The organism is Microbacterium sp. (assembly GCF_040394595.1).
In the GTDB taxonomy this organism is placed as follows: Bacteria; Actinomycetota; Actinomycetes; order Actinomycetales; family Microbacteriaceae; genus Microbacterium.
The window spans coordinates 1-225501 of sequence record NZ_JBEBSA010000002.1; the positions used below are offsets into that span (position 1 = coordinate 1).

The window sequence follows — 225501 nt, forward strand, 5'->3', positions numbered from 1 at the left end:
CGATGAGCACGCGGGTGAGGCTGCGCTCGAGCATCGCGTAGACGCCGCAGGCGAAGAGCACGGCCATGATCACGATGAGGGTCAGCGAGACGTCCATCAGACGCTCACCCCCCGTGCGCGCATGTCCTGCGCCTGACGGTCGACCTCGGCGCCGAGGCTGCGGAGCACGTCGAGCACCAGGCCGATCACGACGATGTACACGCCGACGTCGAAGACCGTCGAGGAGACGAACTCCAGGTGGCCCAGCACGGGCACCTCGGCCTCCCACACCACGCTCTCGAGCGGGGCCATGCCGAAGAACAGCGGCACCACGGCGCTCCCGACCGCGAGGATGAGCCCGGTGCCCAGCAGGCGCCCGGCGTCGGTGGGCGCGGCGGCGCCGAGCTCCCATCGGCCCCCGGCGATGTACCGCATCACCAGCGCCATGCCCGCGACGAGACCGCCCGCGAAGCCGCCGCCCGGTCCGTTGTGACCGGCGAAGAGCAGGAAGATCGAGACGACGATGACGGTGTGGAACAGGATCCGCACGATCACCTCGAGCAGGATGGACCTGTTCTCCGGCTTCATCTGCTGACCGCCGATCAGCCAGGCGCGGGCGTGGGAGCCGTTCTCCGCGGTCTCGAAGCGCAGGCCGTCCGAGGTCTCTACGAGCGGACGGCGCAGGGTGCGACGCCGCTTGGTCGCGGGCAGCGCCCGGGTGGCGGAGAGCAGGTCGGCGCGGTGCGTGACGAACACGAGCGAGGCGACGCCCGTGGCTGCGAGCACCAGCACGCTGAGCTCCCCCATCGTGTCCCAGCCGCGGAGGTCGACGAGCGCGACGTTCACGACGTTCCTGCCGTGCCCGTACTCGTAGGCGAGCTCCGGGAACGCGAGAGATATGGGCTCGGTCATCCGCGCCTGCGTGGCGACGATCGCGACGAACGCCATGGTGACGCCGACGCCGACGCCGAGGAGGGCCCGGGGGATGCGGCCGACCGAGGCGTTGTGCTCGCCCATCCGCGCCGGCAGCCGCCTGAGCACCAGGGCGAAGGTCACCATCGTGACGGTCTCGACGAGGATCTGCGTGAGCGCCAGATCGGGGGCGCCGCTGGTGGCGAACAGCACGATCATGCCGAGGCCGGTGACCGACACGAGCACGACACCCGTGTAGCGCTTCTGCGCGCGCACGGCGAAGACGCCCGCCGCCGCCATGATCGGCGCGACGACGATCTGCGCGGTCGTGTGCCACCCCGAGAGCGTCAGCTCGTCGGGGATCGCGGCGACGAGCACGGTGGCTTCGGCGGCGACGACCACGATGAAGATCGTGCCGACGTAGACGGGCAGCGAGCCGCGCTGCGTCAGCGTCGTGGTCAGCACCGAGAGCCGGTCGACGCCGCGCATCACGAGGTAGTAGGCATCGGATGCCGTGAACGGAATGAGTCTCGGCTTCGTGTCCCATCCCGTGCGGCGGGTGAGCAGGAAGAGCCCGATCCCGAGGAGGATCGACAGGATCGAGATGCCCAGCGCGGGCTCGAACCCGTGCCAGAGCGCGAGGTGACCGGGACCGTGCGCGTCGTCCGGGGCGGTGAGGGCGTAGCCCTGCAGCACGTGGTCGAGGGCGGGCGAGCCGATCCCGACGGCGAGCGTGGCGCCCGCGAGGAGGATCGGCGCCGCGAGGAACCCCACGGGCGGGTCCGGCCAGGCGGTGTCAGGCATCCGGGCACCCTCGGCGTCCTTCTTGCGCCAGAACGCACCCCAGAGGAAACGCACGCCATATGCCGCGGTGAGCATGGACCCGGCCACGACGCCGATGAGGGCGACGAGACCCCAGGGCTCGCCGGATGCGGCGGCGTCGAGGAGGGCGGTGAGCGTCGACTCCTTCGCGACGAAGCCGATCGTGGGGGCGATGCCCATCATGGAGGCGACCGAGATGAACGCCGCCGTCGCCATCACCGGTGCCTGCCGCCCGACGCCGGAGAGCTCGCGGATGTCGCGGGTGGAGAGCTGACGGTCGATCACGCCGACGATGAGGAACAGCGCCGACTTGAAGAGCGCGTGGCCGATCACGAGCGCGAGGCCGGCGAGGGCGGCCGCCTGGGTGCCGAAGCCGATCACGACCGCGAAGAAGCCGAGCTGGCTCACGGTGCCGAACGCGAGGATGCGCTTCAGGTCGGTCTCGCGCAACGCCTGGATGCCGCCGAGCAGCATCGTGAAGACGCCGAGGGTGATGAGCAGCGGCCGCCACGGGGCGGAGGCGGCGAAGACCGGGGCGAAGCGCGCGATCAGATAGATGCCCGCCTTCACCATCGCGGCCGCATGCAGGTACGCGCTGACGGGGGTCGGCGCGGCCATGGCGCCGGGCAGCCAGAAGTGGAAGGGGAAGATCGCCGACTTGCTGATCGCGCCGACCAGCAGCATCACGATCGCGGCGTCGACGAGGGGTCCGGTGGGCGCGGCCGCGAGGATCTCGCGGATGCTGCCGGTGCCGGTGTCGACGACGAGCAGGACAGCCCCCACGAAGAGCACGAGACCGCCGAGCGTGGTGACCAGGAGCGCCTGCAGTGCGGCGCGTCGGCTGGCCGCACGGCGGCGGTAGTGCCCGATGAGCAGGTAGGACAGGATGCTGGTGACCTCCCAGAACATCACCAGCATGATGAGGTCGTCGGTGAGCACCAGCCCGTACATCGCCCCGGCGAAGCCGAGCAGCACGCCGGCGAACAGCGCGACCTCGCGCGACTCGCCGTGGAAGTACCAGCGGCAATACAGCAGCACCAGCGCGCCCACACCGGTGACGATGAGCGTCAGCACCCAGCTCAGCACGTCCATGCGCATGGAGATGTCGAGTCCGAGCTGGGGGATCCAGTGGATCCGCTCCTCCGGCGCCTTCTCGAGCACCTGCGGGGTGAGCGCCAGCGCGTGGATGAAGGCCGCTGCGGGGACGAGGGCGCCGACCGCGAACCCCTGAGCTCCCAGCCATCGGACCAGCGCGGGGAGCAGAAGGGCCCCCACGAGGAACACGACGAGGAGCATCAGCATAAGCGGCTCCTCACGCTCGTCGGGCCTTCCGGCTCAGGCGGGCAGTTACCGGTCCATTCTACGGGTCGAGGTCGAGGGCGTACGCGGGTGACGCGAAACAGAGGGCTCACCGTCGCGAAACACATGATGACCGGCCTCGCTGCGGGAACGCTCCTGCACCGCTCCGGGCCGCACATAGGCCGGAGGTCCGGCGAAGGTGCGCGGGAGCAGCTCCCGGAGGAGGCGCACGCCTCTCGCCCCCGGACGGGCGGGAAGGAGGAGCCCGCGTTGGAGCAACGGCACGATCACGACATGGCGGTCCGCCGTGGACAGGTCCTTGTCACTCCAGAACGGCCTGAGCTCCACCGCCGACCTCCCGTCGACGGACCGCTCCTCGACGAACGTCAGGAGCAGATCGCGGACGTGCTCCTGCGCGTGGCCGCCGATGGTCGCTATCGCCCGATACCGGTGTCGACGCAGCTGCCGGAGTACGCCGACCACCAGGATCACCATGAGGATCAGCAGCACGCCCACGAGGAAGGCGAAGGGTGCGTCCGCATCGAGGAGTCGAGCGACGAATGTCATGTGCCGGGTCTCAGCTCTCGAAGTAGCCGATCCTCGCGAGGAGATCGATCGCCTCTTCACGGGAGGCGACTCCGAGCTTGCGGTAGATCGCTTTCGTGTGAGTCTTCACGGTGTGGATCGAGAGATTCAGCGCGCCGGCGATCCCCGCAAGAGGCTGTGCATCGTCGAGATGATCCGCGACGGCCCGCTCCCTCGCACTGAGCTGGCCGAAGAGGCGCGGCGCGGAGGACACCTCGGTCGCCGGGACAGGCCCGGCGAGCCGTCGGAGCTCCGCGACCTCCGTGCCGAACTCCGGCGCGCTCTCCGTCACGAGATCGAGGAGGTCCGCCAGGTCCCCGCGCGGGATCAGCGCCAATCGGCCCGCACGCGTCGATGCCGCGGCCAGCCCGAAGGCGTCCCCCGCCGAATGCAGCGCAGCCTCGTGGCGGCCGAGGCGGAGCTGCGCGACGGCACGCACCAGCAGAGTCGTCGGCAAGACCAGCAGGTTGTGGGTGCGACGACGACGGACGCAGTCGCGGGTCTCCGCCAGCACACGACGATGGTCGCCCAGTTGCAGCAGCGCGAGCGCACGCGTCGTGCTCGCACAGGGAAGATGACCGGGTGTGAGGTCGATGCCGTCGAGAGCCCGGAGAGCCGTGAGCGGCTCCCCCCGCCGCAGGAAGATCTGCGCCTGCATCTGCACCGCGGCCTGTCGTGCGATCCGGGGCACGCCGGAGGCGCTCAGGGCCTGGCTGATCCGGACGGTGAGGGCCATGGCGCGATGGTCCTCCCCGGTGTCCAGCAGATGCACCGCACGGGCGAGGTCGCGGAGAGCCCGGAGGCTCGGCCTCCGCGTGGTCGCGTCGTCGATGCGCGCGATGGTTCGGGCGAGGCGCTCCTTGTCGGAGGTGACGATGCCGATCACGGTCTCGGCGAGCAGCCCGAAGGGGTCGGCGTCCTCCGCCTGCCAGCCCGATCTGCGGGAGACGGCCTCCCCTGCGATGAGGGCGGCCTCCGCCCGGCCGATCATCCCGTTCAACGCCGAAGCCGCCGCGAGCAGGCCCGCGGAACGGGCGTTCCACAGCGCGTCGCCGGTGTAGAGGGCGCGCTCACGCAGTTCATTCGCGTGTCCGAGCGCTCCGGCAGCGTCGCCCAGCAGGATCCGCGCTTCGGCGACCGCCGCATCCAGTGCCATCGTCGCTCCGGAGGGGGCTCCTCGATACGGCCCCCTCCCCGCCCCGAGCATCCTCTCGACCGCCTCCTCCGAGTCGCCCCGCACGGCGACCATCAGCCGGGCGGCGAAGACGGCCGGCTCATCGGAAGGGACGCCCCGCAACAGCTCCTCGCGCCGGACTCGGGGCACCTCGGCGCCGCCGGGGAGCGCGCTGCGGATCACCTCGTCCGCGAGGGTGCGCGACCATGCCCGGTGCTCGGGCGCCTTCGAGGGAACGAACGATTCCGGCATCACGAGGATCCTCCTCTTCTCGACGATCGCTCCGAGGGTTCGGAGAGGCCGATCCGTCGAGCGACGGACCAGCCCCTCCCGGCACGAGAGCCCCCCGGCACTCGCACCGTGGCCGAGAGGGATCGCACAGGCTGGGGGCCACGCCAGATCCTCGTCCCGGACATCGATGAAGCTCGCTGGGTCAACCGGAGCGCCGGTGCGATCGTGCCGCAGGAACGGGGACCGGGCCGGATGCCGTGTCCCCGCGGGTGCCCGCTGCGGTCGCGGTGGTGCTGCGAATCCCGGCCTCGGCCGTCAGCGTCGCGGAGATCTGAAAGGCGCCGCCTGTGCTCGGCGGGGAGAGCGGAGGCAGCGCGAGGCTCCCGTTGCTGTCGGTCACCCCCGTATAGCGGGAGGTCCCATCGGGGAAGATCAGGCCATCGGTGACCGTGACGGTCACCGACTCTCCGGGGGCCGGGGCTCCGTCCCGGACTGCGGAGACCGTCGAGGTGAACGGCGTCCATGGGTCGACCGGGTACGTGGAGCGATCGAAGGAAAGGGCCAGCCCACCGGAGGCGACCGCGCGGGGGACCGCGGTGGCCGCGGCGATCACGGGGAGCGACCAGGCAGCGCCTCTGACGATCGTGCGGCGTGCGACGGGCGTGCGGGGGGAGGATTCAGGGGTCATGGAAGGTGTGTCCTTCGCGTCTCGTCTCCGCGGCTGGGGTGGACCGCGGAGCTTCATCCGGGGGGGAATGGGGCCCGTGTGGCGCCGGGAGTACAGGGGGTACCGGCACCACACGGGGATCTCGGGCGGGGATCAGGACCAGGAGATGGTCACGATCCCCGGGAAGCGGCCGGGGAAGCCCTTGTAGATGACGCCGGGCTCCTCGGGGACGGAGCTCACCTCGATGTTGGACGGATAGGGGATGGACACCGTCCCAGCGGTCGCGGGGGCGCCCGGCGCCGCACCGCCGTAGTAGTTCGAGCCCGAGCCGCCGCCGGCGCCACCCGCCGCCCCGGACTGGGCGGCCATCCAGAGTGTCGCGCCCGCGCCACCGCCGAACCAGCCGCCGCCACCGCCGCCACCGCCGCCGTATCGGACGTTCTCCTGGGTCGGATCGGCCCGGAGATCGGTCGCCGGTCCGTCACCGCCGCGTCGTCCGACGCCGTCGCCTCCCGGCAGGCCTGCCGGCTGCGGGTACCCGGCTCCCTGCCCGCTCAGTGAGACGAGGCCGCCCGCGCCTGCCGCCGTGTGCGTGGCGTACATGCCGTGGTAGCCGAACTCGCTGAGGGGCACCACCATCTCTCCGGGAGGGTTCGGCTGGGCGTTCATCGCCGCATCCTCCGCGATGTCCTGATTCGGTTCACCCTCGCCGCCGTATCCGGCCCGGCCGCCGAACCAATAGTCGTCATTGCCCCAAGCCGTGGCCCAGCCGGATCCGCCGCCGCCTCCGGCGACGATCAGCGGGGTGCCGGAGGCGTAGTCCGAACCGAGGAGGAGCGCGGAACCGGCACCGCCGCCACCTCCGGCGAAGAGGTCCTTGCCCTGATCCACGCTGTAGTAGCTGGTGCCCAGTCCGCCGTCGCCGTACCCCAGGGCACGCGACGGTAGCCCCTCCTCGCGGTTCATGCCCGGCGCGCCGGCCACGAGGGTCAGCGTCTCGCCGCCGCTCACGCTGAGGGTGCCGGTGACCATCGATCCCCTGCGGGCGCCGACGCCGCCGCCGCCGCTCCCGCCGGCCACCACGTAGCTCACCGTCCGGGCGCACGCAGGCAGGGTGACCGTCAGCACGCCGCGGTCGTAGAGATTCGGCGACACGGTCGCGGTGCCCGCGCAGTTCTGCGATGCCGCATACGCGGGCACGGCCACCGCCGCCGCCACGATCGGCACCGACCAGGCGGCGCCCTTCACGATCGTCCGACGGGGGATGGGGGTGGAGGGCGATGCACTGTCTGTCATGTCCTTCTTCTTTCCTCTGAGGCAGATTCCGCGATACGCGGACATGAATTGAAAATGACCGGTGGGGCGCCGGACGGGACAGGGATGTCCGGCGCCGCACCGGGGTCAGGGGGATCGGCGTCGCCGATCCGGGGATCAGGACCAGCTGATGGTCACGGAGCCCAGGACGAAGCCCGCGGGGTTGCGATCCCAGGACCCGATCCAGACATCGGTCGGGTAGGGGATGGACACGCTTCCGACGTTGGCCGAAGCGCCCGGCGTGGCTCCGCCGTAGTAGTTCGAGGCCCCCGCGCCGCCGCCGCCGGCACCATGGGGCTTGTCCACGGTCCACACGGTCGCCGCGGCGCCGCCTCCGTACCATCCGCCGCCGCCACCGCCCGCGCCGCCGGTGCTGAGGAACAGCGTCTCCGAGTCGGTGCGCACGTCGACGGCTGCGGCGTCTCCGCCGTCGTGACCCGACGCGGCGCCGCCCGCGAGGCCGCGCGCCAGGGGAGCGCCGCTCAGCTCGGCGAGCCCTCCGGCCCCCGCCGCCGTCGGAGTGCCGGGCACTCCGTGCCGCGCGATCTCGGTCATCGTCGTGCCCATGGGGGTCTCCGAGATGCCGCCGTCGCCGATGTTGTCCTGGGCGGGCTCCGCCGAGCCGCCCCAGCCCACGTTCGCACCGAGCCAGTAGGCGTCGGGGCCGCTCTGGGCCCACGACGTCGCGAACGGCATGCCGCCACCGCCGCCGGCGACGATCAGCGGCGTGCCGCTGGTCGACGGGTCGGCGCCGAGGAGGATCGCGGATCCCGCGCCCCCGCCTCCCGCGGCGAAGTTGTCGCGCCCGAGAGCGGTGTCGTAGTAGACGCTTCCCATGCCGCCGTCGCCCCAGCCGGTCGCCCGAACCGGAGCCATGCCGCGGTTGCCGCCACCGCCGCCGGCGACCAGGGTGAGCACCTCACCGCCGCTGACGGCGAGGGTCCCGGTGATCTTCGCCCCGCAGCCGGAGTAGGAGACGTTCTGCGCGGTACCGCCGCCACCACCGAGGACGACGTAGCTCACCGTCCGCGCGCAGGCCGGCAGCGTGACCGTCAGCACGCCCTTCTCGTAGTCGTTCGCCGTGACCGTGGCGGTGCCCGCGCAGTCCGGCGATGCCGCATACGCGGGTACCGCCACCGCCGCCGCCACGATCGGCACCGACCACGCGGCACCCTTCACGATCGTCCGTCGCGAGACCGTCGTCTGCGGCGTCGCCTCCTCTCGCGCGACGCGCTGATCGAAGCTGGTCATAGTTTCCCCAAATCTCCTGGGCAGGGCACCGCAGCGATGCCGCGGGGCGGATGGCTGGCGAGGCATCGGATGCGCTCGACCTCGTCAAGTTTTTGCGGCGGAGAGACGCGCGGCCCGGGATGCCGGCGGGATTGATCCCTCTGGGCGCGGAGATTAGTCCGTGTACTAGTCCCGGTCAGTCGGAGAGGAGACCGAGCTCATGCGCGCGTTCGAGAGCGGCACCCCGCGAGGACACGCCGAGCTTGCGGTAGATGCCCTGCAGCTGGTTCTTGACGGTGTGCGGGGAGACGACCAGGTGCTCGGCCACATCCCGCACGTTGCCGTATCGGGTGAAGGCCTCCAGCACCACCAGCTCCCGCGCGCTCAACACCACCGCGGCGGCCTCACGACGCAGCGCAGGCACGTCCGTCGTGCTCAGATACCGCTGGGCCGTCGCCGACGACCTCGCCTTCCGAAGCGCGCCGAGGTCGGGGGCGGCGAGGTCGAACACGTGATCCCGCACGCCGTAGACCTCCCACGCGACCGCGGCCTCGTCGAGCCACTCACCGGCGAGATCGGGACGACCGGCCCTCAGGGCGGCCGCCGCTCCGAAGGTGTGGGTCTGCGCCTGCGATCGGATCGTGTGCCCGCGCAGCCGCAATGCGCTCTCGGCGCCGTCGAGCGCCTCCTCCGCCCGCCCGGTGTCGAGGAGCACGGCGATGCGCGCCGCAGCCAGATGCGGGCTCTCCCGCAGCGGCTCGATCAATGCGACGGCCTGCGGCACGCGGCCGGCGGCGCGGAGGCCGTGGACCAGCGCGGAATGCAGCAGATCGGAGCCGAGGTTGTCTCCGAACCCGGGTGGCGTCGCGCCGTCGAGCTCTCGCAGCACGCGGCGGACCTCCGGGCCGCCCTCTCCCAGCCGCGTGCGAGCGCGCACCGACAGCGCGGTGAAGAAGGGCCAGAACTCGGCGAGGGGCGCCGACTTCGACGCGTCATCCACGAGGTGGAGCCCGTCCCGGTAGCGGCCCCCCTCCAAAGCCTCCTCCGCCCTCATGATCGCCCCCATGCTGCCGAGATATCCGCGCCGGAGCTCCTCGACCCACTCGCCGCGGTCGACCGTGTCGTACACCCTCCGGGCGGCACGGAGGTCTCCGGCGAGCGCCTGGAAGCCCGCCACGTACTCCAGGGAGTAGTTGCGAGCGGCCTCCGAGACGAACAACGGCATGTACCGGGTGAGCGCGTGGAGCGCGGCATCCACCCTCCCGCCCTGGAACATCGAGTAGGCGAGCTGGCGGACGATCGTGCTGACGTGCTCGCCGTACTCCCGCAGCACGGCCGGATCCGCGTCGTCCAGCAGGCCGATCGCCTCAGCACTCGCCTCCGCCGAGGTCTCGAAGTCGAACGCGAGACGATGGGCCACCGCATGCATCCCCGCGGTCGTGAACCGATCGACGGCCGATTCCGTCGGCGAGGGCGACGGGGTCGGGGTCGCGGCGATCCGGAAGATCCTCGGGGCCTCCAGCCGCTGGGCGGCGTTCGCCGCAAGGGCCAGACCCAGCCCGAAGGCGAGCATCGGATGCCAGGGGAGCGCCTCCTCGGGCACCTGGCGCAGCACGGGGAGATACCGCGGGGTGATGTACGTCTCCGGGTCGGTCACGACCAGGGACACGAAGATCCCCTCGGCGAGCGCGAAGTCCTCCGCCTGAACGGCGAAGCTCAGCGCGTGACCGCTCTCGCCGTTGTCCACCAGCCACCGCGCGGTCTCCGACAGTAGCCGGCGCAGGCGGGCCGGGTCTTCGCGGCCGCGCGAGCGGAACGCCGCGCGCACCGCCTCGACGAACTGGAACACCGCGCGGCGCGCTGCATAGGGTATCCAGTAGCCGAATCCGAGTCGCTCCAGCTCGTTGAGCAGCTCGACGGGCCGCGGATGTCCCGTGAGCCGGTGCGCCAGCCCGGCGTCGACGAACGGGGGCACCGCCACGTCGGCGACGAACGCGCCGGGCACGGTCTCCGGCAGCAGGGACTCGAGGCGTGCGGCGACGACCGCATCCCAGTCGGTGGACCCCAGTGTCGGCACCGCGCCGCGCTGGGCGAGGGCGAGCACGACCGAGCCGACGACGAACGGCAGCCCCCGCGTCGCCTGCGCCACCGCGGATGCGAGCCGGGGATCATCGACACCCGCGCGGACGCGGATCAGCTGCCGGATCTCGTCCACGTCGAAGACGAGCTCCCTCAGCGTGATCGCGATGCTCTCCCCCAGCACGCCCCATCCGACGGTGTCGGCGCGCATCATCGAGGTGATCGCCCGCGACGCGATCACCACACGGAGCTCGGAGCACTCGGCGAGCAGCCGCAGCAGATCGGCGTCGACGACGGACATCGCCTCTCGCAGGTGCTCCCACGAGTCGAAGACCATCGTCACAGGCCCGGTGTCCTCGAGCAATGCGGCCGCGATGCGCACCGGATCGACACCCGCCCGGAGACGAGCCGTCGCCTGGTCGGCGTCCTTCTCCGAGATCAGGCCCAGCCTCGCCGCGGCCACGGTCACCTGCTGCCAGAACGCCAGCCGCGACCTCACGGCGTCGCTCAAGGAGAGCCAGAGCACGGTTTCTTCCCGCCGGTGGGAGCGGATCCACCCCTTGAGCAGCGCTGTCTTGCCGCTCCCGGTCGGCGCCTGCACCACGCACACCCGGAGGTCGCGACCGTCGAGGATCCGATACAGTCGCGGCCGGTCTATGAAGCCGACGGTCCCCGATCCGCCGTGCTCCTCAGGCGTCGACGCGCGCATGTCGCCATTCCCTTCACACCGGCCCTCCCCTGCCGAGACCCCCACGCTGAACACGCCACTCCGGCGTTATCGCGACGATATATCAATTCCAGGACATTTGAGGAGGGCCGCAGACGACCGTCGTCGACCGTGAATATTCAGACGGCCGCGGCACTGAGGATGTGCCCGGAGAGAAGTCCGATGCGGCGCCGAGCGAGGACCGCGCGGCGCCGCATCGGGATCAGGACCAGGCGATGTACACGTAGCCCGGACGGTAGCCTTCCTCGCTCAGCGAGACGTCGGACAGAGTGACGTCGGTCGGGAAGGGGAGCGAGACCGTGCGGACGGAGACGGCGGGGCCGCCCTTGACGGTGCCTCCGTAGTAGTTGGAACCCGCGCCACCGCCGGCGCCTCCGCCGACGCCCGACTGGTTCTCCATCCAGAGGGTCGCGCCCGCGCCGCCGCCGAACCAGCCGCCGCCCCCGCCGCCGGCACCGCCGAACCTGGCGTTGGCCTTGGCCGTCGGATTGCTCTTGCTGTTCGACGCCGGGGCATCGCCGCCCCAGCCGTTGGTGGAACTGCCGTTTCCGCCCGGCAGGCCCGCGGGCTGCGGCCAGCCCGCCCCCTGGCCGCTCAGTGAGACGAGGCCCCCCTGACCGGCCGCCGTCGACGATGCGCTCTCGCCGTGGTAGCCGAACTCGGTGAGGGGCACCACCATCGGCCCCGGGGGGTTCTTCTCGGCGTTCATCGACGCGTCGCCCGCCACGCTCTGCGTGGGCTCCCCGTCTGCGCCGACACCGGCCCGGCCCCCGAGCCAGCCGGCGTCGTCGCCGTTCACGCTCCAGGCCGTGGCCCATCCGGAGCCGCCCCCGCCTCCGGCGACGATCAGGGGGATGTTGCTCAAGCCGCTTCCGATCGGCGCCAGGAGGACGAGCGCCGAACTGGCTCCGCCTCCCCCGCCGGCAGCGAGCGTCTGCTGGGTCTCCGTGTCCCAGTAGGTCGTCCCCATTCCCCCGTCGTTGTAGCCCGTCGCGCGCTGCAACGCCAGTTGTCCTCGGATGAGGCCGCCGGCACCGGCGACGAGATCGAACCTCTCCCCGCCTTGAACGCTGAGCGACCCGGTGATCATCGACCCTCTGGAGTGGCCGATGCCTCCGCCGCCTCCACCGCCGGCGACGATGTAGTCGACCCTGCGCGCGCACGCGGGAAGGGTGACGAAGCGGCGCGCGCCCAGATACTTGTTCGCCCGGTTCACTGCGTTTCCCGCGCAGGCGTCCGGAGATGCGGCATGGGCCGGCACGGCGACGGTCGCCGCCACGATGGGCACCGACCATGCGGCGCCCTTGACGAGTGTGCGGCGCGAGACGGCGGACGCCGCGGCGTCCTTCGTCGACCTCTCGGTCTCATCGAAAGCGGTCATAGCTCTCCCTATCTCGTGGAACGGCGCCGTGGACGATCCGACGGCGCGCTGAGGGTCCGACGGCTTCGGGTGCCGTCGGGCAGCCCCAGTCTCGACGAGCGGGGCACAGGTACCATCGGATCGGCGGGAGATTGGCCCCTGAACGAAGGGGGAATGGGATAGGTACTAGTCCTCTCTCGGATCACAGGCGGCGACTCCATGCCGAACCGTCATCGGCGCTGGTGCGGGTCCCCGTCGCCGCGGATGCGAGAGTTGTCCCATGACACGGGGCTGGCGGGAGGCGGGAGGCTGGGCCGCCGCGCTGGCGATCGCCCTCGCGGTCGTCGCACAGGTGGCGTCGACGGCGCGAGCCGGGCTTCTCTTCCGCGACGGCGACTCTCTGATCGTGGCACTGTTCACGAGGTCGCTCTTCGAGGGTCAGCCGCAGGACTGGGCGTTCTCCAGCGTGCTCTTCATACCCGAGGTCGCCGTCTTCGCCCTGCTCAGGGCGACGTTGCCCTGGCTCGCCGTCGACGGGCTGCTCGCGGTGAGCGCCGTCGTCAACGTGCTCGCGCTCTACGGGGCGCTCCGACTCGCCGCGGGACGCAGCACTCCCGGCCGCGCGCCGGTGGCATGGGCACTGCTCGCGACCGGGGCCTTCGGACTGCTCGCCGTGACGGAGACCTCGTCGTCGCGCGATGCGTTCGAACCGGCGTCGCTGCTGCTGACCACGACCTACTACTCGGCGACGGTCATCGCGATGCTGGTCTCGGCAGGGCTGGTCGGGCGGACGGTCGAGCACCCGCGCCGCGCCTCCGTCATCGCGCTGGGGGCGGTCGCCGCGATCTCCACCCTCTCGAATCCGCTGTACGCCGCATGGACCACCGCGCCCCTCGCGCTGCTGCTCGCCGCGCGCCTGCTGCGTCGCACGACGGGGGCGCTCGCACCGCTCCTCGCACTCTGCGGAGGGTCCTTCATCGGCTTCCTCCTTCGTATTCCGCTTTCGGCATGGATCGCGAACAGCGGCGCTGGCTATGCGAACCCCTCGCAATGGGGCGTCGCGCTGGGCTACTACGGCGGACTGCTCGCGGAGAGGGTCTCCTCACCGGGCGGTATCCTCTCGGCCGTGTTCGTGCTCGGGATGGTGGCCCTCTGCGTGGCCCGCACGCGGCGAGGCGTCGGCGGCGCACGACTCATCGCCGCGGCCGGGTGGCTGATCCCCCTCGTCGTGGTCGTCGGCGCGATCGCGCTCGGCACCCACGCCGGGCGCTATCTGCAGCCGGTCGTGTTCGCGCCGCTGCTGGGCCTCGTCGCGTCACCCCGCACTGTACGGATCCCGAGGATCGTGGTGCGCACGGTCGCCGCCGCCTGCGGTGCGGTGCTGCTGGTGCTGTCGGCGATCAGCATCCCGCGGCTCTCCGGCGCCGCGGCGGCAGAGGACCGCGACCTCGACTGCGTGACCTCCTGGGTGTCGTCCTCCGGCCGCATCGGCGGCGGGCAGTTCTGGACCGTGCGGCTGCCGAAGCTGCACCTTCCCGATCCCTCCCGGCTCGTGCAGGTCGACCACGCCCTGAACGGGTACGCCTGGCTCGTCAACCGCACGGACTTCGCCGCCGGCGAGCTGACATTCCTCGTGCAGGACGCGCAGTCGACGCCCTGGGCGCTGCCCGGCGGGGCGGCCGCCGATGTGACGATCTCCTGCGGCCGCTACACGATCCTCGACTTCGCCTCGCATCCGCTGCGGATCGGCCCGCAGCGATCCTGACCGGGTCCGTGCCCGCCCGAATCCCACGCTCTGTCACGAAAACCGGACAGACCACACGGATCCACCCGCGAAACGGGACACCCTCGGCAAAACGAGACACCCCCGGGACTAGACCGCCCGAATCCCGGACCCCGTCACGAAAACCGGACAGACCAGACGGATCCACCCGCGAAACGGGACACCCTCCGCAAAACGAGACACCGGGACCCGGACCCGGGACCCCGACCCCGCCCCCGGGTCAGGGGGTCGTGGCGTAGTGGAACCGCACCCGTGTCCCGAGCCAGACGGTGCGCGAGGTCTCGACGAGCTCGCCGTCGGCCCGGCCGATCGACCAGTCGACGAAGAGGGTGCCCTCCTCACCGGTCTGCAGCAGCGCGGCCTCCGCACGGCTGACCACCCGCACCTCCAGGAAGTGATGCGTCTCGGTGCTCCGGATGCCCAGCTCGGTCATGGTCTTCGACAGCGAGCCCTCCACGAGCGGCCTCCCTGCCAGCTCCCGGGCCGCGCGGCCGCGCACCCAGGAGTCGGTGATGCCGATCGGGCGTCCGTTCACCACGTGCAGCCGCTTCATGTGCAGCTTCTCGCCCTCGCGCTCCTCGGCGCTCAGCTCGGACGCCAGCTCCGCCGGCTCCGGCTCCGGGGCCCGGTCCTGAAGGTGCAGGGACATGGCGTCCTCCCCCGCCGCGCGGAACCGGTCCCGCCAGGGGGTCATCAGCCCGAAGTCGTGCTGCACGAGCTGCGGCCGGTCGGTCACGAACGTGCCCGCCCCCTGGCGCCTCTCGATGTAGCCGTCCTGCGCGAGGGTGGAGAGCGCCTGCCGCACGGTGATCCTGCTCACGCCGTAGATCGCCGCCATGTCGATCTCGGTCGGCAGCTGCTCGCCGATCTCGGAGGTCTGCTCGATGAGGCCCTTCAGGTCGCGGTGCACCTGCGCCCACGCCGGCATCGGCGAGGAGCGATCGACCGGTCTCGCCAGCGCCGCCAACGGATGCGCATCCGTCTCCGTCCCCATGAGCCCCCTCCTCCGGACGTATCGTCCTAGGTGATTATAACCATAGGACCTAACCGGAGTCGGGGCTCATGGCTGCGGATGATCAGACGACGGCGTGCCCGTCGAGCTTGATGTGGCTGGCGTCCATGTTCACGGCGCCGCCGCGGAACGGCGGACGGCCCCAGCGCGCGGCAGCCGCCTCGGCGACCACCGTTCCCAGCGCCGCACCGGCCAGCTCGTGCAGCACGCCCTCGGCGACGACGGGCACCCGCACCGGGAGGACCGTCTGCCCGGTGTGCTCGAGCGCCGTCGCGAGCCGCTCGAACCGTCCGGCCCCGTGCTCCCCGATCAACTGCACCACCAGCTGCGCCTGCGGTCCGATGAAGTAGTCGACGTGCCCCGACTCCTCCAGAGCCGTGGTGCGCACGGAGACGCCCGTCGCCTCGATGAGCTTGAGCATCCAGAAGTCCGCCGCGCCGCGCAGGTCGGGCAGCGAGAGCAGGGCGATGCCGGCCGGGGCCTCCGAAGGAAGCGTCTCCACGACCGCGTCCAGCAGTGCGCCGCGGGTGCGGAGGTCGGCGGCCAGTGCCCCGGTGGCGCCGGACACGTCCTCGCCGCAGACGGCGGCGACGCCGAGACCCAGCATCAGATGCCCGGCGCAGGGCACGGTCTCGTCGAGCGGCAGGGAGGGGACAAGCTGCACCTCGTCGGCCGCCTCGGCGAGGGGGGAGTCGCCGTTCGAGGTGATCGCGACCGTGCGCATGCCGTTCTCGCGAGCCAGGCGCAGCGCGCGCACGGTGGCACCCGAGGTACCGGAGTGGGAGATCCCCACGACGGTCTCCGCACCGACCGGGAGGCGTCCCATGAAGGTGATGTCACCGGAGGACATGGCACGGTGCCCGTGGGCCTGTGCCAGCAGGCCCGAGGACAGCGAATCGCCGGAGCCGACGAAGACCGCGGAACGGACCGGCGCGGACACCGCCGGGACGACATCGGGCACGACCTCCAGGGCGTCGGCGATGCGGTCGAGGTGGGAGTGGTGGGACATCATTTCTCTTTCTCTTGTCTGGCGATCACGCCGTTGGACGGCGCGGAGAGCGGCTCGGCCGCGATGAGCGCCTCGGCTCCCCATCCGGCGAGCGCGATCCGCGCCACCGACACCCCGAACATCGCGGCGGTGACGAGGTCGGCGCCGACCGCGAGGGCGGCCATGATGGCGGCCGCGGACGAGTCACCGGCGCCGGTGGTCTCGCGCACCTCGACGTCGCGATCCTGAACGATCCATTCCTGCGAAGGCATGATCACGACCATCCCCTCGCGATCGAGACGCGCGACCACCGACACCTGCAGCTCGTCGGAGATGCGGCGAGCGGCGGCGCGGACGTCACCGTCGATCAGGGCGAGCTGGACCCGGCTGGGCAGGAGCACGTCGCCCGCGCACGCGACCCGCCGGAGGTAGTCCATGCCGTCGCGCTGCAACGGAACCTGATGCGGATCGATCCCGACCATCGTCGACGCGGCCGCCGCGGGACGCCGCAGCGGCGAGGAGTCGAGCAGAGCCGCCAGGCGGGGATAGAAGCCCTCGGGCGTGATCGGGTCGTCGTTCGCCGGTGCGACGGTCGGCGCCGACGTCTCGAGCTCGACGGCGGAGGGTGGTGCCACGTCGACGATCCGACGACCGGCGCGGGAGTCGAGGATCCACAGCCGCGGGACGGTCGGCGTCGGCATGCTGGACCCGCGGTCGATGCCGAGGGAGTCGAAGAGCGCGGCGAACCGCGGCTCGTCGTCCGGCAGGCCCGTCGCGACCCGCACGCCGACCCCCTCCACCAGCCGGCCGCCCAGCGCCGCGAAGACCGCGGGACCACCCAGCTGGTCGAAGGCGGCGCCGCGCCCCTCGGCGACCAGATGGTCGACCGAGAGGCCACCGCGGACACCGAGCAGCGGCATCAGAAGCCCTGGACGGCGTACTGGATCGTGCGGTCACGCGGCCCGTCGAGCTCCAGCAGGTAGACGCCCTGACTGTGCCCGATGCCGAGCTCGCCGTCGACGATCGGCAGCTGCAGCGACTGCACGCCGAAGACCAGGCGCACGTGCGCCGCGGCGTCCTGCGGACCGTCGTGCAGGTGCACGAAGGGGCGGTCCACGGGGATCGACTGCTCGATGAAGAGGCGGATGTCCTGCAGCGTGGTCCCGTCGACACCGGAGTTGAAGATGATCGTGCAGGTGGTGTGCGGCACGAAGACATGCAGCACGCCCGTCTCTACCGCACCGCTGACCGCCTCACGCAGCTGGGGAGTGACGTCGACGTAGCCCGTCGGTGCGGGGAAGCCCTCGGCCGGCTTGGTGTTGATCGAGAAGCTCTCCCACTTGCCTGGGGTGGCGCTCATATTCGTTGCCTTTCTTTCTTTCCTGAGGAAGTCGGATGCCGCGGGGAGTCGGTCTCCCGGCGGAGGATGGCGAAGCCGTCGGCGGTGAACGTGCCGCGCTCGACGAGGAACCCGGCGCCGCCGCCTCCTCGGCGGGAGGTGACGCCGCGGGCCACCTCGCTCCCGTCGACCGAGAGGACGACCTCGTCGCCGACGCATCGGAGCTCGACCTGCAGCCGGGTGTCGAGGGGGACGTCGAACGGCACCGCTGCGAGCACCCGCCGCTCGTCTCCGCAGCGGTCGACCAGCAGCGCCTCTCCCCCGGAGAACACGCCCGCGGTGTAGTCGCGATGCCCGCGGGAGCGGACGACCAGCCCGGCCGTGCGGTGCAGGGAGAGCGTGAGCGTGGAGGCGGCCGCGTAGTCGGTCCAGTCCCGCGAGCCGATCGTGACCACGCCGTCGTCGCCGGGATGCGACACGCAGTAGCTGCTGCCGAAGTCCGCCTCCCAGTTGCGCGCCGAGCTGACCCAGGGGGCGAGCGCTGCGGGGTGGGTGTCCCAGATCGACGAGAGCAGCACGCCGCGCTGGCGGAAGTCGTCGGGAGCGCCCCGCCAGTCCACGCGCTCGACCACGAGCTCGGCACCGGCCTGCACGGGCGATGCCTGGAGGCCGAGGCGGAACGGGACGAGGTTGCCGACCGCCGGCACGCGCCACGCGACGTCCTGGGGCTGCTCGACGACGACCTCGTCGCCGAACCGGCTGAGCACCGAGCCCAGCCCGTCGTCATAGAGGGCGAAGAGGCGCACGGCGACCGGCCGGTCCGCGCGGATGCGCACGGCGACCTCGCTGGTCGGGTAGAGCGTGGGGCTCGCGACCGTGGAGAAGTTCGCCATCGCGTCGGCCGGATCGAGGAAGGTGGGCGTCGACACCGACGTCGGGCCCCCGATCGGACAGGAGACCCGCAGGCCTCGCCCGTCGGGGTTGCCGACCTCCTCTCCGCCGGTGCCCAGGTGCGGGCATCCGGTGAAGCCGTGCCGGGAGCCCCGGAAACCGAAGTCGAAGCGCGCCTCCGGACCCGCCGGCTGCTCAGTCCCGCGCAGCAGGTGCGCCGAGCCGATGATCCGGCGAGCCTCCTTCGCCGCATCGGTGATCGCCTCGCCGCCGTCGGCACTGACCACGACCGCCCGGTCCGCGACAGGGTCGCGCAGCGCGGCCGGGATGGCGTCGAGGCCCAGGCGGATCCCGTTGAGGCATCCGATGGTCCCCGCGTTGCTGTCGGTGTCGAAGCCCACCGAGGAGGCGATCGCGACCGCCTTCCCGAAGTCGTCGCCCGCGGCGCGCAGCGCGGCGATCACCATCGCGGAGTTCGACAGCGCATGACAGGGGCCGGGGTAGCGGGCGTAGCCATAGTTCTCGTCGACCCAGGCGCGGGTGTCGCGCCAGTCGTCGCCCTCGCGCACCCGGCCGACGACGTCCTCGACGAGGAGCCGCAGCCGGGCGTCTCCGACCTCTCGGAGGCCGGTCTCGATCAGCGCCTCCAGATCGGCCGTGCCGAAGGCCTCCGCCCGCATCGCGCCGAAGAACGCCGCGGCGTCCAGCGCCACGCCGTCATGGCTCACCGACGCCGCGGCGCGCGTGAGCCGGGCGGCCTCCGCGGGGTCGCCCGGGAGCATCATGCCGAAGGCGTCGGAGAAGATCTGCGCGCCGATCTGCTCCGCCAGGGTCCGCCCGTTCACCGCGATGGACCCGCTCTCGGGCGCGTCGACGCCCGCCTTCAGATTCAGGTAGGCGGTGTGCTCGGTCGACCGTCCGTAGCCTCCCCACCAGAGGATCGTCCTGTCCTCGATGATGTAGTTCAGCCAGCTCCGCCCGACCTCGCGGGCGCCGACCGCCCGCCCCGCGTTGTCCTCCACGGCACGGCCGAACGCGAAGGTCCCGGAGATGTCGTCGTCGGCGACGATGAGCGGGATGCCGAGCTCGGCGCTGACGTAGCGGTCGATGAGGCCGAACCGCCGGTCGATGTCCTCGAAGGGCCACCCCTCCACCGGGCGCCCGAGATACACGCCGACGAGCTTGCCGACGACGCCCGCGTACACCCTTTCCGCGTAGGCGCCGTCGAGAGGGGATACCGTGCTCATCCCTTGACCGCCCCGCTGGCCATGCCGTCCACGACGAAGCGCTGCAGGGCGATGAACACGATGAGGATCGGGACGATGAGGATCAGCGCGCCCGCCATCATGGTGCCGATGTCCGTGCTGAACGTGCCGTTCATCGTGAGGAAGCCGAGCGTGAGGGTCTTGGTGTCGCGGCCCTGCAGGAAGGTCGAGGAGATGAGGAACTCGTTCCAGGCGTTGAGACCGACGATCACACCGACCGTGATGAGCCCGGGGCGCACCATCGGCAGCAGCACACGGGTGACGAGCTGAAAGGTGTTGAGGCCGTCGACCAGCGCCGCCTCCTCGATCTCCGCCGGCACGCCGAGGAAGAAGGTCCGCATCAGGAACGTCGCGAAGGGCATGTTGATGGCGGCGAGGATCACGCCCACCACGAACACGTTGTCGGTGAGCCCGGCGCCGGCGGCCGCGGAGTAGAGCGGGAAGATGAACAGCTGCACCGGCACCGTCATGGCCATCGTGAAGTAGACCATGATGAGCGGCCAGGTGCGCACCTTCTGACCCGCGAGCACGTATCCCGCGAGTCCCGAGCAGATCAGCACCACCACGACGGTGGTCCCGGTGAGCAGGATGCTGTTGACGAACCCCTCGGAGAACCGCCCGTACTCCCAGGCGGTCGCGAAGTTCTCGAAGCTCAGGCTCTTCGGCAGCACGAAGGGGTTGCCCAGGATCTCGCTGTTGCTCTTGAAGCTGTTCAGCAGGACGAGCACGAGCGGCACGAGCGCGGTGACGGCGAAGACCGCCAGCACGAGATGGCTCACGGTGAGCCGGATGCGACGTCTCATTTGGCGAGGTCCCTTCGGCTGATCCAGGTGTAGGCGACCGAGGCGAGCAACCCGAAGAAGCTCATGATGAGCCCGACGGCGGCGGCCTTCCCGAACTGGAACGACGAGAACGCGAAGGCGTAGGCGTAGGTGCCCATCACCTCGCTCGAATGAGCCGGGCCCCCCTGGGTGAGCAGGTAGACGTAGTCGAAGGCGAGGAACGAGAAGATCACCGTCATCACGCCCATCAGCAGCAGCGTCGGACGGATGCTGGGCAGGTAGACGTGCAGGAACACCTTCCAGCTGCCGGCGCCGTCGACCGTCGCCGCCTCGACCTGATCGATCGGGGTCTGCCTCATCGCGCCGAGGTACACGACGGTGAGGAATCCCCAGTAGTGCCACATGTCGACCGCCGCGGCGGCGTAGAGCGCCGTACCCTGCGACGCGGTCGGAGGGGCGATGCCGAGGAGCCCGAAGACGCCTCCGTTGGGGTTGTAGATGATGGCCTGCCAGACCATCGCGTTCACCACGGGAGCGAGCACGTACGGCATGAGGAAGATGACCTGGTAGAAGGTCCGCATCCTCTTCCTCTTGAGCAGCAGCACCGCGGTGAGGAGGCCGATGACCGCCGGGACGGTGAGGAAGAGCACCAGCCAGGTGATGTTGTTCGTCAGCGAGGTGGCGAACACCGGGTCGGCGAGGATCTCCTGGAAGTTCTTCAGCCCGACGAAAGCGGGATCGAAGCCGATGCCGTTCCAGTCGGTGAACGCGAAGAGCAGGGTGAGGATGCCCGGGATCACGACCACCACGACCGAGAGCAGCAGCGCGGGCGCGACCAGGAGGTAGCTGCGCAGGGTCTGCTTGCGGAAATGGCTTCCGCGGCGGGCTCCGCCCGACGGCTCTGATCGCGGGCGTCGTCCGCGGGCCCCGACGGCGGGCACGAGGGTGGTCTGCATGAGATGTCCTTCGACGGTGGATGCGGGGTGCGGGTCCGTGGCGCGGACCCGCACCCGATCGATCAGGAGGCGGGCTCGGGGAGGGGCGGAACCAGCCCCTTCGCCTTCTCGCCCTCGAAGACCTTCTGCACGTTCGCGAGGAACTGCTCCGCGGTGACGTTGCCGAGCCACACCGAGTCGATGTCCGTCAGCGCGGCCGCGGTGGCCGGCGGGAAGAACGTGCCGACGAAGTAGCCGTAGTGGCCCTCGTTGACGCCGGAGATCGTCTCGTGCATCGCCGTGACGAACGGCTGGGAGAGTCCGCTGAAGTCCTTGGCGTCGAGCGCGAAGTCCTTGAGCGGCACCGCCCAGTAACCCGGCCAGGTCTTGTTCATCTCCTTGGCGAACTTGTCGGTCATCATGAAGTCGATGACCTCGGCGGCGCCGTCCTTGTTCTTCGATGCCGCGTTGATCGACAGCGAGGCCGTGGTGCCGAGCGTGTAGTACGGGCTGGGCAGATCGGGGTTGATCGTCGGGAACGCCATGTACCCGAGATCCGCGGTGTTGCCGGCGTCGTCGTTGAAGTAGTTCGACGCGAACTGGAAGGCGAGGCTCGGCCCGATGAAGAACGGCGACTTGCCCTGGCTGAGCAGCTTCATCGACTGGTCGAAGTTGAGGTTGGGGTAGTCCTTGCCGCCCAGGTATCCGGCCTTGTAGAAGTCGGCGGAGTCGTTCACGGCCTTGACGAGCGCGGGGTCCGTCCACGGGATGGTGCCCTGCAGCGCGTCGTACATCGTCTTCCCGCCCGCGACCTGCGACATGAAGAGCGAGATGTAGTTCTGGTTGACCGGCTTCCATCCCTGGTTGCCGGTGACCGAGGAGTAGAGCCCCTTCTCGGCGGCCTTGTCCATCACCGACACGAAGTCGGCATAGTCCTTCGGCACCTCGACGCCGAGGGTGTCGAGCACCTTCTTGTTGTAGAAGACGCCGATGTCCTCGATCGAGTTGGGCAGCGAGTAGAGCTTCCCGTCGACGGTGCCCGACTCGTACATCGAGTCGAGGATGCGGTCCTTCCAGCCGTACTTCTCCGCGTACGGGGTCATGTCGGCGAGCTTGCCCTCGGCCGCGTAGGCGGAGGAGAAGGCCGGGCCCGAGCCGTAGACGATGTCCGGTCCGCGGTTGGCGCTGAGCGCGACCTGGATGTTCTTGTCGACCGCGTTGTCGAAGTTCACCTCGAGCTCGTACTTGTCCTGCGAGGCGTTGAAGCCTTCGACGAGAACCTTCTGCATCGTCTTCTGCTGCGCCGGGGGCGCCCCCCAGAACCACAGTTCCAGCTTCTCGCGGCCGCCGCCCTGGCCGCCGCCGCTGCATCCGGTGAGGGCGAGCGCAGCGGCGGCCACCATGCTCGCCGCCGCGATCGCGGTCTTCTTCCTGTTCATGGCTGTGTACTCCTCGTCGGGTACGGGATAGGTTGTATTGATGTTATAACCACTATATTTTTGTGTCAAGGGTTCGCCGACGCCAGGAGCCCCGCACCGGCGTCCGCGGCGGCGTCCAGAGCGGCGAGCTCGACCAGTCCCTCCAGCGCGATGTCCATCCCCGAGGCGTGTCCCGCGCCGGCGACGAAGGACCTCCCGGCGATGACGTTGTCCGCCACCGAGCACACCGATCCGCCGCGCTTGCCGAACAGCGCGGCCAACGTCACGATCGCCGCGGACTCCCGGTCGCCGTTGAGCACGCCGGCCCGGGCCCAGGTGTCGAGGATGTCGACGTGCCACGGCTGGAAGTACCCGCCGACGGACGGACGGCCCACCCCGCAGAAGTCGCTGTCGCTCGACCGGGTGACCCCGATGTGGAAGGGCTGTCCCAGCCGGCCCGCGGCGCGCGCCATCGCGATGACCACGTCGTGCGAGGCGACCGCGGGGTACGACGCGGGCACGTAGGCCTGCGTCATCCCCTCGTCGCGGACCACGCCCGAGGCGATCACCACGTCTCCGGGCTCGACCTTCGGGTGATAGCCCCCGGAGCCGCCCACCCGGATGAACGTGTCGGCGTCGGTGAACTCGAGGAGCTCGTGCATGATGAGCTCCGCCTCCGGCGACCCGCTGCCACCCGAGACGACGGTCACGGGCACGCCGCGATAGGAGCCCGTCCACGTCGTGAACATCCCGGACGCGCCGATCCTCTCGGCGTCGTCGAGCCGGCGGGCGAGCTGCGTCGCGGGGTCCTCGTCGTAGGCGCAGAGCGGATCCCGGACGGTCAGCAGCACGTAGCGCGCCACCCGGAGCGGATCGATCTGCGAGAGCGCGGGCCGTCCGTCGACCAGCAGGCCCCGCCGCGGCACGTTCTCCGCATACCGGTACTCGTCGTACAGCCGGTGCGGGTTCCAGGGCGTCGTCGTCATCTGCTCCTCCATCTGTTCCAGGTGTGCGCGACCGCGGTCATCCGCGGACGATGGGCACGCGTCCCGCCGCCGCGGCCACGGCCGTGCGGAGCGCGTCGTCGACCTCGGGGGCGCCGGGCGCCGCGACCACGGCGGCCGCGGCGGCCGCGGCGACGGTCGCCGCCGCGACATGATCCCCGGAGCGGGCGTATGCCGCCAGGAACGCCCCGGAGTAGCTGTTCCCGCCGCCGGTGGGATCGAGGGCGGGCGTGGGCGCCGTGCCGATCCGGTGCCGTCGCCCGCCCTCGCTCAGCAGCGAGCCGTGCTCCCCGCGGCGGAGCACCACCACTCCCCCGCCGAGCCGGTCCAGGGCGGCGGCGAGGTCGTCCTCGCCGGTCAGCATCCGCGCCTCCGTCGCGTTGATCGACAGCACGTCGACCTCCCGGAGGATCCCGCGCACGGCGTCGAGGTGCTCGGGCCGGCAGGAGTCGAGCGAGATCTCCCAGAGCAGCGGCCCGGAGAACGACCGCCGGAAGGCCGAGACCTCGTCCCAGTAGGCCGGATCGTGGTCGTGGAAGAGGTATACGCCTTCCAGCGGTGCAGCGCCCTGCGGGATGTGCCGAGGCAACGGCGTGTGCGCGTGGAAGTGGTCGAGCCCGTGGACGGGCGTCTCGATCCGCTCGCCGTCCGCGAAGTACTGGATCCGGGTCCGCGGGGAGTGCTCCCCCACGTCGAAGAGCCCTTCCGCCGAGATGCCGCGGGCGGCGCACCAGGCGGTCATCAGCGGGCGGTCGTCCCGACCCACGCCGGAGACGAGCGCGGTGCCGCCCGCGGGGCCGGCGAGCGCGGCGCCGACCGCGGCGTAGGCGCCCGCACCGCCGATCGAGGTCCCCACCGAACGCCCCTCGGCATCCGCCACCTCGTCGACGACGATGTGCGACAGGACTGCTACCGGCATGACTGCTCCCTCGCATCGTATGGTTGTTATGTTTACAATACCCATACACGCCGACGCGCACCATGGAGGACACCGATGAAGGTTCTGATCGACACCGACCCGGGCATGGACGACGCCCTCGCGATCTCCCTCGCCCACAAGTCCGACGCGCTCTCGATCGAGGCGATCACGACCGTGACGGGCAATCTGCCGAGCGACCGCACCTCGGCGAACGCGCTCCGGGTGCTCGACCTGCTCGGCGCGGACGACGTCCCCGTCGCCCAGGGCCCGCTCGTCCCCCTCGGAGGCGACTACCCGTCCGATCCGTTCTCCCACGGCAGCGACGGCCTGGCCGAGTCGCACCTCCCCGCCTCGCGGCGCGACCTCGACCCCCGCAGCGCCGCGCAGCTGATCGTCGACACGGTGCACGGAGAGCCCGGCGGCATCTCGATCTGCGCTCTCGGCCCCCTGACCAACATCGCGCTCGCCCTGGAGATCGATCCCGATCTGCCCGCGAAGGTCGAGCAGCTGATCATCATCGGCGGTGCGTTCGGCGCCACCCCCTACGCGTGGTCCCAGGCGACCGGCGACAATCCGACCAGCGAGTGGAACGTCTTCGTCGACCCGGAGGCCGCGAAGATCGTGTTCAACGCCGGGTTCCGGATGCTGGCGATCGGCCTCGACGTCGCCACGCACCCCGCGATCAACTTCCGCGACGAGGACCTGGAAAGGCTGCGCGCATCGCAGAACGCCGAGGCGCAGCTCGCGGCGCGTATCGTCGACTTCGTGCACGGTCGCGGATACCAGAGCTACTGCTCCCTCATCGACAGCACGGCGGTCGCCGCGCTGATCGACCCGACCCTCGTGACGGTGGAACGGGTGCGCTGCGACGTGGAGACCGAGGGCCGGCTCACGCGGGGGATGACGGTGGTCGACCGGCGTCGGCACCACCGCTGGGACGACCTGCCCGAGATCGACATCGCCGTCGGCTTCGACCACGCGCGCTTCCTCGACCTCGTCACCGAGGAGCTGTGCCGCTGATGGTCGCCGGCATCCGCGCAGAGCGCGCCGCACTCCCCTTCTGCGAACTGCACGTGCACATCGAGGGGACGCTCGAGCCCGCCACGATCTTCGCGCTCGCGAAGGCGAAGGGCCTCCCCCTGCCGTACGACTCGGAGGAGGAGCTGCGCTCGGCCTACCGGTTCGGCGACCTGCAGGCCTTCCTCGACGTCTACTACCGCAACATGTCGGTGCTGCGCACCGAGGACGACTTCTTCGAGCTCGCGGCCGCGTACCTCCGGCGCGCGCACGCCGCCGGGATCGCGCACGCCGAGGTGTTCGTCGACCCGCAGGCCCACACCCGGCGCGGCGTCACGGAGGGCACGGTGCTCGCAGGACTGTCGCGCGCCATCGCGGTCGTCGCCCCCGAGCTGGGGATGACGGCCTCGATCATCGTCTGCGTGCTCCGCGACGAGCCCCCGGCCGAGGCGGAACGCACGCTCGATCGCGTCCTCGAGTCGGGGCATCCGGTGATCGGACTCGGGCTGGACTCCGCCGAGCGCGGCAACCCGCCCGCACTCTTCCGCTCCGTCTTCGACCGTGCGCGCGACGCCGGCCTGCGGCTGGTCGCGCACGCCGGGGAGGAGGGTCCCGCGGACTACGTGCGGGAGGCCCTCGACGTGCTGGGCGTGCAGCGGATCGACCACGGCAACCACGCCCTCGACGACGCCGGGCTGGTCGACCGGCTGGTGCGCGAGCAGATCCCGCTCACCATGTGCCCGCTGTCCAACGTGCGCCTCAAGGGCATCCCGGGCATCGACGCGTTCCCGCTGCGCCGGGCGCTCGACGCCGGGCTGCTCGTGACGATCAACTCGGACGACCCTGCCTACTTCGGCGGCTATCTGGACGACAACCTCGACGCCCTCATCGGGTGCTTCGCCCTCGGACGGGACGACCTCCGGCTGCTGGCGGCCAACTCGGTGCGCGCGAGCTTCCTCCCCGACGACGCGAAGCAGGCTCTCCTGGCGCGGATCTGAGCCGGCGCCGCCCGCAACTCAGCGCGGGGCGGGGCGGTCCTCGGCACGGGGCGGGGCGGTGGTCGACCCCTCGCGGAAGCGGCAGGTCAGATGCACCGTCTCTCCCGGCTCGCCGGCGAGCATCCGTGCCACCTGCTCCCCCGCCAGACGCCCCTTCTCCCCCGCCGGCTGCACCACTGTGGTGAGCTGGTGGTCGCCGAGACCGTCCACCGCGATGCCGTCGAAGCCCGCGACGCTGACGTCCTCCGGCACCCGCAGGCCCAGTTCCTCGGCGGCGCGGATCACGCCGACGGCCAGCAGGTCGCTCTGCGCGAGCACGGCGGTGGGGCGGCGGGCGGGGTCGGACAGCAGTGCGCGCCCCGCGAGCACGCCTTCGTCGATGAGGCTCGCCGCGGCGGTGACCGCGGGGGCGCCGGGGTAGACCTCGCGCATCCCGGCGAGCCGGTCCAGGGTGACGTCGGTGGTGGCGCGCTCAAGGCGCTCGGGGGTGATCGGACCGCGTTCGCGCGCCCCGTCGAGGGCGAGCGTCACCAGCCCGACATGTCTATGCCCCAATCGGAATACATGGCGTGCGACCGTGGCGCTCGCCTCGCGGTTGTCGAGGGTGATCTGCGGGACGCCCTCCCCCGCATCGCCCTCGATCACCACCGCGGGCAGTCCGCGCGCCCGCACGATCTCCAGCGCGGAGCGCGCCCTCCCGGAGCATCCGATGAGCACGACCGCGTCGACCGGGGCATCGGCGATCGGCGGGGCGCCGTCCCCGGTCGGATCGTCGCGCAGCAGCAGGAGGCCGGCGCTCACCTCGGCGAGCGCATCGGTCAGGCGGTCCATCATCACCGTCGTCACCGGATCGAGGAAGGCGTGCCGCAGATCGCCGCCCAGCACGACGGCGACGATGCCGCTGCGCCCCCGCCGCAGTGACGCCGCGCGCGGATCGGGACCGGCGTAGTCGAGCTCGGCCGCGGCGTCGAGCACCCGCTGCCGGGTGTCCTCGCTCACACTCACCTTGCCGCTGAAGACGACCGAGGCGGTCGAGGTCGACACTCCCGCCACGCGAGCGACGTCCGCCAGCGTGGGTCGCCTCCCAGGACTGCTCATCCTCCGAGCATAGCTCGCGGGTTTCCAGAGATCGAATCGATTCGATACGCTGTTCCCCATGGACACAGCCCTGACCCGCTCGCAGTTCGTCCGCTGGCGCGCGGCGATCTTCGCCATCTTCCTCGCCAGCGGCCTGTCGATCGCGACGTGGGCCTCCCGCGTCCCCGACATCAAGTCGGCCCTGGAGATCGACAAGGCGCAGGTCGGGATGCTGCTCCTCAGCATGGGCATCGCCTCGATCATCGGCATCTCCACCAGCCCGGCGGTCATGGCGCGCACCGGCGCCCGTGTCGGGATGCTGGTGACGATGCTCTCGTTCGGCGTCGGCGTCGCCCTCATCGGCCTCGGGACGAACGTGTTCGGCTCACTGCCCGTCGTCGTGATCGGCCTCGTGCTGTTCGGCTTCGGCAACGGGAGCCTCGACGTGATGATGAACGTCGAGGCCACGGCGATCGAACAGCACATGGGCAAGACGATCCTCCCCGTGTTCCACGCCTTCTTCAGCTTCGGCACGGTGATCGGAGCCGGTCTCGGCGCGCTCGCGGTGCACCTCGGCCTCGACGTCGCGACCCACACGATCGTCGTCGCCGTGATCATCATGGCGGGCGCCCTCGTCTGCTTCCTCAACGTGCCGGTGCGCGACGAGGCGCTCGATCCCGAGCCTGCGGAGAAGCCCGCCTGGCGCGAGCGGATGCACGTCGCGCTCTCCGCCTGGCGCGAGCCCCGTACCTATGCGCTGGGCGTCGTGATGCTCGGCATGTCCTTCGCCGAGGGGGGAGCGAACGACTGGCTGGCACTCGGCGTCGTGGAGGGGCATCACGCCGATCCCGCGCTCGGTGCCGCGGCCCTCGCGGTCTTCTCGGTCGCGATGACCGTCGTGCGCCTGTTCGGCGGCCCCCTGGTCGACCGGTTCGGCCGCGTCGTCGTGCTCCGCGTGCTGGCGGTCGCGGCGGCGGGCGGCATCCTGCTGTTCATCCTCGCGCCCAGCCTCCCGCTGGTGTTCCTCGGCGCGGCGCTGTGGGGGATCGGGGCGTCCCTCGGGTTCCCTCTCGGCATGTCCGCCGCGGCGGACGACCCGGCGAAGGCGGCCGCACGCGTGAGCGCAGCCGCGACGATCGGGTACGTGGCGTTCCTCGGGGGCCCGCCGATCCTCGGGTTCATCAGCAACCACATCGGGCTGCTGAACACGCTGTTCATCCTCGTCGCCCTCGCCGCCTTCTCCGGCCTGTTCTCCGGCGCCGCCCGCCCCCTCCGCGAGGACGAGATGTCCGAGAAGCCCTGACGCCCTCCGTCTCCCGTGCCCTCCGTTTCCCTCCGCGTTTCACCTTCCCTCCGCGTTTCACCGTCTATTCGTCGCAAAGTCCCGTTATTCGGACTGCATAACGGGACTTTGCGACGAATAGACGGGTCCGAGGACGGGTCCAGGGACGGGGCCGGGGGAGGGAGCCGGGACGCGACGGGACCAGACGAAGTAGGCTCGACGGGTGCGTCTCGTCATCGCCCGCTGCGCCGTGGACTACACCGGCCGCCTCAACGCCCATCTCCCGCTCGCCACCCGCCTGCTGGTGCACAAGGGCGACGGCAGCCTGCTCGTGCACTCGGACGGCGGCAGCTACAAGCCGCTCAACTGGATGAGCCCGCCCTGCACGCTCGCCTCCGAGGAGCCGGGCGAGGAGGAGGCGTCGGCCGGGGTCCTCGAGGTGTGGCGCGTCACCCACAAGAAGACCGGCGATGCGCTCCGCGTGCAGATCTACGAGGTGCTGCACGACTCGAACCACGACCTCGGGATCGACCCGGGCCTGCAGAAGGACGGCGTCGAGGCCGACCTGCAGCGCCTGCTCGCCGAGCAGGTCGAGCTCGTCGCCGAAGGGGCGACCCTCGTGCGCCGCGAGTTCCCCACGGCGATCGGCCCCGTCGACCTCATGGTGCGCGATCCCGACGGCGTCGCGATCGAGGTCGCCGACGAGTCCGCGACCGGGGGAGCCCGCCACATCGCAGTCGAGGTGAAGCGGAAGGCCGGGATCGACGCCGTGGAGCAGCTCACGAGATATCTCGAGCTCCTGAACCGCGACTCGCACCTCGCGCCGGTCCGCGGCGTGCTGGCCGCCCAGAGCATCGCCCCACAGGCCCGCACGCTCGCCGGAGACCGCGGCATCGAGGTGCTGCTGCTCGACTACGACGCGATGAAGGGCGTCGAATCGGGTGTCCCCACCCTCTTCTAGACCCTCCTCTCCCGGGCCCCGTACCCGGCGTCAGGCCTGTGGCGAGGAGCTCCGGCGGCGCCGCAGCCGCCCCTGCGCGACCGCGATCCCGAGGATCACCACCACCGCACCGACCGGCTCGTTCCACGTCACCGTCTCGGACAGCACGAGCACACCGAGCGCGACGCCGACCACCGGCGTGAGGTACGTGACGGTCGAGGCGTTCGTCGCGCCCCAGGCCGCCACGATGTTGGTGTTCCACACGTAGGCGACGCCGGTGCCCAGCGCCCCCAGGGCGAGGATCGCCAGCACGACGGCGGGGGACACGCGCACCGGTGTCATCGCGATGAACGGTGCGAGCAGGAGCATGACCGCGGCGCCGAGCCCGACCTGCACCGTGGCGACGGGGATCGCATCGAGACCGCGAGGCGCCACGAACCGCCGCAGATAGACGAACGCCGTCCCGTAGCAGGCGGTCGCGCCCAGGCACGCGGCCTGGGCCCAGGCGTCGCCGCCGCCGAGCCCGTTCCACGGACCCAGCACGATCAGCACTCCGCAGAAGCCCACGATCAGCCCGAGGATGCCGGCCCTGGTCGGGCGCTCGGCCCGCAGGGCGACCAGGGAGACGAGCACGGTCATGAGCGGGGTCGTCGCGTTGTAGATGCTCGCGAGCCCGGACGAGATGCCCTGCTGCGCCCAGGCGAAGAGGAGGAACGGGAACACGCACAGCAGCAGCCCCACCACGAACAGATGCCCCCAGACCGCGGGGCTGCGGGGGAGCCGTCGACGTCCGATCGCGCAGATGAGCGCGAGCGCGATCGCGCCGGACACCAGGCGTCCGAGCACGACCTGCACGGGGGAGAGGCCGGTGAGGCCCACCGCGACGAAGAGGAAGCTCGACCCCCAGATCAGAGCGAGCAGCACGAACTGCGCCAGGATCGTCCGCTGCCGCGGACGGCTCCGCGCCTCCGCGACGGCACCGGCGGTGTCGGTCATCGCGCCTCCTTCTCTCCGCTCCCATCCTGCAGCAGGAGGGCGCGTCGCACCGGCGGTTTTCGGACATCTCGTCCGCAGAAACCGCCAACCCGGCGCCCGCCCCGCCGATGCGTGAACGGGCGCGGAGGAGCGGGGCCGGGCCGGGGGGATCAGACCGCCACGAGCGGGAAGTGGCAGGCGACGGACCCGCCTCCCGCGCCCGGGGAGAGGGGCGGGCGGTCGGCGGCGCAGCGATCCTGCGCGATCGGGCACCTCGTGCGGAACGCGCATCCGCTCGGGATCCTCAGCGGCGAGGGCACATCGCCCTGCAGCAGCCCGGCATCCGAACCGCTCTGCTCGGGATCGGGGACGGGCACCGCGTCGATCAGCGCACGCGTGTAGGGATGCTCCGGAGCGTCGAAGACGCGGTCGACCGGCCCTTCCTCGACGATCCTGCCCAGATACATCACGGCGATGCGATCGGAGATCTGGCGCATCACGGACAGGTCGTGCGCGATGAAGACGTAGCTGATGCCGAGATCGGACGACAGGTCGGTGAGGAGGTTGACCACCTGCGCCTGCACGGACACGTCGAGGGCCGCGACCGGCTCGTCGCACACGATCACCCGCGGCTCGAGCGCCAGCGCCCTCGCGATCCCGACGCGCTGTCGCTGCCCGCCGGAGAACTCCGAGGGATACCGATGGCGGTTGTCGGGGGAGAGGCCCACCCGCTCGAAGAGCTCGGCGACCCGGGCGTCCCGCGCCGCGCGGGACAGCTTCGACGCGTGGATCTCGAACGGCTCGCGCACGATGTCGCCCACCGTCATCCTCGGATTGAGCGAGGTGTACGGGTCCTGGAAGACCATCTGGATGTGCCGGCTGCTCTCCAGGAACCGGCGGCGTCCGGACGGCATCGGCTTCCCGTCGATCTCCACCGTGCCCCGATCGGGCTTCTCGATGCCCATGAGCAGCCGGGCGAGCGTGCTCTTGCCGCACCCCGACTCGCCCACGACGCCCAGGGTCTCGCCCGCGCGCAGCTCCAGACCCACGCCGTCGACGGCGGTGAGGGTCTGGCGGCCGGACCGATAGGTCTTGACCAGCCCCTCGGCGCGGAGCACGACATCCGATCCGGCGCTCATGCGACCACCCTCTCCCATTCCCGGCACGCGGTCACGTGCCCTTCCGTCACCGTGGTGGTGACGAGGCCCTCGCGGCAGGCGTCCACGGCGAAGGCGCATCGCGGTGCGAAGGCGCATCCCGTCGTCCGGCCGCTGAGACCGGGCGCCGTGCCGGGGATGGCGACCATCCGCCCCGAGGAGGCGTCCGGCCGGGGGATCGCCTCCAGGAGGGCGCGCGTGTAACCGTGAGCCGGAGCGCGGAACAGCTCGCGCGTCGTCCCCTGCTCGACGATGCGGCCCGCGTACATCACCGCGACCCGGTCGGCCCGCTGGGCCACCACCCCGAGATCATGCGTGATGAGCACCAGCGCCATGCGGCGCTCGCGCTGCAGATCCGCGAGCAGCGCCATGATCTGCGCCTGCACCGTGACGTCGAGGGCCGTGGTCGGCTCGTCGGCGACGAGCACCTCGGGCTCGAGCGCGATGCTCATCGCGATCATGGCCCGCTGCCGCATCCCGCCGGAGAACTCGTGCGGGTACTGGTCGACGCGGCGTTCCGGATCGGGGATCCGCACCCGCTCGAGCAGCTCGATCGCCTTCGCCCGCGCGGCCCGGCGGCTCAGACCGCGGTGCACGCGGAGGGTCTCGCCCAGCTGCTGCCCGATGGTGAACACCGGGTTGAGCGCGGAGAGCGAGTCCTGGAAGACCATCGCGATCCGAGACCCCCGGATCGCGCGCATCTCACGGGCCGGCCGGCCGACGAGCTCCTCGTCGCCGAGCCGGATCGAGCCCGAGGTCACCCGTCCGGGTGCCCCGACAAGGCCCATCAGGGCGCGGGCGGTCACGCTCTTCCCGCTGCCCGACTCCCCGACGATCGCGAGCGTCTCGCCGCGGTCCACATGGAACGACACGTCCTGCACCGCGTTCGCGACCAGGTCCTCGGTCTCGAACTCCACGGTGAGGTCTGTCACCGTCAGTGCGCGATCATCCGAGCCCGGACCCCGTGCGGCGCTCATGCGAGCACCGGATGGAACAGGCGCGACCGGTGCGTGCCGACCAGATCGGGACGGACGAGCCGCACGGCGCCCCAGAGCCCGGCCAGCGGGGACGACACCGCGGGGAGCCCGTAGGCGTCTTCGAGCGCGGTCACCGCCCGAGCCGTGCGCAGCCCGCCGCAGGAGATCAGCACCCCGTCGAAGCCTTCGCTGCGGGAGGCGGCCTCCAGCCCCAGGCGGTGCACGGTCTCGTCGTCGACCTCGTGCACCTCGTCGATCGAGCTGATGGAGAGGTGCGCGCTGCCCGCCGGCTCGAAGCCCTCCTCGCCGAGGAAGCGCAGCAGCTTGGCGTGCACCGCGTCGGTGTAGGCCGACGCCACCGCGGGGCGGGTCACGCCCACTGCACGCAGTGCCTCGACGATCGCGGCGCTCATCGTCGTCGCCGGAAGGCCGGTGGCGTTGCGGATGGTCTGCAGGATCTCGTCGTTGAACTCCTTGCCGCGATAGAAGCTCAGCGACGTGCCCATGAGCGCCACCGCCTCCGCGCCGCGATCGCGCAGCCGCTCGGAGGCGCCCTGCACGGCCGAGATCACCGAGTCGTATCCGGCCACCGACATCTCCTGCAGTCCGAGGCCCTCGGCGAGGAAGTCGACGTCCGGGTACACCTCCGCGGCATCGCGCGGGACCTCTCCGGCACGCGGCGGCACGATCAGCCCGATGCAGGCGTCCGTCATGGCAGTTGTTCCCTTCCGTGCGGCGCTCATCGCAGCCGCACCCGAGGATCGATCAACGCGTAGACGACGTCGACGATCAGATTCATGAGGATGATGAAGACCGCGGCGAAGATCACCGTGCCCATCACCACGGGCAGGTCTCCGCTCATCACGCCGTTCACCGCGAAGGAGCCGATCCCGGAGATGCCCCAGATCCGCTCGGTGATGATGGTCCCGCCGAGGAGACCGCCGAGGTCGAGGCCGACGAGGGTCACCAGGGGCGCCAGCGACGGTTTGAGGGCGAGCAGCCGGAGGATCCGGCGCTCTCCCATGCCCTTCGCGCGCGCGAACCAGATGTAGTCGGTGCGGAGCGCGTCGATCATGGTGGAGCGGACGAACCGCGCGTACACGCCGATGTTCACCAGCGCCACGGTCATCCACGGCAGCAGGAGGTGGCGGAACCACTCCCACGGGTTCTCCGTGAGCGGGACGTAGCCGCCCGAGGGGAACGCCGTCACCCCGACCCTGCTCAGCTGGAAGAACAGCACGTAGAAGAGGCCGAGGCCGATGAGGAAGGTCGGCGCGGACAGACCGCTCAGCGCGAGGATCGAGACGAAGCGGTCGACCGCGCTGCCCGGGCGAGTCGCGGCGAGCGTGCCGAGGGGCACGGCGACGAGGACCGCGAGGACGATCGCGCCGATCGCGAGCGAGGCCGTCGCCGGCAGCCGCGAGATGATGCCGTCGAGCACCGGCTCCTGGGTGCGGAAAGAGACCCCGAAGTCGAGCCGGGTGATCTTCCCCAGCCAGTCGAGGTACTGCACCGGCAGCGGGCGGTCGAGGCCGAGGGTGCGCTCGACCAGCGCGATGGTGGCCTGGTCGGCGCCTTCGCCTGCGAATCGCTGGGCGACGCTTCCCGGGGTGCCGGCGAAGAAGAGCGCGAACACGGCCACGCTCACGAGGAAGAGCACGAGCACCGAGGCGCCGAGCCTCTTGAGCAGGTACATCGGCATCAGCGGGCCTCCTTCCTCGTGGTCCGGTGGCGGCGCCGGGGGCGTGAGCCCGGCTCCATGGCGTCGCGCAGACCGTCGCCGAGCAGGTTGAACGACAGGGTGGAGAGCAGCAGCGCCACGCCGGGGAAGAGGATCGACCACCAGGCGATGGCGTAGTTGCCCTGGTTCTCGGCGATCATCCCGCCCCAGGTCGGCGCGGGCGGCGGGACGCCGAGTCCGAGGAACGACAGCGATGCCTCCATGACGATGATCTGGGGGATGAGGAGGCTGCCGTAGGTGAGCACCGGTCCGGCGATGTTCGGCAGGATGTGGCGGGTGACGATGCGCCAGTCGCTCGCGCCGAGCGTCGTGGCCGCCTTGACGTAGTCGAGCTCGCGGATCGTCAGCACGAGTGAGCGCACCATCCTCGCGACCGTGCTCCAGCTGAAGAACGCGATGGTGAGCATCAGCACGCCGACGCTCGCGCCGTGGATGACGACGACCGCCATCGCGATCACCAGGAAGGGGAGCGCGACGACGAAGTCGATCACCGCCGAGAGGGCGACGTCGACCACCCCGCCGTAGAGGCCCGCGATCGTGCCGATCGCCGTGCCGATCACGATCGCGGCGAGCGCGCTCACGATCGCGATCAGGAAGGTGTTGGAGGTGCCCAGCAGGATGCGGGAGAAGATGTCCCTCCCCACGAAGTCGGTGCCGAGCCAGAACTCCGCCCCCGGGCCGACCGGCACCCCGGCCGGGGTGAGGCCGTTCTTGCGATCGGGTTGCAGCGCGGATCGGCCCAGCAACTCCACGAGCACGGGGGCGAGCACGGCGACGACGGCGAGCACGGCGATGACGCTGAGGGCCACGACGCTCGTCCGGTCGCGGAGCAGCCGGCGCAGCACGGCGCGCGAGGTGCTGTCCTTCGGGCGCCCGATCACCTCGGTGCGGGGCGGGCCGACCGACCCGCCCCGTCCGCTGTCGTCGACCTTCGTCATCGGTCTCGGTAGGGGTTCTCTTCGGGACGCACGATCGATCCCGGGGGGACGTCGAGCGTGTGACCCTCGATCGCGACCGCTTCGGTCAGCTTCTCCCTCAGCTCGGCGCCGTGGCGCGTGGCGAGGTCGACCGCGCCGAGGTTTGTCCGCAGCTGGGCGACCGAGGAGGCGCCGAACAGCACCGTCGCGGTGTGCTCATAGGCGAGCGCGTAGGCGAGGGCGAGCTCGGCGGTGGTCACGCCGAAGCCGTCGGCGATCGCGCGGATCCCGGGCATCGCCGCGACGATCTCGTCACGGATGCGGCCAGGGTCGCGGCCCAGCACGCGACCGGTCGTTCCGGCGCCCGCGGGGTCCTTCCCGGCCAGCACGCCGCCTTCGAGCGAGTCGGACGCCTGCACCTTCATGCCCGACTCGGCGAACACCCGGCGATACTCGGGGCTCTCCGCGACCGCACGGCGGGCGATGTTGTACTTCAGCTGCATCAGCACGGGCAGCGGCGCCGCGTCGGCGCGGAAGGCGTCGACGACGGAACCGATGTGCTGCGGGCTCCAGTTGATCCCGCCCCAGCTCTTGCTGAGCCCGGCGTCGACCAGGCGCCGCGCATCCTCGGCATGCCGGATCGGATCGTCGACCCCCCAGCGCGGACCGTAGAGCAGCACGATGTCGACGTCGTCGCGACGCAGCCGGAACAGCGTCTCCTTCAGCTCGGAGACCACGTCCGCGTCGGGGTCGTCCCCCTTCCACACCTTGGTCATCACCCGGGTGGTGTCCGGCGCGCCGGCATCCTCCAGGGCGCGGGAGAGGATCACCTCGGTGTGGGGAGCCCGCGTGTAGTGGGCGACGTCGAACAGGGTGATCCCCGCTTCGAGCGCGGTGCTGACGATGTCGACGATCTCGCGGTACTCCAGGCGGGAGTAGGTCTCGTACGAGCCGAGCGAGAGCGCGGGCACCTCCAGGCCGGAGTTGGGCAGCGCGGTGTACTTCATGGGCGTTCCTTTCGGGGGGCGGCGGTCGTCACTTCTCGAGCCAGACGAGACCGGGCTCGATGTTGTTGAAGCCGATGTTGATCGCCCCGCCGCGCAGCCGGGCGCTGTGGTAGAGGCTGATCTTGCCGGAGATGAGCGGCACGGCGGCGGCGTCCTCCATCAGGGCGCGGTCCACCTCGGCCCACAGGGCCGCAGCCTTCTTCGCGTCCTGCTCGGCCGTCGCCTTCTCCATGAGCGCGTTGATCTCGGGGTCGGAGTAGCAGGTGGGGTTGGTGGTGCTGTTCTCGCAGTCCACCCCGTAGAAGCCGGGCATGAGCATCGTGCGTGCGCCGTTGCCGATCCACTTCGGCGAGATCGCCTTGAGCGTGACGTCCCAGCTGCCCTTGGCGATCGCGTCGCGATTGAGCACGAACTGACCGTCGACGTTCGCGCCCGGGGTCGGCATGAGGTTCAGCCGGATGCCCGCCGCACGCAGGTCGGGTTCGAGCGCCTGGGCGTAGGCGTCGTACCGCGAACCCGATGCGTAGACGAAGTTCAGGTCGATGCCGTCCGGGTATCCGGCGGCGGCCAGCAGCTCCTTCGCCTTGGCGGGATCGCCCTCGTCGCCTTCGGTCTTGTAGAGGTTGAACGGTTCGAAGCCGTCGACGGCCGCGCTGAGCAGCTGATGGTGCGGCTCCTTGACGCCGGGGCCTCCGCCCACCTGGGCGACGGCGGCCTTGTTGACGGCGTAGTTGATCGCCTGGCGCACCTCGAGCTTGGCGAGCGCGCCACCGTTGTTCGGCGACTTCACGTTGAGCATGAGGAACGGGTTGATCGCGCCGTCCTCGAACTGCACGAGCTGGGGGTCCTTCACGGCCATCAGCCGCTGCAGGTCCGCCGTCGGCACCGACTGGTCGAAGTAGGAGTCGGCCTCGCCGCTCTCGATCAGACGCTGGACGCGGCCGGGATCGGTGTTGTTCATCGAGATCTCGATGCCGTCCACATAGGCCTTGCGGTAGGGGTCGCTCTTCGCGACCCACGCCGGGTTGCGCTCGAGCGTCATCTTCTGGTCGGGCACGTACGACGCGATGCGGTACGGACCGGACGCCACGTAGTTCTCGCGGAACTCGGGGGAGTCGGGCAGGTACTCCAGCGCCTCGACCGGCATCGGGGCGACCGCGACCTGGGTGAGCACGTAGCCGAAGTCGTTCGACGGCCGGTCGAGGGTGATCACGAGGTCCTGGCCGTCGGCGACGACGCCGCTGATCTCATTGCCCTCGACGAACTGCTTGATCGCGGCGGCCTCGGGGGCGACCTTCGCGAAGGCGTCGCAGTACTCGGCCATGCCCTTGATGACGCCGATGTAGTTGTCGAGCGACCCGCCGGGCCGCACCGGGTTGCAGAGCCGCTTGAACCCGCGGGCCGCATCCGCCGCCGTGATGCCGCGAGCGGGCTCGGTGTCCCACTGGGCGCCGTCGCGCAGCGTGAGCCGGTACTCGGTGCCGTCGTCGCTCACCTCGGGGAGGTCCTTCGCGAGGTCCGCGATGGGCTTCTGCGCGACGGCCTTGTCGTCGGAGGTCGGCAGCAGGTAGAGCTGACGCGTCAGCGCCCGGTGGGTGAACATGCCGGTGGAGCGGGTGACGATCGGGTCGAAGCCTCCGATGTCCGACCCGCCGGCGACGCGCAGCGTGCCTCCCTTCACCGGGGCGTCGCCGGTTCCGCCGGTGCCCTCGGCGGGCCCGGAGCAGGCGGTGAGCGCGAGGGTTCCCGCGATCAGGAGGCCCAGGGCGACGCGGGTCGCGCCGGCCCGGGAGGGGGGTGTTGACGCCTTCATACCAAACTCCTTCGTTCAGCTGCGAGTCGGGACTCGACTAAAGTGGTGTAGAGAGATTTGTTCCGTGGGGCGGAACGCCTATCCGCATGGCGAGACATGTATAGCCGACCGAGGAGGGTCCGTCAATGCGAAGCGTCGATCGTGCGCTGGAGGTTCTGGAGAGCATCGCCGATCTGCAGCCGGTGGGGGTGAGCGAGATCGCCCGGCACCTCGGAGAGCCCAAGAGCTCGGTGCAGAGGGCCCTCGACACGCTGGCCGAGGGGCGGTGGATCACCCGCCAGGACCCCTCGCGTCCGCTCTGGGTGGTCGCGGTGCGCACCGCCCTGCTCGGCCGGGGGTTCGCCGAGCAGTTCGGGGTGGGCTCCCTCGCGCTCGAGCAGATGGAGCGCCTGCGGCAGGTGACGCAGGAGACCATCCACCTCGCCGTGCCCCGCGAGGCCTCGGTCATCCTCGTCGAGCGCCTGGAGAGCCCGCACCCGGTGCGGTACGTCGAGCCGCTCGGCGGCGCGGCCTCGATCTTCCTCACCGCCACCGGGAAGTCGATCCTCGCGCACCTCTCGAACGACCGGCGCCGCCGGCTGATCGAGCACAACATGGCCGCGCTCGAGGAGGTCGGCGTGACCGTCGACGAACTCGAGGCCGAGCTGCAGCTGGTTCGCCGTCACGGCTACTCGACCACCTCGCGCTGGCGCGACGGCGTCTTCGCGATCGCCTCGGTGATCATCGCCGACGAAGGACAGCCCGTCGCCGCGATCAGCATCTCGGCGCCCATGTCGCGGGTCACCGAGGAGACGAAGTCCGCCTACGCCGAGCTGGTGCGCGACGCCGCTCAGGAGATCGGACGGCTCATGAGGGCGCGCGGCCGGCGGCTCCCCGGCTGAGCGGCATCGCCTCGCGGTGCTCGCCCCCGTCGTACCAGACGAACTCGATCTCGGGGACGACGACGGCGGGGGAGCCCACGGCAAGGCCCTCGAGACCCGACTCGACGACGGCCCAGTCCGAGTCCGAGAGCTCCTTCCCGTAGAGGACCGACATGTGGAAGGTCCAGTCCGCCGGGCTCAGCTCGCCGATCCGCCGGAAGTCGGTGCGGTCGAGCGTCGCGGTGAGGCCGGCGTAGGCGCCGACCAGCGCCGGATGGCGTGCGATCCGCAGGATGGGGATCCGGAACGGCGCCGGGAACACGTCGAGCGCGTCGACGGCGACGGGGATCGGCTGCTGCGCGGTCGCCCAGGAGCGGACCTCATCGCGCAGCTGCGGCACGCGATCGGGCTCGAAGAAACCGCGGAGGGTGACGTGGCCGACGTTCGGATGCTTCGTCCCCTCCGGGGCGAGGCCCAGCAGCGTGCGCTGGACGTCGGCGTAGGCGGCCGCGACACCGCCACCCGGGCGGAGCACGACGTACTGCTGCCCCTCCAGCGACTCCCGCTGCCGCGGGTCGGTCATGATGTCGGCGCGCTCGTCCATCCGGCTCCCTTCGCTCCCGACATCCAACCATCGCCGGCGGGCGGGTCGCACCGTGTGACGGATCATCCTCGCGATGCAGCGCGGATACCTCTCGCGGCCGACGCGGTGCCCGGGCGGCGACGTGAGACTGGGGGCATGAAGACATCGCGCATCCTCGCCCTGTCCGCCATCGCCCTCGTCGGCGCGACCGCGCTCACCGGCTGCGGCACCGTCGAAGCCATGCTCTACAAGCGCACGACCATGGACTTCGACGACGCCACGGCGCTCGCCACGCAGTGGACGGGCACGCCCGCGACCTGGGTGCCCGCCGACAGCGGCGGCATCCGCGCCATGCAGTCGAACATGTCGGGGGCGGAAGACGCGTCGATCGCCGTCCTCACCAAGACCGCTCTCGATCCCGCGCTGTGCACCGAGGTGGACCGTGTGTCCGCCCCGTCGTACACCTTCGACGACCTGCCCGACCCCTATCGCGCCGACCGCGTGCTCTCGTGCGGGGAGTGGACGGTCATGAAGACCCCGGACGGCTGGTTCGGCTGGACCCCCGGCAAGGAGAAGGAGCAGGTGAAGGCCGGCTGACCCCGGCGCCCGCCATAGGCTGGAGGGCATGTACAGCTGCATCCTCTGGGACGTCGACGGGACCATCGCGGACGCCTCGGCGGGCATCCTCCCGCGGCTGATCGAGGTGTTCGGCTCGTACGGCATGACCCCGCCGCCCGCCGAGGAGCTGTCGCACTGGATCGGGCCGCCCATGTACGAGTCGTTCCAGCGGTACGGCATGGACGCGGACCGGGCCGCAGACGCGGTCGAGCGCTATCGGCGGCTGGCCGCGCGCGACGGGTACGCCGCTTCCGTGCGGATCTACCCGGGCGTGACCGAGGTGCTGCGTGCCGTGGCCGCCGCGGGCATCCCGCAGGCGACGGCGAGCTCGAAGCCCGAGAACCAGGTCGTCGCGATCCTCGACCACTACGGCCTGAGCGGCCTGTTCACGGCGATCGTCGGCGCTCAGCCGGGCGCAGAGGACAAGGCGTCCGCCATCGGGCGCGCTCTGGAGGAGCTTGCGGCGCGGGGCGCCGACGTGACCCGACCGGTGCTGATCGGCGACCGGGTGCACGACATCGAAGGAGCCGCGGAATACGGCATCCCCGTGATCTTCGCGGAGTGGGGCTTCGGCGAGCCGGCGGAGGGCGCTCCTGCGGAGTACCGCGCCGGCTCGGCCGAAGCCCTGCTTCCGCTGCTGGTGACCGACCGGGCCTCAGACCCGGTCAGCTGAATCAGAGCGGGCGGATGTTCTCGGCCTGCAGGCCCTTGGGGCCCTGTGCGACCTCGAACTCGACGCGCTGATTCTCTTCCAGGCTGCGGTAGCCGGAAGACTGGATCGCCGAGTAGTGCGCGAAGACGTCGGCGCCGCCCTCGTCGGGGGAGATGAAGCCGAAGCCCTTCTCCGAGTTGAACCACTTGACCGTGCCCTGGGTACTCATGTACTGCCGTTCTGCTGGGGTGCTATGCCGACGCTGGATGCACCGACTGACCCTAACGCTATAGGAGCGGGCCGACACGCAAGAGGTCGGGACCGGATGGTAACCCAAATGTTGCACGACGGGCGGCAGGCACCGACCGACCGTAAGACGTTGATGGCCCTCACCGCGGGGGGAGCGATGAGGGCCTAAGACGACCGGAGGGTGCGTCAGAGATCACACTACTCCAAGATTCTGGTTTTGTCCCCCAAAAGGGGGACAAAACTTCAAATCGGTGTCATGATGTACGAGAGCGGCCCCCTCGAATAGTCCATTGGGGACTGAACTACTCGAGAGGGCCCAGTCGCATCCACGGATCGTCCGGCTCTGGGGATGCCGAAGGGGCGGCCTGGGGTGCCGCGATGACGATCAACCCTTGTGCATGCATCTCTCACACTAACCAGGTTGCCCCTCCGCGTCCACGGGTCCCGCGCGCGGAAAGGAAATCGGTTACCGAACGCGTCCCGTGGACAACGACAGGGAGCCGAGGACACGTGGAGGCAGTGGGCCGCGCGGCAGTGACGATCGAAGCGGACTCGGCGGGCACCGCGAGCTAGGTTAGGCTTACCTACGTACCCCTATCTCCGACCCGAGGAGACCCATGTCCTCCCTCCGTCTGCGACGCGGCGCCGCCGTGCTCAGCCTCCTGACCGCCGGCATCCTGGCGCTCTCGGCCTGCTCCACGGCCTCCGGCCCCGCATCCACCCCCGCATCCGGCTCCGGCGACGGGGCGTTCCCCGTGACCGTCGAGCACGTCTACGGGAAGACGGAGATCCCCTCCGCGCCGGAGCGGGTCGCCACCGTCGGCTGGGGCAGCTTCGACGCGGCGATCGCGCTGGGCACGATCCCGGTGACGATCCCGACGTCCGCCTTCGGCGACACCGACGGCGACGGCTACCTCACCTGGACCCACGACGCGATCCTCGCGGCGAAGGCGAAGCTCCCTCCGCTGCACGACGAGACCGACGGAATCCCCTACGAGAAGATCGACGACGTCTCGCCCGACCTGATCCTCGGCACCAACTCGGGGCTGACCCAGCAGGAGTACGACACGCTCTCCCGGATCGCGCCGACGGTCGCCTACCCCGGCGCGCCCTGGGGCACCTCCTGGCGTGACTCGACCACGATGGTCGGCGAGGCGCTGGGCAAGGCGACCGAGGCGAAGAAGCTCATCAGCGACACCGAGAAGGACATCGCCACCGAGATGGCGAAGTATCCCGCCGCCGCCGGCAAGACCGGAATGGTCATGTGGATCGACGCCAAGGATCTCGGCAAGGTGCAGTTCTACACGCCGCAGGACACCCGCGTGCAGTACCTGAACGACCTGGGCTTCGCGACGCCGCAGTCGGTGAAGGATCTCGCCAAGGGGGAGAAGGGCTTCGTCGCCTCGATCTCCGCGGAGCAGGCGGACAAGCTCGATGCCGACGTCGTGGTGATCTACGTGCAGGGCGGCGACCTGTCCACCCTGCAGAAGGACCCGCTGCTCAGCCGGATCCCGGCAGTGAAGTCCGGTGCCGTCGTGCTCATCGACGACGAGGCGCTGCTGATGGCGATCTCGGCGCCCACCGTGCTATCGATCCCGTGGGCGCTGCCCACCTACGCGAAGTCGCTCGGCGAGGCCGCCGCCAAGGCCTGATGAGCCTCGCCCCCGCGTCGATCCCGCCCGCCCCGGGTTCCGCAGCGCGCCGCCGTGCGCGCCGGAACCCGGGGTGGGCGATCGTCGTCTGCGCGGCGGCGGTCGTCGTCGCGGCCGCACTGTCCCTGGCCCTCGGCGCGCGGATCGTGCCCCTCGACGCGGTGTGGGAGGCCTTCCTCCACCCCGACGGCTCGACCGATCAGGCCGCCGTGCTCTCCCGGGTGCCGACCACCATCACCGGGATCGTCGTCGGTGCCGCTCTCGGCATGGGCGGCACCCTCATGCAGGGCATGGCCCGCAACCCCCTGGCCGATCCCGGCCTGCTCGGCGTGAACGCCGGCGCCTCGCTGTTCGTCGTGCTCGGAATGTCGCTGTTCGGCTGGCAGGCGCCGCTCGCGATCGTGTGGTGCGCGCTGGCCGGGGCAGCCGTCGCGGTGGTGCTCGGCTACGGCGCGGCGGCCGCGAGCCCCGGCGGCGCCACACCGATCACCCTCGCACTGTCGGGTGCGGCGGTCGCGGCGATCGCGACCGCGGTCATCACGGGCATCCTCATCGTCGACGAGTCCACGCTCGACAGCTACCGGTTCTGGCAGCTCGGCTCCCTCACCTCCGCCACGTTCTCCTCCCTCGGGCAGCTCGGCGGATTCCTCGCCCTCGGAGCGATACTGGCGATCGCCTGTTCGGGACGACTGAACGCGCTCGCGCTCGGAGACGACGTCGCCCGCGGACTCGGCGTGCGGGTCGGAGTCTCCCGCGCCGCGTCCGTGCTCGCGGTCGTGCTGCTGTGCGGCACGGCGACCGCGCTGGCGGGGCCCATCGGCTTCGTCGGGCTCGCGGTGCCGCACGCGGTGCGCTTCCTCGTGGGCGCCGACTACCGCTGGATCGTGCCGCTGTCCGCGGCCGCTGGTGCATCGTTCCTGCTGCTCTGCGATGTGATCGGGCGGATCCTCGCGCGCCCCGGGGTGCTCGAGGTCGGCATCGTCACCGGAGTGGTCGGTGCACCGGTGTTCATCGTGCTGCTGCGCCGGCGGAAGACGGTGGGACTGTGATCGGCGTCGCGACGGATGCGCCGGCGCGGCTGCGTACGGCGCGGCGCCGCCTGATCCTGCGCGACGGCGTGACGCTCGGCCTGCTCGGGGCGGTCGTGGTCGTGCTGTTCGCCGTCGGCCTCGTGTTCGGATCCAAGACCATCGCCCTCCCCGACGTGCTGCGCGCGCTCTCGGGCGAGACCGTGCCCGGCGTGAGCTTCGCCGTCGTGGAGCTGAGACTCCCCCGGGCCATCGGCGCTCTGCTCGCCGGGGCCGCCTTCGGTCTGGGCGGCGCCCTGTTCCAGACGCTGCTGCGCAACGTGCTCGCGAGCCCCGATGTGATCGGGATCAGCGCGGGCTCGAGCGCGGCGGCGATCACCGCGATCGCGTTCTTCGGGGCGTCCGGGCTCGTCGTGTCGGCGTCCGCGATCGGGGGCGGGCTGCTCACCGCTCTGCTCATCTGGGTGCTCGCCTACCGGCGCGGGCTGTCCGGCCTGCGGTTCGTGCTGGTCGGGATCGCCGTCGCCGCGGCGCTGCAGGCGGTGATCAGCTATGTGCTCACCCGTGCCGACGTCAAGGCGGCGGAGCAGGCCACGGTGTGGATGGCGGGATCCCTCAGCCGCAGCCTCTGGGATCAGCTCGGTCCGACCGCGCCGGCTCTCCTGCTGCTGATCGCCGTCGCCCTGCTCGCCGGCACCCGGCTGCCGGTGCTGCGCCTCGGCGACGACTCGGCGACCGCGCTCGGCGACCGTCCGCAGCGGTCCCGCGTCCTGCTGATCCTGTGCGCCGTGCTGCTGATCGCGGTGGCGACCTCGCTCACCGGGCCGATCTCGTTCGTCGCCTTCCTGGCCGGGCCGATCGCGATGCGGCTGCTGCGGCGCGACGCGGCGTTGCCGCTCGCCTCAGCCCTCGTCGGCGCGATCATCGTGCTGGCCGGCGATGCCGTGGGGCAGCATCTCTTCCCGATCACGCTGCCCGTCGGCGTGGTCACCGGCGCGATCGGAGCGCCTTTCCTGCTGTGGCTGCTGATGAGAGGACGCACGCGCGCATGACCGAGCACACCGGAGCGCATTCGCTCGAGGCGCGGGCGCTGACCGTCGGCTACGACCGCGAGCCGATCCTCGAAGGGCTCGACCTCTCGCTCCCCCCGGAGGGGATCACGATGATCGTCGGCGGCAACGGCTGCGGCAAGTCGACCCTGCTGCGGGCGCTCGCGCGTCTCCTGCGGCCGCGCGCCGGATCGGTGCTGCTCGACGGCGCGTCGATCGCGTCGCTGCCGACGAAGGAGGTCGCGCGGATCGTCGGCCTGCTCCCGCAAGCGCCGGTCGCGCCCGACGGGATCAGCGTGGCCGACCTCGTGGACCGCGGACGCACGCCGCACCGGGGCTGGCTCGGCGGCCGCGACCACCGCGACGACGAGGTCGTCGCCGACGCGCTGCAGGTGACCGGGATGGCCGAGTTCGCCGACCGCTCGATCGACGAGCTCTCCGGCGGTCAGCGTCAGCGGGCGTGGGTCGCCATGGCGCTCGCCCAGGAGCCGGACATCCTGCTGCTCGACGAGCCCACCACCTACCTCGACCTCGCCCATCAGGTCGAGCTGCTGCAGCTGCTCGTCCGGCTCTCCCGCGAGCGCGGCACGCAGGTCGTCGTCGTGATGCACGAGCTGAACCTCGCCACCCGCTACGCCGACCGTCTGGTCGCGATGCGCGGTGGACGGATCGTCGCCGAGGGGTCTCCGTCGGAGGTCGTCACCGTCGAGCTGCTGCGCGAGGTCTTCGACCTGGAGGCCATCGTCGTGCCCGACCCGGTGGCCGGCACCCCGATGATCGTCCCCGTCGACGTGCACCGGAGCTGAGGAGGATCGGACCGGGTCGCGCGCGTCACGGATGCCGGGACACCGCGGCGGCCAGACCCTGCTGCTCCAGGCCGCACGACGGCTACGGGCGGCCCGCTACGCGCGCCGGCGAGTCTTGTCCAACAGATCCTTGAGTGCAGCCTTCATCGCCCGAGCTTCGGCAGTCGAAGCTCCGACCCTGATGCTGAACTCCCACTCCTCGAGCGCCTCCAGTGCTTCACTAACCGCGTTCGAGAGCAACACAAGATCGTCGCGAGTCACCACGATGACGACATCGCGATCTTTCTTGCCGCCCGTCGTCTTTGCTTCCGTACGCAAGAACTTCATTTCCTACTGCTCTGCGAAGTGATCGGCCGGATCCTCGCGCGCCCCCACACTCTAGGCGCCCACATTCGTCAGGGGTCTGAGCTCGCCCCACCCGAGCGGGCGAACCTCGCTTGCGCGCAGGACGTCCGTGGGCGCAGATTCCGCATCCCGAGGTGCAACGAAGAATCCGAACCGTCGCCCCGGAATGTGAGCCTCGACCGGCTTCTCCCCTTCCGCGAACACGAGGAACGCAGACTCGAAGTGAGAGGCGCCCTCTGGCGCATCGACGGACAAGGTCGGCGAGAAACTCACTTCCAACCCCTCCAAACCGGTGTCGAACCTCTGCGTTCCGACAATCCGACACCGCTGCCCTTCCTCGACCGGCACACCATCGAACGAAAAGAGCTCGTACTCGACGCGCGACTCCTCACCGAGATCAACTTCCCTCCGCGCCGCCTCGTTCCCCAGCATGCTCCACATCGTGGACTTAGCCCGCTGAACAATGTTCCCCCACCGAGGATCCCTCAGATACACCTCCTGAGATTGATCCCCGAGCGCGTCAATCAACGCGTCATAGAAAGGACCGACCTCCCGGAAAGCAGCAACCTCATCCGCGTATATGAACGCACCGACCTCCGGTTCCGGGTCAGGGAAAACTCGCATGTCGTCGAAGAGGATATGGATATTCAGATTCAGGTCAGAGAAAAAGTGACTTCCGGGCTTGTGACGCCCCCACACGCGATCTTGGTAACCACGGTCACTCAACCCCCTAATAGCTCGAAATACCTCTTCGCGCATATACGGAAACTCCACCGGCACGCTCATGGCGCATCCCATCTCGACCATTTCAACCACTCCGTCAGCGGAATGTGTACACCACGACAACGTGGGCACCCTCTACCGAGGACCTTACTGCGGAGGCGGATCGTCACGGATACCGGGAGACCGGAACACCCGACTGGCCAAACCCGGCGGGCCCCAGGCATCCGTGCCATCCTCCCGGCATCCGTACCCGGAACGCGAAACGACGAAGGCCCCGAATCTTCCGATCCGGGGCCTTCGTCGTTCTGTGCGCGAGGGGGGACTTGAACCCCCACGCCCTTGCAGGCACTGGCACCTGAAGCCAGCGCGTCTACCTATTCCGCCACTCGCGCATGCCGGGATCCGAAGAACCCAACTTCCCGAGGATAGCACGGCAGATGCCGCCAGAAGACACGTCCAGGGGCTCAGAAGGGCGTTCATTCAGTTGGGCTGGCTACGATGTGCGTACCGGTCCGCCATGCCAGAGGAGCCCCGTGGGACTACTTGACAGCTTCGAGAAGGGTCTCGAGCGCGCCGTGAACGGCGCGTTCGCGAAGACCTTCCGCAGCGGCATCCAGCCGGTGGAGATCGCCTCGGCGCTCCGCCGCGAGGCCGACACCAAGGCGGCGGTCGTCACGCGCGACCGCATCATCGCGCCCAACGACTACCTCGTACGCCTCAGCGCCGACGACGCCGAGCGGATGCGGGGGCTGGGCCCCGCTCTCACCGACGAGCTGCACTCGCTCCTCTCCTCCCACGCCACCGCGCAGGGCTACAGCTTCGCCGGCCCGCTGTCCATCCACGTGGAGGTCGACGAGAAGGTGGCCACCGGCACCGTGCGGGTCAGCTCGGGCAGCGTGCAGGGCACCGTCTCCTGGCAGGGCGTCGTCGAGGTCGACGGGCGCCGCCACATCCTCTCCGGCGCGCGCACCGTCATCGGCCGCGGCAGCGATGCCGACCTCACGATCGCTGACGCGGGCTCCAGCCGCCGTCACGCCGAGATCCTCTGGGACGGCGAACGCGCCCTGCTCCGCGACCTCGGCTCCACCAACGGCACGAAGGTCGACGGGCAGCGCATCCGCGAGGTGCCGCTGACCACCGGATCGGCCTTCACGATCGGGCGCACCGAGCTCGTGTTCCGCGTCGTCCCGCAGGGAGGCTCCCGGTGAGCGAACTCGTCCTGCTGCTCATGCGCATCGGATTCCTGGTGCTGCTGTGGTTCTTCGTCTTCGGCGTCGTGTACTCCCTGCGCGCCGACCTGTTCGGCGTGCGCGTGCGGAAGATGCCCGCCGGAGAGGCCGCGGCAGCCGCCGCCCCCGCCGCACCGGCACCGGCACGCCCCGCGGCGTCGAGCGGAAGCGGATCCGCAGGCGGATCGACCCCCACCCGCATCGTCATCACCTCCGGGCCCAAGACCGGGCTCGAGATCCCGCTCGGCACCGAGCCCATCACGATCGGCCGCTCCAGTGAGTCGGGCCTGGTGATCCGCGACGACTACACGTCCAGCCATCACGCCCGCCTGATGCCGCGCGCCGGCACCTGGACGATCCAGGACCTCGACTCCACCAACGGCACCTATCTGAACGGAAAGCGCCTCACGGGCAGCCCTGCGACCATCGCCATCGGCACGCCGATCAAGGTCGGCGCGACGACGTTCGAGCTGCGAGCCTGACCGCCGCCATGGTCTTCGAGGGTTCGAGCGCCGCGATCTCCCACACCGGGAAGGTCCGCTCCAACAACCAGGACTCCGGATACTCCGGGGCCAATCTCTTCGTCGTCGCCGACGGCATGGGCGGCCACGCGGGCGGAGACGTCGCCTCGAGCGTCGCCATCCAGCGGCTCGAGGGCCTCGACCACGCGTACGCGAGCACCGACGACGCGCAGGCCGAGCTGCAGACCGCGGCGACCACCGCCGCAGCCGACCTGGTGCGCGCCTCGAAGGACCGCCCGGAGCTCGCCGGACTCGGCACCACGCTCAGCGCGATCATCATGGTCGACGAGTACGCGGTGGTCGGGCACATCGGCGACTCGCGCATCTATCTCTTCCGCGACGACGAGCTGACCCAGATCACCACCGACCACACGTTCGTGCAGCGGCTCGTCGACTCGGGCCGCATCACCCCCGAGGAGGCGCGCTACCACCCGCGGCGCTCGGTGCTCATGCGCGTGCTCAGCGACATGGACATCGACCCGGAGCTCGACATGTTCGTCATGCCGACGCATCCGGGCGACCGCTGGCTGATCTGCTCCGACGGGCTCTCCGGCGTGGTCGACGAGCTGCACATCACCAAGGCCATGCGGCTCGGCCTCGCCCCCGGCCGCACCGCCGACAACCTGCTCAAGCAGGCCCTCGACGGCGGCGCCCCCGACAACGTCACGATCGTGCTCGTCGACGTCGGCGGCGCGCATCCCCTCTCGTCCGGCACCCCGACCGTGGTCGGCGCGGCCGCGAACCCGCAGGGCGTCATCGTCCCGGCGGCGCGCTCGTCGCTCACCGGCTGGCTGCACCCGGTGCGTCAGGCAGCGAACGAGCCGACCCACTTCGAACCGGCGGCCGACTTCCTCGAGGAGCTCATCGAGGAGGACCGCCGCCGCGCCCGTCGCCGACGGTTCGGCTGGATCACGGCGCTGGTCATCGCCCTCGGGCTCCTCGCCGGCGCCGCGGTGATCGGCTACAACTGGACGCAGACCCGCTACTACGTCGGCGCCGACGAGGACAGCGTGGTGATCTACCGCGGCGTGCAGCAGAGCATCGGCCCGTTCGCCCTCTCCACCGAGGTGCAGGACACCGGCATCCTCCTCGCGGACCTGCCGCAGTACCAGCGCAACTCCGTCGAGCGCACGATCAACGCCCGCTCGCTCACCGACGCGCAGGCGATCGTGAACCGGCTGCGCGCCAGCGCCGACTCGGTCATCGGGGAGACGCCCGATCCGACTCCGACACCGACACCGACACCGACACCGACGACGGGCCCCACCCCGTGACCGCCGTGAACGCCGATACCAGCGTCCTCAAGGCGCTGAAGAGGATCCGGATGCCGCAGACGCAGCGCAACCGGGAGTTCTGGCTGCTGCTGTTCGCCTGCGCCCTCTCCGGGGCCGCCCTCGCCCTCGTGCAGCTGGGCGCGCTCGGGCGCATCGACCCGATGATCCTCGCGATCGGCGGCGGACTCGCCGTCCTCGTGTTCGCCCTGCACATCGTGCTGCGCATCGTCGCCGCACACGCCGATCCGTTCGTGCTGCCGATCGCGACGCTCCTCACGGGGCTCGGCATCGCGATGATCTACCGCATCGACCTGGCGAAGAAGCTCACCGGCTGGGGAGCGTTCTCCACCAAGCAGCTCGCCTGGACCGCGATCTCCCTGCTCGGCGCGATCGCGCTCGTGATCGCCCTGCGCAACTACCGGGTGCTGTACCGGTACACCTACATCTTCGGCCTCGCCGGGATCGTGCTGCTCGTGCTGCCGTTCATCCCGGGGCTGCGCGTCTCCGACGCCGGAGCCGACGTGTGGGTGTCGCTCGGCGGCCTGTTCTCCTTCCAGCCCGGAGAGCTCGCGAAGATCTGCCTGGCGATCTTCTTCGCGGGCTACCTCGTACGCACGCGCGAGAGCCTGGCCTCGGTGGGCAAGAAGTTCCTCGGCATCACCTGGCCACGGATGCGCGAGCTCGGGCCGGTGATCATCGTCTGGCTGATCTCGCTCGGCATCATCGTCGTACAGCGCGACCTCGGCACCGGGATGCTGATCTTCGGCATGTTCATCGCAATGCTGTACGTCGCCACCGGCAAGACCAGCTGGGTGCTGATCGGGCTCGCGGGCGTAGCGGTCGGCGTGTTCCTCGCCGCGCAGGTCCTCAGCTACGTGCACGGTCGGTTCGTCAGCTGGATCGACGCCTTCAACCCGAAACTCATCGAGGCGAAGGGCGGCAGCGGGCAGCTCGTCGACGGCATCTTCGGACTCGCGCACGGCGGGATCATCGGCACGGGCTGGGGCCTCGGTCGCCCGCAGCTCACCCCCCTGGCGCAGAGCGACTTCATCATCCCCAGCCTCGGCGAGGAGCTCGGCATCGTCGGCCTGTTCGCGATCCTGTGCCTCTACATGGTCTTCGTCAGCCGCGGCGTGCGCATCGGCCTCGCCGGGCAGGACGACTTCGGCAAGCTGCTGGCGATCGGTCTCTCGTTCACCCTCGCCCTGCAGGTGTTCATCATGGTCGGCGGTGTCACGCGCGTGATCCCGCTGACCGGCCTCACGACACCGTTCCTCGCCGCGGGCGGATCGTCACTGGTGGCCAACTGGCTCATCGTCTCGCTGCTGCTGCGCATCAGCGACGGCGTGCGCCGTCAACCCCGGGTGGTGATCGGATGACGAAAGAGCTCCGCAGGCTGAGCATCGTGATGCTCGCGATGTTCCTGTCGCTGTTCCTCGCGACCAGCTGGATCCAGGTGGTCGACGCCGACAACCTCGCACAGAACGACTACAACACCCGCACCAAGCTGGACAGCTACCAGATCCAGCGCGGATCGATCATCGCCGGCGGCACGGCGATCGCCTCGTCGACGGCGTCCGACGACCGCTATCGGTACCAGCGGATCTACGCCGACGCCGCGATGTGGGCTCCGGTGACCGGCTACTTCAACCCGGCGCTGGGCTCACAGACGGGCATCGAGAGCGCCCTCAACGTCGAGCTCTCCGGCACCGGATCGAAGAACGTGTTCGCAGAGTTCGAGCGGATCCTTTCCGGCCAGCCGCAGCAGGGCTTCAGCGTGGAACTCAGCCTCGAGCCGAAGGTCCAGAAGGCCGCATGGGACGCGATGCAGGGGCTCAAGGGCTCCGTCGTCGCGATCGAGCCGAAGACCGGACGCATCCTCGCGATGGTCACGACCCCGAGCTTCGACACCAACGCGCTCGCGACGCACGACGCGAATGCGGCGAACGCGACCCACGACACCCTCGACGCCGATCCGGGCAACCCCCTGTACAACCGGGCGATCAACGGCGACCTCTACCCGCCCGGCTCGACGTTCAAGATCGTCACGGCCGCCGCGGCCATCGCCGGCGGCGACTACACGATGCAGTCGACCCTCCCCAACCCGGCCCGCTACACGCTCCCCGGCACGAAGATCCAGATCTCGAACGCCTGGGGCAGCGCCTGCGGTCCGGGTGAGACGGTCACGATCGCCGAGGCCCTGCGGCTGAGCTGCAACATCCCGATGGCCGAGCTCGCGGTGAAACTGGGCGACAAGCGGATCCGCGAGACGGCCGAGAAGTTCGGCTTCAACCAGAGCTTCGAGACGCCGCTGAAGTCCACGCCGTCGAGCTACCCCAAGGGCATGAGCGACGACTTCACCGCGCAGAGCGGCTACGGCCAGGGCAAGGTCACTGCGACGCCGCTGCAGATGGCGATGGTCGCCGCGGGTATCGCCAACGACGGGGTGGTCATGAACCCGCGGATGGTCGACGCGGTGATCGGAGACGACTTCGCGGTGCAGCGCGAGTACTCCGACTCGGAGTTCGGCGAGGCGCTCGACGCGAACGCCGCGCAGGCGATCACGGCCGCGATGATGGCGAGCGTCCGGGACGGCGCGGCGACCGGTGCAAGAATAGACGGAGTCGATGTGGCCGGTAAGACGGGCACAGCGCAGAACGGCGGATCGAAGCCGTACACGCTGTGGTTCACGGGCTTCGCGCCAGCGGAGAATCCGCAGGTGGCGGTGGCGGTCGTCGTCGAAGATGGCGGCGGTAAGGGACAATCCGGATCGGGCAACTCGATTGCCGCTCCGATTGCGAAGAAGGTCATAGAGGCGGTGCTGAGCAGATGAGACCGACGCAGGGTGTGTCGTTCGGTGGTCGCTACGAGCTGCAGTCGCGTATCGCGATCGGCGGCATGGGCGAGGTGTGGGAGGCGACGGATCACGTCATCGGACGCACCGTGGCGATCAAGATCCTCAAGGACGAGTACATGGGGGATCCGGGCTTCCTCGAGCGCTTCCGCGCCGAGGCCCGCCACGCCGCGCTCGTCAACCACGAAGGCATCGCGAGCGTCTTCGACTACGGCGAGGAGAACGGCTCCGCCTACCTCGTGATGGAGCTGGTGCCCGGTGAGGCGCTGTCGACCATCCTCGAGCGCGACGGCGCCCTCAGCGCCGACAAGACCCTCGACTACGTCGCCCAGACCGCCTCGGCCCTGCAGGCCGCGCACGCCGCCGGCCTGGTGCACCGCGACATCAAACCCGGCAACCTGCTCATCACGCCGGACGGCCGGGTGAAGATCACCGACTTCGGCATCGCGCGCATCGCCGACCAGGTGCCCCTCACGGCGACCGGTCAGGTCATGGGCACCGTGCAGTACCTGTCGCCCGAGCAGGCCTCCGGCCATCCGGCGTCCCCCGCGACCGACATCTATTCACTCGGCATCGTCGCGTACGAGTGCCTGGCGGGCAAGCGCCCGTTCACCGGGGAGTCGCAGGTCGCGATCGCGATGGCGCAGATCAACGAGCAGCCCCCGCCGCTGCCGTCGACGGTTCCCGGACCGGTGCAGAACCTCGTGATGGCGATGATCGCCAAGAAGCCGGCCGACCGGCCGTCGTCCGCGGCGACGGTCGCCCGCGCCGCGCAGGCGCTGCGCCGCGGCGATCTCAACTCCGCCGCGATCGCGGTGCCGGCGATCGTCTCCGGCGCCGCCGCGGCCGACGACGCCACGCAGATCCTCGGACTCGGCGGAGGCGGCGACACCACCCGCATCCTGCCGACCACGGCGACGCTCCCCGCGGAGGGCGCCGTGGAGGAAGAGGAGAAGAAGAAAAAGAAGCGCAGCCCGTGGACCTGGCCGCTCGTGGCGCTCATCGTGCTGCTCCTGATCGTGCTGATCCCCACGCTCTGGGCGCTCTTCGGCAACAAGGACGCCGGCCCGAAGCCGACCGACTCCTCGTCGATCTCCTCTTCGCCGAGCGACACGCCGACGCCGACGAAGACCGAGACGAAGACCGTCGACATCGCGTCCCTCGGCCTGGTCGGCAAGCCCTGCGACGAGGCGCTCAACATCCTGAAGCAGAACGGCTTCACCAATACGAAGTGCACCGAGGGCGACCAGGCTCCCTCCGACGCCAAGGTCAACACCGTGCAGCGGGTCGACCCGGTCTCGGGTGACGTCCCGATCACCGACCAGGTGACGCTCTACTTCTACACGCCGCGCGCTGCGGTGGCGAAGCCGAGCGCTCCGCCGACCCTCAGCGGCCCCGCCGTCGCCGGCACCAAGATCACGCTGAACTGGGGTGCAGGGGCGACCTGCCCCAGCGGGTCGACGATCTCGGGCTTCGTCGTGAAGCTGCAGAACGCCTCCTTCGTGAACGGGAACGGCAACTTCGACGCCAACACCCGCAGCGTCGACATCATGGTGGCCAACCTGCCAGGGCAGAACGTCGTGGCGACCTACGCCGTGATGTGCTCGGGCGGCGAGGATGAGCCGCGCACGTCGCCGGAGTCCGATCCGGTCGTCGCGCCGATCATCGACAACGGCGTTCCCACGCCCGGCCCCACCGACGGCCCGCAGCAGTGATCCAGGTCCGGCGGCAACCCGCCGGGTAGCCTGTAATCCGACGGAGACCGTCATCGTGAAGGGGGAGCAGTCCGTGTCCATTGAGCAGCGGGTCCTGGCGGACCGCTATCGCATCGACGAGCTCATCGGGCACGGCGGCATGGCCAAGGTGTACCGGGGTCAGGACATGACCCTGGGGCGCGAGGTCGCGATCAAGATCCTCGACCCCGAGCTCGCACGTGACACCGCCTTCCGCACCCGGTTCCGCCTCGAGGCGCAGGCGGCGTCACGCATGTCGCATCCGTCGATCGTGCGCGTGTTCGACGCCGGCGACCCCAACTCCGAGCCCAGCTCCGACGAGCCGCCGTACATCGTGATGGAGCTCGTCAAGGGCACTCTGCTCAAGGACCTCATCGCCGCGGGTCCGCTCCCCGTCGAGGACGCCGTGCGCTACGCCGACGGCATCCTCGAGGCGCTGGACTACTCGCACCGTGCCGGCGTCGTGCATCGCGACATCAAGCCGGGCAATGTGATGGTCACCGACACCGGAGCGGTGAAGGTGATGGACTTCGGGATCGCCCGTGCGGTGTCCGACTCCTCGTCGACCGTCGCCGAGACGACCCAGATCATCGGCACCGCCGCCTACTTCTCGCCGGAGCAGGCGAAGGGCGAGAACGTCGACGCCCGCACCGACCTCTACTCGGCCGGAGTGGTGCTTTACGAGATGCTCACCGGGCGGCAGCCGTTCCGCGGCGACTCGCCGGTGGCCGTGGCCTACCAGCACGTCAGCGAGACCCCCGTCCCCCCGACCGAGGTGAACGAGCAGGTCCCCGGCGCGCTCGACGCCGTCGTGCTGCGCGCGATGGCCAAGGACCCGTATCAGCGCTTCCCCGATGCGGCGAGCTTCCGTTCGGCGCTCGACGCGGCGGCGACCGGCGTCGCGCCGACGAAGAAGGAGCTCGGCGCGCTCACCAGCGAGCTGTACGGTCCGAACCCCCGTCAGGCGCAGGAGACCGCACGCACGCTGCGACAGCTGAGCACCGATACCACCATGGCCCGCACCCAGTCGGGTCCGCCGGTCGCGTGGATCTGGGCCGCCGTGGCGCTCATGGCCGTGCTCGTCGTCTCAGTGGTGTTCTGGGTGGTCAGCATCAGCATGAACCGCACCGAGGTGCCGACCACCTCGCGCACCGTGCCGACGCTCACCGACTGGAAGCTCGAAGACGCCGAGGCCGCGCTCGACAAGCTCGACCTGCGCGTGCGCACGGTGGAGGAGTCGAGCGCGACCATCGACGAAGGTCATGTGATCCGCACGAACCCCGTGGCGGACGTCACCGTGGAGAAGGGCGAGACCATCACGCTCTACGTGTCCACCGGTGCCGACCTCGTGAAGGTGCCGGTGCTCGCGGGCCTCACACAGGATGCCGCGACCAAGGCCCTCAAGGACGTCGGGCTCACCGTCGGCACCGTACGGCAGCAGAACGACAAGTCCACGGCGGCGGGCATCGTGCTGTCGGCCAGCGAGGACGCCGACACCGCGGTCGAACCGGGCACCACGGTCAACCTGGTGATCGCGAGCGGCAACGTGACCCTCGACGACGTCACCGGCTGGACGCTCGACGCGGCCACCAAGAAGCTCGAGGACCTGTCCCTCACGGTCACCCCCGTGAAGCTCGACGACTGCAAGGCCTCCGACCCACCGACCGTGAAGTCGATGTCGTCGGCCCCCGGCGACGTGGCGATCCGCTCGACGATCGAGCTGCGCTACTGCGCGGGCGGCTAGGGACTGTTCGGAGGGGCGTAGCAGCCTCTACGCGATCCCGGCGCCGAGCACGTCGTCGGAGGCGTAGAGATCGCGGTAGAGGCCCGGCAGGGACATCAGCTCCTCGTGGGTGCCCCGCTGTGCGATCCGCCCACGATCCAGCACGATGATCTGGTCTGCACCGCGGATCGTGCTCAGCCGGTGGGCGAGGATGATCTGCGTGCAGCCTCGTGACTGCAGCAGCCGGCGCACCCGATCCTCGTTCACGGTGTCGAGGGCGCTCGTCGCCTCGTCGAGCACGAGGATCTGCGGGTCTCTCAGCAGCGCCCGGGCGACGGCGATGCGCTGCCGCTGCCCGCCGGAAAAGCTCCCGCCCTGGTTCGAGATCTGCGTCGCGTACCCCATCGGCAGGTCGTCGACGAAGTCGAGGATGCCGAAGGTGCGGCAGCGCATCTCCACCTCCTCGATCGAAAGACCGTCACCCGCACCGAGCATCAGGTTGTCTGCCAGTGTGCCGTTCTGCAGGGCGACGTCCTGGGGCACATAGCCGATCTGCTGCCGGAGCGACGAGAGATGGTAGTCGGCGAGCGGCCGTCCTCCGAACAGGATCTCCCCGTCCGAGGGGATGCTCAGCGAGCACATGAGCATCGCGAGGGTCGTCTTCCCGGCGCCGGAGGGTCCGACGATCGCGGTCACCGCGCCCGCCGGCGCCGTGACCGACAGGTCGGTGAGCACCGGCGCGCTGTTGGCCGCGTAGGAGTACGACACGTTCTCGAGGCGGATGTCGGTCCGGTCCAGGACGCGCACGTCACCTCCCTCGGGCTCGTCGTCGGACTCGGTGATGTCAGCCACGCGGGTCGCCGCCCTCGAAGTGTGCACGAACTCCGCGAAGCTCTGGAAGATCGAGGTCGCCACCCCGAACAGCATCCCCACCATGCCCTGCACCGAAACCGCGGCGCCGAGGGTGAGCGAGCCCGTCTGCACCAGGGAGAGCGCGAAGAAGAGCAGCAGCAAGGGGGCGAAGATCTGCACCGAGGAGACGACACCTCCGATCCAGCCCTGCTGGAGGACCATGGTGCGGCGCATCGCCCGCAGCGACGCCGCATACTCGCCGCGCCACCGCTGCGCGAACCAGTCCTGGGCACCGGCCATCTTCACCGCGGGCACCGAGAAGATGGCGTCCAGCTGGATCGCCTGCGCCTTGGCCGCGTGGCTCACCTCGTTGTCGACGGCCCGCACGATCGCCGGCTGGGTCGTCGCGAGCAGCACCGCGATCAGCACCAGCACCCCAGCCGTCAAGAGGAACACCGGCAGCGACAGTGCCGCCAGATAGACGAACAGTACGACGATCGTGCCGATGTCGATGATCGACTGCACCAACCGTGAGGAGAGGAAGTCGCGGATGGCCCCCGCACTGGCGATCCGGAACAGCAGGTCACCGGCCGCCCTGCTCGCGAAGAAGCGCATCGGCAATCGCAGGAGTTTCGCGAACACCTCCGACATGAGGTGCTGCCCGACGAGCGCGACGATGCGTGAGAGCACGACGGTGCGCAGCACCGCGATGACGTAGTAGGACGCCATGGCGATGAGGATGGCCCCGAGGATGGGGAACTGCTCGGGGGCGTCACCGGCGAGGGAGTCGACCGACCACTGGGTGAGCAGCGGGACGCTCAGCGTGAGCGCGTAGCCGGCCATGATCAGCAGCATCGCCAGAGCCAGCGCGCGCAGCGTCCCGGGTGCGCGCAGCGGGATCGTCCGCCAGTCGGCGAAGGCGGGAACCCGTCGCCGAGCGAAGTCTTCGCCCGGCTCGGCGTCGATGAGGAGGCCGCTGAAGCCTGCGGCCAGCTCGGCGAAGGACACCCGACGACGACCCCGAGCGGGATCCATGATCACCGCACGGTCGCCGACGATGCGCTCCAGCACGACGAAGTGGTTGTTCTCCCAGAACAGGATCACCGGACGGTCCAGCAGCCGGAGGTGCTCGGCGGACGGCGCGCGGAGCACCCGCGCCGTCATATCCCGCGAACGCAGCAGCCGCACGATGTCCCCGACGGTCATGCCGTCCCGTCCGAGCTCCACCTCGGCGCGGAACTCGGGCATGCGGGCATGGTGGCCGTAGGCGCCGAGCATGGCGACGACGCAGCTCAACCCGCATTCGGTCTGCGTGGCCTGCAGCACCGCGGGGACGCGGCGACGCCCGCCCGTCATCGTGCACCCCCAAGGATGAGCGGGGACGTCGACGACCCGCCGCCGATACGGCGCGCGATCGCGCTGGCGACCCCGGACGATCCCGTCATCATCGAGTTCGTGTGCGCATACCTGCTGTGCGTGTAGGCGCGGAGGCGCCCTCGGATCACCTCGGCCGTCAGCGACGCGTCCTTCTCCTCCACACGCCGTCCGATCGATGCGTCTCCCGTCGTCCGCGCGATCCAGTCCAGGATGTCGCGGTTTCCGAGGTCACCATGGCACAGCGTGAGGTTGCGTCCGAAGCCCGAGGCGAAGGCGTTGTCGACGGCCAGTGACGCGCTCTCCCCGACATCGTGGGCGGGCGCCCAGCGCTCGACGGCGACGAGCGCGAGTGCGATGCCGGCATCGCCGTGGCACCACCCGGTCGCCGCGTTGTCGCCCCCGCGCAGGTTCGACACCCAGTGCGCCTCGGACGGACGGAAGAAGTCCTCGAGCCGATCGAGCAGCGTCGTGAGGGCCGCCGTGCGGCGCGGCGACTCGGGAGCCCAGCGCGCCAGGGAGAACAGCGCTCCGGAGACTCCGTGGGCGAATCCGGAGTGCGCCCAGATGCCGTCGGCCTCCCTGCTCTCGGGGTCCAAGATCCGGGAGAGCTCACGCTCGGTGGCGAGGTCGAGATCATGGTTCTCCTCGCCGTCGAGGATGTGACGGAGCATCGCGAGCGTGCCCATGCTGCCCGCGATGACATCAGCGGATTCCAACGGGTGCCGGGCGAACTGCGTCGCGAGGCGCCGGGCGGCGTGCCGCGCCGCCTCCCGCCATTCGTCACTGTCCAGCATCGTCCCGGCCTCGGACATCGCATACGCCACGCCGGTGAAGCCCGCGAAGGCCGCCAGGCTCACCTCCCGATGCGAGCCGCCGTCCGGGGCGAGATCACCGAGCGTCTGCACGAAGGGCGAGAACACGCGGGCGGCCGCCTGTGCATGACGGCGGTCCCCGGTGAGCTCCGCCGACGCGGCGAGCGCGAGAGCGGGGCCGATGCGCCCGCTGTAGAGGTCGAACTGCAGCACGCCGGGAGGCCAGGGGCGCTCGCGCACCACCGAGGCGATCGGGCCCACCCAGGTCCACGGCATCGACGGCTCGGCATCGGGGAGCACGCTCTCGGCGAGTCCGTCGCCGATCTCGCGCAGCACGTCGTGCAGGGAGGAGCGCGCACCGCGCGCCGATGAGCGAACCTCCGAGGCTGCCGGCAACGGGAGCTCGTTGTCGGGGAACTGCGCGGTGAACGCCGAGCCGATCATCGCCAGCTGGCGGCGCAGGTCGGTCTCGCCCATGCGCCGCAGGCCGGCGCGGAACTCGTCGAACGGCGTCGCGGGCAGACGCGCTCCGGTGGGGATACCGCGACCGTCGCGGATGTCCGCCTCGTCCACGCGCACCACGAAGTAGGGCACGTCCCGTTCGGACAGCTGTGCGACCTCGTTCGCCACGAGCGCGGGGGACGACGCGCGCGACACGATGCCGATGCGTTTGAGCACGCTCAGGAACGCGGCCGGGTCAGCGATCACCGAGGCGCCGGCCGCCATCTGCAGCAGCTGCGAGTAGACGAACGTGGGATTGTGCAGGTACCGCAGCTCGGCGCCGGCGAAGGCGTCCTCGACGAGACCGGCGAAGGCGTCGCGGTGACGGAGCACCCAGTCGTAGGCCTCGGTGAAGCCGGCACGGAACCGGTCGGCGTATCCGCGCACGTCGTCGTCCCGCACGGTGAACGGCCGCGTCGACTGCATCGTCGACGCGGGCAGCGCGATCAGCGCGGTCACCAGATCGTCGCGGAACCCGCCGATGACGTGCATGGTCTTGAACGGGGCATCGCCCCCGCCGCCCTCGCCCAGGAAGCCGATGTCGATGTATCCGCCCTCGCCGTCACCGCGGGCGATCACCATCGGCAGGATGCCGACGCCGTAGATCGACTGCGCCAGCAGCTGGTGCGCATTGTCGGGCACGACCGCGTGGCTCGGATCGGAGTGCCGGCGGGGATGCAGCACGGTCTCCAGATCCACGGGCATCGGGCCGGCGGCGCTGAGGAGGATGTTCTCGGCGTGCATGTCGCACGCGTTCACGGCGTAGAGGATGGCGCCCAGCACGCCGCATGCGCGGGCGAGCGCAGCGGGGTCCGCGGGGGTCTGCTCGACGAACTCGATGTAGCCGTAGCCGTCACGGGAGAGGGTGCGCGCGGCGGCGAGCTCGAACGGCGACCCGGAGCTCAGCGAGGCCGCCAGCCGTTCCCAGCCGGCCTCGCCGTCGATGGTGCGCGGCTTGTAGACCACCCTCGCACCGTCGTCGAAGGTCACGACTCCGACGGCCCTCCCTCCGACGTGGGTGTCCCCCGAGGCGTCGACCGAGACCACGCGGCCGGTCGGCGATCCGACGAAATCGCGCAGCGCCGCGATGTCGCGGTGCAGCCGGTCGGAAGTCTCAGCGGCGACGCGACGGTGATCGGCGATCAGGCGGCGCAGCTGATTGTCGAGGATCGGCAGCCGCTCCAGCAGGGCCGGCCCGAACTCGGACGACCAGCGACGGCAGTAGTCCAGGTAGCGATCCTCGGCGGTGGCCCCGCGCAGGCTCCCCGCTTCCCGGCGCGCGTTGATGTCGTGCACCAGGGAGCGGATGCCGAGTGCGTGGATGCTGCTCGCCAGGCGCTCCGTCGCCTGTTCCCTCAGCCGCCACTGGTCGACGGCCCCGTCGTCGAGGTCGGGAGCGGCGTCCGGCGTCAGCGCCGCAGCGGCGACGGCGCGGAGGAGCGCACCGAACGGGACCTCTTCGGCGCCCTCGCCGAAGAGCAGCCCCGTCATGTCGGGCAGGAGGATCGCGGAGGTCACCGGGGCGAGAACGCCCAGACCGTCGTCCCATGCGGACAACGGATCGATGACCTCCGCGAGCTCGCGCTCATCGAACTCGGGGAGCAGCTGTGCGACCACTCGCATGGGGATTCCTTCCCTGCCCGTCGCGCCGGGCACGTGTTCGATGAACCGATCTGCGGTCAGTTGCAGTTCGGCATGCACTCCTTGGTGGCCGTGCAGACGTAGCCGTGGTTTCCGAGGGTCGCCGAGATCAGCGGGGTCGCGGGAGTGATCGTGATCGTTCCCCCGGAAGCGACGGCGTCGAAGTCCTGATCAGCGATCTCCTCGAAGACGGTGACGTCAAATGCGGACATGGTTCTCTCCTTCTCGTTGTGGGCTGCGTCGTCCGGCGAGGACGGCGAGCCCGGTTTCGTCGGTCCCGCTGACCGGGACCGATCGTTCGGTCGCCGATTCCTGTCGGCGAAGCGGCGGGGCGGAGGAGGTCGCGACGTGCGCCTCGTCGAGTGCGAGCAGCAGGTCGATCACCGGCACGATGCCGACCCGCTCCGTGACGCCGGTGAGGTTGAGCACCACTTCGTCGGCCCCGGCACGGAACAGCCGCGCGCACGCGGCCCGCACCTCTTCCACCCCGCCGGCGACGTACACCCCGGCTGAGGTCAGGACGTCGACGGCCGCCTCGGGGGAGCGGAGCGCGGCCTCCACGTCGACACCGGCGCGGCCGAGCGCGTCACGGTAGTGCGGCAGCGACAGGTGCGCACCGACGGCGACGGCGAGGTGGTCCCCCGCAGCAGCCGGCGGCACGCCCAGCCCGGCGGCCAGGTAGGCGACGACCCGGGGCCGAGCACGGCCGCTGTCCTCGGCACCCTGAGCGAGTTCGGGCACGATCGTCTCCGCGAGGTAGCGCGGTGGGGCGAGCCAGCACACCGCCACGTCGGCGACCTCGCCGGCGAGCCGGGCCATCCGGGGGCGGAGCACCCCGAGTCCGAGCGACACGCCCTCGGTCCCCGCGGCCGTCAGGTGCTCGCGGACGCTCGTCAGGTACCCGCGCATGTGTTCCAGCGGACTCGCGATGGGGGCACCCGTGAGCGCGATCTGCGCGGCACGGCCCCCGGGGCCGAAGCCGGCGACGACGGGTTCGCGGGTCGTGGCGCGGATACTCGAGAGCGCCGTCGCCACGGCGTAGGGGTGGTGCAGAGCCGTGACGAGCACTCCGAAGGAGTAGGGGATCGCATAGCCGCGCCCCGACAGGTGCCCGGCGTTGACCAGCGGCTCACCGCGCAGGCTCTGCCCCTGCCACAACGCGGCGAGGGAGGATCCGCGCACCAACTCGGCGAACGGCGCGAGAGCGCGCGCGTCGACGGGGTCGAAGGGAGCGAGCAGCGAAAGGCGCTCGGCAGCTACGGCGCTCATCGAGCGACCCGTGCGAGCGCCGGGGCCGCCGACGGAGGCCGGACCCCCGATTCGACCGAGAGCAAGGCGTGGGCGAATCCGGTGATGCCCAGCATGTGACCGAGCGTGGCCTCTCCGTGCCGGACTCCACCGCGGTAGCCCTCCCGCGCGAGCCGAGCGAGCATCCCCGGGACCTCGGCGCGGAGTCGGTCACGCAGCGCGGCGTCGTCGAGGACATCGGCCGTGGTGGCCCATGCGCTGATCACTCCGCCGAGGCCATGACAGAGGCTGATGTCGGCGCCGGCGAGGAGCTCGGGGGTGAACAGCGCCCGCACGGCTTCGCCGATCGCGGCATCGATGCGCTCGGGGCTCTCCCCGACGGCAGCCAGGGTCTCCGCGGCGGCCTGCGCCACGCCGACCGCGCCGACGCACCACGCGGAGCGCTCCGGCACGCCCTGTGCCGACGCGTCCGATAGCGGAGCCGCGCCGAAGCGGTGCAGCCGCTCAACGAGCTCGCCCGCCACCCGCCGGGCGATGCGCTCGTCGGCGGACACCTGCCCGATCGCCGCTAGCACGCCGACGCGTCCGTGCGCGACACCCTGTCCAGTCGGGTCGAGCTCTTCGCGGAGGAGCCGTTCGGTGCCGCTCGCGATCGCCGCCGCATAGCGCTCGCGGTCGATCGCGGCCAGCACGGGAAGCACGCCGGCGAGACCGGCGACGACGTCGAGGGGGAGCGTGTCGTCGCCGAGGATTCGTGCGGAGACGCCGTCGAGGATCGCATCACGACGCTCGACGGCCCTCTCGTCGTCGAGCACCGGGATCACCTCGTGCAGCACGCGCGCTATCGAGGCGGCCCCGGTGTACGCGGAGATGTCCTCTACCCCGCCCGGCGCAGCATCGAGGTGAGGGCGGAGGAAGGCCGACAGCGCCTCGACGGCACCGTCGTGCCCGCTGGCACGATGTGCGGCGGCCAGCAGCATCGCCACCCCGCCGCCCTGATACGAGGTGAGATCGATAACCGACATCCCCAGCCGCTTGTCGTCGACCAGGAGCGGCGTGATCCAGGTGCAGGCGCTGCGGTCGTCGGACCAGACGGCCAGGTCGAGCACGTCGTCGACGATCGACGCCGCCGCTGTGAGCGCGCCTCCGCCGGGGACGATGTCGAACACCGGTCTCGGGTTCCTGTCCCCGCCGGACGGCCACACGTCCTCCGTCACCGCGGCGGTGAACCCCGCGATCGACGCCTGGTCACGGACGGACGGACGGCGCACGAACGCCTCGAGCACGTCGAGGGCGACGAGCCGGCCCGCGCCGTCACCGACCCCGCCGAGGTCTCCGTCGTCGTCGCGGAGCCGTCCGCTACGGGAATCGACGGTGAAGTAGGGGATGTCGTGCCGAGCGAGGGCGCGCTGCTCCGATGCCGCCACAGCCGGAGCGAGCACCTCGTCCAACGCCGGAGGGAGGCCGATCAGGGCGAGCAGGCGGGAGTGCTCGGCCTCGCTGCCGAGGTAGGCGGGGTGCAGCGCCGCCTCCAAGGCCGCCGCATACGTCGAGGTGGGGCGCAGGATCTCACGGCTCTCCAACGCGACACCGCCGAGGATCGCACGAAGGGCCGGCGCACGGCCGACGATCGCCGCAGAGCATTCGGCGTAGCCTTCGCGTAGCGGGTCGGACAGGCTGTCGAGCTCGGGCGGATCCGTCACGCCCTCGGGTGAATGGGGCGCGCGCACGATCACGGCGGGGCTGACGTCGATGCGGATGTCGAGCGTGCCCGCACCGACGATCCGCGCGCCCCTCATGACCGCGGACGTCTGCTCCAAGGCTGTCCCGGCGGCCGACAGATCGACGTCGAAGCGCGGGTTTCCCCGGTAGTTGGGCAGGATCATGGTGGCTCCGACACCGAACCACGACTCTCGCTGCACCGCCGCCAGGAGGGGGTCGGTGTCGAGATCGGCCAGGCGCAGACGCACCGCCGTCTCGAGGTCTATCGGAACGGGGTCCGGTCCCTGCGCGATGATGTTCTCGTAGTGCATGTCGTGTCCGCCGAGCGCCGTGAAGAACGCCAGCAGCGCGCCGAGCCGGCGGTAATACTCCCGGTACTCGCCGAGCGACTGCGTGCGCCGCGGGGAGATGAACTCCTGCCATCCGTGATCGGGGCCGCCGATCGAGCGCGGCAGTCTCAGCGGAGTGCGCAGGTCCGCCGACACCTCCTCGGCGAGCCGGGCGACGAGCAGATCCACGTCGAAGGAACGGGGCTTGTGCACGACGTGCCCTGCGTCGGTACGCACGATCGTCACCCGACGGCCTCCGCGATGCGGGTCCCCGTCGCTGACGTCGATCCCGGTGATGACCGGGCCGACCGGGATCCCGGCGTCCTCGAGCCCCTCGCGGTCGTCGGCGAACCTCCGGATCACCTCGATCGCGTTGTCCGCCGCCGACTCGACGGCCTCATCGAGGAGCCGCCGGAGCACCGGTCGCCCTCCGAGCACTCCTTCGCGACCGTGTGGGGAGGCGAAGTGCTCTGCGGCACGGCGGAAGCTCGGCTCGGTGCGCGAACCCAGTTCATAGACGAGCGTGCGGATCCCGATCCAGACCAGCGTCTCGGCTGCAGCATCGACCACATCGGCCACCACGGCGTCGCGGTGGACCACATCGCCGAGCCCGGCGTCCGCGACGATCCGCGCATCGAGGTCGTCGCGGAGGCGTCGCAGCCAGGGCTCGTAGAAGCCACCGAACACGCCGAAGCGATCCAAGACCGCTCTCTGCACCGGATCGTCCACGTCCCCTCCTCACTCACCGGCCGGCGGGGCGGGCCTCCGCGGCGCGACGTCCGTGGAGGCCCGCCTGCGGATCATTTAGTGCACTGCTTCGTGCACGCGAACGTCGGGCACAGGCCGGTGCTCGTGATGAAGGCGGACACCGCGGTGATCGCCGTGATGATGGCCGGCGAGCCCGCACCCGCGGGGGATGCGACCGAGTCGGCGTCGCCGGTGACCAGGTCTGTCAGCTGGCTCTCCTCGACGAACCCGCTCCGGCGCATGATGTCATCTGCACTCATGATGTTCTTCCCTTTCTTTCCGCCCGCGATCTGCGAGGGCTCGTGGTCGCTCCGAACCACCGCCGTGTGCGATCGCACGGCGGAAGAACGACGCGAGGGCTCAGGGGCGCTTGCGGAAGAGCACGACGAAGCCGCAGATCAGGATGACCAGCCCGATCGCCATGCCCGAGTACTGCAGCCACCGGTTGCCTGCCGAGGCGGCGGCGGTGGCGCCGACCAGCACGAAGGTCGCCCCGACGAAGTACCATGTCGCCGCCATCGACTGCGACGACTTCGTCCGCTGGTGACTGCTCATGATCCGCTCCTGTCGATGGATGCTCCGGTGAGAAGACGGTGTGAAACGCCCGATTCACCACCAGGCTAGGGACGACGGGATCGCAGCGAATGAACGATCGGCCAGAGTGCCTCATCGTTCGGCCAGGACGTTCCCGGCCCTATGGCCAGACCCGGCTCAGGGCAGCGGCACGCGCATCCTGGCGACCCACTCGCCGCCTTCCACCCCGGCTGCGAACTCACCGCCGAGGAGCTGCACACGCTCGGACATGCGCACCGTCCCGTAGCCGCCGGACGGCAGCCGGAGGGCGGGTCTGCGCCCGTCGAACCGGTTGCGCACCGTCGTCTCGACATGCCCGTCGACGATGTGGGCGTCGATCGTCGCATAGTCGGAGACCGAGTGCTTGAGCATGTTCGTCACCGATTCGCGCAGCATCCCCGCGAGTGTGGCGGTCAGCAGCCTCGGGAGCTCGTAGACCGCGGGATCGACGTCGAGGGTGACGGTCCTCCCGGCGGCGGCGAGCTCATCGCGCACTTCGGCCACGGTCTGCGCGAAGCCGCCCGCCATGGACGGCGGCACCGCGTTCGGGACGGCCGCCTGATCGATGACGGATCGCATCTCGACGAGGGCTCTGCGCGCCGCCTCGCTGATTGCCTGCCGGGTCTCCTGCAGCTCTCCCGGATCGCTCTGTCGCTCCAGCAGACGCGCCTGCATCGCGATGGCGGTGAGGTCGTGCGCGACCACGTCGTGCAGCTCATCGGCGATGCGCAGCCGCTCGGCCCGTCGCACCTGCTCCTCGTCCCGCGCCTGCTGACGCAGCCTCTCCTCCAGTCGGCGCTCCCGGTCGCCGGCGAGTCGCAGGACGAGGCCCACGGTGGCGGCGGTGATCATCAGCAGCAGATAGATCGCGATGCGGGTGGTGGTCTCCTCGTTCGGCGCCAGCAGGCCGACCACCGCGATCGCGATGCCCAGCGCTCCGGCATAGGCGACGATCACCCAGAGCCGGCAGGTGCGCACCACCAGGGCCGCCGCGATCGTGCCGGGGATGAGCGCCTCGGCCGAGAGGTCGAGGAAGAACGACACCGCGACCGCGAGCACGAACGCCGCCGCGGTGGACGACGGGATGAAGAGGAACCCGACGAAGAGGCAGGTCAGCAGCAGGTCGAAGACCGATGCGACCGGATCGAACGACGCGCTGCTCGTCATCGTGACCACGCTGAAGGTCAGCATCACCACGACGAGGGTCACGACGAGGGCCCGCTCGACCCTCGTCAGCGCCGGGGCGGAGGGCAGGGCATGATGGTCAGCGGCGTGAACCAGCGGCGGATCCTCGGCTGCCATGCCCCCCATCATGCCAGCGGGCCGTCGGCATCAGCGGATCCTCCGGGCTAACAGAGTCCGAGGAAGCGGCATATCGCAGCCCAGCCCCCATCGGCGAGCGAGAGCGGGGCGACAGCCATGGGCCAGTAGATCTTCACGACGTCCTCCATCGGTCGGTGATGCCTTCGGCATGCTCCTCCCAGCTTGCCTCCGGCGGGTGCCCGGCCGCATGGAGGAAAGTGCAATGGCCTCCTCGACTTTCGGGCATATTTCGGTCGCCGAGGGTATATTCCTGGGCATGGGTAGGCTGCGCGTGGTGGTCGTCGACGACGATCCGCTTGTCCGACGGGCGCTGAGCGTCTTCCTCTCCGACGCCGAAGACCTCGAAGTCGTGGGCACTGCGGAAGACGGCGTGGAGGCCCTCGACCGGCTCGACGCGCTCGCACCGGATATCGCGCTGATCGACATCCACATGTCGCCCCTCGACGGCATCGCGACGGCGGCGGAGATCATCCGGCGGCGCCCGACGACCCGGGTGATCGCGATCACGACCATGGCATCATCGGCCTCGGTGCTCCCGATGCTGCGCGCCGGAGCCGTGGGGTATCTGCTGAAGGACTCCGAGCCCGAGGAGATCATCGAGGCGGTGCGCGCGGTCGGTGCGGGCGCGGCCGCGCTCTCCCCGCACGTCGCGTCCGTCGTCGTCGGGGCGATCCAGAGCTCTCAGCCGACCACGCCGATCCCCTTGCAGGAGCACGAGCGCGTGTCCGATCGGGAGCTGGAGATCCTGCAGCACCTGGCGGCCGGCATGTCCAACGTCGAGATCGCGCAGGCGATGTTCGTGTCGGAGGGCACGGTCAAGGCGAATCTGAGCAACGTGATCGCGAAGTGGGGCGTCCGCGACCGGGTGCAGGTGCTGCTGTACGCAGCGCGCCTCGGCCTCGTCACGCTGCGCTGAGCCGCACCTCACCGGCGCTCAGCGCAGCTCATAGCGGGACACCCGGAACATCCCCGCGACGACCAGCACCAGCGCGTAGACGGCCATCAGGACGAGCCCGATGGCCTGATCCACAGAACTCCCCTGCGCGGCGAGAGTGACCATGGTGCCCCCGACGGCGCTGTCGCCGACCGCGCCGGGCAGGTAGTCCGTCCACTGCATCGTGCCGGTGATCACGACGATGAAGCGCAGCACGGGCTCGACGACCTGAGTGAGCGCGAGCACCCCGAGGACGGCGATCAGCGTCGACGGGACGAGCGCGCCGAGCCCCGTGCCGATCATCCCCCACAGGGCGAAGACGGGAACCACGGCGATGATCGTGATGATCGCCTGCGGGATGGCATCACTCGCCGCGTCCGCGACCGTCAGCCCCGCGGTTCCGCCGGCGACGCCGCCGGCCGCGCTGACGATCCCGGTGAGCGCACCGTAGCCCGCCGACACGACGAGCTTCGCGGCGAGCACACGGAGTCTGTTCGGCTCGGCCAGCAGCGTCAGCGCGAATGTGCGCCGCGAGACGTCCGAGGTGTGGATGAGGATGCCCGCGACCAGCGGCACGATGAACCCCACGGGCACGATGAGCGTGAACAGGGCCGTCACCTGCGGCTCCGTCTGCCAGTCCAGCGGGGAGTCGATGGTGTTCATCGCGGCGACCGGAAGGCCGAACGACATCAGCGCGCCCACCAGGGGCAACGCGATGAGCGGCGGCCACCAGTACCAGAGGCTGGTGATCTTGCGCAGCTCGGTCAGCAGCACGGCGGAGAATCTCATCGGGGCACCGCCGTCGTCGTCGAGGTCCGGACCATGAAGGCCGACTCCAGGTCGGCCGCGGCTACCGCCGCGGGAAGCGCCGGACCGGATGCGGCGAGCGCTGCCTCCACCCTCGCGGTCGGCTGTTCCACCCAGATCCGCCCGTCCGGGAGCGGCAGCACGCCGGGGAGCGTGCCGATGGCGGCGTGGATCTCCGCGCGCCGGTGCTCGTCGAGGACCGCGACGACGCTGCGACCGTCGAGCAGTTCGTCGCGCTCGCCCACGAAGACCGCACGGGACGCGTGAAGCAGCACCACATCCTGGACGATGCGGTCGAGCTCCTCCAGCAGATGGCTGGAGACGATGACCGTGCCGCCACCGGCCGCGAAGTCGCGCAGCTGGTTGCGCAGCCAAGTGATGCCGATCGGGTCGAGGCCGTTCGCGGGCTCGTCGAGGATGAGCACCCGCGGGCGACCGAGCAGGGCGGTGGCGAGCGCGAGACGCTGACGCATGCCCAGGGAGTACTGTCGCACCGGCCTGTCGGCGTCGGCGCTGAGCCCGACCGCCTCGAGCAGCTCCTCGATCCGGGCGTCGTCCGCGCCGGCCAGCGGAGCGAGCATGCGCAGATGGCGTCGCGCGCGCCGTGGCGGCGAGAAGGCGATGTTCTCGATCGCCGCGCCGACCACCGTCGCGGGGCGCCGGAGCTCCGCATAGGGCACTCCTTCGATCGTCGAGGTCCCGCTCGTCGGGTGCAGGAGCCCGATCAGCATCCGCAGCAGAGTGGTCTTGCCGGAGCCGTTCGGGCCGAGCACTCCCAGCACGCGTCCCCGGCGCGCGGTGAAGCTCACTCCGTCGACGGCGGTCAGCGCCCCGAAGCGCCTGGTCAGCGCATCGCTCTGTACGACGACCTCGGCGTCGGGTGCCGCGTGCGGTCCTCCGTCATGGTCCATCGCGTGTCCCTCCGTCGTGATCCCTCCGCGCCGCGGCGATCCGTTCCGTGCTTCGACGCTATCCGCGACCACGAACGGCAGAAATGACCGGAAGGCCAGAGTCGACCAGACCTTCGCCCAGTCCTTCCCGGCGGAGGGCTTGTTAACCTGGGCGGACGGGACGTGGTCCCGGCGAACGTCCTGATGCGACCCTGCGGAGGCGCCGATGAATGCCCCCTCCTTCACCGCGTGGGCGGTTCCCGGGATCGGCGAGATCGACGCGGGTGACGACCTGGCCGCCGTCGTGCTCGACGCCACCCGGGGAGACCCGCTGCAGCACGGCGACATCGTCGTGATCACCTCGAAGATCGTCTCCAAGGCGGAAGGGCGCACCGCACCGCTCGCGGAACGCGAGCGCGCGATCCGCGACGAGACCGTCCGGGTTGTCGCGACCCGCGCACGGGAGCGCAGGGAGCCGGTTCGGATCGTGGAGAGCCGCCTGGGCATCGTCGGTGCCGCCGCGGGAGTGGATGCCTCGAACGCACCCGAGGGCATGGTGCTCCTGCTCCCGCTGGATCCCGACGGATCGGCGCTGCGGATCGCGACCGCGCTGCGCGATGCGGGTCCCGAGGTCGGCGTCGTCATCTCCGACACCCTGGGCCGCCCCTGGCGGGACGGCCAGACCGACATCGCCATCGGCGCCGCCGGCGTGCACGTCTTCGACGAGCTGGAGGGGACGACGGACGTCGCCGGCCGGCCGCTGACGGTCACCCGGCCCTGTCTCGCCGACGAGATCGCGGGGGCCGCCGAGCTGGTGAAGCCGAAAGCCGGCGGCACACCGGTCACGGTGCTGCGCGGACTCGACAGGGCCGTCGGGCCTCTGGACCTTCCGGGGGCGCGCAGCATCGTCAGACCGGCGGAGCAGGACCTCTTCCGCTGGGGAGCCGCCGAGGCCTTCGCACTCGGCCTCGCAGAGGGACGACGTGAACGGCGCACGCCGAGTGGAACGGTGACCGGTCGGACCGGATCGGAGAGCATACGATGAGCCTGACCCTCGGGTACAAGGCATCGGCCGAGCAGTTCGGCGCACGCGAGCTGGTCGAGCTCGCCGTGCAGGCGGAACGGCACGGGTTCGAGTCGGTCGCCGTCAGCGATCATTTCCAGCCCTGGCGGCACACCGGAGGCCACGCGCCGTTCTCCCTCGCCTGGATGGCGGCGGCCGGCGAGCGCACGTCGACGATCCGGCTGGGCACGAGCGTGATCACGCCGACCTTTCGCTACAACCCCGCCGTGCTCGCCCAGGCTTTCGCGACGCTGGGCTCCCTCCTCCCCGGACGCGTGTGGATGGGCGTGGGCACCGGCGAGGCCCTGAACGAGCTCGCGGCGGGGTTCCGCGGCCCGGGAGCGCAGACATGGCCGGACTTCCGGGAGAGGTTTGCGCGTCTGCGCGAAGCGATCCGCCTCATGCGCGCCCTGTGGACCGGGCAGCGCGTGAGCTTCGACGGGGAGTACTACTCGACTCATGACGCATCGATCTACGATCTGCCGGAGAATCCCGTGCCGCTCTATGTCGCGGCGAGCGGACCGACCGTCGCGCGGTACGCGGGCCGCGTCGGCGACGGGTTCATCTGCACCTCGGGCAAAGGCATCGCCCTCTACCGGGATGGTCTCCTCCCCGCAGTCGGCGCCGGTGCGGCCGCGTCGGGGCGCACGATCGAGGACGTTGACCGCATGATCGAGATCAAGGTGTCCTACGAGGAGACCTGGGAGGCGGCGCGGGAGAACATCCGATTCTGGTCGCCGCTGTCGCTCACCCCCGAGCAGAAGCACGATCTGTCCGACCCGGTGAGGATGGAGGCAGCGGCCGACTCGCTCCCTCTCGACCGGATCGCGCAGCGGTGGATCGTGGGCGTGGATGCCGACGAGGTGGTCGCGCGGATCGGCGAGTACGTCGACCTGGGCTTCACCCATCTCGTCTTCCACGCTCCCGGGCACGACCAACGCCGGTTCATGGACCTGTTCGAGCGCGACCTCGCACCTCGGCTGCGCGACCGATGAAGACGCTCCATACCCTTGCCGCCGCGGGGATCGTCGCGGGCCTGCTCCTGCTCGCGGGGTGTGCCGCGCCCTCCGCGCCGCAGGCGGAGCCCGCACACCGCGGCGGGTTTCCGCTCGTGCTCGACAACTGCGGCACGGAGGTGACCTTCCGGGCGCCACCCGAGAGGGTCATCGCGATCAAGTCCACCTCGATCGAGATGATGCTGGCGCTCGGCGTCGGAGAACGGATCGCCGGCGTCGCCTATGTCGATGGCCCCGCCTCACCTGCCTGGGCCCCCTCGGCCGACCTCCCGGTGATCTCCGACCGGGTCCCGGGGCAGGAGGCGGCGCTCCAATGGGAGCCCGATCTGATCTACGCCGGGTGGGAGTCGGCCTTCTCACCGGACGGCGTCGGAGACCGCGCGGCCCTCGCCGCCCTGGGCGTGCGCACCTGGGTCTCCCCGGCGGCCTGCCAGGGGCCGGGCGCCCGTACAGCGCCGCTGACGTGGACGGACATCTGGACGGAGATCGAGACCACGGGCAGGATCTTCGACGTGGAGTCCGAGGCGAACCGGCTGGTGCAGTCGCAGAAGACGCGTCTTGCCACGATCGAACCGGACGACCGCGGGCTCACCGCGCTCTGGTACAGCTCGGGGAGCGCCACGCCCTACGTCGGCGGAGGGACGGGGGGCCCGCAGCTGGTGATGGACGCCGTCGGCCTCAGGAACATCGCCGCCGAGGTTCCTGAGGCGTGGACGAGCCTGTCCTGGGAGGCGGTGGTCGCCGCCGACCCCGACGTGATCGTCCTCGTCGACGCCGACTGGGGCTCGCGGGAGAAGAAGATCGCGCAGCTCGAGTCGAATCCGGCGACCGCCGCGCTGTCCGCCGTGCGGGAGAAGCGGTATCTGACGATCCCGTTCGCCGCGAGCGAGGCGGGGGTCAGATCGGCGGAGGCCGTCGATCTGCTCGCGGACCAGCTCGACCGCATCGCGGTGAAGCGATGAGCGGCACGCGCACCGGCCTGGTCACCCGACGGACGGCTCCGCTCGCCGACGCACCGGCGGTGAGGACCGGGCGCGTCGGCATCGCCATCAGCGCCGTCGTCGTCCTCCTCGTCGCGATCACGGCGGGCGTCTCGGCGGGAGCGGCGGACATCTCCTTCACCGACGTCGTCGCCAGCGTCCTGAGCCACGTCGGGATCGGTGAGACCCCCCTGCCCCCGGCGAAGGACGCGATCGTGTGGCAGCTGCGGATGCCGCGGGTGCTCACCGGAGCAGCGGTCGGCGCCGGTCTCGGTCTGTGCGGTGCGATCGTCCAGGCCGTGACCCGCAACGCACTCGCCGACCCCTACCTGCTCGGCCTCTCCTCCGGAGCGTCGCTGGGCGCCGCGGTGGTCATCCTGCTCGGCGCCGCCATCGCGCTGCCGGTCGCCGCCTTCCTCGGCGCGTCGCTCGCCCTGTTGACCACGATCGGGCTGGCCGGGCTGGCCGGGCGCGGCACCGGTTCGACGAACCGGACGATCCTGGCCGGGATCGCCGTCTCCTCGCTGTTCGCGGCGGGCACCAGCCTGCTCGTCTTCTGGAGCGCGACCGGAGACACCTATCGCGAGATCCTCGGGTGGCTGCTCGGCACGCTCGGCGGAGCGAACTGGACGACCACGGTCACCGCCGCGGTGGCGTTCGTGGTCGTCGGCCTGCCGCTGTGCGCAGGGGCGACCACCCTCGACGCGTTCGCCTTCGGGGAGACCGCCGCCCGCGGCCTGGGGGTCAACGTCTCCGCGGTGCGGTGGGTGCTGCTGGGCGGCTGCGCCCTGCTCACGGGGGCGCTGGTCTCGATCAGCGGATCGATCGGCTTCGTGGGGCTGGTCGTTCCCCATGCCGTCCGACTGCTGGTCGGCAACGGGCATCGGGCGGTGCTGCCGCTGTCCGCGCTGTTCGGATCGATCATGATCGTCGTCGCCGATGCGACGGCGCGCACCGCCTTCGCCCCCCGAGAGCTTCCGGTGGGAGTGCTCACCGCGCTGGTAGGCGCCCCGGTGTTCGCCATCCTGCTGGTCCGGTCGCGGAGGCGCGCATGACCGTTGACACGCCGCGGACGATCGCTCACCGCATCGCCGGCGCCCGCGCGGAGCGGGTCGCCTTCCGCCAGGGCGGAAGGCTCGTGATCGACGACGTCTCGATCCGTCTGCGTGCAAGCAGCGTGACGGCGCTCGTGGGCCCGAACGCCGCCGGGAAGTCGACGCTGCTACAGCTGCTCGCGCATCTCCTGCGGCCGGATTCCGGCGCCTCCCTCCTCGGCGGCGACGACGTCGGAGCTCTGTCGAGGCGGATCCGTGCTCGCCGAATCGCGATCGTCGAGCAGAACGCCCACACCGAGCTGGACCTCCGGGCCCATGAGGTGGTCGAGCTCGGACGCCATCCGCATCTGCCCGCGCTGGGGGGACCGGGAGTCGACGACCGGACGCGGTGCGCGGAGTCCCTCGAACGTGTCGGCGGCACGGAACTGGCCGAACGGTCGTTCCGGGAGCTGTCCGGCGGAGAGCGCCAGCGGGTCCTCCTCGCTCGCGCCCTCGCCCAGGAGCCCGAGCTGCTGCTGCTCGACGAGCCGACCAACCACCTCGACGTGCGCGCGCAGCTGGAGGTTCTCACCCTGCTGAACTCTCTCGCCGAGGACGGGATGACGATCTTCACCGCGCTGCACGACCTGAACCTCGCCATCGCCCACTCCGACGACATCGTGGTGCTCTCCGAAGGCAGCGTTGTCGCCGCCGGGGCGTCGCGCACGACCCTCACCCCGTCGCTGATCGCCGACGTGTACGGTGTGCGCGCCGAGGTGATCCCTCGCGATGGACGTCCTCCGATGCTCGCCTTCGACGGTGTCATCGAAGGGTGACCCCGTCGATGACACCGAGGCGGGAGGTGCCCGCCAAGCTCATTCGCGCGGTCGGTGAGGTCCGCTGACCGCGCCATCGTCGCAGCGCAGGCCCGAGAGCCAGTTGGCCAGCAGCCGGTGACCGTGCGCGGTGAGGATGCTCTCGGGGTGGAACTGCACGCCGAGGAGCGGCAGTGATTCGTGCGCGATCGCCATCACGGTGCCTTCCGGTGTGCGCGCAGTGACGCGCAGCTCGGCGGGGAGCCGTTCCTCGGCAAGCGCGAGCGAGTGGTAGCGGCCGGCCGCGAAGGGCGAGGGGATGCCGGAGAACAGCGGCGATCCGTCGTGGTCGACCTCCGACACCATGCCGTGCATGAGCTCCGGCGCCGCAGTGACCGGGACGCCGAAGGCCGCGCCGATCGCCTGGTGCCCGAGGCAGACGCCCAGGAGCGGCGTCCGGCGGGCCGCGGCGATCCGCACCACGTCGACCGACGCGCCGGCCTCCTGCGGAGTTCCCGGACCGGGGGAGACGAGCACCCCGTCGTAGCCGGGCATGAGCACGGTGAAGTCGTCGGCGTCCTCGGCATCCGCCTCGACCATGTCGACCTCTGCGCCGAGCTCGCGCAGATAGCCGATCAGCGTGTGCACGAAGCTGTCGTGGTTGTCCACCACGAGCACCCGGGTGCTCACTGCACGTCGACCTCGCCCGGGGTGATGAAGGGGCTCACCCACGGGAAGACGTAGAAGAACAGACCGTAGAGCACGGCCGCCAGCAGGATGAGCACGATCAGCAGGCGCACCCACCACGGGCCGGGCAGCAGACGCCAGAGTGCGGCGTACATCAGCGGGCTCCTTCCGCAGAGGGCGGTGCGACATCGACGTGGGCGAGCGACGCCGGCGGCCCCTCGATGCGCGGCTGGAAGCTCTCGAACACACCGTAGGCCACGATCCGCTCCGCGAGCGAGTAGAGGGGAGAGCAGGCGGTGAGGGTGATGTACCTCTCCCCGGTCTGCGCCTTGGGCATCTGCGGCACGTCGAGGAGCACGTCCACGGCCGAGGGCTTGACGTACTCGAGCGTACGGAACCGGTAGGTGTACCAGCCCTCGGGCGTCTCGACCACGATGGCGTCGTTCAACCGCAGCTTGTCGATCTTGTTGAGCGGCTTGCCCCACGTCGTGCGATGCCCCGCGACGGAGAAGTTGCCGACCTCGCCCGGCATCTTCGACTCGGTGTACACGCCGATCCCGACATGGTCGAGCGTGCGCTCACGCGACGTGCCCCCGGCGATGTTCTTCACGTAGTCGTCGCCGAAACGGGGGATGCGCATGAGCGCGAAGGTCTGGCCGTCGGCGGGGTGCGGCAGCACGGGCGGCTCGTACCAGGTGGTGCCGTCGCCCTTGTCCACGACAGGGGGCGGCGTGGGGGCGGGCTCGTCCGCCCATTCCTTCACCACGTCGGCGCCCTTCGCGTTCTGCTGGGCGTCGATGATGATGTCGCCCACCCACATCTGCCAGACCACGAAGAGGAGCACGAGAACCCCGGCGGTCAGAAGCAGCTCGCCGAGGACGCTGGCGAACGTCGCCCGCGATCGACGCTTCCTGCGCCGATCGCGACGCAGGGGTGCCGATGCGGTCATATCCAAAGTCTAAGACGACTCGGCGGGACATCGCTGAACCCGACGATCAGGAGAGGGGGTCTCCCGGGTAGACTGTCGGGCATGGCACGCTCCCGCACACCCGAAGACGAAGGCGCCTCGCGCGTCGAGGGCGAAGAGGCCCCGAACGCCGCCTGGTTCAAGCCGGTCATGGTCGGCCTCATGCTGCTCGGCCTCGTCTGGATCCTCGTCTACTACATCTCCGGCCAGCAGTACCCGATCCCGGGCATCACGGCATGGAACCTGGCCATCGGCCTCGGCATCGCGCTGATCGGCTTCCTGATGACCACGCGCTGGCGCTGACCGGCATCCGATCTCACGCGAAGGCCCCCGCATTCCGGTGCGGGGGCCTTCGTCGTCTCCACAGCCCGAGTCCCCAGTTATCCACAGGCTTGTGCACAGCTGGGGAGAATTACACCGGTGTGATTCCAGGTCACACGCCGAGCACGACGCGCGGCACGACTGCGGCCAGCACGACCAGCACCAGCACGACGGCGGCCAGCAGGAGGATCTGCACCGTGCGCTGCTCCCTACGCTGGGTGCGCGCGTAGATGAAGCCGATCAGGGCGCCGACCAGCGCCCCGCCGACATGCGCCTGCCAGGCGATCTGACCGCTGAAGACGAAACTCACCACCAGGTTCAGCCCCAGCACCACGGCGATGCCCGTGATGTTCGCGCCGATGTGTCGGCCGATGACGAGCAGCGCGCCCATGAGCGCGAACACGGCTCCGGAGGCCCCGACCGTCGCGATGTCCGGGCTGATGCAGGCCACCGCGACCGATCCGCCGAACCCGCCGATGAGATACAGCGCCAGGTAACGGCCTCGGCCGAGCATCGGCTCGAGACTGCGCCCGATCATCCACAGGGCCAGCATGTTCAGCAAGAGGTGCCAGATGCCGCCGTGCACGAACATCGCGGTGAGCATCCGCCACGGCTCGAAGGAGTACTCCGGAAGGAGATAGAGACCGGCGAAGCGCATATTGAGCGTGATCGCCGGTCCGATCCCGGGGAACAGCTGCAGCACGCTGATGACCGTCGTGACGGCCATGATCGCGTAGGTCGCGAGGGGGCGGGCGTCGGCGGCGATCGATCCGCGCCACTGCCGGCGGGCGCGGCGCTGGGCCGGGGACTCGGCCTTGCGCTGATCCTTCAGGCATTCGGGGCAGATGACACCCACCGGCGCCTGGGTCTGGCATTCCGGGCAGATCGTGCGCAGGCAGCGCTGGCACAGCACGAAGCTCTGCCGATCCGGATGCCGGTAGCAGAAGTTGTCGCGATTGGCGGTGAACTCGGTCGACGTCATCCGGATCGGCCTGTGCTGTGGAGGAGGGGGTCAGGCCGCGACGACGTCGATCGACTGCAGCACGACCGGCTCGATCGGACGATCGCCCGCCGCGGTCGGGACTGCCGAGATCGTGTCGACGACGGCCTTGGACGCGTCGTCGGCGACCTCGCCGAAGACGGTGTGCTTGCCCATCAGCCACGGGGTCGGATCGGTCGTGATGAAGAACTGCGATCCGTTCGTGCCCTCGAGCTGACCGGTGATCGCATTCCGGCGGAGGCCGGCGTTCGCCATCGCGAGGATGTAGGGCTCGTTGAAGTTCAGCTCAGGGTGGATCTCGTCGTCGAAGTTGTAGCCCGGGCCCCCGACGCCCTGACCGAGCGGGTCGCCGCCCTGGATCATGAAGTTCGGGATGATGCGATGGAAGATGACGTCCTTGTAGAGGGGACCCTCTCCCGGCTTGCCGGTGGCCGGGTCGGTCCAGGCGCCGGTGCCGTCGGCCAGGCCGACGAAGTTCTTCACCGTGTTCGGCGCGTGGTCTCCGAAGAGGTTGATGACGATGTCGCCGTGGTTGGTGTGCAGGGTTGCGACGTGCGAAGGGTGAGCCATGGGCCTATTCTCGCAGAGCATCCTTTGAGTTCGGCCCGATTGCCTGCCCGGTCACAGGCTGGTCTGGCAAGATGGGGGCGACGGACTCCGATCGACGGGAGAACAACGTGAACCTCAGCCGCAAGCGCAAGAAGGAACTGCGCAAGCTTCAGGACGATGCCGGACGACTGTGGGAGTCGCAGCAGGTCCTCGTCGGCCAGGCGGCGAACGTCGCCCGCGAGGCCGGCCGCCAGCTCGGCAACTTCAACCGCGAGCAGGTCATGCCTGTCGTCCAGCAGAACTACGAGCACCACGTCGCCCCGCGCGTCGACCGTGCGCTGCAGATCGGCCGCCACGTCGTGGACGACAAGGTCGTCCCGGTGGTCGGCGGGGTTGTCGGCACGGCGCTGTCGGCCTGGGACGTCGCGAACGCGAAGCGCAACGGCCAGGCTGCGGCCCGCCACGTCGTGGTCGCGCCGGAGAAGAAGGGCCCGGGCCTCGGTCGCGTCATCGCGATCGTGCTGGGCGTGACCGCCGCGGTCGGCGTCGCCATCGCCGCCTGGCAGGCCCTCCGCGCCGATGACGAGCTGTGGGTCGCGGACGACCCGCTGTCGCCGCCGAACGCGTGACCGGCCCCGCCATCCCCGAGCCAGCCGACCGGCACTCGCGGGTGCGCGACGCTGCGGCCGCACGCGGTCTCGACATCGAGATCCGCGAGCGACCCGCGGCGGGGAGCCTGCACGAAGCTGCCGCCCTGCTGGGCATCGATCCGTCCGGCATCGTGAAGACCCTCGTGGTGAAGCGCTCCGACGACACTTATCTGTTCGCCCTGGTGCCCGGGGGCCGATCGATCTCCTGGCCGAAGCTGCGCGCCGTCGTCGGGGTCAACAAGCTTCGGCTGCCGGAGGCGGAGCTCGCCCTCGCGGCCACCGGTTACGAACGCGGAACGATCGTGCCGATCGGCAGCACCACGGACTGGCCCGTGTTCGCGGACGAGACGATCGTCGGGCAGCGCGTCGCGATGGGCGCCGGCGCCCACGGTTACAGCCTGTTCGTGGACGCCGACGCACTCATCGCGGCCTATGGTGCGACGGTGGCCGACATCTCCGAGCCCGAACGACCCCGCGACTGAACCCGCTCAGGAGACCTGCGCGCCTCCTCACCGTGTGTGCAGCAGCCGCCCTCCGGCGACGACGATCTGCCGGGGAAGGACACGCACCAGGGCGTCCATCGGGTTCTCGGCATCGACGAGCACGACGTCCGCGCGGGATCCGGCGTCCAGCTCGTTGCGCGTGACCCCGGCGAACGGAGCCGCCGCCGAGGTGGTCAGCTCCACCACCCGCCGCAGATCCTCGTCCCGCACGATCCCCGAGCTCCGGGCGTACTGCCAGGCAATGCCCATCAGGTCACCGGTGCCGTAAGGGCTCCACAGATCGCGGATGCCGTCGGTGCCGAAGCCGAACCGCACGCCGGCGTCATCGAACTCGTGCAGGCCGAGCTGCGGCATCCGCAGCGGGGCGACCGTGGTCATCGTGATGCCCAGTCCCGCCATCGACTGCAGCAGGTCCCTCCGCCGCGTCGCATCGACCTCGACGATCGCGAACCCGTGTGCGATGTTCACCCTGCCCTCGAGTCCCCGGCGCTGCGTGCGCTCGATGATGAGGTCGAACTGGAACGCGCCGAGGGAACCGCCGTCGTGCAGGTGGATGTCCACGCCGCAGCCGTACTCCGCGGCGAGCGCGAGGATCGCGTCGATCTGTCCCACCGGATCGCGGTCGATGCCGGCGGGGTCGAGCCCGCCGATGTGCTCCACGCCGGCCGCGGCGGCGTCCGCCAGAAGCTCGAGCACGCCCGGCCTCCGGAGCACGCCGTCCTGCGGGAACGCGACGATCTCGCACGCGAGCGCCCCCTCGTAGGCGGCGACGGCCTCGCGCACCGCCTCGATCCCGCGCAGCCCGACGCCGAGATCGACGTCCACATGGGTGCGGAGGGCCGTCGTGCCGTGCCGCACGAACTCCGCGAGGACGTTCGCGGTGATCCCAACGCTCGGAATGCCGAGCTCGTCACGCCGCGCCCGCTCATGCCGGATGCGTCCCTCGGTGCCCGGTGCGCCGCCGTAGGACTGCCATGGGTGCCCCCACCACGACTTGTCGACGTGCGCGTGCGCGTTCACCAGTCCGGGGAGGGCGAGCAGGCCACGTCCGTCCACCTCGCCGTCGGAGACCGGAGCGGCGGAGGCCACGACCACCGCGGAGATCTCCCCTCCGGAGATCAACAGATCACTGAGCGGGCCGCCCCAGGGACGGACGTTGCGGACGGCGGAGACGGGGACGGGAGAGACGACCATGGCTCCATCCTCGCGCCTGCGCTCAGCGGATGCCCGACATCTTCAGCGCGATGTCGACGAGCTTCACCTTCTGCAGCTCGGCGATCGCGTCGAGGGTGAACCAGCCGGCACGATCGGTCGAGCCGTTCTCCTCGTAACGCAGGCGGCCGCCGGTGATGTCGGCCCGGTAGACGATGCGCAGCGTCTGCAGCGGCACGTCGGACACCGGGCGACGGCGTCCCGCGGGGATCACGCGGGAGTGGATGCCGAGCAGCTGCTGCATCTCGGCCGTGTACCCGGTCTCCTCCTTGACCTCACGACGCATCGCGTCGAGCGGATCCTCCCCCGCCTCGAGTCCCCCGCCGGGCAGGGTCCAGGCGACCCTGCGACCCTCGGTCCATCGCGCCAGCAGCACGCGATCGCGGTCATCGGTGATGACCGCGTAGGCGGCGACGCGGAGATCCATGCACTCACAGTAGTGGGCGAGCGCGTTCCGGTCAGGAATCGAGAAGCCGGGCGGGGAGAGCGGGCGTAGCGTGAGGATCACCACGACCGAGGAGGACACCATGGCAGACCGCACTGCGGACAACGGCAACTTCACTGCAGAGGAGCGCGCAGCGATGAAGGACCGGGCGAAGGAGACCCGCGCCGCACGGTCACGCACGAAGAAGTCGCCGGAGGAGGTCTACGCCGAGGGCCTCGCCGAGATCGAGACGAAGATCGCCGAGCTGCCGGACGCCGACCGCACGATCGTGGAGCAGCTGCATGCCCTCGTGCTCGAGCACGCCCCGCACCTCGTGCCCCGCACCTACTACGGGATGCCCGCCTGGGCGAAGGACGGCAAGGTGCTGTGCTTCTTCCAGCCCGCATCGAAGTTCAAGGTGCGCTATGCGACCTTCGGCTTCGAGACGCCCGCGAACCTCGACGACGGCCGGATCTGGCCGACCTCCTACGCCGTGACCGAGCTCGGCCCGGAGGAGAGGGAGTTCTTCGCCGCCCTGGTGCGGCGCGCCGCCTCCTGACTCAGACGCCGATGCGGTCGAGCGCCGCCTCGAGGCGCGCCACCGCGCCGTCGACGTCGTCGAGCTTGTCGAGGCCGAACAGACCGACGCGGAACGTCGAGAACGTGTCGGGCTCCCCGCAGTGCAACGGCACCCCGGCGGCGATCTGCACACCCTCCGCGGCGAACTTCGCGCCGGAGCGGAGTCCGGGGTCGTCGGTGTGCACGACGACGACGCTGGGTGCGGCGAACCCGGGCGCCGCGACCGAGGGAAGACCCCGGGACGCGAGCAGCTCGCGCACCCGCCGGCCGAGCTCCGCCTGCGCCGCTCGCAGCGCCTCGAATCCGCGATCCCTGGTCTCGATCATCTGCGCGAGGTTGCGGGCGATCGAGTCGGTCGGCATCGTCGCATGGTACGAGGCGGCTCCGTCGCGATAGGCGTCGGAGATCGCGAGCCACTTCCGGAGGTCCAGCGCGAAGCTCGTCGACGTCCCCGCCTCGACGGCCGCGCGCCCGGCGGCGCCGAGCATCACGTACCCCGCCCCCGGAGTGCCGCTCCAGCCCTTCTGCGGTGCGCTGATCAGCACGTCGACACCGAGCTCCGCCATGTCGACCCACATCGCACCGGAGGCGATGCAGTCGAGCACGAAGACGCCGCCGACCTCATGCACGGCGCCGGCGAGCGCACGCACGTAATCATCGGGCAGCAGCATCCCGGCCGCCGTCTCGACATGCGGAGCGAACACGACCTCCGGCCGGTGCGTGCGGATCGTCTCGACCACCTCGTCGATCGGCGCCGGGCTCCACGACGACTGCGGTGCGTCGTCCTCCGGGCGGGCGAGGTGGACCACGACGTCGGCGGAGACGTCGCCGGCATCGAGGATCTGGGACCACCGGTACGAGAACAGGCCGTTGCGGACGACGAGAGCGCGGCGCCCCGTCGCGAGCTGCCGTGCGACCGCCTCCATCGCGAAGGTGCCGCCGCCGTTGACGACCACGGCGGTCTCGGCGTTGTACGCCTCGCGGAGGATCCCGAGCGTCTGCTGCATCACTGCGACGAAGCGCTTCGACATGTGGTTGAGAGAGCGGTCGGTGAAGACGACCGAATACTCCAGCAGCCCGTCGGGGTCGATGTCGGCATGCGGAAGGTCACCGTGCGGAAGGCTCATGCCCCCAGCTTGTCACGGTCTCCCGCCGCCGTGTCAGACCTCGCGCACGCTGAGGAGACGGTAGCCCTCGGGCACCCTGGCCTCGAGTGCGGCCATGTCGTCGGCCTCGATCTCCTCGATGCCGTCGCGCCGCTCGATGCGCGCCTCGCTGGTGAGGATGGTCTCCTTCTTCGCCATCGCCACCGGCGCATGCACCACCGCCCAGCCCGGCGGCGTCTCCGCCGCGAGCAGGTCGTCGATCTCGTCGAACTCATATCCCTGGACCGTCACGGTCCGGGATTCGACAGGGCGGATGACACCGATGAGCACATATCGATCCTAGGACGCCGGCCACCTGGTATCCCACCCGTTGAACGACGGATGAACTCTCGTCGAAGAGATCCGGGAACGGCAGATCCGATATGCCGCGACGGAGGATGCTAGCGATCATGAGCGCCGAAGTGCTGATCCTCGTCCTGGTGATCGTGACCGCGATCGGGTTCGACTTCACCAACGGCTTCCACGACACCGGCAATGCGATGGCGACCTCGATCGCCACGGGCGCGCTCAAGCCGAAGGTCGCCGTCGCGCTGTCCGCGATCCTCAACCTCGTCGGAGCCTTCCTCTCGGTCGAGGTCGCCGCCACGATCACGAAGGACGTGCTGACGATCCAGACCCCGACCGGCGACCTCGTGCCGGGGCTGTCCCCCGAAGCCGCGATGGTGATCATCTTCGCCGGACTGGTCGGCGGCATCCTCTGGAATCTGCTCACCTGGCTGCTCGGCCTGCCGTCGAGCTCCTCGCACGCCCTGTTCGGGGGGCTCATCGGCGCGGGCATCGCCGGCGCCGCGACCGTGAACTGGGCCGGGATCCTCGGCAAGATCATCGTGCCCGCCGTGCTCTCGCCGCTCATCGCAGGCGTGGTCGCGGCGGCGGGGACCTGGCTCGTCTACGCGCTCACCAAGAGGGTGCACGCGACGCACCGGGAGAACGGCTTCCGCTGGGGGCAGATCGGCACCGCCTCCCTCGTGTCCCTCGCGCACGGCACCGGCGACGCGCAGAAGACGATGGGCGTCATCGCCCTCGCGCTGATCGCGCACGGCACGCTCACCGGCGATCAGATCCACCAGGAAGGCCTGCCGATCTGGATCATCTTCGTGTGCGGCGCCGCGATCGCCCTCGGCACCTACGTCGGCGGATGGCGGATCATCCGCACCCTCGGCAAGGGCCTGGTCGAGATCGATTCCCCGCAGGGCATGGCCGCCGAGGCATCGTCGGCCGCCATCATCCTCACCTCCAGCTCGATGGGCATGGCGCTGTCGACCACGCACGTCGCGACCGGATCGATCCTCGGCTCCGGCGTCGGGCGTCCCGGGGCCCAGGTGCGCTGGGGGATCGCGGGTCGGATGGTCACCGCCTGGCTCATCACGATGCCGGCCGCCGGCATCGTCGGAGCGCTCTGCTACTTCATCGCCGCGGGCATCGGCGGGATCGCCGGAGCCGTCACCGTGTTCGCGCTGCTCCTGCTGGCGTCCGCGTTCATGTACGCCCGCAGCCGCCGGCAGCGCGTCGATCACCACAACGTCAACGACGACTGGGACGGCAGGGTCGTCCCGCAGGGCGACACCGCGGACGCGACGGCCTGACCGCGCGGGAACAGAGGAGAGGTGCGGACGAGATGAACTTCGACGTGGCGGAGATGGCGCTCTCGGCGCTCCGCGTGCTGGTGGTCGGGCTGCTGTTCGGCGCCGGGCTGCCTGCGCTCTTCGCGATCGGCATGCGCCTGCAGTCGGCCGGCACCGGTGAGGTCGACGGCGAGGCGCCCGGCACCCGCCGCCCCGCGCTCACCGCCGCGGGATGGATCGTGTTCGCGATCGTCGCGGCCGCGGTGATCGCGGGCGTGCTGTGGATCACCCGTCTGAGCATCTACCACTACTTCGGCGTCTCGCTGTTCGGAGCCGGCCAGTGAGCGGCGGCATCATCGCCCAGGTGCTCGGCTGGCTGCGCGCCGGCTACCCCGACGGGGTGCCGACCAAGGACTACACGCCGCTGCTCGCCCTGCTGCGGCGCACGCTGACGGCCGATGAGCTCGGCGAGGTGGTCGAGGCGATCGCCCTGCAGGATCCCGATCCGGTGCGGGTCTCGCAGATCCGCGCGGCGATCGCCGAGGTCACCGCCGCGGGCTCGGTCGACGACGGGGACGTGCACCGTGTGGCCGCGCAGCTGGCCGCGAAGGGAGTGCCCCTGAGCACGAAGGCGTTGCGCATCGCAGAGGGCCCGGCCCCCGACCGCGGCGCGCCCTCCGCCCCGGCGGACGAGGGACCGGACAGCGGCGTCATCACCCAGGCGCTCCGCTGGCTGAGCGCGGGCTACCCCGACGGCATCCCGCCGGCCGACCGCGTGCCGATCCTCGCTCTGCTGCGGCGCCGCCTCAGCGACGACGAGGTGCGCGCGGTCGCGGACGCCGTCGTCGCGCAGGCCGGATCCGACCCGGAGGTCTCGCTCGTCGACGCGCAGGTGCTGATGATGAAGGCGCTCGGCGACCTGCCCTCCGCGGAGGACGTGGAGCGGGTGCGGACGCACCTCGGCGACGCCGGGCGCACGCTCGTGTGAGGCCTGGCGCGCGCCCGCACCGCGGCATAGCGTGGAGGGGTGACCCCCCTCGCCTTCCCCGTCGATGTCTACGCCGCCCGGCTCGATCGAGCCCGCACCCTCATCGCGGCATCCGGACTCGACGCGATCATCGTCGGCCCCGGACCCGACCTCGCCTATCTGCTCGGCGTCGAGGGGGACACGATCGAGCGGCTCACCGCCCTCGTCGCGTGCGCCGACGGGGAGACGGCGGTCGTCGTCCCGCGGATGGAGCTCGCGAAGGTGCGCGACACGGCGGTGGGCGCGCTCGGGCTCGTGGTCTCGGACTGGGTCGACGGGGAGGATCCCTACCGGCTCATCGAAGCGGCCGTCCCGGCGAACGCGGAGAGGATCGGCGTCTCGGACGGCCTGCCCGCGCTGCACGTCGTGCCGATCGGCGACCGGCTCGGTGTGCGTCTCGAGCTCGCCACCCCCGTGCTGCGGGAGGGGCGGATGGTGAAGGACGCCGCCGAGATCGCGGAGCTGCGTCGCGCCGGCGCCGCGATCGACGCCGTGCACCGCCGCGTCCCCGGACTGCTGCGCGCCGGCCGGACCGAGCGCGAGGTCGCCGCCGACATCGCAGACGCGATCGTCGAGGAAGGGCACCGCACGGTGGAGTTCGTGATCGTGGGTTCGGGCGCCAACGGCGCGGATCCGCATCACGAGGTGTCCGACCGCGTCATCCGCGACGGCGACGTCGTGGTCGTCGACATCGGCGGTGCGCTGCCGTCGGGATACAACTCCGACAGCACGCGCACCTATGCCGTGGGCACCCCCGCCCCCGAGGCGGCGCGACGGATCGCCGTGCTGGAGCGGGCGCAGCAGGCGGCGGTCGACGCGGTGCGCCCCGGCGTCACGGCGGAGCAAGTGGACGCCGCCGCCCGCGACGTCCTGACCGCCGAGGGCCTGGGCACCGCGTTCCTGCACCGCACCGGCCACGGCATCGGGATCTCGACGCACGAGGAGCCGTACATCGCCCCGGGCAACGGCCTGCCACTGCGCGAGGGCATGGCCTTCAGCATCGAGCCGGGCATCTACTTCCCCGGCGAATGGGGCTCGCGCATCGAGGACATCGTGGTCGTGACGGCCGACGGGTGCGAGCGCCTGAACGTCGCCCCGCACGGCCTCACCCCGGCCGGAGACACACCGGGGTCTTGACCTCGAGGCCCCTTGAGGTCCCATGCTCGATGCATGGACATCTCGAACATCGCCCAGTGCGCGCTCTGCGGCGTGGAGCGCGACGGCTCCTCGCTCCCCGATCTCTGCCCCGTCTGTGCCGATGAGAGGCAGTACCCTCCCGCCGACGGCGTGCAGCGCTGGGTCGATCCGGCCGCCTTCACCGGACGCATCGACGTCGTCGAGCGGGAGCCGGGGCTCTGGGGCCTGAACGTCTCCGACGGCGTCGGCATCGGACAGCAGGCGAAGGTCGTCGTCACGGATGCGGGCACGGTGATGTTCGACGCGCCGGCCGCGATCACGGCCGACGCGGTCGACGCCGTGCGGGCGCTCGGTCCGCTGAAGGCGATCATCCCCAGCCATCCGCACATGTTCGGCCTGCAGTCGCTCTGGTCGAGCGCGCTCGACGACGCACCGGTCTGCGTCTCCGCCGCGGACAAGGAGTGGCTGGGCCTCCGCCCCGAAGCCCTGCAGCTCTGGGACGGCGTCCTCGAACCGGTCCCGGGCGTCGTCGCCTCGCAGCCCGGAGGGCACTTCCCGGGCAGCAGCGTGGTCCATTTCGCGGGTGCCGACGGGGCGGGGACGCTCTTGAGCAGCGACACGATCTTCGTGAACCCCGACCGCCGGACGGCGTCGTTCATGCGATCGTTCCCGAACCGTCTCCCGCTCTCACCCACCGTGGTCGAACGGATCGTCGCCCACGTCGACCGCTACGCCTACGAGCGCCTCTACGGCAACTTCGACGCGCGCATCCCCGCCGACGCGAAGGCCCGGGTGCAGGAGTCCGCCCGCCGGCACATCGCCTGGGCCTCCGGGGCACACGACGATCTGACCTGAGCATCCGGCACGGCGCCCGTCCGCACCTCGTGGCGCGGGGATAGCATGCCGGGGGAAGCATCATGGGCATGCACAGCGAGGCCGAGGCGGGGGAGCAGGGCGGACACCGCGCGGCGCGGCGCGCACTGCGATGGCCCGTGCTCTGCTGGACGGTGATCCTGCTGCTCATCGGAACCGTGCAGATCGTGCGGGCGGAGTGGTTCGACGCCGTGCTCTTCTTCGCCGCCGCCGCGCTCGTCGCGGCGAGCGCCTGGCTCCCCCTCCCCGGCGGCGGGCGGATCTCCCGGGGCGCACTGCTCACGGGTACGGTCCTCGCGGCCGGCGCTCTCGCCCTGCTCCCGCGGCACGGCGTCTGGATGGGCATCGGCGTCGGGCTGGTCGGGGTCGCTGCGATCGCGCTCTCCTGGCCGGGGGCGCCCTCACGAGGCGCCGCCTGGACCACGGGCCTGCGGCGGCTCGCCGTGGGATGGGCGGCGATCCTGGTGGCCGGCTGCCTGTGGGAGCTCGCCCAGTTCATCGTCGGCCGCCTCCATCCCGAGCAGCCCTCCTACGCGCTGAGCGATCTGCTCGACCCGCTCATCGACACCCCGGTCGGCAAGGCCGCGTTCGTGGCGGCGTGGCTCGCCGCCGGGCTGTTCCTCGTGCGCCGAGGAGGACGCCGATGACACTCCTCAGCGCCGCGTACTTCGCGGTGTGCGCGATCGCGCTCGTCCTGGTCTCCTGGCGCCTCCGGCTGTCACATCCGGAGGCGACCGTGCAGGAGCTCTTCGACCGCCTCCTGGACGATCGGGCGGTACGGATCGCGGTCGTGGTGGTGTGGTGGTGGCTCGGATGGCACTTCCTCGCCGGAACGACCCTGTGATGCCGGAGGCCGTCATCCGGCATGGCGGCTCAGGCCCGGTCCACCCGGTTCCACAGCTGATGGGTGAGACCGCTCGCCGTCGTCACGGACTCCACCGCATAGCGCTGCTCCAGGCCGCCGAGGTCATCCCAGATGCGCACGCCGGATCCGAGCACGATCGGCACGACGACCACGTGCAGGAAATCGACCAGACCGGCGCGCAGGAACGCGTTCACGGTCGACGGACCGCCCCCGATCCGGACGTCCTGCCCGTTCGCCGCCTCCCTCGCCTGGCGCAGCGCCTCGGCGGGATCGGCCTCGATGAAGCGGAAGGTCGTCCCGTTGGCGAACTCGATCGTCTCGTGCGGGTGGTGTGTGAGGACGAACACGGGCGTCTCGAACGGGGGAGCGTCGCCCCACCATCCCATCCAGCCGTCGTCCGTCCACTCACCGTACTGCGGCCCGTACTTGCGGCGCCCCATGATCTCCGCGCCGATCCCCTGGCCCCACATGCTGAAGAACGCATGATCGGCTGTCACCGGACCGGCGAAGCCGCCGATGCCGTGGATCACCCGCCCGTCGAAGAAACGCACGAGGGCCTCCGCGCCGCCGAACGGGGTCTCCATCGTGACGTGGTGGCCGGCGGCGAATCCGTCGGAGGAGACGAGGAGGTTGTGGACTCGTACGCGGGACATCGCGACTCCTGCCGTCTGATTGCGAAGAGAGATCGCTTCGGACGGTAGCACGGGCTCGTCCCCCTCGTCAGGGGCGGAGGCGGGAGGCGTCGGGAGAGGCGAAAACCCCCGGGTGGAGCCGGGGGTTTTCAGTGGAGCCTAGGAGATTCGAACTCCTGACATCTTGCTTGCAAAGCAAGCGCTCTACCAACTGAGCTAAGGCCCCGTACGGGACGGATCCCGCGGGTCGTCCGCGAGCGGAGTGTGGGGCTACCAGGACTTGAACCTGGGACCTCTTCATTATCAGTGAAGCGCTCTAACCGCCTGAGCTATAGCCCCGTCAACCTCCAAGACTTTACCGGAAGCCGACGGAAAATCCGAATCGGGTGAGATCAGCGCCCGCGCAGCAGCTTCGCCCCGCCGGCGGCCACCTTCCCGTCGATGCGGTGCGATGCGCCGGGGACCTGGGTGAGGTCGCTGTTCAGCGAACCGAGGGACACGTCGCGACGCAGATCGTACTCGGCGTCGGGAAGGGTCAGCGTGAGATCCCCGGCGTTCACCTCGAAGGAGACCTCGTCGGGCACGGCGGTCAGCTCGGAGACGAGCTTGCCCGCCGAGATCGTGAACTTCGCAGTGCGGACGCCATCGAGCGAGATGTCCGCGCGGCCGGCGTTGACCGTGACGTCGACCGTCGATGCCCCACCGTCGACGACCAACGATCCGGCGTCGACGGTGGTGACCACGCCGCCGAAGCTCCCGTCGATCGTGAGCGCACCGGCCTGCAGCGAGGCCTTCAGGTCGGAGCCCTCGAGCGACGCGGGGAGCACCAGCGTGACCGGCCTCTCGTCGCGGAACCAGTCCGGGATGAACCAGTTGAAGCCGCGGTTCGGACCGCGCACCTCGAGCGTGCGGCCCGATGCGTCCAGGCTCCAGCCCCGGAGGTCTCCGCCGTCGCTCTCCAGCCGCGCATCCACGCCGTCTCCGTAGCGGATGGTGAGATCGGCGGCGCCGACCTCCACGTCGATGCTCTTCACGCCGGTGACACCGTGGGTGATCGCCTCGCCCTGCGTGCGGAGCTGGTCGATCCCGATGGCCGCGGCCGAGGCGGCCGTCCCCGTCATCGCCGCCGCACCGACGACCGCCAGCACCACCGTCACGGCGCTGACGCCTGCCTTCGTTCCCGCGTTCATCGCGTGCCTCCTGTCTGCGACGCCTGGCCGCCCGTGATCTCGATGTGGGCGAGCGCGGCGAGCACCCGGCGGTTGCCGGACTCGTCGGGCTCCAGCCCGAGCTTCTGGAAGATCGAGGTGATGTGCTTCTCGACGCTCGCCTCGCTGAGGAACAGCGCCGCCGCGATCGCCTGGTTCGACTTGCCCTCGGCGATGAGCGCGAGCACGGTCCGCTCGCGGTCGGAGAGGCGCAGCATCCGCTCGTCTCGGTTCCGCCGTGTCAGCAGCTGTGCCACGACCTCGGGATCGAGGACGGTCGCGCCGTCGGCGATGCGCTGCACCGAATCGACGAACTCCGCGACGTCCGCCACGCGATCCTTGAGCAGGTAGCCGAGCGGACCGCCCTGCGCGGCGATCAGATCGCTCGCATACCGCTCCTCGACGTACTGCGACAGCACGAGAAGGGCGAGGGAGGGATGTGTCTGCCGCAGCCCGAGCGCGGCCCGGATCCCCTCGTCGGTGAACGTCGGGGGGAGGCGGACGTCGAGGATGCACAGCTCCGGGTCGGTCTCCGCGACGCTGTCGCCGAGACCCGAGGTGTCGGGGAGGGCGGCGACCACCTGGTGGCCGGCGTCCTCGAGCAGGCGCACGAGGCCCTCCCGCAGCAGCACGGAGTCCTCGCAGATCAGGATGCGCATGGCACCGTCACCTCCAGGGAGGTCGGACCGCCCTGAGGGCTGTCGAGGCGGAAGGTGCCGCCGGCCGCGAGCACCCGGTTCGAGATGCCGTCGAGTCCGCCGCCGGGCTGCACCTGCGCGCCGCCCATGCCGTTGTCCTCGACGCGGGCCCACAGCTGGCCGCCTTCGCGACGGCGGACCACCACCCGGCACTCACTCGCGCGCGAGTGCTTGGCCGCGTTGGTGAGCGACTCGGCGATGGCGAAGTAGACCGCGGCCTCGGCATCGCGGCAGGCGGCGCGGGCGCCGGTGACACCGGGCTCCAGGCGCACGTCGAGCACCACGGGGATGTGCGAACGGCTGGCCAGTGCTGACAACGCCGCGTCCAGACCCCGGTCGTCCAGCACCGAGGCGTGGATGCCGCGTGCGAGCTGTCGCAGCTCGGTGATGGCCGCCTTCGTCGAGGTGTGCGCCTCGTCGATCAGCGCCTTGGCGGCGGCGGGATCGCTGTCGATCTTCTGCTGCGCCAGGCCGAGCGTCATCCCCACCGACACCAGGCGCGGCTGCACCCCGTCGTGGAGGTCGCGCTCGATGCGGGTGCGCTCGACGTCGGCAGCGCGCACCGCGCCCTCGCGCTGCGCACTCGTGGTGCGCACCTGTTCGGTGAGGGCGGCCGCCCGGCTCGGGGAGACCAGTGCACGCGTCAGCACGCGGTGCAGCAGGGCGAGCCCGATCATGCCGGCCGCAGAGGCTGCCGCACCGAGGATCCCGAGCACGGGCGCCCAGGCGCCGGTGAGGGAACCGCCCCAGGGGCCGGCGACCGACTCTGCGCCGGTCAGCGGGGCCCAGGCGATCATCGCCCACCAGATGCCCATCCAGAACAGGCGCAGCACCATCGTGCCGGCGATGCACGCCAGCACGAAGTTCACGAGCGCGCGCCACATCCGGCCGTCGATCGCCTGGCGCCCGAGCGCGGCGATCCACCCGCCGAAGCCGGGCCGGGCCTGCGGACGGAACGCGAGGCGCGTCAGGCCGAGGCGGTACAGGCCGTCGGCGCGGACGACCTCGAACCAGGCGACGCCGTACATCGCGTAGACGAGCCCGACGAGGATGACGAGGCCGATCCCGAACACGAGCGCCAGACCCAGTCCGGCCGCGAACAGCCCGGCGAGCGCCGCGAACACGGCGGAGCCGACCACGCCGAGCGCGGCGAGCTCGAGGATCGTCAGGAAGATGCGCAGCGGGGTCTTCGCCCGTGCCGGAGCCACGGGGCCGGCGGGGGCGGGAGGTGTCGTCGGCGCCGTCGGCGGCGGCGTGAACGACATCGGATTCGTGGTCATGGCAACAACGCTACGCAGGCGCCGTCCGTCGCGACACCGAGGAACCCGGAGAGCTCCTTTCGGGTTTTCCCTACCCCAGCCCGTGTCTGCACCCGCGTGAAGTGGTTCACTGGGCTTCATGACCACACCTCACGAAGGCGAGCTGCACGGCTCCGGACTCAATCAGCGTCTCAACTGGCTCCGTGCGGGGGTGCTCGGCGCCAACGACGGCATCGTCTCGGTGGCGTCCCTCGTGGTCGGCGTCGCCGGGGCGACCACCGACAACGCCGCGCTGCTGACGGCCGGCGTGGCCGGGCTGGTCGGTGGCGCGATCTCGATGGCGCTGGGCGAGTACGTGTCGGTCAGCAGCCAGCGCGACAGCGAGAAGGCACTCATTGCGAAGGAGAGCCACGAGCTGCGCACGATGCCGGAGGAGGAGCTCGAGGAGCTCACCCAGCTCTACCGCGACCGTGGCCTCAGCGAGGAGACCGCGCGCCGGGTGGCGACCGAGCTCACTGCGCACGATGCCCTCCGCGCGCATCTCGAGGTGGAGCTCGGGATCGATCAGGACGATCTGGTGAACCCCTGGCACGCGGCGATGTCCTCGGCGATCGCGTTCACGCTCGGAGCCCTTCTGCCGCTCCTCGCCATCCTCCTCCCCCCGCCCGGCATCCGGGTGCCGGTCACGTTCGCCGCGGTGCTGGTCGCCCTCGCCGCGACCGGCGCGGTCTCGGCGCGGCTCGGCGGCTCGAAGCCGATGCGCGCGGCGGTGCGCCTCGTGATCGGCGGCGCGCTCGCACTCGTCGCCACCTGGCTCATCGGAACCCTGCTCGGCACCACCGGGGTGGTCTAGACGCCGCAGCATCCCGCACACCACGAAGGGTGGTCAGTTTCGGCAGGAAATCACGCTGATTCCTGCCGAAACTGACCACCCTCGAGGTTGAAGGGCCGCGGGCGCGGCGGGTCAGTTCGACATGAAGCCGACGAGCAGACCGCCGGTCACCTTCACGGCGAGGTTGTAGATCCCCGCGAGCACTGCGCCGAGCACGGTGAACACGATCAGATTGAGGATCGACACGACGGCGGCGAACGCCATCACCTGCGGAAGGCCGACGAGCGAGGTCAGGTTGACCTGCTCATCGGTGAAGCGCAGAACGAACTCGTTCATCTGGCTCATGACGTTCGTCGCCTGGAGCACCAGGAAGATGAGGAAGAACGACACCATCGTCACGACGGCGAGGGCGACCGCGCCGAGGAACGACAGCTTGACGGCCGACCAGAAGTCGACGTAGACCAGACGCAGCCGGACCTGCTTGCCTCCGGTCTTGCGCGTGGACTTCTTCGCCAGCTTGTCGGCTACTGTGCTCATGCGTCTGTGCTTTCCTCGGGGATCTCGGAATCGGGGGAGTCGGCGTCGGCCTCTTCATCTGCGAGGCCCCGCTCGCTGTTGCGGGCGATCGCCAGGATCCGATCGTCTTCGGCGGTGCGGGCGAAGAGGACACCCATGGTGTCTCGGCCCTTCGCAGGCACCTCGGCCACGGCAGAGCGTACCACCTTGCCGCTGGACAGAACCACCAAGACCTCGTCGTCCTCCGAGACGATCAGACCGCCCGCGAGGACCCCCCGATCGTCGTTCAGCTTGGCGACCTTGATGCCCGTTCCGCCGCGCCCCTGCACCCGGTACTCCTCCACCTTGGTGCGCTTCGCATAGCCGCCGTCGGTCACCGTGAACACGTAGGAGTCCTCGTCGACCACCGAGGCGGAGAGCAGGCTGTCGTCCTCGCGGAACTTCATGCCGCGCACGCCCTCGGTCGCACGACCCATCGGCCGCAGCGCCTCGTCGGTCGCGTTGAACCGCAGCGACTGCCCCTTGCGGCTGATCAGGAGGATGTCGTCGACCTTGTCGACCAGCATCGCGCTGACCAGCTCATCGCCCTCGCGCAGACGGATCGCGATGACCCCGCCCTGGCGGTTGGTGTCGTAGTCCGCGAGACGCGTCTTCTTGACCACGCCGCCCGCGGTCGCGAGCGCCAGATACTCCTTGGCCTCGTAGTCGCGGATGTCCAGCACCTGGGCGATGCTCTCGTCCGGCTGCAGTGCGAGCAGGTTCGCGACGTGCGTGCCCTTCGCGTCCCGGCCCGCTTCGGGCACCTCGTAGGTCTTCGAGCGGTACACCCGGCCCTTGTCGGTGAAGAACAGCAGCCAGTGGTGCGTCGTGGTCACGAAGAAGTGCTCGACGATGTCGTCGGCGCGCAGCTGCGCGCCCTTCACGCCCTTGCCGCCGCGGTGCTGCGAGCGGTAGTTGTCGCTGCGGGTGCGCTTGATGTAGCCCTCGCGCGTGACCGTGACCACCATCTCCTCTTCGGGGATGAGGTCCTCCATCGACATGTCGCCGTCGTAACCGGGGAGGATGTGCGTGCGGCGCTCGTCGCCGAAGCGGTCGACGATCTCGGTGAGCTCATCGTGAATGATCGTGCGCTGACGCGCCGGGGTCACCAGGATCTCGTTGTAGTCGGCGATCCGCGCCTCGAGCTCGGTCGCCTCGTCGACGATCTTCTGGCGCTCCATCGCGGCGAGGCGACGGAGCTGCATCAGCAGGATCGCATCGGCCTGGACCTCGTCGATGTCGAGCAGCGTCTGCAGACCCTCGTTCGCCTCCTGCGCGGTGGGCGAGCGACGGATCAGCGCGATGACCTCGTCGAGCGCATCGAGCGCCTTGAGGTAGCCGCGCAGGATGTGCATCCGCTCCTCGGCCTTACGCAGCCGGAACTTCGTGCGCCGGACGATGACGTCGATCTGGTGCTCGATCCAGTTCGTGATGAACCCGTCGAGTGCGAGGGTGCGCGGCACGCCGTCGACGATCGCGAGCATGTTCGCGCCGAAGTTCTCCTGCAGCTGCGTGTGCTTGTACAGGTTGTTCAGCACGACCTTCGCGACCGCGTCGCGCTTGAGCACGATCACGAGACGCTGACCGGTGCGGTCGCTCGACTCGTCGCGGATGTCGGCGATCCCGGTGATCTTGCCGTCGCGCGCGAGCTCGCCGATCTTCACGGCGAGGTTGTCCGGGTTGACCTGATAGGGCAGCTCGGTGATCACCAGGCAGGTGCGACCCTGGATCTCCTCCACCTCGACCACGGCACGCATCGTGATGGACCCGCGCCCCGTGCGGTACGCCTCGTGGATGCCCTTGACGCCCAGGATCTGCGCCCCGGTCGGGAAGTCCGGACCCGGGATGCGGGCGATCAGGCCCTCGAGCAGCTCCTCGCGCGGAAGGTCCGAGTTGTCCAGCGCCCACAGCGCGGCCTCCGACACCTCGCGGAGGTTGTGCGGAGGGATGTTGGTCGCCATGCCGACGGCGATGCCGATCGAGCCGTTGACCAGGAGGTTCGGGAACCGCGCCGGAAGCACGTCCGGCTCCTGGGTCTGGCCGTCGTAGTTCGGCGAGAAGTCGACCGTCTCCTCTTCGATGTCCCGCACCATCTCGAGCGCGAGCGGGGCCATCTTGGTCTCGGTGTACCGCGGCGCCGCGGCACCCATGTTGCCGGGGGAGCCGAAGTTCCCCTGGCCGAGGGCGAGCGGGTAGCGCAGCGACCACGGCTGCACGAGGCGGACGAGGGTGTCGTAGATCGCCGAGTCGCCGTGCGGGTGGTACTGACCCATCACCTCGCCGACCACGCGGGCGCACTTCGAGAAGGACTTGTCCGGGCGGTAGCCACCGTCGTACATGCCGTAGATCACGCGGCGGTGCACCGGCTTCAGGCCGTCGCGCACATCCGGGAGCGCACGGCCGACGATCACGGCCATCGCGTACTCGAGGTAGCTGCTCTGCATCTCGGTCTGCAGATCGACCTGGTTGATGCGGCCGTGGTTGTGCTCGGCCGACGGGTCGGGGCGTTCTTCGTCAGTCATGTGCTTTCGTTTCTTCTTACGTTCTCGAGAACGGCTTGCGGCGTGTCGACTCGCTCAACGACCGGGGGCTGGCTAGATGTCGAGGAACCGGACGTCCTTGGCGTTGCGTTGGATGAACGTGCGCCGCGACTCGACGTCCTCGCCCATCAGCACGCTGAAGATCTCGTCCGCCGAGGCGGCGTCCTCGATGGTCACCTGCCGGAGCGTCCGCGTGGTGTGATCCATCGTGGTCTCCCACAGCTCCTTGGCGTTCATCTCGCCGAGACCCTTGTAGCGCTGGATGCCCGCTTCTTTCGGGATGCGCTTGCCGTTCGCGAGCCCGTCCTTCAGCAGAGCGTCGCGCTCGGCATCGGAGTAGACGTACTCGTGTGCAGAGTTGGTCCACTTCAGGCGGTACAGCGGCGGCATCGCCAGGTACACGAAGCCCGCTTCGATGAGACCCCGCATGTAGCGGAACAGCATCGTCAGGAGCAGCGTGGTGATGTGCTGGCCGTCCACGTCGGCATCCGCCATCAGCACGATCTTGTGATAGCGGGCCTTGTCGATGTCGAAGTCCTCGCCGATGCCCGTGCCGAAGGCCTGGATCATCGCCTGGACCTCCTTGTTGGCGAGGGCCTTGTCGAGGCGTGCGCGCTCGACGTTCAGGATCTTGCCGCGGAGTGCGAGGATCGCCTGCGTGTGCGGGTCGCGGCCCTGCACCGCCGAGCCGCCGGCGGAGTCCCCCTCGACGAGGAAGATCTCGCTGATCGACGGGTCCTTGCTCGTGCAGTCCTTCAGCTTGTCGGGCATCGCGGCCGACTCGAAGACGCTCTTCCGGCGAGCGGTCTCGCGCGCCTTGCGGGCGGCGATGCGCGCGGTCGCGGCGTCGATCGCCTTGCGGATCACGTTCTTCGCCTGCGCGGGGTTGCGGTCGAACCAGTCGCCGAGCTGGTCGTTCACGATCTTCTGCGTGAACGCCTTCGCCTCGGTGTTGCCGAGCTTGGTCTTGGTCTGCCCCTCGAACTGCGGCTCTCCCAGCTTGATCGAGATCACCGCGGTGAGCCCCTCGCGCACGTCATCGCCGGAGAGGTTGTCGTCCTTCTCCTTGAGCAGGTTGTTCGCCCGCGCGTAGCGGTTGACGAGGCTGGTCAGCGCCGCGCGGAAGCCCTCCTCGTGCGTGCCGCCCTCATGGGTGTTGATCGTGTTCGCGTACGTGAACACGTTCTCGGTGTACGAGGTCGTCCACTGCATCGCGACCTCGAGCGAGATCTTGCGCTCGGTGTCCTCGGCGTCGAAGGCGATGATCTCCTCGTTGACGACCTCCGCCTTGCGCACTCGGTTGAGGTACTCGACGTAGTCGACGAGGCCGCGCTCGTAGTGGAAGACGGCGGACGGCTGCTTCGAGACCATCGCGCCCTCCTCCTCGACCTCGTAGGCGGAGGCGGGACGACGGTCCTCCAGCGAGATCCGCAGCCCCTTGTTCAGGAAGGCCATCTGCTGGAAGCGCGTGCGGAGGGTGTCGTAGTCGAACTCGATGGTCTCGGTGAAGATCGAGTCGTCCGGCCAGAACGTGATCGTCGTCCCGGTCTCGTCGGTCGCCTCGCCCTTCTCGAGCTTCTGCTGCGGGAATCCGCCGTCGGCGAAGCTGTGCCGCCAGACGAATCCCTTCTGCTTGACCTCGACCTCGAAGCGCGTCGAGAGCGCGTTCACCACCGAGGATCCGACGCCGTGCAGACCGCCGGACACCGCGTAGGCGCCGCCGCCGAACTTGCCGCCGGCGTGCAGGATGGTCAGCACGACCTCGACGGTCGACTTCGTCGGGTCGGAGGAGTGCGGGTCGACCGGGATGCCGCGACCGTTGTCGACGACGCGCACGCCGCCGTCCTCGAGCAGCGTCACCACGATCGTGTCGGCGTAGCCGGCGAGCGCCTCGTCGACCGAGTTGTCGACGATCTCGTAGACCAGGTGGTGCAGACCGCGCGGACCCGTCGAGCCGATGTACATGCCGGGGCGCTTGCGCACCGCCTCGAGTCCTTCGAGGATCTGGATCGAGTCGGCGCCGTACTCGCCGGGGACCTTCTTCGAGTCGCCGCTCTCGGGTGCGGGTGTGCCCCCGGTGGTCGATTCGTTGTCGTCAACAGGGGGTTCAGGCGTCATCAGAGGGCGTTCTCCAGATCGATAGCTCGAACTCCCATTCTAGCGGTCCTGAGGGGTCGAATGCTGCTCAGAAGCCGTGTACGGCGTTCTGAGCGTGTCGGATGCCGCTCATGGTGCCCTACCCATAGGTGTCGCGTGGACCCCGCCCTGGCACGGTCCGCGGTCCCCACTTCCAACTGGGCACGTCCGGACCGATGAACCGGACGTCCTTCACGCCCGCATCGGGATAGCGGTTGCCGATCTCGGTCATGATCACGGCCCGCATGTACTGCAGGTTCTTCGCCCAGGCGGTGGAGTCGCACTTCACCGTGAGCAGCCCGTTGCTCAGCGAGACGGGTTCGGAATGGGCGGCCGTCTCGCCGCCTACGAGCTCTGCCCACTGCCGCACGAGGTCCTCGGCCGCGAGGGTCTTCTCCCACCCCGAGTCGCGGGTCAGCTTGTCGAGCACGTCGCCGAGGGCGCCCGGATCCCGCCCCGGCGTGAACGGCGCGTTCTCGTCGTCGTCCGCGATGCGGCGCTTGCGCTTCCAGTTCTTCGGGCTCGGCTTGAGACCCCGCAGTCGCAGATAGGTCGCGACGGTCTCCGGAGGCTGCGGATCACTCACCCGGATCCTCCTCCCCGCTCGTTTCGACTCGCTCCGCTCTCTCGACGAACGGGGAAGACTCGGAACGCTCGTCCAGGATCGTCCCGGCCTCGATCCGCACCACGTGCCGATGGAGCGGTTCGGGGATGTCCGCCTCCACCGCGGCGGTCACGATCACCTGCTCGTAACCGGCCGTCAGGCCGGCGAGGCGCTGACGGCGATCCGCGTCGAGCTCGGCGAACACGTCGTCGAGGATGAGGACGGGGTCGCCGGCCGGCGACTCCGTCCTCAGCAGCTCGGCGGATGCCAGGCGCAGCGCGAGCGCGACCGACCACGACTCCCCGTGGGAGGCATAGCCCTTCACCGGCAGACCCCGCACCCGCAGCACCAGGTCGTCGCGGTGCGGTCCGGTGAGGGTGAGCCCGCGTTCGAGCTCGTTCGTGCGCTTCGCCTGCAGCGCGGCCCGGAACAGCTCGGCGATCTCGCCCTTGTCGGCGCCCTCCGTGGTGCCGTCCTCGGGGTCCGCGCCGCGCACGGAGAGCGCCCATTCGATCTCGGGGGAGTGGTCGGCGCCCGCGATCGCCGCATAGGCATCGATCAGCGGCCTGTGGAGATCCGCCGCGAGCCGGATGCGGGCGTCGATGATCTCGGATCCGAGGGCGATGAGCTTGTCGTCCCAGACGTCGAGGGTGGAGAGGGCGTCACCCCGGATGCCGCGTGCCCGCGCCGACTTCAGCAGCGCCGTGCGCTGGCGGAGCACGCGGTCGTAGTCGGCGAGCACTCCGGCCAGGCGCGGCGTGCGCTGGATGAGCAGCTGATCGGCGAACCGCCGGCGTGCAGAAGGATCCCCGCGCACGATCTGCAGGTCTTCAGGGGCGAAGAGCACGACGTGCGCATAGCGCGGGAGCTCGTTCGTCTTCGCCGCGGAACCGTTGATGCGTGCCCTGTTGGATCCCTGGCGGTTCAGCTGCACCTCGGCGAGCACCTTGCGACGGGCGTGGGCGAGCCGGGCGCGGATGATCGCGAACTCCTCGCCGTCGCGCACCATCGGCGCATCGGAGGAGACCCGGTGCGATCCGAGGGTCGCGAGGAAGACCACCGCCTCCGCGAGGTTGGTCTTGCCCTGGCCGTTCCGCCCGACGAGCACGTTCGGCCCGGGATGGAGGGCCAGTTCTGCGGTCGCGTAATTGCGGAAGTCGACCAGGCTGAGGTGCTCCACAATCACCGCATCAGCCTATCTGGGGGCGGGGACACGCGGCCGTCGAGCGGGCTCCGATCGTCGCCGGAGAAGCGGCGACGCCGCGGGGTCAGCGGAGCAGGAGGTTCGGCTGCAGCAGGTACTTGAACGAGTCGGATCCGGCCTGATCGACCGACGTCTGGCTCGTGACCAGCACGGGGCTGAGCTTGTTCGCGTTGTCGGACGACGTGAACGTGACCCGCACGAACTCGCTCTTCACGGCGCCGAGCGCCTCGAGGAGGTACTGCGGGTTGAGACCGAGGGTCACGTCGTCGCCGCCGGCGAGGTGCGCGTCGACCGACTCGGATGCGCGGGCCTGCTCACTTCCGGACGCGTCCATCGTGACGCTGCCCTGCGCGAAGGTGAAGCGCAGCGGCGCCGAGCGGTCGAGCACCAGCGCCACGCGGCGAACGGCCTCGATGAGGTCGGCGGTGTTGATCACCGCGTAGTGCTCGGTCTGCTCGGGGAACAGCCGGCGGACCGGCGGGAAGTTGCCCTTGATCAGCAGCGACGTCACCGTCTTGTTGCCCGCGGTGAAGGCGATGATCTCGCGATCGCCCGCCCCGGAGAACGCGACCTCGATAGTGCCGGCGTGCGCGAACGTCTTGCCCACCTCGGTGAGCGTGCGCGCCGGGACGAGTGCAGTCTGCTCGTCTCCTCCGCCGTCCCACGGCACGTCGCGGAGCGAGACGCGGTAGCGGTCGGTGGCGACCAAGCTCAGGCTGGTGCCCGAGACCTCGAGCTGCACGCCGGTGAGCACCGGGGTGACGTCGTCGCGCGACGCGGCGAAACCGACCTGCGCGATCGCGGTGCCGAAGTCCTCGGCCGGGACCACGCCGGTGGATCCGGAGACCTCGGGGATCGACGGGTACTCCTCGACGGGCATGGCGGCGAGGGTGAAGCGCGCGGAGCCGCAGGTCACGGCGATCCCGCCGTCCTCCTCGACCGCGATCTCGATCGGAGCGTTCGGGAGCCGGCTCGCGATGTCGCTGAGGAGCCGGCCGTGCACGAGGATCGTGCCGGGTTCGTCGACCGTGGCCTCGATCGTGGTGCGTGCGGACGCCTCATAGTCGAAGGCCGAGAGGGTGAGCCCCTGATCGGATGCCTCGATCAGCACGCCGGCGAGGATCGGCTGGGGGTTTCGCTGCGGCAGCAGCTTGACGACGAAGGACACTGCTTCGCTGAACACATCGCGGTTGACCTGGAACCTCACGGTCGCTCCCTTGTCGTTGTCATGCATGCTGCCGTCGTCCCGCACCCGTTCCGAACGGATGCGTCAGGCGATCCCATGCTAGTCGCAAGGCGTCGGCGCTCCGCCACCGGGGTTCGTGCCGGTCTCCACACCCTTGTGGTGATCGGGGAGCCCGAATCTGAGTGAGATCTCTTAACGGTGTTAACAACTGTGGATTCTGTGGATAAGTCGGTGGAAACCAAGCGCGAGTAGGAAACTACAGACGTGTGAGATGTGGAATCGCTGGGGATTCCGCGGGATTCACGGGGCGGGATCACAACGTTGTGATTCTTGGTTATCCACAGGTTGACTGCTCGACGGGGATGACATCCCGACTTCCGAGGGATTTTCTCCACAAGTTATCCACATGTGGGAAGAGCGCATTGAACGGCATGCCGGAGCTGCACGTCAAGTCGGCCGTTCGGTGGACGCGCAGGGGAAGAGCGGCTCAGCGTCGACCGAGCTGCGTGGTGATCTCGGTGACCTGGTTGTAGATCGAGCGCCGCTCCTTCATGAGGTCGCTGATCTTCTTGTAGGCGTACATGACCGTCGTGTGGTCGCGGTTGCCGAACAGCTGGCCGATCTTCGGCAGCGAGAGGTTCGTGCGCTCGCGGCACAGGTACATCGCGATCTGCCGTGCGGTGGCGATCTGCTGGGACCGGCTCGAGCCGTAGAGGTCGTCGACGGTGAGCTTGAAGTACTGCGCCGTCGCCGTGATGATGTCGGTCGGCGAGATGATGTTGTCCTCGGCCGTGTCGACGATGTCGCGCAGCACGGTCTGGGCGAGGGAGATGTCGAGCGAGGACCGGTTCAGGCTGGCGAACGCCGAGACGCGGATGAGCGCGCCCTCGAGCTCGCGGATGTTCGAGGAGACCACGGTCGCGATGTACTCGAGCACCTCGTCCGGGATGTGGAGGGCCTCGCTCTGCGCCTTCTTGCGCAGGATCGCGATGCGGGTCTCGAGGTCGGGGGCCTGCACATCGGTGATCAGCCCCCACTCGAAGCGGCTCCGCATCCGGTCCTCGAAGCCGGTGAGGTGCTTCGGGGCGACGTCGCTGGTGATCACGACCTGCTTGTTGTGATCGTGCAGCGTGTTGAAGGTGTGGAAGAACGCCTCCTGCGTCTCCGCCCGGCCCTGCAGGAACTGGATGTCGTCGATCAGGAGGATGTCGACATCGCGGTACCGGGTCTGGAACGCGGCGCCGCGGTTGTTGGCGATCGAGTTGATGAAGTCGTTGGTGAACTCCTCGCTCGACACGTAACGGACCCGGACGCCGGCGTAGAGCGACTGCGCATAGTCGCCGATGGCGTGCAGGAGGTGGGTCTTGCCCAGTCCGGAGTCGCCGTAGATGAAGAGGGGGTTGTACGCCTTGGCGGGCGCCTCGGCGACGGCGACGGCGGCGGCGTGCGCGAAGCGGTTGGATTGCCCGATGACGAAGTTGTCGAAGGTGTACTTCGGGTTGAGACGCGACTCGTGGCGCAGCGGGACCTGCTGCTCGCGGGGGGACTCCGCCCGGGGCTGCTCGACCTCGGCGAAGTCCGGCATCGCGATCGGCGCGGTGGGCTGGTCGGCCAGCTCGTGATTGACGACGACCCGGTAGGTGGTGACCTCGTCGCCCGACGCGGCGAGGGCGTCCATGAGCGGGATGCGCACCCTCTTGTTGATCTGGGCGGCGGTGAGGTCGTTGGGTACGTCGAGGTAGAGCGTGCCGGCCATCACACCGGCGGGGACCGCGAGGCTGAGGAAGCCCAGCAGCTGCGGGGTGACCCGCTCGTCGACCTGCAGATGCCCGAGAACCGTCGACCAGATCGGGACGTCGGGGTGGTCTGCTGAGGTCATGGTGCTCCGGACGATAGCGGAGGTCGTCGGAAAACGCGCCTACCCCCTGTGGATAACTTCGGATGCCACGGTAGTCATCGCGGCGCGGATCGGCAAGCTGCCCTCGGAAAACCGCGGGTGTGTCGGAACTCTCCACATTCCTCACAGTTGTGGATAATGTCTGTGCGCAACGGTGCGGATGGGCTCTCCCGCCCCTCGGGGGAAGGGAGGAGTCATCCGGCCGTGATTTGCCCTGCGCCGCGGCAGGTCGTACCCTTAATCGGTTGACTTATGCCTATACGGCAGTTCCCTCTGTCTCCGGTCGATTGCCTCCGGTGACACAGATCCCGGAGTGATCCCATGAGCAAGCGCACCTTCCAGCCCAACAACCGTCGTCGCGCCAAGAAGCACGGCTTCCGCGCCCGCATGCGCACGCGTGCCGGCCGCGCCATCCTGTCGGCGCGCCGTTCCAAGGGCCGCGCCGAGCTCTCGGCGTAACCCTTCCGCTCGGTAAGCCTCCGTGCTCGCCCGGCCGAATCGGCTGACCAGCGGTGACGACTACCGCGCGGCCGTCCGGCGAGGCCAGAGGTGCGGAGGCCCGCGTCTCGTGGTGTCGGTACTTCCCACGAGTGCGGAGCGGGCACCCCGGTTCGGGTTCATCATCAGCAAGCAGGTAGGAACCGCCGTGGTTCGCAACACCGTCCGTCGTCGTCTCAAGGCGATCTGCGCGGAGGTGCTGGACGCGGTTCCCGTGGGCACGGATGTCGTCATCCGTGCCCTTCCTGCATCCGCGACCGCTTCGTTTGCAGAGCTGCAGGCGGATGTGGGTCGGTGCCTCCGGCGGCTCGTGCCGGCCGGATCCGGTTCGGCGGACTGATGGGCGCGCTCCCCTCCTACGCGTACGGTGCGGCCACCTGGCATCCCGGCGACCTGATCCGCAGCATTCCGCTCGTCCCGCGCAACCTGGTACTCGGCTTCCTCGTCGGGTACCGAACCGTGATCTCTCCCCTGTATGGGGACGTGTGCAGGTATTACCCCTCCTGTTCCGCATACGCTGTAGGTGCGGTGCAGCAGCATGGCGCCGTCATGGGGGCCCTCCGCTCCGGGTGGCGCATCCTGCGATGCAATCCCTGGAGCAAGGGCGGCGTCGACGACGTCCGCCCGCACGCTCACTTCCGATACGACCTGACCCGACGCGGGTTCGTCGTACCCGCTCGAAAGGAACAGAACAGTGGGTCTTGACCTTCTGCTCGCAGCCAGCACGCCGACACCGGCGCCGCAGTCAGGCGGCTTCGATCTGCTCGGCACGATCATGTGGCCGTTCAAGTGGCTCGTCGAGACGATCCTCGTCGGATGGCACTGGCTCTTCACGACCTTCGGTCTGCAGTCGAACGCCGGCCTCACATGGGTGCTGTCCATCGTCGGGCTCGTGATCGTGATCCGTGCGGCGGTGTTCCCGCTGTTCGTGAAGCAGATCAAGAGTCAGCGAAAGATGATGGAAATCGCTCCTGAACTGCGAAAAGTTCAGGAGAAGTACAAGGGCAAGCGTGATCAGCTGTCTCGTGAGGCGATGAGCCGCGAGACGATGGCGCTGTACAAGAAGCACGGGACGACGCCGATGTCCTCGTGCCTCCCGCTGCTGGTGCAGATGCCGTTCCTCCTGGGCATGTTCTACACGCTCAGCGACGTGAAGAAGCACGCCGAGGCGCACGTGGGCGGCGTCGGTCTGCTGAATGCCGACCTGACCAGGCAGTTCTACGACGCGAAGCTCTTCGGCGTCGCTCCCCTCCACACCAGCCTCGTCGACGCGTGGAACCAGCGTCCCGACGGCTGGGAGCTGACGGTCGGGATCCTCGTCGTGCTGGTCATCCTCATGATCGGCTCGCAGTTCTTCACCCAGCTGCAGATCATCTCGAAGAACCTGTCGCCCGAGGCCAAGACCGGCCAGGCGTATCAGATGCAGAAGATCATGCTCTACATCCTTCCGCTGGGCTTCATCTTCTCGGGTCTGTTCTTCCCCCTCGGCGTCGTCATGTACTGGTTCATCTCGAACCTGTGGACGATGGGACAGCAGTTCCTCGTCATCCGTGAGATGCCCACGCCGGGTTCCGACGCGGCCAAGGCGCGCGAAGAGAGACTCGCCCGCCGTGGCAAGGCGATCAACTCCGATGGCAAGATCGTTCCCCTCGCGACCTATGAGGCCGAGCAGCAGCGGATGTTGGACGAGGCGGAGCGCGCGAAGGCGGAGGCGCCCAAGCGTCAGCAGCCGATGGGGAAGAAGCGTGCGAAGAAGAAGGGCGGCAACTCATGAGCGTCTCGCAGGATGCCACTGAGCCGACGGTCGACGAGCTCGAGCACGAGGGCGATGTCGCGGCCGATTTCATCGAGGAGCTGCTCGACATCGCGGACATCGACGGCGATCTGACCCTCGACGTCCGTCAGGGCCGTGCCTACGTGTCGGTCGAGGCGGAGGGGAGCGGTATCGCGGTGCTCTCGACGCCGGACACCGTGCAGGCCCTGCAGGAGCTGACCCGTCTGGCCGTGCAGAGTAAGACCGGTTCCTTCTCCCGACTGATCCTCGATGTCGGAGGCTCGCGCGACACGCGCCGCCGTCAGCTGGAGCAGCTGGTGGACGCCGCAGTGGCCAAGCTCGACGAGGGAGCCTCGCAGGCATCCCTTCCCTCGATGTCGAGCTATGAGCGCAAGATCGTCCACGACGTCGTCGCCGAACGGGGCCTGATCTCTGAGTCGTACGGCGAAGGACACGACAGGCACACCGTCATCCGTCGGCGGTGACCATGAGTGTTGTCGAGCCGGAGCCCGCGGAAGCCGCAGCGCTCTTCGGTGATCGCATCGATCTCGCGCGAAGGTTCACCGCTGCGCTTGCGGCGCAGGGCGAGCTGCGAGGCCTGATCGGTCCGCTGGAGCTGCCCCGCCTGTGGACGCGGCACGTGCTGAACAGTGCGATCGCAGCTCCGCTGTTCTCCGGATCGGTGGCGGACGTGGGTTCGGGTGCGGGCCTCCCGGGGCTGGTGCTCGCGATCGCGCGGCCTGATGTCTCATGGACACTGATCGAGCCGATGGAGCGTCGGGTGGATTGGCTGACCGAGCAGGTCGCGTCTCTTCGGCTTGAGAACGTCACGGTGATGCGAGCTCGCGCGGAGGATGTCGGACTTGAGTTCGATGCCGTCACCGCTCGCGCCGTGAGCGCGTTGCGGACCTTGGTGCCGATCGTCGCCCCGCTCGTCAGGGACGGGGGCGAACTGATCCTCTTGAAGGGGGCGGGCGCCCCGACCGAGATCGAGGCAGCGCAGAAGGCGCTCCGCAAATACCGGGTGGAAGACGTACGGGTTGAGGTGCTTGGCGAAGGGGTGCTCTCCGAGGAGACTCGCGTAGTCCGGGGAACGGTGCGCCCGCAGCGCTGATGTTGCACGTGAAACATCACGTGTAGGGGTCCGTCCAGGCGACCAGGAACCCGTGGGAGATGCTCGCGCCGGACAGACGATAGCTGATGCCGTCGGGCTGAGCACGGTCAGTGGCGGTCCTTCGAAGACGCCGCAGCATGGACCGCTGCGGTGTCTTCGATGAATCGGTAGCGGGTGAACTCCCCGCTTTCGACGTGCACCGTGAGCGAGAACCGCGAGACGAAGCTTCGTCCGGTCCGGATAACGCGATCCTCCAGCTCACCGGTAATGATGGCATCCGGTCCGGTCACCGTGATCTCGTCGATCTCGAAGCGTATCGTCTCCAGTTCCGCGCCCAGCCCGGAGAGGAACGATTCGAACTCGACACGTGTCCGGACCACCGGAATCCACCACACATCGTCGTGGTGCGGGATGTCGAAGTCGATCACCTCCGCGAACATCGCCGACGCGAGGTCAGCCCGCCCGTTCCCGATGTGACTCAACAGCTTCTCGACCATCTCGCGTGTGCTCATCGTTCGAGGAAACGTGCGCGGCCGCGGAGAGATTCCCCGCGCCGATCGGCGTGATGTTTCACGTGAAACATTCTGGGAGAGAACTTCTTCCGGTGAACGGTGCGCCAGCGGCTGCACCTGCTTCCGCAGGGCCTGTGGTCTCGGGGGGCGGATCCGGTGAGGTGACGCTCCGGAGTCAGCGGACGGTGTGCAATGTCTCCCGAGACGGGGGATCACTGTTCGGGAAGAGAGTGCACCGGCCTGGTTGTGTGCCGGTGCGTTCGGGCAATAGGCGTTGAAGGAGGAGGGTGGTGCGGGACGAGCGGGGAGGAGGGGGTCGGCACACGGGCTCCGACAGTTGTTCCACGTAACATCGGCTTCTGAGGTGACGATCCATAGAGTCCAGGGCCACATGACTTCAAGCTCGGCGGACTCGGGCCTGTTTTCGCAGTCGTACGGAGGTGCCCTGTGATTCGCGCGATGTTTCACGTGAAACATCGACCGAGGTGGGTCTCCATGGGGTTCTCTGCCGAGCACTTCCGATGGATGGACGGTTTGCGCGGACACCTGGTCGATGATGCGTCATGCGGCCGGAACGCGCAGCGCTTCCGACGACCCTGTTGGGCTTCTACGCCCCGAACGGATCGATGTCATCGTGGGCACCACCGAGGTCCGCGGGGTTCCTCCTTGCTCCACTGGTCGCTCGGCAGGCAGGGGAGTCTCTCTGATCAGTAGGGATGGGGCTCGGTAGGGGTGAGGCTCTGTTCCCCAACGAGACGACCGGTATGCAGAATGGCGATGATCGCCGTGGTGACCAGCACAGGCTGATCGACACCGGCAGGCAGGCTGGTGCTTCGGCGTTGCTGATCTTGCGTGCGGTGCGGGGTTGTCGCGATCGCCGGAGGTATCCGCCGAGGACACCACGTCCGATGGTCCGTGCATCCGTTTTGGTGGAGATCTTCCGTAGCTGATCGACTCCGAAGGTGCGCCAGACCTTCCGTGGGACGAGATGGTGGCAGGTGGTGGTACTCGTGTGCGGACAGGTCGGGCGACGCGACGCACGAACCGTGTGTATGCAAGTGATCTCATCGCCGCAGAGGCGAAGGAGCCCCGTGGAGCCGACAGGGTCCTCGACCGGTTGCGGCGGAGGAGATGTTTCACGTGAAACATCTCTCGAGGGGCGTCCATTCCGCACCGGTTCGCCCGATGGGCTGGCGGTTGGAAGACGGTGAACTCATCGTGTGATGGTCACGTCGGGTGAAAGCGGGTCTGTCCGCAAGACAAGGCCGGGTGCGGCGGCTGATCTTTCCGCGGTAGTGCCATTCATCGCGGAGGGGGGCCTCTCGTGTAGCCGGCATGGGCCGAGTCATCGAGTAGGCGATCTCCCATCGGCTCCGTCGGACGGAGGGATCGGGCAAGGCAGCCGGCCGGATCGGAGGGGCAGTGCTTCGTCTCGTCGAGCCGGGCGCGTTCTTGACTGTGAGGACACCAGAGTGTGTACTCAAGCGAACTCATCGTGTGATGGGGTCATGTCTCGCCTGAACACATGTACTCTCGGCGCGAACAAGGCCCGTAGGACTCCTCGCGATTGTGCCGTTCATCGCGCATCCCCTGTAGCCCGGAGAGGCTGAGTTCTGGGGAGTCCAACGGCACAGCCAGATGAAGGGGCAGGCAGGGTAGCCGACCATCGCGGGGCCAGGGGTTGGTTTCGTCATGAGAGGGGAGTCATCGCCAGTAAGGACATCAGAGCGTGGACTCTCGGAAGGGCGTGAATTCACCGTGTGGTGGTCATGCCTCACGTGCAACCTGGTCCGTCGCCGGGACGAATGCAGCCTGGGGGTGCGACCTCTCCGACTCAATGCCGTTCATCGGGCCCGGGGCACTTCTCATGCGAGTTCCGGGAGAGAGTCCTCGAGATGTTGCGTCCCTCGGCTGTCGGTCCAGCCGAACGATGAGCGAGACCAGACGGCCCGGCCATGGTGAGTGCCGAAAGCTCGTCGCCTTCCGAGCATGTTTCACGTGAAACCTTCACCGTGGGATCTGTCAGCGCGAGCGGGTGGGAGCGACGGGACACGTTCCCTTCCGCTTCGGGATCGCTCGTCGTGCATGAGAGTCGGCTCCCTCGGAACCAGCGAACGTGGAGGCGAAAGGAGGTGGTGAGCTGTGCCGGGGCCGCGTGGCCGAGGCCTGCCGCGTGGTGATGGTGGCTTGCCGTTTCCTGAAGAGGCGAGAGGGGTCTCTTCTGAACCACGACACGCTCCTCGTCTTGAGACCCACCTCGCACGTGAACACGCCTGTCGTCGTGAACCAACGCAGCGTGGGGGAGTGCGGAGGGATCGGCCTGCTGAGAGTCTCGCCCACCGCAGCGTCGGCCGACGATGGCGAGATGAAGATGGCGGATGTGACGGGCGTCGGCACTTGTCACGCGGAGATCATGTTTCACGTGAAACGTCCGCCAGACTCGCCAGTGCGAAGGTCTGGTTCGATGCCGATGTCCCGTCATTGTGGAGGGTGAGGCGGGAGATCCGCGGCCCAGATCTCGTCTAGGCGGAGCAGGTGTAGGAGACCGGCTTGCCGGCGGCCAGGGCATAGGCGATCTCCCGGCGCGTGGACTCACCGATGTATCCGCCCGGGTTGACGACGAGAACACGGTCAGCCAGGTCAATCTTGCGCAGATGAAGCTCGTCGAGCACGGCCTTCTGGTCGTCGGTGATCACTTCTCCCGCCTCACCGGGCGCGACGACGATCATCCCCGCGAATGTGAGCTCACGGTTGGCCTCACGCATCTCGCCGGCGAAACGCGTGGAACCGCAGATGCAGACGATTTCTGGTCGATCGGGCATGGCTCCCATCTTCCCTGGAACCGAAGGGCTTCGCCTCCCCGTGTCGCCTCCACCGTAGGTGATGTGCGCTTCGGGGCCTTGTCGTCCGCCGGGCAGTGCCGGCGGAGAGTGTGAGCAGGGGATCGGGGTGGCCAGTACCATCGCACGCCACAGCGCACAGCCCACCGCGGCCCGGACTCGACCCGAGGGGGAACGAGATGGCGGAAACGGTCGTCCGCGGTGGGGGTGTCACTGCGCCCTGGTCACGGCTGCGACACGTTCTGGCAACGCATCGCGCGACATCCGGCACTCGTCATCCCCAGGAGCCCATACGCGAAGGAGACCCGAAGGACGGGAGGAAACCAGTTCCGGTCGATTAGAGTGGAATGCGGTCCCGGAAGGAGTCGATGTTTCACGTGAAACAGTCCGAACAGGCATCGCCGAACAACGACTTCGGGATGGACACCCCTCTCGCACGCGAACTCGCGGATCTCTCGTCCCGCCGCCGCGCCCTGGAGAAGGTCAGCGTCGACTTCACGGGCGACACCCGCGTCTTCACGGTCTCCAACCAGAAGGGCGGTGTGGGCAAGACGACGACGGCCGTCAACGTCGCCTCCGCCCTCGCGTCGCTCGGCGCACGGGTCCTCGTCATCGACCTGGACCCGCAGGGGAACGCGTCGACGGCGCTCGGCGTGCCGCACAGCGCCGAGACGCCCAGCATCTATGACGTTCTGATCAATGGCCGACCCCTCGCGGACGTCGTCCAGCAGAGCCCGGAGCATGAGAACCTGCACTGCGCGCCCAGCACGATCCATCTCGCGGGCGCGGAGATCGAGCTCGTGGCGCAGGTGGCGAGGGAGTTCCGCCTCCGTCGCGCGCTCGAGGTCTATCTGGCGGATCATGACCTCGACTACGTCATCATCGACTGCCCGCCGTCATTGGGCCTCCTCACCATCAACGCCTTCACGGCGGCCTCCGAGGTGTTCATCCCGATCCAGTGCGAGTACTACGCACTCGAAGGTCTCAGCCAGCTTCTGGGCAGCATCCAGATGATCCAGCAGCACCTCAACCCCGAACTCCACCTGTCGACCATCTTGCTGACGATGTACGACGGACGTACCCGCCTCGCGCAGCAGGTCGCCGACGAGGTGCGCAGCCACTTCCCCCGTCAGGTGCTGGAGACCGTGATCCCGCGGTCGGTGCGGGTCTCGGAGGCGCCGAGCTTCGGGCAGACCGTGATCGCCTACGATGGGTCGTCGGCCGGCGCCATCGCCTATCGGGAAGCCGCCGTCGAGATCGCGTCACGCACGCAGGGTAAGGAGAACTGATGGCCAAACGTACAGGCCTGGGCCGGGGGATCGGGGCCCTCATTCCGACCGCTGATCAGGCAGAACGCCCGGTCGACGTGTTCTTCCCCGGTGCCTCCAAGACGAAGGACGCGGACGCCGGTGCGGCACCTGCCGACGGGACCGCCGAGCTTTCGGTGGTCCCCGGTGTGCGTCTCATCCAGGTCGACCCGAACAGCATCGTCCCGAACCCCCGCCAGCCCCGCACTCACTTCGACGAGAGTCACCTCGCCGAGCTGGTGCACAGCGTGCGCGAATTCGGTGTGCTGCAGCCGGTGGTCGTGCGGCGCAACGCCGACGGCGACTACGAGCTGATCATGGGGGAGCGGCGTACGCGAGCCGCTCGGGAGGCCGGACTCGACGCGATCCCCGCGATCGTCCGGGAGACCGCCGACGAGGACCTGCTCCGTGACGCCCTGCTCGAGAACCTCCACCGGTCGCAGCTGAACCCGCTGGAAGAGGCATCGGCCTACCAGCAGCTCCTCGACGATTTCGGGATCACGCAGGAGGAGCTCGCGAACCGGATCGGACGCTCGCGACCCCAGATCAGCAACACGATCCGTCTCCTCCGCCTCCCCGTGCCGGTGCAGCAGCGGGTCGCGGCCGGGGTGCTCTCGGCGGGGCACGCCCGGGCGATCCTCTCTGTCGAAGACCCGGAGCAGATGCAGAGGCTCGCGGACAAGGTCGTCAACGAAGACCTCTCCGTGCGGGCCACCGAACAGGCGGCGAAGGCGCTGCCGGCGCCCGCGAAGGCGCCGAAGCCGCACCCCGGCGCGCGACGGGCCTATCTCGATGAGGTCGGCGGACGCCTCGGAGATCGCCTGAATACGCGGGTGCAGATCTCTCTCGGTGCTCGAAAAGGCCAGCTCAAGATCGAATTCGCCTCGATCCAGGATCTCAACCGGATCCTCGAAGAGCTCGGCGAAGAGGGCTACGGCTCGCGGTGATCCGCTGATCCGCACGGATCTGGCGGGGGCGGGGACCGGTGTCCCCGCCCCCGCGTAGGCTTGAGGGGTGACCGATTCCGTCCCCCGCCGTGCGAGCCTCGAGGTGCTCCGTGCGGAGGCTGCCGATGAGCTCGCCGTCCTCGTGCAGGAGCGGCTGCTCGGCGGTGAGGACCCCTGGGACTTCATGGAAGAGCTCCCCAGCGTCGACGAGCTGGTCGTCTATCTCCTCCGCGCCGAGAACATCGCCTCGAACAACGGCGAGAAGCCCAACGCCACCCGGCACTATCTGGTGCTGCGTCAGATCGCGCTGCAGTATCCCGAGCTGACCTCGACGGTCTGGGGCCTGCTCGGCGAGACGGGACACCGTCGCTGGGATCCGACCATCGCCGACGCCTCCTGAGCGATCCGCCGATGCTCCTCGCCGAACACGACCCGCAGTGGGCGGCCGAGTTCCGCGTAGTCGCCGACGACCTCCGGCGCATCGGCGACCCGTCCTGGACGATCGAGCACATCGGGTCGACGGCCGTTCCCGGCATCCGTGTGAAACCGGTGATCGACATCGCGGTCCGGTGCGACGCCGTACGGCTGGACACCCACCTCCCCGCCTTGGAGGAGGCCGGTTGGCGGAGAGGGAGCGGGGTGCGGACCCATCCCGTGCTGATCCGCGAGCAGGCCGGGCTGCGGCGGCACATCGCGCACTTCTTCGCGCCGGAGGACTGGGAGAACGCCCATCAGCGCGGCTTCCGCGACGGGCTGCGTTCCCACCCCGACGATGCCCGGCGGTACGAGCGGGTGAAGATCGGCGCCGCGGCATCGGCTCCCGATCGGTCGTACACCGACGCGAAGTCCGCCGTGGTCCAGGAGGTCATGGGCCGGGCCCGGCGCGCCCGCGGACTGCCTCCGGTCGTCGTCCACGACGAGGCATGACATGCAGAGGGCCCGCTCCGCCGAAGCGGAACGGGCCCGAAGAAGTGCTGATCAGCGGATGAAAGCGGCGAGGTCCTGCTCGAGAGCGAACTTCGGCTTCGCGCCGATGATCGTGGTCTTCTCCTCACCGCCCTGGAAGACCTTCATCGCCGGGATCGACGTGATCTGGTACTTCATCGCGAGCTCGGGGTTCTCATCGACGTTGAGCTTGAGGATCGTGATCTTCTCGGGGTTCTCCGCCGCGATCTCATCGAGGATCGGGGACACCATCCGACACGGACCGCACCACGCAGCCCAGAAATCGACGAGCACGGGGCCGTCGGCCTGAAGCACGTCCTGCTCCCAGGTCGCCTGGCTGGTTGCCTTGGCAGTCATGAGGTTTCTCCTTGCATCTGTGTCGGAAAAGAGGGTGCGTTGCCGTCCTCAGGGGAGAACGCGCGAGCGGTGTCCGGTGTTCCCCGGTCAGACCACGGCGGGCTCGGCGAGCGGCGCGGCGTCTGCGAGATCGGCGAGGAAGTGCTCGGCGTCGAGCGCCGCCACCGTGCCGGAACCCGCGGCCGTGACGGCCTGACGGTAGGTGGGGTCGATCACGTCACCCGCGGCGAACACTCCGCGCTGGGAGGTGCGGGACGAGCGCCCGTCGACCCACACGGTGCCCTCGGCGGTGAGCTCGAGCTTGCCGTGCACCAGGTGCGTGCGCGGATCGTTGCCGATCGCGACGAACACGCCGTCGACGGGAAGCTCGCTCAGCGAGCCGTCGACGGTCGACCGCAGACGCACCGCGGTGGTCTCGAACTCGCCGAGGATCTCGTCGACCTCGCTGTTCCACACGAACTCGATCTTCTCGTTCGCGAACGCACGATCCTGCATGATCTTCGAGGCGCGCAGCGTGTCCTTGCGGTGGATCACGTAGACCTTCGAGGCGAAGCGGGTGAGGAAGGTGGCCTCCTCCATCGCCGAGTCACCGCCGCCGACGACGGCGATCGTCTTCTCGCGGAAGAAGAAGCCGTCGCAGGTGGCGCACCAGGACACGCCGTGGCCCGACAGGCGCTCCTCGCCCTCGACCCCCAGCTTCCGGTAGGCGGAGCCGGTCGCGTAGATCACGGAGGACGCCTCGTGGACCACGCCGCTACCGAGCGTGACCTTCTTCACCGGGCCGTCGAGCTCGAGAGCGGTGACATCGTCGTAGACGACCTCGGTGCCGAACTTCTCGGCCTGCTCCTGCAGCTTGGTCATGAGATCCGGGCCCTGGATGCCTTCGGGGAAGCCGGGGAAGTTCTCCACCTCGGTGGTCTTCGTCAGCTCTCCGCCGACCTCCACGGAGCTCGCGATGAGGAGCGGCTCGAGGTTCGCGCGCGCTGCGTAGACGGCGGCGGTGAACCCGGCGGGGCCGGAGCCGATGATGATGACCTGACGCATGTGTTCTCCCGTTCGCGGACAGCAGGATCTACTGCTTCAACCAATGGTAGCCGCGGGGCATTCCGCGGCCCTGTGGACGACGTCGGAAGCCGTCTTCCGACTCCCTGTGCCGTCGTGCCATGACCGCGCTACGTCGCGCTCGCCGAGGGGTGCGACGCCGAACTCCTGGCATTGGACGCGAAACCGAGTTCCCGGCATCCGCGCCGCGATCCGGGTGGTGGAGTCCGCCTGAGCCTCAGCGGCGGGGGAGGAACCGCTTCAGCAGCCCGGTGACCGCGGAGAGCTCGGGGGCGCGCAGGATCAGGAGCACGATGAGGTAGGCGGCCGCGGCGACGGCGCCGATCACACCGGTGCCGACGGCTCCGATGAGCCTGTCCGCGAAGGAGGAGCCGGTGCGGCCGGTCATCCATCCCTCGGCACCGCCCAGCGCCGCATACACGCCCCAGCCGGCGAGCCCGGCGGGGATGGCTGCGACGGTGAACCGGACCAGCGAGAGGAGGGTGGTGCGCAGCTCCAGTCCGCCGAGCCTCTTCCGCAGGATGAGCACGGCGATGACGGCCTGCACGATCCCGGCGATCGACTGGCCGAGGGCCACAGCTGCGGCGAGCTGGGCCAGCGGGGCGACCGCGAGGGCGATGAGCGAGAAGACGACGATCAGCACGCCCTGCACGAGGGTGAACAGGAACGGCGTGCGGGTGTCGCCGTAGGCGTAGAAGGCGCGCTGCACGATGAACAGCACGGAGAGGGCGAGCAGGCCCACGAGGTAGCAGACGAGCACCGGAGCGGACTGCAGCGCCTTCTCCGCGCTGTCGGTGAAGATGCGGGTCGCGGGCACCGCCGCCACGGCGAGCGCCACCCCGGAGCCGACCACGAAGAGCGAGACGACCCGGATGCACCGCGCGACGTCGCTGCGGACCGCGGCATCGCGCCCGGCGGCGGCGTGCTCCGCGATCTGGGTGAAGTAGGGGGTGCCGATCGAGATCGCGAAGATCGAGTAGGGGAGCATGAAGACGAGCCAGGCGGCCTGCATCATGAACACCGATGGATGCTCGCCCGATGCCTCGGAGACGATGGTCGTCTGGATGAGACCGGCGACCTGGCCGACGATGACCATCATGAAGGTCCAGCCGGCGAGCGAGCCCACCTGTCCGAGACCGACGCCGCGCCAGCGGAAGTCGGGGCGCAGCTGAAGCCCGGTGCGTCGCCAGGCGAAGAACAGCAGCCCCGCCTGGACGGCAATCCCGAGGGTGGCGGTCCCCCCGAGCACGGCGATCATCGTGGGGTTCCACATGTCGACGTCGGTGCGGGACCCGCCGAAGAGCGCGATGAAGACGAGGAACCCGGCGATCGAGAGGACGTTGTTCGCGACCGGGGTCCACGTGTACGGCCCGAAGACGCGGCGGGCGTTGAGGGTCTCCCCGACGAGCGCGTACAGACCGTAGAAGAAGATCTGCGGCAGGCACCAGTAGGCGAACGCCACCGCGAGGGCGTGCTGCGCGGGGGAGTAGCCCTTGGCGTAGATCGTCACAAGGAACGGTGCGAGCGCCATCGCGACCGCGGTCGCCGCGAGGAACACCACGGTGCCGAGCGTGAAGAGCTTGGAGATGTACGCGCGGCCGCCGTCCTTGTGGGCCGCGGCACGCACGATCTGCGGGATGATCACGGCCGTGAGGATGCCGGTCTGGATGATCGTGAAGACGTTGTTCGGCAGCTGGTTGGCGACGCCGAACGCGTCGCCCGCCTTGCCGATCGAACCGATCGCCGCGACGAGGACGATCGTGCGGATCAGCCCGGTGACGCGGGAGATCAGGGTGCCTGCGCCGAGGATGGCGCTGGCACGGCCGAGACTACTCATCGATCTCCTTCGCGGCGGACCGCTCGTCGTGGGGGGTCTCGTCATCCGAGGCGCCCTCCTCCTGGTCCTGCGCCCCCCGGCGTCGGCGTCGTACGGTGCGGATGATGCCGAACGCCAGCAGCAGCACGATGATGCCGCCCAGGATGCCGAGGCCGATGTTCTCCCAGTCGGCGCGGACCGTCACCGGCGCGATCGCCGGATCCCCGATCGGCACGCCGGTCGGGCTGGTGAGCCGGAACTCGACCTCGAGCTCGCCGCTCGCGAGCCGCGCCTCGACCGGGATCGTCACGCGCGTGTTGCTCGCGCGTCCGGCCTGCACCTCGGTGATCGGCTGGACGTCGAGACGGGGGTCGGAGGGCTGACTGGACAGCTCCACGGTGACGGGCCAGGGGAGCTCGTTGCGGATCCACACCGGAAGAGGGGCCGCCGCCGTGAGCAGCTGGACGGGGCTCGGTTCCTGCACGCCCACCGATGAGAGGGTCTTCCTCGTGGCCTTCTGATGGGCGGCGACCGCGGTCGTGACGTCGTCCGGGGCGAGTCCCACGCCGATCAGCCGGAGGATCTGGATGCGCTCGGGGGCGAGGAGGACGAGGGGATCCTTCAGGATCGTCCCGAACTGGGTGAGCCTCTGCTCGCCGACGAGGAGGTCGTGCAGCATCGGCGCCCGGGCGGAGTCGGCCTTCGCCGTGACGTCGACGCGCACCGGGGCGGCGGCGGTCAGCGTCGACAGGCGGGGTCCGGCGGCGCCGAGGGAGGCGAGCGCCGCGTGAAGACTGCCGCCGTCGCGGGTCTCCGAGCGGTTGAGGCCGACGAGGAGCGGCGCCGATCCGGCTGTCGCGGCGTTCAGGAGCAGGTGCGCGGCGGCGGCGCCGATCTCCCGGTCGCGCGCGGTCGCGTCGGCCTCCTCGGCCGCGGCGGACAGGCGGTCGGAGGCCGAGGACGAGGTGACGAGCACCCGCCGGGAGCCGGTCGAGGCGACGCCGCCGCGCTCCCCGCCGACCGCGGTGTCGGGCAGGATCGTGACGACGTCGTCGCCCAGATAGGCGGCGAAGGCCGTGAGGTCGTCGGCGGTCACGTCTGCGCGCGGCCAGAGGATGCCGGAGGACGCCCCGCGGAGCGCGGTGAGCGCGGCGTTGTCGGGGAGGGCCGGCGCCGCGTCGTTCGCGGTCGGGGTGGGTGTCGGCGTCGCCTGAGCGAAGTCGGCGGGGTTCAGCAGAGCGGTGAGGCTCGTGGGGGCGAGCAGACTCGGCAGCTTCGCGTGTGCCTGGGTCGCGGCGTCCGCATCGCCGAACTGGAGGGCGAAGCGATCGTTCGGCAGGCTCTCCAGGGCGTCCAGCCAGGCGGTCGCCGTCACCGGCGCGGACGACCCGAGCGCTCGGATCGCGGCGGGGACGGACGGATCGATCGCGAGGATGGCGGTGGTGCCGCTGACGCCCGTCAGCACCGCCGTCAGCGCACCCTCCGGCGCGGTGAGCGCCGTCAGCTCCTCGGCGGTGAGGAGGCCGCCCGCCTTCGGGGTGGCCGTGATCGGCACGATCGCCGAGACCGCGGGAGCCACGCCGGAGCGGACGACGACCACTGCGCTCGCCGTGAGGTCCCAGGAGGTCTGATCGTCCTTCGGACCGGTGGTCGCCGAGCTCAGCCGTGCGCGGACGGGGTAGATTCCGGGTGCGAGGGGAGCGAAGTCCGGCGCGCTCACGGCCGCGCCGATCAGGGAGGTCTTGTCGCGCTCGACCACGGACGACGTCTGGGAGGAGACCTCCTCGAAGGTCCCGCCCGTGACCCCGCGATCGAGCCATCCGTCGAGCGCGTCCGATGTCGTCAGCGGCGTGCGGTTCAGCTCGAACGTCATCCGCCCCTCCGACAGGGCGCTCTCGGTGCCGTTGCTCACCGACGCGGTCGCGACCAGCGGACCGGCACCGGGGATCGCACCATCGACCCCGGCCGACAGGTGGAGCGTCACCTCGCCCTTCGGCTCCGAGGGGGGAGGGGTCTCGTCCGCGGATGCGGACGGGGCGACCGCGCCGATCATCAGCGCCGCTGCGGCGGCCGTCGCACCGAGACGACGGAGCATCCGTCGTGCGCGCGCACGGATGCCGTTGCTGGGGGAGATCGCGGTCATATGGTCTTCCTCGAACGCCGCCCGGCGTCCGTGAGTGCTGCCGCCCATGATTCTAGGCGGGGACGGCACGGGATCCCTGAAGGCGCGTAGAGTGACGGCCGTGCCCGCAGCTCCCCGCCCCGACATCCTGTCCGCCCGTGCGCTCGCCGCGGACCTCGACGCGGCGGACTTCCGGTCCGATCCGCTGCGGCGGCTCTGGGGTGACGAGGCGGACGACGCGCTCGCCCGCGGCATGCGCGAGCCCATCCTCCGCGCCCTCGGCGACGGCGACGGCGCCCTCGCCACCCTGGGCCGGCTCCTGGTGCTGGGGATGCCGCAGCCGCTCGCGGCGGTCGCGGTCGCGCTCCCTCGGCTCGGCATCGATGGACTCGAGACGCTGGGCATCGCCACCGCCGGGGACGGCTCGGTCGTGCCGCATGCACTGATCCGCCCGCAGTCGTTCGTCGACGCCGACGGCGTCGGGGAGTGGTGGATCGCCAGCGATCTCGACGAGGTCGCCCTCGGCACGGCGCTTCCCCCGGATCACGTGCTCGGCGTGGGCGGCGCCTCGCGCACGCTCGCCGAGCTCGTGGTCCCGGCATCCGTCGGCCGTGCGCTCGATCTGGGGACCGGATGCGGCATCCAGGCGCTGCTCGTCTCGCGGCACGCCGGCACGGTGATCGCGACCGACATCTCGGAGCGCGCGCTCGCGTACGCCGAGCTGAACGCGCAGCTGAACGGGGTCGCGAACGTGGAGTTCCGCCTCGGCAGCATGTTCGAGCCGGTTGCGGGGGAGGCCTTCGATCTCATCGTCTCGAACCCGCCGTTCGTGATCACACCGAGGGCGCAGGGCGTCCCCGAGTACGAGTACCGCGACGGCGGCCTCGTCGGAGATGCGCTGGTCGAGCAGTTCCTCCGCTCGGCGCCGGAGCTGCTCGCGCCCGGAGGCGTCGCGCAGCTGCTGGGCAACTGGGAGTCCCGCGACGGCGTCGCCGGACTCGACCGGCTGCGCGCCTGGGTGCGCGACGATCTCGACGCCTGGGTGATCGAGCGGGAGGAACTGTCCCCGCTCGCCTATGCGGAGCTCTGGATCCGCGACGGCGGCACCCTGCCCCGGGACGAGGGCTTCTCGGCACTGCTCTCGGCGTGGCTCGACGACTTCGCCGCGCGGGGCGTCTCCGCGATCGGATTCGGCTACGTGCTGGTGCGCCGGGGCGGCGCGGACGCACCGGAGGGCCGGCGCCTCCGGCGTTTCGAGCACCTCTCGCAGCCGCTCGCGAACACCGGTCGTGCGCTGCGTGCGGGTCTCGGGGCGCACGACCTCCTGGCGTCCGCGCTGCCCCCGCGCCTCGTCGTGGCCCCCGACGTCACCGAGGCGCGGCACCTGATGCCCGGCGACGACGACCCGACGGTGATCGAGCTGCGCCAGGGCGGCGGCTTCGGGCGCGTGGTCTCCGCGGACACCGCGCTCGCCGCGTTCACCGGCGCCTGCGACGGCGAGCTGACGGTCGCCCAGATCGTCGCTGCGCTCGCCGACCTGTTCGACGTGCCGCTCGCGGACCTCTGGGCCGACCTCGAGCCCCGCATCCGCTCACTCGTGCTCGACGGCTTCCTGCTTCCGGCGGAATAGCCCGCACCATTCATGCGTTCGCATACATCGTGAAGGCTTTCGGATTCCTCTCCTTCGGGCACTATGCGGACGTGCCCGGCTCGGCGACCCGCACGGCGGGCGACATGCTCACCCAGACCATCGAGATCGCGGAGGGCGCCGACGAGATCGGCGTCAACGGCGCTTATGTGCGCGTGCACCACTGGGCGCGCCAGGCCGCGTCGCCCATGCCTCTGCTGTCGGCGATGGCCGCACGGACCCGGCGCATCGAGGTGGGTACCGGCGTGATCGACATGCGCTACGAGAACCCCTTCCAGTTCGCCGAGGAGGCCGCGGCCCTCGACCTCATCTCCGGCGGGAGGATCGCGCTGGGCGTCAGCCGCGGGTCACCCGAGACCGCCCTGCGGGGCTACGAGACCTTCGGCTACCTCGACGCCGAGGACGGAGAGCGGGGCAGCGTGCTCGCCCGAGAGAAGTTCGACCTGTTCCTGCGCGCCATCGAGGGGGAGCGCCTCGCCCCCGGTGATCCGCGGATGGTCGGCGAAGGACGCTATCTGGCGGTCGAACCGCACTCGCCGACGCTGCGCGACCACATCTGGTGGGGCTCGGGCTCCCGCTCGACCGCGGAGACGACCGGGCGGATGGGCCTGAACATGATGAGCTCGACGCTCGTCACCGAGGCGACCGGACAGCCCTTCCACGAGCTGCAGCGGGAGCAGATCGACCTCTTCCGCACGGCCTACAAGGAAGCCGGGCACACGGGGACCCCCCGCGTGTCCGTGAGCCGCAGCGTCTTCCCTCTGGTCAGCGACATGGACCGCGCCTACTTCGGTCTGCGCTCCGAGGAGAGCGACGACCAGATCGGGATCATCGACGGGCTGCGCTCGACCTTCGGCAAGACCTACGCCGCCGAACCGGACGTGCTCATCGAGCAGCTGAAGCGCGACGAGGCCGTGATGGCCGCGGACACGCTGATGCTGACGATCCCGAACCAGCTCGGCCCCGCGTACAACCTGCACGTGCTGCAGGCCTTCGCGGAGCACGTCGCCCCGGCGCTGGGGTGGAAGCCCAACACCGAAGGCCCTGTCGAGGGCGACGCCGTCTAGCCGACCCGAGGGTCGTCCGGATCGGCCGGTGAGCTGCGGGGTACGAGGGCATCGTACGGCGCGGGGTCAGACCGCATCCGCCTCCTTCCGCGGGCGGCGCTTCGGCACGAGGAACGCGAGCAGGATCGTGATGACCGACGAGGTGGCGGCGACCACGAACGCCAGGTGGATGCCCTGTGCCGTCGCGTCGATCGCGGACAGCCCGGAGCGGACGGCCGATGCGGATCCGATCGACATCAGCGTCACGAACAGCGCGGTGCCCGCCGCGCCGGCGAGCTGCTGCACCGTGGTGAAGATCGCACTGCCGTGGCTGTAGAGCTCGGGCGCGAGCGATCCGAGGGACGCCGTCATCAGCGGGGTCATCATCAGCGCGAGGCCGAGGTCGAGCACGATCGTCGCGACCACGATGAGCCACACCGGGCTCGACGCGCCCAGCTGCGTGAGCATGACCAGCGCTGCGGCGACCACGAAGACACCCGGGATGACGAGCGGACGTGCGCCGACCCGGTCGAACAGGGCGCCGACGAACGGCGCGGCCAGTCCCATGAGCAGTCCGCCGGGGAGCACCACCAGGCCGGTGACGAACGGGGAGAGCCCCAGCACGTTCTGCATGTAGATCGGCAGCAGGATGAGCGCGCCGAACATCGAGAGCATCGCGATCAGGAGCAGCAGGATGCCGACCCAGAACGCGCGCACCCGGAAGGGGCGCAGATCGAGGAAGGCCGCCCCCCGGCTCTGCAGCGCGATCTGCCGCCAGACGAAGAGCGCCAGCCCGACGGCTCCGGCGATCAGCGGCAGCGCGGGCGACACGGCGGCCTTCCCGTCGATCGCCTCGCCGATGCCGCCCAGACCGTAGACGAGTCCGCCGAACGCAAGCACCGAGAGGAGTGCGGACAGGACGTCGAAGCGGGCGGGACGGCCGGCCTCTGAGGCGCCGATGAGGAGGGCGCCGACGATGAGGACGACGAGCGCGATCGGCAGCACGGCGATGAACACCGAGCGCCACCCGAACGTGGTGATGAGCATGCCCGAGACGGTCGGGCCGAGGGCGGGGGCGACCGACATCACGATCGCGATGAGGCCCATCATCCGTCCGCGGCGCTCCTCGGGGATCCTCGTCAGGATCATGGTCGACAGCAGCGGCATGATGACCGCGGTGCCGCCGGCCTGCAGCACCCGCGCTGCGACGAGCGCGCCGAAGACGGGCGCAGCGGCGGCGACCGCGGTGCCCAGCGTGAAGAGTCCGAGGGCGGTGACGAAGATGGCCCGCGGGCTGAACTTCTGGAGCAGGAAGCCCGACATCGGGATGACGACGGCCATGACGAGCATGTAGATCGTCGTGAGCCACTGTCCTGCCGACGCGGCCACGCCGAACTCGCGCATCACGGGAGGCAGGGCGACACCCATCACGGTCTCGTTGAGAACCATGACGAAGGCGCCGGCGAGGAGGATCCAGATGAGTCCGGTGCCACCGGAGGCGGGTCGCGGGGCGGGGAGGGGACCGGTTGCGGGCGGAGCGGATGCGGGGGCTACGGGGGGATTCATCTCTCTCCAGTGATCGCTAGTGTCAGAGGCAGACAATAGTGGCAGTCTATGACATGAGCTCGCTGGTAACCTGAGCGAGTGCCGGACCCGACCCTCAGAGAACTGTCCCGGCGGGCCATTCGCCAGCGGCTCGGCGATGTCGCGATCCGGATCTTCGCCGAACGGGGATACGCGGCCACGACCGTCGACGAGGTCGCCGCCGCGGCCGGCATCTCGGAGCGCACGTTCTTCCGATACTTCGGCACGAAGGACCAGGTGCTCTTCTTCCGGGCCGACGAGGACACGCAGATGCTCGTCGACCGCCTTCGGGAGCGTCCGGTCGGTGAGGCGCCCTGGATCTCGCTGCGGCAGATCGTGCTGGTCTCGCTCGATCTGCTCGACGACGAGGCCGAGCTCGAGCGGGAGAGGATGCTCCGCTCGATCCTCAACAGCACGCCGGAGCTGCTCGCGCATCAGCTGGCGAGGGTCGCCGACACGCAGCGCACCCTCGGCGACGCCCTCTGGGAGCGCTGGATCGCCGTTCCGGGACACCGGGAGGACGATGCGGACACTCGCCTCGTGCTCCGCGCGCTCGTCGGCGCGATGCTCGGCGTGCTCACCGAGGTCATGATGCACGCCGAGGACCAGCCGCCTGCGGAGCGGCGCCGTCTCGTGCGCACGGCCCTCGACGCGATCCGGCCCGGTCGCGTCGACCTCGGCGGGGAACCCGACGCCTGAGACCCGGCTTCCGCTACGGTCGGAGCATGGACGCAGAGGACACCTCGATCAACGGACGGGTCGCCCGCGTGGAGCGGGAGTTCGCCGCCAGGATGCAGCGCGCCCTCATCCTGATGGCCGTGCTGGAGGGCGGTGCGCTGCTCGTCGCGGGCCTGGCGATCTACGCCCTCGATCTGATCGAGCCCGATCGGGGGGTCTTCATCCTCGTCGGGATCGCGCTGCTCGGGGGGATGCTCTTCAGCTACTTCGTGATCCGCTTCGCCAAGCAGAAGCAGCAGGCGATCGAGCAGGCGAAGGGCGGCAGCGGCACCGTCTGGTGAGCCGCGTCCCGGACGTTCTGCATCCGTCCGCACGTTCTGCATCCGGATACTCGAGTAGCCGGATGCAGGGTGCCGTTCGGGGTGCGCTCCGTCCGCGGCACGCATACCGAGGGCGCCGCCCGGATGCCCGGAGCGGCGCCCTCAGTCGTTCCCGCTACTCCGCGGCGCCGGCCGCCGCACGACGGCGCAGGGCGACGAGGCCCAGCCCGAGCGCCAGCAGCACGACCGCTGCGACGATGTACGGCGAGCTGTCCGCACCCGTGGTCGCGAGGTCGTCGGTTCCGGTCCCGTCGGTGCCGTCCGAGCCGTCGCCGCCCTCGGAGCCTTCGCCGCCGCCGTCTCCGTCGCCGGAGCCCGAGTCCGCGGCCTGCACGGTGATCGGCGCGGTCACCACGGTGCCGTCCGCGCGGACCACCGCGACCGTGTGCTCGCCCGCCGGGGTGGCGGCCGGGATCGTCGCCCTCGCCGAGAACGCGCCGTCGGCGTCCGCCGTGACGGTGCCGATGGCGACGGGCTCGGAGCGCAGCTCCATCGAGAGCTCCTCACCGGCGGTGAAGCCGGTGCCGGAGACCTCGACGCTGCCGCCGGCCTTGACCGTCTTCGCATCGAGCGTCACGGCCGCCGGCTTCTTCTGCGGCGGCGGGGTCATGCCCGCCTCCGTGACCCACTTCTCGCCGTCGTCGTACTTGGTGACGGTGAACTGGTCGTAGACGTCGCCGACGTTCTTGTCGGTGGTGGCGCCGGGGACCTTCTCCGCGAGGTAGGAGCGGTAGACCAGCTGGTCCTTCGAGACGTCGATCACCTGGTAGGTGGTGACCTTCTCGCCACGGAGCACCTGGGTGGCGCCGTTGTTCGTCCACACGTTCTTCGCCTCGGTCTCGAGGTCGTAGTGCTTCGCCCCGGAGTTGGACACCATGTACACCGGCCCGGTCGTGAGGCCGGGGGTCGAGGTCGCATCGGTGTTCTTGTAGCCGCGGGCGTAGGTGTGGTCGTGGCCCATCATCACGAGGTCGATGTCGTGCTTCTGGAAGACCGGCACCCACTCATCGCGCAGGATCGGCTCGTCGCGGCCGGCCGAGGTGGAGTACACCGGCTGGTGGAAGGTGACCACGTTCCACTTCGACGGGCTGTCGCCGAGGATGTGGTCGAGCCAGGCGGCCTGGAAGCGGGTCCACAGGCGGGCGACGTCGTTCTTCGGGCATTCCGTCCCCGTGCACGACGGGAGGTTGCCCGGGGTGAGGAACGTGGTGTCGCGGGTCGCGTTGAGCGTGATGAAGCGCACGTTCTGGTAGTCGGTGTAGTACGCCGTCTCCTTGGCGAACTCGCTCCAGTGCTCGAAGTACGCCTTGTACTGCTTCGCCACGTCGCTGTCGCCCTGCGCGAGGTTCGCGAGCTCGCCCACGCTGCCGATCGCCGGGTTGTTGTGCGGGTACTCGAAGTTCGCCTTCCACGCCGTCAGCATCTTGTCGCCGGAGTACTCGTGGTTGCCGGGCGCCGCCATCACGTTGGTGCGGGTCGCGGAGTCCTTCATGCCCTTGAACCAGTTGAGCCACTCGGTCTCGTTGGAGGAGGTGTTGATGAGGTCTCCGGCGTGCACCGAGCCGATCGAACGCGGTGCGTTGGCCTCGGCCTGCTTGACGACGGAGGGCCAGGTGGTGTCGAGGCCGATCTGCGCGTCGCCGTAGTAGATGAACTGGAAGTCCGTCGCCTTCGGATCGGCGGTGCGGAACTCGAACCAGTCGCTCCAGCTGCCCTCGAGGCCCACGCGGTACTTGTAGGCGGTCGCAGGGGTGAGGCCGTCGACGGTCGCCGAGAAGTGCTGGTTCGGGTTCCCGTTGACGACGCCGGCGGAGTAGGCGTCGATCGTGCGCGTGTCGCCGCCGGCAGCCGGGGCGATCTGCACCTGGCCGCTGTTGTGCGACGCGTCGCCCGCGAGCCAGGAGAACGCCTGCGACGTCTCGGGCTTCTCGGTGGGCGTGAGGATGACCCGGGTCGGCGGAGCGACGACCGGCTTCTCGGGCCCGGTGGCGGCGACGAGACGCAGCTCGGACATGTCGAAGTAGATGTCGGAGCTCGACGCGCGGTCCTGGTAGAGCGCGACGGCGACGGTGTTCGCGCCTTCGTGCAGCAGGTCGCCCTTCGCGGTGAAGGTGCTGGTGAGCGGGTCTCCGTTGCTGTCGCCCGCGTACTCGAGGTTGGTGGTCTCGGTGATGCGGCCGTCGACGTAGCTGGCCACCTTGGTGCCGTTGACCCAGACGACGAGCGCGTCGTCGTACGTCACGGTGCTGGTGAGGGACGCCACCTGCTCGGCGACCCCCTTGTCGAGCGTGAACTCGGTGCGGAAGAAGTAGGTGGGGATCGCGGTCTTCGTGCCCTCGACGTAGTGCGTCAGCAGGGTGCGGGGCTCGTGCGGGCCGACCTTGCCGAGCTTGCCGTTCTTCGCGCCGAACGCGCCCTGCGCGGTCTTCCACGCGCTGTCGTCATAGGAGGCGCCGGTCCAGATCCGCAGGTTCGCGTCGCCGCGGGCGGGGTCGGTGTTGTCGTCGAGATAGCGCCAGGTGCTGTCGGTGGTGATCAGCGGCGCGGAGGGCACCTCGGGGGCGGGTGCCGATGCGGCGGCTGCGGCGGCCGGGGCGACCAGGACGCTGCCGAGCAGGGTGACGAGCGCGGCGGCGACGGCCGGTCTGCGGCGTCGGGCTGCGGGTCGAGAATGCATGTCGATCCTTCGTTTCGTGGCGGGGGAGTGCGTGCGCGCTCGGGTGCGTGCACGCGATCCACCGAAGCAATCCGGGATGACCTGGGTGTGTACCGAAGGTGAACACTTCGGCCCCGGACGCCGGATCCGCCGGCTACCGGTCGGTCTTCCGCCGCCGCCCGACGGCGCGCAGCTCGCTCGCGAGGATCCCGAGCACGACCAGCGCACCGCCCGCCAGCGCGGTGGCCGGCAGGCGCTCCCCGGCGATGCGTCCGATGATCCCCGCCCAGACCGGCTCCCCGGCGTAGATGATCGTGGCGCGGGTGGGGGACACCGTCTTCTGCGCCCAGTTCATCGTGAGCTGGATGAGGCAGCTCGTCAGGCCGAGGCCGACGCCGCAGCCGACCCAGACCCAGGAGAAGGGGGGCACACCCTCGCCGACCACCGGCATGGTGAGGAATCCCAGCAGGCCGGCGGTGAGCAGTTGCACGACGGTGATCCGGCCGAGGTCGATGCGCCCCGCGAAGACGCTGATGAGGATGATCTCGCCGACGATCGGCAGCGTGCTGATCATGGTGACGATCTCGCCGCCGCCGAGGGTGAGGGCGAACGCGTCGGGGCCGGCGATGAGGAGCAGCCCCACGAAGGCGAGCCCGGCACCGGCGAAGGCCATGGCGGGCGGGCGCTTGCGCAGGAAGATCCACTGGGCGAAGGGGACGAGCGGCACGTACATCGCGGTGATGAACGCGGACGTGCTGCTGTCGATGGTCTGCAGGCCGAGCGTTTGCAGACCGTAGCCCAGATGGATCATCACGCCGATGGACACTCCGGCGCCGATGTCGGCCCAGCTCATGCCGCGCAGCGATCGCCGGAAGATCAGGATGCTGATGAGACCGGCGACGAAGAAGCGCAGCCCGACGAAGAACCACGGCCCGGAGTGCTGCATCGCCCAGTGGACGAGCAGGAACGTGCTGCCCCACATCGCGGTGATGGCGATGAGGGCGGCCTCCTGCGGGCGGAGGCGCATCCAGCGCAGACGAGCGGGCATCGCGGCCCTTCCTCGACGTTGCCGGGACGAGCATATCGCCGTGTGCGGGGTGCGGGGTGCGGTGTGCCCGGTCCGTCTATTCGTCGCAATGTCCCGTTATCCGACGCGAATAGCGGGACATTGCGACGAATAGACGAGCGGAGCCTCCGGACCGTGGGCTCGGATTCAGGCCGCGGTGTTAGCCTGGGGCCGTGTCTACCCCCCGAATCTCCTAGCTGAGGACCCGCTTCCACGCCAGAAGTGTGTCCTTTTCGCTATTCACTCGGAGTTTTCGGATCATGATCACCGTTCATGATGTCGTGCTGCGCGCGGGCGCCCGCCTGCTGCTCTCAGACATCTCTTTCACCGTCTCCCCCGGAGACCGCATCGGCCTCGTCGGACGCAACGGCGCCGGCAAGACCACCCTCCTGTCGGCCCTCGCCGGCATGTCCGACCCGGCAGCGGGCTCGATCGCCTCGACCGGCGACGTCGGATTCCTCCCGCAGGACTCCCGCGCCGCCGACCCCGGGGTCAGCGTCACCGACCGCATCCTGTCCGCGCGCGGCCTCGATCGCGCGACCCGGGACCTGCACGACGCGGAGGCCGCGCTCGCCGCCGCCGCGGCGCCGGCCGATCTCGACCGCGCCCTGCGCGCCTACGCCCGCGCCGAAACGGCATTCCAGTCCGGCGGGGGATACGCCGCCGAGGCCGAGGCGGCCCAGGTCGCAGCCGGTCTCGGTCTGCCGGAGCGCGTGCTGTCCGCTCCGGTGGGCACGCTCTCCGGCGGCCAGCGGCGGCGGGTCGAGCTCGCCCGCATCCTGTTCGGCGGGCGCGACCGGGTGCTGCTGCTCGACGAGCCGACGAACCACCTCGACGTCGACTCGATCGCCTGGCTCCGCACCTTCCTGCAGGGGCATCGCGGCGGGCTGGTGCTCATCAGCCACGACACCGGACTGCTCGCCGACGTGGTCAACCGGGTGTTCCACCTCGATCCCCCGCGCGCCGCCATCGACGTGCACAACACCGGATGGGAGCAGTACCTCGTGCAGCGCGGGGCCGATGAGCGGCGGCGCATCCGGGAGCGCGCCAACGCGGAGCGGAAGGCGGCAGCCCTGCACACCCAGGCGGACCGCATGAAGGCGCGATCGTCCACGGCCGTCATGGCCCGCAGCATGGCCCGTCGGGCCGACCGGATGCTCGCCGAGCTGGAGCCGGTGCGTCGGACCGAGAAGGTGGCCCGCATCGCGCTCCCCGAGCCGGAGCCGTGCGGGCGGATGCCCCTCGGCGCCGTGAGCCTCGCGAAGGCGTACGCGGGCCGGACGGTCCTCGACGGCGTCGACCTCGCGGTGGACCGGGGGAGCAGGTTCGTGGTGCTCGGGTTCAACGGCGCAGGGAAGACGACCCTGCTGCGTCTGCTCGCCGGGCAGGCGCAGCCCGACAGCGGGCGGGTGGTGCACGGCCACGGGCTGCGGCTGGGCTATTTCGCTCAGGAGCATGACACGCTGTCGCTCGACCGCACGGTGCGGGAGAACCTCTCCGACGCCGCTCCGCACCTGAGCGACGGCGAGGCGCGGCACGTGCTCGGCGCGTTCCTGTTCAGCGGGGACGACGCCGACAAGCGGGCGGGCGTGCTCTCCGGCGGTGAGAAGACCCGGCTCGCGCTGGCGGGGCTGGTGCACTCGGGGGCGAACGTGCTGCTGCTCGACGAGCCGACCAACAACCTCGATCCCGCGTCGCGCGACGAGGTGCTCGCCGCGATCGACTCCTATCCGGGCGCGATCGTGATGGTCACGCACGACGAGCAGGCGCTCGACGCGCTGCGTCCCGACCGGGTGCTGCTGCTGCCGGACGCGGACGAGGATCTGTGGAGCGAGGAGTACCGGGAGCTCGTATCGCTCGCCTGAGCCCCGGGGCACCCATTCGTCGCAGAGTCCCGTTGCTCGGCCCGGACAACGAGACTCTGCGACGAAGAGACGGGGAGGGAGAGACCGGGGCCCGGACGCCCGCCCGGTAATCTGGAGCCCATGCTCAACATGGCCGAGGGCCTGTCCCGACTCGGCGCGCTCGCCGCGGATCCCGTCGTCGCCACCCTGGCGAAGGCCTTCGCCGACGCCGGTTTCGAGCTCTCGGTCGTCGGGGGGCCGGTGCGCGACGCGCTGCTCGGCCGAGAGACCCACGACCTCGACTTCACCACCGACGCCCGCCCGGACGACATCCTCCGGATCGTGACCCCGATCTCGACCGCGCAATGGGACATCGGCCGCGCGTTCGGCACGATCGGCGCCCGCGTGCAGGGCGAGCAGGTCGAGGTGACCACGTACCGCGCCGACAGCTACGACGGCACCACGCGCAAGCCCGTCGTCGAGTTCGGCGACACGATCGACGGCGACCTGCTGCGCCGCGACTTCACCGTCAACGCGATGGCCCTGCGCGTCCCCGAGGTCAAGCTCATCGATCCCACGGGCGGCGTGGAGGATCTCGTCACGGGCGTGCTGCGCACCCCGATCGACCCGCGGGTGAGCTTCGGCGACGATCCGCTGCGGATGCTGCGCGCGGCGCGGTTCTCCTCGCAGCTGGAGTTCGAGATCGAGCACGGCACGTTCCGGGCGATCGAGGAGCTGCGCGGCACGCTCGGCATCGTCAGCCCGGAGCGCGTGCAGGGCGAGCTGGTGCGCCTGATGCAGACCGACGACCCGGTGCGCGGCATCCGCGTGCTCGTGGACAGCGGTCTCATCGACGAGTTCCTGCCCGAGGTCAGCGCGCTGCGCCTCGAGGTCGACGAGCACCACCACCACAAGGACGTCTACGAGCACTCCCTCACCGTGCTCCGGCAGGCGATCGCCCTGGAGCACGAGCGCAATCCCGGGGCCGCGCCCGATGCGGCCCTGCGCATCGCCGCCCTGCTGCACGACATCGGCAAGCCCCGTACCCGCAAGCTCGAGCCCGGCGGAGGGGTGACCTTCCACCACCACGACGTGGTCGGCTCGCGGATGGCCCGCAAGAGGATGCAGGCGCTGAGGTTCGACGGCGACACCATCGACGCGGTGGCGAAGCTCATCGAGCTGCACCTGCGCTTCTTCGGATACGCGGAGGGGGCGTGGACGGACAGCGCCGTGCGCCGCTACGTGCGCGACGCGGGGGAGCTGGTCGATCGGCTGCACATCCTCACGCGCGCGGACGTCACCACCCGCAACAAGCGGAAGGCCGCGCGCCTGGCATCCGCCTACGACGACATCGAGCGGCGGATCGCGCAGCTGCGCGATCAGGAGGAGCTCGACGCGATGCGGCCGGAGCTCGACGGCAATCGCATCCAGGAGGTCCTGGGCATCCGCCCCGGACGGGAGGTCGGCGAGGCGTACCGGTTCCTCCTCGACGTGCGCCTGGACGAGGGCATCATCGGTCCCGAGGCAGCCGAGGAGCGTCTGCGCGCCTGGTGGGCCGCCCGCGACTGACCCGTCCTGCACGGCGATCGCGGTCCGCGGCGGATTTCGGTCTCGTCACGAAACCGTCCGAACATTTTGGGAGCATCCCCGCCCGCGGCTATCGTGATCCACGAGCCGCACGAGGATGTCGGCGATTCGACGACCCGAGGATGGGACTATGTCAATGAAGATCAACAGGGGCCGACTCGGCCTCGCCATCGGGGCGCTCGGCGTCTCGGCCCTCGTCCTCGCCGGCTGCGCGACCAGCAGCACGGGCGACAAGGGCGATGGCGGCAAGGGCGGCAGCGGCGGCGAGATCACGGTCGGCACCACCGACAAGATCACCTCGCTCGACCCGGCCGGCTCGTACGACAACGGCTCCTTCGCCGTGATGAACCAGATCTACCCCTTCCTGCTGAACAGCAAGTACGGCACGGCCGAGGTCACCCCGGACATCGCCGAGTCGGCCGACTTCACCTCGCCCACCGAGTACACCGTCAAGCTCAAGTCGGGCCTGAAGTTCGTCAACGGTCACGAGCTGACCTCGAGCGACGTGAAGTTCTCCTTCGAGCGCGTGCTCAAGATCAACGACCCGAACGGGCCCGCCGCGCTGCTCGGCAACCTCGCGAGCATCGCGACGCCCGACCCGACCACCGTGGTCTTCACCCTGAAGAACGGCAACGACCAGATCTGGCCGCTCATCCTCTCGAGCCCCGCCGCGCCGATCGTCGACGAGGAGGTCTTCGCCGCCGACAAGGTCACCCCCGACGCCGACATCGTCAAGGGCAAGGCGTTCGCCGGGCAGTACGAGATCACCAACTACAAGTTCAACGAGCTGGTCGCCTACAAGCCGAACCCCGACTACAAGGGCAACCTCGGCGCCGCGGAGAACGAGGGCGTCACCGCCAAGTACTACGCCGACGCCTCCAACCTGAAGCTCGCGATCGGCAACGGGGACATCGACGTCGCCTTCCGCAGCCTCTCGGCCACCGACGTCGCCGACCTCGAGAAGAAGACCGACAAGGTCAAGATCGTCGACGGCCCCGGCGGTGAGATCCGCTACATCGTGTTCAACTTCAACACCATGCCGTTCGGCGCCACGACGCCCGAGGCCGACCCGGCCAAGGCGCTCGCGGTGCGCCAGGCGATGGCCGACCTGATCGACCGCGAGGCCGTGGCCAAGAACGTCTACAAGGACACCTACAGCCCGCTGTTCTCCTTCGTGGCCGACGGCATGCCCGGCGCGACCCAGCCGCTGAAGGAGCTCTACGGCGACGGCAACGGCAAGCCCGACGCGGACAAGGCCGCCAAGACGCTGAAGGACGCCGGGGTGCAGACCCCGGTCACCCTGAAGCTGCAGTACAACGGCGACCACTACGGCCCCTCGTCCGGCGACGAGTACGCCGCGTACAAGAGCCAGCTCGAGAAGGGCGGCCTGTTCAAGGTCGACCTGCAGCAGACCGAGTGGGTGCAGTACTCGAAGGACCGCACCGCCGACGTGTACCCCGAGTACCAGCTGGGCTGGTTCCCGGACTACTCCGACGCGGACAACTACCTGTCCCCGTTCTTCCTCAAGGAGAACTTCCTCGGCAACCACTACGACAACAAGGCCGTCAACGACCTGATCGTCGCGTCGCAGACCGAGACCGACAGCGCCAAGCGCATGGAGATGATCGGCCAGCTGCAGGACATGGTCGCCAAGGACCTGTCCACGCTGCCCACCCTGCAGGGGAAGCAGCTCGCCGTCGTGGGCAAGGACGTCAAGGGCACCACGCTCGACGCCTCGTTCAAGTTCCGTTACGCGCCGCTGACGAAGTAGCGCGACCGAGGGCGCTGCGCACCGACGCGCAGCGCCCTCCCGGCGCGTGCCCGCACGGCACGCGCGAGCGCGCCGAGTGCGCGCAGTCGCAGAGTTAGGTTTTCTCCCACATGGCCGTCGACGTCGCCGCCCCTGTTGTCGCGGCGCGCAGCTCTTCCAAAGGCGGAGGGCTGTGGCGCTACATCCTGATCAGGCTCGTGCTGATCATCCCCACCGTGTTCATCCTCGTCACCCTCGTCTTCTTCCTGATGCGGATCACGGGCGATCCCATCACCGCCGCGCTCGGCGGCCGCCTCCCCGCGGCGCAGCTGCAGCAGCGGATCCACGACGCGGGCTACGACCGCCCGCTCCTCCTGCAGTACTTCGAGTACCTGGGCGGCGTCTTCCGTGGCGACTTCGGCACCACGATCACCGATCACCGCCCCGTGATCGAGATCCTGCTGCAGTACGGGTCGGCGACGCTCGAGCTCGCGATCTACGCGGTCATCGTCGCGCTGCTGGTCAGCATCCCGCTCGGCCTCATCGCCGCCTACCGCCGCGACCGCTGGCAGGATGCGACCCTGCGGGTCGGCGCGATCCTCGCCTATGCGACGCCGATCTTCTTCGTGGGCCTGCTGCTCAAGCTCGTGTTCGCGGTGTGGCTCGACTGGCTGCCGGTCTCCGGGCGCGGCGGCACGAGCACCGAGGTGCTGATGAGCGGCGTCGACGCGCCGACCGGCATCTACCTGCTCGACGCGATCCGGCTCGGCGACGGCGACGCGGTCGTCGACGTGCTGCGGCACGCGGTGCTGCCGGCGGTCGCGCTGGGCCTCCTCACCGCCGGGGTCTTCCTGCGGCTCATCCGCACGAACGTCATCGGCACACTCGGCCAGCAGTTCGTCACCTCGGGACGCTCCCGCGGTGTGAGCGAATACCGCCTGGTGACCAAGCACGCCTTCCGTCCCGCCCTCATCCCGATCATCACGGTCATGGGCATGCAGGTCGCGATGCTCCTCGCCGGGGCCGTGCTCACCGAGACGACCTTCGAGTGGAAGGGCCTCGGGTTCATGCTCGCCGAGTACCTGAAGGCGAGGGACTTCGTCGCCGTGCAGGGCATCGTCGTGATGATCGCCGTGGTGATCGCGGTGACCAACTTCCTGGTCGACATCATCGCGGCCATGATCGACCCGAGGGTGAGGTACTGAGATGTCCACCGCAGACCTCCCCACCCCCAAGACCGAGGCGCTCGCGGCGATCCCGCCGCGGAAGAAGCGCTGGACCGAGAAGGTCCCCGTGATCTCCCATCTGCGTCAGAGCGTCGGGCTGCAGCGCGGGATGCTCGTCGTCGGCCTGGTGATCACGGCCGTGTTCATCCTCATCGCGGTGTTCGCCCCCCTGCTCGCCCCGTACTCCTGGGCGCAGCAGGAGGCGAACGGCGTGTCGTTCGGCACGCAGGAGGCGCCGAACGCGACCAACCTGCTCGGCACCACCGTCTCCGGGTTCGACGTGCTGTCCCGGGTGATCTGGGGCGCGCAGACCGCGCTGCTGGTCATCATCGCGGCCATCGCCTGCTCGATCTTCATCGGCATCGCCCTCGGGCTGCTCTCCGGCTACTTCGGCGGATGGCTCGACCGCATCCTGGTGGTCGTCGCCGACGCGATCTACGCCTTCCCCTCGCTGCTCCTGGCGATCGTGATGTCGATCGTCATCAGCCGTGGGCAGTCGGTGCTGTGGGGCGGCATCGCGGCGACCGCGATCTCGATCACCGTGGTGTTCGTGCCGCAGTACTTCCGGGTGGTCAGATCGGAGGTGCTTCGCGTGCGGCAGGAGCCGTTCATCGACTCCGCCAGGGTGATCGGGGTGCCGACCGGCAGGATCCTGCTGCGGCACGTGCTGCGCAACTCCACCCGGTCGCTCCCCGTCGTCGTCACCCTCAACGCCTCCGAGGCGCTGCTGACCCTGGCCGGTCTCGGCTTCCTGGGCTTCGGGATCGAGGCCACGTCGGCGGCCGAGTGGGGCTACGACCTGAACCGCGCCGTCGGCGACGTGACCAGCGGCATCTGGTGGACCAGCGTGTTCCCCGGCGTCGCGATCGTGCTCGTCGTGCTCGGCGTCACCCTCGTCGGCGAGAGCCTGAACGATCTGAGCGATCCGCGACTGCGCACCCGCCGTCGCGCGGGAGGTGCAGCATGAGCGACATCGCCGAGATCCGCGATCTCCGGGTGGTCTTCGCCACCGACGGCGATCCGGTCACCGCCGTCAACGGCATCAGCCTGAGCGCGGGCGCGGGCGAGGTGCTCGCGATCGTGGGGGAGTCCGGGTCGGGCAAGACCGTCACCGCCAACACCCTGCTCGGGCTGCTGCCCGAGACGGCCACCGCCTCGGGTGCCGTGGTCGTGCGGGGCCGCGAGGGCGGGGAGACCGACGTGGTGCACGCCACCGCGGCCCAGCTGCGTGCGATGCGCGGGAGCGACGCGGCGATGGTGTTCCAGGAGCCGTCGACAGCCCTCAACCCGGTCTACACGGTCGGGTGGCAGATCGCCGAGGGGCTCCGCGCCCACACCCGCCTCTCCAAGAAGGACGCGAGGGCCCGGGCGATCGCGATCATGAAGAAGGTCGGCATCCCGGACGCCGATCGGCGGGTCGACGACTATCCGCATCAGTTCTCGGGTGGGCAGAAGCAGCGCATCGTGATCGCGATGGCGCTGGTGCTCAACGCCGGGCTCATCATCGCCGACGAGCCGACCACCGCGCTGGACGTCACCGTGCAGGCCGAGATCCTCGAGCTGCTGCGGGCCTGTCGCGACGAGTTCGGCGCGACGATCGTGCTGATCACGCACAACATGGGCGTGGTCGCCGACCTCGCCGACCGGGTGATCGTGATGTACCAGGGCGACATCGTGGAGGAGGCTCCGGTCGCCGAGCTGTTCGCGAATCCGCGCGAGGAGTACACCCGTAAGCTGCTCGACGCGGTGCCGCACGTGGGTCAGGGCAAGTCCGCGCTGCCTCAGGGCGGCGCTCCTTCTCCGGCGCTCGGCGATCGAGCGGTGCACGAGGCCCCCGAGGGGAGCCTCATCGTCGCGCGCTCGGCGGAGATCGGCTATCCGGGCCGCTTCGGTCGCGGTGCGGTGGTCGCCGTGAAGGGCGTGGACTTCCACGTCGGCCCGGGCGAGGTCGTCGGCCTGGTCGGGGAGTCGGGATCGGGCAAGACGACGATCGGCCGCGCGGTGGTGGGACTCACCTCGGTGCTCGGCGGCTCGCTCACCGTGCTCGGGCAGGAGATGCGCGGGGTCAAGCCGCGCACACTCACGCCGTTGCGCCCGCAGATCGGGTTCGTGTTCCAGGATCCGGCGACGAGCTTCAACCCGCTGCTGACCATCGCCGAATGCATCGCCGAGCCGCTGATCGTGCACGGCCGGGCCTCCGGGCTCGCGAAGGCGCGTCCACGCGTGGACGAGCTGCTCGACGCCGTGCGGCTGCCCACCAACTTCGGCGACCGCTATCCGCACGAGCTCTCCGGGGGGCAGCGCCAGCGCGCCTCGCTCGCCCGTGCGCTCGCGCTCGACCCGAAGCTGCTGATCGCCGACGAGCCGACCAGCGCGCTCGACGTCTCGGTGCAGGCCACGGTGCTCGAGCTGTTCGTGCAGCTGCAGGCCGAGCTGGGCTTCGCCTCGCTGTTCATCAGCCACGACCTCGCGGTGATCGACGCCGTGTCCGACCGGATCATCGTGCTGCAGCAGGGGCGGATCATGGAGCAGGGCACGACGGCCCAGGTGCTCGGCGACCCGCAGGACACCTACACCCGCGAGCTGCTGGCCGCGTTGCCGGTCCCCGACCCCGTGGCCCAGGCCGAGCGCCGGGCGCAGTGGCAGGCGGTGCGGCGACACTGAGACCGTGCGCGCGCGTCAGCGGAAGCTGAAGATCCCGATCAGGATCGGCACGAGTGTCGGCAGCAGCGTGAAGCCGAAGATCACGGCGATGAGGATGATCGACACCCAGGAGACGCTGCGCTTGAGGCGGCGGCCCTGCGGCGCGACCCCCGGCGGCGGCCGGAGCATGCCCACCGGCGCCACGAAGGGCAGCGCTCCGGGCACGGGCTGACCCACCGGGCCGGGGGCGGCCGGCGTCGCCCCCGCGGGGAAGGGCGCGGGCGGCCCCGCCGGAGCCGGGGCGGCGACCGGAAGGTGGTCGTCGCGCCAGCGAGCCCACTGCTCGAACTTCGTCATCATCGCGCCGACCGCGCCGAACAGCCAGGCCCAGGTGGCGGGATCGAGCGTCGACGCGGGGCGCTGCAGGTAGAAGAACAGCCAGTCGTCGACGATCTCCACGTCGAGCTGCGCGGCGTGGTCGATGAAGCGCGCCATCACGTCGGGGGTGAAGAGGTAGAGGGCGTCGCGCTCGTAGCCCTCGGGGCAGTACAGCGCGAAGTACCTGTCGAAGTCGCCCTCGAGCGACAGACGCTGTCTCTTGCCGAACGACGCCGGCAGATTGGTGCCCAGCGTGTTGTTGCCGAGCGCGTCGAGCACGATGTTCGGCAGCGGGACGTCGAGCTTGACGGCCACATAGCCCCAGCGGTGCGTGGTCTGGTTCTTCCCCGAGCCCGTCGTGTACTGGTAGTTGCCGAACTCCACGAATCGCGGCCGGGAGCCCCGCACGGCATCGGACGCGTAGCGGCCGGAGCCCTGGTGGAAGATCATTCCCGGCAGCGGCGGGTCCTCGACCCGCGGCACATAGGTCATCCGGTTCGCGAAGGCGAACTGCGCGATGCGGAACCGCTGGATGCGTGCGCGCCGGCGCTGCGCGACGATGAGCAGGACCAGTCCCACGGCCAGTCCCACGATGAAGAGGAAGAAGACCGTGCTGCCGATGCTGCCGAGGAAGCCGCTGCTCGGGATCGTCGCGATCGCCGCGAAGACGAGGAGGATCGGGGCGATCGCGAAGATCCCGACCACGACGAGGATCACGTAGGCGATCGTGCGTCCGGCCGAGGTCGGCGCCGCCATCTGCTTGAGCTGCTGGTCGAACGCGGCGACCGCGCGGGGGTCGACCGGATCGGTCAGGGGCCGGGCATCGAACGAGACCGTGCCGCTCATCGGTTCACCTCGTCGCCGTCCCAGGAGAGATCCGCGTCGGCGGGGAGGGGGAGCGCCTCGAGCGCCGGGTCGGCGCAGATCTCCGCGATGAGCGCCTCCGATCCGGTGACGACGGTCGAGTCGAAGTCGATCTCGCTCACCATCACCCAGGCGCGGTCCTCGGGCCAGAGGAGAGCCGGATGCTGCGCCGACGGAGGGAACCCGGCGGCCTCGGACGGGCGGTCGCGCCAGGGCGCGTCGAGGATCCAGGCAGGATCGGCGAAGGTCGAGGCTCCGGCGGAGAAGGGCACGTGGGCGCGGCCGGGAAGCTCGAGGCGCGGACCTTTCGAGATCTCGTCGGAGAGGATGCCCGGCTGCCAGGCCGGCTTGCGGAAGACGGTGTTGAAGGGATCGTGGATGCTGCGCCGCAGCAGCTGCTCGTGCGCCGGCGGGGCGTCGGAGCCGCCGACCGTGATCGCGGCCGAGGGGTCGCGGAACGAGCCGAGCAGTTCGCCCCATCCCTCCCAGAGGGCGACGACCCCCTCGTGCGGCGTCGCGGTGTGCGCGGTGAGGATCCGGGCGAGCGCGGCGAAGCCCTCCGGGGGCATCGCCCCCTCGTCCGGCGCCGAATACTCGCGCCCGTCGGGGCCGATCCGCACATGCCAGTCCTCGTCGTCGGGGGTGCGCACGATGCCGCGCCACTGCGCGAGCGGGTGCATCTCCGACCCGAAGGCCGCTGCCGCGTCGGCCCATCGGATCTGCTCGTCCGCGAAGCGCGCGAGCAGGCGCTCCTGCTCCGCCTCGCCGAGCCGGAGCCACTCCTCGGCGGAGGGCATCGGCCGGTCGGGGAGGGAGCGCACCTGGGCGGGGTGGAACACACGCGCGGTGGCGGCGAATCCGCGCGGCACGACGCCGAGGTCCTCATCGAGCCGCTCGCGCAGCCAGTCTCCGACGGTCGGGTCGGCGATCCACTTCATGCGTCCACGGTACCCGGTGCCCCCTGCGCCGACCCGGTGCGCGGCCGCCGAGGCGCGGGGAAATCCGCGCAGGAGGGGCACCGGGCGGGCGGGATCGCACTGGGGCGGCGCTCAGCCGGCGTCCGGACCGGTCGCGACGAGGTCGTTCAGCGTGCGCAGCGCGGAGGGGGAGAAGCGGGCCCCGGGCGGATGCCGGAGCGCGAACCGGGCGGTCTCGCCGGGCAACAGGGTCACGAGGCCCTCGTCGACCACGGCATCGGGATGCACGAGGTCGGCGTGCAGGAACAGGTCGCGCACGAGGCCGTCCGCGGAGACCTCGACCGTCGAGCCCTCCGTGGTCGGAGCCGTCCGGACGCGCAACCGCGGCGCGGAGAGGGCCGACGCGCGCGGCTCGGCGAAGAAGAGGAGCCCGCGGTACGACCCCGCCTCGGCCGTGATGAGCTCCGACGCCGCGTCGCCGGCACTCCGCACGGCGGCGTCGAGCGGGAGAGCGTCCGAGGCGCGCGGCGGCACCCGGAAGGGCAGCGAGCTCTCGGCGCGCACCGTCCCGTCGAAGCTCCGCCGCCGTACGACGAGCTCACCCTCCCAGGCATCCGCCTCGTCGTTGACGAGCATCGCGGCGACCTCGCCGTCGCGCTCCTGCAGGGTGATCAGGCGCGGACGGTACGCCGCGCGCAGCGCGTACCAGACCGGCTTGAGCCGCCCGGCGTAGTCGATCGCCGACCACGACGTCACCGGCCAGCAGTCGTTGAGCTGCCACACGATGCTGCCCCGGGTGACGGGGGAGGAAGCGCGGAAGTGCTCGATCGCATGCCGCATCGCCGCCGCCTGGTTCCACTGCATCGCCCAGTGCCAGTCGCGCATCCCGCGGGGCACGCGCACATGCGCGAGGAGTCCGTCGCGCAGCTTGGCGTTGCCGTCGGCGGCCTTCTGGTGCACGAGCATGCCGGGCGACTCCGGGGTGAGCGGATCGTCGTCGACGGCCTCGCGCAGCGTGGTCCAGGCGGGCGGCCCCTGCCAGCCGAACTCCGCCACGAAGCGCGGAGTGTGCCGGGAGTAGGTGCGCCAGTCCTCGCTGTTCCACTGGGTCCACAGGTGCACGGGACCGTGGCGGTCGTCGTTCGGATCGCCGCCGCCGGGGTGGAACGGGCTCCCCGGGATGTAGGGGGTCGCCGGCGCGAGTTCGGCGACGAGCCGGGGGAGCAGGTCGAAGTAGTAGAACGCGCCCCAGGTCGCACCGTCGAGCGCGCGCTCCCACCCCCAGTCGTGGTGCCCCATGAGGTTCTCGTTGTTCCCGCACAGCAGCGCCAGCGAGGCGTGCGAGGAGAGTCGCACGATCTGCTCACGGGCCTCCGCGGCGACCTCGGAGCGCAGCGGCTCCTCCTCGGGATAGGCGGCGCAGGCGAACAGGAAGTCCTGCCAGGTGAGGAGGCCGAGCTCGTCGCAGGCGTCGTAGAAGTCGTCCGACTCGTACACGCCGCCGCCCCAGACGCGCACGAGGTTCACGTGCGCGTCGCGGGCCTGTTCCAGGCGATGGCGGCACCGCTCACGGTCCACGCGGGTGACCAGTGCGTCGTCGGGGATCCAGTTGACGCCCTTCACCCACACCGGGACGTCGTTGACCACGAGCGAGAAGGGCGTGCCGTCGGCGTCCGGTGTGGTGTCCCAGCGCAGGGTGCGGAAGCCCACGCGCCGGTCGAGCCGGTGCCGCGCGCCGCCCTCATCGTCGCGGAGGGCGACCGCGACGTCGTACAGCGGCTGCGCGCCGTGACCAGCCGGCCACCAGCGCCGAACCTCGGCGACCTCGACCTCGACGTGCACCGCGTCCGCGCCGCCCCCGACCCGCGCCGTGCCGCGCACCCCCGCCGCCTCGACCGAGAGCTCGAGCGGGAGATCGCGGTCGCGCTCGCCGCGTTCGACGAGGGCGTCGACCACGACCGTCCCGCCTTCGCCGGCGGTCTCGGTGCGGACCCGCAGCTCGGCGATGCGTGCACCGGACCAGGACTCGAGGGCGACGGACTTCCCGATGCCGCTCGTGGCGGTCGCGATGCCCCAGTCCCAGCCGAAGCTCGACGCCGACTTGCGGATCGCCTCGTAGGGCAGCGGGTACGGGCGGGGCCGCGCGCCGAGCACCTGGCTCTGCGCGTTCGCCCAGCGCACCGGGGAACGGAACGCGACGACCAGCTCGTTCGCGCCCGCGCGCAGCACGCCGCCGACGGCCGCGCGGTGACTGCGGTGCTGGTTCGCGACGGAGAGCACCGCGACGCCGTTCAGCGTCACGTCGGCGACGGTGTCGAGCCCGTCGAAGACGAGGTCGTGCCGCTCGGCCCCGTCCGGAGCCCAGTCGAACTCCGTGCGGTAGACCCAGTCGGTCTCGCCGATCCAGCGCTGCGCGGCCTCCTGATCGTTCCGGAACGGATCCCCGATGAGCCCGGCGGCCAGCAGGTCGGAGTGCACGCAGCCCGGGACGACCGCGGGCACGGGGGCGTCGCGCACCTGCCGAGGGGCCCGGTGGTCGTCGGTGCGGACGGTCCATCCGTCGTGGAGCAGACGCCGGCGCACGTCAGATCCCCGCCGGCATCGAGGTCAGGCGCGGACCGAACTTGCGGTCGAGCACCAGGCATCCTGCGCCGATCGCCGTGACGTTCTCGCCGAGCTCGGTGCTCGCCACGGTGACGTCGTGCAGGGTGCGGGCCACGGCGCTGCCGCTGACCTTGGGGCCGATGATCGGCAGCGCGTAGGGGGCGAGCTCCTCCCATACGGGGCCGCCGAGCACGACGGTGTCGAGGTCGAGCAGGTTCGTGATCGTCACCAGCCCGGAGCCGAGGTACTCGGCCATGGTGCGCAGCAGGCCGGCGGCCGACGCCGAGCCGCCGTCGGCGAGCGCGCGGAGGATGCGGAAGGCCGCGGCGGCCTCGGCGGGCTGCACCTCGCCGAAGTCGGCCGGGAGGACGCCGAGCCGCGCCGCCTCACGCATCACGACATGCGCCGACGCGACGGCGCCGAGGGCGGAGAACGGTCCGGGGGCCTCGCCGGGCTCGCCGTGATCGGTGACGGGCAGCAGGCCGATGTCCCCGATGTTGCTCGACGTGCCCCGCAGGACGTGCCCGTTGAGGGCGAGGCCGACGCCGATGCCCGTCCCCACGTACACGAAGGCGAAGTTGCGCGACGGCTTGGGGCGCGCCGCCCACTGCTCGGCGACGGCGCCCGCGATCACGTCCTTGTCGAGGACGGTGGGCAGGCCGGTCGTGCGGTGCAGGTGCTCGCGCAGCGGGACGTTGACCCAGCCGGGGAGCAGCGGGGGGTTGAGCACCACGCCGTCGACGACGTCGACGGGTCCGGGGGCGGCCACGCCCACGCCGATGACCCGCGTGCGGTCCACGCCGGAGTCGGCGATGAGGGTCTCGACGTGGACGGTGAGCTCGTCGAGGACCGGCTGCGTCTCGGTGACGGAGGGGGTGCGGTGCGAGGTCGTGGCGATCGGCCGTCCGTGGAAGTCGAGCAGGGCGTAGGTGATCTGCGCCGGGTCGAGATGCACCCCGACGGCGTACTGGCCGTCGGGGTTGAGCTCGAGGAGGGTGCGCGGCTTGCCGGGGCCCGAACTGGCCTTCCCCGCGTCGCGGATGAGGTCGCGCTCGAACAGGCGGCGAGCGATGTTCGTGATCGTCTGCCCGGAGAGGCCGGTGCGGCGCGCGAGCTCGGCGCGCGAGCATCCGCCGGGAGCGCGGCGGATCATGTCGAGCACGATCGTCTCGTTGAAGTCGGCCAGGTGGGGGAGGTTGCTTCCGCGCAGCGGCGCGACGGGCAACGGCTTGCTCACGGGATCGCCCTTTCGATCGATGGGGAGTTCCGCGACTTTATCAAAGATATTGAGAAATCGCACCCCCGTGATAATCGCTTTGATCATCAGTCTTGACCGGAATATCCCAAGTCTCTAGATTAACTCGCCACAGGAGTCGGCCGTGTGATCCGACGCCTTCAGAGCCGAAGGAGACCTCCGTGTTCGACAGAATCCCCCGACAGGCCCGCCGTACGGCGGGCCTCATCGCGGCCGCGTCGCTGCTGCTCGCAGGCCTGATCGTCGGCCAGGCCGAGCGGGCCGGGGCCGATCAGACCGCGCCACACGCCCGCGCGGTCCTCGGCGCCACACCCACCTACGACGGCGTCGTCTCGGCCTGGCCGGGGGACCGTGACAAGGATCCGTCCCACGCGGCGACCTCGAAGGACGGCACCGCCTGCTGGACCATGTCTCAGGACCCGTTGAACCGCTACCTCTACGTCGACGTGGCGACGGCGGCGAAGCCGTCCGGGTCGAAGTACGCGAACGTCCGGATCGGCTACTACGACGCGGCGGCGACGAGCATGCGGATCGAGTACGACGGGACCGCCTCGCGCTTCCAGGCCTCGCCGTCCGTCGCCCTCGACGGCACCGGCACCTGGCGCACCACGACGATCCAGCTCGACGCGATCCGCTTCCTCAACGGCGCGAACAACGCCGACTTCCGGATCAACGTCAACCCGGTCAACGGCGCGGTCCCCCCGGTGTGCTTCTCGGAGCTGTCTGTCACCTTCTCCAACGTGCCGCGCCTGTCGCTCACGAACCCGAGCCTGCTGCTCACCACCGATGCCGCGCACCTCGACTTCGGCACGCTCGCCTCGAACGTCGCCTATACGCTCACGGCATCGGACGGCACGCCGCTGCGCTCCGGCGCCCTTCCCGTCGGCGCGTCCGGCACGGCGTCGCTCGACGTCTCCGACCTCGGCCCGGGGTACTACGGCATCGCGTTCAGCGGTGACGTGCTCGGCGAGACGGTCACGCGCACCTCTTCGTTCGGCATCATCACCCCCACGCCCGCCGGGGCGCTCGACCCGTCGTCCTTCTTCGGCATCAGCACCCACTTCGGGCACTACGGCGCCTCGGAGGACGCGCTGCTGCAGTCGCTCGCGACCATCGGATACGGGCACGTGCGCGGAGACCTCAACTGGGAGCTCATCGAGAAGAGCGCCGGCGTGTACGACTTCGCCGGATACGCCTTCGACAAGAAGTCCGCCCAGGCGAAGAGCCTCGGCATGACGCCGATGGGCGTCGTCGCCTACCGCAATCCGCTGTACGACGGCGGAGTCACCCCGCACACGTCCGACGGTCTGGCCGCCTTCGGCCGGTTCGCCGCCGCGAGCGCGGCGAAGTACGCCCCCGGGATCCGGGACTTCAACGTCTACAACGAGTACAACGGCACCGGGTTCAACACCAGCAGCTGCCAGAGCGCGACCTGCTATGTCGAGATGCTCAAGGCGGTCTACGGCCCGATGCACGCCGCCAACCCCGACGTGAACGTCATGGGCCCCATCACCTCGGGGATCAACGCCGCATGGAACGACGAGTTCTTCGCCCAGGGCGGGCTCGCCTACGTGGACACCTTCGCCACCAACGTCTACGGCTATGCGCTGCACGGGCAGAACACCCCGCCGGAGGACACCCTGCTCACCTCGGCGCTGCCCGACCTCGTCGCGCGCGTCGACCAGGAGGCCGGCGCGAGGGACGTGCCCGTGTGGATCACCGAGAACGGCTGGCCGACGCACGCGATCGGGTCGACGCTCGATGAGCAGGCCGAGGACCTGGTGCGCGCCAGCGTGCTGGTGATGGCCGCGGGCGTGGACGTCTACACCTGGTACTCCGCAATGGACGACGGCACCGACCCGAACGAGCGCGAGCACAACTTCGGCATCTTCCAGCGCCCGGACGAGGCCGCGCTCGGGATCGTCCCCAAGCCGGCCGCGGTGTCCAGTGCGGTGCTCATCCGCCAGGTGGGCGGGAAGACCCTGCAGCCGCGGGAGGACCTCGGCGCGGCCGGCATCTACTCCTATCCCTACACGGGGCAGGGGAAGACCACCCGCGTGATGTGGGCCCCGAAGACGCCCGCCGCCGTCCTGGTGAAGGGCAACGGTCCCGTCACGGTGGTCGACGAGCGCGGCGCGAGCACCACGTTCACGCCGCCCGCGTCCGGGACCTACATCGACCTCGACTCGGAGCCGCTCTACCTGCAGGGCGCCGTGACCTCGGTGACCGCCGGCTCCGGGGCGCCGCAGCTGACGGTCGGCGAACGCAGCGTCGCCTCCGAGCCGGTGAGCGCGGAGGTCACGATGAAGCGGTCGGCGCTGCACGGACCGCACCGCGGGCTGACCACGGAGGCGGAGGGCGCGGAGGGCGCCGGGTTCTCGGTGAGGGCCGGAGTGCTGCGCAGCACGATCACGCTGCCCGCGACCTCTGCGCTGGGCGATCGCACGGCGCGGGTGTCCGTGATGGACACCGCCGGCGGGGGAGGGGCGAAGCCGCTCGCGCTGCTGCGCGGGCGTACGACGACCGTTGAGCCCTTCGCGATCTCCGCGAGCCCGCGGATCGCGGAGACGGCGGGCGTCCGGCAGAACGCGGTCGACGTCACCGTGACGAACAACGCGCCGGCGGCGGTCGCGCCGCAGAGGCTCGACTATCTGATCGGAGGCCGTGCGGGCGTCCTCGACGACCTGGGCTCGATCGCCGGAGGCGCGTCGAAGGTCTACCGCCTGGACGCCGGCGATCCGACCCCCTTCGCTCCCCAGCAGTTCCGCCTCACCCTCCGCGCCGCCGACCGGAGTGTCGCCGCCGCGGGGTCGGTGACCTTCAGTCCCATCGTGCGCGAGGGCGCGGGGAACGCGACGCCGATCGACCTCGACGCCCTCGGCGGCTGGGTCGGCACCGGCGGTCAGCGCACCGGCCCCGCGGACGTCGGCGGGACGCTCTCGGTGACGCACGACGACCTGGGCCTCGTGCTCGACGCGAAGGTCGTCGACGACGTGCACCGCGGTGCGCGGGACGCCACGATGCTCTGGCAGACCGACTCGATCCAGTTCGCGGTGTACGACCGCTCGCCGTGGCTGTCCGGCGGACAGCACGTCGAGATCGGTGCGGCGCTGCTGGACGGCGGCCCCGCCGTGCGCACCTTCCTCGCGCCGAAGGGGCAGCAGCCGGGTGAGACGCCGGGGGCGGAGGTCTCGATCGAGCGCGACGAGACGACCCGCGTCACGCACTACGTGGTGCGGCTGCCCTGGGCGTCGCTGGGATTCGCGACGGCCCCGACCGAGCCGTTCGCGATGTCGTTCCTGGTGAACGACGATGACAGCGGGAAGGCCGGAGATGCACGCGACGGATTCCTGCAGTGGGGCTCGGGCATCGCGACGACGCCGAAGGACCCGGGGCTGTTCCGCGACGCGCAGCTGGTCGGCTGAGCCTCCCCCCGCCGAGGCCCGGCCCCCATCCGGGGCCGGGCCTCTGGCGTGCCGGAGCGGCGGCGGTCAGCGTCCCAGCAGCAGCGTGGACGGACGCGGCGAGAACTCCCGGTCGAGCACGAGGCACGCCGCGCCGATCGCCGCGACGTCGGAGCCGAGCGTCGTGCCGACGATCTTCACCTCGTGCAGCTGCCGGGCGATCGCGCGCTCGGCGACGATCGGGCGGATCACCGCGAGGAAGCGCTCGGAGAGGCGCTCCCACATGGTGCCGCCGAGGATCACGGCATCGAGGTCGAGCATGTTCGTGGTCGTCAGCACGGCCGACGCCGTGGCGCGGGCCGCCCGCTCGAGGATGACGACGGCACCCTCGTCGCCGTCATCGGCGAGGGTGCACAGCCGGGTGAACGCGGCGTCGACCTGTGCCGGATTCGACAGGTCGGTGTCGGCGGGGAGCACCCCGGCGGACACGGCCTGCTGTGCGAGCGGCTGCGGCGAGCAGGCGGCCCAGAACGCGTGCAGAGGTTGGTTGTAGTTGTCGCCGAACTCCTCCGACGAGACGGGGAGGAGTCCGATGTCGCCCGCGTTGCTGGCGATGCCGCGCACCACGACGTCGTCGATGACGATGCCGAGCCCCACGCCCGTGCCGAGGTAGAGGAACACGAAGTTGCGCGGGCCGTCGGCGCCGCCCGCCCACTGCTCGGCGACCGCACCGGCGATCACGTCCTTGTCAAGCAGCACCGGCAGTCCCGTGGCGTCGCGCAGGTGGTCGCGGAGCGGGACCTGGTGCCAGTCCGGCAGGTGCGGGGGGTCGAGCACCAGCCCGCGTTCGACGTCGACCGGCCCGGGCGAGGCGATCCCGACGCCGAGGATGCGGTCGCGGTCGACCGGCGCGCGGTCGATCAGCTGCAGGATCTGCTCGCTCATCAGGGACAGCACCGAGTCGGGGTCCTGTGCGTCGGGGGTGGGGTGGCTCGCGTCGACGACGACCCGCCCGGTGAAGTCCAGCAGCACGTAGGTGATCACCGCCGGGTCGATGTGCACGCCCACGGCGTAGCTGCCGGCCGGATTGAGCTCGAGCATCGTGCGCGGCTTCCCGAAGGCGACGGCCTGCTTCCCCGCCTCGACGATCAGGCCGCCCACGAGCAGCCGACGGCAGATGTTCGACACCGTCTGGGCGGACAGTCCGGTCTCGGCGGTCAGCTCGACACGGCTGCGTCCGCCGGCGGAGCGCCGGATCGCGCCCAGCACGACCCCCTCGTTGAAGTCGGCAACTCGCGGCATGTTGGTGCCGCGGCCCGCGGGCTGGCCGCCGTGCGACTCGTCCACCTGCTCTCCCCCTGCTCGGATCGTGCGGCGGCATTCCCGGGAGTGGGCGTCCGCGCCGACCTCACTACTTTATCCCTCGATTTGAATAGCCGGTCGAGGGGGTCTTGTCCCGTGAATCACGGTGCTCTATGTTAATCCATACATTTGAGTTAGTAAGTCATGAGACTCGGATGCCGCGGCCTCCGCCGTGCCCAGACAACGCCGTCGACAGGGAGAAACTCGTGCAGGATCCGCAGCACGGCTGCCACTCCCGGGCCGGCGTCCCGCCCCGCGGGGGAGTCAGCCGCAGGCCGCGCGCCGCGCGCCTCGCCGGCCTCCTGCCGCACGCCCTGCAGCCCGCGCACTGACCCACCTGCCTGCAACACCCCTACAAGGAAAGCGAAGGAGCTCCACCGTGCATGTGAAGCGAAGTTCGAGATCGATCAGGGCGGGGGCGGTCGCGATCGCCCTCGTCGGATCGGCGCTGGTCGCGGGAGGGATGCCGGCGGCCGCCGTCGCGTCGACGCCGACGGCCACCGCCGTGTTCACCACCACGCCCCAGCTCGACGGCGTCGTCAAGGTCCGCCCCGGCGATGCGGGGAAGGATCCCGCGGCCGTCGCGACGACCGTCGACGGCGTGCAGTGCTGGCAGATGAAGGACGATCCCTACGTCCGGTACCTGTACGTCGACGTCGACCAGAGCCGCATCCCGCAGGGCGCGACGCGCGCCCTGGTCACCGTGGACTACTACGACGCGGGTGACAAGGGATTCGACATCCACTACGACTCGAAGACCAGCCCGTGGACCGGCTCGCGCAACCAGCAGCTGACCGGAACGAACACCTGGAAGCACACCACCTTCGAGCTCACGAACATCAACTTCGCGAACAGGTCGAACGGATACGACTTCCGGCTGAACGTCAAGGCCAACCAGGGCGAGATGCCGCCGGTCTGCTTCTCGAAGGTCTCGGTGGCGTTCACCGACCAGCCGGTCGCGGCCATCGACTCCCTCGCGATCATGAGCCCTTCGCTCATCTTCAAGAAGGGCGAGACCTCGGTGAAGGTCGCCACCCCGGCGAGCCAGGTCACCTGGCGGCTGGGCGATGCGGATGACGTGCAGCTGCGCACCGGGACCACCCCGGTGTCGGGCGGCGAGGGCGCGATCGACCTCAAGGACCTGCCGTTCGGCTACTACACGCTGAACGTCACCGCGAACGTCCCCGACCCGGTGACGCGCACCACGTCGCTCGCCGTGCTCGACGCGCCGCCGGCGGGCTGGAACGCGAAGAGCGCGCTCTTCGGCACGCAGCTGCATCGCGGATGGCAGTCGCCGGCCGAGACCGAGGCGCTGCTCGACGCGATCACGCTCGCGGGCTACGGCAAGACCCGCAACGAGACCACCTGGGGCGAGGTCGAGGCCCAGAAGGGCGTCTACGCGTACACCGGCGAGGGGGCGCGCGTCGTCACCGAGCTCGCGAACCGCGGGGTCAACGTGATGTGGAACGCGGGCCTCACCAACCCGCTCTACGACGACAACCACACTCCGGCGAGCCCCGAGGCCATCGCCGGCTTCGCGGCCTACGTCGGTGCGACCGCAGCCCACTACGGCGGGCAGGGCGTCTCCCATGACATCGGGATCCTCAACGAGTACAACTCCACGGGGTTCAACAACGGCACCTGCGGTCTGACCGCCGCGTGCTACCTCGACGTGCTCCGTCCGGCGTACCAGGCGGCGCATGCCGCCGACGCGAAGGCGAACGTGATCGCGCCGATCACCGCGGGGGTCCAGCTGCCCTGGGCGAAGGACTTCATCGCCAAGGGCGGGCTCGACCACATCGACACCTACGCCGTGAACTACTACTCGTCCTCGGCGAACGGGCAGCCGATGGCACCGGAGAAGTCGCAGGGCCTCGCCGACCTCGGCGAGCTCTCGACGCTCCTCGCGCAGTCGCAGGGCGGCAAGGACATCCCGCTGCGCGTGACGGAGAGCGGCTGGGCGACCCACGACGCGGGGGTCTCTCAGAAGGACCAGGCGGACTACGCCATCCGGGGTCCGCTGCTCGCGCAGCTGGCCGGTGCGGACGAGTACCTCTGGTACGACCTCTACGACGACGGGTTCAGCGACAACGAGCGCGAGAACCGCTTCGGTCTGATCAACAGGGCGGACGACACCGCCTGCTGGCTCTGGGTCTGCCCCACCGCGGACTACACCTACGGCGCCGTGCACGGCATCAGCCCGAAGCCCGGCTTCGTGACGCAGGCCGTCGCGATCCGTCAGACGACGGGTCTCACGCTCAGCGGGCGGGAGAGCATCGGCGGTGACACGCTGTACAGCCTGAAGTACGCCGGCGCCACCGCCGCCGACACCAATCGCGCGATGTGGAGCATCGGTGCCGACTCGGTGACGGTCTCCTCGAAGAAGGGCTTCACGGTGACCGACGAGTTCGGTCGCGTGACCCAGGTCGCCAAGGGAGACACGACGATCGCGCTGACCGGTGCGCCGGTGTTCGTGCGCGGCGACGTGACGGTGAAGGCGGCGGCTCCCCAGCTCGTCGTCGACGTGCCGAAGAGCTCCGTGCTCTCGCACGACCTCCCGGTGACGGTGAAGCTCGCGCCCGGGGCGAAGATCAAGGGCGGCGAGCTGACGGTGTCGGCCGACGGCGTGAAGAAGAAGGTCAAGCTCAAGAAGGGCACGACCGTCTCCCTCACGCTCCCCGGCGTCACCCGGCTGGGCGCGCGCGACGTGACCGTGACGGTCGCCGACAAGAAGGGGCGGCTGCTGTCGCAGGCGCGGGGGAAGACGAACGTGGTCGATCCCTACGTCGTGTCGGCGCAGCCGCGCGTCGAGAAGGGAACCGGCGGTCTCGCCTACTCGCTCGACGTCACCGTGAAGAACAACGCCGCGGACGTCGCGGTGGACGTCGACGGGATGGACTGGAAGCTCGGCACCGCCTCCGGTACGGTGACGGACGCCTTCACGGTGCCCGCGAGCGGGTCGAAGACCGTCTCGGTGCCGATCGCCGATCCGAAGGTGTTCGCCACGCAGAACTACACGGTGTCAGCCCGTTCGGGCGATCTCGTGCGTTCGGCGTCGGGGCCGCTGAGCTTCGCGCCGATCGAGAGGACCGGGGCGGCGACGCTCGCTCCGATCGACCTCGACACGGCGGGCAAGTGGGTGTCGATCCGCAACGGCGGCCGGAACGGCGCCGCCGACCTCGGCGGAACGCTGCAGTTCACCGCGACCGCGGATGCGCTGACGCTGAAGGCCGTCATCACGGATGACGTGCACCAGGCCGATCGCACCGATCCGGCGCTGAGCTGGCAGGCGGACTCCATCCAGTTCAACACCTACGACCTGTTCCCGACGGTGCTCGGCGGCGAGCGGGTGGAGATCGCCGCCGCGCTGCTGAAGACCGGCCCGGTGGTCTACACCTTCACCCCGCCGGCCGGCGGCAAGGCCGGGATCACCCCCGGTGCCGAGGCGACGATCGTCCGCGACGAGGTCGCGCACACCACCACGTACGACGTGACGGTGCCGTGGGCCTCGCTCGGGTACGACGCGGCGCCGAAGGGCGTCTGGGGGCTGTCGTTCCTCGTGAACGACGCCGACAATGACGTGGCCGGCGCGGATGCCCGCTCCGGGTACATCGAGTGGGGCTCCGGGGTCGGCGGCGCGCCGAAGAACCCGGCGCTGTTCAAGTCGGTGCAGCTGGTGGGCATCGAGTAGGCCCACCCGACGCGAAAGAGGCCCCGTCTGCGCTCCGCGCGCCGGCGGGGCCTCCGTGTATGCTACTGCGTAAACGTTTACGCAGCGAAGGGGCGGCATGTCGAAGGGGAATGTCACGCTCGGCGACGTCGCCGCCGCCGCAGGCGTCTCGGTGGGCACCGCCTCCCGCGCCCTCGGTGCCGTCGGTCGCGTCTCGGAGGCGACGCGCGAGCGCGTGCGCGCCGCCGCCGAGCGTCTCGACTTCCGCCCGGACGCGCTGGCGCGCTCCTTCGTCACCGGACGCAGCGCGACGGTGGGCGTCCTCGCCGAGCACGCCGTGGGCCTGCACAGCATGCCCGTGCTCGTCGGCGCCTCCGAGCGGCTCGGCGAACGGGGCATCGCCACCCTCATGCGCGACGCGCACGCCACGCGCAGCGAGCTCGCCGAGCATCTGAAGACCCTCCGGGCCCGTCGGGTGGACGCCCTGCTCGTGGTGGGGGACACCCCCGACATCACCGAGATCGCGGAGTCGCTCGACTTCCCCTCGCCGCTCGTCTTCGCCAACATCGAGCCGTCCGCCGGACAGCGCTGCGTCGTCACCGCCGACGAGCGCCAGGCCGGTGAGCTCGCCGCCGCCCATCTGCTCGGTCTCGGCCGTCGCCGCATCGCGCACATCACCGCGTCCGCCGCGCTCCCCGCCGTCGCGCTCCGCGCCGCGGGGCTCGTCGATGCGCTCTCCGCCCGAGGGGTGGAGCTGGTCACGGGCGGATCCCTGCACGGCAGCTATGAGCGCGAGTGGGGCTATGAGGCCACGCAGCGGCTGCTCACCGCCAGGGAGGGCTTCGACGCGGTGGTCGCGGGCAACGACGGCGTCGCCGGCGGCGTGCTCGCCGCCCTCGCCGAAGCAGGCAGGCGGGTGCCGGACGACGTCGCGGTGATCGGGCACGACAACCTCGAGCGGCACACCGCCCGTGGCATCCAGAGCCTGACGAGCATCGACCCCAGCCGTGTCGACATCGGACGGGCCGCGGCCGACGCCGTGCTCGCCGCGATCGCCGGGGAGGAGACAGCCCCGGTCATCCGCGTGCCGGTGGCGCTCGCGGTCGGCAGGTCGACCACGGGCCCGACCCTCTCGCCGTTCCGCGACATCGACCGCTGATCCGTCCGCACGGTCGCCGGGCCGTCGCACGATCCCCCGAGGAGAATCCGCCATGCAGCAGCTCACCCACCACGCCGACGTCACTGTGGTCGGCGGAGGACTCGCCGGTGTCGCCGCCGCGGTCAGCGCGGCGAGGAACGGCGCCCGCGTCGCGCTCGTCGGCAACCGGCCGGTGCTCGGAGGCAACTCCTCGAGCGAAGTGCGCGTGTGGGTGTGCGGGGCGACGGCGCACGGGGCGCAGAAGTTCGCGCGGGAGACCGGTGTGATGGGCGAGCTGTTCCTCGAGAACCAGTGGCGCAACCCCGAGGGCAACCCGATCCTCTGGGATCACGTGATCCTCGACCTCGTGCGCGGCGAGGAGAACATCGACCTCTTCCTCAACACCGAGGTGCGCGATGTCGAGGCATCCGGTCCCGAGGCCGATCGCCTGATCTCCTCGGTCACCGGATGGCAGTCCGGATCGGAGAAGCTGATCCGGTTCGCGTCCCCCGTCTTCGTCGACGCCACCGGCGACGGCCTCGTCGGGCTCCTCGCCGGGGCCCGCTTCCTCTCCGGACGGGAGGACCGCGCGACCTACGGGGAGGAATGGGCGCCCGAGATCGCCGACGACAACATGCTCGGCAGCACGATCCTCTTCTACACGAAGGACGCCGGCGAGCCCGTGCGCTTCGTGCCGCCGGGCATCACCAAGGACATCGTCGCGTCGGGAATCCCGATCCACCGGCAGATCTCGACGTCGATGAACGGATGCGACTACTGGTGGATCGAGTGGGGCGGCGAGCTCGACGCCGTGGACGACAACGAGCGGATCCGTGACGAGCTCTGGGGCGTGGTCTTCGGCATCTGGGACCACATCAAGAACTCCGGGGAGTTCGACGCCGACACGCTCACGCTCGAGTGGGTCGGCACGGTGCCCGGCAAGCGCGAGTACCGCCGGTTCGTCGGCGACCACGTGCTCACGCAGCAGGACATCATCGACCAGGTGCACTTCGACGACGCGGTCGGGTTTGGAGGATGGTCGATCGACCTGCATCCGGCCGGAGGGGTCTACGCCGACAGTGCGGGGTCGATGCACCTGCACGGTCCGGGCCTCTACGAAATCCCCTTCCGGTCGCTCTACTCGGCGAACGTCTCCAACCTGCTGATGGCCGGCCGTGACATCTCGGCGAGCCACGTGGCGTTCGGCACCACGCGCGTGATGGCCACCTGCGCGGTCACCGGCGAGGCCGCCGGCGCCGGGGCGGCGCTCGCCGCACGGCACGGCATCACCCCGCGGCGGGTGGGAGCGGAGCGGATCGCGGAGCTGCAGTCGGCGCTGCTGCGCCAGGACGCCTCGATGCCCGGCACGGCATGGAGCGACCCCGGCGACCTCGCGCTCTCCGCGACGGTCTCCGCGTCGTCGTCCCTCTCCGCGCTCGGCGTCGCGGGGGAGGGGGAGCCCTTCTCGATCGCGGACGACGACCTCGGGATCGTGCTTCCCGTCGACCCGCGCCTCGACCTGGTGCGCATCGGCGTCGAGGCCGTGGAGCCGACCGAAGCGGTCGTCGAGCTGTGGAGCACCAGGAGCGGCCTGAACCACATCCCCGTGGACCTGCTGCGGACGGTCGTCGTCCCGGTGTCCGGGACGGGGCGCACGACGGTCGAGGCGCGCTTCGAACTGGACGTGGACGCGCCGTGCGACGTCGTCGTCGTGCTGCGCCGCAACCCGGCGCTCTCGGTGCTGATCGCCGACCGACGGCCCCCGTACGGCGTGCTCGCGCTGCTCAGCCGCACGCCGCGGATCGCGCTCGGGCAGCCGCAGACCAACGCCTGGTCGGCGGCGGAGCTGCGACGGAGGACGCCGGTGTTCGAGGCGGAGCCCGCGACCGCCGCGTACGGCCCCCGGCAGGTGATCGGCGGCCCGTCCCGCCCGTTCGGCGGCCCGAACCTCTGGGCCTCCGAGGCGCGCGGGGGCGAGGAGCACGTGGAGCTGCGCTGGGCGGAGGCGCAGCGGATCGGGCGCGTCGAGCTCGTGTTCAACGACGACCCCGACGAGGACATCGTCAACCTGCACCATCACCGCACCCCGTTCGCGGTGATGCCCGAGCTCGTGCGCGACTATCGCGTGGAGGCCTCGGTCGATGGCGCCTGGGTCGTCGTCGCCGGGGCGGAGGGCAATCGCGCCCGGCTCCGCGTGCACCCGCTCGCCCAGCCCGTGGAGACGGATGCGCTGCGCGTGGTGGTCTCCGCGACCAACGGCGATGCCCACGCGATGATCGTCGCCGTGCGCGTGTTCCACGACTGACCGGACGGTCTGCATCCGGTGTGACGTTCTGCATCCGGTTACTCGTGTTCCGGGGTGCAGGACGTCGGGGTGGGTGCAGAGCGTTCGCGGGGGTGGGGTGTGCCCGGTGTCGGACGTTCTGCATCCGGTGTGACGTTCTGCATCCGGTTACTCGTGTTCCGGGGTGCAGGACGTCGGGCAGAGTGCAGGGCGTATCGGGTATACGCTTTCCCCCAGGCGGTGCCTCGCGCCGCGCCTGATCCCCACCTCCTTCCAGGTCGCTCGAAAACTCGACATTGACAAAATAAATCAAGTTGAATTAGCGTAAGCCGAAGAACCGGGACACGTCGTGGACGACGAGGGATCCCGACGGCAGCTTCATCGAAGAGGGACGGCAGTGCACGACAACAGGCTCATCACCGAGGCGCGACTCGAGCGGTTCATCGCCGAGTTCCTCACCCCGGCGCTGTACCGCGAGGTCAGCCCGCTGGAGGTGTCGACCTGGGAGGTCGAGGGGGAGCCGATCCCCGCCGCCGACGCCATCGCCGCCGACTACCGGCCGATCGGCGTCCCGCACCGCTGGGGCACCCCCTGGTCGACGGTGTGGTTCCGCGGCACCGGGGTCGTGCCCGCCGCCTGGTTCGACGAGTCCGGACGCCTGCCCCAGGGCACGCGCACGGAGCTCGTCGTCGACCTCGGCTTCTTCGGCGACCGCCCGGGCTTCCAGGCCGAGGGGCTCGGCTATCTGCCCGACGGCACCATCCTCAAGGCGGTGTCCCCCCGCGCCGCCTACCTGCCGTGGAAGGGTGATGCCGGGAGCCCGATCGACGTGTACGTCGAGGCCGCGGCCAACCCCGACGTGGCCGGGGACTACGACTTCCTGCCGACGCCCTTCGGCTCGAAGCAGACCGCGCCCTCCGACCTCCTCTACACGCTGCGCACCTTCGCCGTCGGCCTGCTCGACGAGACCGTCTGGGCCCTCGCCCGCGACGTCTGGACCCTCGACGGCCTGATGCGCGAGCTCAGCCCGGAGAACCCCCGCCGCCACCACATCCTCCGCGCCCTCGAGCGCATGATGGACGTCGCCGACCCGCGGGACGTCTCCGGCACCGCGGCCGCGGCCCGCGCGGAGATCACCGACGTGCTCGCGAGCCCGGCCCACGCCTCCAGCCACGAGGTCATCGCCATCGGCCACGCCCACATCGACTCCGCGTGGCTCTGGCCGTTCCGCGAGACGATCCGCAAGTGCGCCCGCACCTTCTCCAACGTCGTCTCCCTGATGGACGAGCATCCGGAGTTCCGGTTCGCCTGCTCCTCGGCGCAGCAGCTCAAGTGGATGAAGGACTTCTACCCCGCGCTGTTCACGCGCATCAAGGAGAAGGTCGCCACCGGGCAGTTCATCCCGGTCGGCGGCATGTGGGTCGAGCCCGACATCAACATGCCCGGCGGGGAGGCGATGGCCCGGCAGTTCGTCGCGGGCAAGCGGTTCTTCCTCGAGGAGTTCGGCGTCGACACCCTCGAGGTGTGGGTGCCGGACACGTTCGGGTACTCGGCGGCGCTGCCGCAGATCATCGCCGCCAGCGGATCGAAGTGGTTCGTCACCCAGAAGATCTCCTGGAACCAGACCAACCAGATGCCGCACCACACCTTCCTCTGGGAAGGCATCGACGGCACCCGCGTCCTCACCCACTTCCCGTCGGCGGACACCTATATCTCCGAGCTCTCCGGCGCCGAGCTCGCGCACGCGGAGCGCAGCTTCCGCGAGGCCGGCCAGTCGACCGTGTCGCTCATCCCCTTCGGCTGGGGCGACGGCGGCGGCGGGCCCACCCGCGAGATGATCGCGGCGGCGGCGCGGGTGCGCTCCCTGGAGGGCTCGCCCAAGGTGGAGATCGACTCCCCGCAGGCGTTCTTCGAGCGCGTCGAGCAGGAGTATCCCGACCCGCCGGTCTGGTCGGGAGAGCTCTACCTGGAGCTGCATCGCGGATCGCTGACCTCGCAGCACCACACCAAGCAGGGCAACCGCCGCAGCGAGCACCTCATGCGCGAGGCCGAGCTGTGGGCGGCCACCGCTGCCTGGCGCGAAGGGGCCGAGTACCCCTACGACGCGCTCGAGCGCAGCTGGCACGACGTGCTGCTCAACCAGTTCCACGACGTGCTCCCGGGCTGCTCGATCGCCTGGGTGTACGAGGACGTCGAGCGGATGTATGCCGAGGTAGAGGAGACCGCGGAGGGCATCATCGCCGGCGCGCTGACCGCGCTCGTCGGCGAGGGCGACCGCACGCTGCTCGTCAACGCCCGCCCCCAGGCGGCCGACGGGGTGCCGGCGCTCGGTGTCTCCCCGTCCGCCGACGCGGACACCGTGCCGACCGTCACCGCATCCGGCGCCGATCTCGTGCTCGACAACGGTCTGGTGCGCGCGGTGGTCGACGCCCGCGGTCTGGTCACCTCGCTGATCGACAGCGCGAGCGGCCGCGAGGCGATCGCGCCGGGTCAGGCGGGCAACCTGCTGCAGCTGTTCCGTGACATCCCGAACAAGTGGGACGCCTGGGATGTCGACGAGCACTACCGCCGGGTCGGGGACGACCTCGTCGATGCCCTGTCGGTGCGTCCGCTGGTCGACGGGGACGGCGCCGCCGTGGTCGTCGAGCGCGTCTTCGGCGCCTCCCGGCTGGTCGAGACGATCCGCCTGCGTGCAGGGTCCGCGTCGCTCGACCTCGACTTCGACGTCGACTGGCACGAGACGCGTCACCTGCTGAAGCTGGCGTTCCCGCTGGACGTGCACGCCGACCGTTCGGCGGCCGAGACGCAGTTCGGGCACGTGTTCCGCCCGACGCACGTCAACACCTCGTGGGACGCCGCGCGCTTCGAGATCAGCGCCCACCGCTGGATCCACGTCGCCGAGCCCGGCTACGGCGTCGCGATCGCCAACGAGTCGACCTACGGCCACGATGTGGGCCGCACCACGCGCGAGGACGGCGGCACCACCACGACCGTCCGGCTGTCGCTGCTGCGCGCCCCGGTGTTCCCCGACCCCGCGGCCGACCTCGGACGCCAGCACCTGCAGGTGTCGATCCGGCCCGGTGCGGGCATCCGGGACGCCGTCGACGAGGGCTATCGGATGAACCTCCCGATCCGCGCGGTGGCGGGCGCTCGCGACGTGGCCCCTCTCGTGCGGGTGTCGCACCCCGCGGTGCGCGTCGAATCGGTCAAGCTCGCAGAGGACCGCAGCGGCGATCTCATCGTCCGGCTCTACGAGTCGGAGGGTGCGCGGGCCACCGCCGACGTCGAGATCGACGCGGACGGCATCGCCGGCATCCGCTTCGTCGACCTGCTGGAGCGGGAGATCGATCCGCCGGCCGGAACGGCGACCACCACGTCTGGAACGCGCATCACTCTCCGCCCGTTCCAGCTCCTCACCCTGCGCGTCTCGAAGGAGGTGCCGCAGGACAAGTGAGAACCGCACCGTGCCCTAGGCTGGCACGTCGCGGACCTACCCAGAGATGCACCACCCCCGGGCGTTCAGCCGCCCACTACGAAGGAGTAGCAGCAATGCAGGTACGTTCCCAGCGCGCCCTCGGCTTCGCCGTCGTCGCCGCGATCGCCGGCGTCGCCCTCGCCGGTTGCTCGACGTCATCCGACAAAGGCGCGGAGCCCGATCCCAACGCCAAGGTGACCATCACCGTCGGTGAGATGCCCACGGCCGACCAGGCCGCCTCGCTCAAGGTGTTCAAGCAGCGCGTCGCCGAGTTCGAGAAGAAGTACCCGAACATCACCGTCAAGGGCGAGGAGACCCGCTACGACCCGCAGAGCTTCAACGCGCTGCTGGTCGGCGGCACGGCACCCACCACCGTGGCGATCCCGTTCACCGACATGCAGTCGCTCATCCAGCGCGGCCAGGCGGCGGACATCACCGAGCTCGCGAAGAAGAGCAAGGTTCTGTCGGGTCTGAACCCCGATCTGGACAGCGCGGTCACCGTCGACGGCAAGAAGTACGGCGTCGTGCGGCAGGCGTACGAGATGTCCCTGATGTACAACCGCTCCCTCTACACCCAGGCGGGCCTCGACCCGAACTCGCCTCCGACCGACTGGGAAGGCGTGCTCAAGAACGCCAAGACCATCACCGAGAAGACCGGCAAGACCGGGTTCATCATCCCCACCACCAACAACCAGGGCGGCTGGCTCCTCACGACGATGTCGTACGCCAACGGCTCGCTGGTGGAGGAGGAGCCGAAGGACGGCAAGGCCAAGGTCACCGTCGACACCGACGCGATGAAGGCCTCGCTGCAGTTCCTGCACGACCTGCGCTGGGACGCGAACGCGGCCGGGGCGAACTTCCTGCTCAACGGCGACGACATCCGCAACGAGTACGCCGGCGGCAACGTCGCGCAGACCATCAACGGACCGATCTACGCCGATGTCGTGGTCAACCGCGGCATGAAGGGCGACGACATCGGCATCGCCCCGCTGCCCCAGGGTGCGAAGGGCCTCGGCACGCTCGGCGGCGGCGCCATCCAGTGGTACAACCCCAAGTCGACCCCGGAGGAGCTCGACGCCGCTCTGAAGTGGACCGAGTTCTACTGGCTGAACAAGTACTTCGACAAGGACACCGCGGTGTCGCTCGCGGCGGCGGCGGCGAAGGACAAGACGCCCGTCGGCATCCCGGAGATCCCGCTGGTGAGCAAGGAGCAGTACGACACCTACCTCGGCTGGATCAAGGACTCGATCAACGTCGACCGCTCGCTGTACACCGACTACCTGTCGTCGAAGCTGACGGTCAACGCGGAGCCCGCGGTCAAGGCGCAGGAGCTGTACGCGGCGCTCGACCCGATCGTCCAGGCCGTGCTGACCGACAAGAACGCCGACATCGACAAGCTGCTGAGCGAGGCTCAGAAGTCGGTGCAGGCCGTCGTCGACGCCGGCTGACATGCCACGGGCGCGGGGACTCCGGTCCCCGCGCCCGTCCACATCCCACAGAGAGGACCGACCTATGGCCGACGTCACGACCGCGGCGCAGCGCCGGCGCGCGAAGCCCCTGGGTGCGCGCTTCGTCACCTGGGTGCGAGGCGGCGGGATCTCGACGCTCCTGTTCTTCGTGCCGCTGCTCTTCACGTTCGGCTACTTCGCCTGGTGGCCGATCCTGCGCAGCCTCGTGCTCGCGCTGCAGAAGACGAATCTCGTCACCGAGCCCAGCTGGGTCGGTCTGAACAACTTCGAGCGGGTGCTCGCCGACCCGCTCCTCGGCACCGCCGTGGCGAACACGCTGCTGTTCGCCGGCCTCGCCCTTCTGATCGGCTTCCCCGTGCCGATCCTCTTCGCCACGTTCATGGCCGAGATGCGGCGCAGCCGCCAGGTCGCGAGCGTGCTGGTCTACCTGCCGGTGATCATCCCGCCTGTCGTGTCGGTGCTGCTCTGGAAGCAGTTCTACGACCCCTCGTCCAACGGCCTGTTCAACACCGTCCTCGGCACGTTCGGCATCGGCCCGCTGCCGTGGCTGCAGGATGGCAACATGGCGATGCCCTCGATCGTCATCCAGGCCACCTGGGCCGGGTTCGGGCAGTCGACCATCATCTACCTGGCCGCGCTGATGTCCATCCAGTCGGAGCTCTACGAGGCGGCCGAGATGGACGGCGCCCGGGTCGTGCGCCGCTTCTGGCACATCACGCTCCCGCAGATGCGCAGCATCATGCTGCTCATGCTGCTGCTGCAGGTCATCGGCACGATGCAGGTCTTCACCGAACCGTTCGTGATGACCGGTGGCGGGCCGGTGAACCGCACGACGACGGTGCTGATGCTGATCTACAACTACGCCTTCATGCAGGGCGACTACGGCAAGGCGACCGCGCTGAGCCTGCTGCTCGCCGTCGTGCTCACCATCGTCTCGGCGATCTACCTGCGCCTCACCCGGAGCTGGAGCAAGTCATGACCACCGCACCCGTCGCGCCCACCACCGAGGCACTGGTGACCGGCAAGCTCACCGAGTCCGGCACGATCGCCCAGCCCCCGCGCCGCCGCAAGAAGGCGCCGGAGCCTCAGGACCGCACCAACATCTCGGAGCTCGACCGGCGCAGCAAGCGCGTGCGGACCAGCCTCTGGATCCTCAACGCGGTGCTCATCATCGTGCTGCTGGTCATCTCCGCCGGGCCGCTGCTGTGGCTGGGGAAGGCCGCGCTGTCGACGACGCAGGACATCCTGCGGGAGCCGTTCGCGTGGTGGCCCAGCGGCATCCAGTGGCACAACCTCGTCGACGCCTGGTTCAAGATCGACATCGGCAGGTACCTCGTCAACACCGTGTTCCTCGCGGTCGGCGTGTGGTTCTTCGGGATGCTGGTGGCGCTGACCGGCGCGTACGGGCTGTCGATCCTCAAGCCGAAGTACGCGAAGGTGATCAACGGCGCGGTGCTCGCCACGCTGTTCATCCCGGGCGTCGTGTCGCTGATCGCCCAGTACGTCACCGTGCTCGACATGCCGCTGCTGCACTGGAACCTCATCAACACCTTCTGGGCGGTGTGGCTGCCCGGTGCGGCGAACGCGTTCAACGTGCTGCTCGTCTCGCGGTTCTTCGACAGCCTCCCGAAGGACGTGTTCGAGGCGGCGAAGATCGACGGCGCCGGACCGTTCCAGGTGTTCTGGCGGATCGTGCTCCCGATGTCGAAGCCGATCATCGGCGTGACCTCCCTCATCACGATCATCGGCGCGTGGAAGGAGTTCCTCTGGCCGCTGCTCGTGCTGCCGAAGCCCGATCTGCAGCCGCTGTCGGTCGGTCTCTACAAGGTGACCGCGAGCGCGGAGATGAGTCTCCTCATGGCGGGCATGTTCATCTCCGTGGTGCTGCCGATCGTGCTCTTCCTGATCTTCCAGAAGCAGTTCCTCAAGAGCGCCGGGCAGTCCGGGGCGATCAAGGGCTGAGCCCGGGCCGGGAGCCCCCGGGGCACGCTCTCCGCGTCCCGGTCCCTCCGGTCCCGGTCCCTCCGGTCCGTCTATTCGTCAGAAAGTCCCGTTATCCAGGCCGGATAACGGGACTTTCTGACGAATAGACGCGCTGGGGGCTGGGCGCCGGACCGGGGGCCGGGGGGCCAGCCGGTCAGGACGCGGAGGTGACCGCGAACACGCGGGCGGCGGGCCCGGCGGGGACCTCGAGCACGAGGGAGTCCCCCTCGATCGCGAGCGGCCAGTCCGCCGCGCCCGCGGGGAACGCCGTGCGCGCCGACGCCGGGGCGAGACCGGGGAGCACCACGCTCCGCGCCGCGCCGCGCGACCACACCGCGAGCAGCGTCTCCTCGCCCGCGCGCAGTCCGAGGGCGATCACGTCGTCGTCCCATCCGGGCAGCCCGAGGGGCCACACGGGGGCCGCCGACGCGATGCGCTTGCGCCAGTCGCGGTGCACGGCGACCGCCTCGTGCACGAGCGCCCGCTGGGCGGGACGCAGCTCGTGCAGGAAGCCGGACAGCATGAGGCGCCCGACGATCCCGCCGACCATGGCGAACGCCGTCTCGGCATCCGTCATCGCTGCGGCCGGATACGCCCAGTTGCCCGCCTGTTCCGGCAGTACGCCGGCCGGGGCGGCCGCGGCGATCGGCGCATACAGGCGGAAGTCCTGCTGGTCGCTCGTCGACTGGATGTGCGCGACGGAGAGCAGCGCGTAGTCCATCCGCATCGCACCGGACGCGCAGTTCTCGAACAGCACCTCCGGGTGCCGCGCCTGGGCGTCGAGCAGCCACTCCCGCAGCGCGCGGGTGTGACCGAGCAGCCCGGCGCCCGCTCCCGCGACGCCGTCGTCCGTCCCCGGGCCCGGATTGATGTTGTAGTCGAGCTTGAAGTACTCGATCCCGAACTCCTCGACCAGGCGGTCGACGGCGTCATCGAGGTGCGCACGGGCGGCCGGATGCCGGAGGTCGAGGTGGTACCGCTCCGACTCGAGCACGCGCTCGCCGAAGCGGTGGAAGAACGCCGCCTCGGGGAGCTCGACGGCGGCCGGCGACGAGATGCCGACGATCTCCGGCTCGAGCCACAGGCCCGGACGCATCCCCCGCTCGCGGATGACGCCGATCACGTGGGCGAGGCCTCCGGTGAAACGGCTCGGTGCTTCGCGCCAGACGCCGATCGCCGGCCAGTAGGCCTTCTCATCGGTGAACCATCCGGCGTCGATGCAAAAGTACTCCGCGCCCGAGGACGCGGCCTGCTCGATGAGGGGCAGCAGCGCCTCGGTCGACGGCTGACCGTCGAGGGTGTTCATGTAGTCGTTGTAGATCACCGGCAGCGCGGCGTCGACGGGGCGGCGCACGCGCAGCGCGCGGCGATAGGCGGTCAGCTCGGCGAACACCTCGTCGCGGCCGCCGTTCGCGACCACCAGGCCCGCCGGCTCCGAGACGAACTCCTCGCCCGCGTCGAGCCGCACGGCGAACTGGTGCTCGAGATCGCCGGGGCCGGAGGCGCTGAGCACCGCCGACGTCTGCGTCTGCCCGAGCTCCCAACTCCATCCGGCACTCGTCTCCAGCTGCCAGGCGATCGACGGGCCCTCGTCGTGCACGATCAGCCCCAGGGGCAGGTGCTCGCCGCTCGACCAGGCGCCGTGGCTCGCACGCGCGAAGCGCCCGCGGCCGTCCTGCCCGTGCGCGACGAGCCCGAGCTCGGGGAGCGCCTCGGACAGGGACTGACGGTGCCAGCGGCTCTCGGCGAGCCACTCGCTCTCGGCCCAGAACAGGTCCCCGTCCTCACGGTCGGCCAGCTCCAGCACGATCGAGCTCACCGCGGTGAGGGTCACCGGCCGGGAGCCGGTGTTGCGCACCGCGTGGCGCCACTGCAGGCCCGACGATCCCTCGGGCATCCGCAGCGTGCTCGTCACCTCGAGCCCGCTCTCCTCGTCGCGCTGGCGGATGCGCAGCGTGCGCTCATCGGCGTCGTGGCCGACGTATCGCAGCCGCTCGCCGACGGCGGAGCGCACGAAGACCTGGCTGGTGCGCTGCCGCTGCTCTGTCGCGGTGAAGACGTCGACGATCGCGTGGGACCGCACGGCGGATGCGCCGCCGTCGAGGGACAGCACGTCGAGGTGCACCGGCTCGTCGGCATCCGCGGACGTCCCGGAGAAGGCGAGGGAGAGGCGGCCGGGGGCCCAGTCGAGCGTCACGGCGGCGGTCACGCGAAGACGTCGTCGAGGAACGCGAGGTGGCGCGCGGTCTGATCCCACTGGCCGCCCTCGTGCCCGTTGTAGGGGTAGACGACCATCTCCTTGTCCTCGCCGGCATACGTGTTGAACGACGCGTAGACCGTCGACGGCGGGCAGACCATGTCGCACAGTGCGACGGAGTACAGGGCCCTGGCCGTGGCGCGGGCGGCGAAGTTGACGCCGTCGAAGTACGACAGCACGCGGAAGACGCTCTCCTCGTCGCCCCGGCGCATCTGCATATAGCGGGTGAGCTCGCTGTAGGGCGTCGAGTCGGTGATGCGCAGCGCGCGGCGGAAGTGGCTGAGGAAGGGCACGTCGATCATCGCGCCGGCGAGTCCCTCGCAGAGGCCGGCCGCGGCATGGGCGATGCCGCCGCCCTGGCTGCCGCCGGCGACGACCACCCGCTCGGGGTCGACCGACGGGTGGCTGCGGACGGCGTCCACCGCGCAGACCGCGTCGGCGAAGAGCCGACGGTAGTAGTAGTCGTGCTCGTCCTCGATGCCGGCGCTCATCTGGCCGGGCACGTGGGGTCCGCGGCCGTTCGGGTCGGCGGTGTCCCCGGCGGTGCCGCCGGAGCCCTGGCCGCGGCTGTCCATCACGAACTGCGCGTAGCCGGAGCTCGCGAGCAGCGTCCACTGCTCCGGCACGCCCCGCCCGCCGCCGTAGCCGATGTACTGCACCACCGTGCCGCGCACCTCGCCATCGGCCGGGCGCAGCATCCAGGCCTTGACCGGCTGCCCTGCGAAGCCGGGGAACGTGACGTCCTCGACGATGATGCTGCGCAGCGGCGACGCGATGCGGGTGAACTCGGCGGGACCGTGCCCGCGCGAGATCCGCAGGGTCTCCGCCCAGAAGCCGTCGAAGTCGGCGGGCTCCTCGCGCTCGGGGAGGTAGGTCTCGAGCTGGTCGAGGGGGAGGTCGAACTGTGCCATGTCTGTGTCCTCGGAAGTGGTCGGTTCGGAGTCGGGAAGGTCGTGGTGCGGGTCAGGCGGAGAGGGATGCGGCGACGATGCGCGCATGGTCGAGGCGCGAGCCGGGGCGGGTCGGGGCCGTGAGCGCGAGCGCCTCCCGATCCGGGAGGACCCGGCGGAGGCGCAGGGAGCCGTCGCCGCGCTCCGCCGTCACGTCGGCGGGGGCGAGCTCTCCGTTGCGGAGCCGCAGCATGCCGGTGGCGAAGGTCTCGGACAGCGCCGACACGACCAGCTCCTGCGGGGTCCCGGCCTCGAGCCATGCCACGTCGATGTCGATGCCGCCGTCGACCGGCGTCACGCGCGCGGTGCGCTCGGCGCCGTCGAACAGGGCGTCGGCGAGGATCCACTCGACGGTCGCGGTGCGGGTGCGCACGTCGACGCGCCGGACGCCGCGGCGCTCGCCGTCCAGAGGCGTGCCGTCGGCGCGCACCTCGGCGTCGTCGAGGCCCCGTACCGAGAAGCGCACCAGGAGCGAGGAGGTCGCGACGGCCTCGCCCGGCTGGATGGCGTCGAGGTGGATGTGCGCATCGCCGGAAGGGGTGGCGAGGGCGATCGACCACAGCACGTCGCTGCCGTCCTGCTCCGCGCGGAAGGATCCGCCGGCGAAGCCGTGCCCGTCCCGGAGGACCTCGACGCTGACGAAGCGGGCGACCGTGTCGGGGTCGGCGGGGTCGTCGCCCGGCTCGGCCCAGTAGCCGAGCAGCGGGCGGCGCTGCAGCCAGGTGTCACCGAAGTTGACGCTGCCGAGAGTGGCCGCTCCCTCGTGCCAGCTGGTGCCGACCGTGGGCAGGATCACGGTCTCATGACCTTCGGCGGCCGCGGCGGAGACGCCTGCGACCTGACCGGGGATGTAGTGCGTGTCGGTGAACACCTCGCGCACCGTCGGCTCCGCGGCCGGGCGGTCGAGCAGCGGGCGCAGGTCGTCGGGGATGCGCAGGTCGAGCACCGCGTCGTGCACGCTGTGCACGTCGGCGGGACGGGTGTCCGCGTCGAAGATCGGCCAGGTGTCGCCGGCGACGCGCTGCACGATGAGGAGGGCGGAGGGCTTGCGACGGAGATCGGTCGAGTAGCAGCGGGCCATCGGCCCGGTCAGCTGCCCGGTGGCGGGGTGCCAGCGGGCGAGGAAGTGCTCCCAGGCGATGCGCTCGATGTCGCCGGCCTGCGCGACCGCGTCGTCGTCGTGGATGTACTGGCGGATGCCGGTGAACGCCTGCATCACGACGGCCCAGTAGCTGGGGGAGTTGAACTCGGCGAAGCTGCGGCTGCGCGTCAGCAGCGCGTGCAGCCGGCGGAGCCGGGTGCGGCCGTACTCCTCGAGATCCTCGTCGTCGAGCAGCTGCCCGGCCGCGAGGGTGACGAAGGCGCCCTTGACCGCGATGTTCGTGTAATCGAGGTCGACGTCCCGGCGGATGATGGATGCCGCAGCGCGGCGTACGGCGGTGCCGGCGCGCTCGCGAAGAGCGGGCTCGAGCCGCTCGCCGTGGCGGAACAGCAGCAGGCAGAGGAACTCTCCGAGGAAGTCGGCCCAGTTCCAGTCGGGCGGCGACATCTGGCTGAGCGGCTCCTCGGCGTAGTAGGCCCAGAGCCCGTAGGTGTCGCTGTCCTCGTCGGCGTCCTGCAGGGCGAGCACGGCGTCGAGCACGCGGGCGGCGCGCGCTGCGCGGGGCTCTCCGTCGACCTCGGTGTCGCCCGCGGCGTCGAGCTCCCACAGCAGCAGTGCGTAGGCGAGGCTGTCGCGGATCGGGTGCGCGCGGCCCGTGACCCGGGTGTGGATCGGGTTCGGCGGACTGCTGTTCGCGAGGAGGTCGCGCTCGGCGTCGTACTCGGCGTCGCCGCCGCGGCGCGCTGCGTCGAGGGCGAGGGGGTCTGCGGTGAGGATGTCCTGGTTCATGGCTTCCGGTTTCACGTGATGGTCGGGGGCGCTGAGCCGACGGCTCAGGCGGCGAGGTCGTCCATCCCGACGAGGTCGAGGCCGAGTCCGGCGGCTTCGGCGAGCACCTGGCGCAGGCGGTCGGGATGGATGTGATTGGCGTCGGAGGCCGGGGCGACGTCGTGCGCGTAGAGCACGAGCGACCCGCCGTCCTCCGCGAGCGTGCGGAGCAGGGCGCTCAGCACGGCGGAATCGGCGGGGTGGGCCCGGGGGCCGCATCCGGTGTCGATGCCGCGCGAGGGGTGCACCCGTTCCGCGGAGCCGGAGGGCAGCACGGCGTGACCGGCCTCCACGGGGTCGAGGCCGCGGGGGCCGCCGCCTCGCAGACGGTCGAAGACCCCGAGCAGCGCGTCGTCGCTCGCGTCGTCGCGGCGGGAGTTGGGGTAGGCGAAGGTCCGGGCGGAGGCGCCGAGGGCGGTGAGGGCCGCGACGCTCGGGGCGATCTCCTGCGCGAGGTAGTCCTCGGCGCCGGAGCGGGCGATCGCCTCGTCGGCGTTGCGGTGCCGCGCGCCGTGGCTGCCGATGCGGTGGCCGTCGGCGAGGAGCGTCCGCACCGCCCGCTGCTCCTCGTCCTCCAGCAGATCCGCCTCGACCAGGAAGAAGGTCGCACGGGCGCCGACGGCGTCGAGCAGCGGGCGCGCGGCGATCCAGCTGCCGAGATGCCGGTCGTCGAACGTCAGCGCCAGTCGGCCGGATGCAGCGGCACCGGTGACGGCTGTCGGGGTCACGTCATCGCCTCTCTGCGAACAGCTCACGGGTGCGCTCCACTGTAGGGCAATCATCGCCGTATTTCAATCGTTTGGAATTAGTCGTCGCCGGCGGATCGAGGTGAACCCATCGACAAAGTCCATTGATTTGAGTTAGTGTGATCGCACCCGCGCGGCCTGCGCGTCGGTGCGAAGGAGACGGCATGCATCCCGGCAGTGTCCGTGCGCGGCTGAGCCGCGCTCGCCGTGGCCTCGACGCCGACGCCCGGCTGCTGCAGGAGCTCGCCGGGCAGTCAGGCGGCCCCCGTCCGCGCCTGCCGTTCGCGCTGTCGCAGCCCTCGCTCCGCGCCGGCTGGCTGTTCCGGCTCGCCGCCGGGGGTGGGCGCCTGGGGCGCTTCGCCCGAAATCGGCTCCTCAGCGGTCACGGCTGCGACGTCTCGCCCGGGGCCGTCTTCCTCGGCGCACTGCACCTCCCGCATCCGCACGGCATCACGATCGGCATCGGCGCCGTGATCGGCGAACGGGTCGCGATCTACCAGGGCGTCACGATCGGCGCGAACCAGGCCGGACGCTATCCGACCATCGGCGACGACGTGCGGCTCTTCCCGCACTGCGTCGTCGCCGGGGACGTGCGGATCGGCGACGGCGCGACCGTCGGCGCGCAGGCCTTCGTCTCGCGGGACGTGCCCGCCGGCGCCGTCACCCGAGGAACCGCACCCGAGAGAGGACGCACATGATCGAGGACCACTCGCCCCGGATCCTGCTCGACGACAGCTACGCCACCTACCCGCACAGCAACGGATACTACGACGGCGGCGCCAGGATCGCGCTCGGCATGGCGGCGGGCGCCGACGAGATTGTCGGGGTGCGCCTCGACGGCTCCGGCGAGCCGGAGGTGCTGCTGTCGGCGGAGGCGATCGCCGCCGAGTCCGACCTGCCGCCGTGGTCGGAGAGCGAGCTCGCGCGGTCGGTGCCCTGGTTCGACGTCGCCCTCGACGCCCAGACCCTCGTGTGTGCGCGTGACGACGCGCTGTTCGTCGTCGAGCTGGCGGGCGACCGCACGCCACGCATCGCGCACCGGCCCGCAGACGGATGGGCCCTCGACGGGCTGACGAGCGTGTCGGCCGACGGCCGCACCGCGCTCGTCAGCGAGATGCGCGACGGGGTGCACCGGGCCCTGACCGTGGACGTGCGCACCGGCGCGACCACCGAGATCGTGCGGCATCCGTGGTTCGCCAACCACTTCCACCTCGTGCCCGCGGACGAGTCATGGATCGGCTATTCGCATGAGGGCGCGGCCACGCAGGTCGACGACCGCCTCTGGGCCTGGAATCGGGAGGATGCGCCGGACGGGCGCCGCGTCGTCGACCAGCGCGCCCTCTCGGCGCAGCCGCCAGCAGCCGTGGCGCTCGGGCACGAGCGCTGGATGTTCCACGACACCGGGGCCGTGGTCGTCGCCTACGGCGAGAGCGAGGCCGGGCCCCGCGGCATCTACGAGGTGTTCGTCGACGGCCGAGCTCCGCGGCTCGTCTCGGCGGGGGAGCGCGACTGGCACTGCGGGATCACCCGAGACGGTCGCACGATCGTCGTCGACACCACCGGCCCGGCCGACCTCCCCGGGCGCGGATGGGCCGACGCCGGAACCGCGAGCTCCATCCAGCTCATCGACGCGGCGAGCGGCGAGCGGCGCACGATCGCCGAGACGGGGTTCATCTCGCACCCCTATCACCCGCACCCCTCGTTCACGCCGGACGGCGGCGCCGTGGTCTTCAACCACGTCGAGAGGGACGGACGAGGGGCCGTCATCCGCCGCGGCGCCGCGATCGTCGAGCGGGGCTGAGAGGCGGCGGTCGAGACCGGCGGAGATCTCCGTTAGACTGTTGCAGTTGTCTGTCCTCCGGCGTGCGCTCGATGCGCATCGCGACGAGGTCCGGCACGTGCAACACACCCTCCTGCTTCCGGGAAAGTCCCGGGAGCCGTTCTAGTCCGAAGGAGGTGGGTAAGTGACGCACCAGTACGAGCTCATGGTCATTCTGACCCCTGAGCTGGACGAGCGCCAGGTTGCCCCCAACCTCGACAAGTTCCTGAAGGTCATCACCAACGATGGTGGCTCGATCGACAACGTCGACATCTGGGGCAAGCGCCGTTTCGCCTACGAGATCAACAAGAAGAACGAGGGCATCTACGCCGTCGTCAACTTCACCGCGACGAGCGAGGCCACGCAGGAGCTCGACCGCCAGCTGAAGCTGAGCGAGCTCGTGTTCCGCACCAAGGTGCTGCGCGCCGAGGAGGCTCAGGCGATGGTCGCCGCCGAGGCGAAGCGCGCCGAGGCCAAGGCCGCCCGCAAGCCCAAGACGGCAAAGGCGTAATCACCATGGCCGGCGAAACCGTCATCACCGTGGTGGGCAACCTCACCGCAGACCCCGAGCTGCGCTACACGCAGAACGGCCTGCCGGTGGCGAACTTCACCATCGCTTCGACCCCGCGCACCTTCGACCGTCAGGCGAACGAGTGGAAGGACGGCGAAGCGCTGTTCCTCCGCGCCTCGGTCTGGCGCGAGTTCGCCGAGCACGTGGCGGGCTCGCTGACCAAGGGCATGCGCGTGATCGCATCCGGTCGCCTGAAGCAGCGCTCCTACCAGGATCGGGACGGCAACAACCGCGTCTCGATCGAGCTGGAGGTCGACGAGATCGGCCCGTCGCTGCGTTACGCGACGGCTCAGGTCACGCGCGCTGCCTCGAACGGCGGCGGCGGTGGACAGTCGCGTCCGCAGCAGCAGGTCTCGGAAGAGCCGTGGTCGACCCCCGGCTCCTCGAGCGCCGACGCCTGGAGCACTCCGGGCAGCTTCGGCGACGACACCCCGTTCTGATCTCCGGTCGTTGAGCGGGGCCGGCAGGCCCGAGAAACGCGCTCAGCATCCGGGAAAAACATCTTCATCTCGTAAGGAAAACTCATGGCTGGAAAGTCGAGCGGCGACCGCCGCAAGCCGCGGAAGGGCGCGAAGAACGCCGCTCCCGCGAAGTCCATCCGCGTGGGCGTCATTGACTACAAGGACGTCGCAACGCTTCGCAAGTTCATCTCGGAGCGCGGCAAGATCCGCGCCCGTCGTATCACCGGTGTCTCGGTGCAGGAGCAGCGTCTGATCGCCAAGGCGATCAAGAACGCGCGCGAAATGGCGCTCCTGCCTTACGCCGGCGCTGGCCGCTAAGGGGTACCGACATGGCAAAGCTGATTCTCACGAACGAGGTCGCCGGGCTCGGTAGCGCCGGCGACGTCATCGAGGTCAAGAACGGGTACGCCCGCAACTACCTCATCCCGCAGGGCTTCGCTGTGGCGTGGACCCGTGGCGGCGAGAAGCAGGTCGAGCAGATCCGCTCGGCTCGCAAGGCTCGCGCGATCCACGACCTCGACGAGGCGAAGGCTCTCAAGGACAAGCTCGAGGCCGCCAAGGTGCGTCTGTCCGTCAAGGCCGGTGCCGAGGGGCGTCTGTTCGGCTCGGTGAAGCCGGGCGACGTGGCCGATGCGGTCGAGGCCGCGGGCCTGGGCGCCATCGACAAGCGCAAGGTGCACATCACCGCTCCGGTGAAGCAGGTCGGCGAGCACGAGGCCACCGTTCGTCTGCACGACGACGTGACCGCCGTGATCACCCTCCAGGTCGTCGCCGCGAAGTAGTCGCGTTCCAGAGCGCCCCCGCCGTCTTCGGACGCCGGGGGCGTTTCTGCTATGTCCGGCTTCCCCGGTTGCGTGGTCAGTTTCGGCAGGTTTTCGTGCCAAAACCTGCCGAAACTGACCACCCTGCTTCCTCCTCGACCCGGCCGGGTTCTCCGTCGAGTGCAACGTTCGGCCCGTTCGCGGGAATGTAGGGGTGAACCCCTTGGAGGAGAGATGACCGGATCAGACCTGGACGATGTGCTTGCGAGCTATGCGCGCCCGCTGCCGCCCGCTGTGGAGACGGAGGCGCGACGGCTGGCCTCCTCCTCCGTGCCTGCCCGGGTGCGGAGGGGGAGGCCTCCGCGAGCGCGATGGGTGCTGCCGGCGATGCTCGTCGGCGGCGTGGTGCTCACCGCGGGCGCGGGAACGGCGACGATCGCGATGTCCCACTGGTCGGGGGTGAGCGCACCGCTCGAGGACGTACGCAACGAGGAGCCGATCCCGGTGTCCTGGACGACCGATTCGGGGCACACGGAGACATGCCGAGTGTGGATCGAGCTGCGCCAGGTCGAGCGCGGGGACCGGAGCGTGCTGGACGCGGCTATCACCACGCATGACTGGTCGGGTCTGGGGCAGCGCCTCTACGGCGAGGGCGAGCCGGAGGCCGGTGACGATGCGGACGGGGAGAGCAGGGTGTCCCGTGGCGTCGGGCCGGTGCTCAGGACCTTCGCCGAGCAGACGTTCCCCGGCATCGGATGGCTCAGTGAGGCCGGAAGCGGCGAACGAGCAGTGGAGGCGTGGGGGATGACCTGCGTACCTCCGACGCCATGATGCCGAGGAACGACGCCCTCGCGGCGCGCGTCACCTCCGCGGTCGAGGCGAACGCGTCCGACCTTCTCGCGTACCTCGTCCGGCGCGTGGACCAGCCTGAGGACGCCGCGGATCTGCTGTCCGAGGTCTTCCTCATCGTCTGGCGACGGGCCGCCTCGTTGCCGGAGGACGCCACGGAGGCGAGGCCCTGGCTCTTCGGAGTGGCCCGCCGGGTGCTGCTGCACCACTACCGGCGTGCACGTCGGCAGCGGGCCGTCGCCGCGCGGCTCCGAGAGGCCCTCGCGGTGCTGCCCCATCCCGCGCGCGCGGATCCGGCCGAGCACGCCGACCTCCACGATGCACTCGCACGCCTCGGCGCCGTCGACCGCGACATCATCGGACTCGTCCACTGGGAGGGTCTCACTCTCGTCGAAGTGAGCCGGGTCCTGGGGATGAAGGAAGGGACGGTCCGGAGCCGCTATCACCGGGCGCGAGGCGTGCTGCGGGCACGGTTGGGGGACGTGCACGGCGTCGGAACGACCGCACGCTCGATGTAGGGAGAGGGCGGATGCCTCGCCGTGGGAGAGGGAGGCATCCGCCCCGGATCCCGGAACGAGATGGGGAGTGACGTTCCGGGATCGCAGGACGCCGCAGCGGGGGAGGTGCCGCGACGCCCGATCTGCGGAGGGGGTCGGCGAGGAGCGGAGGGGAGTTGCCCCTGGCCGATCTCGGACCTCCGCACCGGGACGGGCCGCGCAGAGCGCGGCGGTGCCCCGGATGCCGCGGGCGCGCAGAAGGGCGCCGACGGCACGACGGAAGGCTGCTCGATCGAGCAGCGCCGGGTCAGTCGGGTGAGACGTCGGCGGTGGCGACGGGGGCCGCGGGCGGTGAGATGCCGATGGCCGCGGGCGGGCCCCAGGTGGAGCCGGGCGCGTCGAGCGGATCGATCTCGCCGACCGTCGCCAGCGCGGAGAGGGCGATGCCGCCGCTCGCCGAGGTGGTCGGAGTGGCGGGCTTGGGGGTCATCGGGGAGAAGCCCGACGCATCGGGCTCGGGAGCCGGCGGCGGGTCGGCGTGGGGAGGGGTCGGCGTGACGACCGCCGGGGCGGGCAGCGCGGCGCGTGCGGCCGGCGCGGTCCAGGAGGCCGCAGGAGCCCCGCGTCCCACTGAGGCGCGCTCCGAGTGACCCACGGTGCGCGCACGGTCGTCCTGGGCCTGCTGGTCGCCGAACCGGGGGCTCTCGCCGATCCAGACACGAGGTCCGCGGTGGTCGTCCTGCCCATGATCGGTGCGTGCGCCGGAGCGGTCGCCGGGGCGGAGGATCCAGGCTCCCGGGCGGGCGCCGAGGCCCCGCTCGTCATCGTGACCGCGCACGGCGTCTGCCGCCTTCCTCGCGGTGTCGGAGGCGGCTTCCTTGACCTTGTGCAGCATGTCCTGCACGTCGGGAACGACAGGGCGATGCGGCTGCGGAGGCTGGGGGGCGGGCTTCTGCGGCTTCGGCTTCTGCACGCCCGGATTCTTCTGCGCGCCCGGATTCGGGGTGCCGGGCTTCGCCAGGGGAGGCTTCGTGACCGGAGGCTTCGTCCACGGGGCGGAGGAGGGGCGATCGCCGGAGGCCCGATGGTCCTGGTCGCCCTGAGAGGAGCCGCGGCCGTTCCCGGGGGTCCCCGGGCCGGCGTGCCCTCCCTGCGCGACCGCCGTCGACCGGGCGTGCGCCTCGCCGCTCTCGGCGGCGTGAGCGTTCGAGCCGCCGAGGAACACCGCCAACAGCGCCCAGGCGAGCACGCCCAGGGCGCCCCACAGGGCGACCGCGGGGATGCGGCGCCGGGCAGTTGCGGCGGTCACGCTCGGCTGTTCTCCGATCGGATGGGGGGGGGTGTCGTGCGTGTTGGAAGGACGTTCAACCGTACTTCACTTCTTCGACAGCGTACGCCACCGTCCTGGCCGCGTCGAGAGGCCGCCACCCGGATTTCCGCGGCTCTCCCGGCCCATCCCCGGCGTGTCGGATTACGCAGTGTTGTACACACAGGGTGTGGACAAGAGCAAACCTTCAATCACCGATTGAGGTCGATTTCCGTCCACAGGCTGGGGAGGACGAAAACACCTGTTCACGCAGAAATAGAAACCTTCAACCCGCCACTCTCCACGGAGTTGTCCACAGGCGTTCTTCACAGACACTCCCGCGTTCTCCGCATCCTTTCCACACAGTTATCCACAGGCCGTGTTGCGGGCGTCTCCGGCGGCTTCTAGCGTGGTCGAGCAACCGGATGTCAGGGGTTCGTGGTTCGCTCTGAGCAGCGGCCAGAACGGCGTCCGTTCCTCGTCCGCCCCGGGTCGTCCCGGCCGGGGCCCGATGGCGGATGCAGCCGGGAAGCGGAGGGAGAACTGTGTCGATCGCCGACATCACGGACGACCGCCTCGGCGGCCCGAACCGCCCCGAGCGCACCCCTCCTCACGACCTCCTCGCCGAGCAGAGCGCCCTCGGCGGAATGCTGCTCTCGAAGGACGCTGTCGCCGATGTCATCGAGACGCTCAAGGGCGCCGACTTCTACATCCCGAAACACGAGCTGATCTTCGAGGCGATCCTCTCGCTCTACTCGCACGGCGAGCCCACCGACGTCGTGGCGGTCACCGACGAGCTCATCAAGACCGGCGAGCTCGGTCGGGCGGGCGGCGCCGACTACCTGCACACCCTCACGTCGATCGTCCCCACCGCGGCGAACGCCGGCTACTACGCGGGCATCGTGTCCGAGCGCGCGATCCTCCGCCGCCTCGTCGACGCCGGGACCCGCATCGTGCAGCTCGGCTACGAGGGGCAGGGCGACGCGACCGACCTCGTGAACAACGCCCAGGCCGAGATCTACTCGGTCACGGGCACGGAGACCGCGGAGGACTACGTGCCGCTGACGGTGGCCGTCGACGCGGCGGTCGAGGAGATCGAGGCGGCGAGCGGCCGGGACGGCACGATGACCGGCATCCCGACCGGGTTCAAGGAGCTCGACGACCTCACCAACGGTCTGCACGGCGGGCAGATGATCGTCGTCGCCGCGCGTCCCGCCATGGGAAAGTCGACGCTCGCGCTCGACTTCGCCCGCGCCGCGTCGATCGGCCACAACCATCCGTCGATCTTCTTCTCGCTCGAGATGGGAAAGAGCGAGATCGCGATGCGACTGCTCAGCGCCGAGGGGGCGATCCCGCTGCAGAACATGCGCAAGGGAACGCTCGATCCTCGGGACTGGACCACGGTCGCTGCGACCCGTGGGCGCATCAACGACGCCCCCCTCTACATCGACGACAGCCCGAACATGACCCTGGTCGAGATCCGCGCCAAGTGCCGACGGCTCAAGCAGCGGGCGGGGCTGAAGATGGTGATCATCGACTACCTTCAGCTGATGACGAGCGGCAAGCGCGTCGAGTCGCGTCAGCAGGAGGTCTCGGAGTTCTCCCGTGCGCTGAAGCTGCTGGCCAAGGAGCTGCAGGTCCCCGTGATCGCCCTCTCGCAGCTGAACCGAGGACCGGAGCAGCGCCAGGACAAGAAGCCCGCGATCAGCGACCTGCGAGAGTCGGGCTCGATCGAGCAGGACGCCGACATGGTGATCCTGCTGCACCGCGACTCGGTCTACGACAAGGACGTGCGGCCCGGCGAGGCCGACCTCATCGTGGCCAAGCACCGCAACGGCCCGACGGCGACGATCAACGTCGCCTTCCAGGGGCACTACTCCCGCTTCGCGGACATGGCCCCCGGCGACTTCGGTGGCGGTGGCGGCGACTTCAACTAGACGGATGACGTCCGCCGACGTCGGTGGCTTGAGTTCGGCCTACAGGCGCGCGGCGTTCTCCGCCTGCTGTCGGAGCTCGCGCTTGAGCACCTTGCCGGTCGACGTGCGGGGGAGCGCGTCGACGAAGTGGAGGGCGTCGGGGATCTTGTACCGGGCCAGCCGCGCGGCCAGGTGGGCCCGGAGCTCGTCGGGCGTGCAACCGGGAGCGGCGACCACGTAGGCGCACGGGCGTTCGCCCCAGCGTGCGTCCGGGACGCCGACGACGGCCGCGTCCGACACCGCCGGATGCGAGAGCAGCGCGTTCTCCACCTCGATGGAGGAGATGTTCTCTCCTCCCGAGATGATGATGTCCTTGGCGCGGTCCTTCACCTCCAGATAGCCGTCGGGGTGGACGACGCCCAGGTCGCCGGAGCGGAGCCAGCCGTCGGCGAGGGCCGCTGCGGTCGCGTCGGGATCGCGATGGTAGCCGCGCATCAGGTTGTTCCCCTGCATCAGGATCTCGCCGATCGTCGTCCCGTCGGCGGGGACGTCGGAGCCCGCGCCGTCCACGACCCGCACGCGCCCCGACTGCAGCATCGGCACGCCCTGACGGGACATCCGCGCCGCGCGCTCCGGCGCGGGGAGGGCGTCCCATTCCGGCTGGTACTCGCAGATGGTGAACGGGCCGTAGACCTCGGTCATCCCGTAGACGTGGGTGACGGATGCGCCGAGCGCCTCGATGCGCGCGAGCAGGGCGGGGGAGGGCGGTGCGCCGCCGACGATCATCGTGATCGGCTGCGCGAAGGGCTCCGGGTGCGCGGCGACCACCATGTCGAGCACGGTGGGCGCGCCGCAGAGATGCGTCGCCCCGAGCTCGGCGATGCCGCGCCGGATGTCCGCCTCCCGGACGGCGGGGATGACGAGGTGGAGGCCGCCGCCGGCGGTGACGGCCCAGGGCGCGCACCAGCCGTTGCAGTGGAACATCGGCAGGGTCCACAGGTAGCGGGTGCGTCCGTCGAAGCCGCCGTGGTGCAGGAAGCCGAGTGCGTTGAGATAGGCGCCTCGATGCGTGTACTCGACGCCTTTCGGGCGCCCCGTCGTGCCCGAGGTGTAGTTGATGGCGATCACGGCCTGTTCGTCGTCGATCGTCCAGGGCAGGTCGGGCCGGCCTGCCCCCGCGGTGAGGAAGTCGTCGAACGAGATGCGTCCCGGGGGCACCGGGTCCCCCCAGGCCACGATCCGCACCTCGTGTGTGGCGAGGGCGACGGCCGACTCGGCGAGGGGGAGCAGGCTCGCATCGGCGAGCAGCAGCGGTGCGTCGCAGTGGTCGAGGATGTAGGCGATCTCGGCGGCGGCGAGACGGGTGTTGACCGTCACGAGCGGGTTCCCGGCGAGAGGGACGCCGAAGTGGGCGATCAGCAGCTCCGCGCTGTTCGGCGATAGCGTGGTCACCGCGCGGCCCGACGGCACGCTCGCCGACAGCGCCCTGGCCAGGGACTGCGCATCCGCGGCGAAGGCGCGGTAGTCGCGCACGTCGTCGCCCGATCGCACGGCGGCGCGTCCGGGGAACGCCACGGCGCCGCGGGCGAGGAACGACAGGGGGGTCAGCTCCACGCGGTTCGCTGCAACGGCAGACATCGTCGTCCTCGTCTCGGTGTGGTTCACGCGGTGCGGTTCAGGCGGCTCGGGTCCGCCGCCGGGCGGTCACCATGTCGCCCCGGCCAGCAGCGCCGAGGACGAGACGACGAGCGTCTTGTTCGATCCTCCGGTGCCGCGGGCGACGTCGTGGAACGCCTGCGGACCGTCCGACAGCGGGACCGTGCGGTCGATGAGGGCGTCCAGCTCCGGCCGCCCGGCCCCGACCCACTCCGCGGTGCTGCGGAAGTGCTCTTCGGAGTAGCAGTAGCTGCCGGTCATCCTGCGCTCGCCCACCGTGATCCCGTACGGAGGGATGGTGATCTCCGGGGCGCCCATGCCGACGAGCACGATCCGGGCGCGGGTGACCGAGTGCGTCAGCGCATCGGTGACGGTGGCCGACAGCCCAACGGCGTCGACGACGAGGGTGGCCTTGCCCCCGAACCGCTCCCGCAGCTCGTCGCCGGCGTCTTCGGGCGTTGTCGTCGAGAAGCCGAGCTGCTCGAGCAGGGCCCGGCGCGGCGCCGTCGGTTCGCTCACCAGGATGCGCGAGAGCCCGGCTCGGCGCGCGCCGAGGGCCGCAGCCTGACCGATGGGGCCCCCGCCGATCACCAGCAGGATGTCGTCGGCCTCGGGAGCCCCCTGCATCACGGCGTGGTAGCCGACGGCCAGGGGCTCGATGAGCGCGCCGTGCAGCACGGGCATGTCCGCCGGGAGAGGCACGACATTGCGCGCCGGCACGAGCACCCGCTCAGCGAAGCTCCCGTCCAACAGCGGGTCGACGCCGATCACGCGCGCATCGGGGCAGGCCTGGGTCTGGCCCGCGAGGCAGAAGCCGCACTCACCGCAGGAGACGAGCGGGTTGAAGGTGACCAGGGCGCCGTCGCGGACACGCCCGACCGCTTCGTGCCCCATGACCTGCCCGCCCCGGCGGCGCCCGTTCTCTCCGCTGTAGCCGTGGGAGTCGGATCCGCAGATCCCGGTCGCGATGACGTCGATCACGACCTCGCCGGGGCCGGGGGCCGGGTCGGCGCGGTCGACGATCGACATCTCCCAGGGCTTGGTGTAGGCGAGTGCATGCATCTGCTCGTCATCCTTCTGTCAGCAGGTGCCGGTGGTCCACCGGCGGGCGGCGTTACGCGACGCGGCCACCGGGATGGCGCTCGAAGTTCGCGGGGTCGTAGAGGGGGAGCACGATGTCGGCGGTGCGCCGGACCCGCTCGTAGCAGGCGAGGACCTCGTACATGTTCTCGCTGATGCCGAGGGGGATGTTCTCGGTGACGTTCCGCAGGTGGAAGTAGGTGTCGGAGACGGCGACGACGCCGCGTGCCGTGTCGGCCTCGACGACGAGCGATGCACGATGGTGACCGCCCGACCACCAGGTCCGCAGTCCGGGGGCGATCTCGTCCTCGTCCTTCAGCAGCCGCACGCGGGGCCACGCCGTGGTGACGAGCGCGGTGAGGATCTCGTCGGGGATGCTCGTGGCGCGGTTGTCGTGGGGGTGGTCGTGCGTCGTGTGGAAGTGCACCCAGCCGCGTTCGGCGAGGCAGATCTCTGCGTTCGGGAAGGCGAGGACGTTGCTCACCGTGTACAGCTGCAGCGGCGTGAGGATCACGTGCGTCACGTCTTCGGGGCGGACGTCGTGCGCGGCCAGCTGGTCGAGGATGAAGTGGCCCTCCTCGCGCTCCATCCGGGCCTTCTCGCCCAGGAAGGAGGCCCAGCCCGCGTTCATCGGCTCGAGGTCGGCGGCGGGGCCGGTGTTGACCAGGGCCGTGACGCCGTCGCCGCGGAGGAGGACGGACTGGAAGGCGAGCGGGTGCCACTGCTCGAAGTCGTTCATCCAGTACAGCTCCGGGCCGGGGATGATGCTCCGGCCGACGTCCAGGGTCGTGACGGAGTAGTGGGTCATGTCGTCTCTCCGGTCTCCGCATCGGCGCCCGCCGCGGGGGCGTCGATACGGGTCAGCTCTTCGCGCACCTGCCGCAGATGCAGGTGCATGGCGGCGGAGGCGCCGATGCCGTCGCGGTCGCGCAGCGCGCCGATGATCTCGTCGTGCCAGTGGACGGCGCGGTCGATCGCACCGGGGATGGCGGACGACGCCGCGCGGGTGCGCTGTCCGAGCCCGGTGATCGAGCTGTGCATCGAGACGAGGATCGCGTTGTCGGTCGCCCGTGCCACGGCGTCGTGGAAGGCGATGTCCAGCTCGGCGTGCTGCGAGGGGTCGCCGTGCACGCGCTCCAGCTCGCGGTTCACCTGCTCCATCTCGTCGATCGCCTCGTTGGTGGCCCGTGCGGCGGCGAGAGCGGCGAGGGGCGGCTCCAGCACCTCGCGGGCCTCCTGGAGGAGCGCGTAGTACTCCTCGGGGTTGTTGACGGAGAGGAAGTCCTGGTCGAGGACGTGCCAGTGATAGCGCGGCGCGACGACGGCGACGCTGCCCTGCCGCACGATGATGAACCCCTTGGCGTCGAGGGCCTGGAGCGCCTCCCTCACGACGCTGCGCCCGACGCCGTACCGCTCGCACAGCACCGATTCGGGCGGAAGCGATGCGCCCGGTTCGATGTCTCCGCCGCCGATGCGCCGGAGATAGTCGGTGACGATGCCGTTGCTCAGTCGCGTCTTCGCCACGGTCCCGCCTTTCTCTGACTTGGGGTTACGTCGTTGAGTGACCATGCACCGATTGTCGCCCGCCGTGCGGCGGCGACCGTCCGTCCGGCCCCGGTGTGGTGCCCTCGTGTCGGACACGTTATTGACAGTTCAGATAAGTGTCAAGAATCTTTGGGATTTTCTTGCCTTTTCCCCGTGTCGTGAGCCAACATGTATGAACAGTTGCCGAATCGACGAGGAAGGTCGGCGCGATGAAGTGGGATTTCGAAGAGCACACCGCCGTCGTCACGGGGGCGGGATCCGGGATCGGCGCTGCGGTCGTCGCATCGTTCGTCGCCGCGGGCGCGCGCGTGATCGCCGTCGATCTGTCGGAAGAGGGCCTGGTGCACCGGCAGGAGGAGCTCGGGCCGCTCGGCCGCCGTGTCGTGCCGATCGTCGCCGACGTCTCCGACAGCGACGGGCTGCGCGCGGTGCTGGGACCCGAGTGCGATGCCGTCGGCGGGATCGACCACCTCGTCAACTGCGCGGCGAGCTTCGTGGCCGCGGGGGTCGACGCCACCCGCCGCGACTGGTCCCGGGCCCTCGAGGTGAACGTGGCGGGATCGGCCCTGCTCACCGCCTTCGTGGCGGACCGCATGCCCCGCGGCGGCACCGTCGTGAACATCTCCAGCATCTCCGCGCACGTCGCGCAGCGCGACCGGTGGACGTACAACGCGACGAAGGCCGGCATCCTCGCCCTCACCCGCGGGCAGGCGCTCGACCTCGCCCCCCGCCGCATCCGGGTGAACGCGGTCAGCCCGGGCTGGATCTGGACGGCGGAGGTGGCGAAGGCCGCGCAGGGCGACCGTGCGCAGTGGGAGCCCGTCTGGGGCCGCTACCACATGCTCGAACGGCTGGGCGAGCCCTCCGAGGTGGCCGATGCCGTGCTGTTCCTCAGCAGTGACGGGTCCACGTTCATCACCGGCACCGAGCTGATGGTCGACGGGGGCTATCGGGCGCTCGGACCCGAGGGCCTGGGCGAGACCGCGCGGTTCGCCTCGTCGGATTGACCGGACGCTCGCCAGCTTTTGACCACTTGCCTCAGCCGCGGACGCGGCAGGACTCGACGAGGAGTTTGCGGATGACCACCACCATCCAGACCGCGCGCAGGCGCCGGAGCCGGCGGCTGCTGCCGAGGACGCTCCTGCTCTATGCGCTGCCGGCGCTCGTGGTGTACGCCTTCGTCGTGCTCGCCCCGACGATCCAGGGCGGGGTGTACGCCTTCACCGACTGGGACGGGCTCCGCCCGGACTTCCGGTTCGTCGGCTTCGAGAAGATCGGCGCCGTGCTGCGCGACGCGCAGGCGCAGCGGGCGCTGATCAACACCGTCGTGATCGCCGTGGCTTTCACCGTGGTGCAGAACATCCTCGGACTCGCGCTCGCCGTCGCCCTGAACTCCAAGATCAAGACACGCAACTTCCTCAAGGTGCTCATCTTCGCGCCGGCGGTGATGACCCCGGTCGTGGTGGGCTACCTGTGGCAGTACATGCTCGCCCCGGACGGTCCGGTCAACGCGCTGCTGCGCGGCGTCGGGCTCGGCGCGTTCGCGAAGACCTGGCTCGGCGATCCGACGCTCGCGATCTGCTCGGTCGTCTTCATCCTCATCTGGCAGTTCGCCGGGTACTCGATGGTGATCTTCCTCGCCGGCCTCCAGGCCGTGCCGGAGGAGCTGGTCGAGGCGGCGGCCGTCGACGGCGCGGGGCCGGTGCGCCGGTTCCGCCACGTCGTCCTCCCGCTGCTCGCGCCGGCGATCACGATCAACGTGATGCTCAGCATGATCGGCGCGCTGAAGCTGTTCGACCAGGTGTGGTCGCTCACCGGCGGCGGACCGGGCGGTCTGAGCAACACGCTCACAACCCTGATGTTCCGTGAGGCCTTCACCTACGGCGACTTCGGCAAGGCCGTCTCGCTCGGTCTGCTGCTGCTCGTGATCGTCACGGCGATCTCGCTCATCCAGTACCGCGCTCTGATCAAGAGGGAGCAGCGATGAACCGCTACACCTGGCGCAGCGGTGTGCTCGAGGCCGTGATGATCGTCGTCGGCGTGCTGTTCGCGCTGCCGCTGTACGTCATGATCAACATCTCGCTGCGCGCGCAGAACGACCAGACCTCGCCGCTGGTGCCCTCGTCCCAGATGACGTTCGAGAACTACTCCGCCGCATGGGCGAGCGCCGGCATGGCGGGCGCGCTGCTGAACTCGCTGTTCATCACGGTGGTCAGCGTCGCCCTGCTCGTCCTCGGCTCGGCGATGGCGGCCTACGCGATCGTGCGGGTCCTGTCCCGCTTCTCCAGCGTGCTGTTCTGGGTGTTCCTGGTGGGGCTGCTGCTGCCGTTCCAGATCGCGATGGTGCCCCTGTACTTCACAATGCGCGACATCGGGCTGCTCGGCAATCTCTGGGCCCTCGTGCTCTTCTACGTGGGATCGCAGATGCCCTTCTCGATCTTCCTCTACTCCGGCTTCCTCCGTTCGATCCCGCCGGACTACGAGGAGGCCGCCTGGCTCGACGGCGCGGGGGTGAACTACGCGTTCTGGCGCGTCGTCTTCCCGCTGCTGCGGCCGATCACCGGCACCGTGATCATCCTCAACGCGATCACGGTGTGGAACGACCTGCTCACCCCGTTGCTCTACCTCAGCGGCACATCCAACGAGACGGTGCCCGTGGCGATCATGGGGTTCGTCGACCAGTACGTCACGAACTGGCCGATGATCTTCGCCGGCCTCGTCATCGGCGTCGCCCCGATCCTGATCGCCTTCTTCGTGCTGCAGAAGTCGGTCATCAAGGGCTTCGCCAGCGGCCTCAAGGGCTGACCCGCCTCCCGACCCCCCTCCCTCACTGGAAAACCCGACACCGCCGACATCGCCCCCGCCGGGGAGCGATGTCACAAGACACACAGACAAGGAGTACCGACATGGCACAGCGACGAAGCCTCATCGCACTCGGCGCCGGCATCGCAGCCGCCGCCCTCGCCCTCACCGCCTGCACACCGGGGACGAGCGACGCCGGCCCCGGAGGGGACCCGTCAGGCAAGGGCGTCCTCAAGATCGCGAGCATCCCCAACTACCAGAGCTCGCTCCCGCAGATCGTCGAGGCGTTCGAGAAGGAGCATCCCGACATCGACGTGCAGCTCGAGTTCGTCGACGTCGCGGCTCTGCACACCCAGCTGCGCACCCAGCTCGCGGCCGGCACCGCACCGGACATCTTCACCACGTACCCGGGCAACGGCACGCCGACGGCCATGGAGAACCTCGTGCCGGGAGGGTTCCTCGCCGACATGTCGGATCTGGGCTTCAGCGCCAGGATCCCGAAGGCGATGGACCAGACCACGAGCATGGACGGCAAGCGCTACGTGCTGCCGCTGTCCCTCGGCGCGATCGGCGGCATCTACAACGAGACCGCTCTCGCCGAGGTCGGGCTCACCGCGCCGACGACCTGGACCGAGGTGCTGAAGTTCTGCTCCGACGCGAAGGCCAAGGGCAAGGTCGCCTACGCCTATGGTGCGCAGACCGCCTGGAACAACCAGCTGTTCGCCTTCCCCCTCTCGGCGACGCTCGTGTACGGCAAGGGCTCGACCTTCACCGCCGATCAGGCCGAGGGCAGCGCCACCTTCGCCGACTCGGCCTGGACCGAGGTCTGGAAGAAGGTGGTCGAGATGCAGAAGGCGGGGTGCTGGCAGCCCGAGCCGCTCGGCACCTCCTACGAGGTGGCGACGGGTCTCGTCGCCAAGGGAGACGCGCTGGCGATCTCGTCGGTGACCTCCACGTTCGCCGCGCTCGCCGCGGCGGCGCCGAAGGGGACGACGTTCGCGTTCCACGCGCTCCCGGCGACGGACGATCCGGATGAGACCTACATCTCCGCCGGGGGATCGGGCGGGTACTCGATCAACGCCAAGGCGAAGAACCCCGTGGCCGCGAAGCTGTTCATGGAGTACCTGGGCTCCGACGCCGTGATGGCCGAGGTCGCCAGGCTGCAGAACGCGCTCCCGGCGATCGACTCCGACGCCTTCGAGACGCCGGCGTCGCTGAAGGAGATCATGCCGTTCGTGGAGAGCGGACGGATCCACCCCTTCGACGATCAGCTCTGGCCCAACGCGAAGGTGGCGACCGTGCTGATGGAGCAGGCGCAGCTGCTCGTCGGCGGCCAGTCGAGCGTCGATCAGGTGCTGAAGGAGATGGACGCCGCCTACTCCGGCTGAGGCCTCCGAGAGCGGGATCGGAAGGGGTCCGCGGGCATTCGCCTGCGGACCCCTTCGCCCGTCCCGCCCGCTCAGGCGCCGGTCTGCGCCCGCACCTCCGCCTTCCCGAGGGCCGAGAGGTGCACCTCGTCGGGCCCGTCGATGATGCGCATCGTGCGGATGGAGGCGAACATCTCCGCGAGCGGGGTGTCCCCGGAGACACCGGCGGCGCCGAAGAGCTGCACGGCGTGGTCCATGATCTCCTCCACCGCCCGCGGGACCGCGATCTTGATCGCCTGGATCGCCGAGTGCGCGGCGCGGTTGCCCTGCGTGTCCATCAGCCAGGCCGCCTTGAGCACGAGGAGACGGTTCGCCTCGATCGACACCCGGGCCTGCGCGATCCACTCCCGGACGACGCCGTGGTCGGCCAGCCGCCGGCCGAACGTCGACCGCTCCGCCGCCCGGGCGCTCATGAGCTCGAGGGCGCGCTCGGCGGATCCGAGGGCGCGCATGCAGTGGTGGATGCGTCCGGGGCCGAGGCGCGACTGCGCGATCGCGAAGCCGTCGCCCTCGCCGCCGATGAGGTGGGACACCGGCACCCGCACCCCGTCGAAGCGGACCTCCGCATGTCCGCCGTGATCGCGGTCGTCGTAGCCGAAGACGCTGAGCGGGCGCACCACGGTCAGGCCGGGTGTGTCCCGCGGGACCAGGATCTGGCTCTGCTGGACGTGGCGGTCGGCGTCGGGATCGGTCTTGCCCATCACGATGAAGATCTCGGCCTCGGGGTTCATCGCCCCGGTGCTCCACCACTTGCGTCCGTCGATGACGTACTCGTCGCCGTCGCGGCGGATCCGCGTCGCCACGTTGGTCGCGTCGGAGGAGGCGACGTCGGGCTCGGTCATGCAGAACACCGAGCGGATCCGTCCCTCGAGCAGTGGTACGAGCCAGCGCTCCTTCTGCGCGGGCGTGCCGAAGCGGGCGAGCACCTCCATGTTGCCGGTGTCGGGCGCGGCGCAGTTCATCGCGGCGGGCGCCAGCTTGAGGCTGCGGCCGCTGAGCTCGGCGAGCGGCGCGTACTGCAGGTTGGTGAGCCCGGCGCCGCCCTCGCCGGTGTGGAAGAGGTTCCAGAGCCCGCGCGCGCGGGCGCTCTCCTGCAGCGCGCGCACGACCGGCTGCGGCCGCCAGGAGTCGGGGTTCGCGGCGAGCTCCCTCTCCAGGACGGGCTCCGCCGGGTACACCTCCTCATGGAGGAAGCTCTCGAGCTCGGCGATGAGCCCCTGGGTGCGGGAGTCGAAGGCGAAGTCCATCGGTGTCCTATCTCTGCGTGAGGGCGTCGAGTCCGAAGCGGGCGAGTGCGGGGACGAGCGCGCCGACGGTGTCGAAACCTGCGCCGACGGTGAGCCCCTGGGTGTGCCGGTAGTGGATCCCCTCCAGGATCACGGCGAGCTTGTAGGAGGCGAATCCGACGTACCACGACACGTCGGGGGCCGGGATGCCCCGGAGCCGCGCGTAGTCGTCGACCAGGGACTCGAAGGGCGGGTAGCCGGCGGCCGGATCGATCGCGGAGGCGAGTGGGGACCGCGCCGCCTCGGGGATGCGGTGGAGGCTCCAGTAGACGCCGAGCAGCCCGAGGTCGGTGAGGGGATCGCCCAGGGTCGACATCTCCCAGTCGAGCACGGCGGCAACCCGCGGGCGCCCCTGCACCGTGGCCATGAGCGTGTTGTCGAGGCGGAAGTCGCCGTGCACGATCGACACCCCGGCGGAATCCGGCACGATCGCCGCGACGCGCGCGGCCAGTTCGTCGAGCTCGCCCAGCGGCCGGCTCCGGGACTGGTCCAGCTGGCGACCCCAGCGACGCACCTGGCGCTCGAGGAACCCGGCGGGTCGCCCGAAGTCGCCGAGGCCGAGAGGCAGCGGATCGAGGGCGTGCAGGGCGGCGAGCACTTCGACGAGCGCCGGCGCGAGGTCCGCGATCCATCGCGGATCCCGGCCGGCGTTGTCCGCCGGGGAGTTCAGCGTCTCTCCCTCCACGAACTCCATCAGATAGAACGGCGCCCCGACGCCGGCCTCGCCGTCGGGGTCGTCCGCTGCGAGCAGGGTCTCGGGCACGGGCACGCCCGTGTCCTTCAACGCGGCGATGATCCGGTGCTCGCGGTGCATGTCGTGGGCGGTGGAGAGCACGTGGCCCAGCGGCGGGCGGCGCAGCACCCATCGATGCTCGCCGTCGTCGAGACGGAAGGTGAGATTGCTCAGCCCGCCGACGAGGAGCCGTGCCTGGAGGGGCCCGCCGGCGAGCGAGGGATGACGGGTGTCGAGCCATGCCCGGAGCCGAACCGGATCCAGCCCCGGGAGTTCGTCGTCGCGCATCGGCTCCTCCTCGCCATCATGGCAAACATGTCATATATGTTGGCAGAAGAATCGGGGATTGTCCGCAAATAGTTGGTCATCTACCATCACTTATGGGACAACTTCGGCTTTCAAGGGAGAAGACGTGGCGCTCGACATCGATCTCAGGGCGGGATATCTGGACGAGGCGATGGGCATCCCGGCCCGCCGGGGCGTCATGCTCTCCTGGCGCGTCTCCGGCGATGAGCCCGTTGCGGCCGGCGCCGACGTGCGCGTCGCGCGGAGCCCGGAGGCGCTGGAACGCGGAGACCTGCTCTGGCGCCGCGACGGCGTCGTCGGCTCCGTCGCGCGCTACGACGGGGTGGAGCTGTCGTCGCGCGATCGCGCCTGGTTCACCGTGACCGTGCGCGCCGCGGGCGGGCGCACGGTCACCAGCCGTCCGCATCCGTTCGAGATCGGGCTGGAGGACGAGGCCGACTGGACCGCGCGCTGGATCTCCGGACCGCTGCAGGAGTTCCGTCGGGAGAACTGGGATCCGGCGCCGCTCCTGCGCGGTCGGATGACGCTCGCCGCGGCGCCGGCACACGCCCGGGTCTACGCCACGGCCCTCGGCGTGTACCGCCTGTGGGTGAACGGCACCGACGTCACCGCGGATCGGCTGCTGCGGCCGGGCTGGACCGACTACCGGTTCCGGGTGCTCCACCAGACGTTCGACGTCGGAGCCCTGCTGCACGAGGGGGAGAACGTCGTTGCGGTCGAGCTGGCCCGCGGATGGTACGCCGGCCGCCTCGGCCTGCAGCGCGAGCCCGCGCTCTACGGGGAGCATCCCGCCGTGCGCGTCCAGCTGGAGGCGGACGGCGTGGTCGTCCTCGCCTCGGACTCCGGATGGACGCAGGGCTACGGCGAGGTGCTCGCGAGCGACCTGCTCGTGGGCGAGAGCCACGACCTGCGGCAGCATCCGACCGGGTGGGATAGCACAGGGTTCGACGACGCGTCGTGGGCCGCCGCGACCGAGCGCGGCGACATCGACGTGCCCATCACCCCGCAGCCCCACGATGCGCCGGGGCGGTATGCCGAGTTCCCGGGCGCGCTGGTGCGCGCACACGCGCGCGGGCCGGCCGTCTACGACTTCGGGCAGAACATGGTCGGTTGGACGCGTCTGCGCGCCCGCACGCTGCCGAAGGCGGACGTGCTCATCCGGCACGGCGAGCGGCTCAGCGAGGACGACCTCGTCTGGCGGGACAACCTCCGCGGCGCCTTCCAGGAAGACCGCTACACGACCGGCGACGGCGACACGCACACCCTCGAGCCGCGCCACACCCTGCACGGCTTCCGCTACGCCGAGGTGTGGGGCATCGCCCCCGAGGTGCCCTATGACGCGCTGCGGGTGCCCGACGACGTGGAGATCACCGGGGTCGCGATCACCGGACTCCCGGAAGCGGGACGGTTCTCCTGCTCCGATCCGCAGCTCACCGCCGTCGCGGACATGGTGGCCTGGACGGTGCGGGACAACTTCATCGAGGTGATCACCGACTGCCCGCAGCGCGACGAGCGCCTGGGTTGGCTCGGCGATGCGGGCGTGATCTCCCGCACTGCCGCGTATCAGTTCGACACGGCCGCCTTCCTCGCGAAGTTCACGAGGGACGCCGCGGACTCGCAGGCCGACGACGGCATGATCCTCTCGTACGTCCCGCCCGTCCCGCCCGGGACGGAGCGCGACGGCGCCCCCGGATGGGCGGACGGCTACGTGCGGCTCGTGCACACCGCCGTCACCCGGTACGGCGACCTGGCCACGGGCGCCGAGCACGCGGCGCACATCGCCCGCTACCTCCGGTTCGTGGACGACGCCAACCCCGATGGCATCCGCGTCGAGCGGGTGGGGTCCGACTTCTCGGACTGGCTGTCGCTGCCCGAGGACCCGTCCGAGCCGCCGCATCCGGGATACGCCTACACGGGTGCGCGGTCGACGAGCTCCAAGCGGGTGGTGGCCACGGCGCACACGATCCGCTCCTACGACCAGTACGCCGAGATCCTCGAGGCGCTGGGCCGCGCCGACGAGGCGGCGGATGCGCGGAGCCGTGCCGACGAGATCCGTGCCGCCTATGTCGCGGCCTTCGTCGATGCGGACGGGCGCATCGAGGGGGACACGCAGACGGTCTACGCCCAGGCGATCGGCTACGGGATCCTCCGCGGCGACGATCTGATCCGTGCTGCCGACCGTCTGGCAGAGAAGGTGCGCGAGCTCGGACACGTGACGGTGGGCATCCACGGCTCCGAGCACATCGTCCCTGCCCTCGCCGCCACCGGTCACGCCGACCTCGCGGAGGAGCTGCTGCTGCGCGAGGAGATGCCCGGGTGGAAGCACATGGTGGCGATGGGGGCGACGACGGTGTGGGAGAAGTGGGACGGCATCGCGTCGGACGGCACGATGTCCACCGCCGAGATGAACTCCTTCAACCACTGCGCCCTGGGCGCGATCGGGGAGTTCCTCTTCGAGGGCGTCGCCGGTCTGGACGCCCGCAGCGTCGGGGTCGAGGCGCGCATCCGCGTCGCCCCGTACTACTTCGACCGTCTCGGATGGGCGGAGGCCTCGCACACCACGGTGGCGGGCGAGGTGCGGTCCCGATGGCAGCGCGAGGGCGACCTGGTGCATCACGACATCACCCTCGCCCCGGCGCTCACCGGCCGGTACGAGGCGCCCGACGGCTATGCGCTGGTCGAGGGGCCGACCGAGCTCGTCGGGGGCGCGACGACGCGCATCACCGTCAGCCGGCGGTGAGCCGGCGTCCCGCGCCACGATCCCTGGGGGCCCGGGGCCGAGGGCATGACGTTCACCGTCACGGACCCCTGAGGCGCGGACGGAGGGCGCGACGACGGACCGGGCTCAGGCTCGGGGCGTCACTTTTCGGCGTTCCCGACTCTTTACAGACGGAGCCGTGAGGTGTCGACCCCTGCCCTTCCGGACCCAGTCGGTGCAGCCCGCCCCAGGACTCTCCCCGCGAGCGTCCGCATCGTTTCGAGGAGCGACGCGAGGGCTGCACCGACCCGGCTCGCGGGACGGGATCGCCGACCGTTCTCCGACGGCGCGCGACGGCATGCCGCCGCGCAGACGAGACGCCCCGTCCTCACGGAGAGGACGGGGCGTCTCGTCTGCGGTGGTCGGCCTCAGCAGGAGGCGCCGCGGGTCCAGGCGAACCAGTCGTACTCGTTGAACGGCGCCGGGCCTCCGCGCTCGTGCCACGAGTCGGCGGAGTCGACCTGGGTGTCGAGGAGCTCGTTGCCGTTGTAGAGGTCACCCCCGGCGGTGAGGAAGCCGTTGCGTCCGACCACCTTGGCGTCAGGACCGAAGTTCTGCGCGAAGGTCGTCGTCCCCGCGCCGACGCCGAAGGCGCGGGACACCCCGGTCCCGTCGGCGAGGACGTAGGTGATCAGGTCGCTCTCACCGGCGTTCCGTGTCGTGTGCTGTGCCTCGGCCGACACGACGTTCTGCGCGATTCGCTGATTCTGGTAGTACAGATCGCCGTTCGGTCGCAGCGAGAAGTTCCAGCCGAGTGCGGTGGCGTCGGCGGTGGGTGCCGTGAAGTTCGATACGCCGACCCATGTGCCCGCACCGCTCTTCCTTCCCGTATGCACCCCCGCCGCGGTGACGAACGTGGTGTAGTCGTTGACCGTGTCCGCGGAGTCGACCTCGTGCTGCACGATGGCCGAGGTGACGCCGTTGGCGACTTTCGTGCCGCTCACCCACAGGTCGCCGTTGGGATAGAGGAACGAGTTCCAGCCCACGACCTTCGTCCCCGTGGGGACCCCGGTGCGGACCACGACGCCGGTGAGGCTGCCGCCGCCCTCGGAGGTCCATGTCTTCGCGGTGCCGTCGCTCAGCAGGTAGGTGACCAGGTCGATCTCCCGGCCCGGGTTCAGCTGCGTGTAGTGGTGCGCGGCGACCTCGACGACGCCGGTGTCCAGCACGGAGTACCCGGAGTCGCGGTGGAAGGTGTACAGAGTGCCGTCCGGGCCGAGGAACACGTTCCAGGCGATCGCCGTCGATCCCGTCGGGATGCCGCCCATGTCGCGGGTGGGCATCGTCGCGCCGGTACCGCCGCGGCGGACTTCCCGCGCGATCGTGCCCGTCACCTGCACGGGGATCGTCGCCGAGGGCCCGGACGGGACGACCGACCCGACGATCGCACCCGTGCTCGGGGCGGGTCCTCCGATCGCACCCGCCACCGTGACGACCCCGTCGACGTCCGACGCGAACACCTTCGCTCCCGTCGTGCCGTCGGCCCAGCGCCAGCCGGCGGGCAGCGTGATCGAGACCTGTGTGCCCGCGAGGGGCGCGCCGGTGTCGTTCGCGACGGTGAAGCTGAGATTCTGCGCCTCGGTGCACGCGCCCACGAACTGCAGGCCGCTGATCGGCGTGATCACGATCGGTCCGGACGCCGTCGCCAGCGGCACCGCCGAGGCCACCGCGATGACCGGGACGGCCCATGCCGCGGACCTCACCACGGTGCGACGGGTGACCCCGTTCACGCCCGGCACCGGCACGTCTCCCGAGTGGTGGTTCTCCATGCTTTCTCTCTTCCCCTTGGTGGGCGCGGCGAGACAGCCACGCCTGTCAATAGATGAGGAGTGAGGAAGGGAGAAGAAGTGACGCGGCCGATCCGGATCCGGCGGATCACTGGGCCGGGAGGCATCCTCCGTCCTGGATGTAGCCGCCGGCGTCGATCCGGAGTTCCCGCGGGGACACCTCGCCGTAGACGCAACCGCCGGCCGGCGCGGCGACCCCGAAGGCGACGCCGCGCTCGTCGCCGATGAGCTGGACGTCGCGGAGGCCGGCCTCCGTCATGATGGCCTTCACCGCATCCGGTGAGATGTTCCCATCCGTGCGCAGCGCCTCGAGTCTCGGGCGGACCGTTTCGATCGACTTCTCCGCCGCGGCCCGCGCCTCCGCAGAGATGCCGATCCGCTCGCGATACCGGTCGTTCTGTGCCATCGCGTTCTCGGGATCATAGGGCGCGCACTCCGGGGGCAGCTCCGCTCCCTCCACCTGCGGACAGGCGGCGGTCGGCGTGGTGGCGGACACGTCCGATGCCGAGCCGGGCGCCGCGGCGCCGCAGCCCGCGAGCAGCAGCATGGTCGTGACGACGACGATGGCGGCCGACCCGTGTCGCGACAGGTCCCTCCGGGTCCCGTTCATGCGGTCCATGGAACCACATGCGCTCACACCGGTCCAGGCGCCGTGGGGGTGATAAAAGGACAGCATCCACTGTATAGTCACTGCATGCTGACCATTGCGACGCGACTGGACGCCATGAACCGCTTGGGGAGGGCGATGGCCGATGCGACCCGCTCGCGCATCCTGTTGTCGTTGATGGAGGCGCCCGGGTACCCGGCGGAGCTCGCACGAGAGCTCCGTCTCACGCGGACGAACGTCTCGAACCATCTCGCGTGCCTCCGCGACTGCGGGATCGTCGTCGCGGAGCCGGAGGGCCGTCGGACCCGCTATGAGATCTCGGACCCGCACCTCGCGGGCGCCCTCCGCTCGCTGCTGGACGTCACCCTCGCCGTCGACCAGGACGCCCCCTGCCTCGATCCCGAGTGCGCGGTCGCCTGCTGTGCGACGGCGCCGGGCGGCGGATCCCCCGAGTGAGCGGGATCGACGAGGCGCGTCGCGCCGTCCTGCACCGCCGAGTCCGGATGATCGTGGGGATCACGATCGCGTACAACGTGATCGAGGCGGTCATCGCCGTCATCGCGGGCGTCCTGGCCTCATCCGCCGCGCTCATCGGCTTCGGGCTCGACTCCGTCGTCGAGGTCCTCTCCGCGCTCGCGGTCGCGTGGCAGTTCAGCCGTCGGGATCCGGAGCGCTGGGAGCGGGTGACGGTCCGCGCGATCGGGGTGGCGTTCTTCGCGCTCGCCGCCTACGTGGGGGTGGAGGCCGTCCGGGCGCTCACCGGAGTGGATGCCGCGGAGCGCAGTCCCCTCGGTCTCGCGCTGACCGCGATCAGTCTGATCGTGATGCCCGTGCTCGCCTGGGCCGAGTTCCGCACGGGGCGCGAGCTCGGTTCGCGCAGTGTGCAGGCCGATGCGAAGCAGCTGCTCCTGTGCGTGTACCTCTCCGCGGCGGTGTTCCTCGGGCTGCTGCTCAACGCGCTCTTCGGATGGTGGTGGGCCGACGCCGTCGCCGCCCTCGTCGTCGCGCTGCTCGCGATCCGCGAGGGAGTGGAGGCATGGCGCGGGGAGGTCGAGTCACCGTTCGAGGTGCTCGACGATCTGGACGCCGACGGATCCGGCGCGGGCGAGGAGGGCGGCCGGGTCAGTTGATGATCTCGCCGCGGCCTTCCGCGTGCATCGCGGTCAGGCGGTCGCGCCACCCCTGCAGCGCCTCGGGGGCGAGCCGCGTCCAGTCGTCGACCTCGCGGACGATCCGCAGGGGCTCGCTGCTCCGGTAGGAGCGGGTGGGGTTGCCCGGGAACTTCTTGTCGGTGACGTTCGGATCGTCCTCGAATGCGCCGGTGGGCTCCACCTCGTACACGCGCGGCGCCCCGTCCCCGGCCGCGAGCTCGGCGGCGAGGCCGGCGCCGTCGGGCAGGGCGGTGAAGTACACGTGGTTCATCACGACCTCGGGCCGGTAGTTCGACCGGAAGCCGGCCGTCAGCAGATCGCCGATCCGGAGGTCGGCCTTGGTGCCGTGGAAGAACGGGCCCGTGTCGTCCGTCGCGGGGGTGGGGTGCGATGCCATGTCCAGCCGATCTCTCGATGTCTCCGCGCCCGAAGAGCATAGCCCCGTGGGATGCCGCCGGTCAGTGCTCCGCCGCCCGGGTCTCCCGGTGGCGCCGCAGCCGCGCGCGGTACCGGAGGTTCGCCACGCTCATCACGATCCACCCCACGAGGCAGAGCCCGGCGACCACGAAGACGACGACGGTCATCGTCATCGGGGCGCCGAGCGTCTCGGCGCGGGAGTTGCCCGCGGCGACGGCGTCGTCGAGCCCCCGGCGGAACCAGAAGGCCGTCGCCGCGAGCGCGACCGCCGGTGCCAGCAGCCCGACCGCGTACATGCCGAGCACACTGGCTGCGATCGCTCCCAGGATCGCCACGGTCAGACCCATGCTCCGCAGGTCGTTCGTCGCGCAGCTTCCGCCGCCGCAGTCCCAGGAGATGAGATCCGCGGACAGTGCGAACGAGTATCCGCCGATGCAGGCCAGTACCGTGAGGATCGCCGCCGCGATGCCGGCGATGAGCTTTCCATGGCGCTTCAGGATGCGACGCATGATCTTCACGCTATCGCGCAGAGGCCCGTCTCCTCGATTCGCCCGGACCGACTACGCTCGTCCCCACGGCATCCACCACGGAGGACGGGGCGGCAATGACGGACGACATCCCTTTCCGGGCGATCCCGGTGGACGACGATCCGGTCGACTACGCCTATGGTCCGGATTCCGAACGCCGCGAGGGCGTCGTCCCCGGTGCGATCCGCACCTTCGAGGTGGCGGATCCTCAGGCCTATCCGGGAACCGTGCGCACGGTCTGGGTGCACACCCCGGAGGGTCACGACCACGCGGCCCCCGCGGACGTCATGCTCTTCAACGACGGCTGGTGGTATCTCGACCCCGAGGGCGCCGTGCGGGCCGGGGTCGTGCTGGACAACCTCGCCCATGAGCGGGCGGTGCCCCCGATGGTCTCGGTGTTCGTCGATCCGGGGGTGTTCCCGGGGGCGGCGGAGCCGAAGAACCGCAATGCGGAGTACGACGCCTTCGACGATCGGTACGCGTCCTTCCTCCTCGACGAGGTGCTTCCACGGGTGGCGGAGGGGAGCGCGCTCGCGGACGAGCCCGGCCGTCGGGGCATCTGCGGCGGGAGCTCCGGCGGGGATGCCGCTTTCACCGCGGCCTGGCTGCGCCCCGACGCGATCGGGAAGGCCGTGATCTTCAACTCGAGCTTCGCGCAGATACCGGGTGGGAACCCCTATCCCGGGCTCATCCGGCAGACGCCGCCGCGATCGCTTCGGGTGTTCCTTCAGGCGGCGCACCGCGACATCGGATGGAACGCGGCGGAGGGCAACTGGTTCGCGGAGAACCTCGAGACGGCGGCGGCCCTGATGCGCGCGGGCTGCGACGCCCGTCTCGTCGTCGGCGACGGCGGACACAGCCCCAACCACGGCGGCGTGCTGCTGCCGGATGCGCTCCGCTGGCTGTGGCGGTGACGCAGAGGCCTTCCCCGGTTCGGAATGCGGGAAGGCGAGGAGAGGAGCGTGCTCAGGCTCCGTGCCAGAAGATCGCGATGCCGGCGTTCAGGACCGCGAGGACGCCGATCGCCCAGAATCCGGCATCCGTCGGCCTGCCGGCCTTCTCGCGGGTGATGACGACGCCGAACATCGCGCCGATCCCGAGAGCGACAGCGAGCTTCACGCCGAGCTTGAGATAGTCGAGGTGGATGCCGGCGGGGAAGGGGATCGCGAGCAGCAGTCCGGAGCCGATCATGATGCCGAGCCCCGTGCGGATGAGGGTGGTCGTCAGATGCACGCGGCGGACGGCCTGCGCCGTCCAGCCGCCGAGCAACAGGGCGAAACCGACGAGGTGGACGAGGACGAGGGACTCACGCAGCAGGAGGAGGGGGTCCATCGTCACTCCTCCCGGCTTCCCGGCGCGCGCCGGGCCCGTTGCACGGGGAGCAGGAACGCGGCGGCGATGAGCCAGATCCCTCCACCGAAGCGCACGACGGGTAGCAGCATCTGCAGGGGGTCGAACACGAGCGAGAGGAACGACAGCTCTCCGGCGAGACCGATCACGAGGCCGATGGCGGCGAGCCACCGCGGAAGGAGACGCAGAATGAACGCGGGGACGGCGACGCCGGCGACGAGCAGACCGACGCCCGTCGCGTAGCCGACACCGCCGAGGCTGAACGCGAGGCGGGCGAGCGCGGCCGCGACGACGGGCTCGGCGTCGATCCCGGGCATCGCGAGCGACCAGGTGACGAGTGCGGACACGGCGAGCAGCACGGAGGCGGCGATCCCCCCGTAGAGCCCGATCACCGGCCCGGGCACGCGCACCCCGAGCCGCAGCTGGCGGGCGTAGAGCGAGGCGGTCAGGATGCCGAGCGGCACTGCGGCGCCGAACTGCAGCATCGCTCCGACGCGGATGGTGGGGCCGTGCGCCGCGTACCAGGCCGCGACGTCGGCGGGGGCGGCGAACGGATCGGGCGGTGAGCCGGTGGCGAGCGTCAGGACGAGTACGCCGGCGACCGTGAGCGCGAGCGTGACGATCGCCAGCGGTCCGAGCGGAGGGCCGCCCGAGCGTCGGCGATGCGGCGTCTCGGCAGCGCGGGTGAATTCAGTCATGACAATAATGATGCATAGTGTGAATGATTCTGTCAACCAAGCTATGCTGGCAGGGTGAATGACGCACGACGGCCGCAGCGCGCCGGATTCCTCCTGTCGCAGCTGGGCGCCTTCGCGTCCGCGCGCTTCGCCGAGCTGATCAAGCCCGAGGGGCTCACGCCGGCGTCCGCGGGGGTCCTCCGGATCATCGCCCGGCAGCCCGGGCTCAGCCAGCGCGCACTCGCCGATCGCCTCGGCGCCGTGCCGAGTCGCGTCGTCGTGCTCGTCGACACCCTCGAGCGGGCGGGCCTCGTCGCGCGGACGAGGGACCCGGAGGACCGTCGGCACCACCGGCTCGACCTCACGGACGACGGGCGGCAGATGCTCGGCGCGCTGCGCGCTGCCGCCACCAGGCAGAACGCCGACGTGCTCGGCCCCCTCGACCCCGCGGAGCAGGAGGCCTTCTCCGCCCTCCTCGTCAAGCTCGCGGCCGCGCATGGCCTCGACCCCGAGGTGCATCGCGGCTACCGTGCCTAGGGCGAGCCGATTCGGAGGTCGGGGCTAGCGGACGATCTCGAGCGGCCCCTCCCCGTCCGTCGGCGGCTCGAACCTCTCGAAGTAGTCCGCCGCCGTCTGCGCGGTGAGCGGCCAATCATCCGCCTGCCTGCCATGTCGATCGCCGACCCGGCTGAGGATGACCTCGAGGCTCGTCGCGATGTAGACGGTCTCCGGAACGATTCCCTGCCTCCCCCGGATCCGTGTGGGTCCGCCCCGTGCGACCGGGCGACATCGAAGATCCGGTGTGTTCGCGCCGATCCGGTGCGCTACAGGCGCAGGGTTCCGGGCGTCTGGGCGCGAGGGCACCGGGACATGAGAGCACCGGGCACTCGGGCACCTGGCCACGCGCGCACCGGGCTGCGAGGGCGCGGGACGTACCGGACCGGACGGGAACGGTGCCAGGATCGAAGCATGGACGGAGTCGGGCGGCGGCGGGACGGCAGCGCAGGAGATGCGGACTACGGCGTGATCGGGGAGGGTTACAGCGACTTCCGCAGGCCGGATCCGCGGATCGCCCGGATGCTCCGCGATGCCCTCGGCGACGCGCGCACGGTGCTCAACGTCGGGGCGGGAGCCGGAGGGTACGAGCCCGCCGACCTCGAGGTCACGGCCGTCGAGCCCTCGGCGAGCATGAGGGCGCAGCGTCCCGCGGGCCTGGGTCCGGCGGTCGATGCGGTCGCAGAGTCGCTGCCGTTCGCCGACGACTCCTTCGACGCGGCGATGACCACGTTCTCGGTGCATCAGTGGGCGGATCTCGAGGCCGGGCTCGCCGAGCTCCGCCGCGTCACCCGCGGTCCGATCGCGATCCTCACTTGCGACCCCGACCTGCTCGACCGGTTCTGGCTCGCCGAATACGCTCCCGAGGTGATCGAGACCGAGGGGCGACGCTACCCCGCGATCGCCCGCCTGCGCGAAGGGCTCGGCGGCCGGGTCGACGTCGCCCCCGTTCCCATTCCGCTGGACTGCACCGACGGCTTCAACGAGGCGTACTACGGGCGCCCCGAGATGCTGCTTCTCCCCGAGGCGCGGACGGCCTGCTCCGCGTGGAGCTTCGTGCCCGCGCCGCGCGTCGAGGAGGCCGTCGCGGATCTCCGCCGTGCCATCGACGACGGCGCCTGGGATGCCCGGCACGGTGCGCTGCGCACGCAGCCGTCGTTCCTCGGCTCCCTCATGCTGGTCACGGCGGCGGTCTGACCCGAAGGCCGCGCCGGTCGCGTCGCCTCCCGACCCGGTGTCTTCCCGCCGGCCCGGTGTGCTCCCTGCGCAGATGTCCCCGCGTCTCGGCGGGATCCCACCGGGACGTGTGGGCGCGAGCGCGCCCGCGGAAGCGCGGGATGCGGAGGGGCCTCAGGCGAAGGAGACCGCCTGGCGCAGGCGGGTGCGCACGTCGAACAGTTCATTGCCCCCGACGGGGCGCGCCCCGGGCACGCCGCCGCGCAGGACCGTGTGCACCGCGCTGCGCCGCACCACGACCACCGGCACGCCGCGCACCTCGCCCAACGACATCGCGGCCTGGGCGAGGTCGTCATCGGGGAGCACGATCACCGCGCCGCCGAAACGCACCCGCGCGGCGCGGGCGATCACGCGCATCCCGCCCAGCAGCGCCGTCACCGGAGCCCGGGGGCCGACGTCGGGGCCGACGATCTCCCCGCCGCGGAACCTCGCGACGCCTCCGAAGTCCGCCGACCGCACGCCGTACAGACCCGATGGGCACAGCACGACGTGATCGAGCCGGTCGTCGGCGTCCGGGCCTGTCGCGACGTCGTGCCAGGCGGTGAAGCCCATCCCCAGCTCGGCGATCGTGCGGGCGGTATCCTCCTCGGCGAGGGCGTCCGCGAGCAGGCGCCGCAGCTCGCGGGGCACGGTGCGCACGAAGGCGGGCTGATAGGGGTCGGCGATCTCCGCGCCCGCCCACTCCTGCACGAGTGAGACGTAGCGCCGCCGGCGGGAGGCGCCCGGCTCGCCATAGGCCTTCGCCCGGGGGCGGGTGTCCGTGCGGGATGCGGGTGCCCAGCCGTCCCAGGCGGCCGTGTCCTCCGCGAAGCCGTGCCCGCGGTCGTAGGCGGCTCGCAGGGCGGGGGTGCCGATCAGCTCCCAGGCGCGCTGCACCTGGACGAACACGGCCGCATCGCCGCCCGTGTCGGGGTGCGTGCGGCGCAGACGCAACCGGTAGGCGCGACGCAGCTCGGTCTCGTCCACACCGGGCGCGACCTCGAGCACCTCGTACGCGGATGCCGAGAGAGGGCTGTCGAACATCGTCCTCCCCGTCTCGCGGCCTCCAGGCTACCGGGGTTCAGCCGTGGGCGCCGCGGGGTGCCTCCTCGCCCCCGTGGAATGCGGCGCGCCTGCCCGCGATGCGGGCGACGAGCATCACGATGCCGACGATCACCAGCCCGAGGAGCAGGCCGGCCACCGCGGAGACGGCGGTCTCGCCGAGCCAGGCCACGAATCCGCCGAGCGGGGCGAGCAGGTGCTCGATGCCGTGCAGCAGATCGGTCAGGAAGACGAGGCCGACCTCGCCGAGGTTGACGAGCACGAGGTGCCCGCCGACCCAGAGCATCGCGACGGTGCCGACCACGCTGATCACCCGGAAGACCGCGGGCATCGAGCGGACGATCCGCGCGCCGGTGTGCCGCACGCGCCGTTCGTCGCTCTTGGCCATCTTCAATCCGATGTCGTCGATCTTCACGAGCAGCGCCACGGCACCGTAGACGACGCCCGTCATGAGCAGGGCGATGACCGCGAGGGCTCCGAGGGTCATCCAGATGCCGATACCGGGGTCGAGGTTCGACAGTGAGATGAGCATGATCTCGGTGGAGAGGATGAGATCGGTCCGCACGGCGCCGAGCACCAGTCTCCGCTCGTCGCGCCCGCCCTGCTCCGCGTCGCCGTGGTGGAAGCCGAACCACTCGAGCACCTTCTCGGCGCCCTCGAAGCAGAGGTAGGCGCCTCCGGCGATGAGCAGGTAGGGGAGCACCCCGGGCGCGAAGGCGGTGAGGACGAGGGCGATCGGGATGATGATCACGAACTTGTTCACCAGTGACCCGAGCGCGATCTTCCCCACCACCGGGAGCTCTCGCGCCGGGGTGATGCCCTGCACGTACTGCGGCGTCACCGCGGCGTCGTCGATGACCACCCCGGCCGCCTTGGCCGACGCCTTCAGTGCCGCGCTGAGGATGTCGTCGACGACGGCGAGCAGACCAACTGACATGCGTCCCCCTGATGAGTCCCGGGGAAGAAGACTATCGGGGTGCTCCGGGCCCCGTCCCGTTTGACGGATGCAGTCACGTTTCGCGGGTAGATCTACCCGGTTCGTCCGGGATTCGGGGCATCGTCTGCTGTTCGAGTGTGGGGGCGGCTCCGGGCCTTGTCCTGTTCCGCGGATGCTGTCACGTTTCGCGGACGGATCCGCCCGGTTCGTCCGGGATTCGGGACATGGTCCGCGGTTCGGGCGCCGGGCCGCGGGGACCGACCGCGCGGGCCCGGACAGTTCATCGAAGGGCGGGCTCGCCGTCGCTCACCGGACGACGAGGAAGCCCAGCACGGCGGCGGCGACCGCGAGGACCCCCTGGACCAGCGCGGGGACGAACGCCTCGCGCCGTCGGATGTGCACGACGATCGCGCCGATCATGATGATCGCCAGCCCCACGGCGGCCAGAGGCGCGAGGACCGGCAGGATGCCGGTCGCCAGAGGGGCGATGAGGCCGACCGCGCCGAGGACCTCGGCCGCCGCGATGGCCTTGACGGCGCCGACCGAGAAGTCCTCGGTCCAGGCCATGCCCTTCTCAGCGAGGGCGGTCTTGGGGGTGAGCAGCTTCATGCCCCCGGCGGCGAGCATCATCAGCGCGAGCAGGCCGTTCACGATCCAGAGTGCGACGAGCATCCGATGGGTCTCCTTGTTGGTTATGGATGGTGTGCTTGTTACGATCAGTAATCAAAGGATGGAGCATCCGGATGAACGCTGCAAAAGGCACATCGGTGTCACCGGGGGACCGCGGCGTCGTCGACTACGAGCACTCCTGCGAGGCCGGCCCCGAGGTCGGACGGACGATCCGCGACGTGCTCGACAGGGTCGGCGACAAGTGGTCGCTGCTCGTGATCGCCACGCTGCGCGAGGAGCGCATGCGCTTCAGCGAGCTGCTGCGCCACATCCCGGGCATCTCTCAGCGGATGCTGACGCTCACCCTCCGCCAGCTCGAACGGGACGGGCTCATCACCCGCACCGCCTATGCCGAGGTCCCGCCGCGCGTCGAGTACGAGCTCACCGCCCTGGGCGGGACGCTGGTGGTGATCGCCCGCACGATCGGCGACTGGGCGATCGCACACCACGGCGAGATCGAGCGGTCCCGTGCACGATACGACGCGCGGCGCCCACCGCACGGAGGTGCGGAATGACCGGCGACCGAGACCGCGCGACCGGGGCGCAGCGCCCCGCCGTTCTCGTCGACGAGGGCTGACCTCCATCAGGGGGTGACCACCACCTGGGTGTCGTCGCTGTAGACGACGCGGCCGGGCCGGAAGGACTCGCGTCTCTCGTACGGCACGCCGTACCTGTCCAGGATGTCCAGGTAGAGGGCGATCCGGTCGAGCACGACCCCGGCCTCGGCGCGGAACCAGCATGCGGCCCGCGGATATCGCGTGTACAGCGACGGGTCGACCGTCGACGGATCCGTGCAGTGCGCGTCGTACCACTCGTTCGCCGTCTGCCACTGCCGCTCGTCCTCGGGCGCGAGAAGCCCCGCCCGGCCCAGCTCGCCGGTCAGGAAGAAGACCCCGGGGTTGATGCCCGCCTCGGTGGCGGTGACGGACTGGAACCGGATGTATCGTCCGGCCGCCGTCTCCTCCCCGGCGACGCCGTGTGCCGGATCCGGAGTGCTCGGCGTCGAGGCCTCGGCGCCGGCGGTACGGGGAGTCGGAGGCACGACTACCATGATCCCGCATCCCGGGCGGAGCGCAACCGGCGGTTCCCATGGGTGCGCGAGAAGGCCGCCCACCCCGGTGGCCTCGGCTCAGGCGGCGACGATCCCGGCGCGCAGAGCGCGCACCACGGTGTCGGGGCGCGTGAACGGCACGTCGTGCGCGCAGGCCGGCACGGTCTCGAGCGTGCTGTGCGGCAGGGCGGCGTGGGTGTGCGCCGCCGAGCGGTGGACCGCGCGCAGCTCGCGCTCGCCCACCATCACGTGCGCGGGGCCGGGGTAGCGGGCCCAGCCCTCGGGCAGTGCGAAGCGCATGTTCTCCCGGAACGCCGTGACGAGCGACTCCGTGCCGAGCGTGCCGCTGTCGCGCACGAAGTCGTCCACGAGGTCTGCGGGGATCGACATCTCGGCGGCCTGACGCCGCGCGAACCGCATCCGCCGGGCGAGGGGCATCGCGGCGCGGACGACGCCGGCCGCGATCCACTCGCCCTTCGAGGGCAGGGTGGATCCGCTCACGATCGTCGCGCTGCGGATCAGATCGGGATGCCGGGACGCGAGCTCCAGCGCGAGCTGGGCGCCGAGGGAGAAGCCCACCACGTGGAGCGGCCCCTCGGCGAGGAGGGGTGCGAGCGCGGCAAGGGTCTCGGAGTGCGAGACGTACGGCTCGGCGGAGCTGCGGCCGTGGCCGGGGAGGTCGGGCACGATCGTCTCGACGGGGTCGCCATCTGCGCCCAGCAGCTCCCGCACGGGGCGCCACATCCAGCCTGCGACGCCGGCGCCGTGCAGCAGCAGGACCCGCGTGCCCGACCCGGATCGCTCGATGTGCATCCCCCCATCTTCGCCGACCGCCAGGTGCCCGGGGCCGCTGCCGGCGGAGGAATCCGTATGGACTTCCGATGACTTTCCTCACCGCGCCCCTGGATGTTCTCCGAATCGATTCGATACAATTGATCCACCGGTGCCGAGACCCCTCGCGGCGCCGGTCGTCGTGTTTCACCCCCGCGACGGGCCCCGATACCGCATGCCGACCGGATGCCGCGCATCCGACCGCCGTTCCGAACCCCGAACCTCATGGCAACCACCCTCACCACAGGGCGCCCTTGGCGCGTCATCCTCTCCTTCGCCGTGCCGCTGCTCATCGGCAACGTCGTGCAGCAGCTGTACCAGTTCGCCGACACGATCGTGGTCGGCCGCCACCTCGGCGTGAACTCCCTCGCCGCGGTCGGCGCCACCGGGAGCCTCATCTTCCTGCTCATCGGCTTCGCCTGGGGCATGTCGAGCGGCTTCGCGATCCCCACCGCGCAGGCCTTCGGTGCCCGCGACGAGCGCGGCGTGCGACGCTCGGTCGCCACCGGGACCCTGCTGACCGCCGCCGCGAGCGTGGTGCTCACGATCGGGGGACCGCTGATCGCGGGGCCGATCCTGCAGCTCATGCAGACGCCGCCGGAGCTGCTCCACGAGGCCACGGTGTTCACGCAGGTGAGCCTGGTGGGCGGCAGCGCGGTGATGTTCTTCAACTACCTCTCCGCGATCATCCGCGCGATCGGCGACTCCCGCACGCCCCTCATCTTCCTCTCGCTGTCCTGCGCGCTGAACGTCGGGCTGGTGATCCTCATGGTCGGGCCGCTCGGCTGGGGCGTCGGCGGAGCGGCCCTCGCGACCGTCGTCGCGCAGGCCGTCTCGGTGCTGCTGTGCCTGGAGTACGTGCGCCGACGCCTCCCGATGCTCCACGTGCGGCGGGAGGACTGGAGAGTGACCCGCGCCGACGTCGCCGAGCACCTCCGCCTCGGACTCCCGATGGGCTTCCAGGCGTCGATCATCGCGATCGGCGCGCTCACGGTGCAGGTCGCGCTCAATGCGATCGGCCCCGACGCCGTCGCCGCGTACACCGCGGCCTCCCGTGTCGACGGGCTGGCCAGCGCCCTCCTCGCCTCGCTCGGTCTCGCCGCCAGCATGTACACCGCGCAGAACCTCGGCGCCCGGCGCCCCGACCGCATCCGCCGCGGGGTGAAGGAGGCGGTGTGGATCGCCGTGGTCGCCTCGCTCGTGCTCGGCGGCCTGATGGTGGCGTTCGGTGCGCCGATGGTGCGCCTGTTCGTCGGGGACGGCGCCGACGACGTGGTCGGGATGGCCCACCAGATGCTGCTCATCAACGGCGTCACGTACAGCACCCTCGGCGTGCTCTTCGTGCTGCGCGGCGCGCTGCAGGGGCTCGGGCAGTCGCTGATCCCCACGATCACGGGCGTGATCGAGCTGGTCGCGCGCGTCGTGGCGGCTGTCGCGCTCGGGGCCGCGTGGGAGTTCTTCGGGGTCGCGCTGAGCAACCCGCTCGCCTGGGTCGGCGCCATCCTGCTGCTGATCCCCGCCTACGCGAGCGCGCACCGTCGCCTCTCGAGGATGCCGGTGAACCCCGAGTTCACCACCGAGACCACGCCGATCGCGGTCGTCGGACCCGTCGACGGGTCGATGGTGGTCGATGCGGTCGTCACCGCCCCGATCCCCGTCGTGATCACGCCGTCGCGTCGACGCCGGCTGTTCACCGGGCGGCGCTGATCGTTCCGCGGGTTGATACCAGATCGTTCTCTAGGATGATGTGCCGCTGCGAATCCGGCGCGTAGCCTGGTACCAGATGCACAGGGGGTGCGTCGAGGAACACCGCGCACAGGTGTGAGAAAGATGACAAATCGGGGGGTTTGATCATGTCGTCGTTGGCAATGGCAAACATGCTGGCATCCATCTTCGTGCCGATCGGCATCGTGGGGGCGGCCGTCGCCGTGATCTGCGCCGCCGTCGCGGGCGTCGCGCTCGCCCGGAGCGCGGCCGGGATGGCCGGTGGAGCCGCGGGGATCTGGATCGTCGGGGCGATGCTCAGCCTCTCGGCGTCCTTCGCGAGCTTCTGGATCCCGGCGATCGTGGCCGTCGCGGCCCTCGTCGCCGGCCTGGTCCTCGGGGTCGTCGCACGGGGCGTGCTGCGCTCCGTGGCGCGTCCGGTGGCCGAGGTCGTCGAGGCGCCGGCTGCGGTCGTGGCGGAGCCCGTCGCCAAGCCGAGCGCGGTGACCGGCACGGTCAAGACCGCGGTCGCCTGACCCTCTTGCCGGCGGCCTCCCCCGGGAGGATGCTGGTGCAGGGGGCGAGACGGAGGAGCGGACATGCAGCGGATCATCCCCAACCTGTGGTGCGACCACGATGCGGAGGAGGCCGGTGCCTTCTACGCCTCGGTCTTCCCCGACGCCCGGAGCGTCGTGACCGGACGGTATCCCCCCGGGGACCTGCCGGAGTTCCAGCGTTCCTTCGCCGGCCTGCCGGTGACGGTCGACGTGACCATCGGCGACTTTCGGTTCACCCTGATCAACGCCGGGCCGGAGTTCCCGATCAACCCGTCGATCTCCTTCCTGCTGAACTTCGATCCGGTGGCGCACGGCGGTGACGCGGCGGCCGAGGCCGAGCTCGACCGGGTCTGGGCCGCGCTCGCCGAGGGCGGCACCGTGCTCATGCCGCTGTCGTCCTATCCGCACAGCGCACACTACGGCTGGGTGCAGGACCGCTACGGGATGACCTGGCAGCTGATGCTCACCGACCCCCGCGGCGAGCCCCGGCCGTTCCTGATCCCGAGCCTGCTCTTCGGCTCCGATGCGCAGAACCGCGCGGCGGAGGCCATCCGGCTCTACACCGGTCTGTTCCCCGACTCCGCCACCGGGACCACCGCGCCCTACCCGGAGGCGATGGGGCCAGCCGTGGCGGGCGCCCTGATGTTCGGCGAGTTCATGCTCGCGGGCCAGTGGTTCGCGGCGATGGACTCCGGCAGCGAACAGGCCGCGTCGTTCACCTGCGGTGTCTCGTTCGAGGTCCGCTGCGACGACCAGGCGGAGATCGACCGGCTCTGGGAGGCTCTCTCCGCCGTGCCGGAGGCCGAGCAGTGCGGCTGGCTCGCCGATCGCTTCGGCGTCAGCTGGCAGATCGTGCCGTCGAACGTCGGCGAGCTGCTCTCGCGCCCCGGCGCCTACCAGCGGATGCTCGGGATGAAGAAGCTGGTCATCTCCGATTTCTGAGGCTTCGGCCCCGGTCGCCGCTCAGCGGTGGTCGCGGTCGAGGTACTGGCCCTCCGCCGTGCCCGCGGCGACCCTCTCGGCCTCACGGGCGCGCAGTTCGACGCGGCGGATCTTGCCCGAGATGGTCTTCGGGAGCTCCGGCACGAACTCGATGATGCGCACCCAGAGGTGCGACGAGAGGCGCTCGCGGGCATAGCCGAAGATCGCCGTCGCCGCGGCCGAGGGGTCGGCCTGCGCGGCCGCGGTCAGGCAGACGTAGGCCTTCGGCACGGCCAGCCGGGTCGGATCCGGGCTCGGCACGACGGCCGCCTCGATCACGTCGTCGTGCTCGAGCAGCACGGACTCCAGCTCGAACGGGGAGATCTTGTAGTCGGAGGCCTTGAACACGTCGTCCGCACGGCCGATGTAGGTGAGGTAGCCCTCGTCGTCGCGCACCGCGATGTCTCCGGTGTGGTGATAGCCGCCCTCGCGCGACTCTGCGGTCTTCTCCGGGTCCTCGAAGTATCCGGTCATGAGCCCGAGCGGCGCCTGGGCGAGGTCGAGGCAGATCTCGCCCTCCCGCTCCGCCAGGAGTCCCGTCGCGGGGTCGACGAGCACCACCGGATAGCCGGGGAGCGGCCGGCCCATCGAGCCGTCCTTCACCGGCTGCCCCGGGGAGTTGCCGATGCAGCAGGTCATCTCGGTCTGGCCGAACCCGTCGCGGATCGTGCCGCCCCAGGCGTCGCGCACGCGTCCGATCACCTCGGGGTTCAGGGGCTCGCCCGCGCCGACGAGCTCGCGCGGAGGGTGCGTGAGACGGGTGAGGTCCGCCTGGATCAGCATGCGCCACACCGTGGGCGGTGCGCAGAAGGTCGAGACCCGGTGGACGTCCATCACCGACATCAGCGTGTTCGCGTCGAAACGGTCGTAGTTGTAGACGAACACGGTCGCCTCGGCGAGGAAGGGGGAGTAGAAGTTCGACCAGGCGTGCTTCGCCCATCCCGGCGAGGAGATGTTGAGGTGCACGTCGTCGGGACGCACGCCCAGCCACCACATCGTGGACAGGTGCCCGATCGGGTAGGACTTGTGCGTGTGCCGCACCAGCTTGGGGCGGCTGGTGGTTCCGGAGGTGAAGTACAGCAGGCAGGTGTCGGAGGCGGGGGTCGGCCCGTCCGGAGTGAACTCCCGGTCGGCGTCCTGGGCGGCGGTGAAGGCGTGCCATCCGGCCGGGGCATCCGCCCCCACGCCGATCCGCAGCACGTCGTCCGGGATCCCGGCGAGACGGTCGGCCAGCTCGGGTGCGGTGACGACCGCCCTGGCACGGCCGTGCGCGGCGCGGTAGGCGAGGTCGTCGGCGCTCAGCAGCGTGGAGGTGGGGATCGACACCGCGCCGATCTTGGTGATCGCCAGCATCACCTCCCACAGCTCGATCTGGTTCCCGAGCATGACGATCAGGTGGTCGCCGCGGCGGATGCCGATCGAGCGCAGCCAGTTCGCCACCTGGTCGGAGCGGGCCGAGAGGTCGCCGTAGGTCCAGCTGCGCATGCTGAGGTCGGCGGAGACGATCTGCACGGCCGGCCGGTCGGGCGTCTCCGCGGCCACCACGTCGAACCACTCCAGGGCGAAGTTGAACTCCTCCGGGTCGGGCCAGCGGAAACCCGCGCGGGCGCCTTCGTAGTCGGTCGCGTGGGCGAACAGGAAGTCGCGCATCTCGCGGATCGCAGTGGTCGCAGCGGTGGCGGGGCGTGTGCTCATCGTCGAACTCCTTCGTGCTGATTCCATCATGTCCCCGTCGGGGCGTACGGGTACCCCCGGATGGGGGTGGCGTCCGCACGGAGCCCTGCTGCTCTGGGCGGATCCGCCGGGGGCGGATTCCGGAGCGCGGGGAGCCGGGCCCGCGCAGGCTGGGACCATGACCGAAGAGAAAGCCGTACCCCAGTTCGGGCCGGATGCCCGGCGGGCCCTCTATCACGAGCGCGTCCTCGTGCTCGACGGGGTGCTCGACGACGACAACGGCACCCTGCTCATGACCCAGCTGCTCGCGCTCGCCGCCGAGGACCCCGCCGCGGACATCTCGCTGTGGATCCATTCGCCCGGAGGGTCCGTGCCTTCGATGCTCGCGATCCGCGACGTGATGCGGATGATCCCCAACGACGTCGCGACCCTCGCCCTCGGCCTCGCGTGCAGCGCCGGGCAGTTCCTGCTGTCCGCCGGGACGAAGGGCAAGCGGCGGGCTCTGCCGCACGCCCGGATCCTGCTGCACCAGGGGTCGGCCGGCATCGGCGGCTCCGCGGTGGAGATCGAGGTGCAGGCCGACGACCTGCGCCACATGCGCGACACCGTGCTCGGGATCATCTCCGACGACACCGGCCAGCCGCGGGAGAAGGTCTTCGAGGACTCGCTGCACGACCATTGGTACACGGTCGACGAGGCTCTCGACTACGGGTTCATCGACGGCGTCGCAGCCTCTCTCGTCGACGTCTACCCGCGCAAGCGCGCCCGTATCGGCCTCGGGACGGAGGAGGTGGCATGAGCGGCTACACGATCCCGAACGTCGTGGCGCAGCATCCGCGCGGCGACCGGATCATGGACGTGTACTCCCATCTGCTCGCGGAGCGGATCGTCTATCTCGGCACGGAGGTGGACGCGGGCGTCGCGAACACGATCATCGCGCAGCTGCTCCACCTCGACGCGGACGCGCCGGACAGCGACGTGCAGTTCTCGATCAACTGCGCCGGAGGCGATCCGAGTGCGGCGCTGGCGATCTACGACACCATGCAGCACATCCGCCCGCGGGTGACGACCACCGTGGTCGGCCAGGCGATCGGCGTCGGCGCCCTCCTCGCCGCGGCCGGGGCGCCCGGAACGCGGTCGGCGCTGCCGCACGCGCGGATCGTGCTGCACCAGCCCGCGGCGCAGACCCGCGGAGCCGTGCCCGATCTCATCCTCGCGGCCGACGAGGTGGTGCGGGTGCGGGGGCAGATGGAGGACGTGCTCGCCCGGCACACCGGTCGCACGGTGGAGCAGCTGCGCGCCGACACCGATCGCGACCGCGTGCTCACCGCGACCGGCGCCGTGGAGTACGGCGTGATCGACCAGGTGCTCGGCCCGCGCTGAGTCCGGATCGCGGACCGTGGCGATGGCGGCGCCCGGTCCGCGGGGCGTCCGCGGGGCTCAGGCCGCGAGGGCGAAGGCGCCGGGCTGGCGTGCCGGCTCGGCGGCGGCCGGGGAGAGGGCGCCGGCCACCGCGCTGGTCAGCTCGAGCAGCGTGAGGTCGAGCGCACCGGCGACGGCGGCGATCATCTCGCTCGAGGGCTCCTTGAGGCCGCGCTCCATCTCCGACAGGTACTGCGGGGAGACGCCCGCGGCATCCGCCGTCTCGGTGAGGGTGCCGCCGAGCTCATGGCGACGTCGGCGCAGCTCCGCGCCGACCAGGTGGCGCCAGAGCGGCTCGGGCTCGCGGGGAGTGCGGGGGAACGGAACGATGTCGGCCATGCTTCACGGTACGTCGCGGTCCTCGGCCGACGACAGGCTTTCCGCTGTGAGCAGAAGGGCGCTCGGGGCGGAGATCCGCCGGTCCTCATTCACAGCCGATCTGGAGGGGGCGCAGACGGCGTTCCGATACAGTGAGCACGCGTTCGCGATGAAGGGTTCTTCTGGGGAGAAGCCGTTCGCGTCCGCACCGGCCTACGCCGACCCCGCAGCGGCCCCCGCAACCTGCGAGTCCGTGGCCCGGTGTTCTCACTGGGGAGTGATCACCGGGCCATGGACACTCCTGCGCGGCGCGTAGACTGGGACGGATCCCCGGAGGACTCATGCCCGCCCCTTCCCGTTCGTTCAGCGTGCGCCACGTGCAGTTGGTCCGTGCCGCTCTGATGGCCGTCGTGGCGCTGATGATCACCTTCTCGCCCGATCACTCCGCGGCCATCGGGCTCGCCGCCTTCGCCGGCTTCGCGATCTCCTCGGCTCTCGTGCTGATCCTCGCGGCCTGGCTGGTCTACCCCGCCGGGCGCCGGTGGCCGTCCTTCGTCCTCGGCCTGATCTCGCTCGCCGCGGGCATGGCCGCAGGGGTCCCCGCCTGGCGCACCGCGGGGCTGTTCTTCGTCGTGCTCATCGCCTGGGCCGTGGGCACCGGCATCACCGAGCTCGTCGCCGGCCTGCGTCACCGCGGCGAGGACGGCGCGAAGGACCAGGTGATCACCGGGTCGCTGAGCCTCCTGCTCGCGCTCGTGCTGCTCATCGTCCCGCAGACCTTGAACCAGACGTACACGATCGACGGCGCGGGCACCTTCTCGCTGACCGGCATCATCGTGGCCGTCGGCATCTTCGGCGGCTACGCCGCCATCGTCGCCGTGCAGCTGGCCATCGCGGGGCTCAGCCCGCGGCCGAAGGAGCAGCCGGCGGACGCCTCGGACGCCCCGAGCGTCGCCGAGGCCGATCGTGGAGGAGTGTCATGACCGACGACAAACCGACCCGCCGTGAGATCCTGCGGCCGCTGCACCTGGTCGGCCTCGCCCTGGCGGCGGGGATCTTCGCCGGGCTCGTCGTGCTCGTCTCCACCGGCGCCTTCACCGACCGCGTGAACACCGCGATCGCGAACGGCACCTATCGCGGTCTGCCGCCGATCACCCTTGCGCTGATCGTCGCCGGCTCGGCCTTCATCATCACCCTCATCGGGCTCTCGATGCTGATGCTCGCCGTCAACCCGGCCGACGTCGTCAAGACGATCGACAAGCCGGTGCTCTACGACGAGCAGACTCCCGACGCCCCCGCGTCGGGCCCGCTGCGCAACGCCGACGGCTCAGAGGTCGAGGGCGGCTCCGGCGGTCCGGCCAAGTGATCGCGCGCCGGGGTCACCCCTCCGGCAGCGTCACCTGAAGAAGACGGTCGTCCCCCTTCTCCGGGCTTCCCCGTCCGTCGGTGTTGTTCGTGAGCACCCAGATCGATCCCCGTGGTCCGGCGACGACGTCGCGCAGCCGGCCGAACTCTCCGGTGAACGTCGCCCAGGCGCTCGACGGATCGGACCCGTCCACGATCCAGAGGCGCTCGCCCCGCAGCCCGGCGACGAGCACGGTTCCGCCGTCGTACACCGCGATGCCGCTCGGGCTCGCCTCCGAAGGCTTCCACGCCCGCACGGGGTCGACGAACCCGTCGGCGCCGGCGACGCCCTCGTGCAGCGGCCAGCCGTAGTTGCCTCCCGGTACGATGCGGTTCAGCTCGTCCCACGTGTCCTGTCCGAACTCGCTCGCCCACAGGGTGCCGTCGGCCGACCAGGCGAGACCCTGCACGTTGCGGTGCCCGAGGCTGTAGACCGCCGTGCCGCCAGGATTGCCCGGCGCGGGTGAGCCGTCGGGGGAGAGGCGAAGGATCTTGCCGCTCAGCGAGGCGGGGTCCTGGGAGGCCTCGCGCTGCCCGGCGTCGCCGGTCGCGACGTAGAGCATGCCGTCCGGTCCGAAGGCGATCCGCCCGCCGTTGTGGTTCGCCGACACGGGGATGCCGCGGAGCACGACCTCCTCGCGCGCGAGGTCGAGGGAGAGAGAGCCGGGCTCACCGGTGAGGGGCATCCGCACGACGCGGTTGTCGTCGGCCGTCGCATGATAGGCGTACAGCCAGCGGACGCCGCCCTCCTCGTGCACGGCGAGTCCGTTCAGGCCTGCTTCGCCTCCGGCGGAGACGTCGGGCAGCGCGCCGGCGACGCGCAGTTCGCGATCGGGGGTGAGCTCGAGCACGTTCCCCTCGTCGCGCTGGGAGATGAGCGCGCCTCCCCCCTCGACCGGCACCACCGACCAGGGGACCTTCAGCCCGGAGGCGAGCGTCTCCGGGGGTGCGTTCTCCGTCGAGGTCGCTGGGGGATCCGGGGCGGCGGAGCATCCGGACAGCGCGAGCGCGAACGCGACGGCGACGGCTGCCGTCTGCAGCGCCCTGATACCGGTGTCCCGCATGCGTCCTCCCTCGTCCAGCATCCCCTGCGTTCCGCGTCGACGCCAGCCCCGATCGCCGGATCGGCGGAATAGTGGGGCGCCGGATCGTATTGTGGGTGGAGTGACATCCTCCGCCACTCGCGCCTCCGTCGGACTGCGCTCCGAACGCGGTCCGATCCTCGGGGCGCTGATGCTCTCGACGGGCCTCATCGCGATCGACGCGACCATCCTCGCGACGGCGGTGCCGAGCATCGTGCGCGACCTCGGCAGCTATCAGCAGTTCCCGTGGCTCTTCTCCGTGTACCTGCTCGCCCAGGCCGTGAGCGTGCCGATCTACTCCCGTTTCGCCGACACCGTGGGCCGCAAGCCGATCATCATGCTCGGGATCGGGCTGTTCCTGCTCGGATCGGTGCTCTGCGGCTTCGCGTGGAGCATGACCGCGCTCATCGTGTTCCGTGTGGTGCAGGGGCTGGGCGCCGGCGCCGTCGCGCCGATGTCGATGACGATCGTCGGCGACATCTACACGGTCGCCGAGCGGGCGAAGGTGCAGGGCTACATCGCGAGCGTCTGGGCGGTGTCCTCGGTCGTCGGCCCCGCGCTCGGCGGCCTCTTCGCGCAGCTCGACGCCTGGCGCTGGATCTTCTTCGTGAACATCCCGCTCTGCGGGCTGGCCGGTTGGATGCTGCTGCGGAAGTACCACGAGCAGACCGAGAAGCATCGGCATCGGATCGACTACGCGGGGGCCGTGCTGCTGACGGCCGGCTTGACGGGCCTGATCCTCGGCATGCTCGAGGGCGGCAACGCCTGGGAGTGGATCTCGGCACCCAGCGCGGTGTGCTTCGGCGTCGGAGTCGTCTCGCTCGTGGTCTTCGCCTTCGTGGAGCGCCGCGCCGCGGAGCCGATCGTCGACCTGCGCCTCGTCTCCCGGCGGCTGATCCTCACGACGACGCTCGTCTCGCTGGGCGTCGGCGCGGTCATGATCGGCATCACGAGCTTCGCGCCGGCCTACCTCGAGGGGTCGATCGGCCTCGCGCCGCTGCTGTCGGGCCTCGCGGTCGCCGCGCTCACGCTCGGGTGGCCGATCGCCGCGGCGAACGTGGGACGGCTCTACCTGCGGATCGGATTCCGGCGCACTGCCCTGATCGGCCTCTCGATCGCCACGGTCGCCGCCATCGCGCTGGCGGCGGTGTCGCCCTGGCCCACGCCCGCGACGATCGCGGCGATCTCCTTCGTGCTCGGCTTCGGACTGGGGTGGAGCGCCGCGCCGACCCTCATCGCGGCGCAGTCGTCCGTCGGCTGGGGAGAGCGCGGGGCCGTCACGGGCATGAACGCGTTCGCGCGCTCCGCGGGCAGCGCCGTCGGCGTCGCCGTCTTCGGAGCGATCTCCAACGCGGTCATCACCCGCGGAGCCGGACCCGACGACCCGGCGACGATCATCTCGGCCTCGACCTGGGTCTTCATCGGAGTCGCGATCACCGCGGTGCTCACCCTCGTCGCGGCGGCGCTGATGCCGAAGGACGGCGCCATGGACGACGAAGGGGCGCCATCCGCGGGATGATCGCGCGAGCGATCCGGAGATCAGCCGCCGAGTCGGAACACGAGGTACACGACGCCCACCGCCACCGCGACCACGCCGACGCCGCCGACGACCCGTGCGAAGACGCGGTTGCCCACGGTGTCTCCGGGCGGCTGCGCCACGAGGGGCTCGGCCGCCCGGGGCTCCTTCGCGCGGAGCTGCAGCGCGACGCGGTCGAGGAGGTCGTCGACGGCATCCGCGTCGTAACCGGTCGCAGCGCCTCCGGCGGTGGGGAGCTCCGTCCGGATGATCTCGTCGCTGCGCAGCGTCGCCGGGCGGCCCTGCTCCCACGACTGCAGAGCCGCGATGCAGCGGTCGAGGAGGTCGTCGACCTCGTCGGTCCGGTAGCGGCTCCCCGTGCGGCGCTGGGGGAGACGGGCCGCGATGAGCTCGACGCTGTCCACGGCATCGAGCGTAGTCCGGCCGGAGCGCGAAGAGGACGCCCCGGACCGATCCGGAGCGGCCTCTTCGCGCGACCGCGGGGTCAGGGGCGCTTCGCGAGCCGTTCCGCGAGGCCGGTGTATCCCGCCGGGGTGAGGGCGAGCAGGCGCTGCTTCGCGGCGTCGCCGATCTCGAGGCCCTCGACGAACGCGGCGAGCTCGGGCGCCCCGACGCGGTGCCCCCGGGTGAGCTCCTTGAGCAGGGCGTACGGGTCGGCGATGGTCGAGCGCCCGGCGACGACCTCGGCGCGGATCACGGTCTGGATCGCCTCCGCCAGCACCTCCCAGTTGGCGTCGAGGTCGGCGAGCAGCACATCGCGCGAGAGCGACACCTCGCCGAGGCCCCGGCGCAGGTTGTCGAGCGCGAGCAGCGAGTGCCCGAGGGCCACGCCGATGTTGCGCTGCGTGGTGGAGTCGGTGAGGTCGCGCTGCATCCGGCTGGTGACGAGCGTCTGCGACAGCGAGCCGAGCAGCGCCGCCGAGAGCTCGAGGTTCGCCTCGGCGTTCTCGAACCGGATCGGGTTGATCTTGTGCGGCATCGTCGACGATCCCGTCGCGCCGGCGACGGGGATCTGGGCGAAGTAGCCCATCGAGATGTAGGTCCACATGTCGGTGGCGAGGTTGTGCAGGATGCCGCCGGCGTGGCGGATCCGGTCGTACAGCTCGACCTGCCAGTCGTGCGACTCGATCTGGGTCGTCAGCACGTTGAATCCGATGCCCATGCCCTCGATGTACTCGCGGGCGATCGTCGGCCAGTCCGCATCGGGATCGGCGGACAGGTGCGCCGACCACGTACCGGTCGCACCGGAGAACTTGGCGAGGTACTCGGATGCCGCGATCTGGGCGTGCACGCGCTCGAGGCGCCAGGCGAACACCGCGAGCTCCTTGCCCATGGTCGAGGGCGTCGCCGGCTGGCCGTGGGTGTGCGAGAGCATCGGGGCGTCGGCGTGGGCCCCGGCCAGCTCGCGCAGCGTGGCGATGACGGTGTCGAGAGCCGGGAGCCAGACGCCCTCGACCGCGCGCTTGACGGTGAGCGCGTACGAGGCCGAGTTCACGTCCTCGCTCGTGCAGGCGAAGTGCGTCAGCTCGGCGATCGCGTCGAGGCCCAGGGCGGAGAGGCGGTCGCGCACGAGGTACTCGACGGCCTTCACGTCGTGACGCGTGACGGCCTCCTTCTCGGCGAGCCAGTCGATCTCGGCCTGCCCGAAGTCGCGGTAGAGGGCGCGCAGCCGCTCCTTGTCAGACTCGGCCAGCGGTGCGGTCCCGAAGAGGCCGCGGTCGGTGAGCGCGATGATCCACTCGACCTCGACCTCCACGCGGGCGCGGTTGAGGCCGGCCTCGGAGAGGAAGTCGGCGAGGCCCGACGTCGCCGCGCGGTAGCGGCCGTCGAGCGGACTGAGCGGCTGGATGGGAAGGGCGGGCTGGGCAGTCAGGGGAGTTCCTCCTGATCGGGCCCCTCAGACGCGGGGCGACGTGCGGGGGAGTCGGAGCGCCGGCTCGAGCTGCCGGAACAGCCCGCGGGTCGCGCTCTCAATCATATCGAGCACCGAATCGAACATCTCGGGGCCCGCGTAGTACGGGTCGGGCACGTCCATGCTCGACGCGTGCGCGTCGAATCCGCGCAGCAGGGTGACCTTGCCCTCGTCGTCCTCGGAGCGCGCCCACTCGCGCAGGATCCTCTCGTGCGTGCGGTCGAGGGCGACGACGAGGTCGTTGTCGGCGAAGGACGCCTGCGAGAACTGCTTCGCGCGATGTGCCGAGCCGTCGTAGCCGCGCCGGGCGAGCGCGTCGACGGTGCGCTGATCGGCATGCTCGCCGAGATGCCAGTCGCCGGTGCCGGCGCTGCGCGACAGCAGGCGGGAGCCGAGGCCGTGCTCCTCGGCGAGGGCGCGGAGCACGACCTCCGCCATCGGGGAGCGGCAGATGTTGCCGGTGCACACGAAGACGACGCGATACGGGTTCGAGTCGGTCATTGATCCATTGTGCATCGCGGAGATGTCATCGACTCTCCGCGCACATGCTCTGTTCATCCCGAGTTCTCCCCGTCGGGGTGGTCCCGGTATGTGCGGCGGCGGCTCGCCGCGCACTCTGGAGCCATGTATTCCGTCGTGGCGGCCGAAGCGTGGGCCGTGGAAGACCTCTGGGCTCAGGCTGTCGCCTCCCGGGCGCTCCGGGAGGCGCTCGACCTGCTGACGCGTGCCGGCGCCGAGTCGCATGCGCTCGCCGTGGCGAGCGACTGGAAGGCGAAAGGGGTGCGGATGCTGCATCGCCGGCTCGACGAGACGGTGGATCAGGTGCTGGCGCAGAGCGGCGCCGTGCAGCGGACCGCCTGGTCGCTGGAGGAGGCGTGCCGATGAGCGGCGACCTCGAGATCACGTCGGGCGGGGCGATCGCGGTCGACACCGGCGCGATGCGCGAGGTCGCCTCGCGCATCGCCGGCGTCGGGAGGACGCTCACGGAGGCGGCGGACGCGATCCGGCGCGCCTGCGAGGCGCTGTCGACCTCGGCGGCGCTGAGCGCGCGGGTCGATCCCGGGGAGCCGGCGGCGGCGATCGCGGCGCTCGGCGACCTGGCAGCGCGCTGCGACGCCGATGCGCACGGGGTGCGCCTGATGGCCGACGCCTTCGAGCTGGTCGACCTCGCCGCCCGTCAGCGCATGGAGGAACCCGGCGGCGCCGACCCCGGACTGCAGGCGCGCATCGATGCGCTCGCGGCATCCGATCCGACCGTGGGGAGGATGGCCGCCCATCTGATGGCGCAGTGGGAGGAGCAGAGGTTCGACGCCGATCCGCTCGCGCTCCGGAGGGCGGCGGCCGAGTGGTCCCCGGTGCTCGGGCCCGGTGTGGCGGTTGCCGGGGCGTATCTGCTGCCCCTCCTCGCGACGGTCGCGGCGGGGGCCGCCTTCGGCGCGGAGCGCTGGGCGATCGGCGAGGTCGATCACCGCGGACGGGGAGTGCTCGCCCCAGGCTCGAGGCTCGAGGGCCCGGCGCCGGCGGTGTCGGTGCAGCGCATCGGCGGCACCGCCGCCGGAGCCCCGCGAGACCTGGCCGCGGCGGTGCGGCGCCTGCCGTACGGATCCTCGGCCCAGGTGCGGGTGGACCGGTTCGCGATGCCGGGCGGGGAACAGCGCTTCATGGTGTTCATCGACGGCACGCGGCAGCGCGCCGGCGGCACGTCCGAGCCGTGGGACGGGAACTCGAACCTGCGGATGTACGACCAGCGCCGCACGTCCGCGTCGTACGAGGCGGTGCGGAAGGCCCTCGCCGCATCCGGCGCCGAACCGGGCGACGCGGTCGACGTGGTCGCCTACTCCCAGGGCGGGTTGATCGGGTCGTTCCTCGCCGCCGAGGGGGAGTACCGGGTGGAGTCGCTGCTCACGGTCGGGAGCCCGGTGGAGCCGCAACTCGACGACGGCACCCAGCTCGCACAGCTGCGGCATCGTGACGATCCGGTCGGCAACGGCCTGTCGGGCAACGGCTCGCCGGGTCTCAGCGGCTCTTCCGACAGCTTCACGGTGCGGCGCGACACCGGTGCGGCCGACCTGTTCGGCGCTCACGGTCTGGACGAGTATCTCGAGACCGCCACGCTCGCCGACGCCTCCGGCGACCCCCGGGTGGAGGCCCTGCGTGCCCACTGGCGGGAGCTCGACCGCGCCGTCGAGGTCGAGTCCTCCCTCTATCGGGCTGAGCAGCCGGAGGGGGGATCCTGATGTACAGAGGGGATAGGCAATCCTCGAGAAGGAGGCGCTCGACGCGCCGGAGGCCGATGCGTCAGCGCGAGGCGGGCTGCTTGCGCTGCGGGCGCAGGAGCGCGCCGAAGACGCCGTTGATGATCGAGATCACGATCGCGGCGACGACACCCCACCAGAAGTTCTCCACGGCGAGGCCCCAGCCGAAGAAGTGCGTGATCCAGGCGGTGAGCCACAGCAGGAAGCCGTTGATCAGCAGGCCGATGAGACCGAACGTGAGGATGTACAACGGGAAGGCGAGCGTCTTGACGACGGTGCCGACGATCGTGTTGACCAGCGCGAAGATCGCACCGATCGCCAGGAGGGTCAGCACGAGCTGCAGTTCGCCGCCGGGCGGGAACGCCGTCACCGACACCGTCAGAGCCGGGATCAGCGTGACGACCCAGATCGCGAACGCGTTCACGACGACGCGGATGATGAATCGCATGTCTACGAGTGTCGCATCAGTCCGGGCTCCGCGCAGCAGTGACCCGGCGACGCGGCGGATCGGCGCGCGCCCTCCGGCCGTCATCCTCCGGCCGTCATCCTCCGTGGTCGCCGCCCGCGAGCTGATCGAGCAGATGGTCGAGCACGTCGCCGAGCACCGCAAGCCCGTCGCGGACGCCGCCCGTCGACCCCGGAAGGTTCATCACGACGGTGCGCCCGGACACCCCGGCGAGTCCGCGGCTGAGCAGCGCGGTCGGCGTGTTCGCCGCGCCGCGCCGGCGCAGCTCCTCGGGGAGGCCGGGGAGCTCTGCATCGAGCAGGTCGCGCGTCGCCTCGGGCGTGCGGTCGTCGGGGGACACTCCGGTCCCGCCCGTGGTGAGCAGCAGATCCGGGGCCGTGGCGAGCGCGGCGCGCAGCGCGGCGGCGACGTCGGCGTCGGCGACGATCACCGGGTCGTCCGCGGTGAATCCCCGTTCCCGCAGCCAGGCGCGGATCATCGGGCCGGTGCGGTCCTCATAGACCCCCGCCGCCGCCCGCGTGGAGACGACGACAACCGTTGCGGACCGGGGCATCAGCGCGTCCAGTCGCCGCTCTTGCCGCCGGACTTCGCCAGCACCGCGATGTCGGTGATCACGGCCCGGTTGTCGATGGCCTTGATCATGTCATAGAGGGTGAGGGCGGCGACGCTCGCGGCCGTGAGGGCTTCCATCTCCACGCCGGTCACGCCGTTCGTCACCGCTGTCGCCGTGATCCGCACCCGGTCGCCCGCGGGCTCCAGGTCGACGGCGAGCTTCGTCAGGGGCAGCGGATGGCACAGCGGGATGAGCGCCGAGGTCTGCTTGGCCGCCATGATCCCCGCGAGCCGTGCGGTGCCGAGGGCCTCGCCCTTCGGGAGCGAGCCGTCGGCGATCTTCGCGACGACCTCCTCTGTCGTCACCAGCACGGCCTGTGCGCGGGCCTCGCGGCGCGTAACCGCCTTGTCGGTGACGTCCACCATGTGCGCGGAGCCGTCGGCCCGCAGGTGCGTCAGGTCAGTCATCGATCCTCCAGATCTCCACGTCGGTGCCGACCGCGAGGGCGTCGACGCCGATCGGCACGTGCACGAGCACGTCCGCCAGGGCGTAGGCGTGCAGCAGGTGGGATCCCGGTGCGCCCACCTCGACGGTACCGTCGGGACGCAGCGTGCCGCGACGCACCTGATGCTTGGCGGCGGGCGAGGTGATGTCGTGCGCGAGGGCGGCGTGCTCGGCGCGGCGATGCGGGGAACGCCCCGCGATGCGGCGCAGTACGGGGCGGAGGAACATCTCGAAGGACAGCAGCGCCGACACGGGATTGCCCGGGAAGGCCAGGACGGGGATCACCCGCTCGCCGGCGCGGATCGTGCCGAGTCCCTGCGGGCCGCCGGGCTGCATCGCCACGGATCCGAAGGAGACGCCTTCGGGCTCGAGGGCATCGCGGACCACCTCGAACGCGCCGGCGCTCACGCCCCCGGTGGTGACGACCAGATCGCACTCCGACTGCGCCGCGATCGCCGCTCGCAGGGCATCCGCGTCGTCGGGGGCGAACGCGGTGACGACGGTCGCCCCCGCCTCGACGAGCGCCGCCGAGAGCGATGTGGTGTTGGCGTCGTGGATCTGTCCCGAGCCGAGCGTCTCGCCGGGCCGCCGGAGCTCGTGCCCGGTCGAGACCAGCAGCACGCGAGGGACCGGGCGCACGGCGACCGAGACGATGCCGGCGGCGGCCAGCGACCCGAGCTGCACCGGCCCGAGCCGCGTCCCCGCCCGCAGGACCACGGCGCCCGGCTGCAGGTCGGCGCCTTCGGGACGGACGAAGGATCCGGGATCGACGGCGGCGGAGAATCCGGCCGACCGGGCGCCGGGCACATCGTGCACGTCGCCGCCCAGCTCGAAGAAGTGCGGAGGGTCGACGACCTCGATCTGCACGACGGCGTCGGCGCCGCGGGGGATCGGCGCCCCGGTCATCACGGGGCTGGCCGTGCCGGGCGCATGACTTCCGACGGGGTCGCCGGCCGCGCTCGTGGCTCCCACCCGCAGCCGCACGGGAGCATCCGCGGATGCCCCGGCGAGATCGGCCGCCGCGACCGCGTAGCCGTCCATCTGGGAGTTCGCGAACGGCGGTACGGCGCCGGGGCTGAGGACGTCGTCGGAGAGCACGCGCCCCCGCGCATCGCCGAGCGTCAGCACCTCGGCCCGGACGGGCTCGGCGAGACGGGCGACGAGCGGGGCGAGCAGATCCGCCACCGCGGAGGCGTGCTCCGCGGGGCTCGGTGTCCCGATGGGGGCGTGCGGGGTCATCGTTCCTCCCTGGGGTCCGTGCATGATCCGTCAGCCGCCGGCGAAGGGCGGCAGGATGTCGACCGTGCTGCCGATCGGACTCCCGTCCTCACGGCGCACGGTGCCGTCGACGAGGAAGGAGCCCGCGCGCAGGACCTTCGCCATCGGCTCCCCGTATCGGGCGAGCAGTTCGCGACGCAGCGCGCCGACGGTCGCCCCGGCGGCGAGATCGAGCTGCTCCTGCTCGCGACCGGCGGCGTCGGCAGCAGCGGCGAAGTACCGCACCGTGACGATGGCCATGGGGACAATGGTAGGCGGTGAGAGAGGCTCGCGGCGGAAGATCACATCCGTATGACGGAAAAGCACTGCCGCGATGCGGAGAGCGCGGGCTAGGCTGGCGCCATGCTCCCTCTCGTCGATCCTGGGCCGGCGCTGCCGCCCGAGCGCATCGCGCGCTACAGCCGGCAGCTCATGCTGCCCGGTTTCGGCGAGCTCGCACAGCGGCGGCTGGCCGCGGCGCGGGTTCTGGTGATCGGCGCGGGCGGACTCGGCAGTGCCGTGGTGCCCGCTCTGGCGGCGGCAGGGGTCGGCACGATCGGCGTCGCCGATGACGACCGCGTCGAGCTCTCGAACCTGCATCGGCAGCTGAGCCACGGGGTCGCCGACCTCGGACGCCCCAAGGTCGACTCCCTGGCGGACGCGGTGCGGGCGATCGATCCCGACTGCGATCTCCGTCGTCACGGGGAGAGGATCACCGCCGCGACGCTCCCCGGCATCCTCGGCGACTACGACCTCGTGATCGACGGCAGCGACAACTTCCCGACCAGGTACCTCGTGAACGATGCCGCGGATCTTGCCGGAAAACCCCTGGTCTGGGGGTCGATCCTGCGCTTCCACGGCCAGGTCGGCATCGCGTGGCGCGGGCACGGCCCGACGTACCGCGATCTCTTCCCCGCGCCGCCGCCATCCGACCAGGCGCTGTCCTGCGAGCTCGGCGGGGTGCTTCCGAGCCTGTGCACGGCGGTCGGCTCCTTCCTGGTGACCGAGGCGATCAAGCTGGTCACCGGCATCGGCGAGCCCCTGCTGGGGCGGGTGCTGTTCTACGACGCGCTGACCGCCCGCACCCGCGAGGTGCCGTATCAGCAGATCACCGATCCGGTGGCCGGACTCGTCGACGACGAACTGTTCTGCGGCGCCGACGGCCCGGACGACCCGGTCGGTGCCGAGCTCTCAGCGGCCGAGCTGCTGCGGATGCTGCGGGGCGGCGATCCGGTGCGGCTCGTCGACGTGCGGGAGCCGCACGAGAGCGCAGCGCGGCGGATCTCCGGGAGCGAGGAGCTTCCACTCGCGAGGATCGAAGCGGGGGACGTCCCCGTGGACGGGAGCCTCGTGGTCGTCTACTGCGAGCGGGACCCCCGGTCGCGGAAGGCGGTGCACCTGCTGCGGGGGCGCGGGCTCGACGCCCGTTTCCTCGCCGGGGGCATCCGCGCCTTCGTCGACGTCGGCGGCGAGGTGGTCGGCGCGGGCGTCGGCGCAGAGGCGGAGGCATCGGTATGACCGTGGCGCTGATCAGCGAGGAGCCGATCGACGAGCGGATCGTGCGCGAGGCCGTGGGCTCGGATGCGCACGGTGCGATCGTGACCTTCTGCGGGGTCGTGCGCGACCACGACGGCGGGCGGGCGGTCCAGGCGCTCGACTATCGCGCGCATCCCGATGCGCAGCGGTTCCTCGAGGAGATCGTGGCCCGGGTCGGGGCGGAGACCGGGATGCCGGTGGCCGCGGTGCACCGCGTGGGCGACCTGCGGATCGGCGACGTGGCACTCGTCGCGGCGGCGTCCGCCGGGCACCGGGCCGAGGCTTTCGCCGCGTGTGAGCGACTGGTCGAGGAGATCAAGAGCGGCGTGCCGATCTGGAAACGCCAGCACTACGACGACGGCGTCTCGGAGTGGGTCGGGCTCTGAGCCTCGCGCGTCGCAGTCGTCGTCCGCCGCCGATGACGCGAACCGTCCCTGCGGGGGAGGTCTCGCACCGGGCTGAACGCGTTCGAACCGACCGCGTCCAGGCTGTCAGCGCCCGGAGGCGGATGCGCCCGACGCGTCTATTCGTCGCAAAGTCCCGTTATTCAGTCCGAATAACGGGACTTTGCGACGAATAGACGCGTGCTCTGCGTGCTCTGCGTGCGGGCAGCGCGGGGTCAGCCGCCGAGGTAGCTCATCTCCGCGCGGGGGAGTGTGGCGCGCAGTTCGGGGGTGAGTCCGGAACGGATCTCGGAGTAGCGGTCGTCGCGGGCCCCCCAGATCGCCCCGAACGCGTCGGCGAGCTCGTCGTCGGAGGCCCCGCCGCGCAGCAGCGCCCGCAGGTCGTGCGACTCCGTGGCGAAGAGGCAGGTGAACAGCTTGCCCTCGGTGGAGACCCGAGCGCGGTTGCAGGTGCCGCAGAAGGCGTTGGTGACCGACGAGATGAGTCCGATCTCGCCCTCGCCGTCGAGATATCGCCAGCGCTGCGCGGTCTCGCCGGGTGCGGACGCGCCCACCGGCTCGAGCGGGAACAGCGCCCCGATGCGTGAGACGATCTCCGCGGAGGGGACGACCTCGTCGAGGGACCATCCGTTCGACGTCCCCACGTCCATGTACTCGATGAACCGGAGGGTGGCGGGCGTGCCCTTGAAGCGGGCCGCCATCTGCTCCACCTCGCCGTCGTTGAGACCGCGCTTGACGACCATGTTGAGCTTCACGGGGCCGAGGCCGGCGTCGTGTGCGGCATCGATGCCGTCGAGCACCCGGGACACCGGGAAGCGCACGTCGTTCATCGCCTGGAACAGCGCGTCGTCGAGGGAGTCGATCGACACGGTGACCCGATCGAGTCCGGCGGCCTTGAGCGCCGCTGCCTTCACCGCGAGCGCGGAGCCGTTGGTGGTCAGCGCCAGCTCCACCTTCCCGCCCTCGGGAGTGCGGATCGCGGCGAGGCGGGCGACGAGCTCCTCGATGCCGCGACGGAGCAGAGGCTCCCCGCCCGTGAGCCGCAGCTTGCGCACGCCGTGACGCACCGCGGCGCGGGCGATCCGCTCGATCTCGTCGAAGGACAGCAGTTCATCACGGTCGAGGAATGCATAGTCCCTGCCGAATACCGCTCGCGGCATGCAATACACGCAGCGGAAGTTGCAGCGGTCGGTGACGGAGATCCGCAGGTCGCGCAGCGGGCGGGCGAGACGGTCGACGGTGAGCCCCGTCGAGGGCAGCATCCTCGCGCCCGTGGACCGGGCATCCGGTGCGCCGAGGCCGCTTGCGGCCGGTGTGATCGTCATCGCTCACCCCTTCGAGTCGTCAACGGTAGCACCGTGGAACGTCCGGCGGGTCCGCTCGCCGATCCGGGATCACCCGTCGCGGCGGACCGACACGTCGTCGGCGGCGACCGAGAACGACAGCCGTACACCCACCCCGATGCGTGCGGCCACCGCCGCGGACGGCGGGAGGTCCACGGCGATCGAGGGATGCTCCGCCGCAGTGATCCGGATGCCGCCGGGAACCGGCTCGACGGTGCTCACCGTCCCCTGCCAGGCGTTCGGCCCGGCGGCGGTCGCGGTCCCCTGCGGCGCCTCCTCGCCCGCAGCCGCCGCCCGGGCGGACGCTTCCTCGGCGATCTCCTTCCGCACGCGCACGGCAGCCGGCGCGAACACCACGGTGCCGGGCTCCCCGGGCGCCGGCGCGTCGCCGTGCCCGCGCCACCGCAGCCCGTCCGTCGAGGCGGCCGCGCCGTCCGCGGCCCCGGTGACCGGCAGCAGGTTGACGCCCGCGACCGCAGCGACGAAAGGAGAGCGCGGATGCCCGAGCACCTCGGCGGTCTCGCCCTGCTGCACGATCCGGCCCTCGTGGACCACCGCGGTACGATCCGCGAGCACGACGGCGTCGACGGGGTCGTGCGTCACGAGCACCATCGGCACATCGGAGCGATCGCGCAGCTCGGCCACCAGGCGGCGCGCCTGCATCGCGGTCTGCGCGTCGAGGGCGCTGAACGGCTCGTCCAGCAACAGCGCTTGGGGGCGTGCCGCCAGCGCCCGCGCGATCGCCACCCGCTGCTGCTGACCGCCGGAGAGCTCGGCCGGTCGCCGGTCCGCGAGGTCGGTGAGACCCACCTCGCCGAGGAGCTCGCGCGCGGCGTCCCGGGCGGCCGCACGGGCGGTGCCCTGTGCGCGCATCCCGAACGCCACGTTCTCGACCGCGCTGAGATGGGGGAACAGCATCGCCCGTTGGCCGAGCAGTCCCACGCGGCGCTCCTCGATCGGCACGGGCCGCGCGCCGTTGAGCTCTCGTCCGGCGAGGCGGATGCGTCCGGACACGTCCGCGTAGTGCCCGGCGATCGCGCCGAGCAGCGTCGACTTGCCGGAGCCGTTCGGGCCGAGCACCGCGAGCACCTCACCGGGGCGGGCGGTGAGTGCGACCTCGAGCGCGAACGCCCCCACGCGCACCCGGATGTCGACGTCGAGCGTCATCGGATCGCGTCCGCCCGCCAGCCGCGCATGAGCACGAGCACCGCCACGGCGACGAGGATCAGCAGCAGCGACAGGGCGATCGCGGTGTCCTCACGCACGCCCGCGCCGTTGAACGCCGTGTAGATCGCGAGCGGCATCGTGCGCGTGACTCCCGGCGCGTTGCCGGCGAACAGGGCGGTCGCGCCGAACTCGCCGAGCGCCCTCGCGAAGCAGAGCACGACGCCCGCGACGAGTCCCGGAGCCACGAGGGGGAGGGTCACCCGTCGGAACACCGTGAACGGGCGCGCCCCGAGCCCGGCGGCGACCAGTTCGTGCCCGGTGCCGTTGGTGCGCAGCGCCCCCTCGACCGAGATCACCAGGAAGGGCAGCGCCACGAAGGTCTGCGCGATGACCACGGCCACGGTGGTGAACGGGATGCGGACGCCCGCCAGCGCGAGGGCCCCGCCCAGCAGCCCGTTCCGGCCGAGCAGCGAGAGCAGGGCGATGCCGCCGACCAGCGGAGGAAGCACGAGGGGCAGCGTCGCGAGCGTCCGCAGCACGGCGGCGAGCCAGCCGGGACTGCGAGCGATGAAGAGCGCCAGCGGGATGCCCAGCGCCGCGCACAGCAGCGTGGAGATCGCCGCGGTCACCAGCGAGAGCTGGAGGGCCTGCAGCGCCTCGGGCGAGCTGATCGCGGGCAGCACGCCCGCCCAGTCCAGCCGGGCGAGCAGGGCGGCGAAGGGCAGCAGGAGCAGCAGCGCGCCGAGTCCCGCCGGGACCGCCAGCCAGGCCGGCGGACGTGGCGAGACGCGCGCGCCGCTCACGGTGCGCCGAATCCGAACGAGTCGAGCACCGTGCGCCCTTCGGGCGAGAGCACGAAGGCGACGAAGGCCTCGGCGACCGCCTTGTTCGGGGCGTCCTTCAGAGCGACCACCGGGTAGCGGTTGACGGCCTTCGAGGTGTTCGCGATGTCGACGCCGGTCACCGCGTCGCCCGCAGCGGTGACGTCGGTGCGGTAGACGAGTCCGGCATCCGCCTCGCCGTTCTTGACCTTCGAGAGCACCGCCGTGACATTCTGCTCCTCGCTCGCCGGCTTCAGGACCACGCCGGCATCCTTCAGCAGCGTCTGCGAGGCGTTGCCGCACGGCACCTCCGGGGCGCAGAGCACCACCGTGAGGCCGGCGGCGGAGAGTGATTCGAGCCCCGTGATCTTCTTCGGGTTGCCGGGGGCGACGGCGATCTGCAGCGTGTTCGTCGCGAAGACCGTCGGATCCGCGGCATTCCCGGCCTCGGT

The 225501-nt window shown here is 70.4% G+C and carries 210 protein-coding genes, 3 tRNA genes and 1 pseudogene (1 of these 214 only partly in view); 97 read left to right on the top strand and 117 right to left on the bottom strand.

Annotated features, from left to right (window positions below; genetic code table 11):
- From ABWO84_RS02765 to ABWO84_RS02805, 9 genes and pseudogenes are all read right to left on the bottom strand, one after another.
- Positions 1-97: pseudogene (locus ABWO84_RS02765) on the bottom strand (Na(+)/H(+) antiporter subunit C); the annotation flags it as partial.
- On the bottom strand, positions 97-3015 hold the full coding sequence (locus tag ABWO84_RS02770; protein ID WP_353112306.1) for a Na+/H+ antiporter subunit A: 2919 nt from the start codon (positions 3013-3015) through the stop codon (positions 97-99). The pseudogene ABWO84_RS02765 and the gene ABWO84_RS02770, both read right to left, overlap by 1 nt.
- A gap of 45 nt (positions 3016-3060) precedes the next feature.
- The gene (locus ABWO84_RS02775; RefSeq protein ID WP_353112308.1) at positions 3061-3579 is read right to left on the bottom strand and encodes a hypothetical protein; all 519 of its coding nucleotides are present in this window, start codon (positions 3577-3579) and stop codon (positions 3061-3063) included.
- A 10-nt stretch (positions 3580-3589) separates the two neighbouring features.
- Entirely contained in the window at positions 3590-5023 is a 1434-nt protein-coding gene (locus ABWO84_RS02780; protein WP_353112310.1) for a LuxR C-terminal-related transcriptional regulator, read from the bottom strand.
- A 181-nt stretch (positions 5024-5204) separates the two neighbouring features.
- Positions 5205-5690: a hypothetical protein gene (locus tag ABWO84_RS02785; RefSeq protein ID WP_353112312.1), complete on the bottom strand. Its 486-nt coding sequence runs from the start codon at positions 5688-5690 to the stop codon at positions 5205-5207.
- A gap of 132 nt (positions 5691-5822) precedes the next feature.
- The gene (locus tag ABWO84_RS02790) at positions 5823-6965 is read right to left on the bottom strand and encodes a hypothetical protein (RefSeq protein WP_353112314.1); all 1143 of its coding nucleotides are present in this window, start codon (positions 6963-6965) and stop codon (positions 5823-5825) included.
- A gap of 135 nt (positions 6966-7100) precedes the next feature.
- Positions 7101-8234 carry a hypothetical protein gene (locus tag ABWO84_RS02795; RefSeq protein WP_353112316.1) on the bottom strand — a complete coding sequence of 378 codons (1134 nt, stop codon included), beginning with the start codon at positions 8232-8234 and terminating at the stop codon, positions 7101-7103.
- A gap of 175 nt (positions 8235-8409) precedes the next feature.
- The gene (locus tag ABWO84_RS02800) at positions 8410-11001 is read right to left on the bottom strand and encodes a LuxR C-terminal-related transcriptional regulator (protein ID WP_353112318.1); all 2592 of its coding nucleotides are present in this window, start codon (positions 10999-11001) and stop codon (positions 8410-8412) included.
- A 220-nt stretch (positions 11002-11221) separates the two neighbouring features.
- Positions 11222-12400, bottom strand: coding sequence for a hypothetical protein (locus ABWO84_RS02805; RefSeq protein WP_353112320.1), 1179 nt, complete (start codon positions 12398-12400; stop codon positions 11222-11224).
- A gap of 259 nt (positions 12401-12659) precedes the next feature.
- On the opposite strand from ABWO84_RS02805, the gene ABWO84_RS02810 reads away from it, so the two are divergent.
- Positions 12660-14144, top strand: coding sequence for a hypothetical protein (locus ABWO84_RS02810; RefSeq protein ID WP_353112322.1), 1485 nt, complete (start codon positions 12660-12662; stop codon positions 14142-14144).
- Positions 14145-14382: 238 nt separating this feature from the next.
- On the opposite strand, the gene ABWO84_RS02815 is transcribed toward ABWO84_RS02810, so the two are convergent.
- From ABWO84_RS02815 to ABWO84_RS02860, 10 genes are all read right to left on the bottom strand, one after another.
- Positions 14383-15156, bottom strand: coding sequence for a GntR family transcriptional regulator (locus ABWO84_RS02815; protein ID WP_353112324.1), 774 nt, complete (start codon positions 15154-15156; stop codon positions 14383-14385).
- Between the two features lie 82 nt (positions 15157-15238).
- On the bottom strand, positions 15239-16183 hold the full coding sequence (locus ABWO84_RS02820; protein WP_353112326.1) for an SIS domain-containing protein: 945 nt from the start codon (positions 16181-16183) through the stop codon (positions 15239-15241).
- Positions 16183-17082: a PfkB family carbohydrate kinase gene (locus ABWO84_RS02825; protein WP_353112328.1), complete on the bottom strand. Its 900-nt coding sequence runs from the start codon at positions 17080-17082 to the stop codon at positions 16183-16185. Before ABWO84_RS02825 ends, ABWO84_RS02820 begins: the two co-directional genes overlap by 1 nt.
- Positions 17082-17522, bottom strand: coding sequence for a secondary thiamine-phosphate synthase enzyme YjbQ (locus tag ABWO84_RS02830; RefSeq protein ID WP_353112330.1), 441 nt, complete (start codon positions 17520-17522; stop codon positions 17082-17084). The genes ABWO84_RS02825 and ABWO84_RS02830 overlap by 1 nt, the downstream gene beginning before the upstream one ends.
- Positions 17519-19639 carry an ADP-ribosylglycohydrolase family protein gene (locus ABWO84_RS02835; protein ID WP_353112332.1) on the bottom strand — a complete coding sequence of 707 codons (2121 nt, stop codon included), beginning with the start codon at positions 19637-19639 and terminating at the stop codon, positions 17519-17521. Before ABWO84_RS02835 ends, ABWO84_RS02830 begins: the two co-directional genes overlap by 4 nt.
- On the bottom strand, positions 19636-20460 hold the full coding sequence (locus tag ABWO84_RS02840; protein ID WP_353112334.1) for a carbohydrate ABC transporter permease: 825 nt from the start codon (positions 20458-20460) through the stop codon (positions 19636-19638). The genes ABWO84_RS02835 and ABWO84_RS02840 overlap by 4 nt, the downstream gene beginning before the upstream one ends.
- On the bottom strand, positions 20457-21395 hold the full coding sequence (locus tag ABWO84_RS02845; protein ID WP_353112336.1) for a carbohydrate ABC transporter permease: 939 nt from the start codon (positions 21393-21395) through the stop codon (positions 20457-20459). The genes ABWO84_RS02840 and ABWO84_RS02845 overlap by 4 nt, the downstream gene beginning before the upstream one ends.
- 62 nt (positions 21396-21457) lie before the next feature.
- Complete coding sequence (locus ABWO84_RS02850; RefSeq protein WP_353112338.1) at positions 21458-22813, bottom strand: ABC transporter substrate-binding protein; 1356 nt, start codon at positions 22811-22813, stop codon at positions 21458-21460.
- A 65-nt stretch (positions 22814-22878) separates the two neighbouring features.
- The gene (locus ABWO84_RS02855; protein ID WP_353112340.1) at positions 22879-23778 is read right to left on the bottom strand and encodes a nucleoside phosphorylase; all 900 of its coding nucleotides are present in this window, start codon (positions 23776-23778) and stop codon (positions 22879-22881) included.
- A 37-nt stretch (positions 23779-23815) separates the two neighbouring features.
- The gene (locus ABWO84_RS02860; protein WP_353112342.1) at positions 23816-24715 is read right to left on the bottom strand and encodes a carbohydrate kinase family protein; all 900 of its coding nucleotides are present in this window, start codon (positions 24713-24715) and stop codon (positions 23816-23818) included.
- A 75-nt stretch (positions 24716-24790) separates the two neighbouring features.
- Here ABWO84_RS02860 and ABWO84_RS02865 point away from each other — a divergent pair, with 75 nt between their 5' ends.
- Together ABWO84_RS02865 and ABWO84_RS02870 are read left to right on the top strand one after the other, a co-directional pair.
- Positions 24791-25735, top strand: a complete 945-nt coding sequence (locus ABWO84_RS02865) for a nucleoside hydrolase (protein ID WP_353112344.1) — start codon at positions 24791-24793, stop codon at positions 25733-25735.
- Complete coding sequence (locus tag ABWO84_RS02870; RefSeq protein ID WP_353112346.1) at positions 25735-26730, top strand: adenosine deaminase; 996 nt, start codon at positions 25735-25737, stop codon at positions 26728-26730. Before ABWO84_RS02865 ends, ABWO84_RS02870 begins: the two co-directional genes overlap by 1 nt.
- 18 nt (positions 26731-26748) lie before the next feature.
- Here the strand turns inward: ABWO84_RS02870 and ABWO84_RS02875 are convergent, their stop codons facing one another.
- The gene (locus tag ABWO84_RS02875) at positions 26749-27828 is read right to left on the bottom strand and encodes a LacI family DNA-binding transcriptional regulator (protein WP_353112348.1); all 1080 of its coding nucleotides are present in this window, start codon (positions 27826-27828) and stop codon (positions 26749-26751) included.
- Positions 27829-27886: 58 nt separating this feature from the next.
- Here ABWO84_RS02875 and ABWO84_RS02880 point away from each other — a divergent pair, with 58 nt between their 5' ends.
- Together ABWO84_RS02880 and nucS are read left to right on the top strand one after the other, a co-directional pair.
- Positions 27887-29110, top strand: a complete 1224-nt coding sequence (locus tag ABWO84_RS02880) for an MFS transporter (protein ID WP_353112350.1) — start codon at positions 27887-27889, stop codon at positions 29108-29110.
- Between the two features lie 202 nt (positions 29111-29312).
- Entirely contained in the window at positions 29313-30050 is a 738-nt protein-coding gene (nucS, locus tag ABWO84_RS02885) for an endonuclease NucS (RefSeq protein ID WP_353112352.1), read from the top strand.
- A 30-nt stretch (positions 30051-30080) separates the two neighbouring features.
- Here nucS and ABWO84_RS02890 read toward each other — a convergent pair whose 3' ends face one another.
- The 8 genes from ABWO84_RS02890 to ABWO84_RS02925 form a co-directional block, all read right to left on the bottom strand.
- Entirely contained in the window at positions 30081-31025 is a 945-nt protein-coding gene (locus tag ABWO84_RS02890; RefSeq protein WP_353112354.1) for a DMT family transporter, read from the bottom strand.
- A 149-nt stretch (positions 31026-31174) separates the two neighbouring features.
- The gene (locus ABWO84_RS02895; protein WP_353112356.1) at positions 31175-32143 is read right to left on the bottom strand and encodes an ABC transporter ATP-binding protein; all 969 of its coding nucleotides are present in this window, start codon (positions 32141-32143) and stop codon (positions 31175-31177) included.
- Positions 32140-33138, bottom strand: coding sequence for an ABC transporter ATP-binding protein (locus tag ABWO84_RS02900; RefSeq protein WP_353112358.1), 999 nt, complete (start codon positions 33136-33138; stop codon positions 32140-32142). The genes ABWO84_RS02895 and ABWO84_RS02900 overlap by 4 nt, the downstream gene beginning before the upstream one ends.
- Positions 33135-33851, bottom strand: a complete 717-nt coding sequence (locus ABWO84_RS02905; RefSeq protein ID WP_353112360.1) for an arylmalonate decarboxylase — start codon at positions 33849-33851, stop codon at positions 33135-33137. Before ABWO84_RS02905 ends, ABWO84_RS02900 begins: the two co-directional genes overlap by 4 nt.
- Positions 33852-33877: 26 nt before the next feature.
- Entirely contained in the window at positions 33878-34840 is a 963-nt protein-coding gene (locus tag ABWO84_RS02910) for an ABC transporter permease (protein WP_353112362.1), read from the bottom strand.
- Positions 34840-35817 (bottom strand): ABC transporter permease, encoded by a 978-nt coding sequence (locus tag ABWO84_RS02915; protein WP_353112364.1) that lies wholly within the window; start codon positions 35815-35817, stop codon positions 34840-34842. Before ABWO84_RS02915 ends, ABWO84_RS02910 begins: the two co-directional genes overlap by 1 nt.
- Positions 35814-36803 (bottom strand): aldo/keto reductase, encoded by a 990-nt coding sequence (locus ABWO84_RS02920; protein WP_353112366.1) that lies wholly within the window; start codon positions 36801-36803, stop codon positions 35814-35816. Before ABWO84_RS02920 ends, ABWO84_RS02915 begins: the two co-directional genes overlap by 4 nt.
- Before the next feature lie 28 nt (positions 36804-36831).
- Positions 36832-38616, bottom strand: a complete 1785-nt coding sequence (locus tag ABWO84_RS02925; protein ID WP_353112368.1) for an ABC transporter substrate-binding protein — start codon at positions 38614-38616, stop codon at positions 36832-36834.
- Positions 38617-38741: 125 nt separating this feature from the next.
- Here ABWO84_RS02925 and ABWO84_RS02930 point away from each other — a divergent pair, with 125 nt between their 5' ends.
- Entirely contained in the window at positions 38742-39497 is a 756-nt protein-coding gene (locus ABWO84_RS02930) for an IclR family transcriptional regulator (RefSeq protein WP_353112370.1), read from the top strand.
- Here ABWO84_RS02930 and ABWO84_RS02935 read toward each other — a convergent pair.
- Positions 39463-40080, bottom strand: a complete 618-nt coding sequence (locus tag ABWO84_RS02935) for a 2'-5' RNA ligase family protein (RefSeq protein WP_353112372.1) — start codon at positions 40078-40080, stop codon at positions 39463-39465. The two genes, ABWO84_RS02930 and ABWO84_RS02935, sit on opposite strands and share 35 nt — an antisense overlap.
- A gap of 135 nt (positions 40081-40215) precedes the next feature.
- Between ABWO84_RS02935 and ABWO84_RS02940 the strand changes: the two genes are divergently transcribed.
- The gene (locus tag ABWO84_RS02940; protein WP_353112374.1) at positions 40216-40656 is read left to right on the top strand and encodes a hypothetical protein; all 441 of its coding nucleotides are present in this window, start codon (positions 40216-40218) and stop codon (positions 40654-40656) included.
- Between the two features lie 28 nt (positions 40657-40684).
- Positions 40685-41350, top strand: a complete 666-nt coding sequence (locus ABWO84_RS02945; RefSeq protein WP_353112376.1) for an HAD hydrolase-like protein — start codon at positions 40685-40687, stop codon at positions 41348-41350.
- Between the two features lies 1 nt (position 41351).
- On the opposite strand, the gene ABWO84_RS02950 is transcribed toward ABWO84_RS02945, so the two are convergent.
- On the bottom strand, positions 41352-41558 hold the full coding sequence (locus tag ABWO84_RS02950; protein WP_353112378.1) for a cold-shock protein: 207 nt from the start codon (positions 41556-41558) through the stop codon (positions 41352-41354).
- Positions 41559-42195: 637 nt separating this feature from the next.
- On the opposite strand from ABWO84_RS02950, the gene ABWO84_RS02955 reads away from it, so the two are divergent.
- Genes ABWO84_RS02955 through ABWO84_RS02970 form a run of 4 tightly spaced genes read left to right on the top strand, consistent with a single transcriptional unit; the run spans position 42196 to position 46113 of the window.
- Positions 42196-43230: an iron-siderophore ABC transporter substrate-binding protein gene (locus ABWO84_RS02955; protein ID WP_353112380.1), complete on the top strand. Its 1035-nt coding sequence runs from the start codon at positions 42196-42198 to the stop codon at positions 43228-43230.
- A complete protein-coding gene (locus ABWO84_RS02960) occupies positions 43230-44279 on the top strand; it encodes a FecCD family ABC transporter permease (protein ID WP_353112382.1) in 1050 nt (349 codons plus the stop codon). Before ABWO84_RS02955 ends, ABWO84_RS02960 begins: the two co-directional genes overlap by 1 nt.
- Positions 44276-45310: a FecCD family ABC transporter permease gene (locus ABWO84_RS02965; protein ID WP_353112384.1), complete on the top strand. Its 1035-nt coding sequence runs from the start codon at positions 44276-44278 to the stop codon at positions 45308-45310. The genes ABWO84_RS02960 and ABWO84_RS02965 overlap by 4 nt, the downstream gene beginning before the upstream one ends.
- The gene (locus ABWO84_RS02970) at positions 45307-46113 is read left to right on the top strand and encodes an ABC transporter ATP-binding protein (protein ID WP_353112386.1); all 807 of its coding nucleotides are present in this window, start codon (positions 45307-45309) and stop codon (positions 46111-46113) included. The genes ABWO84_RS02965 and ABWO84_RS02970 overlap by 4 nt, the downstream gene beginning before the upstream one ends.
- A gap of 96 nt (positions 46114-46209) precedes the next feature.
- Here the strand turns inward: ABWO84_RS02970 and ABWO84_RS02975 are convergent, their stop codons facing one another.
- The 3 genes from ABWO84_RS02975 to ABWO84_RS02985 form a co-directional block, all read right to left on the bottom strand.
- On the bottom strand, positions 46210-46440 hold the full coding sequence (locus tag ABWO84_RS02975) for a hypothetical protein (protein ID WP_353112388.1): 231 nt from the start codon (positions 46438-46440) through the stop codon (positions 46210-46212).
- Positions 46441-46491: 51 nt separating this feature from the next.
- On the bottom strand, positions 46492-47244 hold the full coding sequence (locus ABWO84_RS02980) for an SCO4402 family protein (RefSeq protein ID WP_353112390.1): 753 nt from the start codon (positions 47242-47244) through the stop codon (positions 46492-46494).
- A 245-nt stretch (positions 47245-47489) separates the two neighbouring features.
- Positions 47490-47573 (bottom strand) — tRNA-Leu (locus ABWO84_RS02985).
- 141 nt (positions 47574-47714) lie between these two features.
- Here ABWO84_RS02985 and ABWO84_RS02990 point away from each other — a divergent pair.
- The 7 genes from ABWO84_RS02990 to pknB all read left to right on the top strand — a co-directional run bounded on the left by ABWO84_RS02990 (position 47715) and on the right by pknB (position 56536).
- Positions 47715-48389, top strand: coding sequence for an FHA domain-containing protein (locus tag ABWO84_RS02990; protein WP_353112392.1), 675 nt, complete (start codon positions 47715-47717; stop codon positions 48387-48389).
- Positions 48386-48892, top strand: coding sequence for an FHA domain-containing protein FhaB/FipA (locus ABWO84_RS02995; RefSeq protein WP_353112394.1), 507 nt, complete (start codon positions 48386-48388; stop codon positions 48890-48892). Before ABWO84_RS02990 ends, ABWO84_RS02995 begins: the two co-directional genes overlap by 4 nt.
- 8 nt (positions 48893-48900) lie before the next feature.
- On the top strand, positions 48901-50205 hold the full coding sequence (locus ABWO84_RS03000) for a PP2C family protein-serine/threonine phosphatase (protein WP_353112396.1): 1305 nt from the start codon (positions 48901-48903) through the stop codon (positions 50203-50205).
- A 50-nt stretch (positions 50206-50255) separates the two neighbouring features.
- Positions 50256-51584 carry an FtsW/RodA/SpoVE family cell cycle protein gene (locus ABWO84_RS03005; protein ID WP_353113189.1) on the top strand — a complete coding sequence of 443 codons (1329 nt, stop codon included), beginning with the start codon at positions 50256-50258 and terminating at the stop codon, positions 51582-51584.
- Positions 51581-53038, top strand: a complete 1458-nt coding sequence (locus ABWO84_RS03010) for a peptidoglycan D,D-transpeptidase FtsI family protein (protein WP_353112398.1) — start codon at positions 51581-51583, stop codon at positions 53036-53038. The genes ABWO84_RS03005 and ABWO84_RS03010 overlap by 4 nt, the downstream gene beginning before the upstream one ends.
- Positions 53035-54774, top strand: coding sequence for a serine/threonine-protein kinase (locus ABWO84_RS03015; RefSeq protein ID WP_353112400.1), 1740 nt, complete (start codon positions 53035-53037; stop codon positions 54772-54774). The genes ABWO84_RS03010 and ABWO84_RS03015 overlap by 4 nt, the downstream gene beginning before the upstream one ends.
- 73 nt (positions 54775-54847) lie before the next feature.
- Positions 54848-56536, top strand: coding sequence for a Stk1 family PASTA domain-containing Ser/Thr kinase (gene pknB / locus ABWO84_RS03020; RefSeq protein ID WP_353112402.1), 1689 nt, complete (start codon positions 54848-54850; stop codon positions 56534-56536).
- Positions 56537-56563: 27 nt separating this feature from the next.
- Here the strand turns inward: pknB and ABWO84_RS03025 are convergent, their stop codons facing one another.
- The 8 genes from ABWO84_RS03025 to ABWO84_RS03060 form a co-directional block, all read right to left on the bottom strand.
- Complete coding sequence (locus ABWO84_RS03025; RefSeq protein WP_353112404.1) at positions 56564-58723, bottom strand: peptidase domain-containing ABC transporter; 2160 nt, start codon at positions 58721-58723, stop codon at positions 56564-56566.
- On the bottom strand, positions 58720-61680 hold the full coding sequence (gene lanM / locus ABWO84_RS03030; RefSeq protein ID WP_353112406.1) for a type 2 lanthipeptide synthetase LanM: 2961 nt from the start codon (positions 61678-61680) through the stop codon (positions 58720-58722). Before lanM (ABWO84_RS03030) ends, ABWO84_RS03025 begins: the two co-directional genes overlap by 4 nt.
- Before the next feature lie 56 nt (positions 61681-61736).
- Positions 61737-61910: a plantaricin C family lantibiotic gene (locus tag ABWO84_RS03035; RefSeq protein WP_353112408.1), complete on the bottom strand. Its 174-nt coding sequence runs from the start codon at positions 61908-61910 to the stop codon at positions 61737-61739.
- On the bottom strand, positions 61897-62967 hold the full coding sequence (locus ABWO84_RS03040) for an LLM class flavin-dependent oxidoreductase (protein ID WP_353112410.1): 1071 nt from the start codon (positions 62965-62967) through the stop codon (positions 61897-61899). The genes ABWO84_RS03035 and ABWO84_RS03040 overlap by 14 nt, the downstream gene beginning before the upstream one ends.
- Complete coding sequence (gene lanM / locus ABWO84_RS03045) at positions 62964-65726, bottom strand: type 2 lanthipeptide synthetase LanM (RefSeq protein WP_353112412.1); 2763 nt, start codon at positions 65724-65726, stop codon at positions 62964-62966. Before lanM (ABWO84_RS03045) ends, ABWO84_RS03040 begins: the two co-directional genes overlap by 4 nt.
- A gap of 71 nt (positions 65727-65797) precedes the next feature.
- Positions 65798-66004, bottom strand: a complete 207-nt coding sequence (locus ABWO84_RS03050; protein WP_353112414.1) for a class II lanthipeptide, LchA2/BrtA2 family — start codon at positions 66002-66004, stop codon at positions 65798-65800.
- Between the two features lie 100 nt (positions 66005-66104).
- Entirely contained in the window at positions 66105-66299 is a 195-nt protein-coding gene (locus ABWO84_RS03055) for a hypothetical protein (protein ID WP_353112416.1), read from the bottom strand.
- 156 nt (positions 66300-66455) lie between these two features.
- Entirely contained in the window at positions 66456-67619 is a 1164-nt protein-coding gene (locus tag ABWO84_RS03060) for a sensor histidine kinase (RefSeq protein ID WP_353112418.1), read from the bottom strand.
- A 277-nt stretch (positions 67620-67896) separates the two neighbouring features.
- Between ABWO84_RS03060 and ABWO84_RS03065 the strand changes: the two genes are divergently transcribed.
- Entirely contained in the window at positions 67897-68556 is a 660-nt protein-coding gene (locus ABWO84_RS03065; RefSeq protein ID WP_353112420.1) for a response regulator, read from the top strand.
- An 18-nt stretch (positions 68557-68574) separates the two neighbouring features.
- Here ABWO84_RS03065 and ABWO84_RS03070 read toward each other — a convergent pair whose 3' ends face one another.
- Entirely contained in the window at positions 68575-69363 is a 789-nt protein-coding gene (locus tag ABWO84_RS03070) for a hypothetical protein (protein ID WP_353112422.1), read from the bottom strand.
- Complete coding sequence (locus tag ABWO84_RS03075) at positions 69360-70292, bottom strand: ABC transporter ATP-binding protein (protein ID WP_353112424.1); 933 nt, start codon at positions 70290-70292, stop codon at positions 69360-69362. Before ABWO84_RS03075 ends, ABWO84_RS03070 begins: the two co-directional genes overlap by 4 nt.
- 205 nt (positions 70293-70497) lie before the next feature.
- On the opposite strand from ABWO84_RS03075, the gene cofE reads away from it, so the two are divergent.
- Genes cofE through ABWO84_RS03100 form a run of 5 tightly spaced genes read left to right on the top strand, consistent with a single transcriptional unit; the run spans position 70498 to position 75200 of the window.
- Complete coding sequence (cofE, locus tag ABWO84_RS03080; protein WP_353112426.1) at positions 70498-71316, top strand: coenzyme F420-0:L-glutamate ligase; 819 nt, start codon at positions 70498-70500, stop codon at positions 71314-71316.
- On the top strand, positions 71313-72329 hold the full coding sequence (fgd, locus tag ABWO84_RS03085) for a glucose-6-phosphate dehydrogenase (coenzyme-F420) (RefSeq protein WP_353112428.1): 1017 nt from the start codon (positions 71313-71315) through the stop codon (positions 72327-72329). The genes cofE and fgd overlap by 4 nt, the downstream gene beginning before the upstream one ends.
- Entirely contained in the window at positions 72326-73312 is a 987-nt protein-coding gene (locus tag ABWO84_RS03090; RefSeq protein WP_353112430.1) for a putative F420-0 ABC transporter substrate-binding protein, read from the top strand. Before fgd ends, ABWO84_RS03090 begins: the two co-directional genes overlap by 4 nt.
- Positions 73309-74385 (top strand): iron chelate uptake ABC transporter family permease subunit, encoded by a 1077-nt coding sequence (locus ABWO84_RS03095; RefSeq protein WP_353112432.1) that lies wholly within the window; start codon positions 73309-73311, stop codon positions 74383-74385. Before ABWO84_RS03090 ends, ABWO84_RS03095 begins: the two co-directional genes overlap by 4 nt.
- Complete coding sequence (locus tag ABWO84_RS03100) at positions 74382-75200, top strand: ABC transporter ATP-binding protein (protein ID WP_353112434.1); 819 nt, start codon at positions 74382-74384, stop codon at positions 75198-75200. The genes ABWO84_RS03095 and ABWO84_RS03100 overlap by 4 nt, the downstream gene beginning before the upstream one ends.
- Positions 75201-75239: 39 nt before the next feature.
- Here ABWO84_RS03100 and ABWO84_RS03105 read toward each other — a convergent pair whose 3' ends face one another.
- The 3 genes from ABWO84_RS03105 to ABWO84_RS03115 are packed head-to-tail and all read right to left on the bottom strand — an operon-like array spanning position 75240 to position 76815.
- The gene (locus tag ABWO84_RS03105; protein WP_353112436.1) at positions 75240-75869 is read right to left on the bottom strand and encodes an anthranilate synthase component II; all 630 of its coding nucleotides are present in this window, start codon (positions 75867-75869) and stop codon (positions 75240-75242) included.
- Positions 75866-76021: a hypothetical protein gene (locus ABWO84_RS03110; protein ID WP_353112438.1), complete on the bottom strand. Its 156-nt coding sequence runs from the start codon at positions 76019-76021 to the stop codon at positions 75866-75868. The genes ABWO84_RS03105 and ABWO84_RS03110 overlap by 4 nt, the downstream gene beginning before the upstream one ends.
- Positions 76021-76815, bottom strand: a complete 795-nt coding sequence (locus ABWO84_RS03115; RefSeq protein WP_353112440.1) for a class E sortase — start codon at positions 76813-76815, stop codon at positions 76021-76023. The genes ABWO84_RS03110 and ABWO84_RS03115 overlap by 1 nt, the downstream gene beginning before the upstream one ends.
- Before the next feature lie 81 nt (positions 76816-76896).
- Between ABWO84_RS03115 and ABWO84_RS03120 the strand changes: the two genes are divergently transcribed.
- Entirely contained in the window at positions 76897-77136 is a 240-nt protein-coding gene (locus ABWO84_RS03120; RefSeq protein WP_353112442.1) for a cell division protein CrgA, read from the top strand.
- A gap of 130 nt (positions 77137-77266) precedes the next feature.
- Here the strand turns inward: ABWO84_RS03120 and ABWO84_RS03125 are convergent, their stop codons facing one another.
- A complete protein-coding gene (locus tag ABWO84_RS03125; protein ID WP_353112444.1) occupies positions 77267-78136 on the bottom strand; it encodes a rhomboid family intramembrane serine protease in 870 nt (289 codons plus the stop codon).
- A 30-nt stretch (positions 78137-78166) separates the two neighbouring features.
- Positions 78167-78724 carry a peptidylprolyl isomerase gene (locus ABWO84_RS03130; protein WP_353112446.1) on the bottom strand — a complete coding sequence of 186 codons (558 nt, stop codon included), beginning with the start codon at positions 78722-78724 and terminating at the stop codon, positions 78167-78169.
- Between the two features lie 107 nt (positions 78725-78831).
- Between ABWO84_RS03130 and ABWO84_RS03135 the strand changes: the two genes are divergently transcribed.
- Together ABWO84_RS03135 and ABWO84_RS03140 are read left to right on the top strand one after the other, a co-directional pair.
- Positions 78832-79332 carry a DNA helicase gene (locus tag ABWO84_RS03135; RefSeq protein WP_353113191.1) on the top strand — a complete coding sequence of 167 codons (501 nt, stop codon included), beginning with the start codon at positions 78832-78834 and terminating at the stop codon, positions 79330-79332.
- A gap of 41 nt (positions 79333-79373) precedes the next feature.
- Positions 79374-79835 (top strand): aminoacyl-tRNA deacylase, encoded by a 462-nt coding sequence (locus tag ABWO84_RS03140; RefSeq protein ID WP_353113193.1) that lies wholly within the window; start codon positions 79374-79376, stop codon positions 79833-79835.
- A gap of 27 nt (positions 79836-79862) precedes the next feature.
- Here the strand turns inward: ABWO84_RS03140 and ABWO84_RS03145 are convergent, their stop codons facing one another.
- Positions 79863-81050, bottom strand: coding sequence for an amidohydrolase family protein (locus ABWO84_RS03145; protein ID WP_353112448.1), 1188 nt, complete (start codon positions 81048-81050; stop codon positions 79863-79865).
- Positions 81051-81072: 22 nt separating this feature from the next.
- Positions 81073-81495 (bottom strand): NUDIX hydrolase, encoded by a 423-nt coding sequence (locus ABWO84_RS03150; protein ID WP_353112450.1) that lies wholly within the window; start codon positions 81493-81495, stop codon positions 81073-81075.
- Positions 81496-81595: 100 nt separating this feature from the next.
- Between ABWO84_RS03150 and ABWO84_RS03155 the strand changes: the two genes are divergently transcribed.
- Positions 81596-82051, top strand: coding sequence for an iron chaperone (locus tag ABWO84_RS03155; RefSeq protein WP_353112452.1), 456 nt, complete (start codon positions 81596-81598; stop codon positions 82049-82051).
- Between the two features lies 1 nt (position 82052).
- Here the strand turns inward: ABWO84_RS03155 and ABWO84_RS03160 are convergent, their stop codons facing one another.
- Together ABWO84_RS03160 and ABWO84_RS03165 are read right to left on the bottom strand one after the other, a co-directional pair.
- Positions 82053-83198, bottom strand: a complete 1146-nt coding sequence (locus ABWO84_RS03160; protein WP_353112454.1) for an aminotransferase class V-fold PLP-dependent enzyme — start codon at positions 83196-83198, stop codon at positions 82053-82055.
- Between the two features lie 33 nt (positions 83199-83231).
- Complete coding sequence (locus ABWO84_RS03165) at positions 83232-83468, bottom strand: hypothetical protein (RefSeq protein ID WP_353112456.1); 237 nt, start codon at positions 83466-83468, stop codon at positions 83232-83234.
- A 158-nt stretch (positions 83469-83626) separates the two neighbouring features.
- Between ABWO84_RS03165 and ABWO84_RS03170 the strand changes: the two genes are divergently transcribed.
- From ABWO84_RS03170 to ABWO84_RS03200, 7 genes are all read left to right on the top strand, one after another.
- Positions 83627-84823: an inorganic phosphate transporter gene (locus ABWO84_RS03170; RefSeq protein WP_353112458.1), complete on the top strand. Its 1197-nt coding sequence runs from the start codon at positions 83627-83629 to the stop codon at positions 84821-84823.
- 32 nt (positions 84824-84855) lie between these two features.
- Positions 84856-85146, top strand: a complete 291-nt coding sequence (locus tag ABWO84_RS03175; protein ID WP_353112460.1) for a hypothetical protein — start codon at positions 84856-84858, stop codon at positions 85144-85146.
- Positions 85143-85790: a DUF3349 domain-containing protein gene (locus ABWO84_RS03180; RefSeq protein ID WP_353112462.1), complete on the top strand. Its 648-nt coding sequence runs from the start codon at positions 85143-85145 to the stop codon at positions 85788-85790. Before ABWO84_RS03175 ends, ABWO84_RS03180 begins: the two co-directional genes overlap by 4 nt.
- 39 nt (positions 85791-85829) lie before the next feature.
- Positions 85830-86966, top strand: a complete 1137-nt coding sequence (locus ABWO84_RS03185; RefSeq protein ID WP_353112464.1) for a M24 family metallopeptidase — start codon at positions 85830-85832, stop codon at positions 86964-86966.
- Positions 86967-86999: 33 nt separating this feature from the next.
- Positions 87000-87821 carry an MBL fold metallo-hydrolase gene (locus ABWO84_RS03190; protein ID WP_353112466.1) on the top strand — a complete coding sequence of 274 codons (822 nt, stop codon included), beginning with the start codon at positions 87000-87002 and terminating at the stop codon, positions 87819-87821.
- Positions 87822-87889: 68 nt separating this feature from the next.
- Positions 87890-88486 carry a hypothetical protein gene (locus tag ABWO84_RS03195; protein ID WP_353112468.1) on the top strand — a complete coding sequence of 199 codons (597 nt, stop codon included), beginning with the start codon at positions 87890-87892 and terminating at the stop codon, positions 88484-88486.
- On the top strand, positions 88483-88683 hold the full coding sequence (locus ABWO84_RS03200) for a DUF6186 family protein (protein ID WP_353112470.1): 201 nt from the start codon (positions 88483-88485) through the stop codon (positions 88681-88683). The genes ABWO84_RS03195 and ABWO84_RS03200 overlap by 4 nt, the downstream gene beginning before the upstream one ends.
- 29 nt (positions 88684-88712) lie before the next feature.
- On the opposite strand, the gene ABWO84_RS03205 is transcribed toward ABWO84_RS03200, so the two are convergent.
- From ABWO84_RS03205 to ABWO84_RS03230, 6 genes are all read right to left on the bottom strand, one after another.
- Positions 88713-89357 carry a dihydrofolate reductase family protein gene (locus tag ABWO84_RS03205; RefSeq protein WP_353112472.1) on the bottom strand — a complete coding sequence of 215 codons (645 nt, stop codon included), beginning with the start codon at positions 89355-89357 and terminating at the stop codon, positions 88713-88715.
- Between the two features lie 132 nt (positions 89358-89489).
- A tRNA-Ala gene (locus ABWO84_RS03210) sits at positions 89490-89562 on the bottom strand.
- 39 nt (positions 89563-89601) lie between these two features.
- Positions 89602-89675 (bottom strand) — tRNA-Ile (locus tag ABWO84_RS03215).
- A 53-nt stretch (positions 89676-89728) separates the two neighbouring features.
- Entirely contained in the window at positions 89729-90526 is a 798-nt protein-coding gene (locus ABWO84_RS03220) for a DUF4097 family beta strand repeat-containing protein (protein WP_353112474.1), read from the bottom strand.
- A complete protein-coding gene (locus tag ABWO84_RS03225) occupies positions 90523-91203 on the bottom strand; it encodes a LuxR C-terminal-related transcriptional regulator (RefSeq protein WP_353112476.1) in 681 nt (226 codons plus the stop codon). The genes ABWO84_RS03220 and ABWO84_RS03225 overlap by 4 nt, the downstream gene beginning before the upstream one ends.
- Positions 91191-92522 (bottom strand): sensor histidine kinase, encoded by a 1332-nt coding sequence (locus tag ABWO84_RS03230; protein ID WP_353112478.1) that lies wholly within the window; start codon positions 92520-92522, stop codon positions 91191-91193. Before ABWO84_RS03230 ends, ABWO84_RS03225 begins: the two co-directional genes overlap by 13 nt.
- Before the next feature lie 118 nt (positions 92523-92640).
- Between ABWO84_RS03230 and ABWO84_RS03235 the strand changes: the two genes are divergently transcribed.
- A complete protein-coding gene (locus ABWO84_RS03235; RefSeq protein ID WP_353112480.1) occupies positions 92641-93354 on the top strand; it encodes a VIT1/CCC1 transporter family protein in 714 nt (237 codons plus the stop codon).
- 111 nt (positions 93355-93465) lie between these two features.
- Here the strand turns inward: ABWO84_RS03235 and ABWO84_RS03240 are convergent, their stop codons facing one another.
- From ABWO84_RS03240 to dnaA, 7 genes are all read right to left on the bottom strand, one after another.
- Positions 93466-93870: a DUF3566 domain-containing protein gene (locus ABWO84_RS03240; protein ID WP_353112482.1), complete on the bottom strand. Its 405-nt coding sequence runs from the start codon at positions 93868-93870 to the stop codon at positions 93466-93468.
- A complete protein-coding gene (gyrA, locus tag ABWO84_RS03245) occupies positions 93867-96410 on the bottom strand; it encodes a DNA gyrase subunit A (RefSeq protein WP_353112484.1) in 2544 nt (847 codons plus the stop codon). The genes ABWO84_RS03240 and gyrA overlap by 4 nt, the downstream gene beginning before the upstream one ends.
- 72 nt (positions 96411-96482) lie before the next feature.
- On the bottom strand, positions 96483-98546 hold the full coding sequence (gyrB, locus tag ABWO84_RS03250; RefSeq protein ID WP_353112486.1) for a DNA topoisomerase (ATP-hydrolyzing) subunit B: 2064 nt from the start codon (positions 98544-98546) through the stop codon (positions 96483-96485).
- Between the two features lie 118 nt (positions 98547-98664).
- On the bottom strand, positions 98665-99156 hold the full coding sequence (locus ABWO84_RS03255) for a DciA family protein (RefSeq protein ID WP_502915385.1): 492 nt from the start codon (positions 99154-99156) through the stop codon (positions 98665-98667).
- Entirely contained in the window at positions 99143-100354 is a 1212-nt protein-coding gene (gene recF, locus ABWO84_RS03260) for a DNA replication/repair protein RecF (RefSeq protein ID WP_353112490.1), read from the bottom strand. The genes ABWO84_RS03255 and recF overlap by 14 nt, the downstream gene beginning before the upstream one ends.
- Positions 100355-100436: 82 nt before the next feature.
- On the bottom strand, positions 100437-101579 hold the full coding sequence (gene dnaN, locus ABWO84_RS03265; RefSeq protein ID WP_353113195.1) for a DNA polymerase III subunit beta: 1143 nt from the start codon (positions 101577-101579) through the stop codon (positions 100437-100439).
- Between the two features lie 466 nt (positions 101580-102045).
- A complete protein-coding gene (dnaA, locus tag ABWO84_RS03270) occupies positions 102046-103437 on the bottom strand; it encodes a chromosomal replication initiator protein DnaA (RefSeq protein ID WP_353112492.1) in 1392 nt (463 codons plus the stop codon).
- A 339-nt stretch (positions 103438-103776) separates the two neighbouring features.
- Here dnaA and rpmH point away from each other — a divergent pair, with 339 nt between their 5' ends.
- Genes rpmH through rsmG form a run of 6 tightly spaced genes read left to right on the top strand, consistent with a single transcriptional unit; the run spans position 103777 to position 106841 of the window.
- Positions 103777-103914 (top strand): 50S ribosomal protein L34, encoded by a 138-nt coding sequence (gene rpmH, locus ABWO84_RS03275; protein WP_045250217.1) that lies wholly within the window; start codon positions 103777-103779, stop codon positions 103912-103914.
- A 22-nt stretch (positions 103915-103936) separates the two neighbouring features.
- The gene (rnpA, locus tag ABWO84_RS03280) at positions 103937-104293 is read left to right on the top strand and encodes a ribonuclease P protein component (protein WP_353112494.1); all 357 of its coding nucleotides are present in this window, start codon (positions 103937-103939) and stop codon (positions 104291-104293) included.
- Positions 104293-104658, top strand: a complete 366-nt coding sequence (gene yidD, locus ABWO84_RS03285) for a membrane protein insertion efficiency factor YidD (RefSeq protein WP_353112496.1) — start codon at positions 104293-104295, stop codon at positions 104656-104658. Before rnpA ends, yidD begins: the two co-directional genes overlap by 1 nt.
- Positions 104648-105727: a membrane protein insertase YidC gene (yidC, locus tag ABWO84_RS03290; protein WP_353112498.1), complete on the top strand. Its 1080-nt coding sequence runs from the start codon at positions 104648-104650 to the stop codon at positions 105725-105727. The genes yidD and yidC overlap by 11 nt, the downstream gene beginning before the upstream one ends.
- On the top strand, positions 105724-106212 hold the full coding sequence (locus tag ABWO84_RS03295; protein ID WP_353112500.1) for a Jag family protein: 489 nt from the start codon (positions 105724-105726) through the stop codon (positions 106210-106212). The genes yidC and ABWO84_RS03295 overlap by 4 nt, the downstream gene beginning before the upstream one ends.
- Before the next feature lie 2 nt (positions 106213-106214).
- Positions 106215-106841: a 16S rRNA (guanine(527)-N(7))-methyltransferase RsmG gene (gene rsmG / locus ABWO84_RS03300; RefSeq protein ID WP_353112502.1), complete on the top strand. Its 627-nt coding sequence runs from the start codon at positions 106215-106217 to the stop codon at positions 106839-106841.
- Between the two features lie 107 nt (positions 106842-106948).
- Here rsmG and ABWO84_RS03305 read toward each other — a convergent pair whose 3' ends face one another.
- The gene (locus ABWO84_RS03305; protein WP_353112504.1) at positions 106949-107353 is read right to left on the bottom strand and encodes a nuclear transport factor 2 family protein; all 405 of its coding nucleotides are present in this window, start codon (positions 107351-107353) and stop codon (positions 106949-106951) included.
- A 2522-nt stretch (positions 107354-109875) separates the two neighbouring features.
- Entirely contained in the window at positions 109876-110175 is a 300-nt protein-coding gene (locus tag ABWO84_RS03310) for a hypothetical protein (protein ID WP_353112506.1), read from the bottom strand.
- 386 nt (positions 110176-110561) lie between these two features.
- On the opposite strand from ABWO84_RS03310, the gene ABWO84_RS03315 reads away from it, so the two are divergent.
- The 4 genes from ABWO84_RS03315 (at position 110562) to ABWO84_RS03330 (ending at position 113374) form a co-directional block, all read left to right on the top strand.
- Positions 110562-111482, top strand: a complete 921-nt coding sequence (locus ABWO84_RS03315) for a ParA family protein (protein WP_353112508.1) — start codon at positions 110562-110564, stop codon at positions 111480-111482.
- Positions 111482-112447, top strand: a complete 966-nt coding sequence (locus tag ABWO84_RS03320) for a ParB/RepB/Spo0J family partition protein (protein ID WP_353112510.1) — start codon at positions 111482-111484, stop codon at positions 112445-112447. The genes ABWO84_RS03315 and ABWO84_RS03320 overlap by 1 nt, the downstream gene beginning before the upstream one ends.
- Before the next feature lie 67 nt (positions 112448-112514).
- Positions 112515-112847: a tryptophan synthase subunit alpha gene (locus ABWO84_RS03325; protein ID WP_353112512.1), complete on the top strand. Its 333-nt coding sequence runs from the start codon at positions 112515-112517 to the stop codon at positions 112845-112847.
- An 11-nt stretch (positions 112848-112858) separates the two neighbouring features.
- Complete coding sequence (locus ABWO84_RS03330) at positions 112859-113374, top strand: GrpB family protein (protein ID WP_353112514.1); 516 nt, start codon at positions 112859-112861, stop codon at positions 113372-113374.
- Positions 113375-113425: 51 nt separating this feature from the next.
- On the opposite strand, the gene trxA is transcribed toward ABWO84_RS03330, so the two are convergent.
- From trxA to ABWO84_RS03350, 4 genes are all read right to left on the bottom strand, one after another.
- The gene (gene trxA / locus ABWO84_RS03335) at positions 113426-113749 is read right to left on the bottom strand and encodes a thioredoxin (RefSeq protein WP_353112516.1); all 324 of its coding nucleotides are present in this window, start codon (positions 113747-113749) and stop codon (positions 113426-113428) included.
- An 87-nt stretch (positions 113750-113836) separates the two neighbouring features.
- Positions 113837-114793 (bottom strand): thioredoxin-disulfide reductase, encoded by a 957-nt coding sequence (gene trxB, locus ABWO84_RS03340; protein ID WP_353112518.1) that lies wholly within the window; start codon positions 114791-114793, stop codon positions 113837-113839.
- Between the two features lie 235 nt (positions 114794-115028).
- Positions 115029-116648 carry a murein biosynthesis integral membrane protein MurJ gene (gene murJ / locus ABWO84_RS03345; RefSeq protein WP_353112520.1) on the bottom strand — a complete coding sequence of 540 codons (1620 nt, stop codon included), beginning with the start codon at positions 116646-116648 and terminating at the stop codon, positions 115029-115031.
- Positions 116641-118770: a DUF6049 family protein gene (locus ABWO84_RS03350; RefSeq protein WP_353112522.1), complete on the bottom strand. Its 2130-nt coding sequence runs from the start codon at positions 118768-118770 to the stop codon at positions 116641-116643. The genes murJ and ABWO84_RS03350 overlap by 8 nt, the downstream gene beginning before the upstream one ends.
- Before the next feature lie 91 nt (positions 118771-118861).
- On the opposite strand from ABWO84_RS03350, the gene ABWO84_RS03355 reads away from it, so the two are divergent.
- Positions 118862-120379 (top strand): DUF7059 domain-containing protein, encoded by a 1518-nt coding sequence (locus ABWO84_RS03355; protein ID WP_353112524.1) that lies wholly within the window; start codon positions 118862-118864, stop codon positions 120377-120379.
- Between the two features lie 29 nt (positions 120380-120408).
- Complete coding sequence (locus ABWO84_RS03360) at positions 120409-121464, top strand: LLM class flavin-dependent oxidoreductase (RefSeq protein ID WP_353112526.1); 1056 nt, start codon at positions 120409-120411, stop codon at positions 121462-121464.
- 66 nt (positions 121465-121530) lie between these two features.
- Here ABWO84_RS03360 and ABWO84_RS03365 read toward each other — a convergent pair whose 3' ends face one another.
- Positions 121531-123009: an MDR family MFS transporter gene (locus ABWO84_RS03365; RefSeq protein WP_353112528.1), complete on the bottom strand. Its 1479-nt coding sequence runs from the start codon at positions 123007-123009 to the stop codon at positions 121531-121533.
- A 78-nt stretch (positions 123010-123087) separates the two neighbouring features.
- Between ABWO84_RS03365 and ABWO84_RS03370 the strand changes: the two genes are divergently transcribed.
- Together ABWO84_RS03370 and ABWO84_RS03375 are read left to right on the top strand one after the other, a co-directional pair.
- A complete protein-coding gene (locus ABWO84_RS03370) occupies positions 123088-123726 on the top strand; it encodes a TetR family transcriptional regulator (RefSeq protein ID WP_353112530.1) in 639 nt (212 codons plus the stop codon).
- A gap of 26 nt (positions 123727-123752) precedes the next feature.
- The gene (locus tag ABWO84_RS03375) at positions 123753-124046 is read left to right on the top strand and encodes a hypothetical protein (protein ID WP_353112532.1); all 294 of its coding nucleotides are present in this window, start codon (positions 123753-123755) and stop codon (positions 124044-124046) included.
- A 154-nt stretch (positions 124047-124200) separates the two neighbouring features.
- On the opposite strand, the gene ABWO84_RS03380 is transcribed toward ABWO84_RS03375, so the two are convergent.
- Together ABWO84_RS03380 and ABWO84_RS03385 are read right to left on the bottom strand one after the other, a co-directional pair.
- Positions 124201-126762: a fibronectin type III domain-containing protein gene (locus ABWO84_RS03380; protein WP_353112534.1), complete on the bottom strand. Its 2562-nt coding sequence runs from the start codon at positions 126760-126762 to the stop codon at positions 124201-124203.
- Between the two features lie 133 nt (positions 126763-126895).
- Positions 126896-127789, bottom strand: coding sequence for a DMT family transporter (locus ABWO84_RS03385; RefSeq protein ID WP_353112536.1), 894 nt, complete (start codon positions 127787-127789; stop codon positions 126896-126898).
- Positions 127790-128067: 278 nt separating this feature from the next.
- Here ABWO84_RS03385 and ABWO84_RS03390 point away from each other — a divergent pair, with 278 nt between their 5' ends.
- From ABWO84_RS03390 to ABWO84_RS03415, 6 genes are all read left to right on the top strand, one after another.
- On the top strand, positions 128068-129672 hold the full coding sequence (locus ABWO84_RS03390) for an ABC-F family ATP-binding cassette domain-containing protein (protein WP_353112538.1): 1605 nt from the start codon (positions 128068-128070) through the stop codon (positions 129670-129672).
- Positions 129673-129792: 120 nt separating this feature from the next.
- Entirely contained in the window at positions 129793-131220 is a 1428-nt protein-coding gene (locus ABWO84_RS03395; RefSeq protein ID WP_353112540.1) for a CCA tRNA nucleotidyltransferase, read from the top strand.
- A 148-nt stretch (positions 131221-131368) separates the two neighbouring features.
- Positions 131369-133009, top strand: a complete 1641-nt coding sequence (locus ABWO84_RS03400; RefSeq protein ID WP_353112542.1) for an ABC transporter substrate-binding protein — start codon at positions 131369-131371, stop codon at positions 133007-133009.
- Between the two features lie 110 nt (positions 133010-133119).
- Complete coding sequence (locus tag ABWO84_RS03405; RefSeq protein WP_353112544.1) at positions 133120-134193, top strand: ABC transporter permease; 1074 nt, start codon at positions 133120-133122, stop codon at positions 134191-134193.
- A 1-nt stretch (position 134194) separates the two neighbouring features.
- Positions 134195-135181 carry an ABC transporter permease gene (locus ABWO84_RS03410; protein WP_353112546.1) on the top strand — a complete coding sequence of 329 codons (987 nt, stop codon included), beginning with the start codon at positions 134195-134197 and terminating at the stop codon, positions 135179-135181.
- Positions 135178-136878 carry a dipeptide ABC transporter ATP-binding protein gene (locus ABWO84_RS03415; protein WP_353112548.1) on the top strand — a complete coding sequence of 567 codons (1701 nt, stop codon included), beginning with the start codon at positions 135178-135180 and terminating at the stop codon, positions 136876-136878. Before ABWO84_RS03410 ends, ABWO84_RS03415 begins: the two co-directional genes overlap by 4 nt.
- A gap of 15 nt (positions 136879-136893) precedes the next feature.
- Here the strand turns inward: ABWO84_RS03415 and ABWO84_RS03420 are convergent, their stop codons facing one another.
- The 4 genes from ABWO84_RS03420 to ABWO84_RS03435 all read right to left on the bottom strand — a co-directional run bounded on the left by ABWO84_RS03420 (position 136894) and on the right by ABWO84_RS03435 (position 142857).
- Entirely contained in the window at positions 136894-138081 is a 1188-nt protein-coding gene (locus tag ABWO84_RS03420) for a hypothetical protein (RefSeq protein ID WP_353112550.1), read from the bottom strand.
- Positions 138078-139037, bottom strand: coding sequence for a hypothetical protein (locus ABWO84_RS03425; RefSeq protein ID WP_353112552.1), 960 nt, complete (start codon positions 139035-139037; stop codon positions 138078-138080). Before ABWO84_RS03425 ends, ABWO84_RS03420 begins: the two co-directional genes overlap by 4 nt.
- Positions 139038-139148: 111 nt before the next feature.
- A complete protein-coding gene (locus ABWO84_RS03430) occupies positions 139149-141599 on the bottom strand; it encodes a glycoside hydrolase family 2 protein (protein WP_353112554.1) in 2451 nt (816 codons plus the stop codon).
- 1 nt (position 141600) lies between these two features.
- Positions 141601-142857, bottom strand: a complete 1257-nt coding sequence (locus ABWO84_RS03435) for an ROK family transcriptional regulator (protein ID WP_353112556.1) — start codon at positions 142855-142857, stop codon at positions 141601-141603.
- A 179-nt stretch (positions 142858-143036) separates the two neighbouring features.
- Here ABWO84_RS03435 and ABWO84_RS03440 point away from each other — a divergent pair, with 179 nt between their 5' ends.
- Positions 143037-146300 carry a hypothetical protein gene (locus ABWO84_RS03440; protein ID WP_353112558.1) on the top strand — a complete coding sequence of 1088 codons (3264 nt, stop codon included), beginning with the start codon at positions 143037-143039 and terminating at the stop codon, positions 146298-146300.
- Positions 146301-146366: 66 nt separating this feature from the next.
- On the opposite strand, the gene ABWO84_RS03445 is transcribed toward ABWO84_RS03440, so the two are convergent.
- Positions 146367-147626, bottom strand: coding sequence for an ROK family transcriptional regulator (locus ABWO84_RS03445; RefSeq protein ID WP_353112560.1), 1260 nt, complete (start codon positions 147624-147626; stop codon positions 146367-146369).
- A 394-nt stretch (positions 147627-148020) separates the two neighbouring features.
- On the opposite strand from ABWO84_RS03445, the gene ABWO84_RS03450 reads away from it, so the two are divergent.
- The 7 genes from ABWO84_RS03450 to ABWO84_RS03480 all read left to right on the top strand — a co-directional run bounded on the left by ABWO84_RS03450 (position 148021) and on the right by ABWO84_RS03480 (position 161639).
- Positions 148021-151332 (top strand): DOMON domain-containing protein, encoded by a 3312-nt coding sequence (locus ABWO84_RS03450; protein WP_353112562.1) that lies wholly within the window; start codon positions 148021-148023, stop codon positions 151330-151332.
- Between the two features lie 97 nt (positions 151333-151429).
- Positions 151430-152470, top strand: a complete 1041-nt coding sequence (locus tag ABWO84_RS03455; protein WP_353112564.1) for a LacI family DNA-binding transcriptional regulator — start codon at positions 151430-151432, stop codon at positions 152468-152470.
- 52 nt (positions 152471-152522) lie between these two features.
- Entirely contained in the window at positions 152523-154754 is a 2232-nt protein-coding gene (locus tag ABWO84_RS03460) for an FAD-dependent oxidoreductase (RefSeq protein WP_353112566.1), read from the top strand.
- A gap of 376 nt (positions 154755-155130) precedes the next feature.
- Positions 155131-158187 (top strand): alpha-mannosidase, encoded by a 3057-nt coding sequence (locus ABWO84_RS03465; RefSeq protein WP_353112568.1) that lies wholly within the window; start codon positions 155131-155133, stop codon positions 158185-158187.
- A gap of 95 nt (positions 158188-158282) precedes the next feature.
- Positions 158283-159656, top strand: a complete 1374-nt coding sequence (locus ABWO84_RS03470) for an ABC transporter substrate-binding protein (protein ID WP_353112570.1) — start codon at positions 158283-158285, stop codon at positions 159654-159656.
- 64 nt (positions 159657-159720) lie between these two features.
- Positions 159721-160656, top strand: coding sequence for a carbohydrate ABC transporter permease (locus ABWO84_RS03475; RefSeq protein WP_353112572.1), 936 nt, complete (start codon positions 159721-159723; stop codon positions 160654-160656).
- Positions 160653-161639, top strand: a complete 987-nt coding sequence (locus ABWO84_RS03480) for a carbohydrate ABC transporter permease (protein ID WP_353112574.1) — start codon at positions 160653-160655, stop codon at positions 161637-161639. Before ABWO84_RS03475 ends, ABWO84_RS03480 begins: the two co-directional genes overlap by 4 nt.
- Positions 161640-161814: 175 nt before the next feature.
- Here ABWO84_RS03480 and ABWO84_RS03485 read toward each other — a convergent pair whose 3' ends face one another.
- Genes ABWO84_RS03485 through ABWO84_RS03500 form a run of 4 tightly spaced genes read right to left on the bottom strand, consistent with a single transcriptional unit; the run spans position 161815 to position 167525 of the window.
- Complete coding sequence (locus ABWO84_RS03485; RefSeq protein ID WP_353112576.1) at positions 161815-163869, bottom strand: glycoside hydrolase family 36 protein; 2055 nt, start codon at positions 163867-163869, stop codon at positions 161815-161817.
- Entirely contained in the window at positions 163866-164828 is a 963-nt protein-coding gene (locus tag ABWO84_RS03490) for an acetylxylan esterase (RefSeq protein WP_353112578.1), read from the bottom strand. Before ABWO84_RS03490 ends, ABWO84_RS03485 begins: the two co-directional genes overlap by 4 nt.
- 52 nt (positions 164829-164880) lie before the next feature.
- On the bottom strand, positions 164881-166758 hold the full coding sequence (locus ABWO84_RS03495; protein ID WP_353112580.1) for a DUF8769 domain-containing protein: 1878 nt from the start codon (positions 166756-166758) through the stop codon (positions 164881-164883).
- Positions 166759-166802: 44 nt separating this feature from the next.
- Entirely contained in the window at positions 166803-167525 is a 723-nt protein-coding gene (locus ABWO84_RS03500) for a polysaccharide deacetylase family protein (protein WP_353112582.1), read from the bottom strand.
- A 182-nt stretch (positions 167526-167707) separates the two neighbouring features.
- On the opposite strand from ABWO84_RS03500, the gene ABWO84_RS03505 reads away from it, so the two are divergent.
- The 8 genes from ABWO84_RS03505 to ABWO84_RS03540 all read left to right on the top strand — a co-directional run bounded on the left by ABWO84_RS03505 (position 167708) and on the right by ABWO84_RS03540 (position 172522).
- Positions 167708-168241, top strand: coding sequence for an LbetaH domain-containing protein (locus ABWO84_RS03505; RefSeq protein ID WP_353112584.1), 534 nt, complete (start codon positions 167708-167710; stop codon positions 168239-168241).
- On the top strand, positions 168238-169344 hold the full coding sequence (locus ABWO84_RS03510; protein ID WP_353112586.1) for an oligogalacturonate lyase family protein: 1107 nt from the start codon (positions 168238-168240) through the stop codon (positions 169342-169344). The genes ABWO84_RS03505 and ABWO84_RS03510 overlap by 4 nt, the downstream gene beginning before the upstream one ends.
- 163 nt (positions 169345-169507) lie before the next feature.
- Positions 169508-169873, top strand: coding sequence for a 30S ribosomal protein S6 (rpsF, locus tag ABWO84_RS03515; RefSeq protein ID WP_353112588.1), 366 nt, complete (start codon positions 169508-169510; stop codon positions 169871-169873).
- A gap of 5 nt (positions 169874-169878) precedes the next feature.
- The gene (locus ABWO84_RS03520) at positions 169879-170373 is read left to right on the top strand and encodes a single-stranded DNA-binding protein (RefSeq protein WP_353112590.1); all 495 of its coding nucleotides are present in this window, start codon (positions 169879-169881) and stop codon (positions 170371-170373) included.
- 84 nt (positions 170374-170457) lie between these two features.
- The gene (gene rpsR / locus ABWO84_RS03525) at positions 170458-170712 is read left to right on the top strand and encodes a 30S ribosomal protein S18 (RefSeq protein WP_040168021.1); all 255 of its coding nucleotides are present in this window, start codon (positions 170458-170460) and stop codon (positions 170710-170712) included.
- An 11-nt stretch (positions 170713-170723) separates the two neighbouring features.
- Positions 170724-171176: a 50S ribosomal protein L9 gene (gene rplI / locus ABWO84_RS03530; RefSeq protein WP_353112593.1), complete on the top strand. Its 453-nt coding sequence runs from the start codon at positions 170724-170726 to the stop codon at positions 171174-171176.
- 213 nt (positions 171177-171389) lie between these two features.
- Complete coding sequence (locus ABWO84_RS03535) at positions 171390-171986, top strand: hypothetical protein (RefSeq protein ID WP_353112595.1); 597 nt, start codon at positions 171390-171392, stop codon at positions 171984-171986.
- Complete coding sequence (locus tag ABWO84_RS03540) at positions 171983-172522, top strand: RNA polymerase sigma factor (RefSeq protein WP_353112597.1); 540 nt, start codon at positions 171983-171985, stop codon at positions 172520-172522. Before ABWO84_RS03535 ends, ABWO84_RS03540 begins: the two co-directional genes overlap by 4 nt.
- Before the next feature lie 286 nt (positions 172523-172808).
- Here the strand turns inward: ABWO84_RS03540 and ABWO84_RS03545 are convergent, their stop codons facing one another.
- Positions 172809-173810 carry a hypothetical protein gene (locus ABWO84_RS03545; protein WP_353112599.1) on the bottom strand — a complete coding sequence of 334 codons (1002 nt, stop codon included), beginning with the start codon at positions 173808-173810 and terminating at the stop codon, positions 172809-172811.
- 542 nt (positions 173811-174352) lie between these two features.
- Here ABWO84_RS03545 and dnaB point away from each other — a divergent pair.
- Complete coding sequence (gene dnaB / locus ABWO84_RS03550; protein ID WP_353112601.1) at positions 174353-175744, top strand: replicative DNA helicase; 1392 nt, start codon at positions 174353-174355, stop codon at positions 175742-175744.
- 39 nt (positions 175745-175783) lie between these two features.
- On the opposite strand, the gene ABWO84_RS03555 is transcribed toward dnaB, so the two are convergent.
- The 4 genes from ABWO84_RS03555 to ABWO84_RS03570 form a co-directional block, all read right to left on the bottom strand.
- Positions 175784-177361, bottom strand: coding sequence for an AMP-binding protein (locus ABWO84_RS03555; protein WP_353112603.1), 1578 nt, complete (start codon positions 177359-177361; stop codon positions 175784-175786).
- Between the two features lie 66 nt (positions 177362-177427).
- Positions 177428-178441, bottom strand: a complete 1014-nt coding sequence (locus tag ABWO84_RS03560) for a zinc-dependent alcohol dehydrogenase (RefSeq protein ID WP_353112605.1) — start codon at positions 178439-178441, stop codon at positions 177428-177430.
- 52 nt (positions 178442-178493) lie between these two features.
- On the bottom strand, positions 178494-179267 hold the full coding sequence (locus tag ABWO84_RS03565) for an MBL fold metallo-hydrolase (protein ID WP_353112607.1): 774 nt from the start codon (positions 179265-179267) through the stop codon (positions 178494-178496).
- Entirely contained in the window at positions 179264-179983 is a 720-nt protein-coding gene (locus ABWO84_RS03570; protein WP_353112609.1) for a FadR/GntR family transcriptional regulator, read from the bottom strand. The genes ABWO84_RS03565 and ABWO84_RS03570 overlap by 4 nt, the downstream gene beginning before the upstream one ends.
- A gap of 230 nt (positions 179984-180213) precedes the next feature.
- Here ABWO84_RS03570 and ABWO84_RS03575 point away from each other — a divergent pair, with 230 nt between their 5' ends.
- From ABWO84_RS03575 to ABWO84_RS03590, 4 genes are all read left to right on the top strand, one after another.
- Entirely contained in the window at positions 180214-181011 is a 798-nt protein-coding gene (locus tag ABWO84_RS03575) for an SDR family oxidoreductase (RefSeq protein ID WP_353112611.1), read from the top strand.
- Between the two features lie 71 nt (positions 181012-181082).
- Entirely contained in the window at positions 181083-181991 is a 909-nt protein-coding gene (locus ABWO84_RS03580) for a carbohydrate ABC transporter permease (RefSeq protein ID WP_353112613.1), read from the top strand.
- Positions 181988-182809, top strand: a complete 822-nt coding sequence (locus tag ABWO84_RS03585) for a carbohydrate ABC transporter permease (protein WP_353112615.1) — start codon at positions 181988-181990, stop codon at positions 182807-182809. The genes ABWO84_RS03580 and ABWO84_RS03585 overlap by 4 nt, the downstream gene beginning before the upstream one ends.
- A gap of 101 nt (positions 182810-182910) precedes the next feature.
- Positions 182911-184194, top strand: coding sequence for an ABC transporter substrate-binding protein (locus tag ABWO84_RS03590; RefSeq protein WP_353112617.1), 1284 nt, complete (start codon positions 182911-182913; stop codon positions 184192-184194).
- Between the two features lie 71 nt (positions 184195-184265).
- Here the strand turns inward: ABWO84_RS03590 and ABWO84_RS03595 are convergent, their stop codons facing one another.
- Both ABWO84_RS03595 and ABWO84_RS03600 read right to left on the bottom strand, forming a co-directional pair.
- On the bottom strand, positions 184266-185480 hold the full coding sequence (locus ABWO84_RS03595) for an acyl-CoA dehydrogenase family protein (protein WP_353112619.1): 1215 nt from the start codon (positions 185478-185480) through the stop codon (positions 184266-184268).
- A gap of 7 nt (positions 185481-185487) precedes the next feature.
- Positions 185488-186540, bottom strand: a complete 1053-nt coding sequence (locus ABWO84_RS03600) for a phosphotransferase family protein (protein ID WP_353112621.1) — start codon at positions 186538-186540, stop codon at positions 185488-185490.
- 124 nt (positions 186541-186664) lie between these two features.
- On the opposite strand from ABWO84_RS03600, the gene ABWO84_RS03605 reads away from it, so the two are divergent.
- A complete protein-coding gene (locus ABWO84_RS03605; RefSeq protein WP_353112623.1) occupies positions 186665-189298 on the top strand; it encodes a family 78 glycoside hydrolase catalytic domain in 2634 nt (877 codons plus the stop codon).
- A 386-nt stretch (positions 189299-189684) separates the two neighbouring features.
- Here ABWO84_RS03605 and ABWO84_RS03610 read toward each other — a convergent pair whose 3' ends face one another.
- Together ABWO84_RS03610 and ABWO84_RS03615 are read right to left on the bottom strand one after the other, a co-directional pair.
- Positions 189685-191085 (bottom strand): hypothetical protein, encoded by a 1401-nt coding sequence (locus tag ABWO84_RS03610; protein ID WP_353112625.1) that lies wholly within the window; start codon positions 191083-191085, stop codon positions 189685-189687.
- Between the two features lie 106 nt (positions 191086-191191).
- The gene (locus ABWO84_RS03615; RefSeq protein WP_353112627.1) at positions 191192-191713 is read right to left on the bottom strand and encodes a hypothetical protein; all 522 of its coding nucleotides are present in this window, start codon (positions 191711-191713) and stop codon (positions 191192-191194) included.
- Positions 191714-191797: 84 nt separating this feature from the next.
- On the opposite strand from ABWO84_RS03615, the gene cmtR reads away from it, so the two are divergent.
- Positions 191798-192166, top strand: coding sequence for a Cd(II)/Pb(II)-sensing metalloregulatory transcriptional regulator CmtR (gene cmtR / locus ABWO84_RS03620; protein WP_353112629.1), 369 nt, complete (start codon positions 191798-191800; stop codon positions 192164-192166).
- A 47-nt stretch (positions 192167-192213) separates the two neighbouring features.
- Complete coding sequence (locus tag ABWO84_RS03625; RefSeq protein WP_353113197.1) at positions 192214-192840, top strand: cation diffusion facilitator family transporter; 627 nt, start codon at positions 192214-192216, stop codon at positions 192838-192840.
- On the opposite strand, the gene arr is transcribed toward ABWO84_RS03625, so the two are convergent.
- Together arr and ABWO84_RS03635 are read right to left on the bottom strand one after the other, a co-directional pair.
- Positions 192833-193258, bottom strand: a complete 426-nt coding sequence (gene arr, locus ABWO84_RS03630) for an NAD(+)--rifampin ADP-ribosyltransferase (RefSeq protein WP_353112631.1) — start codon at positions 193256-193258, stop codon at positions 192833-192835. The genes ABWO84_RS03625 and arr overlap by 8 nt on opposite strands.
- A 61-nt stretch (positions 193259-193319) precedes the next feature.
- Entirely contained in the window at positions 193320-193787 is a 468-nt protein-coding gene (locus ABWO84_RS03635) for a hypothetical protein (protein ID WP_353112633.1), read from the bottom strand.
- A gap of 95 nt (positions 193788-193882) precedes the next feature.
- Here ABWO84_RS03635 and ABWO84_RS03640 point away from each other — a divergent pair, with 95 nt between their 5' ends.
- Complete coding sequence (locus tag ABWO84_RS03640) at positions 193883-194719, top strand: alpha/beta hydrolase (protein ID WP_353112635.1); 837 nt, start codon at positions 193883-193885, stop codon at positions 194717-194719.
- 52 nt (positions 194720-194771) lie between these two features.
- Here the strand turns inward: ABWO84_RS03640 and ABWO84_RS03645 are convergent, their stop codons facing one another.
- Together ABWO84_RS03645 and ABWO84_RS03650 are read right to left on the bottom strand one after the other, a co-directional pair.
- Entirely contained in the window at positions 194772-195137 is a 366-nt protein-coding gene (locus ABWO84_RS03645) for a Fe-S protein (RefSeq protein WP_353112637.1), read from the bottom strand.
- 2 nt (positions 195138-195139) lie between these two features.
- Complete coding sequence (locus ABWO84_RS03650) at positions 195140-195853, bottom strand: hypothetical protein (protein WP_353112639.1); 714 nt, start codon at positions 195851-195853, stop codon at positions 195140-195142.
- A 54-nt stretch (positions 195854-195907) separates the two neighbouring features.
- Here ABWO84_RS03650 and ABWO84_RS03655 point away from each other — a divergent pair, with 54 nt between their 5' ends.
- A complete protein-coding gene (locus ABWO84_RS03655; RefSeq protein ID WP_353112641.1) occupies positions 195908-196369 on the top strand; it encodes a MarR family winged helix-turn-helix transcriptional regulator in 462 nt (153 codons plus the stop codon).
- Positions 196370-196801: 432 nt separating this feature from the next.
- Entirely contained in the window at positions 196802-197584 is a 783-nt protein-coding gene (locus ABWO84_RS03660; protein WP_353112643.1) for a class I SAM-dependent methyltransferase, read from the top strand.
- A gap of 153 nt (positions 197585-197737) precedes the next feature.
- Here the strand turns inward: ABWO84_RS03660 and ABWO84_RS03665 are convergent, their stop codons facing one another.
- The 3 genes from ABWO84_RS03665 to ABWO84_RS03675 all read right to left on the bottom strand — a co-directional run bounded on the left by ABWO84_RS03665 (position 197738) and on the right by ABWO84_RS03675 (position 200273).
- Positions 197738-198646: a J domain-containing protein gene (locus ABWO84_RS03665; RefSeq protein WP_353112645.1), complete on the bottom strand. Its 909-nt coding sequence runs from the start codon at positions 198644-198646 to the stop codon at positions 197738-197740.
- 37 nt (positions 198647-198683) lie between these two features.
- On the bottom strand, positions 198684-199601 hold the full coding sequence (locus ABWO84_RS03670) for a DUF808 domain-containing protein (protein WP_353112646.1): 918 nt from the start codon (positions 199599-199601) through the stop codon (positions 198684-198686).
- Between the two features lie 306 nt (positions 199602-199907).
- On the bottom strand, positions 199908-200273 hold the full coding sequence (locus ABWO84_RS03675; protein ID WP_353112648.1) for a DoxX family protein: 366 nt from the start codon (positions 200271-200273) through the stop codon (positions 199908-199910).
- Between the two features lie 71 nt (positions 200274-200344).
- Here ABWO84_RS03675 and ABWO84_RS03680 point away from each other — a divergent pair, with 71 nt between their 5' ends.
- Positions 200345-200785, top strand: coding sequence for a winged helix-turn-helix transcriptional regulator (locus tag ABWO84_RS03680; protein WP_353112650.1), 441 nt, complete (start codon positions 200345-200347; stop codon positions 200783-200785).
- Between the two features lie 68 nt (positions 200786-200853).
- Here the strand turns inward: ABWO84_RS03680 and ABWO84_RS03685 are convergent, their stop codons facing one another.
- Positions 200854-201321, bottom strand: coding sequence for a hypothetical protein (locus ABWO84_RS03685; protein ID WP_353112652.1), 468 nt, complete (start codon positions 201319-201321; stop codon positions 200854-200856).
- Positions 201322-201399: 78 nt separating this feature from the next.
- A complete protein-coding gene (locus ABWO84_RS03690) occupies positions 201400-202134 on the bottom strand; it encodes an alpha/beta fold hydrolase (protein WP_353112654.1) in 735 nt (244 codons plus the stop codon).
- 243 nt (positions 202135-202377) lie between these two features.
- On the opposite strand from ABWO84_RS03690, the gene ABWO84_RS03695 reads away from it, so the two are divergent.
- Positions 202378-203859, top strand: coding sequence for an MATE family efflux transporter (locus ABWO84_RS03695; RefSeq protein WP_353112656.1), 1482 nt, complete (start codon positions 202378-202380; stop codon positions 203857-203859).
- Here ABWO84_RS03695 and ABWO84_RS03700 read toward each other — a convergent pair.
- The gene (locus ABWO84_RS03700; protein WP_353112658.1) at positions 203843-204031 is read right to left on the bottom strand and encodes a hypothetical protein; all 189 of its coding nucleotides are present in this window, start codon (positions 204029-204031) and stop codon (positions 203843-203845) included. The two genes, ABWO84_RS03695 and ABWO84_RS03700, sit on opposite strands and share 17 nt — an antisense overlap.
- On the opposite strand from ABWO84_RS03700, the gene ABWO84_RS03705 reads away from it, so the two are divergent.
- Together ABWO84_RS03705 and ABWO84_RS03710 are read left to right on the top strand one after the other, a co-directional pair.
- On the top strand, positions 204030-204392 hold the full coding sequence (locus ABWO84_RS03705) for a hypothetical protein (protein WP_353112659.1): 363 nt from the start codon (positions 204030-204032) through the stop codon (positions 204390-204392). The genes ABWO84_RS03700 and ABWO84_RS03705 overlap by 2 nt on opposite strands.
- A 63-nt stretch (positions 204393-204455) precedes the next feature.
- The gene (locus tag ABWO84_RS03710) at positions 204456-205355 is read left to right on the top strand and encodes a VOC family protein (RefSeq protein ID WP_353112660.1); all 900 of its coding nucleotides are present in this window, start codon (positions 204456-204458) and stop codon (positions 205353-205355) included.
- 21 nt (positions 205356-205376) lie between these two features.
- Here ABWO84_RS03710 and ABWO84_RS03715 read toward each other — a convergent pair whose 3' ends face one another.
- Entirely contained in the window at positions 205377-207089 is a 1713-nt protein-coding gene (locus ABWO84_RS03715) for an AMP-binding protein (RefSeq protein ID WP_502915375.1), read from the bottom strand.
- Between the two features lie 157 nt (positions 207090-207246).
- Between ABWO84_RS03715 and ABWO84_RS03720 the strand changes: the two genes are divergently transcribed.
- A complete protein-coding gene (locus ABWO84_RS03720) occupies positions 207247-207867 on the top strand; it encodes a ClpP family protease (protein ID WP_353112662.1) in 621 nt (206 codons plus the stop codon).
- Complete coding sequence (locus ABWO84_RS03725; protein WP_353112664.1) at positions 207864-208451, top strand: ClpP family protease; 588 nt, start codon at positions 207864-207866, stop codon at positions 208449-208451. The genes ABWO84_RS03720 and ABWO84_RS03725 overlap by 4 nt, the downstream gene beginning before the upstream one ends.
- A 57-nt stretch (positions 208452-208508) precedes the next feature.
- On the opposite strand, the gene ABWO84_RS03730 is transcribed toward ABWO84_RS03725, so the two are convergent.
- The gene (locus ABWO84_RS03730; protein ID WP_353112666.1) at positions 208509-208829 is read right to left on the bottom strand and encodes a helix-turn-helix domain-containing protein; all 321 of its coding nucleotides are present in this window, start codon (positions 208827-208829) and stop codon (positions 208509-208511) included.
- 356 nt (positions 208830-209185) lie between these two features.
- On the opposite strand from ABWO84_RS03730, the gene ABWO84_RS03735 reads away from it, so the two are divergent.
- Both ABWO84_RS03735 and ABWO84_RS03740 read left to right on the top strand, forming a co-directional pair.
- Positions 209186-209791, top strand: a complete 606-nt coding sequence (locus ABWO84_RS03735; RefSeq protein ID WP_353112668.1) for an acyl-CoA synthetase — start codon at positions 209186-209188, stop codon at positions 209789-209791.
- Positions 209788-210174 (top strand): hypothetical protein, encoded by a 387-nt coding sequence (locus ABWO84_RS03740; protein ID WP_353112670.1) that lies wholly within the window; start codon positions 209788-209790, stop codon positions 210172-210174. The genes ABWO84_RS03735 and ABWO84_RS03740 overlap by 4 nt, the downstream gene beginning before the upstream one ends.
- A 13-nt stretch (positions 210175-210187) precedes the next feature.
- Here ABWO84_RS03740 and ABWO84_RS03745 read toward each other — a convergent pair whose 3' ends face one another.
- Positions 210188-211276 (bottom strand): PQQ-dependent sugar dehydrogenase, encoded by a 1089-nt coding sequence (locus tag ABWO84_RS03745; RefSeq protein ID WP_353112672.1) that lies wholly within the window; start codon positions 211274-211276, stop codon positions 210188-210190.
- 100 nt (positions 211277-211376) lie between these two features.
- On the opposite strand from ABWO84_RS03745, the gene ABWO84_RS03750 reads away from it, so the two are divergent.
- Complete coding sequence (locus tag ABWO84_RS03750; protein WP_353112674.1) at positions 211377-212813, top strand: MFS transporter; 1437 nt, start codon at positions 211377-211379, stop codon at positions 212811-212813.
- Between the two features lie 20 nt (positions 212814-212833).
- Here the strand turns inward: ABWO84_RS03750 and ABWO84_RS03755 are convergent, their stop codons facing one another.
- The 3 genes from ABWO84_RS03755 to ABWO84_RS03765 form a co-directional block, all read right to left on the bottom strand.
- Positions 212834-213235, bottom strand: a complete 402-nt coding sequence (locus ABWO84_RS03755; protein ID WP_353112676.1) for a DivIVA domain-containing protein — start codon at positions 213233-213235, stop codon at positions 212834-212836.
- 80 nt (positions 213236-213315) lie between these two features.
- The gene (purB, locus tag ABWO84_RS03760; RefSeq protein WP_353113201.1) at positions 213316-214704 is read right to left on the bottom strand and encodes an adenylosuccinate lyase; all 1389 of its coding nucleotides are present in this window, start codon (positions 214702-214704) and stop codon (positions 213316-213318) included.
- A 24-nt stretch (positions 214705-214728) separates the two neighbouring features.
- A complete protein-coding gene (locus ABWO84_RS03765; RefSeq protein ID WP_353112678.1) occupies positions 214729-215244 on the bottom strand; it encodes a low molecular weight protein-tyrosine-phosphatase in 516 nt (171 codons plus the stop codon).
- Between the two features lie 123 nt (positions 215245-215367).
- Here ABWO84_RS03765 and ABWO84_RS03770 point away from each other — a divergent pair, with 123 nt between their 5' ends.
- Positions 215368-215628: a hypothetical protein gene (locus ABWO84_RS03770; RefSeq protein WP_353112680.1), complete on the top strand. Its 261-nt coding sequence runs from the start codon at positions 215368-215370 to the stop codon at positions 215626-215628.
- Positions 215625-216980 (top strand): lipase family protein, encoded by a 1356-nt coding sequence (locus ABWO84_RS03775; RefSeq protein ID WP_353112682.1) that lies wholly within the window; start codon positions 215625-215627, stop codon positions 216978-216980. Before ABWO84_RS03770 ends, ABWO84_RS03775 begins: the two co-directional genes overlap by 4 nt.
- Before the next feature lie 61 nt (positions 216981-217041).
- On the opposite strand, the gene ABWO84_RS03780 is transcribed toward ABWO84_RS03775, so the two are convergent.
- From ABWO84_RS03780 to ABWO84_RS03800, 5 genes are all read right to left on the bottom strand, one after another.
- Positions 217042-217446: a phage holin family protein gene (locus ABWO84_RS03780; RefSeq protein ID WP_353112684.1), complete on the bottom strand. Its 405-nt coding sequence runs from the start codon at positions 217444-217446 to the stop codon at positions 217042-217044.
- A 94-nt stretch (positions 217447-217540) separates the two neighbouring features.
- Positions 217541-218017: a MogA/MoaB family molybdenum cofactor biosynthesis protein gene (locus tag ABWO84_RS03785; RefSeq protein WP_353112686.1), complete on the bottom strand. Its 477-nt coding sequence runs from the start codon at positions 218015-218017 to the stop codon at positions 217541-217543.
- Complete coding sequence (gene moaC, locus ABWO84_RS03790; protein WP_353112688.1) at positions 218017-218484, bottom strand: cyclic pyranopterin monophosphate synthase MoaC; 468 nt, start codon at positions 218482-218484, stop codon at positions 218017-218019. The genes ABWO84_RS03785 and moaC overlap by 1 nt, the downstream gene beginning before the upstream one ends.
- Entirely contained in the window at positions 218477-219760 is a 1284-nt protein-coding gene (locus ABWO84_RS03795; protein WP_353112690.1) for a molybdopterin molybdotransferase MoeA, read from the bottom strand. Before ABWO84_RS03795 ends, moaC begins: the two co-directional genes overlap by 8 nt.
- A gap of 30 nt (positions 219761-219790) precedes the next feature.
- Complete coding sequence (locus tag ABWO84_RS03800) at positions 219791-220039, bottom strand: MoaD/ThiS family protein (protein WP_353112692.1); 249 nt, start codon at positions 220037-220039, stop codon at positions 219791-219793.
- 102 nt (positions 220040-220141) lie between these two features.
- Between ABWO84_RS03800 and ABWO84_RS03805 the strand changes: the two genes are divergently transcribed.
- Both ABWO84_RS03805 and ABWO84_RS03810 read left to right on the top strand, forming a co-directional pair.
- Positions 220142-221296 carry a ThiF family adenylyltransferase gene (locus ABWO84_RS03805; protein ID WP_353112694.1) on the top strand — a complete coding sequence of 385 codons (1155 nt, stop codon included), beginning with the start codon at positions 220142-220144 and terminating at the stop codon, positions 221294-221296.
- A complete protein-coding gene (locus tag ABWO84_RS03810) occupies positions 221293-221700 on the top strand; it encodes a molybdenum cofactor biosynthesis protein MoaE (RefSeq protein ID WP_353112696.1) in 408 nt (135 codons plus the stop codon). Before ABWO84_RS03805 ends, ABWO84_RS03810 begins: the two co-directional genes overlap by 4 nt.
- A 233-nt stretch (positions 221701-221933) precedes the next feature.
- Here the strand turns inward: ABWO84_RS03810 and moaA are convergent, their stop codons facing one another.
- The 4 genes from moaA to modA all read right to left on the bottom strand — a co-directional run.
- Complete coding sequence (gene moaA, locus ABWO84_RS03815) at positions 221934-223043, bottom strand: GTP 3',8-cyclase MoaA (RefSeq protein ID WP_502915377.1); 1110 nt, start codon at positions 223041-223043, stop codon at positions 221934-221936.
- Between the two features lie 69 nt (positions 223044-223112).
- The gene (locus ABWO84_RS03820) at positions 223113-224228 is read right to left on the bottom strand and encodes a sulfate/molybdate ABC transporter ATP-binding protein (protein ID WP_353112697.1); all 1116 of its coding nucleotides are present in this window, start codon (positions 224226-224228) and stop codon (positions 223113-223115) included.
- Positions 224225-225031: an ABC transporter permease gene (locus ABWO84_RS03825; RefSeq protein WP_353112698.1), complete on the bottom strand. Its 807-nt coding sequence runs from the start codon at positions 225029-225031 to the stop codon at positions 224225-224227. Before ABWO84_RS03825 ends, ABWO84_RS03820 begins: the two co-directional genes overlap by 4 nt.
- Positions 225028-225501: the 3' portion of a molybdate ABC transporter substrate-binding protein gene (gene modA / locus ABWO84_RS03830; protein ID WP_353112699.1), read on the bottom strand. The gene runs 342 nt beyond the window's last position; 474 of the gene's 816 nt are visible here — the last part of the coding sequence; its start codon lies off the right edge, out of view; it ends in the stop codon at positions 225028-225030. The genes ABWO84_RS03825 and modA overlap by 4 nt, the downstream gene beginning before the upstream one ends.

Coding starts and splice junctions, on each gene's coding strand:
- ABWO84_RS03175 (WP_353112460.1), top strand. CDS start 84,856: ATGAACTTCGACGTGGCGGAGATGGCGCTCTCGGCGCTCCGCGTGCTG.
- ABWO84_RS02950 (WP_353112378.1), bottom strand. CDS start 41,558: ATGAGTACCCAGGGCACGGTCAAGTGGTTCAACTCGGAGAAGGGCTTC.
- rplI (WP_353112593.1), top strand. CDS start 170,724: ATGGCAAAGCTGATTCTCACGAACGAGGTCGCCGGGCTCGGTAGCGCC.
- ABWO84_RS03680 (WP_353112650.1), top strand. CDS start 200,345: ATGAACGCTGCAAAAGGCACATCGGTGTCACCGGGGGACCGCGGCGTC.
- ABWO84_RS03015 (WP_353112400.1), top strand. CDS start 53,035: ATGAGACCGACGCAGGGTGTGTCGTTCGGTGGTCGCTACGAGCTGCAG.
- ABWO84_RS03330 (WP_353112514.1), top strand. CDS start 112,859: ATGCTCCTCGCCGAACACGACCCGCAGTGGGCGGCCGAGTTCCGCGTA.
- ABWO84_RS03650 (WP_353112639.1), bottom strand. CDS start 195,853: ATGACTGAATTCACCCGCGCTGCCGAGACGCCGCATCGCCGACGCTCG.
- ABWO84_RS03675 (WP_353112648.1), bottom strand. CDS start 200,273: ATGCTCGTCGCACTCTGGATCGTGAACGGCCTGCTCGCGCTGATGATG.
- ABWO84_RS03640 (WP_353112635.1), top strand. CDS start 193,883: ATGACGGACGACATCCCTTTCCGGGCGATCCCGGTGGACGACGATCCG.
- rsmG (WP_353112502.1), top strand. CDS start 106,215: ATGAGTGTTGTCGAGCCGGAGCCCGCGGAAGCCGCAGCGCTCTTCGGT.
- ABWO84_RS03470 (WP_353112570.1), top strand. CDS start 158,283: ATGCAGGTACGTTCCCAGCGCGCCCTCGGCTTCGCCGTCGTCGCCGCG.
- ABWO84_RS03685 (WP_353112652.1), bottom strand. CDS start 201,321: ATGGTAGTCGTGCCTCCGACTCCCCGTACCGCCGGCGCCGAGGCCTCG.
- ABWO84_RS02790 (WP_353112314.1), bottom strand. CDS start 6,965: ATGACAGACAGTGCATCGCCCTCCACCCCCATCCCCCGTCGGACGATC.
- ABWO84_RS02880 (WP_353112350.1), top strand. CDS start 27,887: ATGGACACAGCCCTGACCCGCTCGCAGTTCGTCCGCTGGCGCGCGGCG.
- murJ (WP_353112520.1), bottom strand. CDS start 116,648: ATGAGTAGTCTCGGCCGTGCCAGCGCCATCCTCGGCGCAGGCACCCTG.
- ABWO84_RS02785 (WP_353112312.1), bottom strand. CDS start 5,690: ATGACCCCTGAATCCTCCCCCCGCACGCCCGTCGCACGCCGCACGATC.
- ABWO84_RS03595 (WP_353112619.1), bottom strand. CDS start 185,480: ATGGACTTCGCCTTCGACTCCCGCACCCAGGGGCTCATCGCCGAGCTC.
- ABWO84_RS03585 (WP_353112615.1), top strand. CDS start 181,988: ATGAACCGCTACACCTGGCGCAGCGGTGTGCTCGAGGCCGTGATGATC.
- rpmH (WP_045250217.1), top strand. CDS start 103,777: ATGAGCAAGCGCACCTTCCAGCCCAACAACCGTCGTCGCGCCAAGAAG.
- ABWO84_RS03145 (WP_353112448.1), bottom strand. CDS start 81,050: ATGGTCGTCTCTCCCGTCCCCGTCTCCGCCGTCCGCAACGTCCGTCCC.
- cofE (WP_353112426.1), top strand. CDS start 70,498: ATGAATGCCCCCTCCTTCACCGCGTGGGCGGTTCCCGGGATCGGCGAG.
- ABWO84_RS03405 (WP_353112544.1), top strand. CDS start 133,120: ATGGCCGTCGACGTCGCCGCCCCTGTTGTCGCGGCGCGCAGCTCTTCC.
- ABWO84_RS03205 (WP_353112472.1), bottom strand. CDS start 89,357: ATGTCCCGCGTACGAGTCCACAACCTCCTCGTCTCCTCCGACGGATTC.
- ABWO84_RS03220 (WP_353112474.1), bottom strand. CDS start 90,526: ATGAACGCGGGAACGAAGGCAGGCGTCAGCGCCGTGACGGTGGTGCTG.
- ABWO84_RS02890 (WP_353112354.1), bottom strand. CDS start 31,025: ATGACCGACACCGCCGGTGCCGTCGCGGAGGCGCGGAGCCGTCCGCGG.
- ABWO84_RS03730 (WP_353112666.1), bottom strand. CDS start 208,829: ATGGCCGACATCGTTCCGTTCCCCCGCACTCCCCGCGAGCCCGAGCCG.
- arr (WP_353112631.1), bottom strand. CDS start 193,258: ATGGCATCGCACCCCACCCCCGCGACGGACGACACGGGCCCGTTCTTC.
- ABWO84_RS03665 (WP_353112645.1), bottom strand. CDS start 198,646: ATGTTCGACAGCCCTCTCTCGGCATCCGCGTACGAGGTGCTCGAGGTC.
- ABWO84_RS02870 (WP_353112346.1), top strand. CDS start 25,735: ATGGTCGCCGGCATCCGCGCAGAGCGCGCCGCACTCCCCTTCTGCGAA.
- ABWO84_RS03225 (WP_353112476.1), bottom strand. CDS start 91,203: ATGCGCATCCTGATCTGCGAGGACTCCGTGCTGCTGCGGGAGGGCCTC.
- yidD (WP_353112496.1), top strand. CDS start 104,293: ATGGGCGCGCTCCCCTCCTACGCGTACGGTGCGGCCACCTGGCATCCC.
- ABWO84_RS03590 (WP_353112617.1), top strand. CDS start 182,911: ATGGCACAGCGACGAAGCCTCATCGCACTCGGCGCCGGCATCGCAGCC.
- ABWO84_RS03460 (WP_353112566.1), top strand. CDS start 152,523: ATGCAGCAGCTCACCCACCACGCCGACGTCACTGTGGTCGGCGGAGGA.
- ABWO84_RS02925 (WP_353112368.1), bottom strand. CDS start 38,616: ATGAAGGCGTCAACACCCCCCTCCCGGGCCGGCGCGACCCGCGTCGCC.
- ABWO84_RS03350 (WP_353112522.1), bottom strand. CDS start 118,770: ATGACCGCGATCTCCCCCAGCAACGGCATCCGTGCGCGCGCACGACGG.
- ABWO84_RS03695 (WP_353112656.1), top strand. CDS start 202,378: ATGGCAACCACCCTCACCACAGGGCGCCCTTGGCGCGTCATCCTCTCC.
- ABWO84_RS03690 (WP_353112654.1), bottom strand. CDS start 202,134: ATGCACATCGAGCGATCCGGGTCGGGCACGCGGGTCCTGCTGCTGCAC.
- ABWO84_RS03000 (WP_353112396.1), top strand. CDS start 48,901: ATGGTCTTCGAGGGTTCGAGCGCCGCGATCTCCCACACCGGGAAGGTC.
- ABWO84_RS03410 (WP_353112546.1), top strand. CDS start 134,195: ATGTCCACCGCAGACCTCCCCACCCCCAAGACCGAGGCGCTCGCGGCG.
- ABWO84_RS03535 (WP_353112595.1), top strand. CDS start 171,390: ATGACCGGATCAGACCTGGACGATGTGCTTGCGAGCTATGCGCGCCCG.
- ABWO84_RS02855 (WP_353112340.1), bottom strand. CDS start 23,778: ATGACGACGACGCCCTGGAACCCGCACCGGCTGTACGACGAGTACCGG.
- ABWO84_RS03125 (WP_353112444.1), bottom strand. CDS start 78,136: ATGACGTCGACCGAGTTCACCGCCAATCGCGACAACTTCTGCTACCGG.
- ABWO84_RS03155 (WP_353112452.1), top strand. CDS start 81,596: ATGGCAGACCGCACTGCGGACAACGGCAACTTCACTGCAGAGGAGCGC.
- ABWO84_RS03035 (WP_353112408.1), bottom strand. CDS start 61,910: ATGTCCGCATTTGACGTCACCGTCTTCGAGGAGATCGCTGATCAGGAC.
- ABWO84_RS03385 (WP_353112536.1), bottom strand. CDS start 127,789: ATGCCCGCTCGTCTGCGCTGGATGCGCCTCCGCCCGCAGGAGGCCGCC.
- ABWO84_RS03480 (WP_353112574.1), top strand. CDS start 160,653: ATGACCACCGCACCCGTCGCGCCCACCACCGAGGCACTGGTGACCGGC.
- ABWO84_RS02875 (WP_353112348.1), bottom strand. CDS start 27,828: ATGAGCAGTCCTGGGAGGCGACCCACGCTGGCGGACGTCGCTCGCGTG.
- ABWO84_RS02835 (WP_353112332.1), bottom strand. CDS start 19,639: ATGAGCACGGTATCCCCTCTCGACGGCGCCTACGCGGAAAGGGTGTAC.
- ABWO84_RS03200 (WP_353112470.1), top strand. CDS start 88,483: ATGACACTCCTCAGCGCCGCGTACTTCGCGGTGTGCGCGATCGCGCTC.
- ABWO84_RS03160 (WP_353112454.1), bottom strand. CDS start 83,198: ATGAGCCTTCCGCACGGTGACCTTCCGCATGCCGACATCGACCCCGAC.
- ABWO84_RS03775 (WP_353112682.1), top strand. CDS start 215,625: ATGAGCGGCGACCTCGAGATCACGTCGGGCGGGGCGATCGCGGTCGAC.
- ABWO84_RS03060 (WP_353112418.1), bottom strand. CDS start 67,619: ATGGCAGCCGAGGATCCGCCGCTGGTTCACGCCGCTGACCATCATGCC.
- ABWO84_RS03040 (WP_353112410.1), bottom strand. CDS start 62,967: ATGAGCGCCGTAGCTGCCGAGCGCCTTTCGCTGCTCGCTCCCTTCGAC.
- moaC (WP_353112688.1), bottom strand. CDS start 218,484: ATGACTGACCTGACGCACCTGCGGGCCGACGGCTCCGCGCACATGGTG.
- ABWO84_RS03745 (WP_353112672.1), bottom strand. CDS start 211,276: ATGCGGGACACCGGTATCAGGGCGCTGCAGACGGCAGCCGTCGCCGTC.
- ABWO84_RS03195 (WP_353112468.1), top strand. CDS start 87,890: ATGCACAGCGAGGCCGAGGCGGGGGAGCAGGGCGGACACCGCGCGGCG.
- ABWO84_RS02840 (WP_353112334.1), bottom strand. CDS start 20,460: ATGAGACGTCGCATCCGGCTCACCGTGAGCCATCTCGTGCTGGCGGTC.
- ABWO84_RS03050 (WP_353112414.1), bottom strand. CDS start 66,004: ATGAGTGCAGATGACATCATGCGCCGGAGCGGGTTCGTCGAGGAGAGC.
- ABWO84_RS03115 (WP_353112440.1), bottom strand. CDS start 76,815: ATGACCGCATCGGCACCCCTGCGTCGCGATCGGCGCAGGAAGCGTCGA.
- ABWO84_RS02915 (WP_353112364.1), bottom strand. CDS start 35,817: ATGACGAAGGTCGACGACAGCGGACGGGGCGGGTCGGTCGGCCCGCCC.
- ABWO84_RS03395 (WP_353112540.1), top strand. CDS start 129,793: ATGCTCAACATGGCCGAGGGCCTGTCCCGACTCGGCGCGCTCGCCGCG.
- ABWO84_RS03660 (WP_353112643.1), top strand. CDS start 196,802: ATGGACGGAGTCGGGCGGCGGCGGGACGGCAGCGCAGGAGATGCGGAC.
- ABWO84_RS03575 (WP_353112611.1), top strand. CDS start 180,214: ATGAAGTGGGATTTCGAAGAGCACACCGCCGTCGTCACGGGGGCGGGA.
- ABWO84_RS02825 (WP_353112328.1), bottom strand. CDS start 17,082: ATGCCGCTGCTCGGTGTCCGCGGTGGCCTCTCGGTCGACCATCTGGTC.
- ABWO84_RS03415 (WP_353112548.1), top strand. CDS start 135,178: ATGAGCGACATCGCCGAGATCCGCGATCTCCGGGTGGTCTTCGCCACC.
- ABWO84_RS03670 (WP_353112646.1), bottom strand. CDS start 199,601: ATGTCAGTTGGTCTGCTCGCCGTCGTCGACGACATCCTCAGCGCGGCA.
- ABWO84_RS03190 (WP_353112466.1), top strand. CDS start 87,000: ATGGACATCTCGAACATCGCCCAGTGCGCGCTCTGCGGCGTGGAGCGC.
- ABWO84_RS02770 (WP_353112306.1), bottom strand. CDS start 3,015: ATGCTGATGCTCCTCGTCGTGTTCCTCGTGGGGGCCCTTCTGCTCCCC.
- ABWO84_RS03700 (WP_353112658.1), bottom strand. CDS start 204,031: ATGTTTGCCATTGCCAACGACGACATGATCAAACCCCCCGATTTGTCA.
- ABWO84_RS02895 (WP_353112356.1), bottom strand. CDS start 32,143: ATGAGCGCCGGATCGGATGTCGTGCTCCGCGCCGAGGGGCTGGTCAAG.
- ABWO84_RS03705 (WP_353112659.1), top strand. CDS start 204,030: ATGCTGGCATCCATCTTCGTGCCGATCGGCATCGTGGGGGCGGCCGTC.
- ABWO84_RS03780 (WP_353112684.1), bottom strand. CDS start 217,446: ATGCGATTCATCATCCGCGTCGTCGTGAACGCGTTCGCGATCTGGGTC.
- ABWO84_RS02955 (WP_353112380.1), top strand. CDS start 42,196: ATGTCCTCCCTCCGTCTGCGACGCGGCGCCGCCGTGCTCAGCCTCCTG.
- ABWO84_RS03785 (WP_353112686.1), bottom strand. CDS start 218,017: ATGCCCCGGTCCGCAACGGTTGTCGTCGTCTCCACGCGGGCGGCGGCG.
- ABWO84_RS03600 (WP_353112621.1), bottom strand. CDS start 186,540: ATGCGCGACGACGAACTCCCGGGGCTGGATCCGGTTCGGCTCCGGGCA.
- ABWO84_RS02975 (WP_353112388.1), bottom strand. CDS start 46,440: ATGAAGTTCTTGCGTACGGAAGCAAAGACGACGGGCGGCAAGAAAGAT.
- ABWO84_RS02905 (WP_353112360.1), bottom strand. CDS start 33,851: ATGACGGACGCCTGCATCGGGCTGATCGTGCCGCCGCGTGCCGGAGAG.
- ABWO84_RS02980 (WP_353112390.1), bottom strand. CDS start 47,244: ATGAGCGTGCCGGTGGAGTTTCCGTATATGCGCGAAGAGGTATTTCGA.
- ABWO84_RS02865 (WP_353112344.1), top strand. CDS start 24,791: ATGAAGGTTCTGATCGACACCGACCCGGGCATGGACGACGCCCTCGCG.
- ABWO84_RS02935 (WP_353112372.1), bottom strand. CDS start 40,080: ATGGACGAGCGCGCCGACATCATGACCGACCCGCGGCAGCGGGAGTCG.
- ABWO84_RS03070 (WP_353112422.1), bottom strand. CDS start 69,363: ATGAGATTCTCCGCCGTGCTGCTGACCGAGCTGCGCAAGATCACCAGC.
- ABWO84_RS03740 (WP_353112670.1), top strand. CDS start 209,788: ATGACCGACGACAAACCGACCCGCCGTGAGATCCTGCGGCCGCTGCAC.
- ABWO84_RS02945 (WP_353112376.1), top strand. CDS start 40,685: ATGTACAGCTGCATCCTCTGGGACGTCGACGGGACCATCGCGGACGCC.
- ABWO84_RS03075 (WP_353112424.1), bottom strand. CDS start 70,292: ATGGACCATGACGGAGGACCGCACGCGGCACCCGACGCCGAGGTCGTC.
- ABWO84_RS02780 (WP_353112310.1), bottom strand. CDS start 5,023: ATGCCGGAATCGTTCGTTCCCTCGAAGGCGCCCGAGCACCGGGCATGG.
- ABWO84_RS03130 (WP_353112446.1), bottom strand. CDS start 78,724: ATGGCTCACCCTTCGCACGTCGCAACCCTGCACACCAACCACGGCGAC.
- ABWO84_RS02800 (WP_353112318.1), bottom strand. CDS start 11,001: ATGCGCGCGTCGACGCCTGAGGAGCACGGCGGATCGGGGACCGTCGGC.
- ABWO84_RS03715 (WP_502915375.1), bottom strand. CDS start 207,089: ATGAGCACACGCCCCGCCACCGCTGCGACCACTGCGATCCGCGAGATG.
- ABWO84_RS02910 (WP_353112362.1), bottom strand. CDS start 34,840: ATGCCGATGTACCTGCTCAAGAGGCTCGGCGCCTCGGTGCTCGTGCTC.
- ABWO84_RS03820 (WP_353112697.1), bottom strand. CDS start 224,228: ATGACGCTCGACGTCGACATCCGGGTGCGCGTGGGGGCGTTCGCGCTC.
- ABWO84_RS02930 (WP_353112370.1), top strand. CDS start 38,742: ATGCGAAGCGTCGATCGTGCGCTGGAGGTTCTGGAGAGCATCGCCGAT.
- ABWO84_RS03425 (WP_353112552.1), bottom strand. CDS start 139,037: ATGAAGTGGATCGCCGACCCGACCGTCGGAGACTGGCTGCGCGAGCGG.
- ABWO84_RS03615 (WP_353112627.1), bottom strand. CDS start 191,713: ATGAACGGGACCCGGAGGGACCTGTCGCGACACGGGTCGGCCGCCATC.
- ABWO84_RS03490 (WP_353112578.1), bottom strand. CDS start 164,828: ATGGCACAGTTCGACCTCCCCCTCGACCAGCTCGAGACCTACCTCCCC.
- ABWO84_RS02970 (WP_353112386.1), top strand. CDS start 45,307: ATGACCGAGCACACCGGAGCGCATTCGCTCGAGGCGCGGGCGCTGACC.
- ABWO84_RS03090 (WP_353112430.1), top strand. CDS start 72,326: ATGAAGACGCTCCATACCCTTGCCGCCGCGGGGATCGTCGCGGGCCTG.
- ABWO84_RS03025 (WP_353112404.1), bottom strand. CDS start 58,723: ATGACGGGCGGGCGTCGCCGCGTCCCCGCGGTGCTGCAGGCCACGCAG.
- ABWO84_RS03055 (WP_353112416.1), bottom strand. CDS start 66,299: ATGAGCAGTCACCAGCGGACGAAGTCGTCGCAGTCGATGGCGGCGACA.
- ABWO84_RS03170 (WP_353112458.1), top strand. CDS start 83,627: ATGAGCGCCGAAGTGCTGATCCTCGTCCTGGTGATCGTGACCGCGATC.
- ABWO84_RS03400 (WP_353112542.1), top strand. CDS start 131,369: ATGTCAATGAAGATCAACAGGGGCCGACTCGGCCTCGCCATCGGGGCG.
- ABWO84_RS03625 (WP_353113197.1), top strand. CDS start 192,214: ATGATCGTGGGGATCACGATCGCGTACAACGTGATCGAGGCGGTCATC.
- ABWO84_RS03475 (WP_353112572.1), top strand. CDS start 159,721: ATGGCCGACGTCACGACCGCGGCGCAGCGCCGGCGCGCGAAGCCCCTG.
- ABWO84_RS03560 (WP_353112605.1), bottom strand. CDS start 178,441: ATGCATGCACTCGCCTACACCAAGCCCTGGGAGATGTCGATCGTCGAC.
- cmtR (WP_353112629.1), top strand. CDS start 191,798: ATGCTGACCATTGCGACGCGACTGGACGCCATGAACCGCTTGGGGAGG.
- ABWO84_RS02860 (WP_353112342.1), bottom strand. CDS start 24,715: ATGCCGGTAGCAGTCCTGTCGCACATCGTCGTCGACGAGGTGGCGGAT.
- ABWO84_RS03240 (WP_353112482.1), bottom strand. CDS start 93,870: ATGAGCACAGTAGCCGACAAGCTGGCGAAGAAGTCCACGCGCAAGACC.
- ABWO84_RS02960 (WP_353112382.1), top strand. CDS start 43,230: ATGAGCCTCGCCCCCGCGTCGATCCCGCCCGCCCCGGGTTCCGCAGCG.
- ABWO84_RS03710 (WP_353112660.1), top strand. CDS start 204,456: ATGCAGCGGATCATCCCCAACCTGTGGTGCGACCACGATGCGGAGGAG.
- ABWO84_RS02795 (WP_353112316.1), bottom strand. CDS start 8,234: ATGACCAGCTTCGATCAGCGCGTCGCGCGAGAGGAGGCGACGCCGCAG.
- trxB (WP_353112518.1), bottom strand. CDS start 114,793: ATGCGTCAGGTCATCATCATCGGCTCCGGCCCCGCCGGGTTCACCGCC.
- ABWO84_RS02775 (WP_353112308.1), bottom strand. CDS start 3,579: ATGACATTCGTCGCTCGACTCCTCGATGCGGACGCACCCTTCGCCTTC.
- ABWO84_RS02830 (WP_353112330.1), bottom strand. CDS start 17,522: ATGAGCGCCACCCCAGGCAAGTGGGAGAGCTTCTCGATCAACACCAAG.
- ABWO84_RS03420 (WP_353112550.1), bottom strand. CDS start 138,081: ATGAGCGGCACGGTCTCGTTCGATGCCCGGCCCCTGACCGATCCGGTC.
- ABWO84_RS03800 (WP_353112692.1), bottom strand. CDS start 220,039: ATGGCCATCGTCACGGTGCGGTACTTCGCCGCTGCTGCCGACGCCGCC.
- ABWO84_RS03580 (WP_353112613.1), top strand. CDS start 181,083: ATGACCACCACCATCCAGACCGCGCGCAGGCGCCGGAGCCGGCGGCTG.
- ABWO84_RS03810 (WP_353112696.1), top strand. CDS start 221,293: ATGACCGTGGCGCTGATCAGCGAGGAGCCGATCGACGAGCGGATCGTG.
- fgd (WP_353112428.1), top strand. CDS start 71,313: ATGAGCCTGACCCTCGGGTACAAGGCATCGGCCGAGCAGTTCGGCGCA.
- ABWO84_RS03540 (WP_353112597.1), top strand. CDS start 171,983: ATGATGCCGAGGAACGACGCCCTCGCGGCGCGCGTCACCTCCGCGGTC.
- ABWO84_RS03510 (WP_353112586.1), top strand. CDS start 168,238: ATGATCGAGGACCACTCGCCCCGGATCCTGCTCGACGACAGCTACGCC.
- ABWO84_RS03390 (WP_353112538.1), top strand. CDS start 128,068: ATGATCACCGTTCATGATGTCGTGCTGCGCGCGGGCGCCCGCCTGCTG.
- ABWO84_RS02820 (WP_353112326.1), bottom strand. CDS start 16,183: ATGTCCCACCACTCCCACCTCGACCGCATCGCCGACGCCCTGGAGGTC.
- dnaA (WP_353112492.1), bottom strand. CDS start 103,437: ATGACCTCAGCAGACCACCCCGACGTCCCGATCTGGTCGACGGTTCTC.
- ABWO84_RS03065 (WP_353112420.1), top strand. CDS start 67,897: ATGGGTAGGCTGCGCGTGGTGGTCGTCGACGACGATCCGCTTGTCCGA.
- ABWO84_RS03610 (WP_353112625.1), bottom strand. CDS start 191,085: ATGGAGAACCACCACTCGGGAGACGTGCCGGTGCCGGGCGTGAACGGG.
- ABWO84_RS03095 (WP_353112432.1), top strand. CDS start 73,309: ATGAGCGGCACGCGCACCGGCCTGGTCACCCGACGGACGGCTCCGCTC.
- ABWO84_RS03495 (WP_353112580.1), bottom strand. CDS start 166,758: ATGAACCAGGACATCCTCACCGCAGACCCCCTCGCCCTCGACGCAGCG.
- ABWO84_RS03010 (WP_353112398.1), top strand. CDS start 51,581: ATGACGAAAGAGCTCCGCAGGCTGAGCATCGTGATGCTCGCGATGTTC.
- ABWO84_RS02805 (WP_353112320.1), bottom strand. CDS start 12,400: ATGACCGCTTTCGATGAGACCGAGAGGTCGACGAAGGACGCCGCGGCG.
- ABWO84_RS03455 (WP_353112564.1), top strand. CDS start 151,430: ATGTCGAAGGGGAATGTCACGCTCGGCGACGTCGCCGCCGCCGCAGGC.
- ABWO84_RS03720 (WP_353112662.1), top strand. CDS start 207,247: ATGACCGAAGAGAAAGCCGTACCCCAGTTCGGGCCGGATGCCCGGCGG.
- ABWO84_RS03295 (WP_353112500.1), top strand. CDS start 105,724: ATGAGCGTCTCGCAGGATGCCACTGAGCCGACGGTCGACGAGCTCGAG.
- moaA (WP_502915377.1), bottom strand. CDS start 223,043: ATGACGATCACACCGGCCGCAAGCGGCCTCGGCGCACCGGATGCCCGG.
- ABWO84_RS03770 (WP_353112680.1), top strand. CDS start 215,368: ATGTATTCCGTCGTGGCGGCCGAAGCGTGGGCCGTGGAAGACCTCTGG.
- ABWO84_RS03110 (WP_353112438.1), bottom strand. CDS start 76,021: ATGTACGCCGCACTCTGGCGTCTGCTGCCCGGCCCGTGGTGGGTGCGC.
- ABWO84_RS03120 (WP_353112442.1), top strand. CDS start 76,897: ATGGCACGCTCCCGCACACCCGAAGACGAAGGCGCCTCGCGCGTCGAG.
- ABWO84_RS03230 (WP_353112478.1), bottom strand. CDS start 92,522: ATGACCACGAATCCGATGTCGTTCACGCCGCCGCCGACGGCGCCGACG.
- lanM (WP_353112406.1), bottom strand. CDS start 61,680: ATGCGAGTGGTCGCACAGCTGCTCCCCGAGTTCGATGAGCGCGAGCTC.
- ABWO84_RS02920 (WP_353112366.1), bottom strand. CDS start 36,803: ATGAAGTACACCGCGCTGCCCAACTCCGGCCTGGAGGTGCCCGCGCTC.
- ABWO84_RS03380 (WP_353112534.1), bottom strand. CDS start 126,762: ATGCATTCTCGACCCGCAGCCCGACGCCGCAGACCGGCCGTCGCCGCC.
- ABWO84_RS03520 (WP_353112590.1), top strand. CDS start 169,879: ATGGCCGGCGAAACCGTCATCACCGTGGTGGGCAACCTCACCGCAGAC.
- ABWO84_RS03375 (WP_353112532.1), top strand. CDS start 123,753: ATGGACGCAGAGGACACCTCGATCAACGGACGGGTCGCCCGCGTGGAG.
- ABWO84_RS03725 (WP_353112664.1), top strand. CDS start 207,864: ATGAGCGGCTACACGATCCCGAACGTCGTGGCGCAGCATCCGCGCGGC.
- gyrA (WP_353112484.1), bottom strand. CDS start 96,410: ATGACTGACGAAGAACGCCCCGACCCGTCGGCCGAGCACAACCACGGC.
- ABWO84_RS02815 (WP_353112324.1), bottom strand. CDS start 15,156: ATGGGGACGGAGACGGATGCGCATCCGTTGGCGGCGCTGGCGAGACCG.
- ABWO84_RS02810 (WP_353112322.1), top strand. CDS start 12,660: ATGACACGGGGCTGGCGGGAGGCGGGAGGCTGGGCCGCCGCGCTGGCG.
- ABWO84_RS03565 (WP_353112607.1), bottom strand. CDS start 179,267: ATGACCCACTACTCCGTCACGACCCTGGACGTCGGCCGGAGCATCATC.
- ABWO84_RS03150 (WP_353112450.1), bottom strand. CDS start 81,495: ATGGATCTCCGCGTCGCCGCCTACGCGGTCATCACCGATGACCGCGAT.
- ABWO84_RS03555 (WP_353112603.1), bottom strand. CDS start 177,361: ATGTCTGCCGTTGCAGCGAACCGCGTGGAGCTGACCCCCCTGTCGTTC.
- ABWO84_RS02845 (WP_353112336.1), bottom strand. CDS start 21,395: ATGCAGACCACCCTCGTGCCCGCCGTCGGGGCCCGCGGACGACGCCCG.
- ABWO84_RS03320 (WP_353112510.1), top strand. CDS start 111,482: ATGGCCAAACGTACAGGCCTGGGCCGGGGGATCGGGGCCCTCATTCCG.
- ABWO84_RS03315 (WP_353112508.1), top strand. CDS start 110,562: ATGTTTCACGTGAAACAGTCCGAACAGGCATCGCCGAACAACGACTTC.
- ABWO84_RS03505 (WP_353112584.1), top strand. CDS start 167,708: ATGCATCCCGGCAGTGTCCGTGCGCGGCTGAGCCGCGCTCGCCGTGGC.
- trxA (WP_353112516.1), bottom strand. CDS start 113,749: ATGACTGCCAAGGCAACCAGCCAGGCGACCTGGGAGCAGGACGTGCTT.
- ABWO84_RS02850 (WP_353112338.1), bottom strand. CDS start 22,813: ATGAACAGGAAGAAGACCGCGATCGCGGCGGCGAGCATGGTGGCCGCC.
- ABWO84_RS03235 (WP_353112480.1), top strand. CDS start 92,641: ATGACCACACCTCACGAAGGCGAGCTGCACGGCTCCGGACTCAATCAG.
- ABWO84_RS03100 (WP_353112434.1), top strand. CDS start 74,382: ATGACCGTTGACACGCCGCGGACGATCGCTCACCGCATCGCCGGCGCC.
- ABWO84_RS02900 (WP_353112358.1), bottom strand. CDS start 33,138: ATGAGCGCCGCACGGGGTCCGGGCTCGGATGATCGCGCACTGACGGTG.
- ABWO84_RS02940 (WP_353112374.1), top strand. CDS start 40,216: ATGAAGACATCGCGCATCCTCGCCCTGTCCGCCATCGCCCTCGTCGGC.
- rpsR (WP_040168021.1), top strand. CDS start 170,458: ATGGCTGGAAAGTCGAGCGGCGACCGCCGCAAGCCGCGGAAGGGCGCG.
- ABWO84_RS03795 (WP_353112690.1), bottom strand. CDS start 219,760: ATGACCCCGCACGCCCCCATCGGGACACCGAGCCCCGCGGAGCACGCC.
- ABWO84_RS03645 (WP_353112637.1), bottom strand. CDS start 195,137: ATGGACCCCCTCCTCCTGCTGCGTGAGTCCCTCGTCCTCGTCCACCTC.
- ABWO84_RS03635 (WP_353112633.1), bottom strand. CDS start 193,787: ATGCGTCGCATCCTGAAGCGCCATGGAAAGCTCATCGCCGGCATCGCG.
- ABWO84_RS03005 (WP_353113189.1), top strand. CDS start 50,256: ATGCCGCAGACGCAGCGCAACCGGGAGTTCTGGCTGCTGCTGTTCGCC.
- ABWO84_RS03805 (WP_353112694.1), top strand. CDS start 220,142: ATGCTCCCTCTCGTCGATCCTGGGCCGGCGCTGCCGCCCGAGCGCATC.
- ABWO84_RS03365 (WP_353112528.1), bottom strand. CDS start 123,009: ATGAATCCCCCCGTAGCCCCCGCATCCGCTCCGCCCGCAACCGGTCCC.
- ABWO84_RS03305 (WP_353112504.1), bottom strand. CDS start 107,353: ATGAGCACACGCGAGATGGTCGAGAAGCTGTTGAGTCACATCGGGAAC.
- ABWO84_RS03310 (WP_353112506.1), bottom strand. CDS start 110,175: ATGCCCGATCGACCAGAAATCGTCTGCATCTGCGGTTCCACGCGTTTC.
- gyrB (WP_353112486.1), bottom strand. CDS start 98,546: ATGACGCCTGAACCCCCTGTTGACGACAACGAATCGACCACCGGGGGC.
- ABWO84_RS03765 (WP_353112678.1), bottom strand. CDS start 215,244: ATGACCGACTCGAACCCGTATCGCGTCGTCTTCGTGTGCACCGGCAAC.